The organism is Variovorax sp. Sphag1AA (assembly GCF_014192575.1).
Classification (GTDB): Bacteria; Pseudomonadota; Gammaproteobacteria; order Burkholderiales; family Burkholderiaceae_C; genus Variovorax.
Window position 1 is genome coordinate 165,872 of record NZ_JACHYC010000007.1, and the last position, 230,686, is coordinate 396,557.

At 61.5% G+C, this 230,686-nt stretch carries 190 protein-coding genes and 9 pseudogenes (2 of these 199 cut by a window edge); 106 read left to right on the plus strand and 93 right to left on the minus strand.

Annotated features, from left to right (window positions below; all coding sequences use genetic code 11):
* The 3 genes in view from FHW64_RS26770 to FHW64_RS26780 are tightly spaced (at most 59 nt apart) and all read right to left on the minus strand, a layout consistent with a single transcriptional unit that may run on beyond the window.
* A protein-coding gene (locus tag FHW64_RS26770; protein ID WP_184531273.1) for a PEP-utilizing enzyme crosses the window boundary here: on the minus strand, positions 1 to 78 show its 5' portion. 339 nt of this gene lie to the left of the window's left edge; only the first 78 of its 417 coding nucleotides appear in the window; it begins with the start codon at positions 76 to 78; the stop codon falls past the left edge of the window.
* A gap of 59 nt (positions 79 to 137) precedes the next feature.
* Positions 138 to 1,070, minus strand: a complete 933-nt coding sequence (locus FHW64_RS26775; RefSeq protein WP_184531274.1) for an HAD family hydrolase — start codon at positions 1,068 to 1,070, stop codon at positions 138 to 140.
* A 19-nt stretch (positions 1,071 to 1,089) separates the two neighbouring features.
* Positions 1,090 to 2,094: a hypothetical protein gene (locus FHW64_RS26780; RefSeq protein ID WP_184531275.1), complete on the minus strand. Its 1,005-nt coding sequence runs from the start codon at positions 2,092 to 2,094 to the stop codon at positions 1,090 to 1,092.
* A 247-nt stretch (positions 2,095 to 2,341) separates the two neighbouring features.
* Between FHW64_RS26780 and FHW64_RS26785 the strand changes: the two genes are divergently transcribed.
* From FHW64_RS26785 to FHW64_RS26820, 8 genes are all read left to right on the plus strand, one after another.
* Positions 2,342 to 2,656 (plus strand): EutN/CcmL family microcompartment protein, encoded by a 315-nt coding sequence (locus FHW64_RS26785; protein ID WP_184531276.1) that lies wholly within the window; start codon positions 2,342 to 2,344, stop codon positions 2,654 to 2,656.
* Positions 2,657 to 2,715: 59 nt separating this feature from the next.
* Entirely contained in the window at positions 2,716 to 3,033 is a 318-nt protein-coding gene (gene eutM / locus FHW64_RS26790) for an ethanolamine utilization microcompartment protein EutM (protein ID WP_184531277.1), read from the plus strand.
* Positions 3,034 to 3,232: 199 nt separating this feature from the next.
* A complete protein-coding gene (locus FHW64_RS26795; RefSeq protein WP_184531278.1) occupies positions 3,233 to 4,630 on the plus strand; it encodes an aldehyde dehydrogenase family protein in 1,398 nt (465 codons plus the stop codon).
* A gap of 95 nt (positions 4,631 to 4,725) precedes the next feature.
* A complete protein-coding gene (eutJ, locus tag FHW64_RS26800; RefSeq protein WP_311733368.1) occupies positions 4,726 to 5,511 on the plus strand; it encodes an ethanolamine utilization protein EutJ in 786 nt (261 codons plus the stop codon).
* Entirely contained in the window at positions 5,512 to 6,129 is a 618-nt protein-coding gene (locus FHW64_RS26805) for a BMC domain-containing protein (RefSeq protein WP_184531279.1), read from the plus strand.
* Positions 6,126 to 7,436, plus strand: coding sequence for a malate dehydrogenase (locus tag FHW64_RS26810; RefSeq protein WP_184531280.1), 1,311 nt, complete (start codon positions 6,126 to 6,128; stop codon positions 7,434 to 7,436). Before FHW64_RS26805 ends, FHW64_RS26810 begins: the two co-directional genes overlap by 4 nt.
* Positions 7,436 to 8,476: an alcohol dehydrogenase catalytic domain-containing protein gene (locus FHW64_RS26815; RefSeq protein ID WP_260306381.1), complete on the plus strand. Its 1,041-nt coding sequence runs from the start codon at positions 7,436 to 7,438 to the stop codon at positions 8,474 to 8,476. Before FHW64_RS26810 ends, FHW64_RS26815 begins: the two co-directional genes overlap by 1 nt.
* 120 nt (positions 8,477 to 8,596) lie before the next feature.
* On the plus strand, positions 8,597 to 10,726 hold the full coding sequence (locus FHW64_RS26820) for a helix-turn-helix domain-containing protein (protein ID WP_260306382.1): 2,130 nt from the start codon (positions 8,597 to 8,599) through the stop codon (positions 10,724 to 10,726).
* Here FHW64_RS26820 and FHW64_RS34895 read toward each other — a convergent pair.
* Entirely contained in the window at positions 10,642 to 10,998 is a 357-nt protein-coding gene (locus FHW64_RS34895) for a S26 family signal peptidase (protein ID WP_409350649.1), read from the minus strand. The genes FHW64_RS26820 and FHW64_RS34895 overlap by 85 nt on opposite strands.
* 461 nt (positions 10,999 to 11,459) lie before the next feature.
* On the opposite strand from FHW64_RS34895, the gene FHW64_RS26825 reads away from it, so the two are divergent.
* The 6 genes from FHW64_RS26825 (at position 11,460) to FHW64_RS26850 (ending at position 19,055) form a co-directional block, all read left to right on the plus strand.
* The gene (locus FHW64_RS26825; protein ID WP_184531281.1) at positions 11,460 to 12,251 is read left to right on the plus strand and encodes a hypothetical protein; all 792 of its coding nucleotides are present in this window, start codon (positions 11,460 to 11,462) and stop codon (positions 12,249 to 12,251) included.
* A 17-nt stretch (positions 12,252 to 12,268) separates the two neighbouring features.
* Positions 12,269 to 13,729 (plus strand): hypothetical protein, encoded by a 1,461-nt coding sequence (locus FHW64_RS26830; protein WP_184531282.1) that lies wholly within the window; start codon positions 12,269 to 12,271, stop codon positions 13,727 to 13,729.
* A 1,006-nt stretch (positions 13,730 to 14,735) separates the two neighbouring features.
* Positions 14,736 to 16,547 carry a lipopolysaccharide assembly protein LapB gene (locus FHW64_RS26835; RefSeq protein WP_184531283.1) on the plus strand — a complete coding sequence of 604 codons (1,812 nt, stop codon included), beginning with the start codon at positions 14,736 to 14,738 and terminating at the stop codon, positions 16,545 to 16,547.
* Positions 16,547 to 17,416, plus strand: a complete 870-nt coding sequence (locus FHW64_RS26840) for an alpha/beta fold hydrolase (protein WP_184531284.1) — start codon at positions 16,547 to 16,549, stop codon at positions 17,414 to 17,416. Before FHW64_RS26835 ends, FHW64_RS26840 begins: the two co-directional genes overlap by 1 nt.
* Positions 17,413 to 17,949 (plus strand): hypothetical protein, encoded by a 537-nt coding sequence (locus tag FHW64_RS26845; protein ID WP_184531285.1) that lies wholly within the window; start codon positions 17,413 to 17,415, stop codon positions 17,947 to 17,949. The genes FHW64_RS26840 and FHW64_RS26845 overlap by 4 nt, the downstream gene beginning before the upstream one ends.
* 125 nt (positions 17,950 to 18,074) lie before the next feature.
* A complete protein-coding gene (locus FHW64_RS26850) occupies positions 18,075 to 19,055 on the plus strand; it encodes a DUF4917 family protein (RefSeq protein WP_184531286.1) in 981 nt (326 codons plus the stop codon).
* A gap of 507 nt (positions 19,056 to 19,562) precedes the next feature.
* On the opposite strand, the gene FHW64_RS26855 is transcribed toward FHW64_RS26850, so the two are convergent.
* From FHW64_RS26855 to FHW64_RS26870, 4 genes are all read right to left on the minus strand, one after another.
* Complete coding sequence (locus FHW64_RS26855) at positions 19,563 to 20,417, minus strand: hypothetical protein (RefSeq protein WP_184531287.1); 855 nt, start codon at positions 20,415 to 20,417, stop codon at positions 19,563 to 19,565.
* A 62-nt stretch (positions 20,418 to 20,479) separates the two neighbouring features.
* Entirely contained in the window at positions 20,480 to 22,243 is a 1,764-nt protein-coding gene (locus FHW64_RS26860; protein WP_184531288.1) for a DUF2235 domain-containing protein, read from the minus strand.
* Between the two features lie 522 nt (positions 22,244 to 22,765).
* Positions 22,766 to 23,191 (minus strand): hypothetical protein, encoded by a 426-nt coding sequence (locus tag FHW64_RS26865; RefSeq protein ID WP_184531289.1) that lies wholly within the window; start codon positions 23,189 to 23,191, stop codon positions 22,766 to 22,768.
* A 141-nt stretch (positions 23,192 to 23,332) separates the two neighbouring features.
* On the minus strand, positions 23,333 to 23,539 hold the full coding sequence (locus tag FHW64_RS26870) for a hypothetical protein (protein ID WP_184531290.1): 207 nt from the start codon (positions 23,537 to 23,539) through the stop codon (positions 23,333 to 23,335).
* 703 nt (positions 23,540 to 24,242) lie between these two features.
* On the opposite strand from FHW64_RS26870, the gene FHW64_RS26875 reads away from it, so the two are divergent.
* From FHW64_RS26875 to FHW64_RS26900, 6 genes are all read left to right on the plus strand, one after another.
* On the plus strand, positions 24,243 to 24,590 hold the full coding sequence (locus tag FHW64_RS26875; RefSeq protein ID WP_184531291.1) for a winged helix-turn-helix domain-containing protein: 348 nt from the start codon (positions 24,243 to 24,245) through the stop codon (positions 24,588 to 24,590).
* 11 nt (positions 24,591 to 24,601) lie between these two features.
* The gene (locus FHW64_RS26880) at positions 24,602 to 25,138 is read left to right on the plus strand and encodes a hypothetical protein (protein WP_184531292.1); all 537 of its coding nucleotides are present in this window, start codon (positions 24,602 to 24,604) and stop codon (positions 25,136 to 25,138) included.
* A gap of 304 nt (positions 25,139 to 25,442) precedes the next feature.
* Positions 25,443 to 26,621 (plus strand): hypothetical protein, encoded by a 1,179-nt coding sequence (locus FHW64_RS26885; protein WP_260306383.1) that lies wholly within the window; start codon positions 25,443 to 25,445, stop codon positions 26,619 to 26,621.
* A complete protein-coding gene (locus FHW64_RS26890) occupies positions 26,618 to 27,748 on the plus strand; it encodes a hypothetical protein (protein WP_260306384.1) in 1,131 nt (376 codons plus the stop codon). Before FHW64_RS26885 ends, FHW64_RS26890 begins: the two co-directional genes overlap by 4 nt.
* A gap of 43 nt (positions 27,749 to 27,791) precedes the next feature.
* Entirely contained in the window at positions 27,792 to 28,454 is a 663-nt protein-coding gene (locus FHW64_RS26895; RefSeq protein ID WP_184531294.1) for a hypothetical protein, read from the plus strand.
* Positions 28,455 to 28,479: 25 nt separating this feature from the next.
* Positions 28,480 to 29,958: a CsgG/HfaB family protein gene (locus FHW64_RS26900; protein WP_260306385.1), complete on the plus strand. Its 1,479-nt coding sequence runs from the start codon at positions 28,480 to 28,482 to the stop codon at positions 29,956 to 29,958.
* Between the two features lie 540 nt (positions 29,959 to 30,498).
* Here the strand turns inward: FHW64_RS26900 and FHW64_RS26905 are convergent.
* Entirely contained in the window at positions 30,499 to 32,244 is a 1,746-nt protein-coding gene (locus tag FHW64_RS26905; protein WP_184531295.1) for a hypothetical protein, read from the minus strand.
* Positions 32,245 to 32,417: 173 nt separating this feature from the next.
* Positions 32,418 to 33,695, minus strand: coding sequence for a Shedu immune nuclease family protein (locus tag FHW64_RS26910; protein WP_184531296.1), 1,278 nt, complete (start codon positions 33,693 to 33,695; stop codon positions 32,418 to 32,420).
* A gap of 1,079 nt (positions 33,696 to 34,774) precedes the next feature.
* On the opposite strand from FHW64_RS26910, the gene FHW64_RS26915 reads away from it, so the two are divergent.
* The 3 genes from FHW64_RS26915 (at position 34,775) to FHW64_RS26925 (ending at position 42,052) form a co-directional block, all read left to right on the plus strand.
* On the plus strand, positions 34,775 to 39,214 hold the full coding sequence (locus tag FHW64_RS26915; RefSeq protein ID WP_184531297.1) for an AAA family ATPase: 4,440 nt from the start codon (positions 34,775 to 34,777) through the stop codon (positions 39,212 to 39,214).
* Positions 39,215 to 39,424: 210 nt separating this feature from the next.
* On the plus strand, positions 39,425 to 40,738 hold the full coding sequence (locus FHW64_RS26920; RefSeq protein ID WP_184531298.1) for a hypothetical protein: 1,314 nt from the start codon (positions 39,425 to 39,427) through the stop codon (positions 40,736 to 40,738).
* 87 nt (positions 40,739 to 40,825) lie between these two features.
* Positions 40,826 to 42,052 (plus strand): hypothetical protein, encoded by a 1,227-nt coding sequence (locus FHW64_RS26925; RefSeq protein WP_221220715.1) that lies wholly within the window; start codon positions 40,826 to 40,828, stop codon positions 42,050 to 42,052.
* Between the two features lie 96 nt (positions 42,053 to 42,148).
* Here FHW64_RS26925 and FHW64_RS26930 read toward each other — a convergent pair whose 3' ends face one another.
* On the minus strand, positions 42,149 to 42,445 hold the full coding sequence (locus FHW64_RS26930; RefSeq protein WP_184531300.1) for a hypothetical protein: 297 nt from the start codon (positions 42,443 to 42,445) through the stop codon (positions 42,149 to 42,151).
* A 351-nt stretch (positions 42,446 to 42,796) separates the two neighbouring features.
* Here FHW64_RS26930 and FHW64_RS26935 point away from each other — a divergent pair, with 351 nt between their 5' ends.
* The 3 genes from FHW64_RS26935 to FHW64_RS34780 all read left to right on the plus strand — a co-directional run bounded on the left by FHW64_RS26935 (position 42,797) and on the right by FHW64_RS34780 (position 47,614).
* Positions 42,797 to 44,791 carry a hypothetical protein gene (locus tag FHW64_RS26935; protein WP_184531301.1) on the plus strand — a complete coding sequence of 665 codons (1,995 nt, stop codon included), beginning with the start codon at positions 42,797 to 42,799 and terminating at the stop codon, positions 44,789 to 44,791.
* A 676-nt stretch (positions 44,792 to 45,467) separates the two neighbouring features.
* Positions 45,468 to 46,001 carry an H-NS family nucleoid-associated regulatory protein gene (locus FHW64_RS26940; RefSeq protein WP_184531302.1) on the plus strand — a complete coding sequence of 178 codons (534 nt, stop codon included), beginning with the start codon at positions 45,468 to 45,470 and terminating at the stop codon, positions 45,999 to 46,001.
* An 830-nt stretch (positions 46,002 to 46,831) separates the two neighbouring features.
* Positions 46,832 to 47,614: an H-NS family nucleoid-associated regulatory protein gene (locus FHW64_RS34780; RefSeq protein ID WP_184531303.1), complete on the plus strand. Its 783-nt coding sequence runs from the start codon at positions 46,832 to 46,834 to the stop codon at positions 47,612 to 47,614.
* A 297-nt stretch (positions 47,615 to 47,911) separates the two neighbouring features.
* Here FHW64_RS34780 and FHW64_RS26950 read toward each other — a convergent pair whose 3' ends face one another.
* The 22 genes and pseudogenes from FHW64_RS26950 to FHW64_RS27055 form a co-directional block, all read right to left on the minus strand.
* Positions 47,912 to 48,145, minus strand: a complete 234-nt coding sequence (locus FHW64_RS26950) for a hypothetical protein (RefSeq protein WP_184531304.1) — start codon at positions 48,143 to 48,145, stop codon at positions 47,912 to 47,914.
* Positions 48,146 to 48,155: 10 nt separating this feature from the next.
* Entirely contained in the window at positions 48,156 to 48,353 is a 198-nt protein-coding gene (locus FHW64_RS26955; protein ID WP_184531305.1) for a hypothetical protein, read from the minus strand.
* A 385-nt stretch (positions 48,354 to 48,738) separates the two neighbouring features.
* Positions 48,739 to 48,960 carry a hypothetical protein gene (locus FHW64_RS26960; protein ID WP_409350650.1) on the minus strand — a complete coding sequence of 74 codons (222 nt, stop codon included), beginning with the start codon at positions 48,958 to 48,960 and terminating at the stop codon, positions 48,739 to 48,741.
* Positions 48,957 to 49,148: a hypothetical protein gene (locus FHW64_RS26965; RefSeq protein WP_184531307.1), complete on the minus strand. Its 192-nt coding sequence runs from the start codon at positions 49,146 to 49,148 to the stop codon at positions 48,957 to 48,959. The genes FHW64_RS26960 and FHW64_RS26965 overlap by 4 nt, the downstream gene beginning before the upstream one ends.
* A gap of 233 nt (positions 49,149 to 49,381) precedes the next feature.
* Entirely contained in the window at positions 49,382 to 49,777 is a 396-nt protein-coding gene (locus FHW64_RS26970) for a hypothetical protein (RefSeq protein ID WP_184531308.1), read from the minus strand.
* A gap of 267 nt (positions 49,778 to 50,044) precedes the next feature.
* Entirely contained in the window at positions 50,045 to 51,862 is a 1,818-nt protein-coding gene (locus FHW64_RS26975; RefSeq protein ID WP_184531309.1) for a chorismate-binding protein, read from the minus strand.
* A gap of 19 nt (positions 51,863 to 51,881) precedes the next feature.
* A complete protein-coding gene (gene panC, locus FHW64_RS26980) occupies positions 51,882 to 52,775 on the minus strand; it encodes a pantoate--beta-alanine ligase (protein ID WP_184531310.1) in 894 nt (297 codons plus the stop codon).
* Positions 52,776 to 52,818: 43 nt separating this feature from the next.
* Positions 52,819 to 53,694 (minus strand): annotated as a pseudogene (gene panB, locus FHW64_RS26985) (3-methyl-2-oxobutanoate hydroxymethyltransferase).
* 6 nt (positions 53,695 to 53,700) lie between these two features.
* Positions 53,701 to 54,102 (minus strand): aspartate 1-decarboxylase, encoded by a 402-nt coding sequence (panD, locus tag FHW64_RS26990; protein WP_184531311.1) that lies wholly within the window; start codon positions 54,100 to 54,102, stop codon positions 53,701 to 53,703.
* A 6-nt stretch (positions 54,103 to 54,108) separates the two neighbouring features.
* On the minus strand, positions 54,109 to 55,704 hold the full coding sequence (gene nadB, locus FHW64_RS26995; protein WP_184531312.1) for an L-aspartate oxidase: 1,596 nt from the start codon (positions 55,702 to 55,704) through the stop codon (positions 54,109 to 54,111).
* Entirely contained in the window at positions 55,704 to 56,822 is a 1,119-nt protein-coding gene (gene nadA, locus FHW64_RS27000) for a quinolinate synthase NadA (RefSeq protein WP_184531313.1), read from the minus strand. The genes nadB and nadA overlap by 1 nt, the downstream gene beginning before the upstream one ends.
* Before the next feature lie 3 nt (positions 56,823 to 56,825).
* Positions 56,826 to 57,704, minus strand: a complete 879-nt coding sequence (nadC, locus tag FHW64_RS27005) for a carboxylating nicotinate-nucleotide diphosphorylase (protein ID WP_184531314.1) — start codon at positions 57,702 to 57,704, stop codon at positions 56,826 to 56,828.
* Between the two features lie 157 nt (positions 57,705 to 57,861).
* On the minus strand, positions 57,862 to 58,935 hold the full coding sequence (locus FHW64_RS27010; protein ID WP_184531315.1) for an amidohydrolase: 1,074 nt from the start codon (positions 58,933 to 58,935) through the stop codon (positions 57,862 to 57,864).
* Between the two features lie 31 nt (positions 58,936 to 58,966).
* Positions 58,967 to 60,019 carry an amidohydrolase gene (locus tag FHW64_RS27015; RefSeq protein WP_184531316.1) on the minus strand — a complete coding sequence of 351 codons (1,053 nt, stop codon included), beginning with the start codon at positions 60,017 to 60,019 and terminating at the stop codon, positions 58,967 to 58,969.
* A 121-nt stretch (positions 60,020 to 60,140) separates the two neighbouring features.
* Positions 60,141 to 60,467 (minus strand): NIPSNAP family protein, encoded by a 327-nt coding sequence (locus FHW64_RS27020; protein ID WP_184531317.1) that lies wholly within the window; start codon positions 60,465 to 60,467, stop codon positions 60,141 to 60,143.
* 94 nt (positions 60,468 to 60,561) lie between these two features.
* Positions 60,562 to 61,266, minus strand: coding sequence for an ABC transporter ATP-binding protein (locus tag FHW64_RS27025; protein WP_311733370.1), 705 nt, complete (start codon positions 61,264 to 61,266; stop codon positions 60,562 to 60,564).
* Between the two features lie 32 nt (positions 61,267 to 61,298).
* Positions 61,299 to 62,141, minus strand: a complete 843-nt coding sequence (locus FHW64_RS27030) for an ABC transporter ATP-binding protein (RefSeq protein WP_260306386.1) — start codon at positions 62,139 to 62,141, stop codon at positions 61,299 to 61,301.
* On the minus strand, positions 62,138 to 63,145 hold the full coding sequence (locus FHW64_RS27035; protein WP_184531319.1) for a branched-chain amino acid ABC transporter permease: 1,008 nt from the start codon (positions 63,143 to 63,145) through the stop codon (positions 62,138 to 62,140). The genes FHW64_RS27030 and FHW64_RS27035 overlap by 4 nt, the downstream gene beginning before the upstream one ends.
* Positions 63,142 to 64,002, minus strand: a complete 861-nt coding sequence (locus tag FHW64_RS27040; protein ID WP_184531320.1) for a branched-chain amino acid ABC transporter permease — start codon at positions 64,000 to 64,002, stop codon at positions 63,142 to 63,144. The genes FHW64_RS27035 and FHW64_RS27040 overlap by 4 nt, the downstream gene beginning before the upstream one ends.
* 55 nt (positions 64,003 to 64,057) lie before the next feature.
* Positions 64,058 to 65,251 (minus strand): ABC transporter substrate-binding protein, encoded by a 1,194-nt coding sequence (locus tag FHW64_RS27045; protein ID WP_184531321.1) that lies wholly within the window; start codon positions 65,249 to 65,251, stop codon positions 64,058 to 64,060.
* Positions 65,252 to 65,333: 82 nt separating this feature from the next.
* Positions 65,334 to 66,233, minus strand: coding sequence for an SMP-30/gluconolactonase/LRE family protein (locus FHW64_RS27050; RefSeq protein ID WP_311733371.1), 900 nt, complete (start codon positions 66,231 to 66,233; stop codon positions 65,334 to 65,336).
* Between the two features lie 237 nt (positions 66,234 to 66,470).
* Positions 66,471 to 67,433 carry a LysR substrate-binding domain-containing protein gene (locus FHW64_RS27055; RefSeq protein WP_184531322.1) on the minus strand — a complete coding sequence of 321 codons (963 nt, stop codon included), beginning with the start codon at positions 67,431 to 67,433 and terminating at the stop codon, positions 66,471 to 66,473.
* A 418-nt stretch (positions 67,434 to 67,851) separates the two neighbouring features.
* On the opposite strand from FHW64_RS27055, the gene FHW64_RS27060 reads away from it, so the two are divergent.
* The 4 genes from FHW64_RS27060 (at position 67,852) to FHW64_RS27075 (ending at position 72,529) form a co-directional block, all read left to right on the plus strand.
* Positions 67,852 to 68,754, plus strand: a complete 903-nt coding sequence (locus tag FHW64_RS27060) for an NAD(P)-dependent oxidoreductase (RefSeq protein WP_184531323.1) — start codon at positions 67,852 to 67,854, stop codon at positions 68,752 to 68,754.
* Positions 68,755 to 68,846: 92 nt separating this feature from the next.
* Positions 68,847 to 69,887, plus strand: a complete 1,041-nt coding sequence (locus tag FHW64_RS27065; RefSeq protein ID WP_184531324.1) for a tripartite tricarboxylate transporter substrate binding protein — start codon at positions 68,847 to 68,849, stop codon at positions 69,885 to 69,887.
* A gap of 83 nt (positions 69,888 to 69,970) precedes the next feature.
* Positions 69,971 to 70,780 (plus strand): alpha/beta fold hydrolase, encoded by an 810-nt coding sequence (locus tag FHW64_RS27070; protein WP_184531325.1) that lies wholly within the window; start codon positions 69,971 to 69,973, stop codon positions 70,778 to 70,780.
* A 138-nt stretch (positions 70,781 to 70,918) separates the two neighbouring features.
* Positions 70,919 to 72,529: a GMC family oxidoreductase gene (locus FHW64_RS27075; protein WP_184531326.1), complete on the plus strand. Its 1,611-nt coding sequence runs from the start codon at positions 70,919 to 70,921 to the stop codon at positions 72,527 to 72,529.
* Here FHW64_RS27075 and FHW64_RS27080 read toward each other — a convergent pair.
* From FHW64_RS27080 to FHW64_RS27090, 3 genes are read right to left on the minus strand one after another with little or no spacing between them, the layout of a single operon-like run.
* On the minus strand, positions 72,526 to 73,707 hold the full coding sequence (locus FHW64_RS27080; RefSeq protein ID WP_260306419.1) for an MFS transporter: 1,182 nt from the start codon (positions 73,705 to 73,707) through the stop codon (positions 72,526 to 72,528). The two genes, FHW64_RS27075 and FHW64_RS27080, sit on opposite strands and share 4 nt — an antisense overlap.
* A gap of 27 nt (positions 73,708 to 73,734) precedes the next feature.
* Complete coding sequence (locus FHW64_RS27085) at positions 73,735 to 74,340, minus strand: glutathione S-transferase N-terminal domain-containing protein (RefSeq protein WP_184531328.1); 606 nt, start codon at positions 74,338 to 74,340, stop codon at positions 73,735 to 73,737.
* A 32-nt stretch (positions 74,341 to 74,372) separates the two neighbouring features.
* Positions 74,373 to 75,851 carry an aldehyde dehydrogenase gene (locus tag FHW64_RS27090; RefSeq protein ID WP_184531329.1) on the minus strand — a complete coding sequence of 493 codons (1,479 nt, stop codon included), beginning with the start codon at positions 75,849 to 75,851 and terminating at the stop codon, positions 74,373 to 74,375.
* Positions 75,852 to 76,341: 490 nt separating this feature from the next.
* Here FHW64_RS27090 and FHW64_RS27095 point away from each other — a divergent pair, with 490 nt between their 5' ends.
* From FHW64_RS27095 to FHW64_RS27130, 8 genes are all read left to right on the plus strand, one after another.
* On the plus strand, positions 76,342 to 77,343 hold the full coding sequence (locus FHW64_RS27095; protein WP_184531330.1) for a tripartite tricarboxylate transporter substrate binding protein: 1,002 nt from the start codon (positions 76,342 to 76,344) through the stop codon (positions 77,341 to 77,343).
* An 81-nt stretch (positions 77,344 to 77,424) separates the two neighbouring features.
* A complete protein-coding gene (locus FHW64_RS27100) occupies positions 77,425 to 77,769 on the plus strand; it encodes a carboxymuconolactone decarboxylase family protein (RefSeq protein WP_184531331.1) in 345 nt (114 codons plus the stop codon).
* Positions 77,766 to 79,091: an NAD(P)-binding domain-containing protein gene (locus FHW64_RS27105; RefSeq protein WP_184531516.1), complete on the plus strand. Its 1,326-nt coding sequence runs from the start codon at positions 77,766 to 77,768 to the stop codon at positions 79,089 to 79,091. The genes FHW64_RS27100 and FHW64_RS27105 overlap by 4 nt, the downstream gene beginning before the upstream one ends.
* Before the next feature lie 3 nt (positions 79,092 to 79,094).
* Complete coding sequence (locus tag FHW64_RS27110) at positions 79,095 to 80,168, plus strand: amidohydrolase (RefSeq protein WP_184531332.1); 1,074 nt, start codon at positions 79,095 to 79,097, stop codon at positions 80,166 to 80,168.
* Positions 80,169 to 80,449: 281 nt separating this feature from the next.
* Positions 80,450 to 82,048: a GMC family oxidoreductase gene (locus FHW64_RS27115; RefSeq protein ID WP_184531333.1), complete on the plus strand. Its 1,599-nt coding sequence runs from the start codon at positions 80,450 to 80,452 to the stop codon at positions 82,046 to 82,048.
* Between the two features lie 38 nt (positions 82,049 to 82,086).
* A complete protein-coding gene (locus FHW64_RS27120; protein ID WP_184531334.1) occupies positions 82,087 to 83,529 on the plus strand; it encodes an NAD-dependent succinate-semialdehyde dehydrogenase in 1,443 nt (480 codons plus the stop codon).
* Between the two features lie 67 nt (positions 83,530 to 83,596).
* Positions 83,597 to 84,586 (plus strand): aldo/keto reductase, encoded by a 990-nt coding sequence (locus tag FHW64_RS27125; RefSeq protein WP_184531335.1) that lies wholly within the window; start codon positions 83,597 to 83,599, stop codon positions 84,584 to 84,586.
* A gap of 296 nt (positions 84,587 to 84,882) precedes the next feature.
* Entirely contained in the window at positions 84,883 to 86,124 is a 1,242-nt protein-coding gene (locus FHW64_RS27130; protein WP_311733372.1) for an amidohydrolase, read from the plus strand.
* A gap of 632 nt (positions 86,125 to 86,756) precedes the next feature.
* Here FHW64_RS27130 and FHW64_RS27135 read toward each other — a convergent pair.
* Entirely contained in the window at positions 86,757 to 88,616 is a 1,860-nt protein-coding gene (locus FHW64_RS27135; protein WP_409350652.1) for an NAD(P)-dependent oxidoreductase, read from the minus strand.
* 385 nt (positions 88,617 to 89,001) lie between these two features.
* Here FHW64_RS27135 and FHW64_RS27140 point away from each other — a divergent pair, with 385 nt between their 5' ends.
* On the plus strand, positions 89,002 to 90,012 hold the full coding sequence (locus FHW64_RS27140) for a tripartite tricarboxylate transporter substrate binding protein (protein WP_184531337.1): 1,011 nt from the start codon (positions 89,002 to 89,004) through the stop codon (positions 90,010 to 90,012).
* A 168-nt stretch (positions 90,013 to 90,180) separates the two neighbouring features.
* Here FHW64_RS27140 and FHW64_RS27145 read toward each other — a convergent pair whose 3' ends face one another.
* Positions 90,181 to 91,923 (minus strand): carboxylesterase/lipase family protein, encoded by a 1,743-nt coding sequence (locus FHW64_RS27145; RefSeq protein WP_260306388.1) that lies wholly within the window; start codon positions 91,921 to 91,923, stop codon positions 90,181 to 90,183.
* A gap of 163 nt (positions 91,924 to 92,086) precedes the next feature.
* On the opposite strand from FHW64_RS27145, the gene FHW64_RS27150 reads away from it, so the two are divergent.
* From FHW64_RS27150 to FHW64_RS27180, 7 genes are all read left to right on the plus strand, one after another.
* A complete protein-coding gene (locus tag FHW64_RS27150) occupies positions 92,087 to 92,968 on the plus strand; it encodes an SDR family NAD(P)-dependent oxidoreductase (RefSeq protein WP_221220716.1) in 882 nt (293 codons plus the stop codon).
* Positions 92,969 to 93,206: 238 nt separating this feature from the next.
* Complete coding sequence (locus FHW64_RS27155; RefSeq protein WP_184531339.1) at positions 93,207 to 94,418, plus strand: ABC transporter substrate-binding protein; 1,212 nt, start codon at positions 93,207 to 93,209, stop codon at positions 94,416 to 94,418.
* Positions 94,419 to 94,653: 235 nt separating this feature from the next.
* Positions 94,654 to 95,982 carry a TAXI family TRAP transporter solute-binding subunit gene (locus FHW64_RS27160; RefSeq protein WP_184531340.1) on the plus strand — a complete coding sequence of 443 codons (1,329 nt, stop codon included), beginning with the start codon at positions 94,654 to 94,656 and terminating at the stop codon, positions 95,980 to 95,982.
* A gap of 231 nt (positions 95,983 to 96,213) precedes the next feature.
* Positions 96,214 to 97,314, plus strand: a complete 1,101-nt coding sequence (locus tag FHW64_RS27165) for an alpha/beta hydrolase (protein WP_260306389.1) — start codon at positions 96,214 to 96,216, stop codon at positions 97,312 to 97,314.
* A gap of 6 nt (positions 97,315 to 97,320) precedes the next feature.
* Positions 97,321 to 98,439: a sorbosone dehydrogenase family protein gene (locus tag FHW64_RS27170; RefSeq protein ID WP_311733373.1), complete on the plus strand. Its 1,119-nt coding sequence runs from the start codon at positions 97,321 to 97,323 to the stop codon at positions 98,437 to 98,439.
* A 259-nt stretch (positions 98,440 to 98,698) separates the two neighbouring features.
* Positions 98,699 to 101,068, plus strand: coding sequence for a membrane-bound PQQ-dependent dehydrogenase, glucose/quinate/shikimate family (locus FHW64_RS27175; RefSeq protein WP_221210519.1), 2,370 nt, complete (start codon positions 98,699 to 98,701; stop codon positions 101,066 to 101,068).
* A gap of 136 nt (positions 101,069 to 101,204) precedes the next feature.
* Positions 101,205 to 101,969, plus strand: a complete 765-nt coding sequence (locus tag FHW64_RS27180; RefSeq protein ID WP_184531521.1) for an SDR family NAD(P)-dependent oxidoreductase — start codon at positions 101,205 to 101,207, stop codon at positions 101,967 to 101,969.
* Between the two features lie 133 nt (positions 101,970 to 102,102).
* Here the strand turns inward: FHW64_RS27180 and FHW64_RS27185 are convergent, their stop codons facing one another.
* The 6 genes from FHW64_RS27185 to FHW64_RS27210 form a co-directional block, all read right to left on the minus strand.
* A complete protein-coding gene (locus FHW64_RS27185; protein ID WP_184531342.1) occupies positions 102,103 to 103,710 on the minus strand; it encodes a GMC family oxidoreductase in 1,608 nt (535 codons plus the stop codon).
* Positions 103,711 to 103,925: 215 nt separating this feature from the next.
* Positions 103,926 to 105,047 (minus strand): amidohydrolase, encoded by a 1,122-nt coding sequence (locus tag FHW64_RS27190; protein WP_260306390.1) that lies wholly within the window; start codon positions 105,045 to 105,047, stop codon positions 103,926 to 103,928.
* A complete protein-coding gene (locus FHW64_RS27195) occupies positions 105,019 to 105,711 on the minus strand; it encodes an ABC transporter ATP-binding protein (protein ID WP_184531343.1) in 693 nt (230 codons plus the stop codon). The genes FHW64_RS27190 and FHW64_RS27195 overlap by 29 nt, the downstream gene beginning before the upstream one ends.
* Positions 105,712 to 105,713: 2 nt before the next feature.
* Positions 105,714 to 106,418, minus strand: coding sequence for an ABC transporter ATP-binding protein (locus tag FHW64_RS27200; RefSeq protein WP_311733374.1), 705 nt, complete (start codon positions 106,416 to 106,418; stop codon positions 105,714 to 105,716).
* A 56-nt stretch (positions 106,419 to 106,474) separates the two neighbouring features.
* A complete protein-coding gene (locus FHW64_RS27205; RefSeq protein WP_184531345.1) occupies positions 106,475 to 107,470 on the minus strand; it encodes a branched-chain amino acid ABC transporter permease in 996 nt (331 codons plus the stop codon).
* A gap of 1 nt (position 107,471) precedes the next feature.
* The gene (locus FHW64_RS27210) at positions 107,472 to 108,338 is read right to left on the minus strand and encodes a branched-chain amino acid ABC transporter permease (RefSeq protein ID WP_184531346.1); all 867 of its coding nucleotides are present in this window, start codon (positions 108,336 to 108,338) and stop codon (positions 107,472 to 107,474) included.
* A gap of 402 nt (positions 108,339 to 108,740) precedes the next feature.
* Between FHW64_RS27210 and FHW64_RS27215 the strand changes: the two genes are divergently transcribed.
* The 8 genes from FHW64_RS27215 (at position 108,741) to FHW64_RS27250 (ending at position 118,057) form a co-directional block, all read left to right on the plus strand.
* On the plus strand, positions 108,741 to 110,246 hold the full coding sequence (locus FHW64_RS27215) for an aldehyde dehydrogenase family protein (RefSeq protein ID WP_184531347.1): 1,506 nt from the start codon (positions 108,741 to 108,743) through the stop codon (positions 110,244 to 110,246).
* A 115-nt stretch (positions 110,247 to 110,361) separates the two neighbouring features.
* Complete coding sequence (locus FHW64_RS27220) at positions 110,362 to 111,558, plus strand: ABC transporter substrate-binding protein (protein ID WP_184531348.1); 1,197 nt, start codon at positions 110,362 to 110,364, stop codon at positions 111,556 to 111,558.
* 52 nt (positions 111,559 to 111,610) lie between these two features.
* On the plus strand, positions 111,611 to 112,489 hold the full coding sequence (locus FHW64_RS27225) for an SDR family NAD(P)-dependent oxidoreductase (protein WP_184531349.1): 879 nt from the start codon (positions 111,611 to 111,613) through the stop codon (positions 112,487 to 112,489).
* Positions 112,490 to 112,870: 381 nt separating this feature from the next.
* Positions 112,871 to 114,268 carry a 3-isopropylmalate dehydratase large subunit gene (leuC, locus tag FHW64_RS27230; RefSeq protein ID WP_184531523.1) on the plus strand — a complete coding sequence of 466 codons (1,398 nt, stop codon included), beginning with the start codon at positions 112,871 to 112,873 and terminating at the stop codon, positions 114,266 to 114,268.
* Between the two features lies 1 nt (position 114,269).
* The gene (gene leuD / locus FHW64_RS27235) at positions 114,270 to 114,890 is read left to right on the plus strand and encodes a 3-isopropylmalate dehydratase small subunit (RefSeq protein ID WP_184531350.1); all 621 of its coding nucleotides are present in this window, start codon (positions 114,270 to 114,272) and stop codon (positions 114,888 to 114,890) included.
* Positions 114,891 to 114,941: 51 nt separating this feature from the next.
* Positions 114,942 to 115,496, plus strand: coding sequence for a carboxymuconolactone decarboxylase family protein (locus FHW64_RS27240; RefSeq protein ID WP_184531351.1), 555 nt, complete (start codon positions 114,942 to 114,944; stop codon positions 115,494 to 115,496).
* A 213-nt stretch (positions 115,497 to 115,709) separates the two neighbouring features.
* The gene (locus tag FHW64_RS27245; protein ID WP_184531352.1) at positions 115,710 to 117,011 is read left to right on the plus strand and encodes a CaiB/BaiF CoA-transferase family protein; all 1,302 of its coding nucleotides are present in this window, start codon (positions 115,710 to 115,712) and stop codon (positions 117,009 to 117,011) included.
* A 74-nt stretch (positions 117,012 to 117,085) separates the two neighbouring features.
* Entirely contained in the window at positions 117,086 to 118,057 is a 972-nt protein-coding gene (locus tag FHW64_RS27250) for a tripartite tricarboxylate transporter substrate binding protein (RefSeq protein ID WP_184531353.1), read from the plus strand.
* A gap of 125 nt (positions 118,058 to 118,182) precedes the next feature.
* On the opposite strand, the gene FHW64_RS27255 is transcribed toward FHW64_RS27250, so the two are convergent.
* From FHW64_RS27255 to FHW64_RS27330, 17 genes and pseudogenes are all read right to left on the minus strand, one after another.
* Positions 118,183 to 118,980, minus strand: a complete 798-nt coding sequence (locus FHW64_RS27255; protein ID WP_184531354.1) for a shikimate dehydrogenase — start codon at positions 118,978 to 118,980, stop codon at positions 118,183 to 118,185.
* Between the two features lie 51 nt (positions 118,981 to 119,031).
* Positions 119,032 to 120,009: a tripartite tricarboxylate transporter substrate binding protein gene (locus FHW64_RS27260; RefSeq protein WP_184531355.1), complete on the minus strand. Its 978-nt coding sequence runs from the start codon at positions 120,007 to 120,009 to the stop codon at positions 119,032 to 119,034.
* Positions 120,010 to 120,538: 529 nt separating this feature from the next.
* The gene (locus FHW64_RS27265; protein WP_184531356.1) at positions 120,539 to 121,531 is read right to left on the minus strand and encodes a tripartite tricarboxylate transporter substrate binding protein; all 993 of its coding nucleotides are present in this window, start codon (positions 121,529 to 121,531) and stop codon (positions 120,539 to 120,541) included.
* 262 nt (positions 121,532 to 121,793) lie between these two features.
* Positions 121,794 to 122,162: a LysR family transcriptional regulator gene (locus tag FHW64_RS27270; protein WP_184531357.1), complete on the minus strand. Its 369-nt coding sequence runs from the start codon at positions 122,160 to 122,162 to the stop codon at positions 121,794 to 121,796.
* A 194-nt stretch (positions 122,163 to 122,356) separates the two neighbouring features.
* Positions 122,357 to 123,574: a porin gene (locus tag FHW64_RS27275; protein WP_184531358.1), complete on the minus strand. Its 1,218-nt coding sequence runs from the start codon at positions 123,572 to 123,574 to the stop codon at positions 122,357 to 122,359.
* 502 nt (positions 123,575 to 124,076) lie between these two features.
* Positions 124,077 to 125,105, minus strand: coding sequence for an AraC family transcriptional regulator (locus FHW64_RS27280; RefSeq protein WP_184531359.1), 1,029 nt, complete (start codon positions 125,103 to 125,105; stop codon positions 124,077 to 124,079).
* Positions 125,106 to 125,549: 444 nt separating this feature from the next.
* Positions 125,550 to 126,440 carry a LysR family transcriptional regulator gene (locus FHW64_RS27285; protein WP_184531360.1) on the minus strand — a complete coding sequence of 297 codons (891 nt, stop codon included), beginning with the start codon at positions 126,438 to 126,440 and terminating at the stop codon, positions 125,550 to 125,552.
* A 634-nt stretch (positions 126,441 to 127,074) separates the two neighbouring features.
* Positions 127,075 to 127,215: pseudogene (locus FHW64_RS34900) on the minus strand (SDR family oxidoreductase); the annotation flags it as partial.
* Positions 127,216 to 127,241: 26 nt separating this feature from the next.
* A pseudogene (locus tag FHW64_RS34905) lies at positions 127,242 to 127,472 on the minus strand (SDR family NAD(P)-dependent oxidoreductase); the annotation flags it as partial.
* A 140-nt stretch (positions 127,473 to 127,612) separates the two neighbouring features.
* Positions 127,613 to 128,626: an aldo/keto reductase gene (locus tag FHW64_RS27295; protein ID WP_184531362.1), complete on the minus strand. Its 1,014-nt coding sequence runs from the start codon at positions 128,624 to 128,626 to the stop codon at positions 127,613 to 127,615.
* Positions 128,627 to 128,714: 88 nt separating this feature from the next.
* The gene (locus FHW64_RS27300) at positions 128,715 to 129,398 is read right to left on the minus strand and encodes a 2,3-diphosphoglycerate-dependent phosphoglycerate mutase (protein ID WP_184535989.1); all 684 of its coding nucleotides are present in this window, start codon (positions 129,396 to 129,398) and stop codon (positions 128,715 to 128,717) included.
* Positions 129,399 to 129,407: 9 nt separating this feature from the next.
* The gene (locus FHW64_RS27305) at positions 129,408 to 130,898 is read right to left on the minus strand and encodes an NAD(P)(+) transhydrogenase (Re/Si-specific) subunit beta (protein ID WP_184531364.1); all 1,491 of its coding nucleotides are present in this window, start codon (positions 130,896 to 130,898) and stop codon (positions 129,408 to 129,410) included.
* Positions 130,895 to 131,221, minus strand: coding sequence for an NAD(P) transhydrogenase subunit alpha (locus FHW64_RS27310; protein ID WP_184531365.1), 327 nt, complete (start codon positions 131,219 to 131,221; stop codon positions 130,895 to 130,897). Before FHW64_RS27310 ends, FHW64_RS27305 begins: the two co-directional genes overlap by 4 nt.
* A 3-nt stretch (positions 131,222 to 131,224) precedes the next feature.
* Complete coding sequence (locus FHW64_RS27315) at positions 131,225 to 132,367, minus strand: NAD(P) transhydrogenase subunit alpha (protein ID WP_184531366.1); 1,143 nt, start codon at positions 132,365 to 132,367, stop codon at positions 131,225 to 131,227.
* A 34-nt stretch (positions 132,368 to 132,401) separates the two neighbouring features.
* A complete protein-coding gene (pcaF, locus tag FHW64_RS27320; RefSeq protein ID WP_184531367.1) occupies positions 132,402 to 133,607 on the minus strand; it encodes a 3-oxoadipyl-CoA thiolase in 1,206 nt (401 codons plus the stop codon).
* A 25-nt stretch (positions 133,608 to 133,632) separates the two neighbouring features.
* Positions 133,633 to 135,150: a 3-hydroxyacyl-CoA dehydrogenase gene (locus FHW64_RS27325; protein ID WP_311733375.1), complete on the minus strand. Its 1,518-nt coding sequence runs from the start codon at positions 135,148 to 135,150 to the stop codon at positions 133,633 to 133,635.
* A gap of 237 nt (positions 135,151 to 135,387) precedes the next feature.
* Positions 135,388 to 136,167, minus strand: coding sequence for an SDR family oxidoreductase (locus FHW64_RS27330; protein WP_184531368.1), 780 nt, complete (start codon positions 136,165 to 136,167; stop codon positions 135,388 to 135,390).
* Positions 136,168 to 136,476: 309 nt separating this feature from the next.
* Between FHW64_RS27330 and FHW64_RS27335 the strand changes: the two genes are divergently transcribed.
* The 6 genes and pseudogenes from FHW64_RS27335 (at position 136,477) to FHW64_RS34785 (ending at position 139,812) form a co-directional block, all read left to right on the plus strand.
* On the plus strand, positions 136,477 to 137,307 hold the full coding sequence (locus tag FHW64_RS27335) for an enoyl-CoA hydratase/isomerase family protein (protein WP_184531369.1): 831 nt from the start codon (positions 136,477 to 136,479) through the stop codon (positions 137,305 to 137,307).
* Positions 137,308 to 137,375: 68 nt separating this feature from the next.
* Entirely contained in the window at positions 137,376 to 137,963 is a 588-nt protein-coding gene (locus FHW64_RS27340) for an acyl-CoA dehydrogenase family protein (protein ID WP_260306392.1), read from the plus strand.
* Between the two features lie 227 nt (positions 137,964 to 138,190).
* A complete protein-coding gene (locus FHW64_RS27345; RefSeq protein WP_311733379.1) occupies positions 138,191 to 138,649 on the plus strand; it encodes an acyl-CoA dehydrogenase family protein in 459 nt (152 codons plus the stop codon).
* 35 nt (positions 138,650 to 138,684) lie between these two features.
* Positions 138,685 to 138,903: pseudogene (locus FHW64_RS34910) on the plus strand (enoyl-CoA hydratase-related protein); the annotation flags it as partial.
* A 46-nt stretch (positions 138,904 to 138,949) separates the two neighbouring features.
* Positions 138,950 to 139,249 (plus strand): enoyl-CoA hydratase/isomerase family protein, encoded by a 300-nt coding sequence (locus tag FHW64_RS27355; RefSeq protein WP_184531372.1) that lies wholly within the window; start codon positions 138,950 to 138,952, stop codon positions 139,247 to 139,249.
* A 5-nt stretch (positions 139,250 to 139,254) separates the two neighbouring features.
* A pseudogene (locus FHW64_RS34785) lies at positions 139,255 to 139,812 on the plus strand (Bug family tripartite tricarboxylate transporter substrate binding protein).
* Positions 139,813 to 139,939: 127 nt separating this feature from the next.
* Here FHW64_RS34785 and FHW64_RS27375 read toward each other — a convergent pair.
* A complete protein-coding gene (locus tag FHW64_RS27375; protein WP_311733376.1) occupies positions 139,940 to 140,929 on the minus strand; it encodes an NADPH:quinone oxidoreductase family protein in 990 nt (329 codons plus the stop codon).
* Between the two features lie 208 nt (positions 140,930 to 141,137).
* Between FHW64_RS27375 and FHW64_RS27380 the strand changes: the two genes are divergently transcribed.
* Entirely contained in the window at positions 141,138 to 142,277 is a 1,140-nt protein-coding gene (locus FHW64_RS27380) for a CaiB/BaiF CoA-transferase family protein (RefSeq protein WP_184531376.1), read from the plus strand.
* 15 nt (positions 142,278 to 142,292) lie between these two features.
* Here the strand turns inward: FHW64_RS27380 and FHW64_RS27385 are convergent, their stop codons facing one another.
* Positions 142,293 to 144,020, minus strand: a complete 1,728-nt coding sequence (locus FHW64_RS27385) for a sigma-54-dependent Fis family transcriptional regulator (RefSeq protein WP_184531377.1) — start codon at positions 144,018 to 144,020, stop codon at positions 142,293 to 142,295.
* Positions 144,021 to 144,181: 161 nt separating this feature from the next.
* Here FHW64_RS27385 and FHW64_RS27390 point away from each other — a divergent pair, with 161 nt between their 5' ends.
* The 15 genes from FHW64_RS27390 to FHW64_RS27460 all read left to right on the plus strand — a co-directional run bounded on the left by FHW64_RS27390 (position 144,182) and on the right by FHW64_RS27460 (position 157,976).
* Positions 144,182 to 145,426, plus strand: coding sequence for a CaiB/BaiF CoA-transferase family protein (locus FHW64_RS27390; RefSeq protein WP_184531378.1), 1,245 nt, complete (start codon positions 144,182 to 144,184; stop codon positions 145,424 to 145,426).
* A 12-nt stretch (positions 145,427 to 145,438) separates the two neighbouring features.
* Complete coding sequence (locus FHW64_RS27395; RefSeq protein WP_184531379.1) at positions 145,439 to 146,218, plus strand: enoyl-CoA hydratase-related protein; 780 nt, start codon at positions 145,439 to 145,441, stop codon at positions 146,216 to 146,218.
* A gap of 25 nt (positions 146,219 to 146,243) precedes the next feature.
* Complete coding sequence (locus FHW64_RS27400; RefSeq protein WP_184531380.1) at positions 146,244 to 147,923, plus strand: class I adenylate-forming enzyme family protein; 1,680 nt, start codon at positions 146,244 to 146,246, stop codon at positions 147,921 to 147,923.
* Positions 147,920 to 148,684, plus strand: coding sequence for an enoyl-CoA hydratase/isomerase family protein (locus FHW64_RS27405; protein WP_184531381.1), 765 nt, complete (start codon positions 147,920 to 147,922; stop codon positions 148,682 to 148,684). Before FHW64_RS27400 ends, FHW64_RS27405 begins: the two co-directional genes overlap by 4 nt.
* A complete protein-coding gene (locus FHW64_RS27410; RefSeq protein ID WP_260306393.1) occupies positions 148,650 to 149,426 on the plus strand; it encodes an SDR family NAD(P)-dependent oxidoreductase in 777 nt (258 codons plus the stop codon). The genes FHW64_RS27405 and FHW64_RS27410 overlap by 35 nt, the downstream gene beginning before the upstream one ends.
* On the plus strand, positions 149,329 to 150,597 hold the full coding sequence (locus FHW64_RS27415; protein ID WP_260306394.1) for an acyl-CoA dehydrogenase family protein: 1,269 nt from the start codon (positions 149,329 to 149,331) through the stop codon (positions 150,595 to 150,597). The genes FHW64_RS27410 and FHW64_RS27415 overlap by 98 nt, the downstream gene beginning before the upstream one ends.
* A 19-nt stretch (positions 150,598 to 150,616) precedes the next feature.
* Positions 150,617 to 151,492: a 3-hydroxyacyl-CoA dehydrogenase family protein gene (locus FHW64_RS27420; RefSeq protein ID WP_184531382.1), complete on the plus strand. Its 876-nt coding sequence runs from the start codon at positions 150,617 to 150,619 to the stop codon at positions 151,490 to 151,492.
* Entirely contained in the window at positions 151,464 to 152,144 is a 681-nt protein-coding gene (locus FHW64_RS27425; protein WP_260306396.1) for a 3-hydroxyacyl-CoA dehydrogenase family protein, read from the plus strand. Before FHW64_RS27420 ends, FHW64_RS27425 begins: the two co-directional genes overlap by 29 nt.
* A gap of 21 nt (positions 152,145 to 152,165) precedes the next feature.
* Complete coding sequence (locus tag FHW64_RS27430; protein ID WP_184531529.1) at positions 152,166 to 152,915, plus strand: electron transfer flavoprotein subunit beta/FixA family protein; 750 nt, start codon at positions 152,166 to 152,168, stop codon at positions 152,913 to 152,915.
* 11 nt (positions 152,916 to 152,926) lie between these two features.
* Positions 152,927 to 153,862: an electron transfer flavoprotein subunit alpha/FixB family protein gene (locus FHW64_RS27435; protein WP_184531383.1), complete on the plus strand. Its 936-nt coding sequence runs from the start codon at positions 152,927 to 152,929 to the stop codon at positions 153,860 to 153,862.
* A 229-nt stretch (positions 153,863 to 154,091) separates the two neighbouring features.
* Positions 154,092 to 154,532 carry a Zn-ribbon domain-containing OB-fold protein gene (locus FHW64_RS27440; RefSeq protein WP_260306397.1) on the plus strand — a complete coding sequence of 147 codons (441 nt, stop codon included), beginning with the start codon at positions 154,092 to 154,094 and terminating at the stop codon, positions 154,530 to 154,532.
* A gap of 16 nt (positions 154,533 to 154,548) precedes the next feature.
* Complete coding sequence (locus FHW64_RS27445) at positions 154,549 to 155,727, plus strand: thiolase C-terminal domain-containing protein (RefSeq protein ID WP_184531384.1); 1,179 nt, start codon at positions 154,549 to 154,551, stop codon at positions 155,725 to 155,727.
* 28 nt (positions 155,728 to 155,755) lie between these two features.
* Positions 155,756 to 156,226, plus strand: a complete 471-nt coding sequence (locus FHW64_RS27450; RefSeq protein ID WP_184531385.1) for a MaoC/PaaZ C-terminal domain-containing protein — start codon at positions 155,756 to 155,758, stop codon at positions 156,224 to 156,226.
* 136 nt (positions 156,227 to 156,362) lie between these two features.
* The gene (locus FHW64_RS27455; RefSeq protein ID WP_184531386.1) at positions 156,363 to 156,797 is read left to right on the plus strand and encodes a DUF2889 domain-containing protein; all 435 of its coding nucleotides are present in this window, start codon (positions 156,363 to 156,365) and stop codon (positions 156,795 to 156,797) included.
* Positions 156,798 to 157,109: 312 nt separating this feature from the next.
* On the plus strand, positions 157,110 to 157,976 hold the full coding sequence (locus tag FHW64_RS27460) for an NUDIX hydrolase (protein WP_184531387.1): 867 nt from the start codon (positions 157,110 to 157,112) through the stop codon (positions 157,974 to 157,976).
* Positions 157,977 to 158,041: 65 nt separating this feature from the next.
* Here the strand turns inward: FHW64_RS27460 and FHW64_RS27465 are convergent, their stop codons facing one another.
* The 6 genes and pseudogenes from FHW64_RS27465 to FHW64_RS27485 all read right to left on the minus strand — a co-directional run bounded on the left by FHW64_RS27465 (position 158,042) and on the right by FHW64_RS27485 (position 162,361).
* Complete coding sequence (locus tag FHW64_RS27465) at positions 158,042 to 158,779, minus strand: carboxymuconolactone decarboxylase family protein (protein WP_184531388.1); 738 nt, start codon at positions 158,777 to 158,779, stop codon at positions 158,042 to 158,044.
* A gap of 14 nt (positions 158,780 to 158,793) precedes the next feature.
* Complete coding sequence (locus FHW64_RS27470) at positions 158,794 to 159,192, minus strand: cupin domain-containing protein (RefSeq protein WP_184531531.1); 399 nt, start codon at positions 159,190 to 159,192, stop codon at positions 158,794 to 158,796.
* A 528-nt stretch (positions 159,193 to 159,720) separates the two neighbouring features.
* On the minus strand, positions 159,721 to 160,134 hold the full coding sequence (locus FHW64_RS27475) for a cupin domain-containing protein (protein WP_184531389.1): 414 nt from the start codon (positions 160,132 to 160,134) through the stop codon (positions 159,721 to 159,723).
* A gap of 150 nt (positions 160,135 to 160,284) precedes the next feature.
* Entirely contained in the window at positions 160,285 to 160,470 is a 186-nt protein-coding gene (locus FHW64_RS34535; protein WP_260306399.1) for a thiolase C-terminal domain-containing protein, read from the minus strand.
* 61 nt (positions 160,471 to 160,531) lie between these two features.
* Positions 160,532 to 160,711: pseudogene (locus tag FHW64_RS34915) on the minus strand (thiolase C-terminal domain-containing protein); the annotation flags it as partial.
* Positions 160,712 to 161,188: 477 nt separating this feature from the next.
* On the minus strand, positions 161,189 to 162,361 hold the full coding sequence (locus FHW64_RS27485) for a CaiB/BaiF CoA-transferase family protein (RefSeq protein WP_184531390.1): 1,173 nt from the start codon (positions 162,359 to 162,361) through the stop codon (positions 161,189 to 161,191).
* A 146-nt stretch (positions 162,362 to 162,507) separates the two neighbouring features.
* Here FHW64_RS27485 and FHW64_RS27490 point away from each other — a divergent pair, with 146 nt between their 5' ends.
* From FHW64_RS27490 to FHW64_RS27500, 3 genes are read left to right on the plus strand one after another with little or no spacing between them, the layout of a single operon-like run.
* Positions 162,508 to 163,785, plus strand: a complete 1,278-nt coding sequence (locus FHW64_RS27490; RefSeq protein WP_184531391.1) for a CaiB/BaiF CoA-transferase family protein — start codon at positions 162,508 to 162,510, stop codon at positions 163,783 to 163,785.
* Between the two features lie 47 nt (positions 163,786 to 163,832).
* Positions 163,833 to 165,059: an acyl-CoA dehydrogenase family protein gene (locus FHW64_RS27495; RefSeq protein WP_184531392.1), complete on the plus strand. Its 1,227-nt coding sequence runs from the start codon at positions 163,833 to 163,835 to the stop codon at positions 165,057 to 165,059.
* A 12-nt stretch (positions 165,060 to 165,071) separates the two neighbouring features.
* Positions 165,072 to 165,860 (plus strand): enoyl-CoA hydratase/isomerase family protein, encoded by a 789-nt coding sequence (locus tag FHW64_RS27500; RefSeq protein ID WP_184531393.1) that lies wholly within the window; start codon positions 165,072 to 165,074, stop codon positions 165,858 to 165,860.
* 27 nt (positions 165,861 to 165,887) lie between these two features.
* On the opposite strand, the gene FHW64_RS27505 is transcribed toward FHW64_RS27500, so the two are convergent.
* Positions 165,888 to 166,826, minus strand: coding sequence for a LysR substrate-binding domain-containing protein (locus tag FHW64_RS27505; RefSeq protein WP_184531394.1), 939 nt, complete (start codon positions 166,824 to 166,826; stop codon positions 165,888 to 165,890).
* 136 nt (positions 166,827 to 166,962) lie between these two features.
* Here FHW64_RS27505 and FHW64_RS27510 point away from each other — a divergent pair, with 136 nt between their 5' ends.
* Both FHW64_RS27510 and FHW64_RS27515 read left to right on the plus strand, forming a co-directional pair.
* Positions 166,963 to 168,129 carry an iron-containing alcohol dehydrogenase family protein gene (locus FHW64_RS27510; protein ID WP_184531395.1) on the plus strand — a complete coding sequence of 389 codons (1,167 nt, stop codon included), beginning with the start codon at positions 166,963 to 166,965 and terminating at the stop codon, positions 168,127 to 168,129.
* 33 nt (positions 168,130 to 168,162) lie between these two features.
* Entirely contained in the window at positions 168,163 to 169,143 is a 981-nt protein-coding gene (locus FHW64_RS27515) for a tripartite tricarboxylate transporter substrate binding protein (protein ID WP_184531396.1), read from the plus strand.
* Here FHW64_RS27515 and FHW64_RS27520 read toward each other — a convergent pair.
* The 4 genes from FHW64_RS27520 to FHW64_RS27535 all read right to left on the minus strand — a co-directional run bounded on the left by FHW64_RS27520 (position 169,130) and on the right by FHW64_RS27535 (position 172,308).
* On the minus strand, positions 169,130 to 169,594 hold the full coding sequence (locus FHW64_RS27520) for a DUF2889 domain-containing protein (RefSeq protein ID WP_184531397.1): 465 nt from the start codon (positions 169,592 to 169,594) through the stop codon (positions 169,130 to 169,132). The genes FHW64_RS27515 and FHW64_RS27520 overlap by 14 nt on opposite strands.
* A 249-nt stretch (positions 169,595 to 169,843) precedes the next feature.
* On the minus strand, positions 169,844 to 170,818 hold the full coding sequence (locus FHW64_RS27525) for a tripartite tricarboxylate transporter substrate binding protein (RefSeq protein WP_184531398.1): 975 nt from the start codon (positions 170,816 to 170,818) through the stop codon (positions 169,844 to 169,846).
* Positions 170,819 to 170,877: 59 nt separating this feature from the next.
* The gene (locus tag FHW64_RS27530; protein WP_184531399.1) at positions 170,878 to 171,288 is read right to left on the minus strand and encodes a PaaI family thioesterase; all 411 of its coding nucleotides are present in this window, start codon (positions 171,286 to 171,288) and stop codon (positions 170,878 to 170,880) included.
* 42 nt (positions 171,289 to 171,330) lie between these two features.
* Positions 171,331 to 172,308, minus strand: coding sequence for a tripartite tricarboxylate transporter substrate binding protein (locus FHW64_RS27535; RefSeq protein ID WP_184531400.1), 978 nt, complete (start codon positions 172,306 to 172,308; stop codon positions 171,331 to 171,333).
* Positions 172,309 to 172,746: 438 nt separating this feature from the next.
* Between FHW64_RS27535 and FHW64_RS27540 the strand changes: the two genes are divergently transcribed.
* Positions 172,747 to 173,289 carry an SDR family NAD(P)-dependent oxidoreductase gene (locus FHW64_RS27540; protein WP_260306403.1) on the plus strand — a complete coding sequence of 181 codons (543 nt, stop codon included), beginning with the start codon at positions 172,747 to 172,749 and terminating at the stop codon, positions 173,287 to 173,289.
* Between the two features lies 1 nt (position 173,290).
* Positions 173,291 to 173,974, plus strand: a complete 684-nt coding sequence (locus tag FHW64_RS27545; RefSeq protein WP_184531402.1) for a polysaccharide deacetylase family protein — start codon at positions 173,291 to 173,293, stop codon at positions 173,972 to 173,974.
* A 195-nt stretch (positions 173,975 to 174,169) separates the two neighbouring features.
* Here the strand turns inward: FHW64_RS27545 and FHW64_RS27550 are convergent, their stop codons facing one another.
* Entirely contained in the window at positions 174,170 to 175,399 is a 1,230-nt protein-coding gene (locus FHW64_RS27550; RefSeq protein ID WP_184531403.1) for a phospholipase D-like domain-containing protein, read from the minus strand.
* A 446-nt stretch (positions 175,400 to 175,845) separates the two neighbouring features.
* Between FHW64_RS27550 and FHW64_RS27555 the strand changes: the two genes are divergently transcribed.
* Positions 175,846 to 176,331, plus strand: coding sequence for a phospholipase D-like domain-containing protein (locus tag FHW64_RS27555; RefSeq protein WP_260306427.1), 486 nt, complete (start codon positions 175,846 to 175,848; stop codon positions 176,329 to 176,331).
* Positions 176,332 to 176,411: 80 nt separating this feature from the next.
* Here FHW64_RS27555 and FHW64_RS27560 read toward each other — a convergent pair whose 3' ends face one another.
* Positions 176,412 to 178,019 carry a carboxylesterase/lipase family protein gene (locus FHW64_RS27560; RefSeq protein ID WP_184531405.1) on the minus strand — a complete coding sequence of 536 codons (1,608 nt, stop codon included), beginning with the start codon at positions 178,017 to 178,019 and terminating at the stop codon, positions 176,412 to 176,414.
* On the opposite strand from FHW64_RS27560, the gene FHW64_RS27565 reads away from it, so the two are divergent.
* Positions 177,997 to 178,161, plus strand: coding sequence for a hypothetical protein (locus FHW64_RS27565; RefSeq protein WP_184531406.1), 165 nt, complete (start codon positions 177,997 to 177,999; stop codon positions 178,159 to 178,161). The two genes, FHW64_RS27560 and FHW64_RS27565, sit on opposite strands and share 23 nt — an antisense overlap.
* A 212-nt stretch (positions 178,162 to 178,373) precedes the next feature.
* Here FHW64_RS27565 and FHW64_RS27570 read toward each other — a convergent pair whose 3' ends face one another.
* On the minus strand, positions 178,374 to 179,825 hold the full coding sequence (locus FHW64_RS27570) for an MmgE/PrpD family protein (RefSeq protein ID WP_184531407.1): 1,452 nt from the start codon (positions 179,823 to 179,825) through the stop codon (positions 178,374 to 178,376).
* 195 nt (positions 179,826 to 180,020) lie between these two features.
* Positions 180,021 to 180,992 carry a tripartite tricarboxylate transporter substrate-binding protein gene (locus tag FHW64_RS27575; RefSeq protein ID WP_184531408.1) on the minus strand — a complete coding sequence of 324 codons (972 nt, stop codon included), beginning with the start codon at positions 180,990 to 180,992 and terminating at the stop codon, positions 180,021 to 180,023.
* 125 nt (positions 180,993 to 181,117) lie between these two features.
* Here FHW64_RS27575 and FHW64_RS27580 point away from each other — a divergent pair, with 125 nt between their 5' ends.
* From FHW64_RS27580 to FHW64_RS27590, 3 genes are all read left to right on the plus strand, one after another.
* Positions 181,118 to 182,041, plus strand: coding sequence for a LysR family transcriptional regulator (locus FHW64_RS27580; protein WP_184531409.1), 924 nt, complete (start codon positions 181,118 to 181,120; stop codon positions 182,039 to 182,041).
* A 276-nt stretch (positions 182,042 to 182,317) separates the two neighbouring features.
* Entirely contained in the window at positions 182,318 to 182,926 is a 609-nt protein-coding gene (locus FHW64_RS27585; protein WP_184531410.1) for a DUF2889 domain-containing protein, read from the plus strand.
* Positions 182,927 to 182,950: 24 nt separating this feature from the next.
* On the plus strand, positions 182,951 to 183,880 hold the full coding sequence (locus FHW64_RS27590) for a LysR substrate-binding domain-containing protein (protein ID WP_184531411.1): 930 nt from the start codon (positions 182,951 to 182,953) through the stop codon (positions 183,878 to 183,880).
* A 13-nt stretch (positions 183,881 to 183,893) separates the two neighbouring features.
* On the opposite strand, the gene FHW64_RS27595 is transcribed toward FHW64_RS27590, so the two are convergent.
* The gene (locus tag FHW64_RS27595; protein WP_184531412.1) at positions 183,894 to 184,715 is read right to left on the minus strand and encodes an enoyl-CoA hydratase; all 822 of its coding nucleotides are present in this window, start codon (positions 184,713 to 184,715) and stop codon (positions 183,894 to 183,896) included.
* 146 nt (positions 184,716 to 184,861) lie between these two features.
* Between FHW64_RS27595 and FHW64_RS27600 the strand changes: the two genes are divergently transcribed.
* From FHW64_RS27600 to FHW64_RS27615, 4 genes are all read left to right on the plus strand, one after another.
* A complete protein-coding gene (locus FHW64_RS27600; RefSeq protein WP_260306404.1) occupies positions 184,862 to 186,130 on the plus strand; it encodes a CaiB/BaiF CoA-transferase family protein in 1,269 nt (422 codons plus the stop codon).
* 589 nt (positions 186,131 to 186,719) lie between these two features.
* Positions 186,720 to 187,688: a tripartite tricarboxylate transporter substrate binding protein gene (locus FHW64_RS27605; protein ID WP_184531413.1), complete on the plus strand. Its 969-nt coding sequence runs from the start codon at positions 186,720 to 186,722 to the stop codon at positions 187,686 to 187,688.
* A 93-nt stretch (positions 187,689 to 187,781) separates the two neighbouring features.
* The gene (locus tag FHW64_RS27610) at positions 187,782 to 189,503 is read left to right on the plus strand and encodes a hypothetical protein (RefSeq protein ID WP_221220717.1); all 1,722 of its coding nucleotides are present in this window, start codon (positions 187,782 to 187,784) and stop codon (positions 189,501 to 189,503) included.
* Positions 189,504 to 190,117: 614 nt separating this feature from the next.
* Positions 190,118 to 190,939 (plus strand): tripartite tricarboxylate transporter substrate-binding protein, encoded by an 822-nt coding sequence (locus tag FHW64_RS27615; RefSeq protein ID WP_260306405.1) that lies wholly within the window; start codon positions 190,118 to 190,120, stop codon positions 190,937 to 190,939.
* Between the two features lie 226 nt (positions 190,940 to 191,165).
* On the opposite strand, the gene FHW64_RS27620 is transcribed toward FHW64_RS27615, so the two are convergent.
* Positions 191,166 to 192,068: an AraC family transcriptional regulator gene (locus tag FHW64_RS27620; RefSeq protein ID WP_184531416.1), complete on the minus strand. Its 903-nt coding sequence runs from the start codon at positions 192,066 to 192,068 to the stop codon at positions 191,166 to 191,168.
* A gap of 156 nt (positions 192,069 to 192,224) precedes the next feature.
* Here FHW64_RS27620 and FHW64_RS27625 point away from each other — a divergent pair, with 156 nt between their 5' ends.
* Together FHW64_RS27625 and FHW64_RS27630 are read left to right on the plus strand one after the other, a co-directional pair.
* The gene (locus tag FHW64_RS27625; protein WP_184531417.1) at positions 192,225 to 194,147 is read left to right on the plus strand and encodes a tannase/feruloyl esterase family alpha/beta hydrolase; all 1,923 of its coding nucleotides are present in this window, start codon (positions 192,225 to 192,227) and stop codon (positions 194,145 to 194,147) included.
* Positions 194,144 to 195,058 carry a helix-turn-helix transcriptional regulator gene (locus FHW64_RS27630; protein ID WP_184531418.1) on the plus strand — a complete coding sequence of 305 codons (915 nt, stop codon included), beginning with the start codon at positions 194,144 to 194,146 and terminating at the stop codon, positions 195,056 to 195,058. Before FHW64_RS27625 ends, FHW64_RS27630 begins: the two co-directional genes overlap by 4 nt.
* Before the next feature lie 1,723 nt (positions 195,059 to 196,781).
* Here the strand turns inward: FHW64_RS27630 and FHW64_RS27635 are convergent.
* On the minus strand, positions 196,782 to 202,823 hold the full coding sequence (locus tag FHW64_RS27635; protein ID WP_184531419.1) for a DUF3320 domain-containing protein: 6,042 nt from the start codon (positions 202,821 to 202,823) through the stop codon (positions 196,782 to 196,784).
* Positions 202,824 to 203,142: 319 nt separating this feature from the next.
* Between FHW64_RS27635 and FHW64_RS27640 the strand changes: the two genes are divergently transcribed.
* Positions 203,143 to 203,832: a hypothetical protein gene (locus tag FHW64_RS27640; RefSeq protein WP_184531420.1), complete on the plus strand. Its 690-nt coding sequence runs from the start codon at positions 203,143 to 203,145 to the stop codon at positions 203,830 to 203,832.
* Between the two features lie 46 nt (positions 203,833 to 203,878).
* Here FHW64_RS27640 and FHW64_RS27645 read toward each other — a convergent pair whose 3' ends face one another.
* The 4 genes and pseudogenes from FHW64_RS27645 to FHW64_RS34920 all read right to left on the minus strand — a co-directional run.
* Entirely contained in the window at positions 203,879 to 204,538 is a 660-nt protein-coding gene (locus tag FHW64_RS27645) for a DUF6988 family protein (RefSeq protein ID WP_184531421.1), read from the minus strand.
* Positions 204,539 to 204,666: 128 nt separating this feature from the next.
* Positions 204,667 to 204,861 carry a hypothetical protein gene (locus tag FHW64_RS27650; protein ID WP_184531422.1) on the minus strand — a complete coding sequence of 65 codons (195 nt, stop codon included), beginning with the start codon at positions 204,859 to 204,861 and terminating at the stop codon, positions 204,667 to 204,669.
* Between the two features lie 441 nt (positions 204,862 to 205,302).
* Positions 205,303 to 205,911 (minus strand): hypothetical protein, encoded by a 609-nt coding sequence (locus FHW64_RS27655; RefSeq protein ID WP_184531423.1) that lies wholly within the window; start codon positions 205,909 to 205,911, stop codon positions 205,303 to 205,305.
* Positions 205,835 to 206,197: pseudogene (locus FHW64_RS34920) on the minus strand (HAD domain-containing protein); the annotation flags it as partial. The pseudogene FHW64_RS34920 and the gene FHW64_RS27655, both read right to left, overlap by 77 nt.
* A 901-nt stretch (positions 206,198 to 207,098) precedes the next feature.
* Between FHW64_RS34920 and FHW64_RS27665 the strand changes: the two are divergent.
* Positions 207,099 to 207,764 carry a hypothetical protein gene (locus FHW64_RS27665; RefSeq protein WP_184531424.1) on the plus strand — a complete coding sequence of 222 codons (666 nt, stop codon included), beginning with the start codon at positions 207,099 to 207,101 and terminating at the stop codon, positions 207,762 to 207,764.
* Between the two features lie 62 nt (positions 207,765 to 207,826).
* Here FHW64_RS27665 and FHW64_RS27670 read toward each other — a convergent pair whose 3' ends face one another.
* Complete coding sequence (locus FHW64_RS27670) at positions 207,827 to 208,048, minus strand: hypothetical protein (protein WP_184531425.1); 222 nt, start codon at positions 208,046 to 208,048, stop codon at positions 207,827 to 207,829.
* A gap of 1,273 nt (positions 208,049 to 209,321) precedes the next feature.
* Between FHW64_RS27670 and FHW64_RS27675 the strand changes: the two genes are divergently transcribed.
* Positions 209,322 to 210,068, plus strand: a complete 747-nt coding sequence (locus FHW64_RS27675) for a hypothetical protein (RefSeq protein WP_184531426.1) — start codon at positions 209,322 to 209,324, stop codon at positions 210,066 to 210,068.
* A 665-nt stretch (positions 210,069 to 210,733) separates the two neighbouring features.
* Here the strand turns inward: FHW64_RS27675 and FHW64_RS27680 are convergent.
* Positions 210,734 to 211,378, minus strand: a complete 645-nt coding sequence (locus FHW64_RS27680; protein WP_184531427.1) for a hypothetical protein — start codon at positions 211,376 to 211,378, stop codon at positions 210,734 to 210,736.
* Positions 211,379 to 211,460: 82 nt separating this feature from the next.
* Positions 211,461 to 212,285, minus strand: coding sequence for a DNA adenine methylase (locus FHW64_RS27685; RefSeq protein ID WP_184531428.1), 825 nt, complete (start codon positions 212,283 to 212,285; stop codon positions 211,461 to 211,463).
* 510 nt (positions 212,286 to 212,795) lie between these two features.
* On the opposite strand from FHW64_RS27685, the gene FHW64_RS27690 reads away from it, so the two are divergent.
* The 3 genes from FHW64_RS27690 to FHW64_RS27700 are packed head-to-tail and all read left to right on the plus strand — an operon-like array spanning position 212,796 to position 217,329.
* Positions 212,796 to 214,709: a tetratricopeptide repeat protein gene (locus FHW64_RS27690; RefSeq protein WP_184531429.1), complete on the plus strand. Its 1,914-nt coding sequence runs from the start codon at positions 212,796 to 212,798 to the stop codon at positions 214,707 to 214,709.
* A complete protein-coding gene (locus FHW64_RS27695; RefSeq protein ID WP_184531430.1) occupies positions 214,706 to 215,545 on the plus strand; it encodes a carboxypeptidase-like regulatory domain-containing protein in 840 nt (279 codons plus the stop codon). Before FHW64_RS27690 ends, FHW64_RS27695 begins: the two co-directional genes overlap by 4 nt.
* 20 nt (positions 215,546 to 215,565) lie before the next feature.
* On the plus strand, positions 215,566 to 217,329 hold the full coding sequence (locus FHW64_RS27700) for a tetratricopeptide repeat protein (protein WP_184531431.1): 1,764 nt from the start codon (positions 215,566 to 215,568) through the stop codon (positions 217,327 to 217,329).
* A gap of 85 nt (positions 217,330 to 217,414) precedes the next feature.
* Here the strand turns inward: FHW64_RS27700 and FHW64_RS27705 are convergent.
* Together FHW64_RS27705 and FHW64_RS27710 are read right to left on the minus strand one after the other, a co-directional pair.
* Positions 217,415 to 217,624, minus strand: a pseudogene (locus FHW64_RS27705) (transposase domain-containing protein); the annotation flags it as partial.
* A 180-nt stretch (positions 217,625 to 217,804) separates the two neighbouring features.
* Positions 217,805 to 218,503 (minus strand): hypothetical protein, encoded by a 699-nt coding sequence (locus tag FHW64_RS27710; protein ID WP_184531432.1) that lies wholly within the window; start codon positions 218,501 to 218,503, stop codon positions 217,805 to 217,807.
* 548 nt (positions 218,504 to 219,051) lie between these two features.
* On the opposite strand from FHW64_RS27710, the gene FHW64_RS27715 reads away from it, so the two are divergent.
* The 5 genes from FHW64_RS27715 to FHW64_RS27730 all read left to right on the plus strand — a co-directional run bounded on the left by FHW64_RS27715 (position 219,052) and on the right by FHW64_RS27730 (position 227,079).
* Positions 219,052 to 219,624, plus strand: coding sequence for a helix-turn-helix transcriptional regulator (locus tag FHW64_RS27715; protein WP_184531433.1), 573 nt, complete (start codon positions 219,052 to 219,054; stop codon positions 219,622 to 219,624).
* Positions 219,625 to 220,454: 830 nt separating this feature from the next.
* Complete coding sequence (locus tag FHW64_RS34925; protein ID WP_409350651.1) at positions 220,455 to 221,834, plus strand: TniQ family protein; 1,380 nt, start codon at positions 220,455 to 220,457, stop codon at positions 221,832 to 221,834.
* Positions 221,835 to 222,863: 1,029 nt separating this feature from the next.
* The gene (locus FHW64_RS27720; RefSeq protein ID WP_221220718.1) at positions 222,864 to 223,583 is read left to right on the plus strand and encodes a hypothetical protein; all 720 of its coding nucleotides are present in this window, start codon (positions 222,864 to 222,866) and stop codon (positions 223,581 to 223,583) included.
* Complete coding sequence (locus FHW64_RS27725; RefSeq protein WP_184531435.1) at positions 223,580 to 225,670, plus strand: hypothetical protein; 2,091 nt, start codon at positions 223,580 to 223,582, stop codon at positions 225,668 to 225,670. The genes FHW64_RS27720 and FHW64_RS27725 overlap by 4 nt, the downstream gene beginning before the upstream one ends.
* A 134-nt stretch (positions 225,671 to 225,804) precedes the next feature.
* Positions 225,805 to 227,079, plus strand: a complete 1,275-nt coding sequence (locus FHW64_RS27730) for a hypothetical protein (RefSeq protein ID WP_184531436.1) — start codon at positions 225,805 to 225,807, stop codon at positions 227,077 to 227,079.
* A gap of 568 nt (positions 227,080 to 227,647) precedes the next feature.
* On the opposite strand, the pseudogene FHW64_RS34540 reads toward FHW64_RS27730, so the two are convergent.
* Positions 227,648 to 227,827, minus strand: a pseudogene (locus FHW64_RS34540) (aquaporin family protein); the annotation flags it as partial.
* Positions 227,828 to 227,993: 166 nt separating this feature from the next.
* Between FHW64_RS34540 and FHW64_RS27735 the strand changes: the two are divergent.
* Complete coding sequence (locus FHW64_RS27735; protein ID WP_184531437.1) at positions 227,994 to 229,070, plus strand: adenylate/guanylate cyclase domain-containing protein; 1,077 nt, start codon at positions 227,994 to 227,996, stop codon at positions 229,068 to 229,070.
* Positions 229,071 to 229,146: 76 nt separating this feature from the next.
* On the opposite strand, the gene FHW64_RS27740 is transcribed toward FHW64_RS27735, so the two are convergent.
* Together FHW64_RS27740 and FHW64_RS27745 are read right to left on the minus strand one after the other, a co-directional pair.
* Complete coding sequence (locus FHW64_RS27740; RefSeq protein WP_184531438.1) at positions 229,147 to 230,244, minus strand: alpha/beta fold hydrolase; 1,098 nt, start codon at positions 230,242 to 230,244, stop codon at positions 229,147 to 229,149.
* 181 nt (positions 230,245 to 230,425) lie between these two features.
* Positions 230,426 to 230,686, minus strand: the 3' portion of a protein-coding gene (locus FHW64_RS27745; protein WP_184531439.1) for a LysR family transcriptional regulator. Its footprint extends 651 nt past the window's final position; 261 of the gene's 912 nt are visible here — the last part of the coding sequence; its start codon lies off the right edge, out of view — the gene reads right to left on this strand; it ends in the stop codon at positions 230,426 to 230,428.

The following is a 230,686-nucleotide window of genomic DNA, read 5'->3' on the forward strand; positions in this document are numbered from 1 at the left end:
ATCAGGCAGGAATTTCACTGTGCCGATCGGCTTCTTGGAGGTCTCGAAGCTGTTGAATCCTTCCGCAATCACTGTCATGGCATCTGTCTCCGGTTAGTGGTTGAAAGTGAAACGAATAGCGGCTGACACACCGCCCTTCAGGGCGGCCTTCCCATGATTCGCGCCAGTGCCTGGCGCAGTTCTTCCTGTTGCTGCGTACGCCCCGCGTCGGCGGACGCATCGGTGCTGCCCGGCGCTTCGTGCGCCGCCTGTTGTCGACCCTGCAGTTGTCGGGCGCGGCGCAACGCACCGGTGCTCGCGGGGTCGTCGGCGGCCGGTGTGGAAGGGGGAAGATGGCAGCTGCAGATCGCCGATGACGGCGCCGGCGGCGAACCCAGATGGTCCTGATCGCTGCCCCGCAGCCATGCGAGCAGCTCCTGCGGCCACAACGCCACCCGCTGCGCACCGGCATCCAGGAGTTGCCGTTCGCTGTGCATGCCCCAGCTCACGCCAATGGCTCGCACGCCGGCCTCCACCGCCTCGACCACGTCGCCGACGGTGTCGGTGACCAGCACCACGTCGTCGGGATGCAGCGGAGGTCGGTCTGCACCTCCCTGATAGCTGGGCGAGCAAAGACGATTGCCCGAATAGCCCTCGCCACTGATGAAGCGCCGGATCGACACCGACTTGCGCGGCTCCACGTCGCCCGAGAACACATGCGAGAAGCAGGTCGCCAGGCCTTCGTTCACCAGGATGCGGCGGATGGCGCCGATGTCGTTGGTCGACACCACCGCCATGACGCAATGCGGCGCCAGCGCGCGCACCACGTCGGCCATGCCCGGGATGAACGGCGGGCTGTAGCGCTCGCGCAGCGCCTGCATGAAGTGCTGCTTGGCCGCCGCCAGTCGAGAGGCTTCCACCGGCAGGCGCGCCAGGGATTCGAAGAAGTTGCTCTCGAAAGCCTTGAAGAACGCCTCGCGCGTGTCGATGCCCAATCCGAAGGCCGCATTGGTTTCGGCGAACAGGTCCCACGAGGCCGTTCGTGTGTCCACGAGCGTCCCGTCGAGATCGAACAGGATGGCACGAGCCATGGCGGATGCGCTCGGGTGCTCAGCGATTCAGGGGAAGGGAGGGACGGCGCGTCGCCTCGTCGCTGTTGAGCGCATTGAGCTCAGGCAGCTCGATGAACTCCATCACCTCACCGTGGCCGGTGAGGCCGGACATCGTCCATTCGCACAACGGATTGAAGGTGATCATGTTGGGCCAGCAGAGCCACGGGAAGGTCGTGAGCGCGCGCGCCTCCGGCTTCCAGACCCGGTCCGTACGGTCCGTCAATTCGAGTGCGATGTGCTCGGCGTACCACTCCTGGCGGCGCTCGACACGGCCCGTCCCGGCCTTGAGCCCATAGACCTGGCCCTTCTCCATCACGTAGCCATGGGCCAGCCAGAGGTCCTTGCCACCAGTTCTCGGATCGAAGCCCATGATGGCGTGAACGGCCAGGTCATCCCCGAAATGCCCGTGCAGCCAGGTCATGGTGGGCTTGTTTCGCTCGGGGCGCGGGCCCCAGCTGTGGTCCATGGTGGAGACGCAATCGATCGGAATGCGCCGGCCGCGGATGGACACGCTGCCAATGACGCGGCCCGTCAGGTCGAAGTGGCCGTTGTAGGCGGTGCCCCAAGCGAACTTGCCGGCCTCGGTCTTGGCACCCACCATCGGGTCCATGTCGGGGTCATGGATGTCGAAGGCCGGCATCAATGCGCCGAATCGAACATCGATCTCGGTGCCCTTGCCGTCGTCGTACTGGATGTGCCAGACCCGGTTGGGTTCCAGGCAGCGGACATGCAAGCCGTTGAGCAGCTTGTAGTCCAGCAGGTTGTGCGGCTTGGGGATTGGCAGCGACGCCTGCATGTCGCAGAAGTCCGCTTCCCAGTGCGTGACCACGCGTCGCGAGTTCATGCAGATGGTCGACGACACGACGCCAAGGTTGGGCCGGAACAGCGCATAGACGCCGATGTTGAGCTTCTCCTCCGCGTTGTAGAAGCCGAAGTAGTTGGTCTCAGCCCATTGCGGGTTTCCATCCGTGTCGTGGAACTGGGCGTCACTGTCCTTGATCATTGGCTCTTGTCTCCGTTCTGGCCCGACACCCCACGGTATCCAGGCTGGCCCGTTTGTCGGGCGGTGCAAAAACTGTAGCCGCATGGCCGGGTGGGGCCTACGGCCACAGTGGCCAAATTTGGCCCGCCATATGCGCCGCACTGGCCAATGACTCCGTCGGGGATGGCAACTAAGGTTGCGTTGTGCGATCCGCTTTCCGGCCCTGGCCACGCGGATTCGGAGCAACAACGAGACCACGGAGACAAAGATGCAATTGGCGCGCGTACGCGGCAACGTCGTCGCGTCCATCAAGGATGCGGGGCTCGCAAGCCACAAGTTGCTTTTGCTGGAGGCGGTGCCTGCCTCGGACCCCGGCGGGTCCACTTCCGGTAGCGCCGATCCCTCGTCTGTCTATGTCGCGATCGACCTGATCGGCGCGGGTATCGACGAGATCGTGCTGGTGGCGACCGGAAGCGCGGCACGAGTGTCCGCGGACGGCAGCGCAGCTCCTACCGATGCCGCAGTCGTCGCCATCGTCGATTCGGTCCAGTTCGACGGCCACTCCACCTTCATCAAGCGCTAGCGACCTGCTGGCGAGGCTTTTCTCAACCCGCTTCCAACCTCATCAAAGGAGCAATCTGTATGGCAACCACTTCCACCCTCACGTCCACTGTGATCGACGGACCGCGCGGCGCGCTCGGCCTGATCGAAACCAAGGGACTGGTCGGCGCGATCGAGGCCGCAGACGCCATGGTCAAGGCGGCCAACGTGCGACTGGTCGGCCGGGAACAGATCGGCGGCGGCCTGGTCACCGTCATGGTGCGCGGCGACGTCGGCGCGGTGAAGGCTGCGACCGACGCAGGTGCGGCAGCGGCGGGAAAGATCGGCGAGATCGTGTCGGTCCACGTGATTCCGCGTCCTCACGAGGACGTCGAGCTCATCCTGCCCAAGAGCCGCTGAGGCCACCCGGCCGCGCTCCTGAAAGAGCCACCGCGCCGCAACCCCATTTACCGCCTACCAACATGACCAACGTACGAGACGCAATCTCACTGCTCTGGCGCCGGCGCAACAGCACCGATCCGCGGATGCGCGCGATTGCACGCACCCTGTTGCGGCAGGACGTGCGAACACTGCGGCGCCTTACAAGGAACACCACACCGTGAGCGAAGCAAGCTACATGGATCCGGAACTCAGCGCCATCGGCGAGGCCCGGACAAAAGCCAGGGACGCACGACGCGCCTTCGAGGCATTCCAGGGTGTGAGCCAGGAGCAGGCCGACCGCATCGTCGAAGCCATGGCCGAGGCCGCGCGCACGAGTGCGGCCGAACTGGCCCGACTGGCCGTGGACGAGACCGGCTACGGGATCTACGAGGACAAGATCCTCAAGAACCTGTTCAACGCTCTCTTCTGCGCCAACGCCATGAAGACAATGCGCACACTGGGCGTGCTCTGGGTGGACGAAGTCAACCGGGTCACCGCGATCGGCGCGCCGATGGGCGTCATCGCCGGCATCATCCCGGTGACCAACCCGACCTCGACCACCATCTACAAGTGCCTCGCGGCCGTCAAGTCGGGCAATGCCATCGTCTGTACGCCCCATCCGCGCGCGGCAAAGTGCTGCGCGCGCACCGTGGAGATCATGGCCGCCGCCGCCGAGCGCGCTGGTGCACCCCGCAACCTGGTGAGCTGTCTTTCAGGAGGCCAACTGGCGGCCACGCGTGAACTGATGTCGCACCGCGACGTGGCGCTCGTGATGGCCACTGGCGGACCGGGCATGGTCCGCGCGGCCTACTCCTCCGGAAAGCCGACGCTGGCGGTGGGCGCAGGCAACGTTCCGGTCTACATCCACCGATCGGTGGCGGACGTGGAAGAGGCCGCACTGATGGTGGTCACCTCCAAATCATTCGACAACGGCACAGCCTGCGTCGCCGAGCAGAGTGTCGTGCTGGACGAGCCCATCGCGGCGCAGGCGCTGCAGGCCTTTCAGCGGCATGGCACGTTCTTCCTGCCGCCCGATGCACAGGACCGGCTGGCCCGCCTGCTCTTCGGTGAACGCGGTGCGTTGAACCCCGATGCGGTCGGTCAGACGGCTCTCGAACTCGCACGGCGCATCGGTCTCAGCGTGCCGGCGAACACCCGCGTGCTGGCCGCCGAACTGACGGAAGTGGGACCTCAGGTGCCCCTATCTGCGGAGATCCTGGGGCCCGTGCTGACCTTCTATCGCACCAGCGATCTCGAGGCTGCCTACCGCCAATGCCAGGCCATCCTGGCGTTCGGCGGCGAGGGGCACACGCTGGGCATTCACGGCCAGGATCAGGACATGATCGCGCGGCTGTCAGCCCTTGCGGCTTCGCGCATCATCGTCAACACGCCGAGCCTGCTGGGCGGAATGGGCTTCAGCGCCGGCACCGACCCGTCCTTCATGCTGGGGACAGGCACGTGGAGCGGCTCCATCGTCTCGGACAACGTGACGCCGATGCACCTGATCAACATCAAGCGCATCGCACACGAGAACAGGCCGTGGCGCGACATCTACAAGCCGACGATGGGGCTGTGATGCTGATGACTGTCAATCGAACTCCGCGGCCGGCGACTCGCCGCGCTCCGCGTACGACGAACAAGGTCAGGGCGTCGAACCCGGCGGAAGGCCGCGTGGAAGGCTTCCTGGCCGACGCATCGCGTCACCTCCGCGTCTGCGCCGAAGGGCGCACGCCGGTGCGGTTCGGGGTTGACCTGGGCACCGCAACCATCGTGCTGACCGCGCTCGACGACGAAGGACGCCCCGCCTACTGGGACTTCGTGCGGGCCACGGTCGTGCGCGATGGCGTGGTGGTGGACTTTCAAGGCGCGGTTGACGCGGTGCGCACGCTCAAATCGCGCGCAGAAGCCACGTTGGGCATCACGATCGATGAAGCCGCCACAGCCCATCCACCGGCCGTGCCGGCCAGCGACTGCCGCGCCTGCCACTTCGTGCTGCAACAGGCCGGCATCGAATGCCGCGCCCTGGTTGACGAAGTGACGGCCGCCAACGCGCTTCTGCAGGTTCGCGACGGCGCCGTGATCGACGTCGGCGGCGGCTCCACGGGCGTAGGCGTGTTCCGCAGCGGCGAACTGGTGTCGCTTAGTGACCAGGCGGGCGGCGGTCACCAACTCGACCTGATCCTGGCGGGCGCGCTGAAACTGAGTATCGAAGACGCGGAAGTCCGCAAGCGCGAGCACGGCGCCGACGTGGCCTCGCTGCTGCGCCCAGGCATCGAGCGCATCGCCGAGTCGATCCGCCGTCAATGCGGCGGCACGCCACCGGGCACCGTGCACCTGGCCGGTGGCGCACTTCGCCTCCCACAGGCCGACACCGTGATCGCCCGCTACCTGGGCTGGCCGGTGCGCGCCTACGACCACGCCGAACTGATCACACCTTTTGGAATTGCGGTGAGCTGAATGTCCTTCCAACTTCGAACCTATGCCTTCGTCGACCGTATGCAGCCCCAGGCGGCCGCGCACGTCGCTTCCACCTGCCAGGGCGACGTGCCTGTGGCGGGCATGTCCGAGCTCTACATCGAGGTCGCACCCGGCAACGAGATCTTTCGCTGCGCCGACATCGCACTCAAGGCGGCGGATGTGCGGCCTGCGCTGCAGGTGGTGGAGCGCGAGTTCGGCCTGCTGGAGATCCATTCCCGCACGCAGGCCGAAGTGCTGGCGGCGGGCCAGGCGGTGCTCGAGTACCTGCAGCTGTCGGAGCAGGACCGCATCCGGCCCAAGATCGCGTCCTCGGCCTTCGTGACCAACGTCAATCCCTATCAAGCGCAGCTCATCAACAAATGGCGCAAGGGCAACCTGCTGATTCCGGGGCAGAGCCTCTACGTGCTGGAGGTCTCGCCGGCCGCCTATGTTTCGCTGGCCGCCAACGAAGCGGAAAAGGCGGCCGACATCAGCATCATCGAGGTGCGCGCGCTCGGCCGCTTCGGCCGCCTGTTCATCTCGGGCACCGAAAGCAACGTCCAGGCGGCGGCGGCTGCCGCTCGCGAGGTCATCGAAACCATGGAAGGCAAGGAATGAGCATCGTCACCGCCGCCGATGTCGAAGCCGCGGGCGCCCGGCTGCAGCTTCGTCCGGGCCAGCGCTTGACGCCGCTGGCGCGCGATCGGGCCAAGGAGCTCGGCGTGGAAATTGTCGAGGCCGGTGCGGCAGCTCCGGCTGTACCGACTGCCCCGTCGACCTCACCAGCTGCCACGCCCATGCAACCCGCAAAGGACGCATCGGCAAGCGCCCGACCTGCCACATCCCTCGCCGCTTCGGCAGGTGGATCCACACGCCCCTTTGCGCCGCTGGTCTCCGGTGCGATGTATCGCCGAAACGGCCTGGGCCCCCAGGGGGCGAATGGCGGCGGCAGGCGGCCGCGTGCCGGCGTGGTCGGCGCGGGCCACGTAGGTGCCATGGCCGCGCTGCGGCTGGCCGAGAGCGACCTCTTCGACCATGTGGCGATCGTCGACGTGGTGCCGGGTCTGGCCGCTGGCCTCGCGCTCGACATGTGGCATGGCGCCGGTCTGTACGGCTTCTCGACGCCCCTGTCCGGCAGCGACGATCTGTCGTCTCTTCGGGGCTGCGACTACATCATCATCACCGCCGGCAAGCCGCGCCAGCCCGGCATGACGCGCACCGACCTGACCGCCGGCAACGCGGCCATCATGAAGTCGGTATGCGAGGGCATCCGCCAGCATGCGCCCGACGCCACGCTGGTGGTGGTGAGCAACCCGCTGGAAGAGATGACGCACCTGGCGGCGCAGTACACGGGCTTCGCGCAAAGCCGCGTGCTCGGCATGGCCGGTGTGCTCGACTCGGCCCGGTTCTGTGCGCTGGTTGGCCTGACAGGCAAGGCGCGACCGCAGGACGTGCGCGCGCTGGCTTTGGGCAGCCACGGCCCGGAGATGGTGATACCCCTCAGCCAGGCTTTCGTGGGCAACGCGCCCATCGAATCGGTGCTCGACGCGTCCACCCTGAGCGCCATCGTGGAGCGCACGCGCGAATCGGGCGGAGAGGTGGTGAAGCTGCTGAAAACGGGCAGCGCCTATTTCTCGCCCGCCGAGTCGGCCGCCGCGATGGTGCGCATCATGGCCAGCGGCAGCAACGAGGTGATCGCCGCCTGCGTTCGACCGCAAGGCGCCTATGGCCTGACCGATGCCCGTGTCGGCCTGCCGGTGAGGCTGGATCGACGGGGCTTGAAAGAAGTCGTGCAGCTGCCATTGCGCCCCGGTGAGTTGCAGGCCCTGCGCGAGGCGGCCGCGCGGATCGCCCAGCGCATCGAAGAACTCGCGCAGCTCCCGAGCGCGCCGAGTGCGCCCGCTCCGGCTGCGGCCACGGCCTGATGATGCGCGCCGTCGTCTATCGCGAACCGGGCCGCGTCGAAGTGGCCGACGTGCCCCGTCCCGTGCTGGTGGCAGACACGGACGCGATCGTGCGAGTGCACCTGGCCGGCATCTGCGGCACCGATCTGCATGTGGTGCGCGGGGACTTCCAGGGCATGCATCCGGGCATGGTGGTCGGCCACGAGTTCGTCGGCGAGGTGGTCGAAGCCGGCGCGGCGGTCAAGCGCTTTCGCATCGGCGATCGGGTGATGTCCTCCGACTTCACTGCGTGCGGCCGTTGCCACTGGTGCGACGAAGGCGACCACTGGCACTGCGGCGAGCGAGCCTTCTTCGGCACCGGCACCGCGTTCGGCCCGTCCCTGTCAGGTGCCCAGGCCGAGTATGTGCGGGTGCCGCATGCGGATACCACGCTGGGCGAGCTGCCGGCCGGCTGCTCGCCGGAAGCTGGTCTCTTGATGGCCGACAACCTGGCGACCGGCTGGATCGCTGCCGAGCGCGCCGGTGTGGGCGCGGGCGATACCGTCGTGGTGATGGGCGGCGGCGCTGTGGGCCAGTTGACCGCGCTCTCTGCGCAAGCGCTGGCAGCCGGCATCGTGATTGTCATCGAGCCGAGCGAAGGTCGACGGGACTTCGCTCGCGCGCAAGGCAACCTGGCGGTGCATCCGGACGAGGCATCCGCGCTCGTGGGTCGGCTGACCGATGGCCGCGGTGCCGACGCAGTCCTGGAGGCAGTCGGGAGCGCCGGGCCGCTGGATGCGGCACTCGCGCTGCTCCGGCCTCGAGGACGCGTGGTTTCGGTCGGCGCGCACGCGGCCGAGAGCTGGTCCTTTCCCTTGGCGCGCGCCTTCGCTGCCGAGCTGAGCGTCAGCTTTGCCATCGGCAACGCGATCCGCCTGCGCCGCAAGCTCCTGCGCCTCGTGGCCAGCGGCGCCTTTGACCCGACGGTCGTGATCGACGCACGCGGGGCGCTGGCCGATGCGCCGGCGCTCTACGCCGAACTGGGCGCGCAGCGCCGCCTCAAGGCGGTAGTCTCCCCCTAGTGCACCGGGGCACGGCATCGCACACTGGTGGCAATGACCAACCATTTTTCGATGATGAGTGCCCTCCCGCGCGTACCACTCACTCTGGCAAGACTCCTGTCTCCCATTGGCGAGGCCGCCATGCTCGGGCGGTCGGAATTGCTGGTGGCGCAGATCGAGCACGCACTGTCCCAGCTCTTTCCTGGCGCGCAGAGTCAGATGCTGCTGCATTCCGCAGGCATCTGGCGACGGTGGGCGAGTCCCGACGAAGTGGACGATGTTGCGCGCCTCGTGGTCCCCGCAGAGATGCAGCACTGGACCACGCCGCGTGCGTTCGCACCTGGCAGGCTCTATGTGCCGCTCACGCCCGGCGCGGTCGGCGCGTTGGTGGAGCATGTCTCCGGGGCACTGGAGCCTTCCGACGAACTCGAGGTCTTGCGGCAGTACGCCACGCTGGCCATGCAGACCTGCGAGCGCCAACGCCTGGCGCGCCAGGGCCTTGAAGAAGTGCAGGCCGTTCAGCGCGTGGCCGAACGCATCCTCAAGAGCCATGACCTGAACGAGATCCTGCTTCACATCACGATGGAGGCCAAGCGCCTCCTGTCCTCCGACATCTGCGGTGTGCTGCTGCGCGAAGGGGACGAGATCGTCATGCGGCGCTGTGTGGGCAACATGTCGCCGGAGACCGCCGTATTGCGCATGGGGCCCGGCCAGGGACTTGCGGGACTCGTGCTCGCCCGTCGCGCACCCTCCTCCGTCGACGACTACGTGAGCAGCGGCACCATCAGTCGCGACTTCTTCCATCTGGCCGAAGCGGAGGCGGTGCGATCGGCGCTGGCCGCGCCCCTGCTGGGGCGCGAGCAGACCATCGGCGTGCTCGAGGTCTGGCGCAGGCGCGCATCGACCTTTACCGATGCGGACAACAGCCGCCTTGTTGCGCTGGCCAATCTGGCGTCCATCGCCATCGAGAACGCCGAACTGTATGCCTCGCAGAAGCAGTCCGTCGAACAACTGGCTCAGGCCAATCTGGCACTCAACCAGCGCTACGACACGGTCGAAGGACTGTCCAAGCTCACGCAGGACCTGATGCAACTGCTGCTCGACGGCGGTGGCCTGAACGCAATCGTGGCCGGGGCCAGCAGCTACTTGGGTGCCGCCGTCGTCCTCGTGGATCTTGACGGAACCCTGCTGGCCCATGCGGGGCAAGGAAGGCCCGAGGGAGAGATGCTGGACGAACTGCAGGCGTGGCTGGCGCGAAACACCCGCACGAGGGAACCCCAGCCTCTGGCACTGCAGTCCATGAACTGGCGTGCGCACCCGATGTCCGTCGGCAACGAAACGGTGGCCTGGGTGCTCGGCGAAGTGGGGCCCCTTCAAAACGACCTTACGGCGCTCGCACTGGCGCAGGTGGCGATCGTCGGCGCCCTGCATCGACTGGAACAGCGTGCGGCCAGTCGCGCGCGCTCCGAGACCATCGATGCCATCGTCTGGGACCTGTTGCAAGCGGAGGAGCCTACGCGCACTGCAGCGATGGACCGCGCGGCCGATGCACGGCTGGATTTGTCAGGGCCGCTGCGGCTGTTCATCGCGGAGCTCGGGCCTACGACCAGTGGCAGCGCGGAGCCCCTGCAGTCCGCAATGCGTCGCCAGGTCCTGGATGTGATCGGCGAAGTGCGGCCGCAAGGCGTGCGAGCCGTTGCCTTGCGCGGACTGTCTCTTGCGATCCTCTGCACGGACGGCGCGCTGGACGACATCGAGCGCCTCGCCGTGCAGCTCGCTCGTCGGTTGCAGGATCGCTTGACCGGGCGCATGGTGCTCATCGGCGGCAGCAGTGCCTGTCCCAGCGCGCACAAGCTCCACGTCGCGTTCCGCGAATCCCAGATAGCCCTGGACGTAGCGCGCCAGTTGCAGCGCAGCGGCGCCGTTGTCTACGACCGCGCCGGCGTGCTCGGCCTCCTGCTGGGCCTGCGCCACGAGGCAGGCATGCAGCGATTCCTCGCGCTCAACCTGGGCCGCCTGCTGCACGAAGACGAGAAATCCCGCGAGCAGCTTCTGCAAACCCTTCGGATTTTTTTCGACGTCAACTGTTCTCACGAAGCGGCGGCACAGCGACTCGGTGTACATCGCAAGACGATTGCCAATCGCATCGCCAAGGTTTCAGAGCTTACAGGCCTCGACTTTTCGACTCACGATGATCGCTTGGTGGCCGACATTTCTCTGTATGTCCATCGACTGCTCAGCGGCGGCTCGACGGACGAGCGTTCACCCTGAGCCCCGGCTTGCCAATCAGCCACCTGGCCACGCGCGGCTTGTGTCAGCCGCTTCGAAGCGAAAGCGGCCGAGCGAATGGGGTCATCGGGGTTGGCCGAAGGGGCTAACGCCCGATGAAATCCAAGGAGAAGCGGGAGCATCCAGTGGTCTGGGCGCAGCAGATCAGATACCAACGCGTCACGACCGCGACCGCCTTGCCTGATCCGATGCTCATCGATGAAGCCGATGCAGCGCGAATCGTAGCTATTGTCCCGGTTGTCGCCCATCACCATTCCCTTACCACGTTTCGAGCAGATTACCTTCCGAGTGACGGGCGATAGCAATGGCGTTCCCAATCTGCAGTTGATGCGCGAACTAGTTGCGATTCAAAGTCCGATGAGTGAACATCGTGCCAGGGCGTGAGGAATACTGTGCTCCCCATCTTTTGGGATGCTGCGAGCTCCTCCGCGCACTATTCTTGCTTGCAGGCCTCGTCTGGCTTATCGATTCGGCTCAGGTGGCGCGGTAGCGCTGGAGGGAAATCAATGAAGAGCATCCCGTGGATCGCCTGTGGATTCTTCCTGTTCGGCATGGCGGCCTACCTTTTCCTCTCTTGGTTCCTAAACAGTTCGTCCTTCGAGCACTACTCAAATCTTGTCTACGCAGCAGGCGTCATAGGTGGACTCGCAGGTATGTTTCTCTCGAGACGAGTCTCGAACGCGGCTAAGCCCGGCCCACGCTCGGGAGATGGAACGTGAACTGCTTCAATAGGATTTCGGCGCGCTTCCTATCGGTCACGCTGTTAGTAGCCAGCCTGATCGGCTGCGCCGCCCCTCCCAATGCTGACGGCATAACAATGCACACGTGGCGAAAGATCACATGGAATCCTACCAACCCATGGCAAGGACCAACCTCGGCGATGTACACGTATGTCCTCGTGGGCGACGGCGCAGAGCAAGGCAGCACAGTGGACGCCGACCGAGCTCGAGGTGCATTGAAGAGCCTTTTGCAACTCATTGAACAGACACAGGCAGTAGCTAAGTCGGACTCACCGTTCCCTCAGCCCATTGCTGCTCGAATGAATCAGTTCGGCGTACCAACCAAGAAAGGGATCGATCCGCGTGCTTCGGTTGGATTGGAGGAATACGATTTCAATCTGGCGCAAGAGTATCGCCGGTGGTTCCAGGTCATTACGGCCAAGGATCCACGTTTGAACGGCGCACTGGCCGGCTCTGGACCTTACCTCGTTGCCACGCGAGCACCGATTGCGATGCTCGTCGGCGAGGCGCAGGGGCAGCGCGCCGTTGTCGCAGAGTCACCCGTGCTTGTGATGGACATGTCCGGCCGGACGGCGGCTTCGGTTCCCTACTATGTGGGGGCTTTCAAGGTCGCAGTTACGGAAGCCCAGCCAGACTCGGCGATGCTGCAGCCCATGAAGCCGGTAATTGTTCAGTACCTAGTTGATGCAAACCACGCAATTCCGATCCTGGAGGAGTTCTGGAGCAAGTCGCGCGAGATGTTTGTTCAACCTCGGAAGAAAGCGTAACGGGGATGCGAGCCTTCTTGGCCTTCATCGCCGTGCTTCTGTCAGCGTGCAACACACCACCGCATGTCCGACAACTTTCGCTTCCCGTGCCGGTGGCCGAGCCGTCCGCGCTGAACGGAGGGTTCAGGGGAATGGACCGCATCGGTCGAGGCCCCGACGGAAAGCAAAATCTCAATGTTTTGCTTGTCCACGGGATCGGCTGGACCCAGGACGCGAAAGCGCAGCCTTTTGGGCACGACCTCCATGCTGCCCTTGGTAAGTTCATCGGGTATACCGCCGATCCCTTCATGCAGAGCACGCGCCTCTGTCCGCAATCGGCGCGAAGTGGTCAGATAGCGACCAAGGCGACGGCTGGCGGTTTGAAACTGCACCTCAAAGGGAGTCAGCGCTTTCGGTCCGATGACCCTCAGGCGCCTTTCAATATCTGGATCGTTGGATGCCTTGATCGCACAAGAATCGAGACGCCGGACGGCGGCACCATCACGATTTATCGGCTCTTGTGGGACGATGCCTTCTACAACGCCTTTGACTATCCGCTCGTGGGCTATGACGATGGGATTCAGACCGGTCACGAAGAGCCCCAGGCGAACTACGGAGGTTATGAGGACCTCGCGGCGCTTCGCCGATCTGGTACACGCAAGATTCGCGATAGCGTGCTGACATATGGCATGACCGACGCCGCGCTCTACATGGGACCGGTCGGCCAACTTATGCGAGAAGCCGTTCTGGGTGCGATCTGCACCACCATCAACGATGCAACCGGCCAGACCATGGATTTCGAGAAGCTTGACGAACCGGGACAGCACTCTCGCTATATAGATGTCGACACGGCGTCGGCCTGCACGTCGGCGGCTGACGCCAAATCTGCGCCTGTCGCGATCGTCGCGGAGAGCCTTGGCAGCAGAATGGTTTTTGACGTCCTTAGCAAGGATCGGGACGAAGCTCTCGCTCGCAAACTTGAACAGGTTTCCGGTGGTGAGCTTGAGGTTTATTTGATGGCAAATCAGATTCCCCTCGTTGCCGCGTCGAGGCTGTCAAGGGTGGGTGACGAGACCCGTAGCTCGACCCCGGCGCGTACCCGCACCAAAGTAAAGTACGTAGCCTTCACTGAGGTTGACGACCTCTTGAGCTATGAGCTCGTTCCTTACTTCGAGCACCTCGCCTACCTACGCTGTCGGTTAGACGAGAAAGGAGTGCCACAGAACCCGCAATGCGGAGCGGCAAATCCCACCAGTATGGTCCGCCAGCTGAAGGGAGATTCTCAACGTAGAACGGCATTGGTCGACGAGCTTGGATTTGACGTTGTCGACGTTCGTGTCAAGTTCAGTCCCCCTATCTTTCCGCTGGCTCTGAATTACGCGGATTACCAGGAGGCGCACACCGGCTACTTGCGCAATGAGCAGGTCCGGCAAGCGTTGATTTGCGGTGCCGAAGATGGAAAGGTGGCTCTCTCGCAAATGGGAGGCTGCAAAAAGTAGGTACGCGCAGGACACCAGTGGCCTCAAGCGCGCGCTTAGCCGGATAGCTCGTGCGAGCCGGAAGGGGCCGATGAACGAGGTCGCCGAAGTTCGGCGCACGCGCGGGGTCCCGAAGCCCGGGATCGCGCTTCGCAAACCAGGCGCAACAGTAGCGCATGGCCGACGCGTAGGAGGCGAGCGCATTCGCCGACTCGCCCTGGCGCAGGAGGGCGCGGGCGGCCCCGTACCCTCGGCCGAGGACCGTTCGGTTGGCCTGCCGATTCCGCGTTTGTTGCGTGTGCAATTGCTGAGCGTCTGCGCTGGCGCCCAGTCCACGCCTGCCGTGCGCGCCAAGCGTGAGTACGGGGCTGCCGTGGCCGTCTGGATGCCCGATGCCCAGCCGAGTCCGCCGTGAGGTTGAGGTCTGCTTCCAAGTGCAGGCGCAGAGCCCGTGGTATCGTCGTATCTGCCGCATCGTGGCATAGGGATAGTCGCGCGTCTGACGCGGAGCACCGGCACGGGCAAGCCCGCCGTAGTCAGCGCCACCGCCTAGGCCTGCCGATAACCGCCTGTGGTCTCTAGCACGACCAAGACGATGACTGAGCTCATGGGTCGACGGCTTGTTGGCTTGGCTTACTTGACGACATTCGCCAATCGGCCGCTTGGGCCGCCATCACGGTTGCACCTCCGCGATGGAATTCGTCCAGGGCCAACTCGGGTATGGGTGTTCCGCTCTCGTGCCCTGTGGTGCTCTTAACGCGTCGCCGTCTGCCGGCCGCTGCCAATAGAGGTGACTCCATCGGGGCGGTGGCACTCTCGGCTCTTGAGACGTTACGGAACCAGCCCTTATGGCTTGTCTGGAGACGCCGCCATTGGCGATAGCCAGCGCTGGATCTTGCCCCGTCTTCTCATTGAGGGGCGCTCTAACTGATAAGAAAAAAGTACTGCTCTTACATCCATTTTGCTAGCATGCGGCCTTTGGTGCATTCAACGAGCAGCGCGTCCCGCAGGCTCGGGTGAGGATTCAATGAAAGAAGAAGCAGAATTCGCTGAATTACCGCATCAGGTCTTGGCGGAGTATGGGTATGCCATGCACAACCTGCAGCGCGCGGAACGGACGCTGGTCAATTTTCTTCTGCTCGTGGAGGCTTTGCGATCCCGGCTCCGCGACGACGATGTCTCCCCAGAAGTTATGGAACTACTGATTCGCGATCCGTGGCGATACGGATCCGAAATTTCAGGGTCGGTCGACGACGATCTCTCACGCTTTGCGACATTCGCGCTTTCACGACCCGAACTGCGGACAAACGAGTTTCAGCGATTCGCTTCGATGAAGGATTGGCTGCTGAACGACTGTCTCCTCGTTATCGCGCAAGATCTTAGCGATGCCAGCTCATCCGTGACCATGGACAGCGTGACCACCATGCTTGCGGAGGTCGGCAGGATGTTCTTTGATGCGAACGACCGTCTACATCACGCGGATTCCTTCCTTCAATCCCGGCTTGTGGCGGATTCTTCAGCCCGCGAGTTGCTGGTAGAACGCACGAGGAGGGAGTTTCGATCGTTCAAGCACTGGCGGGAGTCGAATAGCGGCGACGATTTTTCCCGATTGCTGAAGGGCGCCGAGTGGGACGTCTCTTCCATGCTCGCCTTCGGCGAGCTGGTGCAGAGCCGCGGCGACACCGCTCGTGCCCTGCACTTTTACCATCGGGCTTTGGCTGAAGCGGCCGAACGAAGCGACTGGAGCTCGACCGCGCGAGCCCACTTGCTGATCGGAACTGCCGCGACGCAGTCCGGCGAAGCGGCAAGAGCGCAGGAAAGTTTCATGCGCGCCATTGCAGCGTTTGAGGAGAGTGGCGACATCTGGAGAGGTGCCGAAGCTCGCTACCAGCTTGGGACGGTGCTGCTCGACCTTAGTGAGGTTGAACAGGCGTACGGCATGTTGCAGTCTGCTGCCGAAGCTGGCCCGAAGGGCGATCGAAGTTTTGCGGCCCGAACGTCGGTTGCATTGGGACGCGCTGCCGCTTCGATGGGGCGAGTGGACGAGGCTATGACTCATATGAGTAACGGCCTTCATATATATGAGGAAGTGGGAGACAAAAGAGGCCAGGCTGACGTGCGCCTCGGATTGGGTCGTTTGAGGCGGGTATTGACCGATTTGGATGGAGCCCTCACCTTGCTGGAAAGCGCCGGGGAGGCCTTCCAAGCCCTTAAAGATCCAGAGGGGGTGGCGCGAACGCGGCTCGAATTGGGCCTTGTCTTGGAGGAGGCGAATCAGACATTCATGCCGGACGCGTGGTACTTGCGTGCCCTGCGTGTCTTCGAACAGCTTGGAGATCAGGAAGGTGCGTATCGAATCCGCGAACGACTTCAAGGGGCGGGGCTCGCGCTTGAGTCGGAGGAGGAGGGAGCAATCCATTCCGACCGCCGAGTTCATGTCCTGACGCCAGACGAAGAATCGTCTGTGGTGGATCGACTTCCCAACTGGATCGCCAATTCGCGAGTCACCGACATTGCAAGGTGCTTCTGGACCGTGCACGGCGACGTCGGCGAAGACGACATGGCGACCTATTTCTTAGAAGAGCGGCCCCAACCGATACGGGTTAAGTTTCTTGGAGATGCATCGGATGCTTCATCTGAATCTTCGAGGTTCGCTGCCATGGCTCTCTATCCGAATGGGGAGGTCCGCACAGCGGGTGATGTCGCCGTACTGGCTTCCGGTCACGCAGACCTCACACCGTTTGACTACTGGAGCCTATTGGATCCTGACGGCGACGGTAGTCCAGGACAAACGGCCATTCACATGGATGTCTATCTATTCGCAGTAGGGGTGGAGTGATGAGCGGAATGATGTCTGCCGCGCAAAAAAAGAGGGCCCAATCAGGCGACGCTATTTTGCGATTTTCCGATGGGGTCAAGGCGACCGAAGCTGACTTCGCGACTCAGAAACCAGTGGTGCTATTCATCCACGGTTTCACTGCAGACGCCAGTTACATGCGCGAACTGATGCATCAGTTCGACGGCTCTGGCTTTGCGTCCTTCGCGTTTGAGTATGCGTCCTATTGCGGGATCGACCATGCGGCTCGAAGCCTCGTCAGCTTGCTGACTTTGTTCGACCGCAAAGGAACCATTTCGTCCAGTAAGATTGTTCTTGTTGGCCATAGCATGGGCGGTCTGGTCGCACGCGCAGCGGTTGGGCTCTTTGGGGGCGAAACATTTGTTCGAAAGGTCGTTACCCTGGGAACGCCCAACGATGGAACGCTTCAGGGGCACCGGATTCCGAGATACATGGCGTATTGGGGAGAGGCTGTGGGCAACGCAAATCCGCGAGGCTTCGATGTAAAGGGAGAATCTGCGCGCCAACTGATCAAAGCGGACCCCTCTCCGACCTTCCTTGACCGGCTACAGGCGGTACCAGCGCCATCTGGAGTGCACTATTACAGCATCTCCGGGGGTAAAACACAGCTTGATTTCGGCAAGGGGTATTTGAAGAATCGATATATCAACCGCTACTTGCAGAAGCGGTTGGAATTTCTTAACGACGGACTGGTAAGCGAGTCAAGCAGTGACCTGTCGCGTCCTTGTTTTTCAGTATGCGCGCCGGGTTGCACGCACAAGAATTCCTACGTCGCATTTCCAGATTCCAACCATACCTTCCTAACTGAGAATCATGAAGTTGCGCAAACTGCAATAGATTGCATACGGTGAGCCAACCGCAGGCGCTTAAACCTTCCCGCGCCCGGATTTTTTACGCTCTTGAAAATCGCGTTGAACACTGCGATCTCAGATCTCGCGGCCAGATTGAAATTGATCGTATTCGCGACGTTCAAAACGACACTCTCGGTACCGCGTTGCACACGCCGACCGGCTCCGCCGTCGTCGTCCTGACTGTTCGTGCCGTTGTTCGACTCGTCACCAATTTGCCGATCCCTTGGTTCCTTCTCAACCAATCGGACGACCGCAGCCTTCGGCGTATGGACGCCATACATCTTCAGCGCCTAGATGCAACTCACGACTATGGATGCGATGGACGACTCGCCGCCCGCTCCGGTCTCCTCTATGACAAGATCCTTGAACTGCTCGTCGGTGAGCGGGTGCATGTACTCGTTGCGCGTGTAAAGGGCGGCGTAGCCGACTCTCTAAGCCGCCGCAACGCCCGGGACGTCAGCGTTGGAGTTTCGGATCCGCGTGTAGATCGAGGTGGGAGTACCGTTGGGTCCCGCGATTCCAAACTTGCGTAGATAGGCCGTGATCTGATTCCCTGAAGTTCGGCTGATGCTTGTCTTGCTTTCGGAAGGTGCAATCGCGCACGGAACTGGGCGTGCGATCATCCCAGCTTTCTCCGCCTCAACTCGACGTACTAAACATGCTCACCTTTGATGAAGCTTGGGAGACTCTGCCTGACGGTGTTCGTCCGGCCATCCTGCTCGGCAACGGGTTCTCTCGAGCTTGGGACAACGACATCTTCGATTACTCGAGCCTCTTCCAGGCGGCCAACTTCGAGGGACGCGACGCTGAAATCAGGGCGCTGTTCGATCGGCTCGGTACTTGGGATTTTGAGGCCGTAATGCGATCGCTGGTCTCAAGTCAAATAGTCGGAGAGGTTTATGGCTTTGACCCGTCTTTGATAACGGCCATCAAGGGTGACCAAGAGATTCTCAAGCGGGCCCTCCTGGCTGCGGTATCGAAGAGCCATCCTGATCTGCCGGACAAGGTGAACGCGACACAGTTTCGCGCTGTGAAGACTTTCTTGAGCAGCTTTGGTCAGATCTTCACTGTCAACTACGACTTGCTGATGTATTGGGCAAGGAACCAAACCGTTGACCCGATCTGGCAGACCGACGATGGTTTCCGTCAAGGGCGACTCTGGAAAGGGTTTGGAACCCAGCAGGAAGTCCATTTTCTTCATGGAGGGCTCCACATCTACGAGCATCCCGAAGGAGTGAAGAAACACGCCTACACCGGCGAAATAGGAGGTGGAATCGTTGGGCAAGTAAGGTCGAATCTCGAGGAAACTCCTCCTCGCTTTCCTTTGTTCGTGGCAGAGCCCAATCACGAGAGAAAGAAGCAAAGGATTGATCGCAGCCCTTATCTGTCGTTCTGTTTGCGGGCACTCGGGAATGTCGACGAGCCGATCTTCATTTTGGGGCATTCCATGGATGAGAACGACTTTCACATCTTTGACGCAATCAAGAGATCTCAATCGCAGCAGATATTCGTAAGCGTCCACGGCGACGAGAACAGCCTATCGAACAGCAGACTTAAGGCCAATGCGATGGCTTACCTCAGCTCTACGCTTACGAAAGTGGATTTCTTCGACGCAAGCACAGCCAAGCCCTGGGGATGACCAGCCTTCCCCTTGCGGGCGCATATCGCAGAGCAAATCATGATCGGAGCGGCTTACGCGAATCTCCGACCAGCGATTGATGTCTGGCCGGGTCTGTCGGCGCTACGACGGATCGGTCTTGCGCCCTGTCCATCAGGCGTGCCACCGGTGACGTGAGCAATGCCTCGGCGAGGATGTAGCCCAGCACCGTGTTGACGCTTAACGGTGCAGCGGGTAAGGCTGCGAGGGACGAATCGAGTCCGCTTGGTGGGCGAATGGTCTGCCCGAACACCAAGACTAGGGATCGGGCCGCCGACCGGGGCCGTCGTAACGAGTACCGCAAGGCAGCGCAGCAGTCGTTGCACAGTTGCACAGCTAGGTTTCTGACGATCGCTCAGCGTTGTCTTGCTAACCTACCAAATGCCGTCGCTGCGCGCGCGAATACTTGCCGCCGCCTGTCGGCATCGACGGGGCCTCAAGCTCTGGACGAACGGTAAAAGTCAGGCTCGTGCACTGCCGATTCGAGCTTTAGGGAAATAGAAGCTGAAGCTCAGCGCTGAATTTCTTGGCTAGTAGTTGGTACCCGGCTGGTGACGGGTGAATCTCGTTCTCCCAATGCCCTTGCTTGCCCGTCGATCCTTCTGGGGCCGGTGCCAGGGTGCCCTGCGTCTTAACGACATGCATTCCTGAAACCTTCGTGGATATGTCACAGATCAGATCGGACAGGCGCCCGAGCAGCTCGTTCGCAAGGGGGCACCAATCCGACGTTGGGACGCCGTAGACAGTCAACGCCTTGTAGAGCCAGGGGCCACTCGGACCCGCGGGCGCGTTGCGAGGTGTTGCCAAATCGTAGGTGTGGGTAATGATCGGTGTGGCCTTGTTGAGCTTTGAAGCTTGACGCATCCGATCGAGGTCCTTGTAAAGGTCCGTGGCGTATTTCTCGAACGCCGTCCATCCGCTCTCACTGATGTATCGAGACGGTGAGGTACTGTCACCCCACTCAGCGGCAGTTGCAAGCAATCGCTTTTCCTGGGGCTCTGAGGCCTTTGCGGAGAGTGCGTGAATGACGTCATTTCCCAGGCCAGAAATTAGTATGCCGTCCCACTGGTACTCCATGGCTCCACACAGCAACTGCTGAAACACCGGATCAGACATTCGGTCAAGCATTTTCTCGAGGGTGAATCCGGGGTCCGCGCAATTAACCACCCCGGCGCGCTTGTTCAGACCTGAGGGAAACAGAAGATTTGTGGTCGAAGAGAACGGTAGTGCTCCAATGGAGAACCAGGAGTCCCCCTGAGCCAGGAATTGTTTGTAGAACGGTGCTCCTGGTATCGAGCCTTGGTTGAGGCTGCTGGGCGGAATTAAGGCGAATGGTGTAGTCACAAGGGTCCTTTCTGGATAGAGGTTGAGACATGGCGGGACGAGACCTGCATCTGCCTGTAGGCCTACGGCACAGAATGCGGGACTGCTCGCTTGCTCTTGCTGGGAAACACCGCCTTGAAAAGGCCAAGGGCAATCACCAGAAGGCAGCCAAGCACACCTATCCACTTGACCGTGGAGCTCGCGCCAAGCGCGCCCTGAACGAGCCACTGCCAACCGGAAACTTCGCCCGTCCAGTCCGCGCAGACCATCGTTAGGGCGTTCTCCAGAACATCGCCTGCGAGCATCAGGAGTGGGCTGACGCCAAGCCAATGCCAAACGGGCCTCGCGTTGCTGGCCTCGCGCAGACCGCTTGCAAGTCGATAAGCCCAGCCAACCGGGCGCGCGAGTACATAGGCGAAGGCCGGCAGAAAGATGAAGGTATCGAAGATCATCGCCCAGACGATGCTGCCCTCGAAGGGGCCGTCGCCAAGGTGTGACTTGAGACCAACCCCAGGTGACTGCGCGAGCGAACTCTGCTCATCTGCCAACTTCGCTGGCAGCGACCAATCGATGCTCGCGAGTGAGAACGAGCTGAGTGCGCCAGCCTGCAAGTAGTAGCCGATAGCAAGGACCGCGAAAGCCATGAACGTCGAGAGGAACGCACGGAAGTTCCACCTTCTCCAGACCGACCGGGGGGGCGGTAGGCCGCCAACGGACGGATGCTCCTCGATCGTTGCCTTCTTGGCCTTCCAACGTGCAGTTCTGATCGTCAACCCGCCAAGTGCCCACCAGGCTACGGAGTAGACGGTGTCATGAAGAAGGCGGTCACTTTGGACCGAATCGGGAGGTTCGGTGCGTTGTGGATCGCCAAACAGGTGCAGGGCGTGCCCCTGCGCGACCATCCAGTCCAACGCGCTATCGGACAGTCCGGCTTCGGCATTCTTGTAGCCGCCACCCACATCGCTGTGAACGCCGCGAAACCAAAATTGATAGAGGGTCTGTTCGGTCTCTGCGATGGTCCCGTTGGCCTGATTGTAGATTCGGGGCCGAAACGTCAAGCGAAGTTCGTCCAATGACAGCGCGTGACGTACATGGCGAATGCGCTTGCCAACGATGTCCGACGAATTGGAGATGGTGACACCAAGTAGCGGTATTCCAACGGATTCGACGGTGTCCCACACTCCGACAAAGTGCACCCAGGCGTTGCTTCGGTCTCCGGAGCAAAACGCCTGCCGAATCTGGTCTTGAACCTCCCCTGGAGTTCGCTTGGAGGCGACCTTTTCGCCGATGCTGGGTGCGGGTGCCCAACCCCCCCTCGTGCGAGTCGATGGCTTCTTTCTCTTGGCGAAGTACACTCGAAGGACAGTGGGCAGCATAGACTCGTGCTGCGCGTCGAGGATGCCAAACAGGTTCACGATGCCGGAGACGGAGCGTGCAGTAAAGGCACCTCGGGAGAAGCCGAAGATCCAGATCTGATCGCCTGGCTGCCAGTTGCGCATGAGGAACTGGTAGGCATCGCGGATGTTCTCGTAGATGCCGCGCCCATAGGCGAGTCCATATATGCGTTGTAGCCATCGACCCAGCCAATCCAGCGGGCTCGTGCTGGGGAGGAAATCAGGCGAGCCAACGCCCGGATCGTAATAGAGCAATTGCTGCGGATCGCCGCGGGCGGCTAGCATTTCGTAAAGCTTCAGGACGTTGGTATCGTTGCGCCGTCCGGTGACGGTGTTGTTCGTTCCGTCGAGAAACAAAACCAACTGTCGCGGCTTCTGAACCGCCTCCAGCAAGACACCAGCCGCCTTGGCATCGGTGACGTGCGTCTCTCCTTTGACGTTCTGATCATTCATTGAGCAACCTGTTCTTCCTACCGCTCGCGGTCACGACAAGGCCACCCAAGGCCGTTCTCACGGAATCTGAAGGCCAAGCTGCCGAACTGTCAATCCCCCAATGGAAGGAGCCTTGCGCAGGAGAACGGGCGCGGCGCCGACGCTATGGGCATGCGAATGAATCGCTGGACGTGCTCTGGGATTTGAGATTGGTGTAGCAGTTGCCGGTCACAGCTTCGACTTGGCATGCGGACGAGATCCATCGGGCCAGCCTCGAGATTGAGGTGGATGTGCACGCTTCTAGCTTCCTTGCTTTCGCAGGCGACGGTGTGGCGAGGTCTATGCGTTTGACGAAGCGGGTGCGGTCTTCTCATTGCCGATGATCGGTGTGGTGGTCTCCTGGCATCGGCCGTTAGCGCCTGCTTCAGCGTCCCCTCGAACGCGCAAAGCTTGCTTGGGCGCGGCGCGAGCGAGCTAGGCCTAGAGCGCGGTCGGCGATACTGACGCCGGCCGTCGTAGGGAAGAGGGCCGAGGATGCTTCGGTCACTTTCCGGGAGACTTGTCGCGCGTCGCAACCTTCCAGCGCTCGGTCATTTCCTGAAGTGGACGCACCACGTACAGGTCGAGAATCCCCTTGCCGGACAATTCGGGAATCGCCGCGTACTCTTGCCTCGACAGCAGGGCCGCGGATTCCAGGGCCGCTTCCAGATCGCGCAGGTGCCGACGCTGGATCTCACGAAAGTCTCGGCTCGACTTGCGCACGAAGGCTTCCTTCAGCAGTTCCTCGGCGGCCGCGCGTGCCGTCTTCATCACACGTTTGGCGGAAGGCTTGGAGCGACGGGCATCGAGTCCCTCTGCGTTCTTGAAGGCCTCGTTCATCTCGCTGACCGCGGTCTTGATGTGCAGCAGTCGGGCGATGTCGTCCATGGCTGCAAGGGTCTCACTGTCAAAACGGCTGCGATCCAGCATTCGTCTTCCTAAATTTTTGACTTCGCAAGCGCAGGGGCAGTCGCAGCCTGGCGGCTGAGTCTTGGCCGCTATTGCAAGAACGACATGCGGGCTACACAGCGACTGCAGCCGGAGGCGGTCACAGCGCGGGGGCTTCGCACCTTACCTGCCGAGACCAACCTCCAGGAAGCTCATCGCGCGGAGCACGTCGCCCGCACGTCCCTCTGCTACAAGCCTTTCAGCAGTCTTGAACTCGAGCGCAACGATTGGCTCGGTCCGATACCAGCGCATCGCCCTCGCGATGTCGCCTCCACTGGCATCGCGTGCGGCATTCAGGATCTGGTGGCTGGGCGGAAGGTAGCTCGACATGGTCATGGTCTCTTTCGCCAAGTGTGCCGCGAACGCGCGCCGTTCGGACAACCGATGCCTCATCAATTCGGAGGAGGGCCGCCCTGACAGGCGGCGCGCTTTGATCGAGCAGAAAGTTTTCGGCTCACCGTCGATCGGTGCGCTGGTTTCGATCGTTGAGTGCGCTGCTTGCTCGGCGATAGGTCCAGACCATGGACGCCAACCCTCCAAAGGACCCAATCGAGGCCAGGAGGGCGACGATGAAAAGTGCCATCGGCACACCGTCGTCCGTGGCAAAGATCGTCAGAACGACTGAGCAGAACCAAAGCGCACCCCACCGGAGGATGTACATGTCCATGTACGTCCTGAGCCAGACATCGTTGCGAAGCCTTAGCGCTTCGGCCTCATCCGCCGGCGTCCCTTCCCGAACTACTTCAAGCAGGCTCGCGGGTGACCAAAAGCGCCTCCAGATCGAAGGGGTGGGGCGGAGGTTCGAATCGGGGCTCATCGCATGGGAGCTTACCCTTCGCGAGGGCCCGACGTGGCCGCCAGCAGGGTCTCTGCGTTGACGACGCTCGCGCATCGCGAACTGAGGGCCACTTCCGCTGCTGCGAAGAAGTGCCATGAGGGAGCATGATTCAGGAATGGCTGCCGCGATACGGGATACCCAGAGGTGCGACAGAGGCATACTTGCGACCTTGCCTCCATCTCTCAACTCCGACCGATGAAGAATTCCCGGCAGCTCTCCCAGACCTACCTGAAGTTCGTCAATCTCGTGAGTGCCATTCGCGGGCTCCCGGCCCTTGATGCAGTGGAGGAACGGGTCCTCACCGGACTTGCAGTCGCCTGGTCGAAGGGCGAGCGCGTGCCAGTCCTTCAGGCCATGGAACTGGCGCCGGATTCGTCGCCCACCACTGTGCACCGACGCCTGAAGTCGCTGCGTGAGAAGGGCCTCATCGAGCTACGCGAGGATGAACGCGACAGCCGGATCAAGTACGTTCTCCCGACCTCTGCCGCCGAGGACTACTTTGCCCGACTCGGCAAGTGCCTGAGCACGGCGGCGCGCGGTTGAATTCGAGCGTGATGCCGACTGTCTTGCAGGTCCTGGGCACGGTCGCCGTTTGGGTTGGCCTGTTCAAGTTCAACGACTGGCTCTTCGGGTACATGGGCCTCTCACTCGTCATCAGTTGGGTGTTCGTCCCTGCTGCGGTCCGGCTCCTGAGCGTGATGCTTTTCGGGATGCGTGGGGCACTCGGCCTGTGGATCGGCGCACTGCTGACCAACCATGCGTTCGCGACCCCATGGCAATCCATCGCCGTGGCTTGCCTGTCATCGGGCGGTCCGGTCGCAGCGATGTACATCGGTCGCCGGTGGTTGCAGTTGCCCGCGTCGCTCCAAGGACTCACGCCGGGCAAGCTCTTCCAGCTGTCGGTCCTCGCGGCCGCATGCAATGCCGTGCCACACAACATCTTCTTCTGGATCGTCGACCTGATGCCGGATCCGCTGATGGGGATCGGGCCGATGTTCATCGGCGATCTGTTCGGGATCCTGCTCGTCCTGTACACGCTTCGAGCCCTCATCTCCGTAGGCGATCAAATCGCCGCACGCCGTCAGGCATAGCCCAGCAGCCTTGTTCGCTGCGGACCTGTGACTTCCTCGGTAGTCATCGAGTTCATATGAGCTCGATGAGCATCAGCGGCACCTCCCGTTCAAACTGCAAACGAATGTGAAAAATGCCCCGCGGTCGTCCGTCGACCTGCGCCAGCAGCAATTACACTTTTGGAAACAATTGTCAAATTGGCAAGCAATGCAACGACTGCGTTGATTTGCGAAGGCGACTTCACGTAGTCATCGAGGGAACCCTTCAGCATTCGGACCAAGCTGCCGATGAAGAAGGGTTGTGCTGCCAAGCAGGAGGCTGGATTTGTCGGGATTCTTCCGTGCCGTTGTGACGGGGGCGCTGGCCCTTGCCACGTTCGTTCCATTCGCATGCGTGGCGCAGCCCACCCATGTGACGCTGGCGGGTCTGGCGTTCGCCGGCGATGCTGCTTCGCTCGATCAGCGCTTTCCTTATTCGCGACGCTATGAAAGCGCGCTCGCGAAGTCCGGGCAGAACGCCTACGCCATGGTCAAGGCGGCAGTGGCCCAGGCACCGTCGGAAGGCCTGCAGGTCACGACCGAGCAGATCGACGAACTCAAGGGGCGCGACCAGGCACTTGTCACCTCGCTGGTTGTGAGCTCGGAGACGGTCTCCGTCGAATCCTTCGGCAACCTGCGCAAGCTCTTCGTGCTGATCCGGGGTCAGGCGCTGTTCTTCGACTTCAAGTCGATGACCGTCGTTCGGTCATATCCGCTGAGCTTCGCCTACATCGATGTCTTCGATCGCGATCCGACCGATGAAGAGGTGCTGGCCCGGGTCCGGAACGTCTACGAAGGTGCGGTCGGCAAGCCGGGCATCTTCGCCCGCTATGCCGCAGTGCTCGCCAAGGCGTCGGTGCCCGCCCAGGTGCCGCGCTTCGTCAAGGTGACCAAGGTGAGCCTGACCCCCGAGATGCTTGCTGCGCTCCCTGCGTACCTCAAGGGCACGCCAGGCGTCGCCGAGACTTGGGCTGCCGACATGGTGGGCGAAGCCATCTCGACGCGAGTCGGGGTCCCGATCGTTCCCTACACCCAGGGCTACGCCATCGGCGGCGTGATGCCGCTACGCGTCTCCGACGGCACAGTGTTCTCCCTCACGCTGCCTAAGCCGGACTATGAGATCTCCGTCGACTTCCCAGCCTTCAAGAAGGTCAAGTTCGGCGAGGCCGCCGCGGGCACGAGCTATGTCTACGGCTCCTTCGCGAACGTGAAGATCGAGGAGCCACTCTCCGGGACGGTCTACATGAACGCGCCGGTCAAGAACGGCGAGGTCAAGGTCGTTCCAGTGACCCAGACCTACGTCGACGACTTCCCCGCGTACTACGACTCCCTCAACGGCATGTTCCACAAGCTGTCGGACGCAGTGGCCGGCAAGGGCAACACGTGGGTGAAGTCGGCCTCCGCCGCACCCGACATCGAAGCGCAAATCCTCAAAACCAGACAACTCCTCGACCAATGCAAATGATTCGTTCCATCCTCCTGGTGGCGATTGCCGCCTTCGCCCTGGTGGCAAATGCCCAGGTTCAACAATCCCGCGGCAAGGCCTCGGTGAACTATCAGGGCTGGTCCGTCAGCGCCGACGACAAGGCGCGCGCCACGCAGGCTGCGCAGCTCAAGGCGGTGGAGTTCTACTACGCTGAAGCGGGTGAGTCGGAGTCCGAGAACTTCGACGCAGTGCGCGACAAGATCCTCGCGAACCCCGATCGCTACATCCTCGAATCGACTGTTCTGGCGGAAGAGGACAACAAGGACAAGAAGCAGTACACCGCGACCGTGCGCGTCTCGCTGAACGTCGCGAACCTGCGCAACCTCGTCAAGTCAAACTCGGCAGTCGCCAAGGCCGGGGCAGGGGAGAAGTCTCCGCTCGCCTTTGTCTTCGTGTCGCGGCAGGTTGCCTCGGTGAAGTCCTTCGACGACCGCGTGTTCAAGCGGGTGGATGAATCCGTGAAGGGCAGCGTCAGCGAATCGACCTCGCAGAACGGCGTTGAGGGCGAGTCGCTGAGCGGCGGCCAGATCAAGACCAACGCATCTACGGCCTCCCGGACGGACTTGGCCGCAAACCGCACCCGGACCATCGAAACGGGCGGAAGCACCGTGAAGCGGTCCAGCGAAGCGACCTACCGCCTGATCCCCAGTGCCAATCTCAATCAGGTGTTTAGCTCCACCTTCACGCGCGCCGGCTTCAGCGTCAAGGACGCAGCGTTCATCGAGCCCCTGACCGGCGGCCAGTTCAAGGTGGCCAATGTGGAGGCCGACTACCAGTCGGGCAACGACCTCAAGTCCACGACGCTGCAATCGATCGCTTCGGGCATGCGCGCCGCCCATGTTCCGTACGTCGCACTGGGAACGCTCGATGTCGGCGCGGCCGACAAGGATCCAGCGACGGGCCTCGTGCGCGTGTCGGTGACCGTGAACGCCAAGATCTACGACATGACCCAAACCATCCCGGATACCAAGGCATCCGTGGGTCCGGTCCAGTACGCCGGTGTAGGTCCGTCGGAAGACGAGGCCCGCGGCAACGCCCTCAAGCTGGCCGCCAACAACGCGGCACGCGAACTCACAAGCCAAGTCACTGCACAGCGCGTGCAGTGATTCCCGACAACGCATTCACTTCAAAAAGAACGGACCTAACAACATGAACAAGCTCGCATCCTCCCTCGTCGCTGCAGGTTTCCTCGCGCTCGCGCTGACGGGGACGGCCAGTGCCCAGTTTTCGCTCAAGTCGATTCCCGGCGTCGCCAACGTTGTTGGCGGTGGCAGCTCGGCACCGTCCGCCGATCTCGGCGTGCAGCAGGATGCGCTGGTGCGCAACTACGTCGCTGCGAACAAGGACGTCCTCAACGCGAACGCCAAGATGGCCGAAGCGCTTGGTCTCAAGGATGCGGCCGCCACCTCGAAGGCAACCTCCGATGCGTTGACCGAAGGCGCCACCAAGGACAGCCTGGAGGCCTCCAACAAGGCGGTGTCCGCTTCGACCGATGCGGTGGCTGCGGAGTTGGCCAAGCAGCCAGTGCTGGATGCCAAATCCAAGGCCATCTTTACGGATGGGCTGGCCAACCTGGCCGTTGGGGTGACCAAGTACGTGGGCGTGGGCAAGAACGTCAAGGACATGGGCTCGAGCCTGTCGAGTGCCTCTCCCATGATGCTGCCCAAGCTCCAGTCGGCGGTCTATGTGGTGTCGAACTTCCCTGGCTCGATGGGCAATGTGTCCACGGCATTGAAGAACGCGATCTCGTATGCGCAGAGCCATGACATCCCGGTGCCTACGGACGCGACGCAAGCATTGGCTGCCCTCTGATTCGATCTGGACCAAGGCACTTCAGATGCGATATTTGTTCTGTGCGACGGCGGTCGCGACCGCCATGGTTCTGACCGCCTGTAGCAAGCAGGAGGCGCCCGCCGAGAAGCCAGCGCCACCCGCAGCGACCAACGTGGCGCCTCCGGTACCCGACGTCGGCAAAGTCGCCAACGAGAAGACGACGGCCGAAGGCTTCGGTGCAACGGCTGGCGAGGCAGTCGCGGAGGCAATGAAGATGGCCATCCTGCAGGTCAACGGTGCGGCTATCCAGTCGTCGACCGTCTCGGCCAAGTACGGTCTGGATGTGAGCCTCGGGCAGGACGCGGTGTCCCTGCGTGCCAATGCATTTGCGGACGTCGTCAAGCAGCGCTCGGGTGGGGTGATCCAGAACTTCAGGATGATCGAGTTGCAGGAGCCATCCGTGATTGGTGGCAAGCGCTACAAGGCGACCATCGAGGCGCAGATCGCCAAGTTCACGCCCTCTGCGGACATGCAGAAGCTCAAAGTGGTGGTGGGGCCGATCCGCTTCGACGGCGCGAGCCTGCCGATGGGCAACCGATCCGTGTCGGCCGCGGAGGTTGGGGCGACGCTTCGGCAACGCATCAGCGATGCGCTGGTGCAGACCGGACGCTTCGCCGTGCTCGATCGGGAGTTCAGCCCGGAGATCGAGCGCGAACTCGACATGATTTCATCGGGCCAGGCGCCCAGCGCCGAGCTTGCGAAACTGTCTCAAGCCGCGAGTGCCGATCTCGTGTGGAGCGCACGAGTGAGCAACCTAGCCTACAACCGGCACGCGCGGCAGTTGAAGACGAGCGACCGCGAGCTCGTGAGCTACTCGGGTGGGTGGGCCATCTCGGAGAAGCTGGTCAATGTGGCGACACGCCAGGTCGTCGCGTCTGATTCGTTGCGCGGCATGGTGCCGTCCACTGCAGCGACGACGCTGAGCCAGGGGATTGATTCCGGCAAGGTGCTGGAAGACATGAGCACGGATCTCGTGAACCAGGTGGTCGCATCGGTGCTGCGTCGAACCTTCCCTGTGACCGTGGTCGCGCTGGATGGCACGAACGTCGTTCTGAGCCAGGGTGGGCAGGCGCTGAAGGAAGGCGCACGCTACGCCATGGTGACGATGGGCACCGAGATGAAGGACCCGCAGACAGGGCAGAGCCTCGGGCGCGTCGAATCGCCGTGCTGCGAGCTGGTGGTGGAGCGCGTGACGCCCAATCTGTCATATGGACGTCTTGAGAACGTCCGTTCGAACCTTGAGCAGTTGCCAGCAGGTGGACTGCAGTTGCGCGAACAGCTTGCAGGGGCTGGCGCAGTGGCCAAGGCTGCGGCTGCCGCGGCTGCTGAAGGATCGGTCGCCTCCGCAGGGACGGCCGATGCCGTTGCAACGGTCTCCGCACCCCCGACTACATCTTCGGTAGCGAAACCGTCCGCACAACGCAAGTCCCCGGCACAGCAACAGCAGCCGGGAGGCGCGAGCAAAGATGACGACAAATGGTAGTTGCGGGTTTTCGTTGTGGCGCTTCGCATCCTGATGTCAACGTGACCGGTATCCGTGGCGCGTGAAGTTCGGCGTAGCAAAGCGGTCGCTCACCTATGCGGTGCTTCGTAGGGAGCAGAGTCGAAGCTAGGGGTAGTTCAGACTGGTTGCGGTCCTTCGGACCGTCGCGCGATTAGGACTGCTTTGCCCCGCGTTGCGGGCGAAGTCATGCCAGGTCGACCACAAAGCCCGTTTAGGACGGCGAGCTGCCGGTCGCGCATCCAGTGGTCAAGGACTGCTTCGGCCAAGAGCGCACACGCATGTTGCTTGCTGGCATTTCGTCAGTCCTGACACAGCGTGCGGCCGAAACGTGCCCTGAAGAGGCATTGGCTGTACTAATCTTGACGCCTCAAAGCTGCCCGAAGCTGCACCCTCGGCACTCCAGTAGGTAGCTGCAGGAGCTGCAGGTTCATCGCTAGTCAGATGGACTGATTCACGACGATCGACGCCAGAAATTCCCCATGGACTTCATTCTGGACTCTCGCAGAGCCCGCGTCGGCATCAGCGTGCCAGCAAACTTGCGATGGAGCCGTTGACCGCTTCAAACGCGCCGATGACGCCATCGAAAACAAAGTCAAGCGCTCTTCCATAGCCTTGATTCACCGTTGCGGTGTCGAAGCCCAGTGCCTGTAGGGTCGCCAGCGCTTGACCGAACGACTCATGAGCGTCGGCAATCCGCAGATCGTTCGTCAGGAACAGCGGCGCCATGCGGTCGTTCTTCTCCGCCCAGGTTTCGGGCTCGACGTCGCGGACGAACGCGTCGACAGACTCCTGCTGAGTATCCAACTGCTCCACGATGTTGAGTAGCCCCTGAAGCAGCTTGAGGCTGCCCAGCCCCTTCACCTTCTCGGCCGGGCACCCTGCCTTGCGCAACAACTGGCGCATGAAGCCATCCGGCACGCGTTGCCATACCTCATGCAGGCTCTTGCATCGCGCAAGGAACGCCTGCTGCGTCATGCTCAATGGCGCCACCTGCGCCAGGCGGCACAGTTGTGGATAGGTGGTCCACCAGTTGGCTTCGATCTCCGCGCGGGAGAACCCGACCAGTTCGGCTGCCCCTTTGGGAATTCCAACAGCCTCGCCGAGCTTGGAGAGGCGGTCGCCAAGATCGAGGATCTGGTCCAACAGGCGCTTCGTCTTGGCAACGACGTGCTCCTCGGCGAGGTCTGCCCCGGCAACGCGCCCCCCATCGACGACGCAGTGATGGGCATGGACGATCTCTCGGTCTGGCTTGGGCTTGTACAGCGCCCGAATCGGAACACGGATCAGGTTGCGACCGACGCGTACGCAGTCTGAGAACGCCCACTGGCCTAGGTAGGACGGATTGGTGTCGCCGTAGCGGTTGGGCATGCTTTCGTAGAAGGAGCTCTGTTCATACCGCTCAAGGAACCGGTCATCGAGGTAGATGCTGCCACCGTGGAGTTGCGCGTTCGCACGTGCGTGCGTCATCGGGCCGTCGAGGCCTGGCCACACGAGGCCTTCGGCTGTCTGTTCCAGGCACAGCTCGCAAGATACCGCCGCGACGGTGGCCCAGACCTGCAGGAGGAGGCCGCGTTCGTCCTTGCGGATGTCACCATCGCACCACTTGCCTTCGGCCTTCAGGTCAAAGTATTCCTTGCCCGCCATCAACTCCACAAGTTCAGGGGTTTCCGGCAGTACCGCTGAGTAGTAGAACGAACGGACACCGACTGCGCCCCGCATCCACAGGTACTTGCGAAGGTACTCGTTGGACATCCGCCAGATCACGTTGCGCGATACCTCCCAGTAGTAGTTGGCCGAAACCTCGCCATCTGCCACACCGAACTCTGGGAGACCAAGGTCGTCATAAACCAGGCGCTGCTCGTTGTTTCCGATGCATGAGACGCTGAGTCCGAGGGCCATCCAGACCTTCTCGGCCAAGCTGTAGGTATAGAAGGAGCCGCCACCCCAAGAGGCGACGATGTAGTCATGGCCGGACACAGAAGGCGCGAACCCAGCACAGCTGCCCTTCCCGCGCAGCGTGGGCACCGAGAACGAGACGACGCCATTGCTGCCGGCCTCGAGCACCTCAAGAGTGTCGACAGCCGCCTCTGGCACAGCGGCCATGACAAGGTGCACCACCTCTTCGCTCACGTCTTTGCCCTCCGACAGGGCGCTGACCTCGACACGCTCCTGTGGGTCCAAGCCGATCGGGGAGAGCAAGCGGCGCAACCTCTCCGGCAGGAGTTGTTGAGGCACAGGGAATGTGGCTAGGTAATCGATCGGCATGACCGAGTGTATGCAGGCGTCTGTGGCCGGGTGAGTGGCACAGCGCGCCGGACGTTCAACCCGCGCAGGGCGCCGTGCTGCAGCCCCGCCGCGCTCGGTCAGGCCGATTTCGCGCGCAAAGGTCCAGGCCACGGTCTCGCCGGACCGGGAGGGATCGTCGTGACCAACCTCACCTATTCGGTCGGCGAAACCGCTGGTGCCGCGCTGACGGCAGGGCCCCCACGCAGCTGATCCAGGACCGCCTGGAGCCGCGCCAACAGGTCATCGTAGGTCAAGATGTCGACAACGCCCTTGGAGTCGCGACGTAGCACTTCGAACTCGCGCCGCTGTGCGTCGGACAGTGTGTTGCCGCGCCCCATGATCACGATGCCCGAGGGGTTGACGATTCGGATCCTGAAGCCCGCAGGCAGCTGGGATCCGAGGAGCCGGGTCAGATAGTTCTCGCCAGTCGGCCCCCATCGGTTCAGGTGCCTCAGATAGTGCGTAACCTGACCCATGGCACCGATCAGATCGCGCATCGGCAGGTGGTGGTCGCGGTAGAGAGCCGGCAGCATGATGGGTTTGCCCATCGGCCTCTTGATCTCGATGACGTCGACATTGCCAGACGCATCGACCAGCAGGATGTCGATTCGCCGCCAGGTCGATGCGTCGGCATCCAGGAGCCTGACCTCGGTGAAGGCTTTGATGTACCTGGGATTCAGCAGCAGGATGATCTCCACGATCTCCACGATCTCCAGTTGCCACTGCGCCTCCGAAGTCCCCATCTCATTGGCCAGCATCGCTTGAAGCCGGTGCAGGGCAAGGGCGTACTTGGCGACATCGAATTGGCGAAAGGGCGCCTCGAGGTTGGGCTCGATTGCCGTTGTCCGCCTGTCGACATAGGCGTTCAGCAGCGCTTCGGCGTCGATCGCCGGCTCGGTGTACTGGCGAACCACAGTTCCGACGCGAGCCTGCACATAGCGTCGCAGTTCGTGCGGCGTCGGGAACTGTTTGAGCAACCGTTCGTACTCCGGGATCGGGATGGCTTCCGGATTCGGGCCGCCGATGACGATGCTCTCGAGACCGAGGCTCTCGATGACGCCCAGGATGGAGACCTTGCGTTCGGCACTGAACCACTTCCAATCGGGCTGCGCATCTCGGTGCAGCAGGACCGGCGTCTCGAATCCAAGGACTTCCGGCTTGAAACGGAAGTACTCACCGTCTGCGATGGCGACGGCAAATACCAATCGATCATCGTCGACCCACTGGATCTCGTCATCGCTGGCCACGCTGGCCGCCTCTTCTGCAGCGTCTTCGACGAGGTCCTGCGGCGTGAGGTGGAACGTGCCCTTTAATAGGAGTCCGTCGCCGCGCTCGAACCTCTCCCGAACCCAGCTGGTGCCATCGCGTGGTCGGTAGACGAGACGGAGCTCGTTGTCTGAAATCTCGAGCTCAACAGCAGGTTGGGGCATAGTCCATTCTCGGCCGCGGGTCTCCCTCGTAGCCAGCCGCGTCGATGTCTCCGGGGTCATCGGGAAGGGTGTTTGATCGGCTGCGGATCCCCTGGATGGCCTGTTGTCGGCCTGATCGGTGACTCGCGAGTCGTCGCGAACCTAAGGGCTGACCTCACGCGGATGAAGTTGCGATCAGTTGATTGGTAGGTTAAACACTTGCCTCGGCAACTATGACTCTTGGCCGCTTCAACCCCTACGCCAGCGGCGGCGCCATGTCCGATGCTTCTGGCAACTGCAGACAGTTTGCAGACACTAGCCTCTCCCGAAGCTAGGTTTTCCTGATAACAAGTTGCAGACGAACTTCCGAGAGGGCTGCTTCAGACCTGACCGCTTGCGGAACCTGAGCCACCAGGGCCTCACGTCAAATTCAGCGCGAGTAGCGGAAGAGGCACGCCAGGTCGCCCGCAAGGCTTTGCTCAACACTGGCTGCGGGCCTCAAGTCCCCAGACTGCCTTAGCTCAAGAGGCTGAAGAATCCTGCGAGGTGGGGCCCACAGCGCCCGCCAAAGCTAGCGCACAAAAATGCAACATACGTGAATCCTTCACAAACGCATCTCTTGATCTCCGGCTAGGCTTCGCGCACAAATCTTGTGGAGCGAGAGGATCGATGAAGATGTCGCAGAGGTGCTTGAAATGTGAGCATGTCGCAGAGCCCAATTACTCCGAAGCTGCTGTGTGCCCGAACCGCGGCGCGTTCTACGCCAAGGTTATGCAATCGGCAACTTCGATGTCGCCTGCCCCCCAGCCTGCGCCGCACTCAAGGACCTCGCGCATTGAGCCATCGCTGCTAGCTAGCACTGCGACTACCGCAGCGTATCGAGCGCCCCAGAGGATGGATGAGGGTAAGGGCTTTTCTAACAAAGGGAGTGTGATTCGTAGCGACACGCCCAATGCCGATCTCGGCTGGGTAAGACGTACTTGCACCCTCAACCAGTCAACCAACGGACGGGTGCGCATGGCAAGGATACGTCTTCTTTGCCTCCGCGCGGGAGTCACCAAGACTGAGGTAATCCTGCGTCGATATTTGAGGATGGTGACATGCTGAAAAGCATCGAAAGAATCAAGGGGCTCGGCGTCTATCAGAGTTACAGCAAGCCAGCGGGCACACAAGAGTTCGGAATCAAGAATCTCATCTACGGCTGGAATTACTCCGGGAAGACCACACTCTCCCGACTGTTCGCCCAGCTTGAGACCAAGGCGGCTAATCCCGATCTGAGCGGATGCGAGTTCACGTTTGATACTGCAGGTGATTCGATCACGGAGAAGAACTTCAATCGATGCAGTCTGTCGGTCCGCGTCTTTAATTCGGATTTCGTCCGATCAAATCTGCACTTCGATGGCGGGAGCTTCAACCCCATCCTATTGCTCGGGAAGGAATCCGAGGAAGCACAACGAAAGATCGACGAGTTGAGCAAGCGGATCAAGCGATCCGACGAGGTCCAGCGGAGTCTGAACGGCAAGGTCGAAGATCTGAAGTTGCGGATAGCGCAGACCAAAACGGACACCGCGAAGTTCATCCGCCAACACCTGAAGGTCGACCCCTATACAGCCACACATCTCGCCCAGGACGTCGTTGCAGTCGACGTCCTAGAACTCCCGGTCCTCGCGGAGAAGGAACTCGCGGATGCCACTGAACTTGCTCTGACGCCCAGTTCCAAGAGGCCGAACACGGTCGAGGAACTGCGTGCTGAACCGTCGATCGATGTTCTACACAAGGAGGCCGTCGCGGTTCTGGCGGCGATACCAAGCCTCTTCAATACCGTCAAGTACCTTGAGGAAAATCCTGCTGTTGAACGTTGGGTCAAAGAAGGCCTGGCCCTGCATCCCGGGTCGGGACCGTGCGAGTTCTGCGGCAACGACTTGTCTCAGGATCGCCTCGCAGCGTTTCGCGCGCACTTTTCAAAGGATCTGTCGGATCACAATGAGCGGGTTAACGGTCTCCTTGCGCGTGTGAAGGTGGCCGCCTTCAGCCTAAATTGGCCCAAGCCAGCTGAACTCAACGCCCAGTTTCGCGAAGCCTACGCCGCAGCCACCGAAGCACTGCCCAGTGCCATAGATGCATTCAACCGGGCGGTGAGGAATCTCGCTGATGAAGTGCAACGCAAGGCAGACGATTCCCGCAAGTCCATGATGCCCGCACCGTTGGCCGCTGGCCTGGAAAAGGACATAAGGGACGCGGCTTCGGCGGTCAACCTCCTCATCAAGCAGAACAATGAATTGGCCGCGAACTTCGAGAAGGCCAAAGCTGATTCGTTGAAATTGGTTCGATACCACTACGTCCAGCAGTATGTGGACGATCAGGTTGCCACAGGCCTGGAGCAACAGAAGACGAGGCTCGCCAAGCGCTCTGATCGTCTGAAGGCCTATGCCGCAAGACTCCGACCTGAGATAGACCACCTGCAGGCACAGATCAGTAAAGCACAACAAGGTCGAGAAAAGATCAACGAGCGCCTAGCGTCCATGCTGGGTAGTGAGGCAATCCAGATCCAGGTCGTCAAGGATGGGGCAGGTCAGGATCGATTTCAGTTGGTTCGGAAGACGGGAGCCATTGCCAAGAATTTAAGCGACGGCGAGCGAACGGCTGTTGCATTCTCGTACTTCCTGACAAAGTTGCAGGAGATTAAGCCAGCGGAATTCAAGGAGACAATCGTCTACATCGACGATCCCATCTCAAGCCTCGACGCCAATCACATTTTTCAGGTGACCGCGGCAATCCGAGCACTCTTCTTCGAGCAGCAGGACAAGAACTCTCCTTGGCAGACGCGATGCCAACAACTGTTCATCTCCACGCACAACTTCGAGTTTTTCAACCTGCTCAGGGAGATCAAGCCAGCTACAAGCAAGGCAGGCGCGCGGCTATTTCTAATCAGAAGGATTGCCGAGAAGTCTTCAACCCTGGAAGACATGCCTGCGTCTCTCGCACGCTACCAGTCCGAGTACCACTTCCTGTTTGAAGTCATTCACCGCTTCCACAAGGCGCCCGATAAGACTGTCCACGAAGTGCTGATGTTGCTGCCGAACGCCATGAGGCGTTTCATCGAGCTCTACACCTACTCCAGACTTCCTGGGCCAAAGGACTCGGAACAAGTCGATGAGCGCGCCGAAATTCTGTTCGGCGTGGAGCGTGCGAAGCGAATCCTAAAGATCGTCCACTACTTCAGTCACGGCAATACGCTTGACCGACTCGCATTGCAGCCACCCAGGCTTGACGATATGTACGACTTTCGAACTTTGTCACCGATCGACTTTGAACTGCTCGCGCGTGATCTTCTGCAAGCGGAATTGGGTATCACGATGGAGAGCTTCGGCCCGGGAAAGGATGGCGGGATCGATTTCCGCTTCTCCATGGCGGACCAGGATGTGGTGGTACAGGCCAAGCATCATGTGGAGGGTGGGGCGAGAAGCCTTCTCCGGGCCGCGACTAAAGAGGACTCAAAAGTTCTGAAGCTGGCTCCGAGCCGGTACATCCTCGTGACGTCTCTCTCTCTAACCCCAGAACTGAAACGCAAAGTTCTGCAAGCGATGCCGTCCACGCCGGTCCGTGAAGAAGATGTGATAGGTCGCGAGGACCTGAACAACTTCCTGGGCCTCCATCCAGATGTGCTTCGTCAGCATTTCAAACTTTGGTTGACCAGTACTGAGGTCCTTGAGCGAATTTTGCACAGTGCGGTCTACAACCGAACCGACGCTGAATTGGCCCGCATCAGGCAACTTGTTCCCAAGTTTGTGCACAACGCCAGTGTGGCCGAGGCAGAGACGATCCTGGAAGATCGTGGCGCGCTGATCATTGCGGGCGAGCCAGGCGTCGGAAAGACCACCCTCGGTCGAATGTTGCTCTGGCTCCACATGGAGCAGAACTGGAAGGTCTTTGTCGTGGACGATCTGCAGGAGGCCATGGCAGTCAGCACGGCCGGCGAGAAGCGACTGATCTTTCTCGACGATTTCCTGGGTCAGATCAGCCTGACCAACGAACTGCTGGGAAAGGTCGATCAACGTCTGCCGGTTTTCTTGGATCGACTTCGAAACAACAAGGATCTTCGTTTTATCCTGACCACGCGGCTGTATCTTCTCAACCAGGCGCAGATCCAATCGGACAAGCTCTCATCGCCAAGAGTGGCGGCGAGCGAGATGGTGCTGAACGTCGGGGTATATACGCGGATCATCAAAGCCAAGGTCGTCTTCAACCACATTTATTTCTCAGATCTGGTCGAAGAAGAGAAGGCCAAACTCCTTGAGGGCGACTTCTTCCTCAACATGATCGACCACCGGAACTTCAGCCCCCGTTTGATCGAGTTGCTGACTTCCGCGGACTACTATGCAGTGGGCGACGATTCCGTCCAATCAACGGTTTTGCGCGTTCTCAACAACCCCGCGGAGTTGTGGGAGCGGCCATATCGATCGCACTTGAGCGCGGATGCACGATGCCTGTTGTGGGCCATCTTCTTCACCGGCTACTACATCGGAGTAGACCTCTGCTTCCAGTTGTTCAAGCGCTTAGCCCTAAACGCAGGCTACCAAGTTGCCCCGTCAGACGCGCTTGCCCGTTTCCGTACAGGTCTGAAGGAGTTGAGCGGGTCCTTTGTGCTGATCGGAGACCAAGAGATTTCCTTCGCCAATCCTGGCATTCGAGACTTCTTGAGCAAGGTCTTCATCGACGACCATTTGCTTCCAGTTGTCGTCCTATCTGTGTCGACGATGGCCGAGTTTCGAAGCGCCTGGATCTTCTTCAGAACAAACATCGCCGTGTGCCGCAATCAATTTGATGGCCATGATCGGTGGATTGCAGCGATGAGCCGCATTCAAGGGCACAGGAGAACGACTGCGATCGAATCGCTGCGGTACATCTTGGAGATGATTGAACATCTGCCCGGTCTGCACATCCAGAACCTCCTTGACGGGGTAGTCAGTGATTTGGCCTTGCAAGGAATCGAACCCAGAGATCACTACGATTGTCTGTTTTCTTTACGGCAGCTGAAGCGGCTCATACCTCGGACGGATGAGGTTCTTGATCTGACCCGCGAGGCCTTGACTACCGCAGCGTCGAACATGCTATCGAGGGCTGGCGATGACTTGGCCATCGAGAACATTTCCAGCATTGCTAGTGCACTTGAACTCCTTGCTGATCAAGACATAGTTCGGAGCGCGGCGGCCGACGCTCTGCGAAGCTTCATTGCTGGCATGGAGGAGAAGCTCGCGGACGTCTCGTCCAGCCAGGAACTCGACTCACTTAGCGAGGAACTTTCTTTTGCGACAAAGACGTATGGCGTTCCCGTCGATGCTGCGCTGACGCTCGGCATTCAGAAGCGCCGAGAATCTCTTGTAGAGCGGGAAAGCGAAGAAGACAGCGATCCTTACCAGCAGGCTGGCCCGCAGGATGCGGCTAGTGACATTTCGGATGTCGAAATCAAATCGATGTTCGCTCTAATGGCCGACGACCAGTCACCGAGTAGGGGTAGATCGGAGGATGCCGTTGGCTGAAAGTCTCAGCGCGCACGATGTGCTTAGTTCTGCCTCGCCAGATCAAGCACTTCTGGACAGAATCGTATTGAAGGAGAAGCAGGTCTTCGACGGGCTATCGCGCTTTGACCAACCTCGTCCACGCTTGCGTGGCTGGACAATCTGCGCACGATTGAAGAATGCATAAATCTGCAGACGGTAGATTGGCCCGACGACGACTTCAGCGCGCGCTTGTTTGAGATGCCCGTTGCAGGCCTTGTCTATGATCTCGCGCCGTTGATGGATTGGCACGCTCGCCTCACGGAGCGATTTTCCGCACCCTTCGCCAACCGGTTCCGGCAACTGATGCTGCAGGCCAGCTCAATGGCGACTTCGTTTCGTTCTCAAGGCATTGGTGAGGTGGCCGATGCAATGCACAACCTCGCCTCCTTGATTGACTATCTGCAGTTGCGTCGCCGCCACTTTGTCGCGCTCCTGCATGTACTGCCCAAGGCCTGCCGCGGCACCGTCTGCATGGGCCCCCTGGATGCCTTGACCGTGATGTTGCCAATCGTGGAGTTCATGGGAATCCCGATGATGAGTGCGCATGGCGGACTGATGGCGAGGCTGGCGCGTGAAAGTCTCGGTCTGCCCGTCAAAGGCGGCGTGGAGATACCGATGCTGGACCCTGGCTTCTTGGAGCCAGAGCGATCCCGAATTGACGAGATTCGCTGGCAGGAGGAAGGCTACAAGCACTTCTATGCTATGCGGGGGACCCTGCGGTCGGACCGGCTGTTCTCGGCCGCGGAGTTGCGCAATGACATTGCGACGATTGAGGCCGCCTATGCGGAGTTCGACCTCGCCGGCAGTGACTTCGCAATCGCCGCAGCGCTCGTGCGCAGGCTGTCGCGGCAGTGCGTCGTACACGACTTCTGGGTGGAGATTGCACCAGGCATGCTCGAGGCGATGCTCGATGCGGCGAAGGCCCCTTCCGTGTTGCGCGCGGCGCTCCTGCGCCCGGCTTCGAGCTACATGGAGGGGTTGTCGAGCTATGCGCCGTTCGTGCAATTGGACGGCATGCTGCGCTCGACGGTCACCCTGTTGAGTCGCTTCATCTACAACTGGCGTGCTCGCACACTGGACAGCCGCAAGAGGTACCAGATCCGCACCGGCTTCATCTTCGAAACCGTGGTGAAGGACAGACTGACCGAGCAAGGGTTCGCGGTCCAGGAAGTTAAGCGCATCAACCGACGCGAGTTCGACGTGGTCACTGTATTGGAAGGCGTCGTCTGGAACGTTCAGTGCAAGAACAACTTTGTAGATCTGGCTACCGTCGATTCCGACGCCCGGCGATTTGCCCGCTACAACCGCGCGCTCATCAAGGCCTACGAGAAGGCCCTCGACAAGGAGCGCCGACGAGAGCATCTACTCCAAGCCAGACTCTCGATCGCCCACGTCCAACACATGGTCGTTACGCGCTTCCCGGTCGTGTGCGACAACCCTCGCATCGTCCCCTTTAGCCGGATCGACGAGTTTGTGTCGCGAGCACGAGCGTTGCTGGCTTAGACCGCTAGTCCTTGACGCACCTGGCGGTGTGTAGCTCCGTTCTGGGTGAATTCCTGCGAGCGGCGTGAGCATCAAGCCTTAAAAGGCATGGACCGCCGGTTCGGCGTTCTTGCCCATCGGTCTGCGGTGCGAGTGGGTGGTGCCGCGCGAGTCGTTCTGCGCCTGCAGGGTGAGGCACAGTACGGGTTTGGAGGTGTCACGCTCATGGATCGTGGTTCAAATAGCTCGCCGTGGCATCAAGTCACGCGAATTGCCTGGCTTAGTGGCGGACTCGTTGCGGTCAGTCAGCCCGGCCCGCTCGTGAAGATTTTTGCAGGCGTGGGCAATCACGTCCTGCTTGCTCAGTTCAACTTGCGCGCATATCCGGAACTTGTCGGTGCCTTACGTCATTTCGGGTACACGGTGCTCGGAATGACGTTCATCACGTCCACCGACGAGGCTTCGGGATTGGCGTCCCCGCAGTTCTTCGCTCAATCGTTTGAAGGCGTATGGCGCGCCAAGGATGCGCAACAGAACTGGCGGCGAATTGCGTTCCACGCTGGCCACAAGGACATGATGCTGCTATCCGATGTCGCTGCGCGGATTGCTTCGGGTCTGAGTTCCGGTCAGACGAGACTGCAACACTTGTGCCAGGCCTACGCGGTCCAGCTTCGCAGTCAGGTTCGATCGCTACCATTCAAGGCCCATACCCGGTTCAAGGATACGAACTCTCCGACTGTGTACCTTGCGATTCATGCCATGTTCTGGGAACTGGCGGTCTTGCGGGACACTTTGGCAGAGTTTGCCGCTCGATTCGCTTTTGAACTCACTGGCATTGCCACTATGCGTGGCCTGGTTGGAAGCCTCAAGAAGCGCGACGCGGCTAACGAACTTCGAGACGAGTTGCTTGAGGCGTCGAGCGAACACAATCTTGGCTGGTTGTCTTCGTTCTCAGCGTATCGAAATCTGTTCACCCACGGAGCGCCCTTGCAAGACGCAGCGGGTGTGTCATTCGCTGTCCTGGACAACGAGGTGTTGAAGGATGGCGCTGCGGTCCCAATTATCTACTACCCTCTCCCCGCTGACGCGGCAAACCTCTCGCGAAAAAGATCGGCTGGACCGCTGTACGAGAGCTTTGCAGAGCTTATTGGTTCGATCTCAGATAAGCGGCCCACCAAGAACATCGAGCCGGATGCGCTCGACTATCTTGCTGTAACGTTCGATCGCTTGGCAGGGCTCGCCCAGAAGCTGCTACGTTCATCACCTGTGGCTCCTGACGACATCGTGTTGACAGAGGCGGACATTGTCGGAGAGATCAGGGTCGATGGAAGCTAACTCGCTCCTCTATGGTCAACACTCTCGCTGACGCTTCCTGAAGGTCGTGCACCGTGACCAGACCTGGCAGCCGCTTTCGCTGTTGCGAGGCATCAGCTATTCAATTCTGGCCCGCCGCCGGTCTTCCGCGACAAGGTAAACGAGACGCTTTGCGATCACCTCGGCTCGATCCTCCTGGAATAGATCTTCAATGGGGTAGTCGCCGCTGCTGAAGCCGCCGTACTCGACATCTATGTACCAAGCGTCCCCGTTGCGCAGCGAACCCGCCACAGAGCAGATCGCGCTGGCGATGGACTTGTAGATCACGCTTGTGCCGATCTCCTCGTCGCCGCAGCGCACCTGACCGACGTAAACGAAGTCTTCCAGCTTCCCGATACTCAATGTGAGTTGCATGAAATTGCCTCCAAGCGCGAATGTAGCAAGCCCCCAGCGCCTACCGCGCCCCTGGGTCGCTTAGTCCATGTCCGCACACAGGGGCGACTTGCAGCATCTCGCGTCTATGGCCCCCCCAATCCGCTTTCGCTGCGGTGCGCCCGCCGGTTCAAGCGACTACGTCCGCGAGATGGTGAGACTACGGAAGGTTCGTCGTCGACTATCCAACACACTGGCTTACGCCGGATCCCTGCGCTGACGGAGTTTCGAGAGCGAAGCCTCTCGATTTCGTATCGGAGCGGATTGCAGCAGCGCAAGCCAATCTCGCCAGCACCTATTGCGAGATACGAGTGCGGCATAGATGATCCCAATATGGATCATCCCGCAAGCCCCTATGTCGTGCGTCACGTCGAAGTGGCGCCCCGGACATCGCTATCGGATTTGGTCCTCGCTTGGGCAAATGACGCCGAGACCAATGAGCCACGCTGGATCATGGAGCTTGGAAGGGATCGCCGTGGAGCACAGTGCCGATGCCGCTGCCCGAGTTGCGGCGCTTCCCTGACCGCTGTCAATGCGGCCAAGGATAAGTATTTCACGCGTCCACATTTCCGGCATCCGAGCGGTCTGCCGCGCCATGAATGCCTGATCCTGGCCGCTAGGTCGGCGGCGCTGCGACAACTTCTTGAAGAAGGGTTGATCGATCTGCCGCAGCGCAAGGTATCGGGTAAGTTCGTCGGACTGAGCGGTGAGCGGTACGAGGTGTGGCGAACCGCGCCGCCGGCGCGCGTGCGGGTCTCGCACGTTACCTACCAGGATCAGACGCTTGCCGTGCTCACCCTGGACGACGGGCGCACCCTTCGCGTTCGGCTCACCGGCGTGTCCGCGACCATGGATTCGGTCAGCGGAGCAGACGGGCAGGGCTTGCCGACCATCTTCCTGGACATTTCTGATCCGGCCATTGCTGGCATGTCCCCGGACGATTTGCGTCAACGGCTAACGCTCGTCAACAGCTCAATCAGGTGGTGCGCCCACTGGGACGATGCGGTATTGCAGGAAGACGCCGATCGATCGGCTCAGGACGAGGCGGAAGGCTTCCTGGATAGTCAGCCCGAAGGGATCGACCTCCCCGACGACCTGCCGCCAGCACTCAGGCGAGAGACCTTGCTGCATCTCGAGGTCAAGCGGATCCTGGCGGAATCGACGCGCTTCATGGTCCCCGAGTTCGACGTCTCTGTGCAGGTTGAGCACCTCGAGAGGAATTGGCGCTTTCCGGCGCAGTGGGCCGACATCACCGACGTCACGCTGGAGCGGCGATACGGGCGCATCATTCCCGACCTGACCTGCGCCATCAGAACGCCGATCGAACTGGAATCGCAACCCCTTCTCGTCGAGGTCACCGTCACCAATGCCATCGGCGACGAGCGAATGGAGCGAATCCGCTCGATGGGCGCGCCGGCCGTGGAGATAGATCTGAGCAAGTTCGGGGGGCGCGTCTCGCGCGAAAGCCTCCGTGAACTCGTAGTCGAGCGGCTAGATGCGAAGCGGTGGCTCTACCTGCCCATGGCCGACGAAAGGCGGGCCGCGTTGCTGGCGGATTTGCATACGCTCTACCAGGAAGAAGTTCTGCGCGAGCGGAAAAAGCGCGAACGCGTAGAGCGCGTCCTTGCCCGATCGATCGAGCAAGTGGCGTCAGCATACCTGGATGCGGTCACCGCTCACCTCGATGCGCGGATTGCTGCTGGGAGAGACTGGAATTCCGCGGACGCTCAGTCAACGCTCAGCATGACAGCCGAACGGCTCGCTGATGCCGTGGATTGCATGGGTATTCACGGCTACCCCGAGGCTGGGGACTCGGACCTTGTGGGCGAGAAGGAAATCGTCTCGCGCATCCTGTCTATCCAGTTCGACAGGGGCGTCGGCTACGACCTCGCCACCGGATTTCAGGTGGTGAATTCAATTCAGCAAATGAAAGGCCCGCGTGGGCGCGCGCAAGCAATCGTTGCGCTAATTGCGATCCGTGCGTACAAGCCGCGCCAAACGGAAGCGCAGCAAAAGAAGATCAAGGAGTGGGCGCAGGAAGTACGCGACAGCGTGGACGCAGGCGAGGAGAAATATCTGCGAGACGGTCGCTACGACCGCATCCTGTCACTCCTCTTTCCGGAGATGGCCCAGAGTTTGGCCGACCCAATCAAGTCTGGAAAGCGCTTGCCAACCTCGGATGTCGCGCGATCGACCGCCGCGGTCGCCGAAGTAATCGTTTCGCGCGAACCCAATGAGCGAAACTTTTGGCTGCGCGGCCCCGCGCTGGAGGCCTGGAAGGCCGCCAATCCAGAAGCGGCGAGGGCATTCTTTAAGCGTACTCACTGAGTCTTTGGCCTTGCCTCACGTCTGTTGGGGCAACTCGAACTCGACTGTCGACATCAACGAGAGATCCGGTGACCGTCACGCTAGCGGATTCGCGGAGTCGCCCGACCTGTTCAGTTCTGCGCCGTGCTCTCCTCTGCGAGGCCCGCAGCAAGGGACCCCGTTCAGTTCACTCCGGGCGCGGTGCCGCTGGTCGAGAGACGTAGGTCAGTAGGTCAGCATTTCCAGCCCAGAGGGTCTGCAGTCCGGTCGTGAGCAGCCACTGCGTAATGCACCTTCGGTTGTCCGCTAACGCTGCGGTCTTGCCGCGCGGCGGCTGATCCAGGCGGTCCGAAGGGGGCGGGGAGCACCCGTATGGCGTGCCGTTCGAAATTAGCTGGCGAGGGCCCGCCAAGCGCCGTGCGAAGTTTGATGATCGAGAGGCACGAGCGATGGCTAGTACTATCGACCTCAAGTTGAGACGGCGCTTGCTGCAGTTCCGGATGAACGCGTCAGGCGACAGAAGTCGGCGCTGCGCGGCCCTTGGGATGTTCGATTCGCGAAGCTACAGCTGTCTGCCCCACTCTAGGGATGGCGCCAGTTCCTAGCCAACACGCGCAACTGACATCGGTCAGGTGGCGCACAGGGTAACTTGCAGAAGTCGTTAAGCTATGCGGACTTATCGATTTGGAAAGTCACTATGGCTCAGACTTACGCACAGCTTCAGAAACAGATCGCAGCGTTGCAACAGAAGGCCGACGCAATTCGCGCGAGAGAAGTCGATGGGGTTATTGATCGCATCAAAGTTGCGATCTCCCACTATAAGTTGACTCCCGAGCAGTTGTTCGGCGGCAAGGCACCCGCGAGGAAGATGGTCGCTACGAGTAGCCAAAAGGCTTCCCGTAAGACTGCGAAAAGGAGCGAGACGAAGAAAGTCGGTCGAATCTCGTATAGCGACGGCAAAGGCAACACCTGGGGTGGCTGGGGCAAGCGACCGAACTGGCTGCGGGAAGCATTGGCAGCAGGCGCGCCTCTGGAGAGCTTTCAAGTTGGTGCATCGACGGTGAGCTCCGCCAAAACGGCGGCAAAGAAGACTGCGCAGAAGCGCCGTCCTTCGTCGGTGCTTTACAGCGATGGGTCGGGGAAGTCGTGGACGGGCCGCGGGCCTCAGCCGCGTTGGCTCAAGGAAGCTATCGCTGGGGGCAAGTCGCTGGCGGATTTTCTGACTCCCTGACTCCCTGAATCAATGCCTGCACCGCCGAGCCGGCTGGCCGAGTTCACCCTCGACACGGCGACGGCTATGTTGACGGCCCCAGAGCATCCATAGGCGACAGGCCGCCCTAAAGGCTAGATTGATGGCGGGTTTTTGAATCGCGCCGATTCTCCGGGACTGGTCTCGAGAGACAGTCCGCTGGCAAGGCGCCGTCCAATTCGCGAATGAACGGTGTGGCGGCCCGGACAGAGCTGTGACTACGATGTCCCCATCGTGGCGGAGCGGGGCGCCGCGACCTTCGGTGCCGGCGTCCGAGGTCTCGTTCGGACTTGCTCAACAAGATCCCGCAATACCTCGTGGGAGGCGCGCACGCTGCGACGGTGCGGCAGCCGGTAGGGCGCGAACACCCGGATTGGCAACTTCTGAAGCTTGCTTCGTAGATTCGACAGGTGCACAGGCGACCACTTGATAGAAGCCCCATCTGCGTCGTCATCGTGCGCTGGGGCGCGTTCATCTCCGACAGCAGGGCGGTCTCTGTCCGCTTCGTGACGCTGACGATGGCCGTCCCATCCTCGTGCCAGTAGTTCTGCAGCACGTAGATCCAACCAGCTTTCGCGCTCAGCCGTGGCGCGACCACGCAACCGGGCAATACCGGTGTAGATTCGCTGGACCGGCCATACGCCACAGGCCTGCAAGATCGATCAGCGTTTGCAAGCGCACTGGCTAGAATTCCCGCCGCCGCGCGTCTAAGAAAGCTCGTCTTTCGGTCGCGGTTCCTCGACATTCACGCGCCGCTCTCGCCTGCGTTCGCAACGCCAAGCGATGACTCCATCAATCAACCGTTCCACTCAATGACAAAGACCTACGCGCAACTCAAAGCCACCATTGCCAAACTCGAAAAGGAAGCGTCCACGCTACGAGCGGCCGAGACGACCAAGGTGGTTGCGCAAATCAGGCAATCGATTGCCTCATTTGGCCTGACCGTAGAGCAGCTCTTTGGCCGCGGGGCCGAGGCGTTGAAGGCAGCCGCCGGCAAGGCGCTTGGTGGTGGAAGGTCAACCAAGGCACCAGGCAAGGCAGCGCGCAAGGGCGCAGGTATCCCCAAGTACCGTGACCCTAAGACCGGCAAGACCTGGACGGGCTTCGGTAAGGCGCCGAACTGGATTGCTACGGCTCGCAGTCGTGACAAGTTCCTCATCGACCAATCGGGTGTCGATGCAACTTCGGCGGTTGAGGAGGCTGTGGCACCTGTCGTCGCCGTAGCGAAGAAGGCCCCTCGCAAGACCCGCACTGTTGCTGCTCCGGTGAAGAAGTCGACTCGTGCCAAGAAGGCTGTTCCCGCTACTGCCTCGGCTCCCGAGGTCAAGGCTGAGAAGCCAGTTGCGAAGAAGGTTGCCGCCAAGAAGAGCGCTTCTTCGAAGAAGGCCGCGCCGACAAAGAAGAAAGTGGTCGCACCGAAGGCTGCAAAGGCCCCCAAGGTTGCTGCGAAGGCCACCAAGAAAGCTGCCGGCAAGGCTGTCAGGTCACAGCCTGCTGCCAAGACACGAAGCCCGCGCGCAACCACGAAGGGTGCGGCACCCGTTGTGACATCCGCCGCGCCGGAGACGACTGAGACCGGCGCGGCTGCGAGCTGAGTCCTCCGTCAGCCTGTCTAGGTTGAAGAGGCAATTTGATCGGGCCGCTTTGCGGCCCGATTCTTTTGGCGACAGATCGGCAATGACTGGACCGCGCCAGACGGTCACAGAGTTGTGAGTCACTAGCTTCATCGAAGGATTTGCTTGATAGTCGCACCGCATTTTTGGTCCAGCCTTGCCAAGTGGAAATGGGCGACTCCGACGGGGCCTCATTTCAGAATCGCCTTCAGCGCCGCGACCGTGGAGGCGCCACCGAAGCGTTCGTTCTGGAACTTCTGGTAGCCAGAAGAGACGTCTCTAGCGGCCCTGATTCAGCCGCTGCAGCCCCAAGATCGTCAAGTAGGCGAAGCCTCTGTGATCGAGCGCCACGAGGCCGTTCGATGTCAGGCGGCCTGAGCTCAAATTTACGCTTCTGCTTTCGATTTCTTTTGGCGTGGTGGCCAGTCTTTCGAGGGTGCGCCATTGGTCGGCGTTGAGCCGAAGCTTTCCTGCCTGTGCAGGCCTTTCAGGCTGCGCTATCAAGTCCAACATGGTGAGCTTCTCAGACGCATTGGGCAGCGATGCGAAGAATGGATATCCCGAAGGCGACCATGATGGTGGCGACCGCCACTACCTTCATCCATACGCGTTCCTCCGATTCACGCTTGAGGCCGCCTAGCGGAGCAAAGAACGTGCTTCTGTCATGACGCTCTGGCTTGTCGGTCCACCAACCCATACTGGTGTCGTGATCGTTTTGCATGGCGCCGATTGTGTAGTACTTTGGTTTGTCGTCTGCTGTGATGCAGACCGAAAGCCATCGAGGCGCAAACTAGTTCACGCTGCCGTCACTCGACTCGCAGTGAGGGGTAGGCCAGAAGTGACCGTAGCTTGATCGGCGGAGGGCTCGGTCGCATCTGAAGACGGATCAAAGGCTGATCCAAAGACAAGTGTCCGGCGGCTGGAAACGCCGCCGGACCGGGACCGCCGTCATGCTGCGTTTGCCTTCGAGAGGCTGCGATTGCCTACGTGAGAGGCGCACCGGAAGACCCGCCTCAACATTACGCCGCTTTGGCCCGTTCGACCAGCACCCTTCATCGCATCGCCGGTTTTAGTCAGGCGGGACAGGGAGGAGGGGGTGACGCAGCCTACGCCGTGACGTGGATGATCTGTACCGGTCCGATTCCCGAATAAACCGTCTTGCCGGTCTTCAACTCGACAACCGTCCAGCGATCACCCGGGGTGATCTTGTAGTCGCCCGGTTCGAGCGCTAGTTCGATCTCCTCGTGGACATCCGGCCCGAGCCAGGAAGGGGTGCGAAGAACGGACTGGGAGCGGTCGCAGGCGAAAAGATCGAGTGTCTTGCTCACTGACATTTCGGCGCACACACGAGGTGATTCTTGCCGAGGAAGCGCTTCGAGGTCATGGACGTTCTGAGGGCGAACTTGCCGCACTTGAAGCACGACATCATCGATTCGGCGCGCGGGGTGGTGATGATGGATCCCTGCGACTTCTTGACGTAGCGCAGGCCATCTTGGGAGAGCTGGGAGTCGGCCATGGGCGCAAGATTTTACCCGGGTTCAATGGACGGCGAAACCTGAAGGACATCCGAGTGTCTGGCACGGGTGTGGCAATAAGAGAAATGCGACCCTCGCGCTCAGGCGCGGCTGAGGAATAGACCGTCTGCCCGCTCCTCGGCGCGACGAGCGTGTCCGCGCGTTTTTGGGGTCGCCACGCTGAATGCGAGGCGCGGCTATGCCCAGCAAGCAGGGCAGAGGCCGCCACCCCACTTCATTGTGCGGTTGTCTTGGCCTTTCGCGCTTCGACCTTCGCTTGTGCAGCCGCCGCAGCCTTGCCGCCGGCCGCTTCAGGATTCACTTCGCTATTGTTTGCTTCGTCTCCTTTCGGCCACTTCATCATGCCCTGCGGCTTGGACGTGGCCCTATTCTGAGCTGCAACGGCCGCCTTGCCGCCACTGCCTTCAGGATTGAATTCTGAGCTATTGGCCCCATCGCTCACAGGTGTCTTCACCTTGCCTTGAGGGCGGGCATCCACCTCGCCCTGGGCGCGGACTTGTCCCTTGCTATTCGTAATGGGTTGCTGCTCCGAGGACGCGCTTGTCGGATTCTGAGCATAGGCGGCCGCCACGAACAGGGTGGTGGTCATTGCCAGGAAGAGTTTGTTCATTGCATCTCCTTGCGAGCTGGAATCGACGCGACTGGTCGTTCGTCAGCATCTCAACCATATCTCCAATGTGTGGTCATCTGGGTCGAATGGTTTCTCAAGCGGTGATCGAGCTGAGGTTGAGAGCGAACCGGGGAAAAATCGTCTCTGAGCACTGCTCGCTGGTGAGCGTGATGTGATGACCTCCTCGGCCTTCGAGGGAATCAGCACATTCATGGCGCGCGCCGCGCCATGCTCGTTGACAGGGGTCGAAGAGTAGAAGTGCAAGGCTCAAGGGGTGCGCAAAGAATATGTACAGGTGTCGGACTTCTGATCGGCCCCGGTGTCCCGTACAGGTCGAGGGATCTCGCATGCCTCCAAGCGCACATCGATCCAACCACGTAGGCTGTTGATGAACGCTATTCCCTCCGCACACCTCAAATCCTCAAGTCGAACGATAGCTTCCGAGATTCTTCCGGCTGCGAGTGTGTGTGCACGACCGATTCCAGGCAGCAGTCCACTGGACAGCGGCGGCGTGACCCAGCGTCCTGCGATCTTCACGGCCACATTGCCGCGCGTGAATTCCGTGACCTCCCCGGCTTCGTTCCAGAGAAGAGTGTCGAACACGTCTTCGGCAGGAGCGAAGCCGTCGTAGTGCGCACGTCGGGTGGTCTTGTGGCGCACGAATTCGTCCTGGGCCACGCGCAGAGGCGTGCGCGCGAGGCGCACACGTGCGATCCCCTTATGGTCGGTCATCGGTGCAGCCTGCGCTTCGAATCGACCATCGGCATGAAGCAGCAGACGCGCGCGGCGCACACCCTGGATCGGTTCCGAGAAGAGTCGATCCAGGGCGCCAAGGGCAGCTCTGCGATCCCACGGATAGCCGAAGTGTGCGGCGCTGACTGACATTCGCGTCAGATGGGCTTGTGCGTTTCGGGCAACGCCATTCTCGACGCGCAGAGTCTCCAGCAATTGAAACGGTGCACTTGCCCGCCGAACGAATGCTGCCTTGTGGCCCCACTCGGCCCACTCTCCCTCGAAGCCGGCATCGATGGTGATGCCACTCCCGATGCCGCAACGCACGTTGGAAGCCCGGTTGATCTCGAGCGTTCGTATCGCCACGTTGAAAGTCGCTGACCCGCCCGGCCGAATGACGCCGACCGCACCGCAATAGACGCCGCGCGCGTCGGGCTCTAGGGTTCTAATGGTGCGCATGGCCTGTACCTTGGGCGCGCCAGTCACAGAACCGCAAGGGAAGAGCGCGGCGAATATGTCGGTCAGCGTGGCGCCAGGCCGAGTTTTCGCCGTGACATCGCTGGTCATGGACCAGACCGTCGGCAAGGCCTCGGTATGGAATAGGCGGGGCACCGCAACGGTATGCAGTTCGGCAATGCGTGAGAGGTCGTTGCGGATCAGGTCCACGATCATGACGTTTTCAGCACGCTCCTTCACGCTGGCGCGCAAAGCGGCGACGTTCTCGTCATCCTGCTTCTGATTGGTGCCGCGCGGTGCTGTGCCCTTCATCGGGCGGGCCATGATGCTCCCGTCGGTTCGCCAATCGAAGAACAGTTCGGGAGAGACGGAAAGCACCTGCTGTGCGCCGGTATCGACATACGCTGCGTAGGTCTCCGGCTGAAAGCGCTGCAGCGCTGCGAAGAGATCGAGTGGCGTACCGTCTTGAAGGGTACCTCGCATCCGGGCCGTGTGATTGACCTGGTAGACCTCGCCCGCAGCGATGCGTCTGTGGATGTCAGCGATTGCCGCCCGTGTGCCCGCTTCCTCCAGTGAAGTCTGCCAGTCAACCCGTGCGGGATCGGGAGCATTCGTCGGCCAAGGAAGCAGCTTCTCGAATACGCCAAACCACGCAAGGGGGCCGGGGTGCAGCGGGTGTACTTGCAATGCCGGGTCGAACGCCGGCGCGGCCTCGTAGCGCACGAAGCCCACGCACCAGCGACCTTCTTTTGCACGCTCGTGCACTGCGTCGAGCAAGTCGCGAACTTGCTCCAACGAATCTGCGGCGAGAACTTCAACAGGTGCAGAAAACGCGCCTCGCAGGGGCGGCGTGCTGGGGCAGGGAGAGATGAAGTCGATCAGGACCTGCACGGACATGTGTGCTGTCGGGATGCGATCACTGTGCTGACAACGCCGCCTCGGTGTGTCCGGTCATTGCGCTTGAAGGAAAGTGCGACGTCACAGTTTCGATCTCCAGGTTGTCGATGAGCCGCGTGTTGCCCAGCCGTGCTGCCGCCAGAACGACCAGCGGATCACCGCCGTCAGGCATCTGCAGATCCGACCTGCGCCGGATCGCCACATAGTCGGGCTGCCAGCCGCGCCCCCGCAGCAGCGCCATCGCCCTGGTCTCGATCACATCGAGGTTGGTGATTCCATCCCTAACTGCCTTCGCGACGAGAACGAGGGTCTGCGACAACTGCCGCGCTTCGCCGCGCTCGTCCTTGCTGAGATAGCCGTTGCGCGAGGACAGTGCGAGGCCGTCGTCCGCCCGATGCGTGTCGACACCGACCACGTCGATCGGCAGTGCGAACTGGCGCACCATGTGCCGGATCACCATGAGTTGCTGGTAGTCCTTTTTGCCGAAGATCGCGAACTGCGGCTGCACGCACGAGAAGAGTTTCATCACCACCGTGCAGACACCGGTGAAGAATCCGGGGCGGAAATGGCCTTCAAGGATGTCTGCCAGCGCCGGGTCCGGATGCACCTTGCAGGTCTGCAGCTCGGGATAGAGCGCTTTCTCGTCGGGCGCGAAAAGCACATCGCATCCGGCGGCGCGCAGCTTCTCGCAGTCGCTCTCCCAGGTGCTGGGGTAGGTGTCGAAGTCCTCGTGCGGAAGGAACTGCAGCCGATTCACGAAGATGCTCGCTACAGTCACGTCGCCCAGCTTCCGGGCCTTTCTAACCAGCGAGATGTGGCCGTCGTGCAGGTTGCCCATGGTCGGCACGAACGCAGTGCGGCGATGACCGCCAAGGAGTTCGTGAAGTTTGGGAATTGTCCTTGCGATGTGCATGCGGATTGGAAAGACTCTGAAAAGGGGAAGGAAGGGAAGGGCGCTACCACGCATGGAGGCTGTCATCGGGAAAGGTGCCGTCCTTGACCGATTGCACATAGGCCCGCAGGGCCTGTTCGATGCCATCCGAGCCGGCCATGAAGTTGCGCACGAACTTCGGCGGCTTGCCGAGGTTGATGCCGAGCATGTCGTGCATCACGAGCACTTGGCCCGCAGTGCTCCGGCCAGCGCCGATGCCGATCGTGGCGCAGCCTGCGAGTTCACCGGTGATCCTTGCGGAGAGCGCCGCAGGGACCATCTCGAGCACGAGCATCACCGCGCCTGCGTCCTGCAAGGCACGTGCATCGGCCTGCAGGCGTGCCGCGGAGGAATCGTCCCGGCCCTGCACCTTGTATCCGCCCAGCGCGTGCACCGTCTGCGGCGTGAGGCCGAGGTGCGCGCACACCGGCACGCCACGCTCGACGATGAAGCGCACGGTATCGATGGTCCAGCCGCCGCCTTCGAGCTTCCCCATCTGCGCGCCGGCCTGCATCAGCGTGATCGCGCTGCGCAGCGCTTGTTCGCGTGATGCCTGGTAGCTGCCGAAGGGCAGGTCCGCGATCAGCTATGCGGTGCCCTGCGCGCGACGCAGGCCCCGTGCAACGCTTTCTGTGTGATGGTGCATCGCTTCCATCGACACGGCGACGGTGCTGTCCAGGCCCTGGCAGACCATGCCAAGCGAATCGCCGACCAGCAGGCAATCGACACCTGCCAAATCAGCCACCGCCCCAAAGGTGGCGTCGTACGCGGTGAGCATCGCGATCTTCTCGCCGCGGGCGTGCATGTCCGCGATGCGCGACAGCGTCACGGCCTTGCGCGGCGCGGTGACGGCCCCGCCGCTCGCCGCGCCGTAGGGCGCGGTGGTTTCAGAGGACGACATGGGCGGTCAGGCCGGCAGCGCTTCGGTCTCGGCGGTCTGCACCGGGACTTGCGAGTGCACTTCCTTGATGCGATTCGCGGCGTCGACGAACACGAGCTTCGGCTTGTGCGAAGCGACACGCTCCTCGCCGACCAGCCCGAAGGCCGCGATGATCAGCAGGTCGCCTACGCAAGCGCGGCGAGCGGCCGAGCCGTTGACCGAGATGATCCCGGAGCCGCGCTGCGCGCGGATCGCGTAGGTCACGAAGCGCTCGCCGTTGTTCACGTTCCAGATGTGGATCTGTTCGTTGTCGGCGAGGCCAGCGGCATCGAGAAGGTCTTCATCGATGGCGCAGGAGCCTTCGTAGTGGAGCTCGCAATCGGTCACGGTGGCGCGATGGATCTTGGACTTGAGCAGGGTTCTGAACATGGCGGGTCAGTTCTTGTCGTCGAGGTGGGCAGGCGCGAGTAGCGTGGGCGAGGCCACGCGCGCGAGCATTGGATGATCGATACGGTAGTGGAGGCCTCTGCTCTCACGACGCGACTGCGCTGAATGCACGATAAGCCGCGCAAGCTGCAGAAGGTTGCGCAATTCAACAAGGTCAACCGTGAGCTTTGAACTCTCGTAGGTCGCATTCACTCGGGATTGCAGTTTGCTGAGGCGGTTGGAAGCACGTTGTAGCTGCGGTGCTGATCGCACGATTCCCACAAGCTCCCACATCAAGCTGCGCAGATCCCGGAGGCTCTCATTCAATAGACGCGGGTCTGCAGCTTCTGAAGAAGCGGGCCGCCATGGCAGCGCCTTTTCCATCTTGCGGTTCGGATGCCTTGCTATTGCTCCAGCGGCCGCGCGCGCGAACACCATGCATTCAACCAGCGAGTTGCTCGCCAGCCGGTTCGCGCCATGCAGCCCGGTGCATGCCGTCTCGCCGATGGCGTAGAGCCCCGCGATGTCAGTGCGGCCCTGAAGGTCCGTCAGGACACCGCCGCAGGTGTAGTGGGCTGCCGGCACCACCGGGATGGGCTCTCGCGTGATGTCGATGCCCAGCTGCGCACAGCGCGCGAGGATGTTCGGGAAGTGATGGTGGAGAAACTCAGGGCTCTGGTGCGTAATGTCGAGATGCACGCAGTCCAGGCCGTGCTTCTTCATTTCGGCATCAATGGCCCGTGCCACCACGTCGCGCGGCGCGAGTTCCGCGCGCTCGTCGTGCGCCGGCATGAAGCGGTGGCCGCCCGCGGACGGAGGAAGCTTGAGCACGCCGCCCTCGCCACGCACCGCTTCGCTGATGAGAAAGGAGTTCGCCTCGGGATGAAAGAGCGAGGTCGGATGGAACTGGATGAACTCCATGTTCGACACCCGGCAGCCCGCCCGCCATGCGGCCGCGATGCCGTCGCCGGTCGCGGTCTCGGGGTTCGTCGTGTGCAGGTAGACGCGGCCCGCGCCACCGGTCGCGAGCACGACTTCGGGCGCGCTGAACGCCACCACCTCGCCGCTTGCTTCGTCGAGCGCATAGAGCCCCGCGCAGGCCGGTGCGCCATGACCGAGGCTGCGCGCAGGAATGAGGTCGACCAGCGTGTGGTGCTCGAAGAAGGTGATGTTGGGCTCGCGCCGTGCGACCTCGATCAGCGTGCGCTGGACCGCTGCACCCGTCGCGTCCGCCGCGTGCACAATGCGCCGATGACTGTGGCCGCCTTCGCGCGTCAGATGCAGGTCGCCGTCTTGAAACGTGAACGCCACGCCAAGGGCGCGAAGCCAAGCGATGCAGCCCGGTGACTCTTCGACCACGAGGCGTGTTGCTGATAGGTCGCAGAGGCCAGCACCGGCCACCAGCGTGTCGTCGATGTGCCTGTCGATACTGTCTTCGGCATCGAGCACCGCAGCGATGCCGCCTTGCGCCCGTTGGCTTGCGCCGTCGGAAAGGGTTCGCTTGGTCAGCACCGCGACCCGATGCGTGGGCGCGAGGTGCAGCGCGGCGGTCAGCCCAGCGAGGCCGCTGCCGACAACGAGGACGTCGAAGTCGCGCGCCTCCATCAGACCGCTCCCATGCCCGACGCGATGGCGGCCGTGGGCCCCGCCGCCTTGAGCGCCGCGGTGAAGTCCAGCATCCGCTCGATCGGCACCCGCGCGCGCAGGCCGAGAGCGGCATCCACCTGCACTTCGTTCGCGCCGGTTTCGAGTACCCTCACCACGCCCATCAGGTCGTTCATCGCCATCCAGGGACAGTGCGCGCAGCTCTTGCAGGTCGCGCCGTTGCCCGCCGTGGGTGCCTCGATGAAGGTCTTGCCCGGATTGAGCGCACGCAGCTTGTGCAGCAGCCCAGTGTCGGTCGCGACGATGAATTCGCGCGCATCCATGCGCTTCGCCGCTGTGAGGATGGCCGCGGTGGAGCCCACCGCATCGGCCAGCGCGATCACGTCGGCCGACGATTCCGGATGCACCAGCACCTTGGCGCGGGGATGCCGTTCCTTGAGCAGTTCGAGTTCGAGCGCCTTGAACTCGTCGTGCACGATGCAGGCGCCGTTCCAGCTCAGGAGATCGGCGCCGGTCTCGCGGCGGATGTAGTCGCCCAAGTGCCGGTCCGGCGCCCAGAGGATCTTGCGGCCCTGCGCGGTGAGGGCGCGCACGACATCGAGCGCGCAGCCGGACGTGACCATCCAGTCGGCGCGTGCCTTCACGGCCGCGCTGGTGTTGGCGTAAACCACGACGGTGCGATCAGGATGCTGGTCGCAGAACGCGCTGAAGGCATCGGCGGGGCATCCCAGGTCGAGCGAGCAGGTGGCGTCGAGATCAGGCATCAGCACGCGCTTGTCGGGCGAGAGGATCTTGGCCGTCTCTCCCATGAAGCGCACGCCTGCGACGACCAGCGTGCTTGCCGCGTGGCCGCGCCCGAAGCGGGCCATCTCGAGCGAATCGGCCACCAGGCCGCCCGTCTCCTCGGCGAGGTCCTGCAGGTCGGGATGCACGTAGTAGTGCGCGACCAGCACCGCCTGTCGCTCGCGTAGCAACTGGCGGATCTTTTCCTTCTGCATGCCGCGCTCGGCGAGCGGCAGCTCCGGCGGCACGCGGGCCCAAGCATGGCGGGTGTCGCACACCGTGCCCGATGCTTCCGCCACGGGCTGTTCATAGTCGATGCTGACGAGTTCGCTCATGGTTTAGGCTCCCTCGAAGCGCATCGAAAAATCGATCGCCTTCACGTCCTTGGTGAGCGCGCCGATCGAGATGCGGTCCACGCCTGTTTCGGCCAGCGCGCGAACCGACTCCCGTGTGACGCCGCCCGAGATCTCCAGCACCGCACGCGCTTCGCCGGCCGCATCGTTGATGCGAACCGCTTCGCGCAGCGTCGCAAGGTCCATGTTGTCGAGCAGCACCATGCGTGCGCCGTGCGCGAGTGCTGCTTCGAGTTGCGCGAGCGTCTCGACCTCAATTTCGACGAAGCGCGCGCCGCTGGCTGCACGAGCTGCGGCAGCAAGCGCCTGCGCGATGCCGCCGGCAGCCAAGATGTGGTTCTCCTTGATAAGGATTGCATCGAATAGCCCGATGCGGTGATTGGTGCCGCCGCCGATTCGGACCGCGTACTTCTGCGCCAGACGAAGGCCGGGCAAAGTCTTGCGGGTATCGACGATCTGCGCGCGGGTGCCCCTTACGGCGTCGACAAAGGCGGTCGTGCACGTCGCGACGGCACTCAGAAGCTGCAGGAAGTTGAGGGCGGTTCGTTCGCCTGTCAGCAGCGCACGTGCACTCCCTTCGAGTTCCAGCACGATCTCGCCTGCATGGCAACGCTGGCCTTCTGCGCAATGCCAGCGGATCGCGGCCTGAGGATCGACGTGGCGGATGACGGCCTCGACCCACGGCGCGCCACACACCGTTGCTTCTTCGCGCAAGACGACCCGGGCGCGAGCCCGCGCATCGGCGGCTATCAGGGCCGCGGTGAGATCACCGTCGGCTGTGTCTTCGTTCAGGGCGCGTAGAGCATCTGCGCGGGCGAGTTTAGGAATATCGGTCGAAGCGTGATCCGGGATGCGGCAGGACATCGAGTAAAGAGGCGGGAAGGCGGCGATTGGCCTGTGAGGCCTACGCGAAAAAAATTGGGCGCACTGTAGTCGTTATCACTCATCGACAAAACGGCGATTCCGTCACTTATCACGTGGTGCTCGACTCTCGAACCCCCGTCGGGGAAGTACGTCGGGGCTAGGTCTGGGCGGCCTGGCCGAGCCCTGGGGGCAGACGGTAGGCTCGGATGGCCGTGCCAGCGAAGAGCGCCGCTTTCTCGTCCTCGGAGTAGTTCCTGGCGATGCGCTTGAACGCATTCCACAACACGCGTGCCGAGCACCCGGCCTTGTCGGGTGGAAAGTTGCTCTCGAACATGCATCGGCCGGGGCCGAACAGTTCGATGCAGGTCTCGACCAGTGGCCTCCAGGCAGCGGCCAACTCGCCGGATGTCGGCGGCAAGTCACGATCGATGTACTCGAAGCCGCTCAATCTCATGTTGAGGCCACCCAGCTTGCAGAACACATTCGGCCGCCGAGCGAGTTCGCTCATGGAGGCCTTCCAGTTCTGGAATGTTTCGTCCTTGCGCGACGCGTACGGACCCGTGCCGGCGCACCCTCCAACGTGGTCGACGATGACGCAGGTGTTGGGGTTTTCGTCCACGAGGCCGATCAGCTGCGATAGTTGAGGGTGATAGCACCACGCGTCGAAGGAAAGGCCGAGCTTGCCGAGCTGAGCAAAGCCCAGCCTGAAGGCAGGGTCCAGCATCAGATCCTTCGCGGGCGGCTTGCGCAGAAGATTGACTTCCGGACTCGCGTCCCAGGCCAGCATGTGACGGATCCCGCGGAAGCGGTCGGGTGCACGCCCCAGCGCAGCCTCGAGAACCGGCTGGGCCATGGCGCCCAGAGTCAGGTCCACCTTGCCCACAATGCCGGCGCAGGCCCTCACATCGCCGTAACGACCGCTTGCGAAGGACGCGGCGACTCCATTGGCATATTCGACCTCGCCGATGCTCGCGAAGCGCGGGTCGCCATCTGCGCGGTACATGAACGAACACTCGACGTAAACCGTTCCCCGGATGTTGTGGCCGCTCTGCAGGTCCTGCAGCAAGTCGGGGACCAGGTAAGTGTGGTGTTGGTGACCTTCCCAGATGTGATGGTGGGCGTCGACGATAGGGAGATCCGGCTCCAGGACTTCCTCCGTTCGCAGTGCAAGCCATTCATCGTCCACAAAATGCAAGGGACTTACGCCCCGTCTTGGCTTTTCAGTATTCACAGTCTGTCCTTTGAGTAATGTGCTTTGCTTGTCAATCCGCCAAGTTCAGGCGATAGACTTGACGTGCTGTTTCGCCGTAGATGCGGCGCTTCTCGTCTGCGGAACACCCTTCGGTGATCCTCTTGAACATGTTCCAGACAGTCCCGTAGGGCACCCCGGCCTTGTCCACCGGGAAGTTCGCCGTAGCCATGCAGCGATCGGCACCGAACAGTTCAATGCAAGGCTCGATATAGGGTCGCCACATGGTGGCGAGTTCAAGTGAACTGGGGGGCTTGGCGCGCTTGGTGAAGTCGAATCGGGCCAGGAAGATCAGAAGGCCGCCTAGCTTGATGTGCACATTTGGGCAGGCAGCAAGGTCCTTCATGCCAGCAAGCCAGTTCGCGTAGACCTCGTCGTCTTTCCCCGCATAGTGGCCAAACCCGACCGGGGTTCCAGAGTGAATGACAACGATGCGCGCATCGGGATGCGTTCGAGCCATCGTCGTGACTTCGGGCAGTTGCGGGTGAAATATGCTTGCATCGAAGGCAAGACCAAGCGAGGTCAGGATATTCAGGCCTCTTCCGAAATCCGAGTCCAGATAGAGACCTGGGCGGCCCGGTAGGCCATTGCCGCGCACGACTGGGTCCGGGTCCCATTTGCCGTTCTGACGAATGCCTTTGACTCGACCGTTGCCAGCGGTGATATGCGCTTCAAGCGTTTCGCGGGTGCGGTCGCCCAGAGTGAGGTCGGCAAAGGCGACGATACCCGCAGCTACGCGCGCTCGGGTGTACTTGCCACTGGCTCCCATAGCTGCTTGGCCAACGAAGAACTCGGTCTCTCCAACGCATCTCAGGTGCTCCGGACCATCGGCACGGTACATCCCCCCTGCTTCTTCTGCGACAGTAGCAATCACGTTGTGGCCGGATCTTTCAAGATCGCGCGCGTAGTCCTCGATCAGGTAGCGGTGATCCCCTCGGTGCCAAGCATGAAGGTGAGCATCGATGATTGGCAGATCGGGATCAATCGGCGCTTCCGGCGTAGCCCTGGCGAGCCACGCTTCGTCAGGCGTCGTGCTACGTCGGAATATCGGTGTTTGACTGGTCATGTCATTCCGTGTTGGGCCTGCCCCCAGGCGTGGATGTCGCATCGCAACGCTTGTTCCATGGGAGCTGTCCTTTTTGGGTCGAGCATGGTGGATGAGGCCTGTTGAGCCGAGGACCCAACCACTACTGCATCTTCGAGAAACGGGTCGGGGCCATGATCGTGTTGGTGACAGAGGAGACGAGTACGCCGTTCCTTTCGGTCAAAGCCATCTCCGCCTTGAAGTCGGCATCGCTCATGATTGCGCTCCACTTCTCTTCGCGATCCGCAAGCGATTCCCATACCAGGATCTGGTGGAGGTCAAGGTGGCACTCGCCGATCACCGTGGTCCAGAAGCCCGCGGGGCGAATGTCGTACTTCTCCCAGTACCGGAAGACGATTTTCTCGAACCGGTCGAGGACTTCCTGCATGCGGCCAGGCGTGACGCGGTATACGCGTAGTTCATAAATCATTGCGCTTGCTCCAAGAAAAAATTGCGAGGCGCGACCCCGCGGGATAGAGAGTTGGGCAGGTTGGGGAAAGCTGGGCGGGTCTGGAACAACCCACTCAGCCGCCCAGGTAGATGCGTTTGATGAGTTCGCCTGAGCGCACTTCCTGGGCCGTACCTTCGCCGCCGATGCGTCCGGTTTCCACCAGATAGCAGTAGTCGGAAAACTTGAGCGCCTCGCGTACGAGTTGCTCTACGAGCAAGATGGCGATGCCCGAGTCGCACAGCTCCTTGGCGACCTTGAGGATGCGATCGACGACGATGGGTGCGAGTCCGCCTGAGGGCTCGTCGAGAATCAGGAGATGCGGGTTCGCGATGATGCCCTGGCCCACCGCAAGGATCTGTTGCTGGCCGCCACTCAAGCGGGATGCCAGCTGATGGCGGCGCTCGCCGATTTCCGGGAAGAGGGCGTAGATGCGATCGAGCTTTGATCCGTCACCGCTGCTTTTCTTGGCGTAGGTGCCCAACAGCAGGTTGTCCTCCACGGTAAGTCCCGTAAACACTCGATGCCCCTCGAGCACGTTGACGATTCCCTCCCGTACGATCTCCCGCGGCTCCAGACGACTGATGTCACGGTCTTTGAAGCGCACCACGCCCGCCTTCTTGGGAATGAGACCGCTCAGCGCGTGCAGCGTTGTGCTCTTGCCCGCCCCATTGCGCCCCAGCAACGCGACAAACTCTCCCTTTCGCACCTGGAAATCAACGCCGTGAATTACCTGCGCTTTACCGTAGGCGACCTCAAGGCCTTTCACGTCCAGCAGCACGGGCGCATTCTTTCGTTCCGCATCTTGCACGCTCATGCTCCCAGGTAGACCCGGATCACTTCCGGGTCGTTGCGAACTTCGTCGGGTGTCCCCTCTTTGAGCATCTGACCCAGGTTCAGGGCGGTCACCCGGTGGCTGATTCGAAAAACGAAGTCTGTGTGATGCTCGACGATGAGCACGCCGACCTGGCAGTCGCGTATCGTCGTGACGATCTGCGCCAGTTGCTCGATCTCATGTTCCGTCAGGCCGCCGGCTGGCTCGTCCATCAGGATGTAACGCGGCTGCATGGTGAGACCGCGAGCAATCTCAAGAAAGCGCTGCTCTGCATGGTCCAGCAAGTTCGCCTTGCGATGCATGAGGTGGCCGAGTCCGATTCCGTGCAACAGCTCTGCGGCGCGCTCACGCAGCATCCGCTCCTCTCGCCCCGCGCGGCCCAGTGCAAAAGCCGTCGACAGGAAGCCCGCTCTCGTGTCCTTCCACCCACCCAGCATGACGTTGTCGAGCACGCTCAGCGTACCGAGCAGGCGTGGCTTTTGGAAGGTTCGCGCGATGCCGACGTGCGGTCGTCGCTGGACAGGGGCGTGGGTGAGCTTCTGTCCAGCGAGCGAAATGCTGCCTTCATCGGCTGGGTAGTAGCCAGAGAGCAGGTTGAGCATCGTGGTCTTGCCGCTGCCGTTTGTTCCAATAAGTCCGTGAACCTGGCCGGGTTGCAGCGTCAGCGAAACGTTATTGACGGCGGTCACACCGCCGAAGCGCTTGGTGACGCCTTCCGCCCTTAGTTCATTCAGCGAGGATCGCGCGGGCGATGCTACGGTCGACGCGATGGGCGCGTGATGCATGGCGGATTGCGCCCGTTCGGTTGCAATCATCGTCATGCTGCCTCCCTTTGTCGGACAGCTGCCGCGAGGCGGCCAAGATTCGGCGAGATCAGCTGCTTGAGGGGGGGGCGTGGCCGGATCCGCTCCCGCAGAACGGTGAATGCGTTGCCGATGCCCTCGGGGAGCAAGAGCACGACAACGAGCAGCAAGGCACCGTAGAAGAACTGCCCGAACTTGGCGAGGGGCGCCACCATCTCCGGCAGGGCCGTCAAGACGATCGTGCCCAGTAGCGGGCCCAGGATAGCGCCGCGGCCGCCGATCACGATGCAGATGAAGAAGAACAACCCGAGCTCGAAATGAAACGTGTCGGGCGTGATGTAGCTCTGCAGCGAGCCGAAGAGCGCGCCCGCCGTACCTGCCATCACCCCGCTGAATGCGAACACCTTCAGCTTGAGGTTGTAGATCGGCACGCCCACGGACGCCGCCGCCACTTCGCTGTCGCGCACGGCGATCAGGGCCCGCCCCCACATCAGGCGGGCAACATTCCATGTGAGCCAGGTCACAAGTCCCGCGAAGCTGATCAGCATCCAGTAAAACCCGTTGGGCGTGTCAAAGGGCTTCGGAAAGGTCGGGACGGACAGGCCGGTGCCGCCGCCCGTCAACCCTTGCTGCGCTAGCGTGAACTCCGAGACCATCATCGAGAAGGCCATCGTTGCCATCGCGAAGTAGAAGCCGGGCAGTCGAAGCGATGGCAGGCCCAGGACAAAACCGATGCCGCCGCCGAGCATGCCAGCCACCGCGATGGCGAAGAAGGGGTTTATGTCGTATCGCCCGCTCAGGATCGCGAAGGTGTAGGCGCCGATCGCGAGCAGCCCCACATGGCCGACGGACAGCAAGCCTGTGTACCCGATGACGAGGTTCAGTCCAGCCACGAGGATCCAATAGCTCGCGATCAGCGCGGCCAAATGAACCTGGTAGGAGTCGCGCGCCCAGAAGGGCAGCGTGCCCAGCGCGAACAGGGTCAGCAGCAGCAGGGCAGGAGATTGGAACCGCGGATTCATACGTGACGCACCATCTTGTTCCCGAAGAGGCCTTCGGGCTTGAGCAGCAGGAACACCATGAGCAGGCCAATCGCGACGGTCTGCTGGTATTCGCCACCGAAGAAATACGTGGCCATCGCATTCAGCAGGCCGAGAGTGACGCCGCCGACAATGGCGCCCAGATTGCTGCCAAGGCCGCCGACGGCCAAGGCGATAAAACCATTGAGCGTGAGAGAAAGCCCCAGCGCGAAGAACGCGAACGTCAGCTGACCTGCCGCGAAGCCGGCCACACCACCGAGCAGACCCGCAATGGCGTAGGACATGGCGCGGATACGATCGGTAGAGATGCCGCGCGCCCGAGCCGCGAACGGGTCTTCAGAGACAGCCAGGAAGATCTTCCCGAACAGGGTGCGGCGGTAGAACAGCTCCATGCAGATCGCCATCAGACCGACCGCGGCGATGGGAAGCCAGTATTTCTGGTCCAGGAGCCCGGACGTGAAATCCTGATCGAAAAGGCGTGGGAACGGCTTCGGTTCCGTTCCCCACCACAGGCCCATTGACTGTTGGACGATGGTCGCCAGCGCAAGCGTGCTGAGCAGCCAGAGGTGCTCGTCAGAACGAGCGAGCACGCGTCTTATCGCCACGATCTCGGTCAGCATGCCGAAGGCGATACCGGCGGCCACCGCGCCCAGGAAGCCGACAATCATGGGGAGCCTGAGTTCGCCAATGAGAAAGGCACCGCAGATGCAGCTCACCATGAAGATGTGGCCGGTGGTGACGCTCAGGACCTTTGACGTCGAATACATGACGTTATAGGCGAGAGCAGCTGCAACGTAGAGCGCGCCAGTAGCGAGTCCCGTGACTAGAACGGTCAGCATGCGACAGCTCCCGAGGTATCGGGTCGATGATGAAACGACATGGAGCGCGCCCGCGTCATTGGCCGGGAGCCAGCTTGTAGCTGCCGTCCTTGAAGCTGTTGGCCACGTTCATGACCATGTCGCTGTCCTGGAAGCCGTTGCGTTCCTTGGGGCCCCAGCTGTAGGTGGCGAAGTAGCCCTTGAAGTCGCGTGTGTTCTCCAGAGCCTTCTGGATCGCCGCGGGGTCGGTCGAGCCCGCTGTCTTCACCACGTGCTCGATCAGCCCGACCAGGTCGTTACCAACCGCAGCCCACCAAAATGAAAAGTCGATCGGGCCGCCGCCGAGACGAGTACGCATGGCCTCCATCAGCTTTTGAGTGTTCTCCGGCAGCTTCCCGTCGGCCCCGTAGGTCATGTTCTTGAAACCGGCAGCGTAGGTCTGTTCCCAGTACTCCGGTTTGTTCAACAGGCCCCGTATCGCCGGGGTCATGATGGCCGAGTGACCGATGACAGGCACGTTCCACTGCATGTCGCCGCGCGCATTGAGAATTCGCGCCAACAGGCCGGTAGAGGCGGTCCATGGCATGACCACGTCGGCGCCGGCCTCCTTCGCCTTGGTCATCTCGTCGTTCAAACTTGTACGGTTCGGATCGACCAGTACGGTGTAGACGGGCTTGATCCCCAACGCTGTCAGCATCTCGGTGGACCTCTTCACGGTGGCGGTGCCGTAACCCGTCGTGTCTCCGATGATCGCAATCTTCTTGCGGTTCAGGACATTGATGGAGTAGTTCTGGCTCGCCCGAATCCACTGTTCGTTGGTGAAGATGACGCGAAACGCGCGCGGATACTTCACCGGATCCGTCAGGTCCTCTAGGGCGGTGACAAGGAGATTGGGTAGGCCTGCGCGCGCCACGATTGGCACTGCGGGCAGCGCCTCACCGGAATTGACCGGGCCGAGAATGAACTGGACTTTGTCCTGATGGGCGAGCTGGTTCGCGAAGTTGACAGCCTTGGTGGGGTCTCCCGCTGTATCTCGGGTGAGAAGCTCGAGCTTGCGGCCGTTGATGCCGCCCCGCTTGTTCAGTTCATCCACGGCGAATTGCACCCCGTGGTTCTCGGCGATGGCAGACGTCGAAAGGGGACCGCTCAGCGAGGAGAGCCAGCCGATGCGGATCGGCTCCTGCGCGCGAGCAGGGCGGCTGATCATGGCGCCGAGCGCCAGTCCGCCCAGCAATGCGGCAGCCACCTGAATGGGAAAGCGTCTTTTCATATTGTCTCCGTTTTGATTGCTGCGAGCGCGTTCCGTCGTGAGCTAAACGCTCACGACTTCAAAGCGCGGATTGATGGGCCGGCTAGCCGCCGAAGCGGGGTTCCGGCAGCCCCTTGACACCGGCGTGAATCGCGATCACGGCGCCCGCAAGCGGCTCGGCTGCCAGCGCATCGGGGGACAAGGTGTAGCTGCCTGATGTAATGAAGAGCGTTTGGAGATCAGGCCCGCCGAAGCAAAGGCTGGTGGGGTGACTCATTGGAAGATCGATGGTGCGGTCGATACGACCGTTGGGCGCATAGCGAACGATCTGGCCGCCCGCGTACTCGGCGTTCCAGATGAAACCTTCGCTGTCGACCGCAGATCCGTCGGGCCGACCCGGTTTGCCCTTGGTGTCCGAGAACGCCGTGCGATTGGAGATCATTCCGGTAGCAGCGTCGAAATCGAAGGACCACATCGAGAAGCGACGCGTATCGGCAAAGTAGAGCGTCCGGCTGTCGGGGCTGAACGCAATGCCGTTCGGAACGATGATGTCGCCAAAGATCGCTGTGATCGTGCCGTCCGTATCGACCCTGAAGAGGGTGCCTTGCGGAAGAAACTCTTCATGCATCGAGCCCACCCAGAATCGGCCTTGGCGATCAACGCGGCCATCATTGAAGCGCTGCGCCGGACCGAGGCGTCCGTAGCCGGCGAAAGGTTGCTGGGTTCCCGTTCCCGGATCGAAGAAGTCGATACCTTCGGAGTTCGCCACAAGCAAGCCGCCTTGTTCGCGCAGTGCAATACTGCCGATGCGGCCCCCCTGGGTCGTTGCCGTTGTGATCTGGCCGGTTGCCGTGTCCAGATGATGCAGTGCGGATCTGAGGACGTCGATCCACCAAAGACTGGCTGTGCGTTCGCACCAGATCGGCACCTCGCCAAGCAGATCTCGATGCGCACTGACGACCGTGTAGTCAATCATGGGGGGCGCCTTCGTCGTCGGCGCCACCCGCAAAGTTCGTGAATCGCACGGATCGAACTGAGCACCACGCGTCTCGAACGCGATAGATCATCTGCCGTCTCCTGGTTGTTCGCTTGGTTCGAACCTGGCGGGTTCGCTTTCACTCCAGCTCGTCCGGCTGGTTGCTTGCGAAACAGTTTAGGAATGGAGACGTCGAAGCCAGAAATACTATTTTGCGAGCTTATCCATCGCGCCAGCTTATGGTTGCCGCTGAGCGATAGTCATTCAACCCTCGCTCTTGGGTACTTCCATCTCTCCCAATAGACGTGTGTGCTGCCACGTGCCGTCTTCAACAAGTGCATGAACAAGGCGCTTGAGTTCGGTCCGAACAATGGAGACGCTGGCCGATAGCTTCTGCACGGGCAGAGCGTAGAGATAGTTTGTGCGGCTGATGGGAGCGTCGACGATGGGCAGGCAACGCCACCCCTGAGGGAGGGTCTGCGCTTGTGTCGCAGCGACGACCTGGATCGTTGCACCGCCGCCCTCAGCAACGTAGCGCATAACAAGCGACAGTGAGTCGATTTCGGCAACGACGTTGGCTTCGAGATTGGCTCGCTCCAATTCGAGCATGAACTTCCGCCGGTGGTTGTTGCTCGGTGCAGAGAGGACCATCGGCAGCGCGGCAGCTTCAGCAAGAGTCAAGGAGGTCTTTCGGGCCGATACGAGCTTGCTGGTCTTCGGCAAGATCACGAACACGTCCTCCTCCAGCAACGGCTCGATGTTCATGTCGCTGCCCGACAACTTGCTGAACAGAATCGCGACGTCCAGTTCGCCGCGCTTGGCTTTCTCTTCGAGTAGCCCTGGACGTGCGGTCAAGACGTTTAGCAAGATGCCGGGATATTTCTCCTTCAGCTCTCTCAAGAGCGGCAAGCCCACCATCGAGGCGGTAGACGAGGCCATACCGACAGTGACGCGTCCCCGGACATCGGAATACTCGCGCCGAGCAATCAACACCGCTTCGTCAAGCTGCAGAAGAACGAACTTTGCATGGTGATAGAGCGCTTCGCCGTTCTGTGTGGGAACCACGCCGCGGACGGAGCGCACTAGGAGCGACTTGCCCACTTCCTCCTCGAGTTGAGCCATCCGCTGACTCAGCGCCGGTTGCGCGATGAACAACTGGCGCGACGCCTTGGACAAACTGCCGCTTTCGACAATCTGAACGAAGTATCGCAACTGCCGCATATCCATACTCGACTCCGAACCAAGTGACCAGTTCAACGACTTGCATCGCAACATGTTGAATGTAGCAGCGCCACAGGAGGCGACAACTTCGGCACGAGCAAGCTGTAGCCGATAACGACACCACCGTCGCTCCGGCGGACACACCCGTCGGTGGGGAGCTCTGATGTCAGGCTCCCGCGCCCGATACGGGACGCTTCCGGCATAGCGGCGCGAGGCCACATCCGTTGCCAACGTCCTTGCGGCATGCGGATTGCACCGACGAGTGCCATCTGCAGGCCCAGAACGGTTCTCGTGTGCGCCGCTTCATTCGTAGAGAGCTCCTATCGATGTCCATAGATCATGTGCAACATTGTCCTGATGCAGGCTCCGCCGCTTCCACCAGCGCTCCATCGGGCGCGAAACCCCTTGCATCAGGAGCCCAACCTTGAGTCGCGCCAAGATCCGCGTGGGCATGATTGGCCTCGGGTCAATGGGTCGCCCCTTGGCTGGTCGTCTGCTGCAATCCGGTTTCGAGGTGGTTGCGTTTGATGTCGATGCCCCAGCCGTTGCCGAACTGGTTCAACGGGGAGCGCTGCCGGGTAGTTCGCCCATGGACGTGGCCAGTCGCACAGAGATCGTGCTGGCATGCCTTCCTTCACCCGAAGTCAGCGAGCGGGTTGCACTTGGCGCCGACGGTATCGTCCAAGGAACCTGCGTTCGCCAGTACGTCGAAATGTCCACCATCGGGGTGGATTCGATGCAACGAATCGAGTCCGCTCTCGCGAAGAGATCGATTGCATTGCTCGACGCACCCGTAAGTGGTGGTCGAATCGGTGCGGCGAACGGTCGGCTCACCTGTTTCGTGGCGGGTCCGCGTGCACATTTCGACACTGCTTCGCCAGCGTTACGGGGACTCTGCGATCGGCTTTTCCATATCGGCGAGCGGCCTGGGCAGGCACAGGTCCTCAAGCTGGCGAACAACATGCTCAATGCGGCGAACCTTTGCCTGGCCGTCGAGATGATTCTTATGGCCCGCAAGGCTGGCATTGACGAGGCCACCGCTGTCGAGGTGATCAACGTTTCGACGGGGCGAAGCCGCGCAACTGAAGAGACGTTCAAAACGCAAATCCTCACGGGTGCCTTCGACACCGGCGGAAAGCTCGCTATTGCCCACAAGGATGTGGTGCTGGCGGTGGAGCAGGCGCGAAAGCTTGGCGTCGAACATAGTGTTGCGCATGCGGCTTGCGGGCTATGGCAGGCGGCGGCGGAGGCGGGCCATGGGGGTGAGGATCTATCCCGCATCTACCAGTTCGTTGCAGCGCTGAATGACCGCGACAGCGGCCCATAAGGCCGCGCAATGGATTCCATCGCAAAACAATAGTTTGCAAGGCATGCCGTAGAGGCGACAGTGCACCTTGAGCGATCGCATGCAGGATCGCGATGAGACCCGACCAGAAGAATCCGGAGACAGCCTTGCCAAAATTCCTAGTACGTCACTGCGGTAACGGGGATGCCCACATTCCCTTTGCGCGGCGAGACGTGCTCGCGCTCGGCACCCTTGGATTCCTGCCAACGCTGGGAAGCGCCGAGATCGGACGGTCCGTCAAGCTGGTAGTGGGATTCGCGCCGGGCGGGTCTGCCGACTTGGTTGCGCGCCTGATCGCGCCGCGTCTGGGAGAGGCGCTGGGCAGCAACGTCATTGTCGAGAATCGAGCTGGCGCCAGCGGTACCCTCGCCGCCGCCTTCGTCGCGAAGTCAACACCCGACGGCACCACGTTGTTGGTGGGTTCTCAAAGCCCTGTCGTCATCACGCCGCAGACGCTGAAGTCGTCGTCGTTCGACCCGCTGGCAGATCTGATCGGTATCAACACCGTCGGGCTGACGACACAGGTAGTCGCCGTCAATCCTACCCTTGGAATCAAGACGCTCGCTGATCTCCTCGACGCTGCCCGTGCGAAAGGGCTATCGCTGGCGTCTGCCGGTGCAGGTGGCATGTCGCACGTTGCGATCGAAATGCTAAATCGAGCGTCTGGCGGGCGCATCGTGCACGTGCCTTACAAAGGCTCGAGTCCCGGCGTGAACGACACGCTGGCCGGCCACGTTCAGGGCGTCGTTGCGGATCTCGCACCCGTTCTTCCTTTCCTCAGGGAACGTCGTCTGCTCGCCGTGGCCGTCACAAATGAGACGCGCTTTGAGTTTCTTCCCGACGTGCCGAGCGCCAACGAAACCATTGCAGATCTCGGCGCTGCGAGCTTGGCAGGCGTGCTTGCGCCAAGTGGCACCCCAGCGCCGATCATCACCAACATCAATGCCGCCCTTCTGAGCGTCATGGCACATGCAGACGTTCAAGCGCGGCTGGGCGGGGCAGGATTCATCCCGTCCACCCTCGCTTCTCCGCAGCACTTCCAGAGGTTCCTGGCCAGAGATTTCAGGCGCTGGGGCCGTGTCATCAAGGAACTCAACATCGTAAGCGACGAGTGAGCTTCACCACGGGTCAATGGCGCCGCGAAGGATAGCGCTGATTTCCGTGACGTTCGAAAAAACCAACTAGCACAGGTATACACATGCACAAATTCAAGACCAGCGATGGCATCGAACTCGCCTACTACGTCGACGACAACACCAAGCCGTGGACAAAGCCCGAGACGATTCTGCTACTGCATCCCGCCATGGGAAGCGCGAAGCGCTACTTCGAGTGGGTCCCCCGATTGTCGCCACACTATCGCGTCCTGCGCATGGACATGCGCGGCCATGGTGCTTCGCAAGTTCCCGGCGCAGAAAGTCCATTGAACATGGAGCGTTTGGTCAAAGACGTGACGGAGCTGCTCGATCAGGTCGACTGCGAGAGTGCACACATGGCGGGCACCTCGGCTGGAGGCTACATCGCCCAGAACACGGCTCTGAGCCATCCAGATCGAGTCAAGAGCTTGTTGCTGTTCAGCTCTACACCTGGTCTCAAGCAAAGCATGTGGCCGGTCTGGATCAAGGAGGTCGAGAAGATCGGTCTGCGAAACTGGCTCGCTCAGAACATCGCCAGCCGTCTGCCCGTGGATCAGCTGAATCCGAAGCACGTTGAGTGGTTCCTCGACGAAGCCGACAGGCTCGACATGAACTTTGGGGGACGCATGGTCCTGCTGATGAGCAGCCTGGACTGGTCCGACCGCCTTGGCGAGATCCGCTGCCCCACGCTGATCGCGCGCCCTGGCGCCGCGAACATCGGTAACGAGAGTGCCTACGAGATGATGGCCGAACGCATCCCGGACGCGCAGTTGGTCGACTACGCCGGTCTGCCCCACCATTTGACCGATGCTGTTCCTGAGCGTTGCGTAGCCGACATCATGGCTTTTCTGCGTTGGCGCTTTGGCGCACCTTGAAGCCACTGCTACGACGCAAGTGGGCTGCACGTGGCTGCCTTACGCGCATCGCGCTAAGCCACAACCAGTGAGCCAATTCGATCGCGTTGGCGACCCGATTGCTCTCGCGCCCAAGATTCTGAGACACATCACAACCAAATGCATTCTGACTCGTACGATTTCATTGTCATCGGCTCGGGAGCTTCCGGCGGCGTGCTAGCCAACCGGCTCAGCGAGTGCGGCAAGTACTCGGTGCTGTGCCTGGAAGCCGGCCAGAAGGGGGCCCACTACATCTGGACGCGGCCGCCGGTGGGGGTCGTCTACATGATCGACAACCCGGCTGTGAACTGGCGCTATCAGTCAGAGCCGCATGAGAGCCACGGCAATCGCCCCATCTACGTTCCGCGCGGTAAGTTGCTGGGGGGCAGCACGGCGATCAATGCGATCGTCTACAACCGCGGCCAGAGGATTGACTACGACACGTGGGCGCGTCTCGGAGGGACCGGTTGGAGCTACAGGGACGTGCTGCCGTACTTCAAGAAGATCGAGAGGACCAGGATCGGTTCGGACGACTATCGCGGACGAACAGGACCGATCAACGTCACCGAGGCATCGAAGGTCGCGCCGTTCTACGACATGTTCATCGAGGCCGCGGGGGCGGTGAACATTCCCTACAACGCGGACTACAGCGGTGCGTCACAGGAAGGCGTCGCCATGGCGCAGCAGACCTCGTACCGCGGCCTGCGCCACAGCACCGCGACACAGTACCTGCACCCCGCGCGCGGTAGGTCCAACCTGACGATCCTCAAGGGATCCGAGGCAACCTCCCTGGTTCTTGAAGGCAAGCGATGCGTGGGCGTGCGCTTCAGCCGAAACGGGCAGATTCAGGAGGTTCGCGCAAGGCGCGAAGTGATCGTCTCCTGCGGTGCCGCGAACTCGCCGAAGCTTCTTGAGCTCTCCGGCATTGGAAATCCCGAGGTTCTTCGAAGGCACGGCATTCCGGTCGTTCATGAACTGAGAGGCGTCGGGGAGAATCTTCGTGACCACTATGCCGCGCTCATGAGCTGGCGCTTCAATCGACCCGACATCTCGCTCGCGAAGAAAGGTCACGGCTGGCGCTTGCTGGTCGAGATGCTGCGCTATGCAATCTTTCGAAAGGGCTTCATTGGTCAAGGTCATGGGACCATGCGCGTGTTCGCGCGGTCTAGTCCGGAAGCGGAGAACCCGGACATCATGATGGTGGTCAGCCCCTACATTCTCGAACTGCGCGGCGGAAAGACCCGTCGGATCTCGGCGACCGAAGGCTTCTCGATGTACGCTCATCTCCAGCGCACCGAAAGCACGGGCAGTATCCACATCCGGTCGGCTGATCCGGCGGCACCGCCCGTCATCAACTATCGTTTCCTCGGCACCGAGAACGAGCGCAAGCTGGCCGTCCTGGCGGTCCGTCGGGCGCGCGAAGTTGCGAACGCGCCGCCCATCCGGGGCTTGGTCGCCGAGGAGGTGGAGCCGGGGCCTCTGGTGCAGAGCGATGAGCAGATCCTCGAGTACATCCGTAACACGGGCACGATCACACAGCACATCGTCGGAACGTGCAAGATGGGCGAGGACTCGATGTCAGTGGTCGATGCACGGTTGCGGGTTCACGGGATCACCGGCCTTCGCATCGCGGACGCGTCGATCATGCCGACGATCATCTCGGGCAACACGAGTATCCCCTGCATGATGATCGGCGAAAAGTGCGCCGATATGGTCCTCGCGGACGCCTAGTGATCGGGACCCTCGGGGTCCTCCCCGAGGCCACGCAGACCTAGTCCGAGCCGACTGCCGCAAGTCAAGATAACGCCCATCGTCAGGAACACACCGGTCACGCCGGTGAGGAGCCCGGCCATTCCGAAGAGCAGGGGCATACCGACACTTGATGCATTGATCATGATGAGCCGTACTGCCAGCACCTCGCCATGGCGTTCACGCGGTGTGATCTGGTGGAGCATGCTCATGACCATAGGCTGCACCACGCTAAGCACAAAACCCAGAGCGGCGGAACAGGCGCCCATACCCAGGGCGGTGGAGGTGAGCGGATAGAGCAGGAAGAGCACGCCCGCCGAGGCCGTGGCGGATGTGATCAGCACCCACTCCTGAAGGCGCCCAGCGAAGAGAGGCATCACGACGCGGACGCAAGCGGCAGCCAGCGCAAAGCCGCCAAGGATGCTGCCGATCACCGAGGCCTGCAGCCCGCGCTCGTGCCCCAGTACAGGAACCATGAATCCATGCAGGTCCCATGAGGCAGTCATGAACCAGTTCATCAACAGAAGCCGGCGCATGCCCGGACTGCGCAGCAGGTCCCAGGCAGCACCCTTCCCGGGAGCAACAGGCTCCTGCGGCAACTCGCGCGCCCCGCGCAACAGGATCCACCCCACTAGAGGCATGCATGCCAGCATGAGAAACGCCGCCTGGAAGCCCGCGAAATCGATCACCAGGCCGCTCGCGAACGGGCCGATGAAGTTCGACGCTGCGGGCGCGATCGCGAGCCACGAAAAGGCTTGCTGTCGCTCAGCGACCGAGTTCGCCATCCGTCCAACATGCCGCTGCACAGCTATGGTCGCTGCGCCTATGGACCCGCCGCACAGCAGCGCTGTGAGACATAGCACTGGATAAATCGGCCAGATTGCTGCGAGTCCAACGCCCACGGATGCGGCAATGACCGCCAGCCCGACAGGTCGCTTCAGTCCGTGCCGATCGGCATAGCGACCTGCGGGCAGGGACAGAAAGATCTGGGTCAGTGCGAAGAGGGCCACCAGGAGGCCGACCCCACCCTTCCCGTGACCCTGATTCAGCGCCAGCAGAGGTGCCGCCATGCGCGAACCGGTCATGGACGCGTGAAGGCATACGTGTCCGATGATGATCCGCGCAAGTTGCGTACGACGCGCTTGTGCGCTGTGGTCCAAAGACACGTTGGCGTCCGAGTGCACTGCCTACTTCTGGCCACGATGGCGAGTCGATGCGAAGCTGACGCGCCCGCTGAACTCGCCAAACCATTCGGCAAGCTGCGGGGCCGCCTCGCGCCACGCGAGCTCTGCGAACCGATAGTCGAGCCAGCCTAGGGCGCATGCTACGGCGATCGAGCCGATGTCCACTCCCGCCGGGGGCTTCGATTCAAGAGATGCGATTGCGCGAAGAACCTTGGCTGTCTGTGCTTGCACCCAGTTGCCGTACCGGAAGGCCACTGGCCTAACCTGCTCAAGCCGCACGAGTTGTGCTGCCTCCAATAGGCCGTTGGCCAGTGCGTTGTACCGTAGTGCGTGCCAGCGCGCACTACGCTCGGCTGGAAACCAGACGGTATCGCCGGCCAACACGCTGAGATATTCGCAAATCACGTCGGAATCGAAAAGTGCCATGCCTTCGTCCGTGACGAAGGCGGGAATCTTTCCGAGCGGATTGATCGCCAATACGCCCTGATCGGGCTCGTAGGGGGAGTGATTGACCAACTCCTTCTCGATGCGACCCTCGAGCCCGAGCTCGATCGCGAGGACCATTACCTTGCGAACGTAGGGCGAATTGGGGCCGAACTTGAGCTTCATGAGGGGGAGCGCTGCCAGATTGTTCCCGCCGGTCAAAGCTTCATCGCGAACGGATCGCGTTCCTCGTCAGAGAAGTTGATCATCACGTTCTTTGTCGTTGTGAAGGCGTTCAAGGCCTCCTCTCCGCGCTCGCGGCCGGAGCCGCTGTCCTTGACGCCGCCGAAGGGTGCCTGGGCGGCTGCTGCACGGTACGTGTTGACCCAGACCATGCCCGCGTGAATCTCGCGCGAGACCCGCAAGGCGCGAGAGACGTTGGTGGTCCAGATGCCCGCCGCAAGCCCGTATTTCGTGTCATTTCCGATAGCGATGGCCTCTTCCTCCGTGTCGAAGGGGATGATCGAGAGCACAGGGCCGAAGATCTCCTCCTGCGCGACAGCCATCGAATTGCGCACCTCCCCGAAAATTGTGGGCTCGATGAAGAAACCCCGGCCGAGGTCTGGTCCGGAAGCTTCCTTGCCGCCCGTGAGCAGTCGTGCTCCTTCCTTGATCGCACCCTCGATCGACTGCATGATGCGCTCGAACTGGGGTTGATTTGCTGCCGTTCCCATTTCGGTCTTCGGATCGATAGGATTGCCCATCTTGATCATCTTGGCACGCGCGACGAGCGTCTCGGAGACCTCCTCATAGACTTTGCGCTGCACGAGCAGGCGAGAGCCTGCGATGCAAGACTGCCCCGTCCCCCCATAGATGCCCGCGAGAGCGCCGATGGTCGCCTTCTTGATGTCTGCGTCCTCGAAGATGATGTTGGGCGATTTGCCGCCAAGCTCCATCGTGACGGGAACGAGCAAGCGACCGGCGGTAGCAGAGATTTCCCGCCCGACGCCTGGGCTGCCCGTAAAGGTCACATGGTCGACTCGGCCGCTAGTGAGCAGTGCCTTGCCCACGCGATAGTCACCTGTCACAACGTTGACAACGCCAGGAGGGAACCCCGCCTGCTCGATCAGCTTGGCGAATTCGAGCGTCGTGCAGGAGGCCTGTTCCGAGGGCTTGATGACGATGCAATTGCCGGCAGCGATCGCTGGCGCCAGCTTGTTCGACAGCAGGTGCATGGGGGAATTCCACGCCGTGATCGCCACCACCACCCCCACCGGCTCACGACGCGTGTAGTTGAGGACGTCCCGCTCATCGAGCGGCATGCTCTGGCCCCACAGCTTGTCCGCGTAGCCCGCGTAGAAGCGGTACGCGCGCGCCGCAAAAAGCTGCTGCGAACGAGTTTCACGGATCACCTTGCCGTTGTCAGTGCTCTCGAGCACGCTCATGCGATCTGCGTCGGCCTGAAGGAGGTCAGCCAGGCGGTTCAAAAGCTTGGCGCGCTCCAAGCCCGAAGTCTTGCTCCAGTGGGTGTCGAACGCGCGTCGCGCCGCCGCTATCGCCTCGGCCACCTGAGCATCGGTCGCCTGCGGCACCATCGCCCAAGGCTCTCGAGTGTAAGGATTGATCGAGGGAAAGAGCTCCTGGTCGGCTTCGGCTAACCATTTTCCATCGATGAAGAGCTTGTACGCGTTTGTCATGGCTGTGCTGGAAGAGTGTGTTGAGTTGCTGGTGGCAGAGGCCGAGTTGATGGCCTCGAGGAGGGGCTGCAGGCCAACTGCGCTCGGGCGCAGTCGGCCTGCAGCCTCATCTTCTCTGTGCGCGGGATGGAATCACAACTTGAGTGATTGCAATGCGCATGCCAATCGCGTCCGTCCTACATCGTCGTCGCGCAAGCTGGTGGCTTGCCTCCCAGGCCGCCCTCAGCGATGAGCGACGAGTCCTTGCTCGCGGAAGACAAGTGTGTGCGACGGGGACGGTCGTGTCGTTGCAGCAGACATCGCGCGTGAGTTTCAAGATTCGCGGCCCCCCTATTCGCGCAACACATTCGAGGGAATGTCGGCCCTTGTCCTTTGGAGCTCGAGTGGCATGCAGTTTGCACCGCTTGCGAGTACGAGCGCGAGAAGCGCACCTGGCGGCCACGCGCCGAGGCGGAATTTTCAGTTTTTGCATACCTAGAGAAGGAGACAGATGATTGATCCGAAACAGCGACCGACTGCAATGACGCGCCGGACCGCGCTAGGCCTTGGCGTGGGGCTCGTTGCGGGCCTTTCCGGCGGTGCGGCGATTGCGCAGTCATATCCCTCGAAGCCGATCCGCATCATCGTGGGCTTCGTCCCGGGCGGTTCTACGGATTTCGGCGGGCGCATGATTGCGGCGGGCCTTGCAGATGCGCTGGGTGTCTCCGTCGTGGTGGAGAACAGGGCCGGCGCCACGGGCGTCATTGCAACCGAGTACGTCGCCAATTCGCCTCCGGATGGCTACACACTGTTGGTCGGCACGGCTACGCCGGTCATCATTGCGCCGCAGGCGATGGGTCGCCAATCATTCAATGCCTTGACAGACTTGACGCCCGTCAACATGGTCGGAGAGTCGCCGATGGCGCTTGCGGTGAACCCGAAGCTTGGCGTGAAGCGGCTCAAGGACCTCGTGGCGCTTTCCCGCACGCGTCCAGTCACCGTCGGCACATCCGGTGTGGGCGGTGCGCTTCACCTGCTGGTCGAGAGCCTGATCCAATCGACAGGCGGCAATTTCGTGGTCGTGCCCTACAAGGGAACCGGCCCCACCGTCACCGATGCCATTGCCGGCCACATCGACGCCACTGTCTCGGATATTGGCTCGTTCCTGCCTTTCCACAATGACGGAAAGCTGCTCGTGTTGGGGATCGCTTCTGAGAAGCGTATGGACGCACTTCCTGACATTCCGACGTTGCAGGAAGACGTGCCAGGGACCGTGATGGTCAGCTGGACTGGGCTCTTCGCTCCCGGGAAGACGCCCAAGCCCATCATTGACACCTTGAATGCAGGCCTCATGAAGATGATTGCGCGAGACGATGTGCGCAAGCAGTTCGTGAAGGCGGGTGCCACGGTGTACGCGCAGGCGAATCCAGCAGCGTTCCAAAAGCTGGTGGCGAATGACTACCAACGCTTTGGGAAGCTCATCAAGGAGCGCGGCATCGTTATCAAGGAATGATGCACACGGCACTTGAGGCCTTTTCCTGACAGATAGACCGGGTCCGATGGACCCGCCCGAACCAACCATCTGGAGTAACTTGTGACACTGCCTACCGCATCTTCTGAATCTGCCCGCATCTATGAACAGGTGCCGGAGCTTGCACGCCTTCGCAAGGATGTGCTGCTCGGCGACGTTTGGGAGCAGCCCGAGCTTTCGCGGCGCGACCGCATTCTCGTGACGCTTGGCGTACTCGCCGCCGGCGGCAAGATCGACGAGATGAAAGCCTGGATGTCCCGTGGTCTGGAAGCCGGGATCACGCTCGATGAGCTGCGTGGCCTGATCGTTCAAGTCACCTTCTACGCAGGATGGCCCGCAGGCCTCGCTGCCGGCCGGGCCGCGCTTGCACTGTTCGAAGCCGAAGGCAAGCAAGGGACAGTGAAATGAGGGTGGGGTATATCGGCCTCGGTTCGATGGGCGGCGTCCTCGCACGTCGCCTTGTAGGCGCGTACCCCCTCACGGTCTGGGACCTCAATGAAGGGGCGGCCGAAACGTTCAAGGAACTGGGAGCCACAGTCGCCCCTACGGCGGCTGACCTCGCGCGCGAGTGCGACATCATCCTGCTATGCCTGCCACGGACGTCGGATGTGCGCAAGCTGATGTTCGGCGCTGGCGGTCTGGCCGAAGGTTTGTCCGCTGGCAAGCTCGTGGTGGACCAAACGAGCGGCGTGCCAGGCGAGACCGTGGTGATCGCCAACGAGCTGGCCGAGCGCGGAATCGCCATGATGGACGCGCCGGTCTCCGGTGGCGTGGTCGGTGCAGCCTCTGGCACGATCACGATCATGGCGTCGGGGACGCAGGCGGACCACGACCGAGCTCTCCCGGTGCTGAAAGCGATCAGCTCCAACGTGTTTCGTTGTGGCGCACGCGTGGGTGACGGGCAAGCGATGAAGCTCGTCAACAACCTGCTGAGCGCCGGGTGTCGGCTTGCGGCGCTCGAGGTCGTGGCGCTCGGAAGAAAGCTTGGACTGTCGCTCGCGGCAATCACAGACGCAATCAACAGCGGCCCGGCTTGCAATCGCACGACGAAGGTCACGCTGCAAGGCATCGTTGATGGAAAGGCGGCGGTCTCCAACTTCGCCATGGCGCTGATGCTCAAGGACATCAGCCAATCCATTCAGCTGGGGAAGGTCTGCGGCGTGCCGACGACGTTGGCGAACATCGTGCGGGGACTGCTGCAGATCGGGGTGAGTACGCTGGGCAAGGACGTGCAGTTCGACCGTGTCATGGGATTGATCGAGTCAATGGCGGGAACGCGCATCGTCGATCCAGCCGATGCTGAGGAAGGTCCCTATCCGAACGCACAGGTGGCAGGAGAGAAGGAACTCCATCTCATTCAGAACGCGGTGGCAGCTTGCAACCTCCTGCTGACCTACGAGGCTGCTTCGATCGCCGTCGCCTACGGGCTCAAGCTCTCTGACGTCGACATGCTGATCAACAAGAGCACTGGCTGGAGCGCCGCTTCGGAGCGAATTCTGCCTTCGCTCTCGTCTGCCAAGACGACCTCTACCGTGAAGCTGCACGCAATGGTGGACGATCTGATGCTGGTCAGCCAACTGGCCATTGAGCAAGGCGCTCCGATGCTGATTGCCAGCACAGTCGGTAGTCTGTACGAGATCGGCGCGCACAAGCTTGGACCTCAGGCCAGCATTGATTCGATGGCCAAGCTCTACGAGTCCATGGCTGGCATTGCATTTGAGGGGGCCTGAGACATGGCCAACGAATCGCGCTCTTCCGCTACCCCGCAAGCTACGTCTCTATTCACGGCCACGCGCGCGCCGGACCATGCCTGGTTGGACCGTGTGCCCGCAGAGGCCCCGATCGAGCCGGAGCTGGCGATTGTCGATCCACACATGCACCTCTGGGATCACAAGACCGGGTACAGGTACTTCGTACCTGAGTTTGCACGCGACGTCGCGGCTTCGGGTCACACCATCGATGCAACGGTGTTCATCGAATGCCATGCGATGTATCGTGCAACTGGGCCCGAGCATCTGCGCTGGGTAGGAGAGACGGAATTCGCAGTCGGAATGGCGGCGATGGCAGCAAGCGGCAAGTACACCAACTGTCAGGCTGCGGCCGCCATTGTTGGCTACGCGGATTTGACCCTCGGGGATCGGACGCGCGCAACCCTTGAAGCTCACGTCGAAGCTGCCAACGGTCGCTTTCGGGGCGTGCGGCAGCGCGGCAAGTGGGACCCGGATCCGGCCGTGAATGGTCCGGTCGGCGCGGATCGCACGGGCGTATACCTGGAGAAGGAATTCGGAGAGGGCATTGACTTGCTGACCTCGATGGGATTGTCATTCGATGCCAGCGTCTTTCACACTCAACTCTCGCAGGTTACCGCGCTCGCGCGGGCCCATCCGGACGCGACGATCGTGCTGGTGCACACAGGTAGTCCGCTTGGGCATTCGTCATATGTGGGCAGGGAAGCGGAGGTTCACGCCAACTGGTTGGCCGGCATGAAGGAACTCGCCACTTGCCCCAATGTGTCGGTCAAGTTGGGTGGGCTCCTGATGTGCCTTGGAAATTTTGACTTCAGCACTGCGGAGATCCCGCCCACCTCGGAGCAACTGGAGCGATTGTGGCGACCCTATCTTGAGCCGTGTCTCGAGCTTTTCGGGGCGGAGCGCTGCATGGCCTCGTCCAACTTTCCCGTGGAGAAGGCCGGCATGCCGTACGGGACAGTCTGGAATATGTTCAAGCGCTTGATCGCTGGCTGTTCTCTCGAGGAGAAGAAGCTGATCCTCGGCGGCACCGCGCGCCGCATCTACCGCCTGCCATGACTCGCACTGCATCGATAGTCGCGCAGAGTTTGAAGGTATGTCCTGGAAGGCAATCGAGGTCAGGACCTTCGTGCTGCCGGCCAGCATGTCGGCACTTCTGCTCGAGCTTGCAGCCGTAGCAACGACGAGAAGGTGATCGCAAGCGGTGAGATTTACCCCCGGGAGGTATCGCCACCAAGGCATACGGCACCTGAAGAGTCTGCCGTCGGCCATGAACGGGCTCCATCGCTTCACCCGCGACCACTTCCAGTGGGGCTCGCATGGCCCCCAAGGAGATGAATTTGAGTGAGTTTGACTATGTGGTCGTTGGGGGTGGCGCTGCCGGAGCAGTCGTAGCGCGACGTTTGGTAGACAGCGGGGCGAGCGTTCTGCTGCTGGAAGCAGGCAAGTCTGATCGACATCCCTACGTGCGTGTTCCAGCGGGATTCTTTCGTGTCCTTAAATCCGGCCATTCCAGCTGGGGCTACAAGATCGAGCCGCAAGCGGGGCTCGGGGGACGCAGCTTCGACTATCCGCGTGGCAAGGTTCTCGGCGGCAGTGGCGCAATCAACGGTCTCGTCCAGTCCTGGGGCCTGCCATACGACTATGACCGTTGGGCCCGGGATGGTTGCGAGGGATGGTCGTTTGAAGACGTGCGGCCCTTCTTCATGCGTTCGGAGAGCTATGCATCCGGCGATCCCACCAAGCGAGGACGGGACGGTCCCATAGTTGTGTCCGACTACGCCGATTTGCATCCGGTTGCGCGAGATTTCCTGCGAGCCGCCGCCGAAACCGGGTTACCCGTGCTGGCGGACTACAACAGCGACTATCGCGCGGGGGTGAGCCAGGCCCAGCAGACTCGAAACGGCCGGTTCCGTGAGACGACCGCTACGGCCTATCTGCGGCCTGTCATGGGGCGCTCCAACCTGGCAATCAAGACCTCCGCGTTGGTCTGCTCCATCGATCTGGATGCGAGCCGGTGCGCCCGTGGCGTCACTTATCGGGTCGATGGCGTGGAGCAGACGGCCACGGCGCGTAGAGAAGTGATCGTATGTGGTGGAACAGTGAACACCCCACACTTGCTGAACCTGTCCGGCATCGGCCATGGTGAGCAGCTTCAATCCGCCGGTATAGCGGTCAGGCACCACTTGCCAGGCGTCGGACACGGGATGCAGGATCACTACACATCCAAGCTTGTACGGCGACTGCGCGGCATGACCACGTTGAACGAGCAGGGCAGGGGTCTGCGCCTCATGGCCGAGGTTTGCAACTACATGGTGCGTGGCAAGGGAATCCTTACGGCCTCCCCATCGTTTGTCACAGGCTATCTGAAGAGTTCGCCCGAACTCGACATCCCGGATCTCCAGATCTCGTTCATTCCGGCGAGCTTCGAGCTCGGTGGCAAGTTTGTCCTTGAATCGAAGCCAGGAATGTCGATGGGAGTCTGGCAGATGCGTCCGGAGAGTCGCGGGCATATCCGGACGATATCGCCGCGACCGGAAGTGGCTCCGATCATCTCACCCGGCTACCTGCAGTCGGCAGTCGACCAAAAGTGCGTGGTGGCCGGATTGCGCTGGGCTCGGCGCCTCCTCTTCGCGAAAGCCTTCGCTGCCTACGGCGCCGAGGAGGTGATGCCAGGGGCTGAAATGACGACGGACGAGCAACTGCTGGACTACGCGCGGCGCGCGGGCGGCACAACCTATCACCCGGTCGGTTCCTGTCGAATGGGAACCGATGACCTGGCGGTGGTGGATAGGGAACTTCGCGTGCGCGGCGTTCGTGGGCTGCGCATTGCGGACGCCTCGGTCATGCCGTACGTCACTTCCGGCAACACCCACGCGCCGACGGTGATGATCGCGGAGAAAGCCGCGGACCTCATTCTTCGCAAGCTACCGGCTTAGGCGGCGCTGCGGCACAACCACCCATCTGGAATACACGAATGCGAGACAGTCAGATCTATCAAGTCCCCCTACTCGTCAACGGCAAGGAACTCACCGGCGAAGGCCGTGAGCGCCGCGCCATCGTCAATCCCGCGACTGGCGAAAGCATTGGCGAACTCACGCTGGCAAGTCTGGCAGACATCGACCTTGCGGCCGAAACGGCACGGGCCGGCTTCGAAGCCTGGCGTGGTCACACGCCGCTGGCGCGCGCCAACATCCTCGCCGCAACGGCCAGCACCATGCGCGCGGACGTCGAGCGCCTGGCCTCGCTTCTGACATCGGAACAGGGGAAGACGCTGAAGGAAGCACGCGCCGAAGTTCTGGGGTCGGCCGACTTGGTCCAATGGCTCGGCGAGGAAGGCAAGCGTCTCTACGGGCGTGTGGTGCCTTCCCGGTTCCCACATATGGAGCAACTGGTTCTGCTGGATCCTGTGGGCCCCGTGGCCGCATTCTCTGCGTGGAACTATCCAATATCCCTGGCGGCGCGCAAGATTGGTCATGCGCTCGCGGCGGGATGCTCGGTGGTGATCAAGCCCGCCGAGGAATGCCCGAGCGCAGTGCTTGCGCTCGCCCGGATGTTTCACGCGGCCGGTGTTCCGCCCGCTGCGTTGCAGGTGCTCTTCGGCCATCCGGCACAGGTGTCGGAACGACTGATCTCATCCCCGTACATCCGCAAGATCACCTTCACCGGGTCGACGAGTGTCGGTCGTCACTTGGCAACGCTGGCCGGCGCTGCGCTCAAGAAAGTGACCTTCGAGCTGGGGGGGCATGCGCCCGTGATCGTGATGGACGATGCTGACATCGACGCTTTTGTCGCAGCAGCCGTCGCGAGCAAGTATCGCAATGCGGGGCAGATCTGCACCGCGCCGAGTCGATTCTTCGTGCACGAGCGCGTGTACGAGCGCACTGTCGATGCGTTTGTTCAACGCGCGAAGTCGCTGACCGTCGGCGACGGTGCCAATGGCGAGACGGACATGGGGCCGCTTGCCCAGGGCCGGAGGGTCTCGGCGATGGAAGAGCTGACGCATGACGCGCTCACCCATGGAGGTCGGATCCTCACCGGTGGGCCAGGTCGCAGTGGTGGGGGGTACTTCTGGCATCCCACTGTATTGACGGATGTGCCCGATACGGCGCGACTGATGCGGGAAGAGCCCTTCGGGCCTGTCGCATCATTCCAGCCTGTCAACGGCCTGGAGCACGCGCTTCGCGCGGCGAACTCGACCGAATATGGACTGGCGGGCTACGCGTTCACATCGACCATCGCGAGCGCACGCCGCATCCAGGAAGGCCTGCGCGTAGGCATCGTTGGGTTGAACACCTTCACACCCAGCGTGCCCGAAATGCCGTTTGCCGGCGTTCGCGACAGCGGCATGGGGGCCGCCATGGGCTACGAAGGTCTGATGGAGCATATGAACGTGAAAGCAGTGTTCCGCGCCGGATGATCGTGCGATATCCGAAGTGGAGTCGCTGCTCTCATGGACTTGCGGTCTGAACAGAAAGGAATTGCAGATGGAAAAGCGAAAACTTGGCCAAAATGGTCTCGAGGTCTCAGCCCTCGGTTTTGGCTGCATGGGGCTGAACTACGGCCGTGGATCTGACCTAAGCCAGGAAGAAGCTGTGCAACTGATCGGAGCGGCCTTCGATCGCGGGGTGACCTTCTTCGATACGGCGGAGGTGTATGGTCCCTTCACCAATGAGGAATTTCTCGGGGAGGCCATAGCGCCATTTCGGGGTCGCGTGGTCATCGCGACGAAGTTCGGCTACCAGTTCGACGAGCAAGGTCGCGAGGCAGGGCTTAACAGCAGGCCGGAGCAGATCCGGGCGGCGGCCGAAGGGTCTCTGCGCCGACTCAAGACCGACGTGATCGATCTCTACTATCAGCATCGCGTGGACCCGAACGTGCCCATCGAGGACGTTGCCGGCACAGTCAAGGACCTGATCCGCGAGGGCAAGGTGCTGCACTTCGGTCTGTCCGAGGCAGGGGTCCCTACTATCCGTCGCGCGCATGCCGTCCAGCCCGTTGCCGCCCTTCAGAGCGAATACTCGCTCTGGTGGCGCGAACCGGAAGCCGAACTCTTGCCCGTACTGGAGGAGCTCGGCATCGGCTTTGTCCCCTTCAGTCCGCTCGGTAAAGGCTTCCTCACCGGCGCCATCAACGCGCAGACGCAGTTCGATCCTAGCGACCGCCGCAATGGCATTCCTCGCTTCTCGTCCGAAGCGCGCGCCGCCAATCAGTCGCTAGTAACGCTTATCGGCCAAATTGCGCAGGAGAAGAATGCAACGCCCGCACAGATTGCACTCGCTTGGTTGCTGGCCCAGCATCCATGGATCGTACCCATCCCGGGCACGACCAAGCTGCATCGCCTCGACGAGAACCTCGGTGCAACGGACGTTGAGCTCTCGAGCGCCGACCTGAAAAGCATTCAGATCGCGCTCTCCGAAGTCGTGATTCAGGGCGACCGGTATCCGGCGCACCTGCAGCGGCAGGTGAATCGCTGACCGCCGCGGGTGTTGCTTCGCACCAGGCAAATTCGGAAGCCAGCTTCGTTACTGCGAAATTGACATTGCTTCCGATCCATACAAGCCAGTGCCTGGAGGCTATTCGCTGCCCCGAATAGCCTTGTGGGTTCTCGAACCTCCCCTTCAACCCTTCTTCACGGACCTCACCGATGTCACGCCGCGAATTCCTGCGACCCAGCACCTTCCTTCCCGTCGTCCTGACTGTCTGCGCAATGGGTGTCTAGGCACAGTCGCCGTCTTCCGCTACCGCGGCCGCTCCGGCGCCCGCCCTGGCGGTGCCGCTGTACCCGCAGATGGCCGAGTGGACCAAGGCGGTGGAGCAGAAGGTCATAGCCTGGCGGCACGACATTCACCAGCACCCGGAACTGGGCAACCAGGAAAAGCGCACCGCCGCACTGGTGGCCGCGCACCTCAAGTCGCTGGGCTACGAAGTGCGCGAAGGCGTCGCCGTGACCGGCGTGGTGGCCACGCTCAAGGGCGGCAAGCCCGGCCCCGTAGTGGCGCTGCGCGCTGACATGGACGCTCTGCCGGTGAAGGAGCAGGTGGACCTGCCGTTTGCCTCTAAGGCCCGCACCACCTGGGACGGCAAGGAGGTGGACGTGATGCACGCCTGCGGCCATAACGGCCACGTCGCCATCCTGATGGGCGTGGCCGAGGTGCTGGCGGGCATGAAGGAGCAGTTGCCCGGCACCATCAAGCTGATGTTCCAGCCGGCCGAAGAGAAGCTGCCCAGTGCCGAGATCGGCGTCGCGCGTCGCATGCTGGCCGAAGGTGCCTTCAATTCACCCAAGCCCGACGTGGTGTTCGGCCTGCACCTGGTCTCGTTCCTGAACACCGGCGAGATCGGCTACAAGCCCGGTCCCATTACCGCCAGCTCCGACACCTTCAAGGTCAGCGTCAAGGGCCGTCAAACGCATGGCTCGCAGCCCTGGTTGGGCGTGGACCCGATCGTGATCGGCTCGCAGATCGTGCTGGGCTTCCAGACCATTGCCAGCCGTCAGGTCAACGTGACCAAGGAGCCCTCGGTGCTCAGCGTGGGCACGTTCCAGGCTGGCACCCGCTACAACATCATTCCCGACAACGCCGAAATGAGCGGCACCCTGCGCACCTACGACGACGAGATGCGCAAGTTCTACATCAAGCGCATGGGCGAGACGGCCGAGCACATTGCGCAGAGCGGCGGCGGCGAGGCGCATGTGCACTTCGAGGCCGATGGCTACGCGCCCACCATCAACGACGCCAAACTCACCGCTCAGATGACACCCAGCCTGGAGCGAGTTCCCGGCGGCAAGGCTATGGTCATTCCCAAGGGCACCGGCGGCGAGGACTTCTCCTTCTTCGCACAGCAGGCGCCGGGACTGTTCGTGATGATTGGCGCCACGCCGGTCGGCAAGGACGCCAGCAAGGCCGAGCCCAATCACTCGCCGCGATTCTTCGTCGACGAGTCCAGCTTGCTGTTGGGCGTGCGCACGCTCTCGCAGCTGAGCGTGGACTACATGGCGATGGCGCAGAAGTAAGCAGCGCGCTTCGCAAGGAAAGCCACCTCTGCGTGGGAAGCCGCACAGCGGAGCTGCAACTTGGGACCCTCTGGGAAGGACTGCTCAGGCGCTTCTCTGCGATCGAAGTTCAAGGCGAACCGGTGCGCGTACATTCGTCCTCCATGCGCGGATTCACGAAAATGATGGTGCGCGTCACACCCTGACGGAAGCAACTGGGCGTGAAGGCCGCCGTGCTCGCAAGCTTCGGGCTGGCGCTGCGCCTGCAGGACATGCCCCAGCCGGTACCGGTCCCTGCCGTGGTTGTACGCACGTCAGTAGCACAGCCGACATTGCTTGTCGGAGCGCGTCTCTCGCAGTGAGCCGCGCACTATGCTCGCGAGCGCCGAGGCTGCGATATGAGACGAGAGTTCTAGAGTGGCGTGCGTGTGTCGCGCCTCTCGTTGCGGAACCCTTTTGGGGCCTCCCCGACTCGCCCGATATTCGGGGTGCAGTCACACCATGCCGCTCGACGTGAAATCACCCCCGGTAGGGTGACGCCTCGGTGGACCGAATCTGTACTCGGTCCGGCCTTTTCGCGGCTCGACCTGACGCTGGAATAGCGACCTTCATTCCAGAAGACCGCTGTACCGTCGAGGTGCCGAGCCGACCACTCAAGATGCGTCGAACTTGAAGCTTGCCATTTCCTCGAAGAGATGCGCCATGTCGTCCAGGTTCGCAGAGCGCCCGAGGTGATTCATGCCGATCTCGAACAAGTTGCGAATCACGCCGGCAATGATCATCGGTGCGCCGCCGTCGATCGCCATGCGCGCGCCGAGACGCAGATCCTTGACCATCAGTTCCAGTTGGAAGTTTGCGGACGTGCCGTGCGTCGCCAAGACCGGCAGGATGCGCTCGGAGCCTGCGTTCCTTCCGGAACTCTGATTGATGACCTCTGCCATCTTCGGCACGGAAAGCCCGTACTTGGCCCCCAACGCAGCGCACTCGTAGGTGATCAGACGATTGGTCGCGGCGATCGATGCATTGACGAGCTTGGCGACATGTCCGTTGCCCGTGTCGCCGCAGTACACAACGTTGGGACTGATCGATTCGAGCACCGCTCGCACTGGCCCGAAGATGTCGATAGGTCCGCCATAGTAGATGGCGATGGTGCCAGCGTCCGCGCCGCGCGGTCCTCCAGCCACCGGTGCGTCCACAAGTGACACGTCGAGCCTCCGCAAGTCATTGGCGATCGCTCGGGCCTCGGTGGGATCACCTGTGGTCTGGTCGACGATGATCTTGCCTGCGGCAAGCCCCTCAGCCAGTCCATTCGGTCCAAAAATGAGCTTGCGAACCACTGCTGAAGTTGGCACGCAAACCATGATCACGTCGCAGGCACGCGCAAGTGACGGCAGATCGGGCTGAACAATCGCCCCTTGAGCCTCCAACTCGCGCGCCAGTTCTGTGCGCACGTCGAAAACGTGCAGCTTCCGTGACAGCAGCATCCTGCGCGCCAGAGCGCCACCCATCACGCCGAGGCCCACATAGCCCACGACAGGTTCTCGCGCGGCGACTTCGGGGAAGTTTTGTGGGGGAGCCTGAACTTGCGGGGCCGGTGCTAGACGTGTGGCCGCCATCGATCCAATCAAGCCAACCACATCCTCCAGGCGTGCCTTTGGACCGAGCGTGTTGACGCCGATCTGCAGCAGGCCTCGGACGACGTTCGAGATGTGCATTGGCACGTCGCATTCCACGCCCAGCGAGGCTGCAAGGTTCAAATCCTTGAGCATCAGCGGCAAAGCCATGTTTGTTGACGTCTTGCCTTGCACTAGCGCTGTCAGCATGTGCTCCGAGGTGTAGTTGCGTCCAGACCCCTTGTTCAGGATATCGGTCATGGACTCGAGCGTAAGACCCATCTTTGTGCCCATGGCCACGACTTCGAGGGTGGATAGCCGACTGCCCGCGTTCATCGCGTTGTTCACCAGTTTCATGGCCTGCGCATCTCCGACCCGCGTGCCACAGCGAATGACCGTGGGGCTGATGGCTTGAAGCAAAGGGAGCGCTTGATGGTAGGCGTCGTCTGGGCCTGATGCCATCACCGTCGCCTTGCCTTGGGCTACAACTTCCGGCGATCCAGAGATCGGTGCGTCGATCATGGCTATGCCTCGCTCGCTCAAGGAACTTGCCAGCGCCCGTGTGTCCCCTGGCATGCCGCTGGTCTGATCGACGAGCAGGTTGCCGGCCGACAACCCCTCGAGGAGCCCGCCCGGAGCAAAGATGGCCTGCTGAACGTCAGGTGTACTCGGCAGGCAGAGGAAGACGACATCACACTGCCGAGCCAGTTCCGCAGCGCTGCTGGCGGCGATCATTTTGCTGGGGAGGGACTCAAGGGTTTTGGGGTTGTTGTCCCAGACGACGATAGAGTGCGTGCTTTTCAGTTGAAGTGCCAGGGCACGGCCCATGGCTCCCAATCCGACATATCCGACCTTCATTCCAGTTCTCCAGTGCATTGATTCGTGTGGGAGGTGATCCATCGTGCAAAACGGGTTTGCCGATTTGAGCGGGGGCAACGCAAGTCCGGTGCCCACTCGAAGCACCGTCACCTTCTGTCGATCGTGACGCGGTGGGTCGAGACATAGGGTCGGCTTATCACGCTGCGTTGGCTGTTCGCCGCTGTCGTCTCTGACGACATGACCGTCTTCGCGACGGACATCGCCTACCCCCTTGGATGCGCTGGCGTTGATTGCATGAGAACGCTACGCAACCTGCGCCGCGATCGGAGCTCGGGCCTCTCTCTTGTGAGCCCCGGTGTTGGCATGACGGTTGCACAGGGCCCCCATGGTGACCGCAAAGCAGATGCGAGGGCGGCAACGCTTCGTATTGCGCACCGACTTCCACAACGACCAATGAGACACTTAAATGAAGCCTAGTCCCTCTTTCGAACCTCATACCGCAGGAGCTTTGCGCCGGCGTGCGGTATGTGCCGCGATCGCCTCGTCGGCTCTTCTTTGGGCAACGCCGGGTCTCGCAGAAGACTATCCCTCGAAGCCCATCAAGCTGATCGTCGCCTACTCGCCTGGAGGCGGGGTTGACTACACCGCGCGCGCGATCGCTCCTCGACTCGGCGAAGCACTCAACACAACGGTCGTCGTCGAGAATAGGGCGGGCGCGAGCGGCACAATCGGGAGCGATTTCGTTGCGCGATCAACGCCAGACGGCTACACGTTGCTCTTCGCACCTGCCAGTTCAATGACTGCCTCACCGCAGGCGATGCCGAAGGCGCCCTACAACGTGTTGACGGACTTCGCGCCGATCAACCTCGTCGGCGACACGCCACTGATACTCGCCGTGCGTCCCGGGCTCGGCGTGAACACGGTGAAGGATCTCCTGCAGCTTTCCCAGAAACAGAAGATCACGCTTGCGTCGGCCGGCGCCGGTGGCTTGACGCATCTGGTGATCGAGTCGCTCAACCTCGCTTCCAAGAACAACATCATCCACGTGCCCTACAAGGGAGGCGGACCGGCGCTGGCCGATGCGGTTGCAGGCCATGTCGACGGCTTGGTTGCGGACTTTCCTCCGTTGGTTCCAATGTTCAAGGAAAAGCGACTCGTTGCAGTCGCAGTCACGAGTCCTAAGCGGACTGAGTTCCTACCGGAGGTCGCCACGGTAGGGGAAGACATTCCGGGCTTTGTCGCCATGAGCTGGTATGGCTTGATGGCTCCTGCCAAGACGCCTCGCAATGTGATTGACAAAGTGAACGCCGCCATCGCCAAGGTCATGGCGCGTGACGACGTTCGCGCTCAGCTGAAAACAGCGTCGGTGTCGCCACGCACGCTCGCCTCGCCGGAAGCGTTTCAAAAATTCGTCGCGGCGGACTACGCCCGCTGGGGCAAGCTTATCCGGGAAACGCACATCGTCACCACAGAGTGATGCGCTCGAGAGTCGCCCCCATAGGGGCGATACCGAGGGATGGCTAGACCCGAGCTAAATCTTGTGGGCCAAGTGCCAGAGGATGCCAGAGGGGTATTCCTAGAGGCTCCCCTCGGCTTGTCGATAAAGCGCCGGCAGACGCCGGCGTTTCTTCTCTCAGAATCAGGCTCAGTACTGCAGTTGCGCGTCGAAGAAGTCGCACTTGTGGTCCGCTCGGAAAGCAGCAACTGACTTGCTCGACATCGGGATGTCCTGAACCAGGTATCGCCCATCGTTGCCCTCGTTGAGTCGCGGCCAAGGAGCATCCCCACTTCCGTTGGGATTGCCGGTATCCGCGAAATGGGTCCAAGCGGCGATCATCTGATGTGAGAGCTTTTCCTCATCAGAGTTCAGACCTCGTGGCATGCCCGACATCTGGTCGAGATTGACGCCCAGCTCGCCGCCATGGAACCCCGTGAATAGAAACTGGATGTCGATTGTGTGCGAGGCGCCCGGCTTGTAGCCAGGCATCTTCGGCAAATAGAACGGCGCATTGCGATAGGCGAAGTCGTACGCGTAGGTCGGAACCTGTGGTGCCAGCCTCTGCAAAACGTGAAGTTCGGCGCACCTCGCCGCGTCGGTGCTGATGCGCTGGTAGGCGATCATTGGATCGCCGTTGTGGTCCGACAAGGGGTATTGCTCGGCGATGCCTTCGGGCATTTTCCGATTGGCATTGCAGTAGATGCAGAAGGCCCCCGGTGCCGTCATAGAGGGGTACTGCGATGCGGAGATGGGTGCTTGGGGTGGCCCCGAGAAATACTCGTTGATGCCCGTGAAGAAGGTCACCTCATCTCGGACGGAACCGCCCATCACCGGCATGCGATTGAACTTTCCCGAAACCCACGCCTCTTCGGGCTGCATGGGAACGATCGTTCCATCGACGAAGGGGCGACCAATTACATAGGATCCACCCGCGGTTGGGGTGCCCTGCAATTGAAGGATGCGAGCCACCGACAGACCCCGAAGGCACTTGGCCGTTGCAGAGTCGGAACCAGGGCAGCCGGCAGCTACGGCGAATCCGGTGCCGGCGGTGAGAGCGGTTGCCGCCGAGGGTGTCCAAGCGAAGAAGGCCGGTGAACTCTGCAGGATCGCCCGATTGAAGAGGCCCTTGGCGGAGGGCGATATCAGGTTGGCGCCAACGTCGTAGGCTCCCGCGGATTGTCCGCCCAATGCCACCTTCGATGGATCGCCGGCAAATCGAGCGATGTTCTGCTGGACCCAAAGCAAGGCAGCCTGCTGGTCGAGCGTCTGGTAGTTGCCCCAAGGATGCCCCTCGGTATTGAGCGCAGGATGCGACAGCGTTCCCAGTAGACCGAGGCGGTAGTTGAAGGTGACCACCACTGCGTCGATGCCATCCGTCCCGCCGGTAGCCAGCTTCGTCGCGTCGTAGTCCTTGGCCGCGCCCGTGAAGTTTCCGCCTCCATGGATCCAGACGATGACGGGCTTTGCGGCTTTCCCGCCTGTCTTGCCCGTGGTGTAGACGTTGAGATAGAGGCAGTCCTCTTGGATGCTTGCCGGGCCCGCGAAAGGACCGAGGGTCGTAACCTGGGCACAGCTGGCCGTCGGCTTCGAGGCTTCGCGAATCCCCTGCCAAGGCTTCGGAGGCTGAGGAGGCTGCCAGCGCAGTTCGCCGACAGGGGGGGCGGCGTATGGAATGCCGCGATAGACGTTCACCCCGTTTTCCCTCACACCGCGAACGGCGCCCCCAGTGGTAGTGACGATGGGCGAGGTGTACTCACTTCTCGGTTGTGGGGCTGCGATGGAGGACACCGCGCCAAGCGCGGCGAGCGCAAGCGAGGCGCCCATCATCACTTTGCGGGTGTACCGCGGATAGAGCCGTTCGTGAGGAACGAAGAAGCTGCTTGAGATCATACTTGTCGCCGTTCTGGTTGGTTGCCTCGGCTCTCCGGCGCGAGGTGCGCGGATAAGGCAGCTTTCATGCCATCTCCGATGGCGCGCCAAAGGCCCGCTGTGTGCGCCGGCAACACATGTCCGTAGAAAAGACGTCAAGAGCTCGTTGAGTCCGGAAGGCAGCGTGCGCAAGTCTTTGTGTTCGCGTATCCGTCGCGGCAACCTCATGGCATCGCAATTGCTCATGTCTGATCAAGTTAAACGCAGACACGGAACAGGAACGCGGATGGACGAGAAGATATTTCGATTGGACAACCGGATCGCAGTGGTCACGGGCGGCAGCGGAGGCATCGGCGCAGCCATCTGCAAGCTCTTCGCGAAGGTCGGCGCGAGCGTCGCGTGTATCGATCTGGACACCGAACGAGTCAACGCAACCGCTGCAGCCATCGAGGCCGAGGGCGGGCGGGCGATCGCCATCACGTGCGACGTGAGTTCAGAGGCACAAACCTTGGACGCCGTGCAGCGCTTGGTGGCGGAACTGGGTAAGCCCACGGTCCTGGTTAACAGCATCGCGGCGCTGGATCGAAGCGGAAGCATCTTGGAGATCGACCTGGCCGAATGGGAGAAGGTCCATCGGGTGAATCTGACCGGCTCGTTCCTGATGTCTCGCGCCGTACTGCCGTGGATGGTCGAAGCTGGTGGCGGGTCCGTGATCCATGTTTCCTCGATGAACGCCCACGTAGCCGCGCCCGGCCGGGTTTCATACGCTTCGACCAAATCGGCGCTGTTGCAACTCGGTCGTGTGATGGCAGTCGACCATGCCGCCCAAGGCGTGCGTGTCAACATCCTCTCGCCCGGTCCGGTGGACACCGTTCGGATCAGTTTTCGCCAGCAAGGTCATTCGGAGGCGGAGAAGAAGGCCTCCCTCGATCGCTACCTGCTCAAGCGTCTTGGGAGACCGGAGGAAGTCGCGGCTGCGGCACTGTTCCTGGCGAGCGATGCATCATCCTTCGTGACCGGCTCGGAACTGGCGGTAGATGGAGGATGCACCATCTACAAGGGATGACCGCGGCGGGGGCCAAAGGCAATCGTCACCCGACCGCCATCTCGCTGGTCTCTGTCGCTGTGCCTCGGCCTTGCCGGTCAAGAGGGTCGACCGTGGCGGTCCCACGGGTGACGAATCGTTCAACGCCCGCGTGAGTCTTCGATTCGAAGATTCAGCGCCGGCTTTCCGCGCGGCACGCTTCTTGCCGATCTGTCGTCGAGACAAACCCTCCGGCCACCAGAAGATCAAGGACACCACGATGAAGCACGGATCTCGAGTCGCAGCCCTCACACTTGCCATTGCGTCAACCTCCGGCCCCGTCGCGGCCCAGATATCCGATGACGTCGTAAGGATCGGCGTGATCGTCGATATGACCGGCGTGTATTCCGCCAATGGAGGGCGGGGCGTCGTGCGAGCCGTCGAGCTTGCAGTCAAGGATTTCGGTGGCAAGGTGCAAGGCAAGCCGATCGAAGTCGTCACCGCCGACTACCAGAACAAGGTAGATGTTGCCGCGTCGAAGGTTCGCGAATGGTTCGATGTCGACAAGATCGACCTCGTCATCGAGTCGACGGACTCGGCGGCGGCCATCTCGATGCAAAAGGTTGCAGCCGACAAGAAGAAGCCCATCATCTTCGCTGGCTCCGCGTCCACGGCGCTCACCAACAAGGAATGTTCTGCCTACGGGATTCACTGGGTGTACGACACCTTCGCCCTCGCCACCGGAACTGCCCGCGCGGTGATGGAGGAAGGGGGTACGTCCTGGTATTTCATCACGGCCGACTACGCGTTCGGTCAGTCCCTGGAGCGAGACACGACCAACGTAGTCCAAGCCATGGGTGGAAAGATCCTCGGCACATCCAGGCACCCGCTCAACGCGCCGGACCTCGCTTCCTTCCTGCTTCAGGCGCAAGCGTCCAAGGCCAAGGTCGTTGGGCTTGCGAATGCGGGCAAGGACACTCAGAACTCCATTCGCCAGGCCGCCGAGTTCGCCATCACGAAAAACCAGACACTTGCGACCTTGCTGATGTTCGACACCGATGTCAAAGGGCTCGGCCTGAACGCTGCTCAGGGAATGCTCTTCACCACGGGCTTTTACTGGGACAGGAACCAGGAGTCCCGAGACTTCTCACGGCGATTCTTCGAGATCCACAAGGCGATGCCGACGATGATCCAGGCTGGCGCCTACTCGGCGACCATGCACTATCTGAAGGCGGTCGAGAGCCAGAAGACCGATTCTGCGGACGTTGTCGTCAAACAGATGCGTGAGACACCCGTCAATGATTTCTTCGCCGCCAACGGAAAGATTCGGGCGGACGGCCGCATGGTGCATGACATGTACCTGGCACAGGTCAAGACCCCGGCCGAGTCGAAGAATGAGTGGGACATCATCAAGATCCGGCGAACTATCTCAGGGGATGAGGCCTTCCAGCCGTTGTCGGCGAGTACCTGTCCCCTGGTGTCCAAGAGCTAGCTAGCGCAGGCTCCCGTTTCGGGGGCATCGGGCTGCCGCGAGCGCGCGACCGCCCGTCGTGGTCGTGTGCCAGGGTCACGTCGAGGAGCTTCGCTGATGGCGTTTCCGGGTAGAGACGCCGGGCGAGCTTCCATGTGTGGATAGACTTCCTGATCGCGCGCGATCCTCGCAGCGACGAGAGGCGTAGGGCGCCCATGGTGTCGACTTCGTACGCCAACCCCGAAGGTGCAGTCAGATGCGGCTATTGGCTTGGAAACCCTCGACCTTTTTCATCCTGTGGGCGATCGTGGTCGTCAGCGTTCTGTGCGCTCTCTATCGTTGGGTGGATCCATTGCCGCCGCGCCAGTTCGCCATTGCGGCGGGCATTCCCGGTACGACCTACGACGTCTATGCCAGAAGGTATGCGGCAATCCTCGCACGCGACGGCGTCGAGTTGAAGGTCCGGAACTATCCAAGCGCAATCCAGCACTTCGATGCTTTGCGTGACAAGAACTCCGGCGTCCAGGCGGCGCTGACGAACTTCGGCTTCACGCAGGCGAACGACGCAGCCGTCCTCCATTCACTCGGCGGAATCTCGGACACGCCGGTCTTCATCTTCTTCAAGGGGATGGAGCCACCGGAACGACTTTCCCAACTGCGAGGCAAGCGGATTTCCATCGGCCTTCCGGGGTCTGCCTTGCGCGCGTTGGTGCTCGACGTTCTGCGGACCACCGGGGCATGGGACGATTCCATCGGGCTTTCGAACCTTGACTATGCCGACGCCCTGCAGGCCTTGGAGGATGGGATGCTCGACTTGGTGATGATCCCGGCCCAGTATGACGATGCATTGATCCTCCACGCACTGGACATGGCCGATATGCATCTCATGAACGTCGCGCAAGCCGAGGCGATTTCCAAGACGGTTCCCGGTTTGAAGCATGTCGTACTCTCGCGCGGGCTGATCAGCCTCAGTCGCGATGTTCCAAGCGCGGACGTGAGCATGCTTGCGCTGCAGAATCGATTGCTGGTACGCAACGACCTTCATCCTGCGCTGCAGTACCTGCTGCTTCGGGCGATGCGCGAGGTGCATGGTGGACCGGGACCCTTGAATCGCCTCGGCGAGTTCCCAGCCGAGCAGGCCGGCGACTTGCCGCTCTCGCCGACGGCGCAGGCCTTCTACCGCTCCGGGCCGGGCTTGTGGCAGCAGTACACGTCGTTCTGGCTCTCCTCCCTGCTCAATCGAATCGGATTTTTCGTCATTCCAGTTGTCGCGACCTTGATTCCACTGCTTGGGCTCGCGCCGAGAATCTACAGGTGGCTTCACCTTCGCCTGCTCGGTCGATGGCATCGAGTCCTGACGGATCTCGAAAGCGAAATGGCACCGCGCGGCGAGGATGCTGATTGGGATGCTGTGAGAAGGCGCATCGTTGAGATCGACCTTGAGATCAGGAAGCTTCGACTCCCGCGCGCTTACGAGTCCGAACTGCACTTGCTTCGTCTCCATCTGCGCGTGGTGGGGGAATTGCTGGACAACCGTGCCGCCTCGGCGGAAGGAACTCGGACGAAACCAGCAACCGAAGCATGACGCTCGGTCGAACGGACCGGATCGCAACCGGCCATTGGCTTCTCGCCGCCGCTCGTGATTCGCGGTGCGGGATCGATGCGATCTGAAGTCACCTTCTTAGTCCACCGGCGATCAGTGGTCTGCCAACTGCATTCATGCGTACCAGTCATAGCGGCATGCGGATTCAGCCATCTAGTCTCAGGAGTCGCACAGACTTAAATTTCACTGAATGCTCCCTGCCGGTGCGACGGCATGATCTTCGCGGTCGACCAGAGGCTTCAAGCCGGCAGGATGGCTTCTTCTTCAATCAGCTTCGGAAGAAACTTGAAAATGTCGCCACTGAAACGATCTGCCGTCTCCGCGGCCATCCTGCTCTCCCTCTCCGCAGTCACGTGCGGAGCCAGTGCGACCAGTGTGGCGGAGGGCGAGAACGCCGCGGGCGCGATGAAGGTCTCGTTCAACAATCGAGCGATCGTGATGGCGGGTAACCTCTACACACCCCCAAACTACGATCGCAGCAAGAGGTATCCGGCGATCGTCGTGACGCACCCTTGGGGCGGGGTGAAGGAGCAAACGGCCGGTCTGTACGCGCAGAAGCTTGCCGAAAAGGGTTTCGTGACCTTGGCGTTCGATGCCTCCCACTACGGCGAAAGCGGGGGAGAGCCGCGCGACCTCGAGAATCCTTCGGATCGTGTCCAGGATATACGCAGTGCGATCGGGTATCTGAGCAATCTGCCTCAGGTCGATGCGAACCGCATCGGGGCGTTGGGTATCTGTGCGGGTGGCGGCTACACGCTCGACGAAGCTCAGACCGACCTTCGTGTGAAGGCGGTGGCCGGCGTGGTGAGCTACGACATCGGAGCCGCGACGAGAGAGGGTATTGAGGGGATGCCTGTTTCGCGTCAGGATCGCCTCAACATCCTTGCGAACGTCGATCGGCAACTCAACAAGGAGGCCGCGGGCGAAACCGTTCTCGTGGAGCAACTCATTCCGGGGCGCGAGAAGTGGACGGACCAGACGCCGGGGTTCTTTCGCGAGGCCTACGACTATTACCTTACGCCGCGAGGCGCTCATCCGGGCGCCAGGAACCAATATGTGGTGACGAGCCCTGGCTTGCACATGGCGTACTTTCCGTTCTCGCAGATGGAAGCGATTTCGCCTCGCCCGTTGCTGCTGATCGCAGGGGGCAAGGCCGAGACGCTCAAGTTCAGCCAGGACGCGTTCGAGAAGGCGAAGCAGCCGAAAGAACTGATGGTGATCCCCGGGGCTTCGCATTTCGATCTCTACGACAAGCCCCAGTACGTGACGCCGGCGGTGGCCAAACTGGCCGATTTCTTTGGGAAGAATCTGTAGGCTCGCGTGCCGCCGCGCGACGATGCAACGCGTGAACGGAAGGATGCAGGAATGAAGTGGCGGCGCCCCATCGCCCAGTGGATCTTTGCAGCAAGCTGTTGCCCGCTTGCTGGCGCGTTGGCGCAAGAGCCGGGAAAAGGCTTGCCTCTGCAGCAAATGGCCACAAAGAACTGGGTGGTGGACGTCGTCGCGCGCGACCTGGACTATCCGTGGGACATCGAGCAAGCGGGCGAACAGCTTCTCGTCACAGAAGCTGCCGGCAATATCGTCACCATCGAACGCGGCCGACTCATGCGTCGCATGTTGAAGACCTCGGATCCAATCGCCCGGGAGGGCGGCGCAGGCCTGTTGGGCATGGCGCTCGCCAAGGACTTCCGACAGAGCGGTGTCGCTTACCTGTACCACTCGTACCGGTCCGAAGCAGGCCTTAGCAACAAGGTGATCGAGGCGCACTTCGATGGCAACGCGTGGCGAGAGACGCGGGTGCTGCTTTCCGGCATCCCGGGGCACCGCCTCTACAACGGAGGCCGTATTGCCATTGGGCCCGACGGCTTGCTCTATGTCACGACCGGGTGGACAGAGAGCCGTCAGCGCCCGCAGGACCTGCACAGCCTCGCCGGCAAGGTCCTTCGCATGATGCTCAACGGCCAGGTGCCGAAGGACAACCCGTTTCCGGCTTCGTATGTCTACTCCTATGGCCACCGCAATCCTCAAGGCCTGGCTTGGGACTCGCGGGGCGTGCTCCACGTGGTCGAGCACGGCCAGTCGGGTCACGATGAAATCAATATCGTCAAGGCTGGCCTGAACTACGGGTGGCCGTTGGTCGAGGGAAGTGCAAGCCGCGCCGGAATGGAACCCGCTTGGCTCGAATCGGGCAACGACACCTGGGCGCCATCGGGTGCTGCCTTTGCGGGCGATGACTTGCTCGTCGCGGCGCTCGGGGCGCGTGGACTCTACGTCGCGGATGAATCGCGCAAGTCCCTGAGGCCGCTGTTCAGATCGGACGATCGCATTCGAGATGTCTTGCCGGTAGGACGAGACATCTACGTGATCACGACTAACCGTTCGCCTCGGGCCGAAGGGCCTTCCAGCGACCGATTGCTTCGCCTGTCGCCGCGTCGTTGACGGTCGCCGCATCGCCGCTGTCATTCATGAGCCCAGGTCATGGGGGCGTGCGGCCTTAGCGGCTTTATCTCGTGCGATGTGCGGCTTCCAATGGAACCTCGCTTTTTGCCGAGTGCACTTGACGTGTGACCTCGGCTCAGGCGCAGGCCTTCCTCTGACGATGCACCGGTCTGGCTGGAAGTGCCCTACCCGCGCCGACTTCCGATCTCAACACCCGATGGCAATGAAAAACCCTTTGAACGTCCACGAATCCTCTCCAATGCGCTGGCTCTGGCGGGGCTACGCGATTTTGCTGGTGATCGTCGGTGCAGTTCTCGCAGTTGGTGGCGCCGTGCTTGTCAGTGAAGGCGGATCGCTCTACTACGTCCTGACTGGGTTGGCGATCGGGGCGAGCGGTATCCTGCTCTGGCGCGGCAATGGGCTCGCGCACTGGGCGTACTGCGCCATGCTGGCCGGAACGCTGGCATGGGCGGTCTATGAAGTGCGTTTCGATCCGTGGGGGCTGGTAGCTCGGCTCGCGACGCCGTTGGTGCTCGGACTTCCGATGTTGCTCGGATGGTGGCGTGCTTCCAGACGCAGCGCAAGCCATCCTCGCCGGAGGGGCCTCTGGCCTGTGGTCGTGAGCGCGATGGTCCTTGCGCCCTTGGTAGGCATTGGCCTTCGAAGCATGGGCCCGAGCCTGCCCGTTGATCCCTTGTGGGAACGCGGCGCCGCAGCCGCGGTGCCTCAGCCGCTCGCACAACCACTTGCGAGCACGCCGGGCAGCGATTGGCAACACTACGGCAACGATCAAGGGGGCACGCGGTTCAGCCCGCTGGCTCAGATCACGCCGCAGAACGTGGACAAACTCGAGGTCGCGTGGGAGGCGGACGTGGGGCCTTTTGAAGGCGTGCGCGGCAGCCTGCAGACCACGCCCATCAATGTGGGCGACTCCCTCTATGTCTGCAACGGGCACAACGTGGTTGTGGCGCTGGACGCCGAGACCGGGCGCGAACGGTGGCGCTACGCGATGAGTGATGCGGGACTGCCATCGGGCAAGCCTTGCCGCGGCGTGTCGTACTACCGGGTGCCGCAGGCACGGGGAGCCTGCACCGAGCGAATCCTGGCAACCAGCCAGACGCCGGAACTATTCGCGCTCGATGCCGCCACGGGGCTGCCCTGCTCTGGCTTCGGTGAGCGGGGGCGCGTCAAGCTTCTTGAGGGGCTCGGAGACGTGCCAGCCGGGTACCACTACGTCAGCTCGGCGCCGCAAGTCGTTCGCGGCAACGTTGTGCTCGGCGGAGCCATCATGGACGGGCAGTATTGGGGCGAGCCTTCCGGCGTCATTCGTGCCTTTGATGCCGTGACCGGCCAGCTTCGCTGGGCCTTCGATGCCGGCCGGCCTGACCGTCGTGGTGCGCCTCCACCGGGCGAGAGCTACACCGCTGCTACGCCGAACAGTTGGGCGCCGATCAGCGCCGACGAGTCGCTGGGCCTGGTGTACCTGCCCATGGGAAATGCCACGCCGGATTTCTATGGGGCGCAACGGCGGCCGTTTGACGACGATGTCGCAAGTTCGGTGATTGCCCTTGACGCCGAGACCGGCCAGCGCCGCTGGCGCTTCCAGACTCTGCATCACGACATCTGGGACTACGACGTACCCTCGCAGCCCACGCTGATCGATTTCCCCACCTCGAATGGCGTGCGTCATGCGTTGGTCCAACCGACAAAGCGCGGCGAGATCTTCGTGCTCGACCGTGAGACCGGTGAGCCGATCAAGGCTGTCGAGGAACGTCCAGTCCCGCAGCACGGCGCCCTGCCTGGCGAACGTGTGTCTCCCACGCAGCCGTTTTCGACCGACATGCCCTCGTTCCGCGGCGCCAAGCTGCGAGAGGCCGACATGTGGGGACTGACGCCATTCGACCAACTGGCCTGCCGCATTCTCTTCCGGCGTGCCAACTACGAAGGCACCTTGACACCGGTCTCATTGAATCGGACGACGCTCTTCGATCCTGGCTATTCGGGTGGCATCAACTGGGGCAGCGTGTCGATCGATGTTGACCGTGGGATCATGATGGTCAACTGGATGCGGCTGCCCAGCGTCGTCGAGGTCTTCTCGCGCGAAGAGGCAAGGAGGCGTGGGCTAGAGCGCTTCGATGGTACCAAGGGCCAGGGCGCAGCCGCGGCGCCACAGGAGAACACGCCCTACGCTGCAAAGAATGGACAGTTCTTGTCCCCGCTCGGCGTGCCTTGCAGCGCACCGCCATGGGGTCTTCTCACAGCCGTGGATCTTCAGGGTGGCCAGGTCATCTGGAGCAAGCCGCTTGGGAACGGCCGCGACAGCGGACCGCTGGGCATGCGAACGCATTCGCCCTTCACGATGGGAGTACCAAACAGCGGGGGCACCGTGACCACGCGCGGTGGTTTGACCTTCATCGGTGCCACCGTGGACAGCATGTTTCGTGCTTTCGACACGGCTACGGGTGAACAACTCTGGCAGTCCGACCTGCCCGGGGCCGGCATGGCGACGCCAATGAGTTACCAGTCTCCGACTAGCGGCAGACAGTTCGTCGTCATCGCTGCAGGCGGCCGCGCGTCGCTCAAGACTCGACTCAGCACCAAGATCGTCGCCTACGCGCTGCCCAAGTGAACTCGTCCCGCGCTGACTTGATCTTCAAGGGAGCATTGATGAATCTGCCTCGTGAGTCCGTGCGCCAAGGCGCCTTTATCCGCGAATGGGCAAGGTCTACAGTCTCTCTTCCGCCGCAGTTGGCGTGGGATCAATCATGAATATTTCGTTTGAAAACAAGGTGGCACTTGTCACTGGGGCTGGATCTGGTTTGGGCCTTGCGGCCGCGCGTGCGTTTGCGCAATCCGGAGCGGCCGTGGTACTCGCAGATTGGGACGAAGCGTCGGTGCTGTCCGCGGCCGATCAGTTGGCGAAAGAGGGCCACAGCGCTCTCGGCATTCGATGTGACGTGTCGGACGAGGCCGCGGTGAAAGAGATGGTCGAGCGAACCGTGGAGCGCTTTGGCCGGCTCGACGCCGCCTACAACAATGCCGGCGTCCAGAACGTGCTGGCCGAGACGGCTGACGCAACGCGAGAAGACTTTGATCGCGTGATGTCCATCAACTTGCGCGGAGTCTGGAACTGCATGAAGTTTGAGCTTCAACAGATGCGAAAGCAGGGCAGTGGATCCATTGTGAATTGTTCCTCTCTCGGAGGACTCGTCGGTGGCGCGGAGCGTGGCACCTATCATGCCGCCAAGCACGGCGTGCTGGGGCTGACCAAGAGCGCGGCGCTCGAGTACGCAGCACGGGGCATTCGCATCAACGCCATCTGTCCGGGATTGATCTGGACTCCGATGGCCGACCAGATGGTCGCATCCGGCCAGGCCGATGCGTTGAATGCGTTGCTCAACGCTGTGCCCATGGGGCGCTATGGGCGGCCCGAGGAGATCGCGGACATGGTGCTTTTCCTCTGCAGCGAAGCTTCGAGCTACGTGAGTGGGCAATCGATCTCGGTGGACGGCGGCTTCATCATGCGCTGAGGGGCTGCAGCACGCCTGATCGCATCTCCCGCCGAATCGGTGCGGTCAGGCGAAGAGCATCCGATTCGACCCCGGCCATGCCGCCGTTCAACTGAACGTTCTTCGGCCGGCCGGATCGCGGAACTCCCATCACTCAAATCTTCTTCGCATCAGCGCGAATCAGGTCTGCGGCCTTCTCCCCGATCATGATGGACGGCGCATTCGTATTGCCGGCGGTGACGGTCGGCATGATCGACGCGTCCGCCACGCGCAGTCGCTTCACACCGCGCACGCGCAAGCGTTCGTCCACGACAGCCATCGGGTCGTTGCCCATCTTGCAGGACCCGGCCGGATGGAAGGCGCAGTTTCCTTCGCGCCGGAGATAGTCCAGAAGTTGGTCATCCGTGTCCGCGGCAGGGCCTGGTGTCAACTCCTCGAGGACGCGGGCAGCAAGCGGCTGGGAGGCAAGGATTGCGCGGATCTTGCGCAGTCCTGAGATCATCGCCCGCACGTCGGCCGGCTCAGCGAGGAAGTTGGGTACGAACGCGGGCGCTTCCAGGGGGTCGCGCGAACGAAGCCTCACCTCGCCACGGGAAGCAGGACGGGTGTTGTAGACCGACGCGCTGACGGCATCGATGTCGTCAATATCGACCTTGCCGTTGGGGTGGTGGGTGAAAGTCATCGGTCGGAAGCTGATCTCGAGATCGGCGTACTCGGCCTCAGGAGAACTCCTGACGAAGGCGGCGGCCATCGAAGAGGCCAGGGCAAGGTAGCCGCTCTTCGTCGCTACATAGCGAGCTCCTTCAGCGTACTTTCGCCAGCCGGCCAGGGCTCGGTTGTAAGAGCTCTCCGGTGTTGATCTCGCCTGCACACGGGCAACGAAATGATCCTGCAGATTCTTGCCGACGCCCGGCAGGTCGACGAGGGTTTCAATGGCGTGCGCATGCAGCGCTTCCCCATCACCGATGCCGGAGAGCATCAGGACCTGGGGCGAGTTGAGCGCGCCGGCCGAAATCACGACTTCCCGGCCCGCGCCAATAGTGCGGACCTGGCCCCCCTGCAAGACTTCCACGCCAGTGGCTTGGCCGTTCTCCAGGATCACTCGCCGAACGTGCACGTCCGATTCGACAACGAGATTGGGGCGGCTGCGCACGGGCGCGATATAGGAATCGTAGGCGGACTGCCGAATACCGTCGCGGATGCTCGCGGGCAGGAAGCCCACGGATTCCGGCTCTGTGCCGTTCGGCATTTCCACGTGGGGCACTCCGATACGTCGGGCAGCTTCGATGAAGTCGACTGCGGTCGGATGCTTGACGACCGGCTCGGACACCGTAAGCGGGCCATTGTTGCCGAGCAATGGGCTTGCGAGCGCGCCGTAATTTTCGAGGCGTTTGAAGTAGGGAAGAACATCGTCCCAACCCCAGCCCTGATTCCCCAGATCGCGCCACTGGTCAAAGTCGCGGGAATTGCCGCGCACGTACACCATCCCGTTGATCGCGCCGCTTCCACCCAGCGCCTTGCCCCGTGGGAAGTACACGCGGCGGTCGTGCAACGTCGGAACTGGCTCGGTGAAGTACCCCCAGTTGTAGCGCTTGTTCTTGAAGAGCTTTGCCATGCCGGCCGGCGTGCGAATCCAGAATTCATTCGCCGGCGGGCCCGCCTCCAGAAGCAGCACTCTCACCGCAGGGTCATCGGAAAGGCGTCGAGCGACGGCGCAGCCAGCGGAGCCGGCTCCGATGATGATGTAGTCATATTTTTGCAAGTTTCCCTCGCTTGTACATACGGGCCGCAATCAGGAAGCATGCGCTTGCCTGTGCATGCCGGCCTGATCATTCAGCGTTTCAATTCCTACCTCAGGTGCAATAAGCGCGCCTGTGCAGATTCCTTCAGCAAGCCCCCGCAAGGGCTCGATTGCCAAGGTAACGCCCGATCGGAAGACATTCTTGTCCGCTCGAACGACACGTCAGCGGCAGTTGTTCATGCGGCATGCGCAGGCAACTGGATGCGGTACACCTTCGCGGCTGTGCCATGGAAGAGGGCTGCCTTGTCCTCCGCCGAGGCACCGCGCACGATGTGCTTCAAGGCGTTCCACGCCGGAACGAAGCCAGCAGAACGTCCATCTGGCGGGTAGTTGCTCTCCATCATGCAGCGTTCGGCTCCAAAGGCCTCGATCGCGGTCTCAACGAACGGACGCCAAATGGTTGCGAGCTCTTGATAGCCAATCTGGTCCTTGCGTTCCTCAAGCCTAAAACCCCAGAACGGCATGCCCAGGCCACCGACCTTGCAGTAGACCCCTGGCCGGCGTGCCAGCTCGAACATCAAGACCCGGTGCCGGCGGAAGACTTCCGCGGTTTCCTCTTCACCCAGTTCCATCGCCATTGCATGGCCGCAATGATTGACCACGATCGTCGCTTCGGGAAAGGCATCCGCCAGGTCGATCACATCCTGCAGTTGATGATGGAACACGGCTGCATCGAAGCTCAGGCCGCGACTGACCAGGTGCCTGAAGGCAGGTCGGAAGCCGGGACTTTGCATCACGCCGCTCGGTGGGCGAACCGGGATGAAGCGGTAGGGAGCGTCGGTTGGATCTTCGAGCGTGACCTGGCGAAAACCACGCAGGCGCTCGGGCGCTGTCTGCAGCGCGCGGTCGAGCAACTCCGCGACCGCGTCGCCCTGCCGCAGGTCGGCGTGACCAACAATTGCGGCGCAGACGCGAATTTCGCCATACCGGCCGCTCGCGCACATCGCGCCAACGCCATTCGCGAATTCGATCTCGCCCAGCGGTCGAAGTACTTCAGGCCCCTCGGTTCGTGCAAAGGCCAAGGTCTCCAGATATACGCTGGCGACGATCCGATGCCCAGCCGAGGCATCCTCGAGATAGTCGTCAAGCAGGTACCGCTGCGTCGGCCGGTCGAAGAGATGATGGTGCGAATCGATGATCGGGAGGTCCGGGTCAAGGATTGGCTCGTCCCGGCCCGCGAACAACTGTGGATGGGTGGCAGGAGCGATCTTCATGGATTCAGGTCGGGCACGGCAATGACGGATTCTGCACGCCCCACGGCGATCGTTCTCAGAGGTACTCCTCGGCGAGCGCGACATCCCGGATCTCGTCCACGGTACCGCTGCGGCGAACTTCGCCACCGCGAATCACATAGGCGCGGTCGACCAGCTTCAGCGCAGGCCTCGCCATCTGCTCGGTCATGAGGATTGTGGTGCCTCGGCGTTGCAGTTCACGAATGGCCGCGCTGATGTGCCCGATCCACACGGGCGCCAATCCGAGGAACGGCTCGTCCAGAAGGAGCAGCTTGGGCATGGTGCTTACTGCACGAGCAATGGCCACGATCTGCTGCTGGCCGCCGCTCAATTGGTTGGCCGGCTGGTCGCCGCGCTCTCGCAGCAGGGGAAACGTGTTCTGGATCCAGTCGAGGTTGGCCTTGGCTTCTGCCATCGGCGTGCCGAGTGTTCCCGAGAGCACGTTCTCGGTCACGGTCAGCGAACGGAAGACACGGCGTCCTTCGGGCGAGTAGCCAATTCCCAGGCGCGCACGCGCTGGGCATGAGGTGCCGGCCAGATCCTTGCCATCGAACACGATTCGTCCTGAGGCCGTCGGCACGAGACCAACCACTGCATTGATCAGACTGGACTTGCCGGCCCCGTTCGATCCGACGAGCAGGACGGATTCGCCTTGCCGCACTTCGATGGAGACCTTGTTCAGCGCCTCAATCCCGCCGTAGCGGACACAGAGATTCTCAATGGTGAGCATGTTCATTCCTCGCTGGCGCCCAGATAGGCGTCGATTACTTCGCGGCGGGACAGGACTTCGGTGGGCGGCCCATCAGCCAGCAGCCGGCCAGCCTCAAGCACCAGGATACGGGGGCACAGGCGCTTTACCAGATCCATGTCGTGTTCAACGATCAGCACGCCGCAACCGAGCTTCGTGCGAGCATGCTCGATGAAGCGATCGACCTGCGTACGCTCCCGCCGCTCCAGCCCCGCGGCAGGCTCATCGAGGAGAAGAAAGCGCGGGCGTGCGGACAGTGCCATGACCAGGCCCAGCATTTTTTGCAGTCCGTATGGCAGCTTGTCGCTCGGCTCGTGCAGATGGGAGGAAAGACCAAATTCGTCGAGGAGGGCATCGATGCCGAGGTCATCCCCTCCGTGAACCGCCCCGAAGCGCTCTGCGCGAAAGAGGTTCTCCTCAACGCAGACGCTGCGAAAGGTGTTCGTCTGCTGGAAGCTGCGAGCGACACCCAGGCGCGCTACCGAATGAAACGGCATGCCGGTGATGTTGCGATCTCCCAGGAAGATGCGACCTGCGGTTGGCGGCAGCATGCCGCAGATCACGTTGATCAGCGTGGTCTTGCCGGCACCGTTGGGACCGATCACCCCCAGCACGCCTCCTTGTTCCACCTCGAAGGAGATGTTGTCGAAGACCTTCAGGCCGCCAAACTGCTTCGTCACAGCGTCCACACGCAACTTCTGCGACTCACTGCGCGCGGGTGCGGGGGAGGGAGCAAGTACCGAGCTCATGCGTGGCCCTCCTTGACAATGGGGTTGATCGTGGGTTGGATGGGGGCCTTGCGACGCTCGCTGAACTTCAGGAACAGGCCGACCAGGCCGTTGGGAGCGCCCATCATGACCACCAGCAGCAGCACGCCGTAGAGGCCTGCCGAGAGGTTCGCGTAGCTGCTGAAGATATTGGTCATGAAGATGAGCAGAAAGCTCCCTACGACCATGCCGAGCATGGTGCCCCGCCCGCCGACGAACGCATAGGCGATATAGCTGTTGACGGACCATGAGGCGAACGAGCTTGGATGGGCGGTCGACAGCATGTTCACGAGCGCGAAGCCGGCCAGTCCGGAGATGCCTGCTGATGCAACGAAGCCAATGGTGCGGTACTTCCAGATGGCGACGCCGAGACTCTCCGCGAGCGTTTCGTTTTCTTCGATGGAGGTGAACTCAGCCCGGAAGCGCTGGGTCACGAGCAGCGTGCAGATGGAGGCCACGATGCAGATCGAGACGGTCACGATGACAAGCATCGACGGCGACGAGAGGCTCGTTCCAAACAGGCTCGCCGCCGGAACCGCGGAGATGCCATCGGAGCCCCCTGTGAGGGTGGGGGTCTCGAAGAGAACGAGTTGCAGAATCTCGTTGAACAGGAACGTCACGAAAATGAAGTAGATGCCCTTGAGACGAAGCACCAATGCGCCGAGTGGAATGGCGAACAGCGCGGGTACGACGAACGCGACTCCCATCAGCAGAAGCAGTTCATTCATCCCCGCCTTCGCGAACATTGCGGCCGAGTAGCCGCCGATGGCCATGAATGCGGGCACAGTGAACGACAGCAAACCCATTCGCAGCATCACATAGACGGCCATGGCGGCGCTTACGCCGATGGCAGCCTGGTATGCAAGGGAGTTGTAGAAGGGCTCGTGAGTGACCAGCGGTACAACGAGGAGCGGAAGCAACAGAGCGATACCGCAGAGATCAAGCTTGAAATCACGATGACGATTCGAGGTCATGTCAGGCCTTTCGCGCGACCGTGCCCAGCAGGCCCTGTGGGCGAACGAGCAGGATCAACATCACGAGAATGAAGAGTGCGAGCGCGCCGAGCGAGCCGCCGAAGTAAACACTGGTATAGGCTTCAACCAAGCCCACGATGAATGCTGCAAGCACGGCCCCGGTCACGCTGCCGAGCCCGCCCAGAATGACGATGACGAACGCCTTGCCCAGGACACCTTCGCCACTGGTGGGTTCGAGAGAGAGCATTGGCGTCACCAGCGCACCGGTGAGGCCGGCGAGGGCTGTAGCGATCGCGAATGCCATGGGGAACATTCGGGCTGGCGTGATGCCTTGTGCCTTCGCCACGGGACCGTCGTCTGCCATGGCGCGAAGGGCGATGCCATAGCGTGTCTTGAACACCAGGTAGTACACCGCCCCAATGGCTGCGGCGCAAACCGCGAAGACGATCAGGTTTGCATACGGAACGTAGTATCCGCCTCCGCGCAGCGATCCCGAGATGGGGAACTTGAAGTCGACAGGTTCAGCGCCATAGACCATCGTCACGCCGGTGGTCATGATCTGGTAGATGCCGAGGGTGATCAGCATCGTGGCCAGGTGATCCACCACGTACTTCTCGACAAAAATGGTCTCGATCACGTAGCCGAGCACACCGGTTGCGAGCGTCGCGAGCAGGACGGCGGGGACATAGGGAAGGCCGAGCGAGTGCGACAAGGTGAATGCGAAGTAGCCGCCCAGGATGTAGAAGCCACCATGTGCGAAATTGACGACGCCCATGATGCCGAAGATGAGCGTGAAGCCGATGCTGATCAGGGCGTACTGCGTACCGAGGGTGACGCCGATCACGCCCGTAGAGACGATGCTTTCCATGGGGATTCGCCTAGAGGGTTCGGAAGGTGAAATCAGTCGACGCCGACGCGGGTCGCATTGAACTGGACTTTCTGCCGTCAGCGCGCGAACTGCGCCGTCCTGCAGAAAGGAGGTGTGGTGTCATGGTTGTCTCCGTCATGTCTCATTGATACGGTCTTGATCGCTCGCCTCGATGCGTGGCGGCAATCCCCGATGGTTGAGCAACAGCCGTGCCATCGGCCCCACATGCGTCTCTGCGGTGGTGTGTCCTTGCTGAGGACAAAAGTGTCTGGCCCCGTGCCCGGCTGGCGTCGGCGAAGTCATGGGGAACGTGCGCCGCCGTTGTTTTCGCTTGGCTTTTGCGGGCGCCACGACTGGCACTGCAATTGCTGTGTATGTGGACTCGAATCCGAAGGAAGCCTCATGACCTCGACCAAGACCCCGACAACCTCTTCCACCTCCACTTCTGGCCACCAGCGGGCGCTGGAGTGGCTGGGTACTGGCCCGAAGGGGTTGCTGATTGATGGCAAGTGGGTGCCCGCGGTCTCGGGCAAGACCTTCGAGACGATCAATCCCGCGACCGAGGAGCGTCTTGCGCTGGTTGCAGAAGCTGACACCGCGGACGTGGATGCGGCGGTGGGGGCGGCTCGGCGGGCATTCGAGGCGCGGTCGTGGAGCGCCATGTCGCCGGCAGCGCGCTCACGTCTGCTGATGAAGATCGCCGATGCGGTGGATGCGCACGCCGAGGAACTGGCGGTGCTTGAGACCCTCGACAACGGCGCTCCGCTGTCTGCGACGCGTGCTCGCGCGACACAGGTGGCCGAGATCTTCCGCTACTACGCCGGTTGGCCCACAAAGATCCACGGGACGACAAATCCGACGGACGATTCGCGCTTCTTGTACATGCTTCGCGAGCCGATGGGCGTATGTGCGCTGATCAATGCCTGGAACGTCCCGCTCGTCATGGCAGGGATGAAGATTGCGCCGGCGCTTGCTTGCGGTAACACGGCAATCCTGAAGCCGGCCGAGCAGACCCCGCTGTCGACGCTGAGGCTGGCGGAACTGATCGAGGAGGTGGGCCTGCCGCCGGGCGTGCTGAACGTGTTGCCAGGGTACGGGGCGACCGCGGGCGGTGCAATGTCGGCTCATCCGGGTATCGACAAGATCGCGTTCACGGGCTCGACGATGGTGGGGCGACACATCCTGCAGGCTTCGGCGGGAAACATGAAGAAGGTGACGCTCGAACTGGGTGGCAAGTCGCCCAACATCATCTTCCCGGACGCGAACCTGGAGGTGGCGTTCAAGGCGGCGGCGATGACCTTCTGCCGAAACTCTGGCCAGATCTGCTCCGCGGGAACGCGTTTGTTCGTGCATGAGAGCCTGCACGAGCAGGCCACCGAGCAGATCACACGCATCGCGGCGACGTACAAGGTGGGCTCGCCATTCGATGCGGATACGGAACTCGGACCTCTGATCTCGCAACGCCAGATGGAGCGAGTCCTTTCCTACGTCGACGCTGGCAAGGAAGACGGCGCACACCTGTCGATGGGCGGGTCGCGGGTTGGCAAGGTGGGTTACTTCGTCGAGCCGACGGTGTTCAGCGCCGTGGGCAACGGGATGCGGATCGCACAGGAGGAAATTTTTGGCCCGGTGCTGTCCATCATTCCGTTCAAGGATGAGGCCGACGCCGTGTTGAAAGGCAACGATACGGAATACGGGCTGGCCGCCGCGGTGTGGACGCGCGACGTGAGCCGTGCGCACCGAGTGGCGCGTGCCTTGAAGTCGGGTCGCGTGTGGATTAACACCTACGCCGAGGGCGACGTCGCGATGTCGCAGGGTGGCTACAAGCAATCAGGCTGGGGTCGCGAGATGGGGGCCGAGTCCATCGAAGCCTACACCCAGACCAAGTCCGTCCTCATGCGGCTGTAAGCGCCGTCATGCCGCTCTGGCGGTCGGCCCGGTCGCACCCGAGTCCGGCCTATGCCTGAAGTCGTAGCGGAAAAGATTTTGAAGTTCTATTAACCAACGATATGGAGGCATCCAAATGACAGTGAATTTCATGAACAGGAAGAAGGCGCGAGCCGCCGCGACAGCCACTCTGCTGTTGGGCTTGTGCCTTGGCAGCGTGCCCGTGCTGGCTCAGGACTGCGAAGTCAAGCTTGGCACAGTGGGCCCGATGACAGGCGGGGGCGCCAGCTGGGGCCTGTCGGAGAAGGCCGGTGTCGAATTCGAAGCGGCGTGGGTCAACGCCAACGGCGGCGTGCAGGTCGGAAACCGCAAGTGCAAGGTGAAGGTCGTTGCCGTTGACGGCCTGTCGACCGTGGCCGGCGGTGCCGCGGCATCGAACTATTTCGCGAGCGAAAAGGTTTTCGCGATCAACGGTCCTGTGCTTTCTACCGAAATCACCGGCTTCAAGCCGGTGAGTAAGCGCAACAACCAGGTCAATTTCGCCACTGGCTTCGCCAAGGACGTGATCGGGCCTGACTTCCCGTTGGCCTTCCACAAGATCCAGTCGCCTCCAGCGTGGGGTCCCTTGGTTGTGAAGACGGCCAAGGACCGCTTCAAGCTGAAGTCCGCCGTCGTGCTTGGACCCAATGATCAGGGAGGCACCGACGCGGGCAGTCAATTGGCGAAGATATACAACGACACTGGCGTGAAGACCGGAACGGAGTGGTATCAGCGCGGCACGACCAATTTTGGCCCCATTGCCACCCGGATCATGAGCATGAACGTCGATGCGGTCGACGTGACCACCATGCCGCCGGGCGAGGCAGGCATCCTAATCAAGCAGTTGCTTGAAGCTGGTTTCCCAGGCGTGTTCGCACGACTTGGCGCGGGCGGTGACGTTGTCATCAAGAATTCGGGTGGTATTGAGAAGGTCAAGAACTTTTACTGGTTCGACCATGTTCCCACCGAGGATCCGGCAATCAAGAAGCTCACGGCCGACTATGAGCGCCTCATGAAGGGGCCCGTTCCCGACAACGCCCTTGTTTTCAATGCGCAGATGGCCGCCGAGACCATGCTCAAGGCGATCTCGCTCGCAGGAACCGATCAGGATGGGGAAAAGATTGCCGCGGAGTTGCGCAAGATGACCCCCGAATCGCGTTACCTGGGCAAGGCCGGATGGCGGGGCAAGGCCCAGTACGGGATCAATCAGGAATTTTCCTTCCCTGTGGGCTTCAACTACATCCAGGACGGCAAGGTCGGACACCAGGTCAAGCTCGACGTCTCGGCCGAGTAGGAGAGACCCTCGGCCTTCGCCGCGCAAGCTTGCATCAACAAGGAGTGAACACATGACAGAGACGACCCAGCCCACTGCACCGATCGACACGCGACCGTCAGACTGGATGAGAAGGTCGACGATCGAAGGCTTCGCCGCTCTCATCGTCGGAGGCGGCAGTGGTATGGGCGCCGCATGCGCACGGACTTTCGCGGCCAATGGCGGCCTGGTGGTCGTTGCCGACTTGCGCGGCGAGAATGCCGAGCGGGTGGCCTCCGAAGTTGTAGCGAACGGCGGCAAGGCCATCGCGATTGCCATGGATGTGTCGAACCCTCAGGACATCGATCGCGCGGTGAAGGCGACGGTAGAAGCCTATGGGCGGCTCGATGTCCTGATCAATGCCGCGACCTGGAGCCAGAACGCACTACTGGAGGAAGTCGACATGGCCGACTGGGCCAATGCCTTCCAGACCAATGTGCATGGCCCGCTATTGCTGGCGCGCGCGTGTCTGCCCTATCTGCGCAAGAGCCCCGCGCCTGCGATCGTTCACGTGGCTTCTCTCGCGGGGGTGGTGGGCTACGCCCGCAAATCGGCCTATGGTCCGACGAAGGCCGCGCTCATCACGATGAGCCGGCAGATGGCTCTCGAATGGGCGGTCGACAACATCCGGGTCAATGTCGTGATTCCCGGCACCATCGACTCACCGCTTGCTCGCAAGATGATCAAGCCCGAGGTGCTGGCTGATCGTCATCGCCAGATTCCGCTCGGGCGACTCGGATTGCCCAGCGAGATGGCGGATCTGGCGGTGTTCCTTGCCTCGCCGGCGGCGTCGTTCATCACGGGCCAGGCAATCAATTGTTGCGGCGGCTTCTCGATCAATTCGTTTGTGGTACCGGCGGGTATGACCGAGACACTCCGAGAAGTTCGCCAGCGAGAGGCCAGCGAATCCTAGGGCGCACACGAGGCCCGTTGCCCGCCTGCCCGGCGTGCACGGCCTCTTTTTGAATGAGATGCCCATGACGACGTCGGAGCGGTCCCTATGTTGATGGCGTCTGCCGGAATACACCCGCGTTCGACGGATCGGGTTCGTGGCTTGCGCCAATGCTGCACTTGTTGTGGGTAGCCCAAGTTTCGAAGGAAGATTCATGAACGCCCAATCCATACCGGCGTCATCCGGGCTTGCGCCCGGCTACGCAGTCGTACCTGGCACAGCGCTTGACGGCATGAGGAATTTGCCTTCTGGATCGGCGACTGCAGGCGCGCGCATCGCGGCCTACACTGCAGTGTCCGTCCTCACGCGACACTGAGCGGCAGGTTGATCGTTTCCACCACCATGCCCAAGACCCTCTATCAGAAAATCTGGGACGCCCACGTCATCCTCGAAGGGGAGGGCGGGCAGTCACTGCTGCATGTTGCCCGGCATCTCGCGCACGACGGTTCCAACCACGCATTCGCCTTCCTGCAGGAGCGTGGCTTGCAGGTACGTCGTCCGGATCAGGTCTTCGCATCGCCGGATCACGGAGTCTCATCCAGGAGTCACGATCTGGCGGCTATTTCCGATCCTGAGCAACGCCGCGTGGTCGAACTCCTGAGACAGAACACCAGCAGATTTGGCATCGTGCACTTTGCTCTTGACGATCCGCGACAAGGCATCGCGCACGTCGTCGGTCCTGAGCAAGGCATCACTCAGCCCGGGATGGTGCTGGTTTGCGGGGACTCTCACACCTCTACCCATGGCGCGCTTGGCGCGCTGGCGTTCGGCATGGGGGCCAGCGATATCCTGCATGTGCTCGCTACCCAAGCGACATGGCAGCGCCGAGCGAAGACGATGAGAGTCACCATCGAGCACGCAATGCCCGTGGGGGTCACGGCCAAGGACCTGACGCTCGCCATCACAGCCTTGTTGGGGGCCAACGGGGCGACTGGCCATGTGATCGAATACGCCGGTTCCACTGTGCGGGCGATGTCGATCGAGGAGCGCCTGACGCTGTGCAATATGGCGATTGAAGCCGGTGCGCGTGCCGGCATGGTTGCGCCGGACGAAACCACCTATTCCTATCTGAAGGGCCGACCGTTCGCACCTCAGGGTGCAGCATGGGAGAAGGCACTGGCGTACTGGCGCACGTTGCCATCGGATATCGACGCTGTTTTCGACCGTGAGGTCGCAATAGACGCCCGCACGCTTGCTCCCATGGTGACTTGGGGCAACAGCCCAAGCGACGGCTTGCCGATTCATGCGCACGTGCCTGATCCACAACTCGAAGAGGACAAGGAGCGACGCGCTTCCATGAAGCGCACGCTCGAGTACATGGGCCTCACCCCCGGCATGGCGCTAACCGACATCCAGGTCGATCAAGTCTTCATCGGATCCTGTGCCAACGGGCGTATCGAAGACTTACGGGCGGCAGCGAGCATCGTCAAGGGTCGGCGCGTCGTCGTGCCGGCGCTCGTGGTCCCAGGTTCGACTCAGGTCAAGCTCGCAGCAGAGGCCGAAGGGCTGGATCAAATCTTTCTGGACGCCGGTTTCAGGTGGGGCGAAGCGGGCTGCTCCATGTGTGTGGCGATGAACGGCGACACAGTGGCGCCTGGCAAGCGCTGCATTTCTACTTCCAACCGCAATTTCGTCGGTCGCCAAGGCGCCGGTAGCCGCACTCACCTGGCCAGCCCGGCCATGGCAGCAGCGGCCGCGCTGACTGGCCATATCACGGACGTGCGGGAGCTCGCAATCTGACATGGAACCCTTTGTCGTTCTTGAAGACGTGGCGGTGCCATTCGACAAGCCTGATGTCGACACCGATCAGATCCTCCCCGCGCGCTTTATGCGGCGACCGCGCACGGAGGGGTACGACCAATTCCTCTTTCGCGACCTGCGCTTTCGCCAGGATGGCAGTGAAGACCCGGAGTTCGTGCTCAACCAGCCACCCTACCGCCAGGCTCGAATTCTGGTCGGCGACCGCAACTTCGGTGGTGGTTCGAGCCGCGAGCAAGCGCCTTGGGCGCTGCTTGACTACGGCATCCGTTGCGTGATCGCCGCCGATTTCGGCGACATCTTCAACGTCAATGCCCTCAAGAGCGGCCTGTTGCCGGTGCAAGTTGATATCGCCGTGTGCGCGAGACTGCGCCAGCAATTGCATGAGCGCCCAGGGGCTGTGCTACGCGTCGACTTGCCCTCCCAGATCGTGACCGGCCCGGACGGTGCCACATACGCTTTTCGTATTGACGCTTTTCGCAAACGCTGTTTGCTCGAGGGTCTGGACGACGTAGGTCTCACGCTGCGTCACGAGGCTGAGCTGGACGCGTTCGAGCGGGACTACCGCGAGAAGTTCTCTTGGCTATTTCCCGAGCGCAGCTGAGCACGGCCCTGCAGATCTACTCCTACCAACTACGCCCTGAAGGTAACTTTGATGCCATTCTTCAAATCCCTTGCCGAGAACGCCGGTCCTCCTGCCGTGTTCACCAAGTATCCCGAGCTCTATGGTCCGTGGTCGACCATGAGCCAAGCCATGATGAATGGCCCTTCGCCGCTGAGTCAGGGAGAGCGTGAACTGATCCTCGGCTATGCGGCTGCCGTGGCGGGCTGCAAATTCGTCCATGTTGCGCATTCGGAGGTGGCCTACGCATGGGGTATCGAGAACGGGCTGATCGAACGCCTTCTCGAAGATCCCGACGCTGAGATGGCCGACGTGCGCTTGAAACCGCTCCTGGCTTTCGTGCGGAAACTGACGCTGACGCCTTCAGAGATGACGCAAGCCGACGCGGATGCGGCGTTCGCCGCGGGTTGGGACGAACACGCGTTGCACGATGCCATTGCGGTGACGGCGCGCGCGGCCTTCATGCAGCGCCTTGTCGAGGGTCACGGATTCACGCCGATGACTCGCGAAGCGGCTGTCAAACGTGCCAAGGAACGTATCGAGCATGGCTACGTCAACCTCTACGCCGCGTTTCGGCAGAAGACTTGACGCAGCAATCCTAGTGTGCGCTGCGACGACAGACGCAGACAACTGTCCCTATCGAACACATCGCAGCATCGGCCGACCCGCAGATTGGAGCCACTTGGAGGACAGTTGCGGGTCCGCAGATGGCTTGCTCGCTCGGAAATGAGCGTGCTTCCTATTGGCATACGACTTGCGCTTCCAGGTTGACCTGCGTTCCCACACCTTCGACGACACACCATGACCAGTCCACTTGAAACTGATTTCCCTGAGTATCGCCCCCGTCCCGCCGGCGCCGAACTGGCCCTGCAAGGTATCCGTGTAGTCGACTTCACGCACTTCATAGCCGGACCACTCGCCACGATGATCCTGGCCGATATGGGCGCGGAGGTTGTCAAGGTCGAATCGCCCGGCAAAGGGGATGACTTTCGGCAGTACCCGCCGATGATTGCGGAGTTCGGCGGCGGCGCTCCGTTCATCTGGACCAATCGCAACAAGCGCAGCATCGCGCTGGACCTCAAGTCGCCCGAGGGCGTTGCACTCGCGCGCGAGCTCATAGCCAAGGCAGACGTGGTGGTCGAGAATTTCTCCACGGGCGTGATTGAGCGCCTTGGTCTCGGCTACAACACCCTGCGCGAAAGCAACCCCAAGCTGATTTTCTGTTCGGTCTCGGCGTATGGACGCACCGGTGCCTTCGCGGACCGATCCGGCTTCGATCCCATTGCCCAGGCCGAAAGTGGCTTCGTCTCGATGAACGGGTACACCGATCGTGAAGGCGTGCGCGCGTTGGCACCGGTCATGGACATCAGCACGGCCATGATGGCCTGCAACGCGATTCTTGGCGCCTTGGTTGCTCGTGGGCGGACCGGAAAAGGCCAAGCCATCGAGGTCGCACTTTTCGACAACGCCTTCCTGATGACTGGGTACGCGCCGTTGCAGCAGATCTTCACGGGTAACGAGCCGCGTCGTCCTGGCAATACCAGCCCGGATACCTGCCCCTCGGGCGTGTTCCGGGCGAAGGACCGATCCTTCTTCATCAATAGTGGCAACACGCAGATCTTCCAGCGACTCATGACCCAGGTGCTCGAGTTGCCCGATGTGGCCGCTGATCCAGCCTATGCAACCAACAAGGATCGGGTTGAAAGGCGAGAGAAGATCTTCGCGCTGCTTCAAGACGCTTTCGAGAAGCAGCCATGGTCCCACTGGCAGGCTCGCATGCGTTCAGCCGGAGTGCCCTGCGGCGAACTGCGCACGGTTGGCGAGGCAATCCGCTCGCCTGAAGCGCGCGATCGCGAGATCGTAACCCGCGTACCTCATCCCGAACTCGGCTGGGTGCCGAATGTGGCCCTGCCAATCCGCTACTCCGACACGCCGCTGGCCGATCCGGTGCTCGCGCCGCGCGTCGGTGAACACACCGATCAAGTGCTCGCCGAATGGCTCGAGCATGACAGCGCGCGCATTCGGGAACTGGCGCAGGCGGGCGCGTTCGGCGCGGCCTGCCAAGCAGGGAGCTTAAAGGCTCCGATCCCCTGGGCCTCGTGACCAAGGGATCGGTTTCATTCCACGTGCGCGGAAAGAGACCCGCGCCTCTATCAAGACAGGAGCGAGAGGAGACCGTGAAAAACCGCAGACAACTGCTTTCGATATCGATGCTCGCGCTGAGCGGTGCCGTACCAGCTCACGCACAGTCGCAGTCCTATCCGACCCGTCCGATCACGATCGTGGCGCCATTTCCCGCGGGTGGAACGGCCGACGTCGTCGCTCGGGTCCTCTCCGATCGGTTGCGCGATACGCTGGGTCAGCCGATCATCATCGACAACCGTGTGGGTGCCGCGGGATCGATCGGCACCTCCCTCGTGGCGAGGGCGCCGGCGGATGGCTACACGCTCCTCATCGCGAGCCAGTCGCACACAGCGAACCCGAGCCTCTATGCGAAGCTGCCTTGGGATCCACTCAAGAGTTTCTCGCCCATCGTGCTGGTAGGTGTGATTCCGAACGTGGTGACCGTTCCGGCCTCGTCGCCGAACAAGACACTTGCCGAGTTCGTGACGTACGCGAAGGCGCATCCTGGGGTCAACTATGGGTCGGCCGGCATCGGCACCTCAATCCACCTGACGGCCGAGATGCTCAAGCAGGCGGCGCAGATCAACCTCACGCATATCCCCTACAAGAGCGATTCGGAATCCTATGCGGGGATGCGAGCTGGTGACGTCGCGATGGCTCCGCTTGGGCTGGCCTTTGCGAAGCCGCACATCGATTCCGGCGAATTGCGCGCCTTGGCGGTCACAACTCCCAAGCGCTCGCGCATGCTTCCTAACGTGCCCACCGCGGCAGAGAGCGGGTTCCCCGCGTTCGATGTGCGGCCGTGGTACGCGTTCCTGGCGCCGGCAGGTACGCCACCGGCCATCGTTGCCAAGCTCAACGCAGCCATTACGGATGCGATGAAGACGCCGGCCGTCGAAGCCAAGCTCCTCGACTTGGGTCTCGAACTTGACCCCGGAACGCCCGAGGCGCTGGAAAAATTCTTGCGCGCCGATGTTGCGCGTTGGGACAAGGTGATCAAGCAGGCGGGGATTCGACTCGAGTGATTGCGCGGTAAAGCGAGCTGCGTGCGACGGCAGATGCGCGCAGCTCGCCCAAGCGCTGCAATGTGAACGTCGCAAACAAGAAGCGCGCCAAAGGGCGCGCTTCTTGTTTGCAACGTGTCCCGGTATCAGTTCTTGTGAAGCATGAAGTCCAGCATGATGTCCTGCACCGCTTCGACCATCTGGTCACCATCGGCCGTCTTGCAGCCTGCTGCCTGCGCTGCAGCCAGGAACGGAGTCACGCCGTGTCCGGCGATCACATCGCCCACAAACATTGAACTGGAGAGCAGATGCGAGGCGACAGGCAGTGGATCGCCGTCGGCCATCCCCATGGGCGTTGCATTGCAGACCATATCGCAGCCAGTTGGGTCAGCGGGGCCGGCCAAAACACGCCCGCGGCCAAGTTTTGACACCAGCTCCACCAGCTTGTTCGTGCGTTCCTCGGATGTGTCGTGAATGATCAGCTCGCGCACGCCGGCATCGATCAGTGCGATGGCGATGGCGCTACCGGCGCCGCCGGCGCCGAGCAACAGGACTCGTGCCCCCTCCGGCTTGGCGCCAGCATCTTTCTGAGCCTTGACGAAGGCGTAGCCGTCCAGCATGTCGCCATGCCACGTGCCGTCCGGATTGCGGCGAATCACGCTCACCACTCCAAGCATCTTCGCGGTTTCCGAACTGGTTGCGCAGTAAGCGAAGGCCGTGAACTTGTGAGGCATCGTGACCAGCAAGCCATCGACGTTGGACGTGTGCGCGAAAGCGCGCATCGCGACTTCCAGATCCGCTTCGGCCACCTGCATGGGAATGCAGATGCCGTTGTGTCCGCGGGCGGCGAAGCCCGTCGTCAGCCGCTTGGGCGATTGGACGTATCGGATCGGGTCGCCGAAGATGGGGAATAGACGGCTCTCGCCGCTCAAATGATCCAGCATGTTGTGATCTCGTTAGGAGTTGGTGATCGACCTGATTGGCCTGGAAGGGAGCTATTCCTTGGGGAGCTTGAGGTCGGACACAAGCTTGGACATGCCTGTCGCCTCATCCTTGAGGAAGTGCGTGAACTCGTCAGGCGACATCAGCATCGCCTCTGCGCCATCGTCTCGGAACCTGTTCTTGACTTCGGGCATGTTGACGGCGCTTCGCAACGCGTCGGAGAGCTTCTGGACCACTTCCTTCGGCGTTCCCGCAGGAGCCATGAGGCCGACCCAGAAGTAGAAGCTGTATCCGGGCACGCCCTGCTCTGCGATGGTCGGCAATGCGGGCAACACCTCGAGGCGCTTGGTCGACGTTACGCCCAGCGCCTTCATGCGGCCTTCGCGGATCATCGGCGCGGCGGTTCCCCACGGCTCGAAGATCATGCTGACGCGTCCGGAGATCACGTCAGGCCAGGCGGCGGAATTTCCCTTGTACGGAACGTGGGTGAGGTCCAGACCGGCCTTTTGTGCGAAGTACGCGGCCACGAGGTGGGTGGTGCTGCCGTTGCCGGCTGATGCGTAGTCCAGCTTCGCGGGATTGGCCTTGGCGCGGGTGATCATTGCACCCAGGTCCTTGTCGGGTTGGCTAGGGGCGGTCAGCAGCAAGAACGGCGTGCGCGTCAGCGGACCGACGCCCGTGAAATCTTTCGCCAGGTCGTAGCCGGGTTCGCGGTTCACGGCTTGCTGAATTGCGACAGTGTTGCCCGCGGCCAGTAGGGTGTACCCGTCGGCTGGCGAAGCCTTCACGGAGCGGAAGGCGAGCAGCCCTCCAGCGCCCGGGCGGTTCTCGACGACGACCTGCTGGCCAAGCTTGTCGCTCATGTATCGCGCGACCAGACGAACATTGACGTCCAGGAAGCCGCCGGCTGCCGAACTGACGATCAATCGGACCGGCTTGGTCGGGAATGCATCGGCAGCCAAGGCGGGTGCCGTAGCGCCAAGAAGGGCCATGGCAGCGATGGCAAGGCTATGTTTAACAAGCGCTTTCATATAAGTCTCCAAATTCAATGCTAGGCCCCGCTCAAGCATGTGTGGGCCTGGTGCGGTGGCTTCATGCCACGCGCCCCCCGGCGTCCCGCCGGGATGTGATGGTTTCAACCTGTCTGATGCGGCACGCGCCGTTGGCAAGATCTTCAGGCCGATCAGTTTCGTCTTCTACTGCGAGGTCATTTCATGTTCTTGCCTTCTTGCATCTAGCGAGCGGAATGGTGATGTTTGCTCCGCCGCAATCTGCATGCCAAACGCTGGAGCGCCACTTTGATAGCGGTTTTCGTCGGTTGGCCGGCTTGAGTGTTCTCCATGGAAACATTCGTGTGGACCAGGAAACACAGAGTGCGTCGGAAAGACATCACTCCTTCAGGCGCCCGTCATAGCCACGCCATTGCCAGCCTAAGCGCCGCGTGGAAGATTTCGTGCGCCGGCGAGAGCCTAGGCCGTGAGAGCGAGAGGCACTAGCCTGGCCAGCCGCGTCCCGCTAGATGCGCTGTTGCGGTCGCTCATCGCCGCGGAGGGCGAAGGATCATTCCTTGGCGACGATATTTTTGTCCCTGACGAGCTTGCCCCAGCGATCGTATTCACTTGTCACGAACTGCTGGAAGGCTTCCGGGCTTGCCATGGGAGCGGGAACAATCGCATTTTTCAGGAGCATTGAGCTGACGTCCTCGCGAGCCAACACCTTGACGAACGCTGCGTTGATCGCGTCGATCACGGGCTTGGGTGTTTTGGCAGGGGCAAACAACCCTTGCCAGTTCATCACAGCAAAGCCAGGCAGAAACTCGCTTACGGTCGGCACCTTCGGCAGGAACTGGTCTTGCTTCTCACTGGTAACCGCCAGCGAAATCAGCTTGTCCTGCTGGATGTATGGGTACAAGGCCGAAACGTCCATGACGATGCCGTCCACGTGCCCGGCCAGCGCGTCGTTGATTGCAGGTCCGGCGCCCTTGTAAGGGACGTGCACGATGTTGGCCTTGGAGGCCTGTGTAAGGAGCTCGATGGTCAGGTGTGGAAAGCCGCCATTGCCATTGGATGCCAAAGTCACTGGCCCCTTGCGAGCGCGCTCCACCAGGTCCTTGAGCGACTTCATACCGTGCGTTGGATTGACGGCAATCGTCTGAGCTGTGAGGCCGACCCGGTTGATGGCGACAAGATCGGTGACCGGATTGAACTTCGCCTGATTCGTCAATGGCGCGACTACAACCGGTGTTCCCGCTCCGATCATCAGCGTGAATCCGTCGGGAGGCGACTTGGCGACGTAATCGTCGTTGATCAGTCCGCTCGCGCCCACCTTGTTCTCAACCACCACGGGCGTCTTGAGAATCTCGGAGAGCCCCGGGCTCACAAGGCGAGCAACAAGGTCGAGCGCGCCGCCGGGCGGGGCGCCGACCATGATGCGGATAGGCTTTGAGGAGAAGTCCTGGGCGAGTGCAGCGGTGGGTAGCAGCACCGCCCACACGAACGCAAGCCAGAGCTTGCAAATGGTCGAATGCGATGACTTCGCGATGGTCGGGTGCATGGTGTCTCCTGATTCTGATTGAACTATCTTCGACGTCGCCCCTGCTTGCGGCAGGACGTGCTCGAGGCGATTCAGGCAATTCGTGTGCCGGTTGGGAGGTGAGGGTCTCGTCGTCCGTTCGTCGTCGTGTGCGCGCTGCGAGCAGAGAGGTTGGGTAGTTGTCCTCGGGGCGAACAGGCGCGGCGCATCGTCGGGTTTGGATCTCGTGCTCACCGGCGCCGCACTCAAACCGCCGACCGCGACTGGAATCGCGCAGAAGGGCCTACTGAATTCGGTGTGTCGAGATGGCGCTCTGGTCGACTCGGATGCGGGATCGAGAAGGCATCTCAGTCGCTAAAGGGGCGACGTGAGCAATGGTCTCGTCGACGCGGGCCAGAATGTCGATGCAATGCCCCTTCAATGCGATGCCCCTTCCGGTCAACTGAACCTTGCGGGTGGTTCGATCAAGCAGAGTTGCATTGAGCGCGACTTCGAGGCGAACGATGCTGCGGCTAACGCTCGACTTGTGAATACTCAGGGCTTTGGCGGCCGTTGAGAGGCTGTCCAGCGTAGCGACATAGGCAAAGATGCGGAGATCGTTGAGATCGAGCATCTTTCCACACGGTTGACTGAATGGGCTGTACTGCTGCATGTGTCATCCTGTCCTGCAATTTCAAGTTCAGTTCGCAAACACCGTGCCTCATCTTGCAATTGCAGGATGAGTAAAAACCCGGGGCGAACGAACCTCTGACGCCGTTGTCTCTCTCTTGGTAGAGCGGAAAAAAGACCACCCGACTTTCGCCGGGTGGTCGGGAGACTCTTTCAACGAAACCGGCCTAAGCCGGATCAGAAGAAGGTGCGAATACCCACGTCAATGCCGCGGGACGTCTTGGCCTGGAAGGTGCCGCCCAGCACATAGGCAGGACTGTTTCCAAGACCCAGGTCGTAGCCGTTCTTGTTGTTGATCTGGGCAATGGTCGTGTACAGGGCCGTACGCTTGGAGAGATTGTGGACATAGCCCAATGCCCACTTGTCTGCGCGCGGGTTGTCAGTGAATTGCAGCACGCGATTCGGATCAATGGTCACGCGAGACCAGGAACCGCGGATGAGGCCCGGTCCCACGGGAATGGTGAAGCCGAGCAGATAGCCGGTGCCGGTGGGCTGCCCGTTGAAGTTACCGTTCGGGACGGGGCCACTGCTCGTGGTCTTCAGTTCGGCGCGGGAATACTCGCCCATGATCTTGACGACGTCAAAGTCGTACGATCCGCCGAGGTTGAAGGTGTCCAACTTTGTCGTCAGACCGGCGAAGTAGTTGTCGGCCAAAGTGGCGCTGGAATAGGACGCAGCGACGTCGAACTTCTCGCGAGTGAAGCCGAAGCGGCCACCGACATAGGTGCCGGCACGAGAATTGTTGGGAACGTTTGGCGTGAGGTTGCCCGGGTCGTAACTCGTCTGTTCATTGAACGCGTACATGACTTGGCCGTACAGACCCCCCAGGCCCGGTGGCAAGAAGTAGCCGACCGAATTGCTGGTGCGAACGTACATGTTGTTGGCTTGGAAGCCATTCACGGCCGCGCCGTTGCTGCTGTAGCCGTTAGCGGTCGAGATAAGGTTGGTACCTACGCCGCTGGTAGAGAAAGGATCGAAGACGTTGTCGTTCCAGAACTGGGGCGTGTAGTCGCGACCGAGCCGGAACTCGCCGAACGCGGTCAGCAGACTCACGGTCGAGCGTCGATTGAAGAGGCCGCTGACAGCTGAACCTGAGTTCGCGACATTGCCGCCCACGGTGCCGTCGTCGGGGAAGATGGCCGCATCCAGGTAGAAGGCCGCCCCCAATCCACCGCCAAGATCTTCCTGACCTCTGAAGATCAGTCGACTTGCACCCCAGGCGCCTTGCGTGAGTGCAGTCTTGCTCGTCTTGGCGGTCACTCCAAGCGGCGTCTCAGACTTGTTTTCATAGCTGCTGACGCCAACGTCGACCACGCCCGCCAGCGTGACGGACGACTGGGCCGAGGCGGCGCCGGCCATAGCCATCGCGGCCAAGGCAACTAGCGATTTTTTCATTGCAGGATCTCCATGATTTAAGGGTAGGTTTTGATGCGAAGGGATCGCTGCAATGGCGCTGTGCGCTTCATTGATCCCCGTGCCAACTTCCTTTGAGAAGTTGAAGTGATTGCATCAGTGCTGCTCTTTCTCGTCTGGGCGATTCATGCAAAGTCGGCCAGTACCGCAGCAGAACAGACCGAACTGTTTTGCGGACTCGTTGTCGAATCGCGACATTGCGTTCGCGGCATCGAACAACGCTGCTTCATCTGCAGCGCGAGATGCTTGACCTGAGCGAGTTGACGCCCCAACGCGAGGATTAGATGGTCGAGATGACAAGGTTCGAGCACGCGACGTCCAACGCATTCTTGGAACAGAGAGGGCGGAATGCGCACTCAACGCACGCGCCGATCGGGGCATCCCGGCAAGGTTGCTCGCTGGCTACGGATTGGAAGCGAGGCTATGGCCGCTATCTACTGCGACCGCCTCATTCGGGACCAACTTGTTCTTCAGCCCAAGAGACTCAATGCGAGCTAGTGCGGAGGCTTTGGCGCATCTTGCTTGGAGCGATGCGGTACCAGCACTTGAATTTGCGGCTGAAGATGGCGGTGTTGGTATAGCCCAACTGAGAGGCGATCGCCTCGATCGAGAGCTCGGTATGCTGAAGGTACCAAGCGGCGTGAGACCTTCGAAGTTCATCCTTCAGATCGGAATAGGTCACGCCAGCCTCCGAGAGTCGACGTGCAAGCGTGCGCGTCGGAACGCCGAGATCCGTAGCGACTTTTGCGAGCTCCGGATTGGTGTTCAACCCTTCGAGCAACGCTCGCCGCACGCGTTCTACGAAACCGCCTTGCTTTAACTCCTGCTCCATCTTTTGGCAGGATTGGGTTGCCCGAACGAACGCATCGTGATTGGCCGAGATCGACGGAGCGTCAAGCAAAGCTGCGGGCAATCTGAAGGACAAGTACTGTTGGTCGAACTCCACCGACAGGATGTAACGAAGGCAGGCTTCTTCGTTGCCAGGGGGGCGCGAGTAGGGAAGGCCGACACTGAGTTCATCGGCGTGCCTGCCAAGAATGGCCTCAAGCAGACGGTTGAAGATTCCAACAATGGATTGAGTGACGAAGACTCGTGTGTCGCAGAGGGGACGCAAAGGTTTCACGCGGACGATGCCCCACTGAGGAGTGCTGTCCAACTCGAACTCCAGGCTTCTGAATATCAAGGGCGCATATCGTGTGGTGAATTGAAGGCACTCTTTCAATGTGGCTGCGGTCACGGCACCGATGCCAACTGGTGTGTGATAGGGCAGGAGCATCAACCCTGCTGTGAGCCCCAAGGCAGGCTCACCGCTGGCCTTCACGGCATGCTCGACGAACTGGCGGAACACTTGGAAGTCCACCATGTGATGCCCGTCACACAGGTCTTGCCAACTCAATCCAGCGTTCGCAAGAACGGCCGAAGGTCGAATCCCTAGGCTATGGAGACAGTCCACCACACGTCGAATGTAGACTGGGTGCGCGAACGGCATGTGCGCGTCGAGCTTGATCGTCATGGCTGGCTTGAGGACTAGACGAGGCTGCGTGACGATTCGTCCCGCGGACGAAGGATCTGATAAGCAAGTTCGGGAACGCAGTGAGTCGGGCGCACGACGGGGATCGTGGCACTAGCCGTAATCGATATGAGCATCGTCTTGTCTCTGTCGTGTCAAAGCTTCGATGGCTTTGCAATTTCTTGACTGCCTTTCCCCCGTCATGAGGGGCCTCTGACCGGCTAAACGCAACGGTCGTGCCAGCTATCTGCGAAGAGGTTTGTAGATCGCTGCCGCATGGCTATGGCCCCAACAGCGACACGAGGCATGTATCGAAAGATGACAGAGGTGTCCGTGACGGCAACGCTTTTGCCTTGCAAAAAAGCACACGACGGACGTCGGAGGCGCGGGCCGATCGCCCACGCCGAGCCACCCTTGGCGCAGCAAGACCTCCGCGGTTGGCGGGATTCAGGGTCGATAGCGAAGCGCTTCGACAACGACCGAGAGGGCTCTTGAAGATTCCTTGCGGCTTGGATAGAAGATATGCAGGCCGGGAAACGTCGGAGTCCAATCTTTGAGAACCCATCGGAGCCGACCCGAGTCGAGGTACGGCTGCGCGAGATCCTCTGGTATGAAGGCTAGACCTGCACCGTCCAAGGCAGCGTTGATCATCTGATAGACGCCGTTGACAGTCAGCTGTCCATCCACGCGGACCTGAAGCTCCCGTTTGCCCTTCTTGAGCTCCCAGGCATAGAGACCTCCATTCATGAGGCGCAATGTGATGCAGTTGTGGCGCAGCAGATCCTGGGGCGTTTTCGGCTCTTCATGTCTTTGCAAGTAAGCCGGAGCGCCGACGACCATCGATCGGACGTCCGGCGCGACGCGCACGGCGAACATGTCCTTGGCGACCTGGTTCCCCCAACGCACCCCGATATCAAAGCGGTCGGCCACGATGTCGGCAAGCCCATAGTCCACGATCATCTCTATCTTGATGTCCGGGTAGTCGGAGAGTACTTTCGACAAGCGCGGCCAGAGAATTGTGTCGGCGGCGAAGTCCGTGGTGGTGATTCGAATCGTGCCGGCCGGCTTCTCGCGCAACTCGATGAGGGCAAGGAGCTCGTTCTCGATCTCCTCGAAACGAGGGGCGACGGCTGCAAGCAGGCGATCGCCAGCGTCAGTGGGGGCAACGCTGCGCGTCGTTCGTGTCAGAAGCTTGAGGCCCATTCTGGTCTCGAGGCCACGGATCGTGTGACTGATCGCCGATTGAGAAACGCCGAGTTTGACGGCTGCGCGGGTAAAGCTGCGCTCGCGCGCCACGGCGATGAAGGCGAGAAGGTCGTTAATATTTTCGCGTGGCATGGCGGACTGAATCCTTGGTGGGCAGGCGCAGATTGGGAAGGAAGGGGGCAAGCGGGCTTTTGTCTTCCGCATGGTACGGTCTTCCCCAAGCCTGCCCTTCATCGCCCGCCATGGGGCACGGGCTTTGCATATTGCGTCAATGCTTCAAGACTCTTGGCAGATGCGTACGGCGTGTCTTTCGATTTCGTGCGTGTGTCTCGCACTCATGGACTGTTTCGACCGAGGCGCGGGGGCTGGCGCATTGCTTTTGCCTCTGTCTCGCTAGTCGGAATCGCCGTTGCGTGGGTGATCCACTGCGAGGCGGCCGAGGTCGTCACGGCGGAAGACGAGCCAATTGGAATGAACCCGTTCTAGGACCCTTCACGACCGCCAGAAGTGGCATGGCGGCCGGGATCACCAGCATCATGATGCTCATCGATTGATATCCCGCGCCCTTGCCACGCCGGTTTTGTGGATAGGCCTTGTGGGGCCGAGGTGGAATGCCGGCGCTGGGAAGATGGTTGCCGTCGCCCGCCGCGTGAATGGCGCGCGGATTTGCACGATGGCTTTCGGGCCACCAATTGACTCGCTCAAATGGCCGTACGCAGTCGAGCCTGATAAGGCCCTCTGCGTCTTTACCACCCGGGCGTGACTTTCAACAACCTTTTCCGGCGGTGAAACCACCGTCGACGGGGATGGCCGCCCCACTGACGAAGCTGGCCGTGTCGGACGCGAGGAAGGAGATGACTTCAGCGATCTCTGGCGGCAGGCCGACGCGGCCGAGGCGAGTGGAGGTTTGAAAGCGTTCCGCTCCGGGTCCTCGAAGTACTGCTCGGCCATCGGCGTCCTGACCATCCCGGGTGCGACCGCATTGACGCGTACACCGAACGGTGCCAAGTCAATTGCAAGCTCGCGCGTCAGGCCAACGACCGCATGCTTAGAGGCAAAGTAGAGGGGTCGTTTGGGGACGCCGAGTAGCCCGGCGGTGGAGGAAACGTTTACGATCGCGCCGGGCCACTTGGCGGTCTTACAGTCCGAGCAAAGGCTTGGCACAAGTTAAAGACACCGTCGGACTGAGGACGACGACAGCCAAGACGTCGAAACAGACGAGCGACATGGAATGAGTCGCCTCATGCTCGGCATCGGATCGAGAAGGAGTGCAGAGAGCGCAATGGCCCGAGTTGGTTTCTGCCTTATGAAAGCGCCAGACGACCTTTGACGGGATAGTTCGGATCGGTGAAGCCCGGGGTCGAGGGGTGACCTGGTGGCACCAAGCGATCAACCAGTGCCTCGTCATCGGCCGTCAACGGTCGCCCTTCGAGTGCTTTGGCATAGTCTTCCCATTGCGATAACGTGCGGGGCCCGCAGATCACGGACGTGACGGCTGCGCTATTCAGCACCCACTTCAGTGCAAAGTGGGAGGCCGTGCTGCCTTGAGCTTCGGCATGCGCCTTTATTTCCTTCGCCAGTGACAGCGATTCGCTCCGGAACTCGGTCTGAAGAATGCGTTTGTCCTTGCGCGCGGCACGACTTCCTTCTGGAAGCTGATCGACACTGGTGTACTTGCCAGTCAGTACCCCGCGCGCGAGTGGGCTGTAGGGTACGACGCCAACGCCATAGTACTGACATGCGGGTAGCAGCTCCGCTTCTGGCATGCGATTCATGGCGTTGTACTGGGGCTGGCAACTGACCGGTCGATCGATTCCAGCTTCGTCACACAGTCGAACGACTTCGGCCAGGCGCCACGCCGTGAAGTTCGATACACCGAAGTATCGAATGCGTCCCTGCCGCAAGAGGTCGGCCAGTGTATGAATGGTCTCCTCGAGCGCCGTCGACCAGTCATCCCGATGAAGGTAGTAGAGGTCAATGTAGTCCGTATCCAACCGTTGAAGGCTCTGGTCAACTGAGCGAAACACGTTCTTGCGTGACAAGTCGGCACCGGTTGGAACCAGCGTATCCGCAAAGTATCCGACCTTTGTAGCGATGACCCATCGGTCTCGCATTGCCTTCACGGCTTTTCCGACGATCCGCTCCGAGTCACCTGCTGCATAGGCGTCGGCTGTATCGATGAAGTTTACGCCGGCATCACACGCGTGGGAGATGATGCTGTTGGATTCGCCTTCATCCGTTTGATCGCCAAACATCATGGCCCCCAGGCATAGGGGCGAAACTTTCAAGCCGGAGCGGCCGAGTCTCCTGTATTCCATCGTTGCACCTCAAATAAGAGAGTTCCTGAAGCCGCAAGACCTGTGCCGAAGATCCTCTTCACGACCGATCAGTCAAAAGGAGGCGTAGTCATTCATGCAGTCCGTAGGGCAGCATCGCGCGTCCAGTCGGGCCGAATTCGATCAGGAATGGGATTCCGTTCGGGAACTCAAGTTTCAACATGTCAGATCCGCTGATGCCACACAGAAGTTTGACCACGGCACGCAGGGACGTCCCATGGGCAACGATCAGGGTACGGGTTCCGCTGGCAAGGGCAGGGCGGAGTACTTTCTTCAGGAACGGCTCGACGCGCACGACGGTATCCGCTTGAGATTCCGAGGTAGGCACGGACGCTTCGGCGTAACGAGGATCCCGACGGAACGCGTCTGTTTCCAGATCCGAAGCCGCGGGAGGTCGCGTCGCATAGCTCCGGCGCCACAGGCGAAGCTGCACCTCGCCGAACTCGCGGGCAACTGCTTCTTTTCCGAGACCATGCAGCGCGCCATAGTGCCGCTCGTTGAGGCGCCAGTGGTGCTCGATCGGAATGTCGCCGCTGGCCATTGATTCGAGACAGAAGCGGGCAGTTTGAGCGGCACGCTTCAGCACGCTCGTATAGCAGCGATCGAATTTCATCCCGTGCTGACGCATGAAGGCGCCGGTGCGCTGCGCCTGCTCGACCCCTGTGGCGGTAAGACCCACATCCATCCATCCGGCGAATCGGTTGTCCAAGTTCCACTCGGACTGACCATGACGCAGCAGGACGAGAGGCGCCATTGCTGAGATCTACTCGATCGCCTTGGCCATGTCTTCCACGACCTTCTTGGCGTCGCCGAAGACCATCATGGTCTTGTCCATGTAGAAGAGTTCGTTGTCCAGCCCCGCATAGCCCGCGGCCATGCTCCGCTTGTTCACGATCACGGTCTTGGCCTTGTAGGCCTCCAGGATCGGCATGCCGTAGATCGGCGTGCCCTTCTGCAGCGCAGCCGGGTTCACCACGTCGTTGGCCCCCAGGATGATCGCCACGTCCGCCTGGCCGAACTCGCTGTTGATGTCTTCCATCTCGAAGACCTGGTCGTAGGGCACCTCGGCTTCGGCGAGCAGCACGTTCATGTGGCCCGGCATCCGGCCCGCCACCGGGTGGATCGCGTACTTCACGGTCACGCCGTGCTCGGTGAGCTTCTGCGCGAGCTCCTTCACCGCATGCTGCGCGCGTGCCACTGCGAGGCCGTAGCCCGGCACGATGATCACGGTCTCTGCATTGCTGAGCACGAAGGCCGCGTCGTCCGCACTGCCGCTCTTGACCGGCCGCTGCTCCTTGGCCCCCCCGGCCCCACCCGCAGCCGCCTCGCCGCCGAAGCCACCCAGGATCACGTTGAAGAACGAGCGGTTCATCGCCTTGCACATGATGTAGGAGAGGATCGCGCCCGAGCTGCCCACGAGGCTGCCCGCCACGATCAGCATCGCATTGTTCAGGCTGAAGCCGATGCCCGCGGCCGCCCAGCCCGAGTAGCTGTTGAGCATCGACACCACCACCGGCATGTCCGCCCCACCGATCGGGATGATGATGAGCACCCCCATCACGAAGGCCAGGAGCACCATCAAGAGGAACGCCGCCCAGCTCTCGGTGGCCATGTAGACCAGACCCAGGCCGATGGTCACCAGCCCCAGGATCAGGTTCAGCATGTGCTGGCCCTTGAACTGCACCGGCGCGCCCTGGAAGAGGCGGAACTTGTACTTGCCCGAGAGCTTGCCGAAGGCGATGACCGAGCCGCTGAAGGTGATCGCGCCGATGGCGGCGCCCAGGAACAGCTCCAGCCGGTTGCCCGTCGGGATCGCGTAGCGCAGGAACCCGTCCACGATCGCGGCGCCTTCAGGCGTGTTGACGCCCACGGCGGCCGGCACCGGGGGCGGGGTGACGCCGAAGGCCCACGGCTCGACCACCGCCGCGACGGCGATGAAGACGGCCGCCAGACCGATCATGCTGTGGAAGAAGGCCACCAGCTCAGGCATCTGCGTCATCTCGACGGTCTTGGCGCGGTAGGCGCCGCAGCCGCCACCGACCACGAGGCCCAGCAGCACCCAGGCCATGCCGATGGCCTTGCCGCCGGAGAGCTGAACGATCAGCGCCGCAGTGGTCAGGATGGCAATGGCCATGCCGACCATGCCGAAGATGTTGCCGCGGATGGAGGTGGTCGGGTGGGACAGGCCTTTCAGGGCCTGGATGAAGCAGACACTGGCAACGAGGTACAGCAGCGTGACGACGTTCATGCTCATGCTGCATCTCCCTTCTCACCACCGGCGGCCGCCTTCTTGTCCTTCTTCTTGAACATCTCCAGCATGCGCCGGGTGACCAGGAAGCCGCCGAAGACGTTCACCGCCGCCAGCGCCACGGCCAGCACGCCCATGGTCTTGCCAAGCGTGGATTCGGTGAGCGCCGCCGCCAGCATCGCGCCCACGATGACGATCGCGGAAATGGCGTTGGTCACAGCCATCAGCGGCGTATGCAGCGCCGGGGTGACGGTCCACACCACGTGGTAGCCCACGTAGATGGCCAGCACGAAGATGATGAGGTTGATGACGGTATGACTGACTTCCATGTTCTACTTTCTCTTCACTTCGCCGCCGAACGTCATCAGGCAGGCGGCGACGATGTCGTCCTCGAGGTCGATCTTCAGGCCCCCCTCCTTGGGCAGCACGAGCTTGAGGAAGTCCAGCACATTGCGCGCGTAGAGCGAGGAGGCATCGGCCGCCACGAGCGCCGGCAGGTTGGTCTCGCCGATGATCGTCACGCCATGCTTGATGACCGTCTTGTCGGCTTCGGAGAGCGGGCAGTTGCCGCCGATGCCACCATCGGGATTGACAGGGCCCTTGCCGGCGGCGATGTCGACGATGACGGAACCGGGCTTCATCGCCTTGACCATGTCCTCGGTGATGAGGGTGGGGGCAGCGCGGCCGGGGATCAGGGCGGTGCTGATGACCACATCGGCCAGCGCCACGCGCTTGGCGACTTCCACCTTCTGGCGATCGAGCCAGCTCTGGGGCATGGGGCGCGCGTAGCCGCCGACGCCTTCGGCGGCTTCCTTCTCTTCGGCCGTCTCGTAGGGCACGTCGATGAACTTGCCGCCGAGGGACTCGACCTGTTCCTTGACCGAGGGACGCACGTCCGAGGCTTCGATCACGGCGCCCAGGCGCTTGGCGGTGGCAATCGCCTGCAAGCCGGCCACGCCGACGCCCAGGATCACGACACGGGCCGCCTTCACGGTGCCGGCCGCCGTCATCAGCATGGGGAAGAAGCGCTGGTACTTGTCGGCGGCCATCATGACGGCCTTGTAGCCGGCGATGTTGGCCTGCGAGGAGAGCACGTCCATGCTCTGCGCGCGCGTGGTGCGGGGGGCGGCTTCGAGCGCGAAGGAGGTGAGCCCGGCGGCGGCCAGTCGTTGCAGGCCTGCGACGTCGAAAGGGTTGAGCATGCCGACAACGGTCGTGCCCGGCTTCAGCAACGCGATCTCGCTCTCGAGCGGTGATCTAACTTTAAGCACCAACTCACAGTCAAAAGCCCCGTTTTGATCTGTGAGCTCAGCGCCCGCTGCCTCGTAGGCAGAGTCGGGCGTGCTTGCGGCAGTCCCGGCGCCCCGCGCGACCCGCAAGAGGTGACCTTGCGCTGTTAACTTCTTGACCGTCTCAGATGTGACAGCCACCCGGTTTTCGCCCGCCGCAATCTCGGCTGGCACTCCTATCAGCATTGTTCCTTCTCCGCTTTCTGTTGTTATGGCTCGCCTAGACGCGCTCCAGGATGACCGCGATGCCTTGGCCGACGCCGATGCACATCGTGCACAGCGCATAGCGGCCGCCGCCCTTGTGCAGTTGGTTGATCGCGGTGGTCGCAAGACGCGCACCGCTGGCGCCCAACGGGTGGCCGAGCGCAATCGCGCCACCGTTGATGTTGACGCGCGCATCGTCGTCCTTGAGACCCAGAAGACGCAGCACCGCCAGACCTTGTGCGGCGAAAGCTTCGTTGAGTTCGATCACGTCGATCTGGTCGAGCTTGAGGCCCGTTTGCGCGAGCACTTTCTGCGTCGCGGGCGCCGGGCCGATGCCCATGATGCGCGGCGCGACGCCGGCAGTCGCCATGCCGATCACGCGGGCGCGCGGCGTGAGGCCGTTCTTCGCGGCGGTCGCTTCATCAGCCAGCAGCAGCGCGCAGGCACCGTCGTTCACGCCGCTGGCGTTGCCAGCCGTCACCGTGCCGTCGGGGCGGACCACGCCCTTGAGCTTGGCGAGTGCTTCGAGGCTGGTGTCGCGCGGATGCTCGTCCTTGGAGACGACGATCGGATCGCCCTTCTTCTGCGCCACGCTCACGGGCACGATCTCGGCGTCGAAGAAGCCCGACTTCTGCGCGGCAACCGCGCGCTGCTGCGAAGCGAGTGCCATGCGGTCTTGCGCCTCGCGCTCGATCTTGTAGTCGGTTGCCACGTTCTCGGCCGTCTCGGGCATGGAATCGACACCGTACTGCGCCTTCATCAGCTTGTTGACGAAGCGCCAGCCGATGGTGGTGTCGTACACCGCATTGGAGCGGCTGAAGGCGCTCTCGGCCTTCGGCATGACGAAGGGCGCGCGGCTCATGCTTTCGACGCCGCCCGCGATCATCAGGCCGGCTTCGCCCGCCTTGATAGCGCGCGCTGCGCTGCCGACGGCATCGAGGCCCGAGCCGCAAAGGCGGTTGATGGTGCCGCCGCCGACTTCGATCGGCAGGCCCGCGAGCAGACCGGCCATGCGCGCCACGTTGCGGTTGTCTTCGCCAGCCTGGTTCGCGCAGCCGTAGAGCACGTCGGCGACGGCTTGCCAGTCGACGTTCTTGTTGCGCTCCATGAGTGCCTTGATCGGCACCGCGGCGAGGTCGTCGGCGCGGACGCTCGACAGAGAACCGCCGTAGCGGCCGAAAGGCGTGCGGATGGCGTCGCAGATGAAAGCTTCGTTGGTCATGAGGGTGCGATTCCGCTAGAAGAGGTTAGGCGGCTCGATCTGGTGCCGACAATGGCAAGGACAGATTGGCTCGGCGAACCAACCAGGGCGACGGTCGGTAGCGCTGGTCACCGAAAGTGTCATGAAGCCCCTGAAGAATCGTGAGGACGCGTTTCGGGCAGATGCGATCGCCCCATTCAAATGGGCCCGACGGGTAGCCCAAGCCGAGCCGGACAGCGGCATCGACGTCCGTGGGCGATGCAACTCCCTGCTGAGCCATCTCGCAAGCAAGGTTGACGATGCAGGAAACAACGCGTGGCGCAACATAGCCGGGGGAGTCGGCGACTACGAACGACGGAATACCCTGCGCGGCGAACATTCGCTGCGCCGATTGGACTGTCCTCGACGCGGTGGCCGGCGAGGCCATCAGCGTGACGCCGGCCTTGCTGCTGAAGACGGGATCGATCGCCAGCGCCTTGCTCGCATCGATCGCCATCTCCGAAACCGTTGTCGATAGGTCGGCTCCTAGTGGAGCGAGCAGGATCAGATCGGCGTCATCCGGATCGGAGCTTCGCCGTACCGACGGAAGCAGCGCGGTGATCTCCGCCGGCAGCGTTTCGGCTCCTTCAGTTGGCCACCAGACGCTGGGTTGAAGGCCGTCAGGATCGACGGCGAGTTGCGGCCTCGATTCGGGAGCAGCGCCGTCTTCGTAGCGATAGAAGCCTTCCTTGCTCTTGCGGCCCAGCAGGCCCGCGGTCATGCGCGTGCGAGCCAGTGCCACGGGTCGATAGCGGTCATCGCCGTAGTACTGCGAATGGATCGACTCCATCACCGGCACTGAGACATCGAGGCCGGTCAGATCCAGCAGTTCGAAGGGGCCCATGCGAAAACCGGCGCATGTTCTCAAGATCGCATCCAGCACAGTGTGATCGGCCGCCCGCTCCGCCAAAAGCTTCAAGCCCTCTGTGACGAATGCCCGCCCGGCGTGATTCACGACGAAGCCTGGCGAATCCGATGTGACCACCGCCCTGTGGCCGACTCGCTTGGTCAGCTCGACCAAAGAGTTGACGACCCCGGTGGACGTGCGCGGTGCCTGTACGATCTCCGCGAGCCTCATTCTCGGCACCGGATTGAAGAAGTGCCAACCTGCCACGCGTTGGGGACCGGAGCACGCCGCCGCTATGGCAGTCACGCTGAGGGACGAGGTGTTGGTCGCGAGGATGCAGTTTTGTGAAACGATTGCCTCGAGACTGCGAAGCAGACTCTGTTTGGCTTCTAGTTGTTCCACGATTGCTTCGACCACGAGATCGCAGTCGCCGAGCTGGACCAGATCCGTCGCCAGTTGCACCCGCGCCAAGGTGCCGTCAGCGTCTTCCTGCGTCGCGCGGCCTTTTCGAACGCCTTGAGCGAGGTCATCCCTCACAGCATCGCGCGCCCGAACGACGGCCTCAGGGTTCATGTCGAACAGCCGCACGTGGCAGCCTGCAGCTGCGCATACTTGCGCGATGCCACGTCCCATGGCGCCGGCGCCGACCACGCCGACCTTTTGAATTTCCAGGCTCACTGGATTGCTCCGTTTTAGTGTTCGCTTCTACGCTCTACGAGTAGGCGTGCAGACCTCGATAGGCTTGCCACTTCGTGACCAGAAGACAGGCTTACACCTGCCTTGGCCATCGAAGAGACCCGATTCGGGATACCACGATGTGTCGTCCACGGCGACCCGCAGACACAGCGTGTCCGCGACAACGACAGATCGCCGCGCCGCTGTATCCCGTTGGGAAGATGCTTGGATTCGGTCCTATCAGGCCGCGACGTACTTCAGCCAGCGTCCGCCATCGACGATCAGGTTTTCTCCTGTGACGTAGCCGGCGAGATCCGAAGCGAGGTAGACCGCGGCATTCGCAATATCGACCTTTGCACCGAATCGGCCCAGGGCGGTCTTCTTGGCCTCGAGGTCACCCTTGCCTGCATCGATGTACATCCGCTGCACACCCTCGGTGTCGCCAATCGGCCCTGGAGAGATGGTGTTCACGCGAATGCCATCGCCGCCCCATTCAACCGCTAGTGTTCGCGACAGGGAAAGGATCCCGCCCTTGGCCGATGCTGCGTGAGCGGCTCCCGGCCAGCCGGTCACGCCCAACATGGTGATGATGCTGATGATGGAGCCTCCATGCTTGGAGGCTTTCAGATGAGGGTATGCAGCATGACAACCGTAGAAGGTGCCATTGAGATCGATGTCGATGACGGTTCGGAAGCCGTTCGGTGACAGTTCCGAGGTCGGACAGACAAAGTTGCCTGCGGCATTGTTGATCAGGATGTCGAGCGATCCGAATTGCTTCACGGTCCCCTCGACTGCAGCCTTCACTTCGTCGTAGTTCCGAACATCGCATTTGGCCGCCGCGGCCTTGACTCCGTCGCGATTCAACGTCTCGGCGGCAGCCTGTACACGCTCTTCGTTGCGACCTACGAGCATGACCGACGCGCCCAGGCGCGCATAGGCGGTCGCGATTTCCAAGCCGAGGCCGGTACCGCCGCCGGTGATGAGGGCGGTGCGACCTTTCAGAGTGTCGTTGTTGAACATGCAGCTTTCTCCGTGTGTCAGTTCCAGTGCCACTTCAACCGCAATCCGTATGCCAGCTTGCCGCGGAACCAAGCCGACCCACCCCAATGCGCTCGTTCGTTCCCCTGAAAGGAATGCTATTGAGGGTGCGATGGCGCTAGGGCACCCATGAAGGCGAAGTGTCTTTTGCGAACACTGCGTGTGTTCGAGAAGAACAGCCGAGGCGGCTCAGATGCCTATCTGAGCGAGATTCGCGGTGAAAACCCCATGGCACGTGGATTGCAGTTACGGACTATCGCCGCGACGGAAGGCGGTGCGAAGGAGTGCTTGATGAGCGATGAAGTTGTGAAGGTGTCCCAGCAGGGTTCGGTCTTGGTGATCCGGCTGGCGTGTGCTGAGAATCGCAACTCGCTGACGGCGGAACTGCGTCGTCAATTGGGGGAAGCCGTGGAGACCGCGGAAGGCGAGACTTCTGTGAGGGCTGTGTACCTGACGGGCGAAGGGCCGACCTTCTGCTCCGGGGGGGATTTCCAGATGTTGCAAGCCGGATGCGACCCTTGGCCGGTGCATCGTCGGTTCCGAAGTCTCGGCCGCTGGCTGACGCCACTGATCACGCTGGACAAGCCGGTCGTGGTCGGTGTTCGCGGACACGCAGTCGGTGGAGGAATGGGCCTTGCGCTCACCGGTGACGTCGTGATCGCGGGTGAGAGTGCGAAGTTCATGTCCGGCTTCTTCAGGCTAGGAACCGTGCCAGACATCGGGATGATGTACCACTTGCCACGCTTGATCGGCATGGCGCGCGCGAAGAACTTTCTCTTCAGCGGTGCAACCCTGTCTCCGCAGGAAGCGCTCGAATTGGGACTGGTCGCAAAGGTCGTCGCCGACGAGGAAGTGGACGATGCCGGCCTTGCTGAGGCACGGCGTCTCGCAGAAGGCCCTGCTGAGGTCATGGGCCTGGCAAAGACTTTGATGGCGCGAAGCTTCGAAACATCTCTGCATGAGATGTTCGCCTTTGAGGGATTCGGTCAGGTGCTCGCCATGTCCAATCCCGAGTTCCGCGAAGGTCTGGCGGCCCTCATCGAGAAGCGGCGCCCCGATTTCGTAGGTGCTGCTGCTGCTGCTCCTCACAACGGAGGTACGTCGGGCCAATCACCAAAGTAGGCGGGGGCGTATTCCGGTATTCGAGATACCAGGAGAGACTTGATGGACATATCGGCAGTGTTTCCGAGTTGTCACCCGAGATCGAAGCGGTCCGTGACATGGTCAACCGCTTCATGGAGACGGAGGTGAAGCCGGCAATGGACGGATACGAGAAGCGGCGAGAGTTTCCACGCGATCTCGTGAGGAAGGCCGGAGTTGCCGGCCTGTACGGCGCAGTGTTTCCTGAGTCGGTGGGGGGTAGCGACATGGGCTATCTGGCAGCTGCCGTTATTCAGGAAGAGACAGTGCGCAACGATGTGCGCTTCGCCTCGTGCAATAACCAGCAGGGATCGACATCCCCTAGCGCCATCTATTTCGGCGGAACGCCGGAGCAGATTCGAAAATATGTGCCGAACCTGGTTGCAGGCAAGACGATTGGCATGATGTCGCTGACCGAGTCCGGCGGCAGCTCCGACGCTGAAGGCAACATGAAAACCTTCCAAGCGCGATGGCGATGTTTATCGGATCTCCGGTCAGAAGATGTGGGCCTCCATGGCCAACGAAACCGATGTGTGCGTGTTGCTGGCCCGAACGAATCGAAGCGCCGGTGCCAAAGGCGTAATTGCCTTCATTGTTCACCCCAAGAAATACCTCGGCTGGAATGCCACACCGATTGACTGTCTAGGGATTTCCAAGTCAATGCGGACGAATATCGTGTCCTCGGCGACTTCGTCGTGCCCGTGGAGGACCGGCTCGGCGAGGAAGGCGAAGGGTCCAAGATCATCATGCGCACACTGCAACCCGGTCGCGTGGGCGTAGCAGCTAAGGCGGTGGGGCGTGGCGCGCAGGTGCTTCGAGGAGGCCGTTCGCTACGTGAACGAGCGCGAATTTCGCGATCAGCCCCATCGGGCACTTCCAGATGATCCAGTCGGACATTGCCGAGATGGCGGTAGCGATTGAGGCAAGTCGAGCGCTCGTCTACAAAGCGGCCATGCTGATGGACAACAGCATGCCCCACAACCGCTTTGCCGCAATAGCCAAGTTCCACGCGTCGCAGACGGCCAAGATGTGCGCCGACAAGGCGGTGCTGATCTTCGGAGGCCACAGCTTGGCAGAAGAGTACCCCGTCTCCTACAACCGTGTCTATGCTGACCTTTTCTTCACCGGAGAGGGCTCTGCCAATGTGCAGAAGATCATGATTGCAGAGGACGCGCTGGGTTACAAGCTGGCCGACCGCCACCAGGGAAAGACACGCCTGCGCGACATCCGCAAGGATGATTCCGTCACACAGCGTTCAGGACCGGAGCCATGTCCGAGTTGGTCAAGTACGAGATCCTTGATGGCATCGCAACCATCACCCTGAATCGGCCTGACAAGCTCAATGCATTTACCGGTCCGATGCTCGAAGATTGGTTGCTGTCCTCAGAGGATGCCCGGACCAATCCCGATGTCCGGGTCATTGTGATGACAGGCAGCGGTCGCGCGTTCACTACGGGCGGTGATGTAGATGGTTTCGGTGCCAGTGCGAAGAAAAGCGCGGCCGAGATTCGCAACCTCCTTGTTGAAGGTGTGCAGCGACTCCCGCGCAAGCTTGCGGAAATCGACAAGCCGGTGATTGCGGCTTTGAATGGCTTTACGACGGGAGGCAGCCTGGCCAATCGCCTTGGCCTGCGACATTCGATTCGCGGCCGAAAGCGCGCGCTTTGCCGAAACCTACGCCAAGATGGGCCTTATTCTAGGCGGCGAGGGTGCCTATCTGCTGCCGCGCATCGTCGGCGCGGCCAAGGCTCCGGAGATGTTCTGGAGTTGCGTATGGGTTGAGGCGCGTGAGGCCAAGCGCATCGGTCTGGTCAACAAGGTGTTCTCGGACGCAGAACTGATGGGTGCCACGTATGCCCTTGCCCGCAAGGTCGCGACAGGGGCGCCTCTGGCGGTACAAACGATCAGCCTGACAAATCCATAGCGGATTTGATCGCGCGGGCCAAGGATACGCCGGACAAGCTCACCTGTGGATCGGCCGGGGTGGGCACCATCACTCACCTCGCGGCCGCCCAGTTCCTGCAGCGGGCAGGCGTCAGGATGATGCACGTACCCTACAAGGGCAACGGCGCCGCAATGCCGGCCGTGATTGCTGGCCGTGTAACCATGATCTTCGAGGCTTGTGGCAGCAGCGCAGCGCCGGCAAGGTCAAAGCAGGTCAACTAAAAGTGCTCGGCGTCAGTTCTTCCAAGCAACTTCCCGGGCTGTCCGACGCGCCTACCATCGCCGAGCAGGGTGGCCCCGGCTACAACTCAACTACTACGTTTGGTTGGGCCGTTGGCTCCTAGGGGGACGCCCGAAGAGATACTCACCAGACTATCGGACGCTCTTCATTTCGCGCTGAGGAGCCCGGAAATGAAAGAACGCATGCGTGAAGGCGGCGCGGAGTCGATGATCATGTCGCCAGATGAATACGATGAGTTCCTCAAGCGCGACGTCGACCAGATGAACACGCTGATCAGAGGTCTGGGCATTCAGAAGCAATAGGGGTTTGCACGCCGGTGTTGGTGAGGTGGCAGGCGAGTTTGGGATGGCATTGCCACCGCCGAGAAGGCGCGGGCCCATGCCACTAGGGCGAGGCTAGTTGGACGCGGAGGCTCGCCGCTTCTTGCATTCAGTCCATGGTGAGGACGATGCGGCCCGATGCTTGGCGTTTGTCAATGAGATGAAATGCCTCGGCGCACTGCGTCAAGGGAAGTGTCTTCATGATTCGGGGCTTCAACGCGCCACGCTCCCATAGAGCGGCAAGAGCGGCGTGGGCGCGAGCCACGCGCTGGGGCTGACGGTCCCGGTAGTCGGTCCACTGCAAGCCCAATGCCGCGATGTTCTTGACCAGCAGGTGGCCGGCCTTTATCTCCGGAATGCGGCCGGATGCAAAGCCTACGGTAACGATTCGGCCACACCAGGCCATGGCTCGAAGGGAAGCGTCGAAAATGTCCCCACCCAAGGTTTCGATCACGACGTCTGCGCCGTGCCCCTCGGTAGCGGCGTGAACCTGCTCGCGCAAGCTCTCGCGCAGGTTGGGTGCCGCCAAGTCGACGAAGTGATATGAGCCATCGTCCAGTAAACCGCGCGCGCGATCGACGTTGGTGGCTGCGGCGAGGACCCTGCCACCTAACGCGTTGGCGATCTGCGCGGCCGCCTGACCTACCGCACCGCTTGCGCCGGTCACCAGAACCCGATGGCCTGGCTCAAAGCCGCCACGCTCAAGCAGCGCGAACCAGGCAGTCTGGGCTGCAAGGCCGAGTGCCACGGCATCGGTAAATGCCATGCCTTTAGGCAGCGGAAGGCATTGATCTTCCCGGGCGAGGGCAAGAGTCGCGAATGTTCCGTACTCCACATGCACAAGCACGCGGTCGCCGGGTTTCACCCGGTTCACGCCTTCACCGACGGATCTCACCACGCCCGCAGCATCCTTGCCGGGGGAAAAGGGCAACGGTGGAATCGTCTGATATCGCCCTGAGATCACAAGCAGGTCTGGGTAGTTAACCGCAGCGGCCTTGACTTCGACAAGAACCTGGCCCGGACCGACCTGCAGATCAGGTACTTCCTCGACGGAATGATTTTCGATGGGGCCGGGCTTTTGGACCTGGACTGCAAGCACGATGGGAACCTCGCGAATGTGAACAGGACCAGAGCGGTGCAAGGCTCGTGCCGTCCTCCACGTCGTTACGCGCACGAGAGGCGGTGACCCTGGACGCAGCATTCTGTACGCGCGCGATACGCGGAATGTCGTCTTCGTGCACATGACTGCCAATGTTGGGGGAAGCCGAAGACGATTTGGGTGGCATATCGCTTGCACCTTCGCCTTGATGAATACGAAGATCTCTTCGGCGCAGGGTGCGCCTTTGGCTGGGGTCCGTGTGGTGGATTTCAGTACTCTGCTGCCCGGACCCATGTGCAGCCTTCTCCTGGCAAATGCGGGCGCCGAAGTGCTGAAGATCGAGCGGCCCGGCCGGGGAGATGAGATGCGCTCATATGTTCCGAAGTTCGGCAGCGGGAGCGTCAACTTCGCGTTGTTGAATCAGGGAAAGCGATCTGTAGCGCTGGATCTGAAGGAGCCGACTGCGGTGCAGCAGGCCGTCGCCCTCGTGCGTCAGGCCGACGTGCTAATCGAGCAATTCCGCCCCGGTGTCATGGACCGGCTGGGGCTCGGCTATGAGGCGATGCGGGCCATCAATCCAAGCCTTGTGTACTGCGCGATCACGGGGTGGGGCCAATATGGACAGCTTGCCGGCATGGCGGCGCATGACCTCAACTATCAAGCAGAAACAGGCCTCATGGGTCTGACCGTCGGGTCGGACGGAGCACCGGGCCTTCCGAACGTATTGGTGGCGGACCTTGTCGGTGGCGCCTATCCGGCCATGATGAATATCCTGCTCGCCCTTCGAGCGCGAGAGGGCAGTGGACAGGGGTGTTTCATCGATATCGCGATGGCGGACAACCTGTTCCCACTGGTGTATTGGGGACTTGGCAACGGGTTCGCGGCGGGGAAATGGCCCATCCCGGGCGGCGATCTCGTCACTGGCGGGACGCCGCGGTACCAGGTCTACCGAACCAACGACGGCCGCTACCTGGCCGCAGCTCCGCTGGAGCAGAAGTTCTGGGAAAACTTCCTTCGCGTGCTCGAGGCACCGCATCTCCTCGATGACGCCGCGGATCCAGGTGGGATACGGGAGGCCGTTGCCGCAATCATTGCCACACGCTCCGCGAACGAATGGCTGGAACGCTTTGATGGCGTCGACGCGTGTGTCTCTGTCGTGAAGTCCCTGGAGGAAGCGGTGGAGTCGCCGCACTTTCAGCAACGCGGGCTGTTTCGGGAACGCATCGCGAGCGACGACGGTTCCCAGATGCCTTCGCTACCGCTGCCCATCACCCGTTGCCTCCGACACCACGCCGGAGACCGCGCGCCAGACCTGGGAGAAGCCAATCCTGACGCGCTGCAATCCTAGAGGTCGATGGCGGTCTCAAGCCTCGGACTCTGTGCCGAGACCGATCTGCGCAAGGCGCTTGTACAGGTAAGAGCGCGAAATTCCCAACTCAGTAGCCACGCGCTTCTTGTTGCCGTTGAACTTGGCCATCGCTTGCCGGATGAGTTGCTCCTCCACCTGTTCGACCGCACTGCTCACACGCATCGGCTGACGCGGCGCGCCGGGCGCCGCAGAAGGGGAGGCGCTTTGCGCAGGCGCAGCCACTAGCTGAGAGGATTCTTCCGGCCCCGTGTCAATCATGCCGAAGTCACTGGGCTCGATGACCTCTGAGTCGCTGAAGATCGCCGCGCGCTCTACGGTGTGCATCAGTTGGCGTACATTGCCGGGCCAGCGCTGGGATTGCAGGAACGCAATGGCGGTGTCGGAGACCCTTTTTGCACGCTGGCCGTGCCGTTCAGCGAATTGATTCAGCGCCAGTTCCACGAGCATCGGAATGTCCTCGAGGCGCTCCCGAAGAGATGGGAGGCGAATGGTGACGCCGCCAATCCGATAGAAGAGGTCAAGGCGGAATGTGCCATCCGCAATCATCGCCTCGAAGTTGCGGTTGCTCGCACTGATGAGGCGGAAGTTCGAGCGTCGCACTTCGTTGCCCCCTACGCGCTGGAAAGTGCCGTCCTGCAAAACTCGAAGCAACTTGACCTGGACGTCTGCCGGCATATCGCCTGCTTCGTCGAAGAAAAGGCTGCCACCATCGGCCTGCTCAATCTTTCCCTTACGCCCCTTGCGCTCGGCACCGGTGAAGGAGCCCGCCTCGTAGCCAAAGAGCTCGCTTTCGACCAGTGTGGCCGGCAAGGCCGCGGCGTTCACCATCACCATCGTGCCGTCGCGTCTGGGGCTGAGTTTGTGAATCGCGTGAGCGGCCAGTTCCTTGCCGGTACCACTCTCGCCCGTGAGGAGGACCGGTACGTCGAGCGGCGCCACCTTCACGATCTGTTGCTTCAGCCGCTGCATGGCCTGACTGTCACCGACCATCTGGTCCAAACCGTAGCTTCGGTTGCGAAGGTCGTTGAGTTCCCGGCGGTAGTAGGCGACCTCGGATTTCAGTTTGGAAACCTCGTTGGACAGCGCTTGGAGTTGCTCCGGGCCCTTGAACATGATCTGCCCGATGGCGCCGACCAATTCGCCCCGTGTGTTGCGAATCGGATGACGGGCTACGACGCGTGTGATTCCGCGCATTTCGTGCAGGAGGCCGATCTCAGCTTTTCCGGTCTCGACCACGTGCTGGAGACGGGAGTTTTCTATGACCTCGGTGGTGTGGCGTCCTATGCCACCGCCGGGTCGCAGCCCGAAGAACCGCTCATGGACGGGGCTCATGTAGCGCACGATGGCATTCTGGTCGACCACCGCCAGCGCTTCGAAGGGATTGGTGAGAAAGTGCGCAAAGATGTCGCCCGCAAAGTCGACCGAGCCCACGAATTCGAATAGCGGATCTCGGCCATCGCGCTCCATGGCGACCAGCACGGTCCCATCAGAGCCGGGAAGGACCACGACAACGATGTGTTGGTCATCTGGTCCGTCGACTGCGAAGAGGCGGCGTTGTCGGCGGCGGGCATCTTGCCACGCTGCCATGATCCGACCCGCCGCCTCCGATTGCTGAGCAATGCCGCTTGCGGCCAGCTGATTGCCGTCTGGCCCGATGACCAGCACGCCGCGCAGATCTTTGAGGGACGCGGCCTTGGCGCTGCTTGTGTCTTGTGTCTCCATTGAGGGCATGATACTTCTGTTGAATTGAGGCCTGTCTTCGGGAAAGACACGAAACCGGTCGCTGACGAGGAATATCCTGCACGGAAGGCCTGGGAAGGCCCTGTTTTCGCCGTTTCGCGCTGCGAAGGCGACGTGGCACACCGCTTGCACAAAGCAATGCAATGTCCACGCCCGAATCCACACTTCCATTTACCGGCCTTCCGCTGCGGTCCGCCCCGGCGCTCGACCTGCTCGCGGGCGTGAAGGTCCTCGATCTCACCTCATCAGTTGCAGGACCCTATGCCGGCCAACTCCTGGCCGACATGGGGGCCACGGTGGTGAAGGTGGAAAAACCCAAGGGCGGCGATGACGCGCGCGCCTGGGGCCCTCCTTTTTTGCATGGGGAGTCGCTCTGGTTCATGAGCGTCAATCGCGGCAAGCAGAGTTTGACTCTCGACATCGCCGTACCTCAAGGCCAGGAAATCTTGAAGCAGCTGGTGGCGCAGTGCGACGTGGTCCTGCTGAACCTGGTGGCGCGCGCGCAGCGCAAGCTGGGTCTGGATGCCGCGTCGCTTCGGCCCCTCAATCCACGGCTCATTCACGTCTCCGTGAGCGGCTTCGGTCTGCAAGGCAGCCGTGCGGATCTGCCGTGCTATGACCTGATCGCAGAGGGCTACTCCAGCGTGATGGACCTCACCGGGGAGCCGGAAAACGGCCCTCAGAAAGTCGGCACGCCGGCTGCTGATCTCCTGGCCGGAAGCGATGCGGCGATGGCCGTGCTGGCGGCGTTGCTCAGGCGCGAGCGCGAAGGAAAGGGCTGCGACATCGACATTTCCATGGTCGAGAGCATGTCGCGCTTCATGACGCCCAAGCTCATGCCCTACCTGGGGTCCGGGGACCTGGCTCGCCGCGCCGGCGGTCGCGATAGCGTGATCGCGATCTATCAAGTTTTCGAAACCGCCGATGGTCCGATGACATTGGGGTTGGGCAATGACGCGATCTGGAAGCGCTTCTGGGAGGCGGTAGGCCGCCCGGAGGTAGCAGCTGAGCCGGAATTCGCGAGCAACGCGCAGCGCCGCGCCAAGCGCGACGACATCGTGAAGGTCATTGCCGAACTTCTGCAGACGCAGCCGCGCGCTCATTGGCTGGCGCTGCTCGCGAAGGCCCGCGTGCCGGCCGGCCCGATCCAGCGAGTCGACGAGGTCGCGCAAGACCCAGCGCTGCACGAGTCCGGATTCATCTACCGCGCCCAAGGCCCGCGCGGGGACATCCCGCAGGTTGGCCTGGGCATCCGCTTCGACGGCCGCACCGAAGGGACCAACGCTCCGCCGCCGAAGCTCGGCGCCCATACCGAACAGATTCTCAGCGCGTGGCTTCAGTGCGATGCCACGCGCATCGAGCAACTCCGAGCCCAACAGATCATTTGAGAGGACGACGCCATGCAGTTCGAAGAAATCACCTACCGTGAAGAAGGCCCCATCGGCATCCTCACGCTCAACCGTCCGCAGGACGGGAACATGTTTACCGAGCGGATGTGCCATGAGATCCGCGATTGCATCAATGAGATCCGACGCGAGACTCGCACGCGTGTGATCGTGCTGACCGGCGCTGGCGACAAGGTCTTCTGCACCGGCGGCAAGAAGGATGGCATGGAGGCCACCACGCTGTACGCAGGCACGCTTCCGACATTGGAGATGTACGAATCGATCGACCGTCTGCAAAAGCCTGTCATCGCGATGGTCAATGGATTCGCGGTGGGCGGCGGCAATGTGCTGCACGTCGTGTGCGACATCACCATCGCCAAGGAGAGCGCCATCTTCCGCCAAGTGGGCCCGATGGTCGGCAGCTTCGACGGTGGCTACGGCACCTGGTATCTGGAAGACCTCATCGGCAAGAAGCGGGCGAAGGAGATGTGGTATCGCAATCCCAAGCTCACCGCGCGCGAGGCGCTCGACTGGGGTCTGGTGAATCACGTCGTGCCGGACGAGCAACTCTGGGAGTTCACCAAGAAGATCGCCCTGGAGATCGCGGACCGCGGGGCCTTTGCCTTGGCCTCGATCAAGGCGTCCTTCAACGCCCGCCATGGCGGTGTATCCGGGCTTTCGCGCATGGCGCACGACCTGCTGCTGCGTGGCTACCTGGAAACCAAGGAGTCGAAGGAACTTGCCGCCTCGTTCGCTGAGCGCCGCAAGCCCGACGCGGACAAGTTCGGCCACTGAAGCGATTGCGAAGGAGGGGACCGCCATGTCACACCTGTTAACTTTGCATGATCCGGCCAGGGCGCGTGAGAACTACATTTCGGGCGTCTGGCAGACCGACACGCTTTACTCGCTCGCTCACCGTCATGCGACCGAGCGCGGCCATGCCTTTTCGGTGCGTGATGGCGCACGCCGGCTGACTTGGAGCGCCTTGGTCGCATGGGTGGACGCGGTGGCCGCGGACCTCCACAGCGCTGGGTTGCAGCGCGGGGATCGGGTGTCGATCTGGCTGCCCAACAGGATCGAGAACGTTGTCATCCTGCTTGCCTGCTCGCGCAACGGCTACGTCTGCAACCCATCCTTGCACCAGAACTACACGGTGGCAGAGGTTGTGACCCTGTTGCAGCGCATCGAATGCCGCGCACTATTCGCGCAGCCCGGCTACGGAGCAGACTCCGCGACCGCGGACATTTTTTCGAAGGCGCTGGAGCTGGGGCATGTGAAACGCGTCTACGCGCTTCCCGCATTGCGCACGCCCGATGCGGAGATGCCCACGGCGGCGTATGCCATGCCGATGCCGGGGGCAATCCAGCATTCAGCCCACGGTCATAGCACCCATCCGGATCAGATCGTCTATCTCGCCTTCACGAGCGGCACGACCGGCGCCCCCAAGGGTGTGATGCACAGCGACAACACGCTACTCGCCAACGGGCGTGCAATGGTGGCGGATTGGGCGCTCAACGAGAAGACGGTCCTTCTCACCCTCAGTCCCATGAGCCACCACATCGGGACGGTGGCTCTGGAGCAGGCTCTCGTCGCGGGCTGCGAACTCGTCATGCACGATCCATCGGCTGGCGTGAAGCCTTACGACTGGATCGAGGAGACGGGTGCCTCCTATGTCATGGGCGTGCCCACCCATGCCATGGACGTGCTTGCCGAGGCGAAGAATCGGGGAGCGACCCGGCTGGGCGCGGTCAAGACCTTCTACATGGCCGGCGCCCCCATTCCCACGGAAACTGCTCGACAGCTATTGTCGCTGGGCGCCAAGCCGCAGAACGTCTACGGCATGACGGAATGTGGCTCGCATCAATATACGAAGCCCGCCGACCCGGTAGAGGTGATCACGGGCACCTGCGGAAAGTCCTGTGTCGGCTACGAAATCCGCCTCTGGAATCCAGAGAACCCGGATACCGAGGTGGCTGTCGGAGAGGTTGGCGAGATAGCGGGCCGCGGAGGCCTCCTGATGCTCGGCTACTTCAACAACCAGTCCGCGACGGAGGGGTCTTTCAATAGCAGTGGCTGGTTCCTCAGTGGCGACCTCGGCCGCCTGGATGAGGCTGGGAATCTCGAGATCGTCGGTCGCAAGAAGGATCTCATCATTCGCGGTGGACACAACATCCATCCGGCGCATATCGAGGAATACGCCCACCGACACCCCGGTGTGAAAAAGGCTGCGGCGTTCGGTGTCGAGGATGAGCGTCTCGGGGAGAAGGTGTGCCTGGCCGTCATCGCGCAAGACGCGGCACCCGGCGCCGACGAGATCCTCGAGCACTTGGCACGTGAAGGGCTCTCCAAGTTCGACATGCCCGAATACTTCGTCGTCGTGCGGGAGTTCCCCCTGACCGCCAGCGGCAAGATTCTCAAGCGGGAACTCATTCAATGGGTCTCCAGTGGACGCCTGCAACCTCAACCGGTGCGCTATCGAGCACCGGCCACAGCGAAATGATCGATCTCTCATATGACGAGGAGTTCGCCGTCCTCACTATCCGGCGGCCACAGGCTCTCAACGCCCTGAGTTTCAATCTGATCGGCCAGATCGGGGATTGCGTCAAGCAGGCAGGCCGTTCCAAGGCGCGCGCCTTGATCATCACCGGCGAGGGCGAGAAAGCTTTCTGTGCGGGTGCTGATATCAGGGAACTGCAGCAGCGCGACCTTGCTGCGCAGCGCGAGGGCGCCGAGCTCGGCCAAGCTGTGTTCGCGCTCCTCGATCGATTGTCGATACCTTCAATCGCCTTGGTGAACGGCTTCGCGTTTGGTGGTGGTTGCGAATTGGCCTTGGCGTGCACTCTGCGCATCGCACTGCCCAATGCGAAATTCGGCCTTCCGGAAGTCAAGCTTGGACTGATTCCCGGCTATGGAGGAACCCAGCGTCTGCCACGACTGGTCGGCCAGGGCCGCGCGCTCGAGATGGTGATGACAGGCCGCATCGTCAATGCCGAAGAGGCCTTCGCCATCGGACTTGTGAATCGCATCGTCCAACCACCCGGCTTGGCGGCGGCCAAGGCATATGCGCGCGAGTTCAGCGGCCACGGCTTGCGTGCGCTGCAGTTCGCCCGTGAGGCTGTGCTGCGTGCGGTGGATCTTCCGCTGCACGAAGGATTGCGGGTCGAAGCCGATCTCTCGACCCTGGCCTATCGCACGCGCGACGCGGAGGAAGGCATGCAGGCCTTCGTTGAAAAACGCAAAGCGGAGTTCCGAGATGAGTAAACGTGAATGCATCGTGGTCACGGGCGCAAGCCGTGGCATTGGCGCCGCGATCGCCGCGGCACTTGCGCAGCAAGGCCGGTATGTGGCTTGTCTTTCGCGCTCCGGGGCGCTTCCCTCGGCGGCGGGCATGTCGGCCAATGTGATCGAACACTGGATTCCAGTGCGCGCTGATGTAACCAACCCTGCGGCACTGGCCTCTGCGTTTCACAAGCTCGGGGACGAAGGATGGAGCATCAAGGGGCTGGTCAATAACGCGGGTGTGCACATCGACGCCGCCTCCGCCGATATGACGCTTCCTCAGTGGCAGCAAGTCATGGATACGAACGCGACTTCAGTGGTCACGGCCTGTCAAGCCGCCTATCCGCATCTGGTCGCAGCTGGGGGAGGAATGATCGTCAACATCGGCTCCTTCTTCGACAAGCTCGGGGTCAAGCGCAATCTTGCCTACTGCGCAAGCAAGGCTGCGGTCGGTGCGATCACGCGCGTGCTCGCCGTTGAGTGGGCAACGAAGGGAATCCGGGTGATGGATGTGGCCCCAGGTTACATCGTGACTGACCTCAATGCCGATGCAATGGCGGCTGGCGGACCGCTTCGCGCCTACCTGGACAAACGCATCCCCGGCCGTGAACCGGGCACGGCCGCCGATGTCGGCGCGCTGGTTGCCTCTCTCTTTACTCCCGCAGGTGGCTTCCTCACCGGCGAGACCATCTACATCGACGGCGGCCAAGGCATCGCCCATTGAAGCCATGAACATTCTTGAAAAGCTGGACTTTCGCCTCGCGCTCTCAGACGAGGAAGCGATGCTGTTGGAGAGCGTGCAATCGCTCTGCCGAGAGCAGATCGCACCCCGCGCCGAGCACTACGATCGCAGTGCGGAATTCCCATGGGAGCACGTCAGAGCCATCAACGAACTGGGGCTCAACGCGATGTTCATCCCCGAGGCCTACGGTGGCGCGCAACTTTCGTACACCGCGTATCTCGCATGCGTGCGCGAGATCAGCAAGGCTTGCGCGGCCACCGGGATCATATGGGCGACCAACTACCACGGGATGAAGCCTCTGATCGATTGGGGCACCGAGGAGCAGAAGCAACGACTGCTGCCCCGGATTGCTCAGGGTGGGTTGGGGGCACTGGCTATCACCGAGCCCGGCGCGGGATCGGACGCCACAGGGATGCGAACGACTTTCCGCGAGGAGGGCAACGAGATCGTCATCAATGGAGGGAAGACCTTCATCACCAATGGCGACGTTGCCGACCTGTATCTGCTGTTCGGCAAGTGGGAAGGCATCCCCGGCGCCAAGGAGAGCATCTCGGTGCTGATCCTGGAGAAGGGCACGCCGGGGCTTTCGGTGGTCCGCCTCGAGGACAAGATGGGAACGCGCGCTTCTAGCACCGCGACTCTCGCCTTTGACAACTGTCGCGTGCCGCGGGCGAACCTGATCGGCAATCCCGGCGACGGTCTCAAGATCCTCTTCGCGTCGCTCAACAAATCGCGTCCGAGCGTCGCAGCGCACGCTCTCGGTATCGCCCGCGGAGCCTTCGAAGACTCCCTTTCGTACATCAATGAGCGCAAGCAGTCCGGCAAGAAGATCATCGAGTTCCAGGGCATCCAGTTCATGTTGGCCGATCTGGCGTCTGAGTTGGTCCTTGTTGAGAACTGGTTGTGGCAGGTCGGCGGTTGGGTCGACGCAGGCGCCAAGGACTTTGGCATCGAGGCGTCGGTCCTGAAGATGAGGGCGACCGACCTCGCAATGCGCATAACCACAGACGCGGTGCAGTTTCACGGGGGATACGGCTACTGCAAGGACTTCCGGGTGGAGCGTCTGATGCGTGACGCCAAGATCACCCAGATCTGGGAGGGGACCAATCAGGTCCACCGCCAGTTGATCGGCCGCAGCTTCCTGCAACGCTGAAGGCATTCAAGGAGAAATGATGAGTGAAATCAAGACCATCGGCATCGCCGGCGCGGGCACCATGGGTGCCGGCATCGCGATCGTCTGTGCACGCGCGGGATTTCGCACCCGCGTATTCGATCTGAGGCAGGATGCGCTGGACCGCGCACGCAACCAGACGGAAGGGTTCCTTCGCAAGAGCGTGGAACGCGGCAAGCTCGCTGCGGAGAAGCTGCCCGAGATCATGGCCCAGTGGAGTGGCACGACCAGGCTGGAAGACTTCGCCGACTGTGATCTGGTCATCGAGGCGGTGTTCGAAAGCCTGCCGGTCAAGCACGACCTGTTCGGCAAGCTGAACACGATCTGCAAGCCGGAAGCCATCTTCGCAAGCAACACGTCCACGATCAGCATCACGGAAATCGCCGGCGGTTGTGGGCGGCCAGATCGCTTCGTTGGTATGCATTTCTGTCTGCCGGCGCAACTAATGAAGCTGGTAGAGATGTCTCCGGGCCTTTCGACGAGTGAGGAGACCTTTGCCCGCGCGTGGGCTGCGTGCGAGGCGATGGGTCAGAAGCCCGTGAAGACGCAGGACACGCCGGGCTTCGTGCTGAACTACTTCCTCATCCCGTTCAACAACGACGCCATCCGGCTCGTGGAGCAAGGCGTTGCCGAGGCTGCGGATATTGATCTCGCGATCAAAACCGGCATGGGATACGCGATGGGTCCCATGGAATTGCTCGACCTCATCGGGATGGATACCCAGAAGCTGCTCTGTGAAGCGATGCACGGCATCACCAACGAGCCACGCGCCGCGTGCCCGCCTCTGGTGAAACGCATGATCGCTGCAGGCTGGCTCGGAAAGAAGAGCGGCCGCGGCTTTCACAAGTATGCAGACAGCAAGATGTACGGAGCTTGAGGCGATGACCACTTACCGAATCATTCAAGCGGGCGAGAGCCGCTCCTTCCCCGCAGCGCACGCATTCGTCGAGCGCGCCGACGCACAAGGTGCCGCTCGCGTCTTCGTCGGGCAGGGCGCGGGGGCTGCCTTTTCGTCCGCGGGCGAGCTCGGCGCATGCCCGTTCGTGGCCATCGAACTGGGCACGGAGTGCTTGGGGGTACACACTGGCGAAAGCGGTGGGCAGGAAGGGTCCAATGTCGTCGGCTTCGCACGTTTTCGGCTCGGCCATGCGGATCCTTCTTCGCTGGTGGAACTCGTTCGTCAACCGCAGACACGCGATACAGCGATCGCTGCAGCCAAGGCTGCCTTCGAAGCCGCTGGCCTCAAGGTCGCCGTTTGTGGCGACTTTCCCGGGCGCATCGTGGATCGCCTGATTCGTCCCTACCTCAATGCGGCTCTGCGTCGCCTCGACGAGAAGCTCGCGAGCGCCGAGGACATGGACAAAACGTTGTGCCTTGGTCTGGGCTATCCGGAGGGTCCCATTTCGCTGCTTGAGCGCACAGGCTTGTCTGAACACCATGACGTGACACAGGCGCTGTACCAAGCCCTAGGACAGGAACCCTATGCGCCGGCCCGCCGTGCACAGGTCGCCAGAGCGCGCGACCGATAGGCCTGGACGAGCTGAATGACGCTGAAGATACTCGTTCCGGTCAAGCGGGTCGTCGACTACAACGTGAAGGTGCGCGTGAAGAGCGACGGCACCGGTGTGGACATTGCCAACGTCAAGATGAGCATGAACCCCTTCGACGAGATTGCTGTCGAAGAGGCGGTGCGGTTGAAGGAGAAGGGCGTTGCCACCGAGGTGATCGCTGTTTCCTGCGGCGATGCCAAGTGCCAGGAGACGCTGCGCACGGCGATGGCCATTGGCGCCGATCGCGGCATCCTCGTTGAATCGTCCGAAGAGCTTCAGCCGCTGGCCGTCGCCAAGCTGCTCAAGGCGCTGGTGGACAAGGAACAGCCCTCGCTCGTCATCCTCGGCAAGCAGGCCATCGACGACGACAACAACCAGACCGGCCAGATGCTGGCTGCGCTGGCGGATCTGCCGCAGGCCACCTTCGCCAGCAAGGTCGAAGTCGCAGGCGACAAGGTCAGCGTCACCCGCGAAGTGGACGGCGGCCTGGAAACCCTCTCCCTCTCGCTTCCCGCAGTCATCACCAGCGACCTGCGCCTGAACGAGCCGCGCTACGTCACCTTGCCCAACATCATGAAGGCCAAGAAGAAGCAGCTCGATACGGTGACCCCGGCCGACCTGGGCGTGGACGCCGCTCCGCGCCTGAAGACCCTCAAGGTCGCAGAACCGCCCAAGCGCGGCGCCGGCATCAAGGTGCCCGATGTCGCCGCGCTGGTGGACAAGCTGAAGAACGAAGCCAAGGTGATCTGAGGAAGACTGTCATGACCGTACTTGTTATTGCCGAACACGACCACGCCACCCTCAAGCCGGCGACCCTGAACACCGTCACTGCCGCAGCGGCTTGCCAAAGTGGGGATGTTCATATCCTGGTTGCAGGTGCCAATGCAGCAGAAGCCGGCAAGGCGGCTTCCCAGGTGGCAGGCGTTGCCAAGGTGATCGTGGCCGACAGCCCGAGCCTGGCGGAAAACCTTGCCGAGAACGTTGCAGCGCAGGTTCTCGCCATTGCGAAGAACTACAGCCACATCCTGTTCCCGGCCACGGCCAACGGCAAGAACGTGGCTCCGCGCGTGGCTGCCAAGCTGGATGTGGCCCAGATCAGCGACATCACCAAGGTGGACAGTGCCGACACCTTCGAGCGGCCGATCTATGCGGGTAACGCCATTGCCACCGTGCAGAGTGCAGATCCGATCAAGGTGATCACCGTGCGTACGACGGGCTTCGACGCCGCAGCAGCCACCGGCGGCAGCGCCCAGGTGGAAAACGCTGAAGGTGTTGCCGACAGCGGCAAGAGCAGCTTCGTGGGCCGGGAAGTGACCAAGAGCGACCGCCCTGAGCTGACGGCCGCCAAGATCATCGTCTCCGGTGGCCGAGCCCTCGGCAGCGCAGAGAAGTTCAACGAAGTGATGACGCCTCTGGCGGACAAGCTCGGAGCGGCCCTCGGCGCCAGCCGCGCAGCCGTGGACGCGGGCTACGCCCCCAACGACTGGCAGGTGGGTCAGACGGGCAAGATCGTGGCGCCTCAGCTCTACATCGCAGCCGGCATCTCCGGCGCGATCCAGCATCTGGCGGGCATGAAGGACTCCAAGGTCATCGTCGCGATCAACAAGGACGAAGAGGCCCCGATCTTCTCGGTGGCCGACTACGGCCTCGTGGCCGACCTGTTCACGGCCGTGCCGGAACTCGTCAAGGTGCTATGACCATGGCACTTCTGCGCCAATGTCTGCAATCTGTGCGTGCAATGCGTGGCGATGTACTGCCCCCTCCGCTTTCCCAATGCGAAAGCGCTCGACGAACGAGCGCCGCCGCCAGCGCTGCCCTCACCATGGAATTCAGAACAAATGGGGGTCATGGAGAGCCGTTTGACCGCGCGGAGGCAGATTTCCTGCGCCGCAACTTGCTGGCCCAGATCCTGGACGGCCGAGCGAATTGAACCTTCAGATCCGAGACAACAGAATGGAACAAGCCAAACTTCCTTCGCCGATCGCCAACGCCGACTCAAAGCCCTACTGGGAAGCTGCGCGCGAACGTCGGCTCGCAATTCGCAAGTGCAATGCCTGTGGCCAATTGCATTTCATGCCCAGGCACCTGTGTCCCCACTGCTGGTCCGACCAGCTGGAATGGATTGATGCCTCAGGTGCAGGTAGCGTGCACAGCTTCACGATCATCCGCCGCGCCTCGGACCCGGCCTTTGCGCCCTTGGTTCCCTACGCGGTCGCGCTTATCGACCTTGAGGAAGGTCCCCGAATGATGGCCAATGTAGTGGGTGCGGATGCGCTCGAAGTGAAGATCGGCGACCGGGTTCGAGTGACCTTCGAGGAACGGTCCGGAGGCGCCATGGTGCCGCAGTTCACGCGCGTGACGGAGTGACAGAGGAAGAACGAAAATGAAGACACCCGCATCCCTGAAGAACAAGGTGGCAATCGTTGGAGTCGGTGAGTCCGACATCGGCAAAGTTCCCAACATGACGGGCCTCGGTCTCAATGCACAGGCGGCCAAGCGCGCGTTGGACGAATCGGGTCTTGAAGTCTCGGACATCGACGGCGTGCTCACCGCCTATTCATTCACCGAACCCTACTTCATGCTCGGTTCAGTGCTATGCGAATACCTCGGCGTCAAGCCGCGTTTTAACGCATCGGTCGTCTCCGGCGGTGCCAGTCCTGCGGTCATGCTTAAGCACGCGGCGGAAGCGATCGTCTCCGGACAGGCCGAGACGATCTTGGTGTGCGCAGGGGAGAACCGCGCCACGGGGCTCACGCGCGACGCTGCACTTTCCGCACTGCTCGCGGTAGGCCATCCGTATTTCGAACAGCCCTATGGCGGATCCATTCCTGGCTACTACGCGATGATTGCGCAGCGCCATATGCACGTCTACGGCACAAAGCGGGAGCAACTTGCGCATGTGGCAGTTAACACGCGGGCTCACGCGCTGCTTCATCCAAATGCCCAGATGAAGAAGCCGCTGGCGCTTCAGGAGGTGCTGGATGCAAAGGCCATCGCCGACCCTTTGGGCATGCTGGATTGCTGCCTGATTTCCGACGCCGGTGGGGCCTTCATCGTCACCTCGGCAGAGAGGGCGCGCGACCTGAAGGCGAAGCCCGTGTACCTGCAGGGCATCGGTGAGTACCACACGCACGAACATCTGATGTGCGCGCCGAGCCTGACCGAGTTCGGCGCGACGGAGTCGGGTCGCACCGCCTATCAGATGGCGGGGCTGGGTCCCCAGGACATCGACGTGGCGGAGCTCTACGACTGCTTCACGATCGTCCCCATCATTGAGCTTGAGGAACTGGGCTTCTGCAAGCCGGGCGAGGGCGGCGCTTTTTTCGCCGAGGGCAACGCTCGGATCGGCGGCAAACTGCCCGTCAACACCCATGGTGGCATGCTGTCGCATGCCCATGCAGGTGCCGCCGGCGGCCTGTTCGGCATTGTCGAGGCCGTGCGCCAGCTTCGTGGCGGCCTAGGCGAGCGACAAGTGCAGGGCGCCGAAGTGGCGCTTGTGCACAACGAGGGGGGGATTCTCTCGTCGCATTGCACGCTCATTCTGGCGAACGACAAGGGCTGAGCGCCAAAGCTAAGAAAAGGACCACATCATGACTTTCAACGCCGAGCCGCGAGGCCGCTACTTCGATGACTTTGAGATCGGGCAGGAGATCGTCACTCCTGCGCGCACCGTCACTTCCACCGATATCGTCAACTTTGCGTGCTTGACCGGGGATTTCAACGAAGTCCACACCAATTTCGAGTACTGCAAGACGACGCCCTTCGGTGAGCCGATCGCGCATGGTCCGTTGATCTACGGAATCATGGGTGGCTTGGCGTACGCAAGTGGGGTCAACGACGGCACTCTGATCGGCCTCCTGGGCATCGATCAGTGGCGGATGCTTGGGCCCGTAAAGCATGGCGACACCATCCGTATGGTGCAGAAGGTGGTGGAGAAAAAGGAAACCAGCAAGCCTGACCGCGGGGTGATCACCTTTCTTCGACAGTGCGTGAAGCAGGACGGGTCGGTGGTCCAGGAGATGAAGGCCACCCTCATGTATAAGCGTCGTCCGCAGCTGTAAACGGTGGCGTGCCGAGTGCTTTGCTGAGCGAAAAAAAGTCGGCCTCATTGAGGATAGATCTGGGGCTCGATCAGGCCGAAGTGCACACTTTAGATGGCTCCAGCGATCAATATGAATTGGGGGCGAGGAGTTGCAAATGCCGTTATCTGATCCTGTCTCCCGACGCGGGGTTCATCACCGCATCATCGATATGCAAGCCTTTGCACGGGAGGACGGTCTCTTCGATGTTGAGGCGCACCTCGTGGATACCAAGCCATTCGAGTTCCTCAGACTCAGCTCACCGGACCCCGTACCGGCCGGTCACGCGTTGCACGACCTGTGGATTCGCATGACCGTCACGGGCGACTATACGGTGCGCGCCATCGAGGCGGCCTCCGACGTGACACCGTACGCCATCTGCAAGGAAGCGGAGAACACCTTGTCGGTGCTGGTCGGGGAAAGACTGGTGCGCGGTTGGTCTTCCAAGGTGAAGGAGCGGCTTCGGGGAGCGGCCAGCTGTACCCATCTGATGGAGATGCTGATTCCGCTGGCCACCACAGCGCTGCAAGGCATCCCGGGGGGCGGATCCTGAACGTCTCGACAAGGCGGACGGCCGCGACGCGGAAGCGAAGCTTGACAGCTGCTATGCCTATGGACGCAGCCGGGAGGTTGTCCGAGTGCGCTGGCCGCAGCACTACCAGCCGCCCGTGCAGAAGGCGTCCTGAGTGCCAACCCAAAGCTGCCAACTTGAAGTGCTTGCGTGCAGAGGTGAACACCGTGTTTCATGTTTCCTGCTCCGGCCTACGGACGCGCGCAAACGCGAGTTGTACGATGCCCAAAATGGCATCGAAGCTTGGATTGCGGAAGCAGTAGACATGGATCCGGGACTTGGAAATCTGTCAACATGAACCCAGGCAACGGCACTGCTGAGTCTCCCTTTCCCTCGGCCTCCGTGCTGATTTTGCGCGACGCGCCCGGTGGCCTTGAGGTGTTCCTCCTAAAGCGTCATGGCCTATCGGAAGTGCTGGGAGGAGCCTATGTCTTTCCGGGCGGAAAGGTGGACCTGGATGACGCGCTATTGGCCGACAGACTCGATCAGGCGTCATCGGCGTTGCGTGAAGCGCTGGGGGAGTACGAACTGGACGAGAGCTGTGCCGCCGGGCTGTACGTGGCGGCCATTCGAGAAGCCTACGAAGAAGCGGGTGTTCTGTTTGCAGCCGTCGGGCAGGACCGCGTGAACGAGACGCAGGTTCTGCATCGGGCCGCAGCCGGTTCTTTCCGTGCGGCAACGGAAGGCCTGGGTACCCCATTGGCGGCGACGAGCCTGCTTCCATGGTCGCGTTGGGTGACACCGCGGAACAGCGTCCGAGCTCGCAAGCACTTCGATGCGCGCTTCTTCGTGGCCGCAGCGCCCCTTGGCCAGAAACCGGTGCATGACCGTCATGAGACTACCGAAAGTGTCTGGCTCGCGCCTTCCGCGGCCTTGCGTGAATTCTGGGAAGGTCGCATCGAACTTGCGCCTCCGCAGATCATGACTCTCGCCCAAATTGCGAGATTTTCGACCGTTGAGGATGTGCTCGCTCATGCGCGCAGTCACAAGCCGCCACGCATCCAGCCGGAGGCATTTCAGGAAGCCGGTGTGAACATGGTGTGCTACCCGGGCGACCCTCGTCACTCCGTGCCGGATCGTCTTCTACCGGGACCCACTCGCCTTTGCTGGCGCAACGATCGCTATGAGCCTGAGGGAGGCCTGGAATCTTTGCTTGCCTGAGGATCGCTCGTTGGCCGCGCAGCTGCGGATGGCGGCTCGCCGCGGCGCGCTGATCCTGATCCGTACTAAGGCTTCTTCTGCAGCGCCTCCTGCACGCGGGCGCTGGCGTCGTGTCCGACCTTTTCTGCCAGGATGCCGCCTACCTGCCGCAACTGGGCCTCGGTGAGGCCGACGTTCAGACTGATTCGGATGTGCGCAAGGAGCTGTGGCTCCACACCTGTCATGGCGGCAAGAGCACCGACGGTGGCAAGCTCGCGACTTTGCCAGTCCAGATTGTCCCTTGCGAAGATGTCGCCGAACAGGTGTGTCTTCAGGTACTCATCGATGGCGGGAGCAAATTTGAACAGTGGTCCGCGCACCGGTGCACCGGCAAGCTTAGTCTGGTTCGCCGTTCCGAGTTCCAGGATGTTGCTGCCTGGGGGCAGGGCGGTAGGCGCACGGCCGGCCGGATCCTTGATGCCACGCTGCTCCCGGTCTCTGAGTACCTTCATCAGTTCAGACAGGGCGTTGAGGCTGCGGGGAAAACCGGAATAGGCGTACAGCTGTACGAGGACTTCCCTGCATTCGCTCACGGTCAGTCCTGCATCAAGGCCCTGGTTGAGCGCTGAATTCAGCTTCCCGAGATCGCCGACGGCCGCAAAGGCGGCGATTGGAATGATCGCTTGCCGTGAGGCAGGCAGGAGGGAATGTTGCGTCACGGAAGATCTCTCCTGGACGGAGGTAGAAGTTTGCGCCAGGCCATGGGCTATTGGCACTAGTGTGCATGCAGCGGCGAGCAGAAAGGTAGGGATGATGTTCTTCATGGTCCTGCCCTGGTTCAGTTCCCGTTGTATTGCGCGTCCGTGACTGGTTCGAGCCACGTTACGACGGAGCCGTCGAGTGCTTCCTGGATCGCGTAGTGCGTCATGCCAGTAGTCGCGGTTGCTCCATGCCAGTGCTTCACACCGGGCGGCGTCCAGATCACGTCACCCGGCTTGATTTCTTGTCTGGCCGCTCCCTCCTGCTGTACCCATCCGGATCCCGAAGTGACGACGAGTGTCTGGCCGAGCGGATGCGTGTGCCATGCCGAACGAGCGCCGGGGTCGAATGTGACCTGGCCAGCAGAGACGCGAGATGGCGCCCGAGCCGGGAACACCGGATCGACGCGTGCACGTCCGGTGAAGTACTGCGGCGAGCCTTGCGAAGAGGCTTGGGAACCGGCGCGGGTGATGATCATGGTCTGAGAACCGGTCCCGGCCGCAGGCTGGGTCAGCGTCTGGGCGTGACTCGGGTCGCTGGTGACCAGCAAGCCCAGAACAACAGGGGCGAAACGGGCGAACAAGCTGTGTGTCATTGGGTTCCTTGAATTTCAGATGAAGAGTGCGGATCTCGACCTGGCCAACGCAGGAGCCAGGAGACTGCGGAGTAGCGCTCGAGGTCGCCCAAAGTGCGCGTGTCCGGCCAGGTCGAACGGGAAGCGGACAGCAGTACACCAGTTGGCGACCCCAACGGCATTCGTTTCTCAGCGCATCTGCGCAGCTACGGGGAACCGACCGTCAAACCATCTTCTTTGTGTGTGCTTGGGCGTTACCGGCCGATGGTTCAAATCTACCTAGTCGCGCGCGGTGGCACTAGACGGCAACATTTGCAAAGCCTGTTGAACCTGTTTCATGAATGCGACGTCATAAAGCGTCCACGACTACCCGCAAGTAGCGCGATCACTCGAACGGGGCGCAAAGCGCGCAGTGATTCCTCGAAAACCTCGTCAGGTTGCTGCAGGAGGCCCCGCGAGATACACAGCGTCGCTTACTTTTTCCATCCACTCGACGTTCTTGCCGTCAAGCGCTTCTTGAATGGCGATGTGGGTCATCGCGGTCGTTGGTGTAGCGCCGTGCCAGTGACGGTGTCTCGGAGGACACCATATGACGTCACCTGGGCGAATCTCAACGATGGGTTCGCCTTCGCACTGCGTCCAGCCGCATCCGGCTGTCACGATCAAGGTCTGTCCAAGCGGATGGGTGTGCCACGCAGTGCGCGCCCCCGGCTCGAACGTGACGCTCGCACACGAAACGCTGGCCGGTTCGGGCGGCGCGTTCAAAGGATCGATTCGGACCTGGCCGGTGAAATAACTGGGGGCATCTTGCATCGAAGGCTGCGAGCCTGCGCGTTTGAGCAACATGGCGGATCTCGTGAAGTCGTCGAGGTGATCGTGCGAGCAGGCGTGACGAACTCGCTGCCCACCTCGAAATCCTCGTAGTAGCGGCCGCGCGGCGGGGGCTCAATGGTCATGACGTTTCCTTTGCGTCTCTTCGTTCAGGGGGTGGGGGCTTCAGCCTCTGGCGTTGGCCAGGATCACGGTGCAGTGCGACGACAGGATGCCGCCCTCGTTGTGCACGATGGCGACCTCTGCGTCCTTGACCTGGCGCTCGCCGAGCCCGCCACGCAGTTGGCGCACCGCTTCCACGATGCCGAACAGGCCGCCTGCCGCACCCGCATGCGCGTGCGCGTGGGACACGCATGCCGCCGTGGGTGTTGACCGGCAACCTGCCGCCGATACGTGCATGGCCCTCTGCGAAGAATGCTCCGCCTTCGCCGGGCTTGCAGAAGCCGAGTTCCTCCAATTCAATGATCGGCACGATCGTGAAACAGTCGTACAACTCGGCGACATCGATATCTTGTGGACCGAGTCCGGCCATCTGGTCGGCGATGCGACCCGATTCGATGGCGCCGAACTCGGTCAGGCTCGGCGCGCACATCAGATGCTCGTGCGTGTGGAACTCGCCGATGCCCTGCAGGTAAACAGGCTTTGAGGTCCGCGGCGCGTTCAGTGCTGGTCACGATGAAGGCGCCGCCGGCATCCGAGATCAGACAGCAGTCGAGCATTCCCACGGGATCGGCGATCGGCTTCGCCTCGAGCACCTCCTGCAGCCACAGCGGCTTCTTCATGTGCGCATTGGGATGCAACAGCGCGTGGGCGCGCGTGTTGACCGCGACCTGGGCCATCTGCTCGCGGGTCGTACCATGCACGTGCACGTGCATGTGACGATTGACGATCATCGCGTAGAAGCTCGGTATCGATGCGCCGTACGGCTGTTCATAGTAGGGATGCCCCACCGCCATGAGGGCGGCCACGGCGGCGTCCCGGCTCTGCCTGGTCGCCCGGTTCTCGCCTGCACACACCAGGATCTTTTCAGCCTGACCGGTGGCGATGGCTTCTGCAGCATGCTTGAGCATCACCGCGGGACTGGCACCGCCGCAGATGGAAGGCCCGCGCTCGCCTCCCCGAGCGCGGGAAAGCCGCGCGCCGGTTCCGCCTGCCGAACGCTCCGTGCGAGTGGCAGCGGCAATGCCGGAATCTCGGTGCCGTCCGCAGCCGCCAGCCGACCGGCGAACACGCCGCGGTCTCGAAACTGCGGCGCCTCCACCGCCTCCTGCAGCGACTTCACGACCGAGACGCACGCATCGACCCCCTGGAAGCGCCTCGTCCACTCCTCGGCCGTCCGAGTGGCGACGATGGCTGCAACCGCCGAGCGCACTCCGGCCGGATCCGAGCCGTCGGCGTGCAGGTGAGGCGCTTCGAGTACGCGAATGAAGTTGTTCCAGAACTTCTGCTCGAGCGGCGCGCAGGCCAGAAAGCGACCATCCAGGGTCTTGTAGACCTGGTATCGCGGCGTGCCTCCGGTCACGAGATCGCCACCGGGTGTGGGCCATTCCCCGGCTGCGAAGCCATTGCCCAGACCCCAGTACATGAGAGTGAACAGGTTGTCCGCCATCGCGACATCGATGAACCGACCTTGACCGTCGGCGTCGCGCGCCCTCAGGGCCAGCAGGATGTTCATCATTGCCGGATAGGCGCCGCCGGCGAGATCCGCGACCAGCGCGTTGGGAATCCCCGGCGAACCGTCCGCGCCTGCTGCCAAGCCCAGCAGGCCCGTCTCGGCCTGGTAGTTCAGATCGTGCGCCGCCATGTTCGCGAGCGGCCCTTCCTGTCCCCATCCAGTGATGGCGCAATAAATCAGTCGAGGATTCAACGCCCGCATGTCGGCATATCCGAGGCCCAGGCGCTCCATCACGCCGGGCCTGAACTGCTCGACGACGACGTCCGCAGTACGCACCAGTTCCACTGCCTGCTCGCGTGCAACCGGGTCCTTGAGATCGAGCGCCAACGATCGCTTGCCCTGATTGAGCAGCGCGAAATTCACCGCGTCGTCGCCCAGCTTCGGCGCATAGGAACGCATCTCGTCACCGCTGCCTGGTCGCTCGATCTTGATGACTTCCGCACCGGCTTGCGCCAATAACAGAGTGCACATCGGTCCAGGGAGCAAGGTACTGAAATCGACGACGCGGATGCCCGCCAGGGGAGCCCGGTCCGCACTCGGACCGATCGGTGTGTGTTGCGTGCTCATGCCGACGAAGCCGCAATCTCCATGCCACTGCCGGCATCGCACGACGGTCAGCAGAACTAACCGTGACCGCTAGAAAAGCCAACTCGACTCGCAGCTGCCGCATCCCGAGAATTCGACACCAACCCCGCTCTCTACTCCGAGTAAAAATGCCCACTGCCAGAGCTGCATCACGGCCCCTCGAGGGCATCCAGGTGATCGAACTCGCCCACCTCATCGCCGGGCCCTACTGCGGCCAGATGCTGGCCGACGAGGGTGCCAACGTGATCAAGATCGAGCCGCCGGGCGGCGAACTCACGCGACATCGACCGCCTGCACGTCAGGCCCAGGAAGGCGAGGTGACGGCCTACTACGCCTCGCTCAACCGTGGCAAGAGCAGCGTCGTGCTCGACCTGAAGAATGCCGAAGCGGCCGACATCCTTGACCGTCTTCTCCAGGGCGCTGACGTGTTCGTGACGAACATGCGCAGCTCCGCGCTGGAACGACTCGGCATCCATCCGGACGTACTGCACGCCCGCTATCCGCGTCTCGTGATCGCGTGTATCTCCGGCTTCGGCCTCCAGAATTCCGGCGAGTACGCCGACCGCGCAGGCCTCGCCATGGTGGCCGAAGCCATGGCAGGCGCGACCGGCCTCACGCGCGATCACAAGGGCAACGCCGTATGGTGCGGATTCGCCCTCGGCGACATCATGGCCGCTGTGTCCGCGCATGCGGGCATCCTGCTCGCGCTGCGCAACCAGGAGCGGTACGGCGTCGGCAAGGTCATCGACGTCGGGCTGGTCGAATGCATGCTGCCGATGGTGTCTGTCGCGCTGAGTCGCGCGCAGATCGAAGAGAAGTCCGTGTCGGACTTCGCGGGCTCCAACAATTTCCACGGCGTGCCTTACGGTGCCTTCCCGGCTGCCGACGGCGCGGTCAACATCGGCTGCAACCGCGACGACTTCTGGCGACGGCTCTGTGCGGCGATAGGTCGGCCGGAACTGGCATCCGATCCGCGCTATGCGACCTACAACGATCGCATGCGTCACCAGCACGAGGTGCACGCCATCACGGAGTCCTTCACCCGCGTCCACACCCGCGCCGAGATCACCGCCAGGCTGGTCGAGTTCGACGTGCCGGTGGCCGGCATCCTGAGCATGGAGGAAGTGGTCGACGACCCATATCTTCGGCGGCGTGGCGCGCTGTGCAAAGTCGAGGACGGATTCGGAGGTACCTTCACGCTGCCTGCGAATCCCGCCTGGCTCGACGATGACGACCGCGTGTTGCGCGTGCCCCGGCTGGGCGAGCAGCGCGACGCCGTGCTGGGTCACGCGCTAAGCCTGGACGCCGAGGAGATCGCGAGACTCGAACAGGCCGGCGCGTTCGGCGCTGGCCGGCAGGCCGGCGCGGGCGAATCCAGACAGAAGGACGCTGTGCATTCCGCCTGATACCCGTGCGCAACACTTACACCCGAACATCGAAACAGGAGCACCTGATGGACCCATCCACCGAGGAGGAAATTGAGGCCGTGCGCGATATGGTCAACCGCTTCATGCAGGCGGAAGTGAACCCGGTCATGGACGGCTATGAACAACGTGGCGAGTTCCCGCGTGAAGTGATCAGTAGGGCCGGCGCCGCCGGTCTGTACGGCGCGGTGTTTCCGGAATCGGTCGGCGGCAGCAATATGGGCTACCTCGCCGCGGCCGTGATCCAAGAGGAGATGGCGCGCAATGACGTACGCTTTTCCTCCTGCAACAACCAGCAGGGATCAACCTGCCCCAGCACCATCTACTTCGGGGGCACCGCCGAGCAGGTGCAGAAGTACGTCCCTAACCTGCTCGCGGGCAAGACGATTGGGATGATGTCCCTCACTGAGTCGGGCGGCGGCTCCGACGCCGAAGGCAACCTGAAAACCTTCGCCCGGCGCGACGGCGAAGTCTATCGCATCACCGGGCAGAAGATGTGGGCGTCGATGGCCAATGAGACCGACGTCGGCATCCTGCTCGCACGCACCGATCGCAACGCCGGCGCCAAGGGCGTCTCGGCCTTCATTGTCCAGCCGAAGAAATATCCAGGTTGGAAGGCCGAGCCCATTTCCATGCTCGGCCTTTCGAACGCACTGCGCACCAATGTGCTTTTCCTCGATGATTTCGTCGTGCCAGTGGAAGACCGGCTCGGCGAGGAAGGCGACGGCTTCAAGATCATCATGCGCACGCTGCAGGCGGGACGCGTGACGGTGGCCGGCAAGGCACTCGGTGTTGCGCGCGCCTGCTTCGAAGATGCGGTGCGCTACGCCAACGAGCGAACGCTGCGCGGTCAGGCGATCGGGCGCCTGCAGATGATCCAGTCCGACATCGCCGAGATGGCCGTGGCGATCGAGGCGAGCCGCGCCCTGGTCTACAAAGCCGCGCAAATGATGGATGCCAGCCAGCCATCGAACCGCATCGCCGCGATGGCCAAGTACCACGCATCGCAGACCGCCAAGATGTGCGCCGACAAGGCGCAACAGATCTTCGGCGGCTATGGCCTGGCACGGGAATACCGGGTGTCGTGGCTCAAGTCATATGCCGACCTCTTCTTCACGGGCGAAGGCTCCGCCAACGTCCAGAAAATCATGATTGCCGAGGACGCGCTGGGCTACAAGGTCGCAGACCGTCATCATGGCAAGACGGGGCTGCGCGACATCCGCAAGGACGACGTGGCCGCCGAGGCCACGCGCTAGGGCGGCGGCGCCATGTCGGAACTGCTCGGCCTCGCGATCGATCGTGGTGTCGCCACGATCACGTTGAACCGTCCTGAAAAGCTCAACGCCTTCACCGACGACATGCTGGACCGCTGGGTCGATGCGCTTGAGGCCTGCCGCATCGATCCGGCGGTGCGCGTCATCGTGATCACGGGTACCGGCCGCGCCTTCACCACGGGTGGCGACGTGGAGAGCTTCGGCGCCAGTGCGGCCCTGTCTCCCGCGCGCATCAAGGAGCGGCTTATACAGGGCATCCAACGGCTGCCGCGCAAGATGGCCGAGATCGACAAGCCGATCATCGCCGCGCTCAATGGCTTCGCGACGGGCGGCGGCCTGGATATCGCGTTGGCCTGCGACATCCGCTTCGCTGCCCACAGCGCCCGATTGGCCGAGACTTACGCGCGCATGGGACTGATCCCGGGCGGCGGCGGCGCCTTCTTGCTACCGCGCATCGTTGGCATGGCTAAGGCGCTCGAAATGTTGTGGAGCTGCGACTGGGTGGACGCTGCGGAGGCCGAGCGCATCGGCCTCGTCAACCGTGTCTTCGCGGACGACGAACTCATGGAGCGCACCTACGCATTCGCGCGCCAGGTGGCGGACGCCGCGCCGATATCGGTCCAGCTGATCAAACGCGTGGCACGCCTGAGTCAAGGCCAGGACCTGGACACGGCGCTGGACATCGCAGCCTCCAACCTGCCGATCGCACGCACCAGCGAAGACCACCTGGAGGCGGTGCGCGCGTTCAAGGAAAAGCGCAAGCCGCAATTCCAGTGCCGCTGACCACCACTCGAACGCACGCACATGCCATCAAAGGGACCCAGCCAGTTCCTCGACGATCGCGATTATGCGATCGAGTACAGGATCGCGCCTGCCCTTGACCCAGCCGAACACGAAATGCGTCACGTAGTCGACATCCTGGAGTGGAATGACCGCCAGGCTCGACGGATAGCTGAAGCCCTTGCCCATGACCGCAAGGCCGATGCCCATTCCCACCGAGATCAGATTGAGCTGCGAGGCGACCGAACTGACCTCCTGCACGATCCGCGGTTCGAACCCTGCGTCCTTGCACAGCGAGAACATTGGTCCGTAGCCAGGGCTGCTGCTCGAGCGTGGCACCACGACGAAGGGCTCTTGCGCAAGCTCGGCCAGCGCGACGCGTTCGCGCTTCGCCAGCGGATGGTCGTTCGGCACGGCGACCCCGAGTCCCCCGGACTGGATCGTGATCCAGTCGAGGACCGCCTCGTCCTGCGCCCGCACGCCCCCATCGCCCTTGCCGTGCAGCGGCGCGGAGCCCGGTCCGAAGTGCATGAAGCCCGCATGGATCCTGCCCTCCGCAAGCGCCTTTGGCTGAATCATTGTCGCGAGCTCGATCAGCGACAGCGCGACGTCCGGACAGGCTTCGTGGAATCTCTTGACGGCGGCGCGGAAGAGCCCGTGCAGCAGCGTCAGCCCGCCATAGCCGATGTTGAGCGCGCCAGTGCGGCCTTCGCCCACGCGCTTCGCCATGGAGAGCGACTCGTTCAGATCGTCCATGACCGTCTGAAGCCTGGGCAGCAAGGCGCGGCCGGCAGCCGTCAGCTTGACCTGGTGCGGCAAGCGCTCGAAAAGCGCAGTCCCGAGTTCGCTCTCAAGGTCGGCGATGATCTGCGAGACCGCAGGTCGGGTCACGTGCAGCCGATCGGCCGCGCGGCCGAAATGCTCTTCTTCCGCCGCGGCCATGAAATAGCGCAAGTGTCGAAGTTCCATGCTGGCGAGAGTGTCCGTTCGGGTAGGGGAGCAGAAGCGAACAGAGCATACCGCCCGCGGCCTGCACCGCGCATCGCCGGCAACTCGCTGCGGGCCGTCGCGGCGCACCTTTGCCCCTGAGCTCTAAATTCACGCCATGCCCTTCCAGCACCTTGCTGCCGAACTCCGCGTCTACAGCGGCGCGGACAGCCTCGCGTCTCTCGCGCGCGAACTTCAGCGCGTCAAGTGCTGCCGCGCCGTCATCGTCAGCGGCAAGTCCGTGGCCCGCAGCGAAGGCATGCAGCTTCTGCGGGAAGCTCTCGGATCCGCATGGGCAGGCGCATTCGACGGCGTACGCTCGCACAGCCCACTGCCAGCGATCGAAGAAGCCGCAAGGGCGCTCGCGAACACCGACGCCGACGCGGTGATCGCGGTCGGCGGCGGCTCGGCCGCGGTGACAGCGCGCGCCGCCGCCATCCTTCTTGCCGAACGGCAGCCTGCCCGCGCCCTTTGCACGCGGCGCTTGGCGGACGGCACCTTCGAAAGCCCTCGACTTCCCGCCATCAAGTTGCCGCAATTTGGTGTGCTCACCACGCCCAGCACCGCCTTCGTAAAGGCGGGGAGCGCCGTGCTCGATCCGGACAACGGCGAGCGCGTTGCCCTCTTCGATCCCAAGACCCGTGCCAGGGCCCTCTTCCTGCACCCCGCGTTCCTGAGCTCAGCCCCCTCCGAGCTGGTGAAGAGCGCCGGCCTCAATACGCTCTCGACCGCCGTCGAAGCGCTCGAATCGCCGCGCTGCGATCCGATATCGGAAGCGTTGCTACGCCACGCGCTGCGCCTCACCGCCGACAATCTCGGCCGTCCGTCAACGGACGATCCGGTCGCCCGCGAACAGTTGGCGACTGCCGCCTTGCTCTGCGGACGCGGCACGGAACAGGCTGGCGGCGGATTGGCGTCGGTCCTGGCCCACGCGATCGGCCACCGCACCCACGTCGCCAACGGCCTGGTAAACGCCATCGTCCTTCCGCACACGATTCGCTTCAACGCGCCGGCTACAGCCGGTGCTGCGTCGCGCATCACCGAAAGTCTTCTGCACGGGTCGGCCAGCGGCAGCATGCAGGCTTCCCCCGCATTCGTGGCGCAGTGCATCGAGTCGCTCTTCGCGCGACTCGGCCTGCCACGCCGGCTGCGCGACATCGGCGTCGAACAGGACGAACTGACTCCGATCGCGCACGCTGCGATGGCCGACTGGTTCATCGGCCGCGGGCCGCGGCGCGTGCAGTCGCACGCCGAACTGCTGACGCTTCTCGAAGGCGCCTGGTAGTCGCAACTCAAAACCATTCAAGAGACTCGATTCATGATCAAGAGAAGACGTTTCATCCACGCAGGTCTGTCGGTCCTGGCCATTGGGCTGTCACACACGGCGTCCGCCGAGGACAAGTTCCCGTCGAAGCCCCTGCGCATCATCGTCACCTTCGGTGCCGGCGGTTCGGGCGACCTGCTCGCGCGCGCGCTCGGGCAGGAGCTGGGAGACGTGCTGGGGCAACCCGTGATCGTCGAGAACCGCGCGGGCGGCAACGCGATTCCGGGCACCGAGTACGCGGCCAAGGCGCCCGCCGACGGCTACACGATCCTGGAGTACTCGAGCACCTTGGCCGTCAATATGGCGTTGCAGCCAGGCCTCCCCTACGACCTGTTCCGCGACTTCACGCCGATCGCCTACACCTTCGAAGCTCCCTTGGTGCTCTTGACGCCTGCCACGGGTTCGAACAAGACGGTGAAGGACCTGATTGCATTCGCCAAGGCCAACCCTAAGGGTGTCTCGTTCGGCCACGGCGGCGTCGGCTCGATGAGCCACTTGTCCGGTGAACTATTCAAGCGCTCGATGGGCATCGATGCCGTCAGCGTGGCCTACAAGGGCAATTCGCCGGCCATGGCCGACCTGATCGGCGGCCGGCTCGACTATTACTTCGCCACGATGAGCGATGTGCTTCCCAACATCAAGTCCGGCCGCTTGAACGCCGTCGCGGTGACCTCGAATCAGCGCGATCCGCTGCTTCCGAACGTACCGACGATGGTCGAACTCGGCTACAAGGATTTCACGCCTACCACCTCCTGGGGCTTCATGGTTCCGAAGAGCACCCCGCCTGCGCTCGTGAATCACCTGCGGGATGCAATCGCCAAGGCCCTGGGAAGGCCCGTCATGCAGGAGCGGCTCACGGCGGTCGGCGCCAATTCTAAGGATGCAGGCGGCCCGGAAGTGCTCACCGCCAAGATGAAGGCGGAGATCGCGCGCTGGGAACCAGTGATCAAGGCGGCCCAGATCAAGCCCGAATGACGGCTTTCGCCGGGCACGGTGCGCAGCTCAAGGTTGCTGCACCGTCGAGCTTGAGCGGCGGCTTGTCACTCGGCAGCTCGGACTCGGCCTTGCCTTGAACGAGCGCCTGCACGGCAAGCGTAGGCAGCAACGCGACCAGTTCCGCCAGATGGGTACAACGCACACGCGGCGTCAGGCGTTCAGCAACTGCGCGCCGAAAACCCTTGAGAAGGTTGCAACCCCCCAGTGACTGCATCGCCTTCGTAGCTTCAGGACAGACCGCCTGAAACGGCGTCCGGGGCATCGACGCCTCCACGTTGACCACTTCGAACGTACGATCCACAGTCAGCCGCAGCGCCATCAGGTGCATTGGCAAGCCGGCGGCGAAGGTCTGGGTCGGGGTGGAAAAGGGTTGCTGCTTGACGTCCTCGATGGTTCTCCTTTCAATCGCGGGCAGGGCTGATACTTCCATCGCATCCTGACGCGGCAACGACCGGCTGGAGCTTTCGGGAATGCTGAAGGCAGGGAGGTTCTGGAGCCTGCTGACGCTGCACGCAACCAGCTTCTTTAGAGGTGACCGCCGGTACTCGCTCGCCTGATTGGCTTCGTCAAGACGATTGCGAGGGAGTACGAGGTCTTGGCTTCAATCGCTCCCCCAACGGAGAGACGCGCGGTTCTCCGAACGGCCTACACCGGCTGCTTGCTGATTGAGTCGACTCAATCAGTCGGCTCTAGCGCCGGTCTCCTTGATGACCTGGGCCATGCGCGGAATCTCGGCCCGTATGTACTTTCCGAGTTGCTCCGCGTTCATGGGTGCGGGCACGCCGCCCAAAGTGGCGAGGCGGTCGCTCATTTGGCGCGATTCGGCCACCTGTAAGCTGGCGGCGCTGAGCCGGCTGACGATCTCGGGCGGCATCCGAGCCGGTCCGACCAAGGCATACCAAGCGGAAAAGTCAAAGCCCGTCAATCTTGCCGCTTCGGCCACCGTCGGAACGTCGGGGAGCGAGGGCATGCGCTGAGCCGAGGTCACAGCCAGTGCGCGCAGCTTGCCACTATGTACGTATGGTGCAGTGGCAGTCACGCTGGCGATGATGATCGGGATTTGCCCACCGAGGGCATCGCTGAGCCCCGGGCCGTCGCCTTTGTAGGGAACATGGGTCATTCGGGTGCCGGTCTTGACCTTCAGATACTCGCCAGCCAAGTGCGATGTGGTGCCATTGCCTCCCGAGGCAAAGCTATAGCGGTCTGGCTCGGCCTTCAGTAGCGCGATCAGATCCGCCAGCGTCTTTGCCGGAACAGCAGGGTGGATGGCAATCACGTTGGGGACGAAGGCCAAGCGTGCGATCGGCGCGAGATCGCGGGCAGGGTCGTATGGCATGCTCTTGAACAAAGCCAAGTTGCCGGCGAGTGGCCCATTGGTGCCCAAGCCAATCGTGTACCCGTCGGGTGCGGCCTTGGCCACCATGTCGATGCCGATGTTGCCGCCGGCACCGCCTTTGTTGTCGACGATGACTTGTTGCTTGAGTACTTCCGAGAGTAGGAGTGCGAAACCGCGACCCAATGCGTCTGTGGGTCCGCCGGCGGCGAACGGAACGATCAGCCGGATCGGTTTGGCAGGGAAATCCTGAGCGAATGCAAGGCGGGGCACTGCGACGGGGGCCGCGGAGAGTGCGGCGAGAAATTGGCGACGCTTCATCTAGATTCTGTGGGTGTCGAGTTTGGAAACTGTGGTTGAGGTTCGATGCAATGGCACGGTCAGTTCCGTTCTGAAGCTGGAACGACGTACACGCCCTGTGCGGTGGCAACGAGCTCGTCGCCAACTGCGACGGAGACGTTGACGAAGTACATCGTTCTTCCCTTGCGAGTGACCTCGCCCCGGGCCTTCAAAGTGCGTGCATCGGCGAGGCGCGCTGCCTTCAGGAAACTGCAGCTGATTGACGCGGTGGGGCAAACCGGTGCTTTCCCACCATCGGTGCATGCCCACATCCCGGCGGTATCCAGCAGCGTCATGATCACGCCACCATGGACGGTGCCGAGGCGATTGCAGTGGTATTGCGCGAGCGGGAGCTCGAGTTCGGCCACACCTGATTCAGGCAAGTGGATCTTCAGGCCGAGCAGGGCTCCGAAGTCTGGGAAGTCATTGCGAACGTCTTGCGGTTCGGGCATGTTTTCTCCTGTCGTGCCGTGCCATAGCGCTTGCTGTAGTGCTCAATCGACGGTGATGTTTGCCTTCCTGACGATGGCGCCCCAGCGTGCCGTCTCGTCGCGGATCGTTTTGGCCGCCTCGTCGGGGGTGCTGCCAACGGCTTCGATGCCGCGTGCGATCATGGACTTTTGGAACTGGGCATCCTTGCCAATAGCCATGAGTGCCTTGCTCAGGCGCGTGACGACTTCTGGGGGGACCTTTGCCGGTGCGAGCACGGCGTACCACCCGAACACCTCGAAATCCTTGACGCCGGTCTCGCGCAATGTGGGTACGTCCGGGAGTTGGGAATTTCGGGTCTTGTCGGCCACAGCGATCGCTCGCAGCTTGCCGCCCTGGATCAACGGAAGCGCACCACCAACGGTCGCGAAAATGCTGTCGATGCGGCCGCCGACCAGCTCTGTGAGAGCGGGGGCCTCGCCCTTGAAAGGCACGTGCAGCATCTTTGTGCCCGTAGCATCGTTCAGCATGACCATTGTCAGATGCGCTGTGGATGCGTTGCCCGCAGAACCGTATGTCAGTGCGAGGGGATTCTTGCGCGCCTGATCGATCAGTTGGTTCGCCGATTCGGAGGTGCGCGCTGGGTTGCCGACCAAGACCATTGAGAACTTGGCGATCAGCGAGATGGGTGTGAAGTCGCGTTGCGTGTCGTACGGAAGATTGGGGTACAGCGAGGCGTTGACGCTCGCCAGACCTTGACTGAGGAGGGCCAGGGTGTACCCGTCCGGGGGCGCCTTTGCGACGAAGTCCGTGCCGATGATGCCGCCTGCGCCGGCCCGGTTCTCGACGATGACGGGTTGACCGACGCGATTGGATAGTTCCTGTGCAAGAGAGCGCGCCAGGATGTCAGTGAGGCCGCCGGCCGCGTAGGGCGCAACCAGTCGAATCGGTTTGTCGGGATAGGTGGCGTGCGCCTTCCCCATGGCCACTAGGCCGAAGGAAACCGCCAGGATGACGGCGCACAGGCGACTTAACACATTCATGTTTGATCTTTTGGACATCGTTCGACCACAAGGGTCATATCACTCAGCCTCGTCCACTGGCGGCTGAAGGCGAGCCGCGAATCAGATGACAGGAAAGGACTCTCTGTCGGGCAAGTGATATGCCAGGTGCGCAGTCTCAAAGTTTGTCAGCCGCAATTAGGGTTGGGCGACAGTCTTTCAATTCGCCTCACGCGACAGCCGGCCCCCTGTCTTTCGCACGCACACAGCTATTCGCGCAATGTGCTTATGGCGGACACGGCGTTGATGGTTCGCCGCGGATCAAGCGAGCCGACCCACCACCTGAACGGATGCGACGTACGTGGATGTCCTAAAAAATCTTTTAACTGTCTGTGAATTGCGCCCGAAGCAGTGCGTGGGCAATGATCTCTCGCGAAGCGCACTTGATGGGAAGTACGCACGTTCGATCAAAAGGAATGTATGGGACCTAATGAAGCGGGAGGCACGGACCAAGCCTTGGCAGGAGTAGCACTGGTCACCGGGGCAGCCAGAGGCTTAGGCTTGGCGATTGCAAAGGCCATGGCGAACACCGGTCAGAAGGTCGTGCTGAATGACATTGATGCCGACGCGCTTGAAGTCGCAGCTCGGGGCCTTCGAGAAGATGGGCATGCAGTTCTGACGGTTCCGGGGAATGTCGCGGTCGTCGAAGACTGCCGAAGAATCCTTGAAGGTACTTTGGCCAAATTTGGACGGCTCGACACGCTGGTCAACAACGCTGGCGGCAGTGCTCATACTGCCTTGAAGATCGAGGATGTCACGGAGGATGAGTACGACCGAGTGATGGACTGGAATGTCCGCGGCACCTTCTTCTTGACCAAAGCCGCCCTGCCCGCCCTCAAGTCGGCGAAGGGGTCGATTGTCAATATGTCCTCCATCACCGGGCGAACGGGGAACGCATATTGGAGTCCTCAATACAGCGCGGCAAAGGCGGCGGTTACGGGTGGGTGTTTGGAACCTTCTTGACGTGCTCGATGAGTTCTCCATGCCTGCGGCGCACAACACCAGTTCGATGTTGTATGAGTGCTGCCCCGAAATCATGCGCCGCATCCGAGAGCGTGGCGATGAGGTTGTTGCGCACGGAAGAACCCAGTCCGAGCGACAAGCTGGCAAGTGGGAAGTGGATGAGGCAAATCTCATTCGCCAAGTCACTTGCACGATCGCGGAACATGAGGGCAGTCCCCCAACGGGTTGGATGGGCCCGGGCCTGTCGCAAACTCCCGTAACAATCGACTTGCTCAAGGAGGCGGGATACCAATACGTCATGGACTGGTACTGCGATGACCAGCCATTCTGGCTCGACACCCGAAGTGGGCCAATTTTGTCAATGCCCTATCCACTCGAGGTCAACGACGGAATCGTGGTTTTGCTTCGACATCAGTCTGCTCAGGATTACGCAGACATGGTGGTTGACCAGTTTGAGGAAATGTTGTGTCAGTGCGAGGCGCAACCGCTGGTCTTCGCGATTTCGGTGCACGCTCACGTAATGGGACATCCCTTCCGAATCAAACTGCTTCGAGAGGCGCTCCGACATATCGCAAATCATCCCGAGCTTGAGAAAGTCTGGTATGCACATCCTAGATCGATAGCAAAGCACGTCATGACGCTTCCTCGTGGAACGCTTCCCCCTTTATCGACGAGGGTTCGCTAATACACGTCTACGCGGATTGGATCTCCCCCGCAAGGACGCTCTACCTTGTGATGCCGAAGACGCGTGTCGGCTCTGCCAAGGTCAAGGTCTTTGCCAACTTTCTGCTCGATGTTATCGGTGGAAAGAGGGCGGCAGACACAAAGTCTGTGATTAGCGTAAAGCCGCTTGGAAAACGTTAGCCATATGGCTTACCTTTCACTGCTGCGCGGCTTGAGGCGGACACAATGAAGACCTGCCTTTGATACCGAGGGGGCAGGAGGGGGACGCCATACGTCCGGGGCTGCTGCACGTTACGAGGAGGTATCCCGCGTGGACCGCCGGTTCGTCACTGGAAGCGAGTGAATTGGTCAAAACTCGCAACCGCACCCCGTTAGCCCGGTTCTCTCGCATCGATTCAATGCCGATCTTTCCGGGCACGTAGTATGGGGAAACAGTAAATACCTCGAAGGTGGATGCCAGGCCAGCGACGCCAATGAACGCACGCACAGTGCCACGACGGTCGCCGACGCGCGTGCCCGAGAGCTTGTCCACGGGATCAGCGACAACCTCTGCGTCCGCACCAGTGAGATTCAGGGAGCCAGTGCGCAACTCATCCGGCGCGGTCGCGTACACCTGCAAATGCTCGAGGACTCCGTGATCAGGAGGCAGTGAACCAATTTTTTCCACCGCGCGATCAAATGCACTTCGCCGGGCAGAGGCCTCACCGCTTGGCGCAACGATGCCATCGATAGGCCACGCGTACTCGCTGTTCCAATATTCGTCAAAGGACGCAGACATCTGTTGAACTGCAACGCCGGCAGCGAGCGCATCAAGGTCGATGAAATTCTCACCGTCTTCTGCGCGCATAAAGTAAGAGTCTCCGATGTTCCGACCCCCGATCACGGCGAGGACGTTATCGGCCACCAGCAATTTGTTGTGCATGCGGTGGTTCACGCGGTCCAATGCAAACATCGATGAGAGAAGTTTCGACTCCCGTGAGCCGCGCAGCCCGGTGAACGGATTGATCAAACGGACCTCCACGCCCCTGAAGGCGGCCAAGTTCGAAAGCAGCAGTTCAGCCGAGTCCGTGTGTAGATCGTCGATCAGGATTCGAACACGCACTCCACGTCCAGCCGCATCCCGCAGCGCCTTCAACAGCAATGTGCCTGAGGCATCACCCTGCAGTACGAAGGTCTGCAAGTCGACGGAAGCCTCAGCCTGCGATACAAGCTCGATCAACGTCTGATACGCCCCTGATGCGACCGGCAGCAACTTGAACGCGGAGGCATACTGTATCTTCGCCAACGCCTTTTTCGCCGTCCAGGCGAGGCGCGTGTCGCTTGGAACCGCCGTCGAGAAGGATGCGGGTCGGTGAACCGAAGCAGCGTTGGGAAGACTGGCACACCCCGTTAACCCGATAGATGCGGCCCAGACGAAAAGAAGCACGGCAACCTTCCGAAATACTCTTCCAGTCTCGCCTCGATTTGCGATCTCACAGTCACCCATTCCCGCGATGATCTCGGGCGGTCTCGATACCGTCAAGCGCGCGACTCCTCGAGGCTGTTCATGCTTCCTCCCCAACTCGCGGATTCCCCGACGGGAAGACATCTGAAGGTGGGCAACCCGCTATCCAGCCGCGTCGCGCGACTATCCACGATGCTCCAACCACCACCGAAGCGAGCGACCCAAGAAGGTTTGCGAACACAAGGTGCGACAAAGCTTGGATTGGGAACATCCGCGACCTTGCGCGGCGGGATCCTTTAGAACGGTGTGACGGTCAGGGAACGACAGGAGGATCTAATGCTGTAAAGCGACTCGGGAGGTTGGCATGCCGTCGGACCGCGCGAACGGCGAGTATCGACCTTCGCGAGATTGACCGGGAAAGTTTCGTGATGCTCGGGTCGCCGGTCAATCACGACGGCGTCATAGCGATGTCCAGCCGATCGGGATATCTCGAGTACCGGCGGGACATGGTCGAGATGGGGGTGGATCTGTACGAACTGAGCCCGACGCTTGCCCGGAGTGAACGGCGGCTAGGACAGTTTGGCACGACCTACGCAGCCCTTCACATGAAGACAATTGTCTTTGATCGCAAGTCGGTTTTCCTCGGGTCCATGAACCTCGATGGTCGGTCCGAACAGTACAACACTGAAGTGGGTGTGATGATCCGAAGCGAAGCGCTGGCTCGCGAGATCATTTCATTGATGGATTTTGAATCAAGTTCTTACAGGGTAGTTGTTGGTCCCGAGGGGCAGTTGAAGTGGGTGAATCGAAGAGCGGGGCACAACTCAATCTACCTCAGCGAGCCTGAGGCCGAGATCAACCGAAAGATTGGTGCAGCGCTGTTGGGACTGCTGATCCCCCACGACTGGCTGTGAGTCTTGTGCGCTGCTCGCTCTGCGGCGCTGAAAGCACCGAAGAGGCCGCTCTTGGCGGTGATGCGCCGGCGTTCTGTCCCTCAGCCTTCGCCGATCGCCGGTACATAGCGAGGGTAGGCCTCAAAGGCAGACCGTTCTTCGGGCAACGGATCGGTATCGAGAAAGGTTTTGCTGTCGAAGACCATGGTGGAACGCTCTGGAAGAGAGTAGGGGCGCCAATACGGAAGGGATGAGTGGTTGGGATTGCCGCGGTGCGCGAAGGCAACCCAGGCTTCCGACATTTCTTCCTGCAACACGTATCGGTCTGGTTCGCTGCCTGTGATGCCGCCAGGGATGTCGATATTCGCAAAGGCAAACGGTATGCAGAGCGTGTGCGGGCTGCGCAAGAGCCCGTCGCGAACTGGCGTCTTCCACTTGAGCAGATAGACATGGACGGAGCTCCCGCCATGCTGGATCTGACGTTCTGCGAGGCCCAAGACGGTCCGCCGGTACCGGAGGTCGCCGAGAACCTGACAGTACGTGTCTCCTGGTGTGTCCGCGGGTCTGCTCCGGTGATAAACGTTCATCAGACCTTGGGCCTCTGGAGTCGAAACACGAAGCACTCGCGCGGTGTCCGAAAGCGCTTCGCTCGCGCTTTCCTGGAAGATGGCCGGGGTGCCCGAGAAAAGCAATCTCTGCTCGTTCTCGCACCAGCCCGTCATCAGAGGCACCTTGCTTGAGAGCCGCACCGCAGGCTCTTCGAACGGTTGGCATGGCAGCGCGCGGCCGTCAACGACAGGGCGATAGTTGTCTATGCGACCGGCGGATCGTCTGGCTGAGAGCATGGCCGACACCAGCACCGCTGCGGGGATTTCGTGCAGCATCGCCAAACGCCGTCGATCCAGGCCTAGCTCCGCCAGGAAGTAGTACGTGTTCCGTTCAGCTTCATCAATGGTCGCTTGCCTCAGTGCTGAAGAGGAACTTTGAATGATTGCCTTGTGAAAAAGTCCATGTGCCGATGGCATGGCCATCAACACGGCTACCTTGGATCCTCCACCGGATTGACCAAAAATCGTCACGTTGCCCGGGTCTCCGCCGAACTGCGATATGTTGTCTCGCACCCATCTCAGCGCCGTGACGATATCGAGCATTCCGACGTTGCCGGCATCGATGTACTTTCCTCCGTCAGCATTGCCCAAATAAAGGTGGCCGAATAGGTTGAGCCGATGATTCAAGGAAACGATGACGACGCCCTTTCGCGCGAGGTTCGCGCCGTTCACAAAGGGCGCCCCGGCAGAGCCCCCCCTGAAAGCGCCACCGTGCAAATACACCATCACGGGAAGGCGATGGCCCGCGCTCGCAATGGAAGGCGTGAAGATGTTGAGTGCCAGGCAGTCCTCAGACATCGGGCTAGGGTCTATGAACGACGCAAAGCTCGAACCGCTTTCGCGGCTGTCTTGCGGCGAGCGATGCCCAAAGTCAAGCGCGTCACGGATACCCGGCCACGCTATGGGCTTCGCCGGCTGGAACCGATTGGCCCCTCCCGTGTCAGCACCGTACGGCACGCCTTTGAAGGTATAGATCTCTTCCTGAAGAACACCGCGAACGGTGCCACACGTCGTATCGACAATGGGTTCGGACGAGCCGAAGCGAGTTGTAGTGCGACCCGTTTTCGGAGTCCCGCGGATGGCTGAAGCACTGGTCTTCATCTGTGGATTAGCCTCGCGCAACGCGAATCCTCAGGCTGGGAACGGCTTTGCTTTGGGCCGGGCGCTGCAATGTGCACTTGAAAACGGATCGCATGTCATCCTCGTGGTCATCTCTGAAATGGAGAACATCGTGTCTCGCTGAGCCTGCCTTGTCGAGCGCGACTTCGTTGGAGTGCTCATACCGGACGGAATGTCTACCGTCGTGCTGGCATTCGCAAGAAGTCCGACGTCTACCTCTGCGATAGGAAGCGCTGTCAGCATTGCTCGAATTCCTCGAGTTGCAGCATTGACTCCGCAATTCTGTGTATGTCCGGCACCTTGCCGTCATAGCGGTCGAAGTACGGAAGCGCGCAGCTACGCGACCCTATTCGCGACGTCGGCTTGCCGAGCGCCGGTCATGCGCAGGATCGCTCCCACGTCATTCACATCCTCGAGTCCCATGACCGCATCGACGATTGCGTCGATGTTCGCCGCTGCAAGCACGCCCTCGGCGTTCAGACGGAATTTCGCCGCCAGTTCGTCGTTGGTCATGTATGTACTGGGATCCGGTGAAGGGCTGCCCTTCGGATAGCGCTTCTCCATCACGAAGGTCTGTCCGCGTGCGCGCAACTCGACCAGTGCTGGCCGGCTTGCGCCGTGGGAGGTCAGGAGCCTCACGTAGTCCGGATGGACCTGGGTCGTGATCTTGTCCATGAGCCCCATCACCGAGGTGCCGAATACCAGCTCGGGATCCATCCATGCCCGGCCGTGGCCAGGTTGATGCGCGGCCATCGCGATGCCGTGCGCCATGCTGAATTGGGCGTCATTCACATGACCGATCTGCCGGTTTAGCCAGATGGGTTGCTCGGCGAATCCTTCCACATTGACCTTGATGGCATCGATCTCGTGCGGTTTGATGTCGTTGTCGCGAACGATCTGGATCACGCAATCGATCGATGCGTGCATGATGCGGCAGTGAGCGTATGGCTTGAAGGAGGTGAGGGTGGGAAACAGCCACTCGCTGCCAAGACCTGTCGTGATGTGCTCGGGCTCCCACTTCGTTGTGCCGATGAAGCGGGGGTATCCCCATTCGCGGTCGTCGAGGATGTGAAGGTCGCCCTGATGACCGAACTCGCTCAGATGCGCCGCAGTCATCGCCTGCTGCGCCATGACGCCGCCGACGAGATATTTGATGGTGGAGAAGGGCGGATGCTGATACCAGGACATCTGGAAGTTCACCGGCGAGATGCAACCCGCGATCCCCAGTGCGTGAGCGAGACGCTCGCCATCGTGGCCCTTGAGCTTGCCGATCGCAGCAGTGGCGCCGAAGATGGAACTCGCATATCCAAACACCTTCGGCGGCGTGCTCTCCCCATCCTTGGTGTCGCGCAGGTTGTCCATGGCCTTGCCGAACCGGTGGCTCATCTCATGTGAGACGGCCACTGCCTCGATCAGAGCCTTGCCGCTCGACGCGAGTGCTTCGCCCATGGCGAGTGCGCCAGGCAGTACATAGGGTGAGACATGGCCGGGCGGCACCACGCAGTCCATGTCGAGAGCGTTGATGAGCTCGCCATTGGCGAACGCTGCGCCCACGACGGACACGCGATCACCTGTGCCCATGATCGTGGCATTGCCTTTGACGGAGCCGCCCAGCAGGCGGCCATAGTCGATGCCAATGCGGCCTTTGGTCTGCTCGGTCGCCGCCACCGCGCAGCCAATGGAATCCAGAACGATGCGCTTGGATTCTTCAACTACGATATCCGGAAGCTGATCGAAACGACTCCCTGCCGTGAAGTCTGCAAGCTGCTCAATGATTGTCTTCGACATGCTCCGATATCTCTTTGGGTAAACACGAAATCACTCGAAGGTCGCAGTGCTGCAGTCCGCAAGGCTCATCGATCAGCCTTGAGTCCTCAAGGGGGAAGATTCGGACGCGCTCATTCCGTCCGTTGGCAAGGCAACGGTAGGACAACGCAAAGCGCTGCAACCGACCTGGACTCGCACGCCCAGGCGTAGTGGGATTCAGTTGGTGTCGGTTTTGACGACCGAGGATCGCCAGCGGTCAATTTCTGACCGAATGAGCGAGCGAGTTGCCGCGGCAGTGGTACGGGGCTCAGGGTCGATGCCCAGCGCGAGCAGTCGCTTCTTGAACGTCTCGTCGGCAAGCATCTCATTGAGCGTTGTGTTCAGGCGCTGAATCACGGCAGGTGGCGTTCCCTTGGGCGCCGCAATGAAGGCCCACCAATTCATCTCTGCCTCGGGAAAGCCGGCCTCGATGACCGTGGGTACGGTCGGCGCCTGGGCGAAGCGCCTCGAAGTGGTCACCGCCAATGGAACCATCGCCTTGTCATTCATGCGCGGACCGCACACGGTGAACGTGCACAGGAACAGATTCACCTGGCCGCCCAGGAGGTCGGTGAGAGCTTGGGTCTCGCCCTTGTAGGGGATGTGGAGCGCATTGATCCTCGCCTTTTGAATGAATGCATCCGTCCAGAGTTGTCCTTGGGCATTCAGACCGGAAGAGGCGTACTTCAGACGGTCCGGCTCGCGGCGGGCGAGGGCGACGAGACCTTGTAGATCCGTTACCTGCAGGTCGGGGCTCGCCATCAGAACGAAGCCGATCTGGCCGATCTTGCCGATGAACTCGAAGTCGTTCACCGCGTCGAAAGGCAGATTCTGGCTCGCAGCCGCGTTGATCGAATGCGTTGGCGTGCTCAGCAGCAGCGTGTAGCCGTCGGGCTTCGATTTGGCTACATATGCAGCTGCCAACCCAGTGCTTGCTCCAGGCCTGTTCTCGGCGATAACAGGTTGTCCGAGGCGCGTTGCAAACTCGTCCCCGACAAGGCGTGCAAGCACGTCGGTTGCCCCGCCAGGGCTGAAGGGGATCTGCAGTTTGATCGGCTTGCTCGGGTACTCCTGCGCTGCGGCCGGCGCCGCGATTGAAGCAATTGCCAACCCGAGCGTGATGGCGAGGCGTTTGAACGCCAAGTTCATGACTTGTCTCCGTATCTGCTTTCGATTTGCAGGTGAGTCTAGGGAGCGCTACGATCGCCGTCCAATACTCATTGGCGATTGGTTGATCGCTTTTTATGGATCATTGAATTCGCTTCAACTTGGCCATGAAGTTGCTGTTCTTGAGGTACTTCTGCATCCTCGCCGAGGAGTTGCACTTCCACAGAGCTGCGAGCCGACTCGCCATCTCGCAGCCGCCCCTGAGTGCTGCCATTAAGTCGCTGGAGGAGGAACTCGGCGCACAACTCTTCCTGCGCAACAGCAAGATGGTTCAACTTACGCCTGCTGGAGTCGTATTCCTGAACGAGGCTAGGGAAATCCTCGAGCGGTTGTCGCGCGTCGGTGGCATGGTTCGGGCCGTCGAGGAAGGTGTTCAAGGGCGCCTGGAGATAGGTATCGTTGGCTCGTTGATGTACCGTGAGGTGCCGGGCATCCTTTCGAGGTTCAAGCGCGAAATGCCGGGCATCGACGTGGTACTGCACGAGCTGTCTTCTGCCGAGCATCTCGAACGCCTCATTCGCAAGCAACTGCACGCCGCATTCGTCCATGGATCCACGGCTCCCCCGCAGTTGAAATCCTTGGCGCTGAAGAACGACACCTTTGTGCTTTGCCTGCCAGAGGGGCACCCACTGGGGGCCAAGGCGAGCGTTGATCTCCATGAGGTGGCCGAGGAGAGTTTCGTCATGTTCGCGCGCGAGGGCGCGCCGGCCAATCACGACAACGTCATTGCGATCTTCAGCCGTGCGGCGATCCATCCCCGCACGGTGCACCAGGCGCGCACGTGGCTCACGATCGTCACGCTGGTGGCCCAGGGCAATGGGGTCGCGATCGTGCCAAGGTCGGTGTCGAAAGCCGGCCTCCGCGGAGTTTGCTTCGTGCCGCTCAAAGGTGCCGCAGCGACTGCCCCCGCGATGATGGCCTGGAACCCGAACTTCGTCGCCCCGGCGCTCGCGAACTTCATTGAGAGTGCGACGTTGACGATTGGTGCATCGGGCAAGGCGCGTAGGTCGCAAGGCACAGAAGATTCCTGAGCGCGTGGCAGCCGTCGAACGGGCGCGAGGATCGGGATCATCCTCTGGGGGCGCCGCGAATCCTCCCATCATCCACCGATGCAGTGAGCCGATCGTGGGAATCTTCTCCAGTAGCGAAGAGGAGCCTGTCGACATCCGTGCTTGTCATGAACGCGGGAAGTGTCCGCGGTGGGGACGATGTTGCCTTCGGCGCAGCCATGACCTGTGCGCCGCAAAGGTTGTACGCAGCTGACAGCGACCGTGTCGCATTGGCATGGCGGTTGCTCCAGAAATGCCATGGCGCTGTGCTCTGCCGCGCGGTTTCACACCCTCCTGAAAGCGATTGACATGCCCCTAGCCGAACCAGATGTCCGCCGTGAGATCCATAGCCGAGTGATTGATATGCGGGCGTTTGCCCGCCGCGACGGCCTCTATGACGTAGAGGCTCACTTGGTGGACCGAAAGCCTTTCGATTTCAAACGACTCAGCTCGCCGGTTCCCCTCCCAGCCGGCGAACCCGTCCACGACCTCTGGGTCCGAATGACAGTGGACGAGAACTATGTCGTGAGGGCGCTTGTTGCATCGTCGGATGCCACGCCTTGGGGTGCGCTGTGCCGAGAAGCGGAGTCGACCCTTTCGGTGCTCGTCGGTGAGACGATTGCCCGTGGTTGGTCCAAGAAAGTGAAGGAACTTCTGCGCGGTTCGGCGAGCTGCACTCATTTGATGGAGGTGCTGCTTCCGATGGCAACCACCGCCTTCCAAGGCATTCTCGCTATGCATCCAGAACGGCTGCGAGATGCAGACAGTGCAGCTGTTGCCGGTCTCGTGGACAGCTGCTATGCCTATGGCAGGGAACGACCGGTCGTCCAGCGGCTCTGGCCCCAGCACTATCGTAAGCCGGATTAGTCTCGAGCCAACTCGTAGCTCACCATGAAATTGCGCCAGCTGCAGTGCCTGTGTGCCGTGATCGACGCAGGTTTCAACATATCGCGAGCGGCGATTGCGCTGCATGCGACCCAGCCGGCCATCAGCAAGCAACTGCGGCAGTTCGAAGAAGAACTCGGGGTCGACCTCCTTCTGCGGCAGGGTGGCAGACCGGTCGCCATGACCGAGGCAGGTGAACGGGTGTTGGGGTGGGCACGGCGAGCACTGCAGTGCGCCGACAACGTTCGCCTGGTGGCGCGCGCCGAAGAGGGCGAGGCTGGAGGAACCATTGCATTGGCAACCAGCCACACCCATGCGAACTACTTGCTGCTGCCCGTCATCGTCGCGTTTCGGCAGCGTTTCCCCCTAGTGCGGATCAACGTCCAGTTGGGATCGCCCAATCAGGTAGCGGAGCTTGTCCGCGACGGCAAGGCAGCAATTGGCGTGACTCACCTTCCGGAGGAGTTGCCCAAGGAAGTGCTGGCGGTCCCGTTCCTTACTTCACCGCGTGTACTCGTGGTTGCTCCCGGCCATCCCCTGCTCAAGGAGAAGAAGCCGCTGACGCTGGAAGCTTTGGCACCTCATCCGATCATCCTGCTGAGTTCGTCGCGTCGGCTTGGGGCGCGTATCTTGCGCAAGTTCCAGCAGGCCGAGCTGGACCTCAACGTCGTGGTACAGGCACTCGACGTCGACGTCATCAAGAACTATGTGGCGGCGGGTCTAGGGATGGGCATCATCCCGGCCTTTGCCTTCTCGTCGGCGAAGGACCGCGCCCTGCGGGCGCGCGACGTCGCCCACCTGTTCGATCCATCAGAATCGGCAGTCCTGATGCGCCGCCGCAGTCAGTTGCCGAAGTATGTCTATCAGTTCCTGGAGCAGCTCGATTCAGCGTTGGAGTATCGGTGCATGGAGGCACATGTCCTGGAGGGCGCCTGATGGCGGGTCCGAATCAAGCACCCAGGAAGGCGGGCTTTCTCTTCTCCATGAATGCGCTCCGCCCTTCGCGATAGTCGGAGCTGTCCATGCAACGGCTCATGTGCTCCAACATCCGTGCCTCGTCCCGCTCCTTTGGCTGCTTCTGCACTTGATCGATGAAGAACTTCGCTGCAGCGACTGAGAGGGGTGCGTTGTCCGCGATCGTTATCGCCAGTTCCAGAGTTTCACTCGCGGCGTCCTTCCCGGCGATGACGTCCACCAGGCCCATTGCGAACGCCTCTGAGGCATTGATTCTCCGGGCGGTATAGATCATCAGCCGGGCCCTGGCCGGACCGATCAGAGTCACGAGTCGCTCCATGGCTTCTGCGCTATAGCAGAGACCCAGTCGTGCAGCCGGGACACCGAACATCGAATCCGGAGCGGCCACGCGCAAGTCGGCCAGTAGCGCGATGCTCAGGCCGCCGCCGAGACAGAACCCATCTATGCAAGCAATGCTGGGTTTGGCAAGAGCACCCATCTTCTCGCGCCCCTTTGCTGCAATGCGGTTGTACTCCGAATTCGCTTCTGCGCTGTTGCGACGCTCGGCATACTGGCTGATGTCTCCACCAGAGGTGAAAGCCTTGCCTCCCGAGCCAGCGTAAACCACGACGCGAATGTCCTCGGCAGCACCAAACAGGTCGAGCGCTGCACATACGCCTTCCCACATCTCAAGACTCACAGCGTTTCGCTTTTCCGGTTGATTGAAAAGCACGATGCCCACGTTGCCGATACGTCCGGCCAGTAGCTTGCCCTCTGCGTAGCTTCCGGCGAGTTCCATTTGGTCTTCGATTCTCATCGGTCCGATTCTGCGAGAGGCCCCTTTGAATGTACAGGGCCGAGTGGTTGGGGCACCCAAACCTATTGGATGGACTCAGGGGCATTCCATGCGGTAAGAGCGGGCCAAGGAATTTGAATTGGACGCGACGCGCCGACGACGACACCATGAAGCCAAGTTTCGAACAGGAGAGTGCATTGACGAACTCGAGTGAAGAATTGAGGGCTGGCGATATGGGTGATGATGAACCTCTGCTGCCCCTTGCGGGCCTCAAGGTGATCGATCTGACCTTGGCGCGGGCCGGCCCCACGGCCGTGCGGCATCTTGCTGATTGGGGCGCTGACGTGATCAGGGTGGAACAGCCGTTGGGGCCGCCCGGTTCCCCTGCACTCGAGGACGTGGTGGGCAAGGAGCGCGGCTCGGACTATCAGAACCTTCATCGCAACAAGCGTTCGGTACGCATCAACTTGAAGGACCCAGCGGGCAAGGCTGTATTGCTCGACTTGGTCAAAGATGCGGACGTTCTTGTCGAGAACATGCGGCCAGCCGTCAAGGACCGCTTGGGCATCGGCTACAAGGATCTGAAGTTGATCAATCCGCGCCTTGTCTACGGCAGCATTAGCGGCTTTGGGCAGGAGGGACCGTACAGAGAACGTCCCGGCCTTGACCAGATCGCGCAAGGAATGAGCGGCCTTATGTCGGTGACTGGATTTCCGGATGGCATGCCAACGCGCACTGGCATCGCTGTTGGCGATCTGACGGCGGGCAACATGCTGGCGCTGAGCGTCATGATGGCGTTGTTTGAGAGAAGCCGCACCGGCGTCGGCCGATGGGTGCACACCAGCCTGATGGAAGGGCTGTTGTTCATGATGGACTTCCAGACAACTCGCTGGCTCGTCGACAAGGAGATTCCACAGCGCGTGGGCAATGCTCACCCCACCGCGATCCCGACGGACGTTTTCCCGACCCTTGATAGTCACATCACTGTCTGCGCTGGCAGCTCACGAATGTGGGCGAAGCTCTGTGAAGGTCTGGGTCATCCGGAATGGGCCGAGAGACCAGAATGGCTGACCCGCGACGGGCGCAGAGCTCACAAAGCCGAGATCCACAAGCGTATTGAGGAAGTGACGCGCACCAAGTCCACTCAGCACTGGATCGAGACGCTCAACGATCGCGGGGTTACCTGTGGCCCGATCTACAGCATGGATGAGGTCTTCGCGGACGAGCAGGTGCAGAGCCTGGCGATGGTGCAGCCGGTGCAGCATCCCACGCTGGGACGAATGAACCTGCTTGCGTCACCGCTGAACTTCGATGGTATTCCGCGACGTATCCGCAAGGCGACGCCAGAAGGCGGCGCCGACCGGGACGAAATTCTTCGTGAGCTGGGCTATTCACCAGACAAGATCGAATCGCTCAAAGCGGCCGGGGCCTGCTGACTCGCGTCACAAGAGCCGGCGATTGGTCTCCGACCGCTCCTTCCAGAGCGCGTGACGAACTTGACCAATCTTCCCGGGCAGTGGCCGACCTTGCGCGATCCTCGCCCGAGCAATTTCAACTTTCCCAACATCCAGGTCATGGAGGGCCCCGGCCCCGTTTCATTCCGACGTGCCAAGTACTGACGACTGCGCTTGGCGGGCGTTGCGCCTTCGACGAGTATCAAGGCCGCCATGATGGCGGTTAAAGGAACGGTCCAGGGCTCGCAGCAAGACCACGGCTGCCTTCCCCGCGCAAACGCCACCGCCTGCGTACCAATGCGAATGCTTTCGCCGACCGGTGGACTTCCGTTGCTCGCCGTGAATGGCCTTCAGCATTGGTTCGCTGTTGTACGCGCCCGCTGATCTGAAGATCAACTCATAGACGAGGGGAGGCAGAACGATTGAGCCTTCGCAGCGCTCGGGGACGCGTGCTATTCCCTTTGATATGAGTACTCCAAGAAATCAGAAGTGGACCGCGCGCGATCAGGAAGCGACCATGGAACTGGATGCAGCGAATCGCACCGGAGAGATCAACTAAGGAGACATCACGATGACCAGATTTGCAGGAGCCGTCACGGGCTTCGTTCTTGCCTCATGTGTGGCCGCACTTGCCCACGCCTCTGACGCATTTCCATCCAAACCTGTGCATATTGTTGTCAATTCGGCTCCAGGCGGGTTGACGGATATTGCGGCCCGTCTTGTGGCTCAAAAGATGACGGAGAGCCTGAAGCAACCGGTGCTTGTTGAGAATCGCGCCGGCGCTGACACCATGCTGGGAACGCGCTACGTCAAAGGTGCCCCCGCGGATGGCTACACCCTTCTGGCAACTTCCGACACTATCGCGAGTCAGCCCGTGGTGAAACTCGACGCGGGGTATGACTTGCAAGACTTTGTCGGGATTGGAGTGATTGCCAGATCCCCTTGGTTGGTGATGATTGGCACGAGCCAGCCGGACAACAACATTCCAGAATTCATTGCACGCGCGAAGGCCCAGCCCGACAAGTTGACCTTCGCGTCCGGAGGCGTCGGCACCACCCCGCACCTCGCGGCGCAGATGTTCCTGCAGCGCGCCGGAGTCAAGCTGCTGCATGTTCCCTACAAAGGCTTGGCGGCCGGAATGCCCGATGTAATGGGCGGCAGAGTCACCATGATATTTGAGGCGGTCGGTGCCAGTGCGGGCAAGGTTCGCGCCGGGCAAATCCGCGCTTTGGGCGTGACATCGACAACTCGACTTGGGGTCCTGCCTGACATTCCGACTGTCCAGGAGCAGGGGGTCCCTGGCTACAGTTCCTACGTCAACATCGGCTTGCTTGCCCCGGCAGGAACGCCAAGAGCGATCGTTGACAGGCTCGCAGCCGCTCTCAAAGGTGCCACGGCGAGCAAGGAGATCCGTGAACGCCTTGAGCGTGACGGAGCGGAGCAACTGGTCATGTCGCCGGAGGAATACACGGAGTCATTGAACAACGCCCGCGCGGAGTTCAGCAAACTCGTCGCTGATCTGGGTTTGGAAAAGCAATGATGCGCGGCGCCAGCGTCACCACCGCGCCGCAGCCCCCGACCATAGGCGTCGATGTGCTTCCATCGTTTCGTTTTCTTCGTACAAGGAATTCATGTGAAACTGGAGTTCTATAACCCGTCGGGGAAAACTGAAACGACGGCTCGGCACGCTGACCGGTTGCCCTCTCTTTCAGGAAAGCGAATCGGATTCTTGTCTAACGGCGACTGGCAGGCGTTCCGGTCCTTGCCGCTTCTCATACGCCACCTCAGGGAGGACTTCCATGACGTCGACATTCTTCCGCTCGACACGTTTCCGGAGGGAACGGATTTCATTGCCGAAGATGCAACGATTGAGGCGGTGAAGAGAAGCGGCGTGGACGCTGTAGTCATCGGCAATGCGGCATGCGGAGCCTGTTCGACTGCTTGTGCGCTCGCTGCAGGGCGCCTGGAAGCAATCGGCATTCCGACTGTCACGATCACGCGTGAGGAGTTTGTGCCCGTGGTGTGCAACGCGGTGTCTGGCCTTGGGCTGCCCCCGGACCTCGCCATCGTCACTTTCCCATTGGGACTTTTCACGCCCGACTCGGATCTCTCCCCCCTTTCCGAACGTCGGCGAGAAATCTACTACGGCCTCACCTCTTGGGTGCCCCGGGATCTTGACGGTGCCGAAGACGCCATCATCGCCATCGAATGTCGGGACTACGAAGAAGGGCTGAGGACGGTCAACCATCTGTTTCAGATCAACCGATGGGGTGACGGGCTGCCGATGTGGCCGGCTACGCGGGAACGCGTTGAGTGGATTCTGCGAGGGACTGATCTGCCGCGTGATCATCTCCTTGGCAAGTTTCCGCCGCGCGGCGGCCTTGCCACGGTGGAGGCGTGCGCCATCAGCTTGGCGATGGCAGGTGGAAGACCGGAGTACCTATGCATCCTCATTGCTGCGGTCGAGGCGATCTTGGATCCGAAGGCAAACGCCGAGCACGAGCAGGCGACTTCTGCAGGCACGTTTCCGGTGGTTATTGTCAACGGTCCGATCGGGAAGCAGGTTCGAATGAATTCGGGCTTCGGATGCCTCGGTCCCGACGCGCAACACCCGGCAGGAGCTTCCATCGGAAGGGCTTTGCGCCAACTGCAACAGAACCTCGGAGGGGCCTTGCCAGGATCAGGAACGATGGCTCCATGGGGCGCGATGCGCTACACCAACGCCGTGTTCGCGGAGGATGAGGAGAATCTTCCGGAGGGATGGCTCCCGCATGGAACCGAGCGGCACGGCTTCGCGCCTGGCACCAATTCCATTTCCTTCTTTTGGGCGACCGGCGCCACGAACATCGTGCGCCGGAGTGCCACTGATGCGACGCTGCAAGAGGACGTGTTGCAAGGTCTGCACCGCATGGCAGGATTTCTTGCTGCTCCTAGCGTCCATTACATCAACGGCTACACCGAAGGAACACCCGGAGCGATCCTGCTGACGAAGGTGGTCGCGAAATACCTTGCGATGACCGGTTGGACCAAGGAGAAGACGCGCCGCTTCCTCTGGGAGAACTCCAAGATTTCACGGGATGTCTTGCAGCGCAACGGCTGCATTCCCTGGTTCGAGCGCGGTGGTGACCGACTGGGTCGAGAAAGCGTCAAACTCGACCCTTGGCCAATCGCCTCCAAGCCAGAGAACCTCATCCTCGTGGTCGCGGGGGGAGGTCATCCCACGCATGCTTTCTGGCTCCAGGCCATTGCGAGGAATGTGGTCGGACGAAAGGTCGCGGCTCCGCACGCGCTCGACGACCTTCTAGGCGAGGCCGGGAGGGATCTTGGATGCGGTTCTGATGCCTGCATGATCTAGCTCATCTGGTCGAAAGTGGCCCCATTCGTCGCTGGAGTCATTGGGGCCACGCTGAGCATCTGAAACCGGAAGTTGGGCCCCTCAACAGGGTGGCATTGCGCCCAACATCGTCTCGCGCGCTCTCCTGGCCCACGGCAGCGCGTTCGAGTTTGCAGGCTCCGCCGCACAAACGCTGCAATTGCACGGCCGCCAAAACATTGGTGGATGTCGGAGCCACATCGTCTTCGACCATGATCATTGCTGTGGTCAATGTGCCCATCGAAGCTTTCCCAGCGACTGAGTAGTTCCGTGGGGGCGGAGAAGAACGCGCCGCTTCCTCGGCCACTGGCACGCGAATCAGCTTCCATGGGAAGTTGTCACGCATTCCCTTTGGTAAGGGCACTCCAAGAAATCTGAATTGGACTACTGCACGCTGTCTGACCACCATGCTCTTACGTTCCGATTGAGAGCGAGGAGACATAAAGATGAAAAGTTGGTCGACAAGAGTCCTCTCAGGTTTCTGCCTGTGCATGTCTGTGGCGGCACAGGCTCAGGCAACTGAGGTTTTTCCGGTTCGTCCGATTCGCATAGTTGTGCCATCGGCGCCTGGAGGTCTGGCGGACCTCGCGACCCGCATGGTGGCGCAAAAGATGAGCGAGAGTCTCGGACAGCCCGTGGTGGTGGAGAACCGCGCAGGTGCCGACACGATGCTCGGCGTCCGCTTCGTCAAGTCCTCGCCCGCTGATGGCTATACGTTGCTGGCCACCTCGGAGAGTGTCGTTGCACTGCCGTTCGTGAAGCAGGACCCCGGATACGAGTTGAAGGACTTCGCGGGCATCGGAGTCATCGCTCGATCGCCATGGTTGATGTTGGTGGGACCGGGCCAGCCGGATCGAAGCGTTGCGGACTTTGTGGCGCGCGCCAAGGCCCGACCCGCAGACATGTCGTTCGCCTCTGGTGGCGTCGGTACCACGCCATATCTGGCGGAGCAAATGCTCCTGCAGCGCGCTGGCGTGCAACTCCTGCACGTGCCGTACAAGGGTATTGCCGCAGCGATACCGGACGTCATTAGCGGGCGTGTGACGATGGTGTTCGATGCAACCGGTAGTAGTTCCAGCAAGGTGCGCAGCGGGCAGTTGCGAGCGCTGGCCGTAACGTCCACTGTGCGAAATCCTGCGTTGCCGGACGTGCCGACAGTCGCCGAACAGGGCATGCCCGGTTTTAGTTCCTATGCCACCATCGGCCTCTTCGCACCGGTTGCGACGCCGCGCGAAGTGGTGGTCAGGATTTCGGGTGCCTTGCAGGCCGCAATCGCTAGCAGGGAAATCCGCGAACGTTACCTCGCAGAAGGTTCGGAAACGGTCGCGGGCACGCCCGAGGAATTCGACGAGTACTTGAGGCGCCAGTCTGTCGAATTTGGCAAGCTCACCTCCGACCTCGCGTTGCAGAAACAGTAGCGGGACGCAAAATGATGTGCTTGCGCCGGTGCTGAGCGAAGTCGAGCGTGCTTCTGAACAACGTGAACAAGGCCAAGTAGACGCAGCTCCTTCTCCGATGCGAGGCGACCCACAATGTGACCGTGCAGTCGTTTCGGTCGAGGAAGGAGCTGCAAGCGGAGCGACTCGACGAGGGCGGAGCAAAACTGCAAAGTTCCGCCTATCCGATCGTGAGCCCACTAGATCGCTAAACTTGCCCTCGAATTTGCCGCGGCGTGACCCCGAGATGCTGTCGGATTAGGTTGGTCATATGGGCCTGACTGGAGAAACCGCAGGCGATTGCAATATCGGCAATCGAGCGTGCCCCGTCTTCCCGCAGCGCCGTCACTGCGTACTGAAGGCGGTTGGATTGGACGTAGCTGTGAGGCGTCACGCCGAACGTGGCCTTGAAGGCCCGGGCGAAATGGGATGGACTCAAGCCTACTTCGCTGGCCATCCTCACGATGGACAAATCGGTCCCCAGTTCGCCAAGCACCAGGTCCATCAACCGGCGTTGATCGCGGGCGCTCAACTGTCCCGCCTCGGGCTTCGACGCTCGCGTGCCTGAGGCGTATCCGCTTTCGAGGAGGCCCAGGATCGCGATCGAGAGGCCCTGCGCATAGAGCGCTCCGCTCGGCAAGCCGGTCAGGGCTTCGTTCGACAGCTCCAGCGCGAGCTGGCTGAGCCGATGGTCGAACACCTCGTGTTGCGTCGAGAGCTTCAGGCTCTTGATTTCTCCATGCGTGAGGGCCTGCACATGCTCGTCCGTGAATTCGACCACGGCACACAAGCCCGCTTCGCCCTCCCAGCAGCACCGGTCGAATGCAAGGCCCGCTCCGTAGATTTCGATCATGCGAGGCCTCGTCTGCATCGTGAGGGTCCGGGATCCCTGCTTGTACCAACGCCGGCCGCTGCCCGAATGGGCGACGAGCATTTTTGGCGTTGGATGCCAGTCATCGACGAGTTCGGCCGAGCCCGGAATGGAACAGACCGTGACCGGCAGGCATGTGGCAGACGCCGGCGCATGGGCCAGCACGGTGGCCGGTTCGTCGCAGGGCGATATGTCCAGCAGCGGTGAACGCGTCATGGCGCGATCATGGCGATCGAACATGCACATTACTTCATCGTTTTCCCGGGGTGAGCAGAATTCTGCAAGGACTGGCCGTTCCGTGAAAGAGTCGATGACGCGTTGCTCCTATCGTTCGATCGCGCAAATGCACCATTGTTCATCTTGCGCGCGGCCATTCACCAAAGGAGACAAACAGCCATGAGCGCATCGTCATCTCGGAGGGCGTCCCCGGCAGGCGCGATCCCCATCGCCCCCGCACCCCAAGCTCCCCGTCACCTTCTCTGGAAAGCGGCACTCGGTGTCGCGGGGATCATCGTTGCAGGATGTGGGGGAGGCAGCGGCGGTTCGACGCCTTTCCTCCCCACGTCGGCTGCGCCGGCTCCTGCACCCGCGCCCGCTCCCGCCCCGGCACCTGCTCCGGCCGCATCGCTGCTGAAGTGCGACGACAGCATGGTCGCCGCGTTCAAGCCCGACGCCAACACGAATGTGGTCCTCGTCAAGGCTTTCAAGCAGGGCGACTCGCTCGCCTTGTCGGGCACTACCGGCACACCACCGAAGGCCACCGCGGACCTGTGCCTCGTGAAGATCGTCGTCGGCCCCGGCTTTGCCGATGCTCCAGCGACTGCGCCCTCGAATTCGCCGGGTATCGGACTGGAGATCTGGCTGCCCGCTCCCTCGGCCTGGAACAGCCGTATTCAGAACCAGGGCGGCGGCGGTTGGGCCGGCGGCAACCAGGCATCCACTACGCTGATCGGTTCGACCGGCGCCGCGTCAACCGCTGCGACGGGCTACGTGGTCGGCACGACCGATACCGGTCACTCCATCGGCCAGGGCTCGTTCGCCATGCGCCAGGACGGCGGAATCAACTCGACGTTGTGGACCGACTTCGCGGAACGCAGCCTTCACGAGCTGGCCTTGAAGACCAAGGCACTCACCCAGGCCTACTACGGCGAACCGCAGAAGTTTGCCTATTGGTCCGGCTGCTCGACCGGTGGCCGCCAGGGCTACAAGATCGCCCAGGAGCATCCGGACGACTACGACGGCTATCTCGTCGGAGCGCCCGCCTTCAACTGGACCAAGTTCATCACCAACGAGCTCTACCCACAGGTCGTCATGCAGCAGGACCTGGGCGCGCCCATCGCTGCGGCGAAGATTGCCGCGGTGAGCGGCGCGGCCGTGAGCGCGTGCGACACGGTCGGTGGCCAGCATCTCGGGTTCATTCCGGATCCGGGCCAGTGCCGCTACGACCCGACCAAGGATGCAGCGATGCTGTGTTCGGGCGTGCAGGGCACCGGCGGCGTCGTGGGCACGAACACGAGTGCCTCGTGCGTGACGCTCACGGAGGCGAGTGCCATCAACAAGATCTGGTACGGCCAAACGGCGGATGGCACCAGCCCGGACCCGGCGGTGGACAACGCCAGTTCACCGACGCTCGCTTCGAGCAATCACCTCTGGTGGGGCCTCACACGCGGCAGCACGCTGACGGGCCTGGCCGGCACGACGCCATTCACGATCTCGTCGGACATGGTCGCCCTCGAACTGCAGGACCCGACGTACGCGACACCGAGTTTCGTGAACGCGACCGGCAACGGCGCCAACAAGTGGAAGCAGCTGACCTACGTCGATCTCGCGAACGCCTTCTACCAGGGCATCGCGCTGCAGCCTTACTTCGGCAACATCAACACCGACAACCCCGATCTCACGAAGGCCCGCGACGGCAAGAAGAAGATCATCAGCTACCACGGCCTTGCCGACGTGCTGATCACCCCATCGGGCTCGGCCAACTACTACACCCGTGTTTCGCAGGTGATGGGCGGGAACGTCGAAGTCAACAAGTTCAATCGCCTGTTCATGGTTCCCGGGATGGGGCATTGCAGCGGGGTGGGTACGGCGCAAGGCACGGCGGGACCTGCGGCCACCAACAACTCCGTGCCATTGCCGGGGTCGACCCAGTTCTTCGATGCGCTTGTCCAGTGGGTGGAGAGCGATACCGCTCCGGAGAAACTCACCATCAGTTCTGGCGACGGCAGTGTGTCGATGCCGATCTGTCCATATCCGAAGAAGGCGACTTACAACGGCAGCGGCTCTCCGACTGCGGCGTCCAGCTACGCCTGTCAATGAGCTTTCCGGATCCCGGGCAGGCGAGCCTCGATGGCGGCAAGTGTCCGGTACTCGAAGAACTGGGAGAGCGTCTGCGGACGCTCCGTGCCAGGAGAGGCATGACGCGGAAGAGCGCCGCCCTCGCTACCGGGATCTCGGAGCGCTACCTCGCCAGTCTGGAATGCGGCGAAGCCAATCCTTCGCTTCTGGTACTGGGCCAGCTTGCGATCGGCCTTGATTGTTCGGTAGCCGCGGTCGTCGGCGACATGAGCACCGCCTCCGCGGAATGGGTGTTGATTCGCGATCTGCTGGAGGGCCGATCCGATGCGGAGCTGCGAAAGGCCCGGTACGCCTTGAGCAGGGCGCTCGGTCATTCCGAGGCGCCAGGAACTCAGAGCCAGCGCATTGCGCTCGTAGGGCTTCGCGGTGCGGGCAAGTCGACGCTCGGGAAGCTGCTTGCGCAGAGCCTGGGGTTTTCTTTCATCGAGCTCAGTCTGCACATCGAACGCATGGCGGGCTTCAGCATTCGCGAGATTCACGATCTCTACGGGCCGAATGCCTACCGCCGCTACGAACGCCGCGCGCTTGAAGAGGTCCTGCAGATTCACTCGGATTGCGTGATCGCCGTACCCGGTGGCGTTGTCGCGGAACCGGCGACGTTCAGCCTGTTGCTCGGGCACTGCTGGAGCATCTGGCTTCAAGCCAGTCCAGAGGACCACATGGCGCGGGTGGCGAGGCAAGGAGACCTGCGGCCCATGGCGGGGAACGCGGAGGCGATGCAGGATCTGCGGCGGATCCTGGAGGGCCGCTCCGCTTTCTATGCGCAGGCGGACTTGATCATCGACACGAGCCAACAGGATCTGGAGGAAACGTTGGACCTGCTCCATACGGGGGTCATTCGTCACCTCCAGGCGTCCATGTCGACGCGCTAGGTGGGGCCTACCTTGCTGAGCCCTCCTCGCTGCGAGTATCGATAGGCTAGGACGCAAAGGACACACGACGCGCATTAAGCGGCTGCTATTGCGATAACTCTTCTTATCACAATAGCAACATTCTTCGCCTGAACTGGAGACGATGAACGTCGCTGGATCTGACCCGCAGTTGAAGGGGCGGGGCGTTGCAGGGGGGTGAAATCCCGAGTGCGTCGCAGCTTGCTGCGCTGCGAGCGTGGTACGCCGGCCTTTCGGCGCGAGCGGCCGTCGCTCGTATCTCGGCCAGATCAAGGCCGGCGGCCAGTTCGCTCGTGCGATGCTTGGCGCCATCCGAGGTGGCCAGGGCCAGCTATGCACGGGCCAAGTACCGGGACGGCCTCGGGCCGCACGGGCCATCACGTCCTGCGGCATCAGAGCCTGGCTAACCTGACCGTACGCTTGCCCCATCGGCGCCGCTGGTTGGCAGGCGTGCCAGGTCTCGGTGGCTGAAGTGCGAAACGAATCGGGGCGTTCTTTCAGTGCATCCCCGCCTCACCAAGCAGGGGGCACGAGTGAGGCTGCGTCATTTTGAAACGCTTCGCCTTGCGCGCTTCGTCTACCGACTGACGTCGATGGCTTCCGAGGGATAGCAGCGCGCCGTGGGTGAGCGGCCCGTTCTGCCAGTGCGACAGTTTCAATCCGTCATCCCGGTCCCATCGTGCCAATTGTTCGCGATCACGTTCTTGGGTCCGTCAGGCCGCCTGTTGGCGAACGCTCATGTGTCTCGCCCTCCGAACACTGAACGCTGCTTCGCGGAAACCGTCTTTCACTCAAATTGGAACCGGTCTCGGCGATCTACTCCTTCTGTGAATCCCGGTGTTGCTGCCAAACCGCTTGAGTGACGTCGTCCCAAGACTCGATCGAGTTGGCCGCGGCCCATTGTTGCCAGACGTATTCCGCGTCCAGGTTGCTCCCAGGGCGTCCTTTGAGGACATAGGCTCGACCCGTTCCTGTCTTGACGCGCAGTGTCTTGGCATCAACTTCGCGCACGACTGAGCTCACCCGCCCTTCGTTTCAATGCAATAGCCGACTAGGTGACGGTCTCCATCAGGGAGCTGGACTACCTGCCAATTTCTAAGCGTAAGGAGGCCTTGCTCGGTGACCGGTCGTGTGCACCAAACGGGCATGTGAAGTACCTCGAGAGGTGGATGCGAGGCAATCAGCCTAGTGCGGTTCAAAGATATGACTCTGGGTGATTGCGCGCTGCCTAGTGCGCGAAGAGCGAGACCTTGGTGCACCGTACGAGACTCGAATCCATGCGCCAGGCGTCGCTTCGTGCGCATCGCTGCGTCTCATGTGACACAGGACGTATGACGCATTTCCCGATTTCTTCTAGGCAGTTTTAAGCCCATCATCGGCGGACGACGACGACCGGCGATGATGCGTTCCAGAGCATTGATCTCGGGAGAATTTCACCAACAAAGCGCCTTCTGTTCGAATGCAGCAACTGCGAGGCGTCTGCTGGGGGCGAGGCCGACCGGTGCCTGCATTGCTCCGTACCCGGACAAATCCAGTCGAGTTGCGGTGCGGAGAGAGAGTGCACGAACTCACGCGTCAGCAACTCGCCGCCTTTCGTCAATTTTCCTGAGCTCCGCCGGCACGCGTGGATGTGCAACCGGCCCGACGCGCACCGGATTGTCTTTGACATCCTCCACTCATTTCGCTCGTTAGACCAAAGGAGATTTCACAGGTGCAGCCGAGCGACCGTGCCATCCACTGCTTCGGAAAGGGCGCCAGCGGCGAGCAGGGCGTCGACACAGACCATGATCCGTTTCTCCGCTTCCGCAGTGGTGCGGGCCATGCCCAGGAGGCGACTGACCCCACGTGCAACGTCGCCGCGCGGGATGCCGCCCCGCGTCTCCTGCAGTACGTGAATAACCATCGCGGACAGCTCTTCTTTGCATACGTCTGCGGTCCGTCGGCGCGAGGCCTCCGATTCACCGGCGATGCGGAACGCGAAGGGCGAGGCCGGCTCTACATGGCCTGGCCACAAGAACACGTCTTCAGGTTCTACGGTTTGCACGACGGCGCCCGGCATGAGCTCTCGAAGGCGGTCAACAATTCGAGCACCTGTTCGCTCAAGGCCCCAAGCCCGCGCAACGCGCTGGAAGGCGATTCGCTCGGGGATCGGCCCCTCCGAGTCGATGACCTGTTGCAAATGGATCTTCAGGCGCTCCGAAGACCGAGCATCGTAGAAGGCCGCTGGGTCGCCGGCTTCCAGTGAAGTGGGGGCGTAAACGGGACGGGGGGCAGGGGAATGACCACGCGAGCTCGGCTGTGGCACCGGTGCGGCTCGCGCATATCGCGGTTCAGCCACTTCAACTTGGTCTCCAGCCTCAGAAGCGGTTCCTTCGCTGGGTTCCACGGGGTCGACCTCTGCGTGTTGCCCTTCGGCAGATGCGGAGCCTTCGGAGGTAGCCTCGTCGCTGGCTGCCTGCTCGACCAGACCATTGAGGAGGGAAACCACCTTCTCGACCTCGCGCTCTGGATTCATCCACCAATCCGTCGACCAGATGCGGTGAATCTTCCAACCCAGATTTTCCAGTACGTACTGCCGCAAACGGTCTCTGTCTCGCGCCGTTGCTCCCGAGTGATAGGCCCGCCCGTCGCATTCGATACCCACCAGATAGCGACCGGGTGCAGCTGGATCTACGACCGCCATGTCGATGCGATAGCCGGAGCAGCCAACCTGCGGATGAACAGTCCATCCCTTGTCACGGAGAACATTGATAACTGCTGTCTCGAAGGGGCTGTCCGCGCCAAGTCCGGTCGGCGCACTCTGTTCTGCGATGGCTCGAACGCCGCGGATGGCGAACTCCATGTAGTGCTTGAGGTCCCGAACACCTGCAGCGCGCACTCTCGACAGGTCAATTTGCTCCGGCATGAGCGTGCTGTAGATAACAACGCCCTCTCTTGCTCGAGAGATTGCGACGTTCAATCGACGATGGCCGCCTTCCCCGTTCAGTGGGCCGAAGTTCATGGACATCTTGCCCGCTGCATCAACACCGTACGTGATAGAGAAAAAGATGATGTCGCGCTCGTCACCCTGAACGCTCTCGAGGTTCTTGATGAACAGAGGCTCATGGGACCTCGAAGCGATGGCACGGTCGAGTGTGGCGCTGTTGCGGCGCCGCTCATCCAGCAATGTTTCGATGAGGACTTGCTGAGTCTGGTTGAAGGTGACCACTCCCAGCGTCAGGTGTTGCTTCGCTGGGTTGAGGTAGTGCTCTTCAATGCCCTTCACGATGGCTTGCGCTTCTGCCCGATTGGTGCGACTTCCCCCGCGGTCATACACGCCTGCAACGCGCTCAAATCGAACAGCCAGGTCGTCTGTCACCGGCGACGGGAACGTGATGAGGTCGCCTCCGTAGTAGCGTGTGTTGCTGAACGCGATGAGACTTTCATGGCGGCTGCGATAGTGCCACTGCAGGCTCAGACGGTTCATCCCTGCGCCAAGGCACTCGTCCAGGATGCTCTCTAGGTCTTCGACTTGGTCTTCGTCTCCGCCTTCTTCACCGTCGGAGCTCTTGTTGAAGAAGTTGGTCGGCGGCAACTGCTTAGGGTCACCAACCACTACCACCTGCTTCCCGCGGGCAATCACGCCCACCGCGTCCCAGACCGGGATCTGCGAGGCCTCATCGAATACGACAAGGTCGAACTGCGCATAGCCTGCATCCAGATACTGCGAGACCGAAAGTGGAGACATCAGCAGACACGGCTTCAGGGTAGGGAGCAGCGTTGGCATCGAACGAACCAACTGCCGCACGGGCATCTGACGTCGCTTCTTGCCAAGTTCGCGCAAAAGCGTGGCCAACTCGGGGCTGCGTCCAGCGTCTTGTCCGCGCGGGAGGGTTCCCGCAAGCTTGGCCGCGATGTACCGCTCGGTCAGCTTCTGGAAGTTCGTGTCTGCCTCTCGAAACTCCCTGATCTTTCGCTCATGGTCTGCGCTCGAGAAGCTGCGAAGGAGCGGTTCGACATCGATGGCCTTTTTCACCCACCAGTTTCGATAGCTGAGTTCGAAGTGCCGCTCGACATCTTCCAATCGAACCGAGCCGCCTTCGAGGTCGGATATCAAACCCTGCATACCTTGACTGACAGCAAGGTCTCGCACTTGGCGCCACAGGCACCAAGCCTGCAGCATCCGTTTGGAGCTCGCCCAACCGGTGAGCACACCTTGGGCCCGAGTCAGGGCGCCAGCCGCGGTGGGCTCACCGCCGATTGGTGCGACTGGCTTCGCCAGACGGTCGACTGCCTCCAGGCGCTGGCGGAACTCTCGCAAGGCGTCCCTAAATTGGAGCAGGGCGCGGCCCACCTTGGCATCAGGGGCAAGCAGCGCGCGGTGTTCACCGACCAGCGGTTCTAGTGCGGAGCGCAAGGTTGAGGCCTTCGCGATGTCGCCGTCCGACATCTTCAAGATCGCCTTCGAGAACTCGTGCGCCCAAGTCTCATGCTTATAGAGAGCGCTCCAGTCCGTCTTGACTCCAGCGTATGCCTCGCCCAATAGGCCTCGCGCCTCCTCATGCATCGCCCGCAAGGTCAGGTCCTCTTCATTCACCGCCGGCAATGCTGCAACCATCGCGTCGATCTGCTCGGGCGTAGGCCGCTTCTTGTCGACACGGAGGTCCGCAAGCCTTGCGCTCACCGAGCGCTTGGAAAAGTAGTTCTTTGGCCACCACGTCGACTTGGCGGCAGCCCACTCGCCACGCAGCTGGACTCCGTTGAGCCTTGCCAACTGCTCGTCCCAACCCGTTCCAGCCTGCTCCCAGCTTTTCCGACGGGCTTCTCCGTGACGGGCAAGGGTCTGTACCTTCTCACGCACGGTCGAGTCGTGCGCCTGGCGCGCAAGTCCCACGGGGACCTTCGGTGCTGCCAGCAGGAGGTCCGCAACGTTGTCCAGAATGTTCAGTTCGCCCATGCTGGCGCCGGCCGGATCAGTGGTGACGACGCTCGAAAGTTCGACTGCCTTGCTTCGCAGTGCGTCCGCACTTTGGGACAGGCTCTGAGCGGCCGCCAAAAGGTCATCCTGCCAAGTCGGCGTCCAATCCCTGGTGCCGATGAGAGTAAGAGGGTGCCCGTGCACCGCTGGAATTTCGCGACCGTGGGCTTGAATCCTGCGGGCCGTTTCGCGCAGCTTGTCGAGCTCCGATCGGCTGTGCGTCAATGCATCGGCCCAAGGCATCGGTGAGGGATCTATTCCCGCCAGGGAGATGCAGGTCCCGATTGCATTGAAGACTGTCAGACCATTCGGGTACTCGCGATGCAAGGCATGCACCACCCCATTGAGGTCCTGCCGCAAGGTGCCGAGGCGTTCCGCCTCCCTCGTCCAATCCTCTGCCGTCCTGTCGTTGGCGAGGTGTAAGACTTTGCCCAATTGCTCGAGAACATCAGTCTTGTTCGACTTCGACGAGTGCAGCTCAAGACAGTAGGGGGCAAGCCCGATGTCGGTCAGGCGCCTGTGAACAACGGACAGGGCCGCCATCTTCTCGGAGACGAAAAGAACGCGTTTTCCGTTGCCCAGGGCATGAGCGATGATGTTTGTGATGGTCTGGGACTTGCCGGTGCCTGGCGGCCCTTCAAGGACGAGGTCGCGGCCTGCATGGATGGCACATATGGCCTTGAGCTGCGACGAATCGAGCATCAGTGGGGCCAGGATGTCTTCGGGCCTGTGCGTGTCGTCGAGACGGTCGAACTCGCCAGCGGTGCCTTCCCGTTCGAACGCCTGACCTGGGTTTTCGATGAGATGCCGGACGACGCGGTTCGCCTTCAACTGCTCCGTTCGGTCCTGCAGGTCCTTCCACATCAAGTACTTGGTGAAGGAGAAGTTGCCGAGATGAACCTCTGGAAGCACCTCCCATTGGGGGATTTCTGCCACGGCAAGTCGAAACGATTGCAGGACCCGTTCGACGTCGACCCCGTTCTCGTCTCCGGGGACCTGGTCGAGACCCTGGACGTTCACCCTCATCTGGAAGTTGGTGCTGAGCAACTGCAGAAGGGTGGGGTTCACGATGACCTCGTCATCGTGGCGCTTCAGTCGGAACCCGTCCCGAACCGAGCGACGTTGCAGCGAGACTGGGACAAGAAGGATGGGCGCACGATGTCGCTTCTCCGCCTTTTCCGCCTCCGTCCACTGCAAAAATCCGATTGCGAGGTATAGCGTGTTTGCGCCGCCTTCTTCGAGGCCACTTCGGGCAACGGTATTGATGGCCAGGAGCTTGTCATCAAGGTCTTCCGCAGGAGCCCGAGTGATGAACTCCTTGGTCGCAAGGGCTTGAAGCGCCATGTCGTCCAGCGGCGCCCGACCATTTCGGCCGACGTGGACCTGCGCAACACGCGGATCCGCTCCGCCGTCCATGACATTCGGAAGCGGCCGCACCTTGAATTCATCTCCGGAAGCCAAGGCGTCTTCGAGCTTGGCTACATCGGGTGCAACGAACTGCAGCGTTGCCTTCGTAGGCTTGAAGTTCAGCAGCTTGTTGCGCAGTGTGAGGTCCAGGAGCTTGGACTTCCACTTGGCTAGACGCCCCTGTGGGGTGTCCTCAGCGGGGAGGTCAATGGCGGCGAGCGTGTCGGCATCCAGGTCCGGCAGGACCGGCATCGGTTCGACCGAACCACCTCCTTCGTCCACGCCCGGGTTGGCGACCAGCTTGGTCAGGCCGACTCTCGAAGGGAGCGATTTGATTTGGACTTGCCTCGCACGGTAGACGTCCACGGCGTAGCGAAAGGACTCTTCCTCCTGCAGATGCGCGTTCCCTTGCTCCATGGCGATGCGCAGAGACGGGCGATAGGTCTCGTGGCGGGCGATTCCAGTCGTTTCGAAGACAAGGAATTCGCCGCTGTCGACGCGCTTGCGCACGGCTTGGACGTCATCGGTCAGTGGGTTTGGGAAATTTACCGGATGCAGCCACACCCCAACCCAGGCATGTCCTTCTTTGAACAGGACCCCGGAGCGGAGACCAGCCTGCTCGAAGCAGGACGCGAATAGCATCGCGAGGTCCAGGCAGGTGGCTACGTGACTGTCCAGGATCCGGTCGGGCGTGCGAATCTTTTGACCAGAGGTGCCGAACGACGCTGGGGGCTCTGCGTAGTGCAGTCCTTCGGCGGAGAGGGCGCTGTAGATGGCGGACACCTGCTTCCAAACCACCTCGCGGCTTTTGGATTGGTAGCCGTCCATGGCAAGGTGTGGGTCGGCCTTGTGGAGAATGGCCGAAGCCTTGGACTGCAACCTGTCCACAGCCGGGTTGTTGGGCATGCTGAACGCTGCGAGCAACTCGGGGAGCGCCCGCGTGCCAGCCCACTGGTCGTACGCCAGGACCTCGACTTTGTTCGTGCTGGTTCCAAGTACGATGCCCTGCGCTTGCGCGGTCACGGAGATGGAAGCGGTGACCGCCTCCGTCAAGTTGGACAGATAGGTATGTTCTGCTTGCAGGTCTAGGGGAGAGATTGTCCGAGTCTCTCCGGGCCCCAGCTTGTCAAAGCGCAATTTGACGCTGGCCGCGAACCGCGGATTGCAATCAACGAGGAGCTCGACATGCTCGAGCACCTGTTCCCCCGTGTTGGTAACTCTGAGCGAGCGAATGACCGGCACCGCGTTCTGAATGGAGGCAAATCCGAGGGTTGGATCCGACTCGATATCGATTCGAAGTACGTCTTGGGCGCGCGACGCGGCCGCCTCTCCATCCGGAGAAGCAGTGGTGGGCGAAATAGTTGTGGGCTCTTGGGCTTGCATGGAGGCAATGCTCGTCTTGGACGGAGGTAGCCGAGGATTGTCCCAGCGCGGCGCTCCCGCGGTTCTCGATGGACTGGACCTCAGGCCTGTCATTGGTCAAGTTCAGCACGAATTTGGCGCCGCAAACGGCATAGGGGACGCAGAGCGCTTGTGCTCAACCTAGACTCGCGCCGGATTGCAAGGAGCACTCCGTCTTGTGCGATGCTCCTTGCATTGACCCCATGAGCACATGTGACCGCCACTTCGAATCCGCAACACAGGCAGTTCTTCGACTTTCCGGCCGATGAAGATCAAGCCTTGACCGAGTCGTAACGCATTCTTGGACGCGATGATTCCCACTGATACACCAACCTCCTTGGCTATCGCAGCGGCGCTGACCGTTGCATCAGTCTTCCTGGCCGTCGTGCTTGGGCTAAGGCTGGCGCGACGTCATCCCTCGGACGTTCGAATTGTTTGCTACTTTTTTTCGCTAACAGTAGTTCTCACCGTCGTGGTCGCAATGTGGGCGAGCGCCGGCGGTGCCGTCGATCGAGATGGCGTCTTTCATGGTCGACTGGGGTCAGGGCTGAATAGCCTTCTGCGCGCCCTTCTGGATGTGAATTCGTCGCTCAACCTTCTCGGTGCGATAGCCTGCGTTGTAGTGCTACCGCAGTTGGCAAGCTACGTCCTCGGTGGACTGTTCGGATGTGGAACGGCCCCCATCCTGGTTGGCCGCACGCTGCAATTCTTTGCATGGGGCCTTGCCAAATCGCTCATCGTTGCCTCTGGCATGCTGGGTGCAATGGCGGGCATTGGCTCCGCATACTCTTGGAAGGGATGGAGCGCGATGGGCGCTGCAAGCATGTCCGCCACGGCTTTGGTTCTCGCCGCCATGGCGTTCGGCGTTCTATACCTCTACAGGTTTCAGCTCAGCGACGCGCAATTGGCCACAGGTGCAGGGAACAGTCCCGTGCGAACACACCTGCGTTCCATTCACGCATGGATGACACGTAACGTGCGAGCGTCCTAGAGAAGACAAATAGACGCGGTCTGGGCGCAACGCTGACCGTAGTAGCTCAATAGCCCGGCAGGATGGGCGTCAGACAGTCCTCGAAGCCTTCGTGCACCCTGTTCATCCTTCTCATCAACAGGGTGTCTCCAGTGAGGATGGCCAGCATCATCGCGCTGATTGTTGTCAGCCCGTTGGAGCATTCAATGAGTTGGCGAACCAACTCAACCGGGTAGCCATCCTCGTGGCGACGCAACGCGTGTATGCCGCCGTGTACGAATGAGTTCAGGGCATTGCGTTGCATCTTGTCGAACTGTCCGAGCATGGCTGCTGGCGCCGCCGCCGCGGGAACCGCGGCTGAGGCCTGCCGCAAGGCCTTGATCATGCCGGTGGCCATCGGCAGTGAGCGCGCTGCCTCTTGGCTCTCGGCGGAGAGCGGAGCTCCGGCGGCAGCGACCTCGGCCTCCGCCGCAGCAAAGAGCAGCCACGCGGATCGCGTGGTCGCCTCGAACTGCATTCGCATTAGGGGGACCGCTGAAGAGACGAAGCCACTGGCGACCAACAGGCGCAGCGCTCGAGCATGGTCGAAGGATAGGGATGCAGCTGTGACGCTGAGCCCCATGCGCTTCCGGTCTTCAGCATAGACAGGATATGAGTCCAAATCGAGCATCCGAACGATCGCATCGTCGAGCTCTTCGGACCGGCGGAGAATCTGTTCGATGGGCATGAGGCGCTTTCAACAGGCGCTCACTCAAGTAGTCGCGCTTCGTTGGAAAACTTGGTTGCGGCCGCGGAGCGTGGACCCGCCGACTGCCTCAGTCGGAGGCGGGCCTTCCGATCAGCCGATGCGTTGACTCAAGAGCACTTGGGCGCGCAGACGAGCTGGTTTTTGCCGAGGAAACGGCGCGACGACATCGTTGACCGAAGAGAAAATTTGCCGCATTTGAAGCACGACATCATGGACTCGGCGCGAGGGGTCGTGATGATTGTGCCGGACGCCTTCTTGATGTAGCGCAGGCCGTCTTGTGAGAGCTGAGTTGTGGTGGACATGGAGGTGAATTTTACCCGGCTGAAAAGGTCGCCGTGAGGCATTGGCCGGAACGGGGGGCTGGAGGGCTATGCCTGATTTCCCCAAAAGAATGTCGGTGATATCCAGCGCGTCTCATGTCCGCAGGTCGCGATCCTTTCAGGAGATCAGCGCACGCATGCGTCCATGTCGGGCCGGTGGGCCGTCGAACTTGCAAAGCCTGCCCGAATGCGTCTGAACTGCAAGCAGGTCTGGGGCCACCGCGTCAATCGGCGAGCTTACGCGGATTGTGAGCATGCCTTCGGATGTGGAGGCAACGATGCCTACTAGCACCGCGGTGCCGACTTGAAGCAGCACGATGGTCGACGACGGACCTTGTCCACTTGTCCTTCATTTCGGGAGCGGCCGTCCGCGGCTGGCCGGGCGGCAGAGACGCAACGTGACCTGAGCTATGGGTCAAGGTGCTACTCCAGTGGGAGGGACAAGTATTCGGGTCTGAGAGTTCCTGGATTCGGTGGATAGAACTCGAGGCCAAGCCTGCTCGCTTCTTCCTTCGCCGCCAAGAGTTCAGACTCCGAATTGAATTCATCCGGGAAGTAGTATTCAATGCACCCTCGAAGGTGGTCCATGTGGTATTCCCACTGTTCCTTGTCAATTGGCACGAGATGTTGAATCCAAACGCTGCCGTCGCACGTTGCTAGCACGGAGAATCCACAATCGTCGTCGAATGCAGATTCCATATGGGAAGAGTTCAGTTCGATTGACCGACCTTGCGTCACGAAGGAATAGCGAACGGACATCGATTGCAGGTCTATAGAAGTGACGTTGTCGGCGTTGAGATTTCCAATCAGGCGCGGCATGTTCTCCACTTCGCTTGACGGCAAGCTCAGCCAAAGGAGAGGGCGTTCGCCCGTAAAGGTCGGCAGACGGTCCGCTGGGACGAAGGTGTAGGCGGACGAGTTCGGCCCTGCTTTCAGTCGGGCGGCTTCGATACGGTCATAGATAGGCATGAATGCGCGTTCGCGTTGGGCGGCTTCGGCGAGGGTAAGACGGACGGGCTCGAGTTCGAGCATTGAGCGTGTTCCTTGAAGTTGATGGATGACACGCTGTGTATTCACTGTGTTTAGTCATGGCCCAGGCGGTATTGCCGTCTCGGTCTGAGGTACTGGGGCGGTACGGCACCCGCATCAGCGCAAGCTTCGCATTGAGTTCAACCAGCACGGTCGGCTCGCTGATTCCAAGCTCAGGGTGAGTCTTGACCAAATGGGCAAGCCACTGCTCTGGCCACAACTCATCGTCGTCGTCGAGAGCGAGCCATGTGCGTGGCTGCCATCGCTGGACCTTGGCCAGGATCTGTTGACCGCGAGTTTTTGCGGCAAACGTGCCTTCCTACATCTCCGAGTGGAGGATGGCGCCAATGACGCGGCTTTGGGGCTCTGGTGGCAGGCGCTTGGCGGTATTGGAGAGGTCGTATCGCCTGACCCAAGATGTCGACGAGGTTTGCAGAGCCGGAAACACCCGGTCGCGGGACTACCTAACCCGGGCATACTGATGCTGCTGCCAAACCTCCCCAGTAACGTCCTCCCAAGATTCAATCGAGTTCGCCGCAGCCCATTGTCGCCAAACATACTCGGCGTCCAGATTCCCTCCCGGACGCCCTTTGAGGACATAGGTCCGACCAGTTCCAGTCTTGACGCGAAGTGTCTTGGCATCAACTTCGCGCACCACTGAACTCACCCGACCTTCGTTGTTTTCAATGCAGTATCCGACGAGGTGACGGTCTCCATCGGGGAGCTGGAGCACCTGCCAGCTTCTCAGCGTGAGAAGACGCTGCTCCTTTACCGGTCGTGTGCGCCAAACGGGCATGTCGGATCCTTTCTCGCGGGCCGCCGCCAGGGGGATCAGCCTAGCTCGACCCCGGAGCATCGATTGCGAGTGAATTCACCGTGCCTTGTGCGCACCAGGCTGCGAACCGGTGCGTGAGAGGAGAGCGCTGCGTCCATTGATCCAGGGCCGGGCTTTCGCAGCTGTGTGGCGTCGAACTTGGCGCCCCCGGGTCGGTAGGCGCGCATGGGCACCGCTCCGAGGTTGATGGCATACGCTTGGTCAAAGCCATGACCTGACGTGCCGCGCTCAGAGAGGCGGACGGTCGACCCCATTTTTTGGGCGATCCCTCGAGGAATTCCCGGGGGCAGAGCCCGTTCATCGCCCTTGACAGCGCGTTCAGCGGCGTTGCGGGCTCTGCGTTGACAATCGGCCTATGGAGAGTTTCGCAATCGATCGAACCAGGGTACGGGACATCTCGCATCTGCTACTGGACGACCTCGGGCGCCTCCGTGTCACGCCGTCTCGCATCCTCAGCGAGACGACGCGAACGGAGAGACTGCTGTTCGGCATTCTTCATGGCTTCTACAGCTTCCCGACAACTGAGCTGTGCGAGTTCTTGCGAGGCCGCATCGGGGGCAGGAGCGCGATCGAGATTGGCGCTGGGCATGGCATCCTCGCCAGGGAACTGGGTATCCCTGCGACCGACAATCGCCAGCAGGAGGAAGCTGCCATCAAGGCCCACTACGAACGGCTGGGGCAGCCCACGGTTCCCTATGGTGACAATGTAGAGCGGCTCGACGCGGCCGCCGCGGTCGCGCAGTACAAGCCCGAGGTTGTGATTGCATGTTGGGTCACCCACCGGTACGACCCAAGTCGCCCGCAAGCCGGAGGCAGCGAGACCGATGTCGACGAGGCTGCAATCATCGGCTCTTGCGATGAGTACATTTTCGTCGGCAACGAGCATGTCCATGCCAACAAGCCGATCTGGCAGCTGCCGCACGAACGGCTGACGCCACCCTGGCTCTATTCGCGTGCTGCAAACGGATCGGGCGAATTCATCGCCATCTGGAATCGAGAGCAGCTCAGGGCGGAAGGCTGATCCCTTTCCCGGTCGTCGACTCGCGAATAGGCTCGTTATTCGAAGGAACTGGTTGATCCGCGTTAGTCGCATGACGGCCCGGGACCGTCCTGCTTTGCCAGGTGCTCGGCGAACTCAGGTGCCGGAATGCCCAGCGCCGCATCAAGATCCGTTTGGCCGACGATCAGGGCGGCTCCGAGTTCTCGCAACCCGGCAAGCGCCTCCTCGGCGAGTTCGACCAGGTATCTTTCGTCCTCGGCACCGCCGTCCAAATGGGCGGGGTCTTCGGCGTCAGGCGGCTTCATAGGCTCCCAAGGGTTCTCGATCCGGGCGCCTGGCCCTTGCTGCTGAACCGGCTTCGGACTTCACCGGCACATTCGGGGGCGCGGGGGACATGAGATTCCATGCTTTAGGAAGCATCATCGCCGGTCGTCGTCGTCCGCCGATGATGGCGGTCCAACCTCGTTTGGTGAATCGGGGCCTGCAGCATCACTGCTGCCCCACACGAGAGTCCTGGGTGCATCGGAAGCAGGGGCGCGGAGTAGGAGAGGCCCTGGAGATCTTGGCGCCCGCGGCCTTTTGGGGAAAGATGACGAAAGTCTCTGCCGTAACTCTGTCAAAAATCGCCGCTTCGGGCGCACCGGTGCGTCTCATGTGGCGCAGGAGGGATGACGCATTTCCCGATTTCCTGGACACAGTTTGGCGTCCATCATCGGCGGACGACGACCGGCGATGATGCGTTCCTGAGCTTCGCAGGGCCACCGACCGCGACATATTGCTTCGCGGCCGAACGAATCTGCTCCAGGATGTGCCCGCCGTCTCTGCGGGATTGCACAGGTCAGTGCTTCGGCCGAACACCGCGAAGGTTGTCGAGTTCCGCGGGAACACGCGCATGAGCAAGCCGCGCGAGCCAGTCCGCAACGGCTCGCGTGGGGGACAACTCCCACAGGCTCGGGGCACCTCAAAGGCGACCCGCCAGATCTTCGAGGCCGGGCGGATCTCCGGTGCACACTGCAGATGCAGTTGATGCGCGCACGCTGAGATCCAGACCTCTGCTGCCGTCATTTCTCCCGTGCCTACACAAGGACTTGTTTGGCTAAGTTTGGGGGGAATCAGGACATCTGGGCCGATCACCACCCATGTGGCTGGCAATGCTCGCCTCCCAAGGGCTCGAATGACGAAGGAGAAAACTCTTCACAATCCCAAATCCATTGCCGCCACCAGACGGCTACGACAGTTGGCTCGACTACGCAGTCGAGCAATTTGATACCCGCCAACCCTGGCTCGAGAGTCATTTCAGTAGCTTGGTCGATGAATCTGTGACCGAGCTGAATCGAGAGGAAATCCGCGAATCCGCGCGGATGGAGCTACGTGCGTTGCAAAAAGGGTTGATGCGCGACAGTTCAGGTCGACTACCAGTTGTCGTCCTCTACCGCCGAACCCCCTCGTCTTCGTCGATCCGTTCTAGCTAAAACGTATAGGGCAGGGCGCTTTGTTCTTGGTCGCTTTACTCAGAGTGAGCCGCCTGTTGGCGGGCCAACGAAATCCGGCTCGCGACAACTTTGAGGACAGACTGAAATGAAGACCAAGCAGACCAAAAGCAAGCAACAGCACGTGAAGACCACGAAGCACATGAACCGCTGGCGGCGCGATTTCGCGACCGACCTGCCAGTCATTCCGCAGGGCGCTTTTGTCCCTGCTTCGGAATGCCTGAGTGACGCGGACGCCTGCACGCCTGATACGAGCGTCGTACTGCGAGGCGACTTTGACGCCAGCCGCTTCGACATCGAGACGCCCAATCTCCCCGGCAAAATCGAGGTTGGCTGGGACGCTGTCGGCAACAAGTTGCCGTCGCTGGTGTTCCGCGTGCAGTGTGGAGCAGACATGCTTTGCTGGTACGCGAATCCCGCGGACCCCTACATCTGGCGAGCGTTGGACGTTTGGAACCAAGAACGTCGCCTGACGCTCAGCTACCGGCCAAATGGCGAGCCGGACATCCTCTTCGGCAGCCGCTACCAGCTGCATCAGAAGCTGGAGGAGCTGCAGTTCCTCTCGACGCTCCCTAAGGAGGCGAGGGCCGGGCTCACAGCTGGCTACCTCGAGGCGGTTTGCGCCGGGATTGTCAGTGGGGAGGTTGAACGCAAGACGAAGAGCATCTTGCCGGCGTATCCCCGGCTGAAGAACCTGCAAGCATGCATCGTCCGGACCTCGGAGACGCAGAGCGTGGTGGTCAATGTGGTCGACGAAAAGCCGGGAGAAAGCTTCTTGAAGGCAGTGCTTCGACGAGGCGTGGAGCTTGCTGCTCCCCCCGGTACGCGCCACTGAGGTTCCGATGAACTAGACTGATTTGTCGCGGCCTGCAGGCCGCGACTTTCTTTGCGCGCGCAAGTCCTTGAAGCCGTTCAGGCACAGGTGTTGCCTGTCGGGGGTAGCCCGCCGAGAACCGGGGGCGAGTACACCCCCCCTACGACGCCTGTCGCCAGAATCTCCAGATAGACCGCCTTTTCCTCGGCAGAGGCTCCAGCGAGGCCGCGATGGTGGTCGTGCCGCTCCCGAATCGGCGGCGTACCTCGCGCTCGTGCTCGTGAGCCGGCCCACGTGCATCCGTATGACCTCGTAGTGCTAGTAGTCGCAGCTGGTGGGCTCGATCCAGGAGGTCTTCATCAGAGAGTTCTGCAGGCTCGGTCATCATGGCCCTTGGATTTTGCCTTGGATGCAAATCATGAGACCGAGGTGCCGGGTGCCGAGCACCCAGCGCCGTGCTGGGCATCGGATGTTCGCGAATGTATACCGGCCAATCGCCGTCCTCCGGGCTGTCGGCTCACTCTTCATGCGCGATATGTCAATCCAGGGTCATGTGATTGGCGCTCAAACGTCTCAGTCGAGTTGCTGAGTGGTCATCAGCGAAGATGGCCGCGCGGGCGCGACCGTCCTCCAGTGTCAAAAATCCCGAACGCGCCAATGGCCGCCGAAGCGGCTTGGTCGCTCATTCACGCGGAGTCCGGGCGTTGAGACCTTCTGTTCAGAAGCACGACCTCCCGCACGAGCCAGTACGGCGCCCCCGAGTCCTCGCGCTCCTTCTGTGCCGCTTCATCGACTTCTTCTCGGAAGTACATACGGTACGGCCGATAGTTGTCGGCAGAAAAGCAAGTTCCCTGGAGCTCATCATCGCTCATTGGCGGCTGGTTGGAGATTCGGCGAAGGCGCAGCTTGTCATTGCAGACAACTGCCAGAATGAATTCGTCCTCACCCAGCTTCGAAAGCGCACTCATCTCGAAGGCTACGCCGCTCACGTCGTCAATAAGGGCGTATACAGCCATGCACTTCATGAGACCCTCATAGGTGGTGGTCATGGGAAAGAACTGCTCTTCAAGCAGCGCGTCGATGTAGTCGTCGGCTGCCTCGGGGAGAATGACCAGAGCGCCCGGTCGGCGCAGCTGCTCCGCATTTAGGAGGCCGGTCAAGGCCGAGGCATCGTCGGCACTTTCGGACAGCCGGCAGACCACTGGCGTGAATCGACCTGGCTCGACTTGAGTGCACCTCGTCAAAGATTGAACGTTTGAGAGTAGCAGCGGCGCACGCTCGCAGGCCAGGGACAGAGGAATAGTGACTGTGGTGTCGGGAGAAAGGTTCATGGTTTCGGAATGTGGTGTCGATTGCGGGCTGTTGCCGCGCAGGAGTTCGTCGCCGAATCTCTATGAGGTCTAGGCTCAGGTTTTAGCCTCTGAGAACGGCCAGAAGCTCAGCGCAGGCACCGCGATTGGCTCCAGCCGACGCGATGCTGCGGTTGACCTGTAGCGAGTGAAGGTCGAATCCCCGATAGAGGTAACGCGCTTCGGCTGTATCGTGGTTCGAGATGAGCACAGTGGCGCCTCGGGAAGCCGCGCGCTTGGCTGCAGCGACAAGACGTTGGTGGTCCTCCAGACCAAACCCATTGGCTGTGAAGGCCGTGAATGAGGCGCCCGACGCAGAGTCGAGGTAAGGGGGGTCGCAGTACACGACGTCTCCAGACCGAGCCATGTCGATGGCCGCAGCGAAATCGCCGCCGAGCACGATGGCGCGCTTCAGGTGTTCTGCGGCAGCCGCAGCGGCGTTGAATGGAAACAGTGGGAGCGATACCGGCTTTCCGTAAGGCACGTTGAAGCCGCCGGCTTGATTGACGCGGTAGAGCCCGTTGAATCCAAACCTGTTGAGATATGGCAGGAGCACGGCGCGTTCATATGCGTCTGCGGAAGCGTTGAATTCAGCGCGCAGTTCCAGGTAACGCGCCTGGCTGCGGTTCGCCTCGCAGAAGAAGCCGCTCGCATCGCGGACGTACTGTCGCGGACGCTCCCTCAGCGCCACCCACGTCGCCACGAGGTCCGGATTCGCGTCGTTGAGGACATAGGCGGGGTAGTCTGTTGCGAGGAATACAGAGCCAGCGCCGACAAATGGCTCGATGAGCCGGGCGCCAGTCGGAAAGTAGGGGAGAAGGGATGGAAGGAGGCGGGTCTTGCCGCCGGCCCATTTCAAGAACGGGCGTGTGGGGTTGGGATAACGCATTCCCGGTAAAGGGAATGCTGTTTATCCGTGGCCGATCCTCGTCGAAGTTTGCTCAGCTTTCGGGTGCGGCTTTGCCGCGATGGCGGCTCTGTTTTCCCCAGGGTCGTCCACAGCCGCGGGGGACGACCTGCTCTGGTGAATCACTGGACCCTGCTTCCTTGCCTACGAAGAGGCCGCGAGAGGTTCAATGCGCGCCTCCAGCGTTGGCCGGCCGCGCTGTTGTGCTTCGCATCGCCCAAGTTCTCGACCCATTCGGGCTTCCATCGTTCTCCCCTCTTCGTTCGGCTGACGCTTCCACGCCCACGGGCGCTGCGCCCTTCGGCCGTCGCGTCGATCCGGGGTGCCAACCAACTGCGAACCTCTCCCCAATTCGGATGACGGAAGACGTCGCTGAAGTGCGTATCTCCATCGGGGGAATGGACGAAATGAGAATGCGGTGGTACATCCACGTGATCGGAGGAACGTCACACGAGGTCGATCAGGTCGTAACCGAGCTGAGGAGGTGGCAACGTGCGCATTCTGCTGTTCGACGGAGGTGTTAAGGGTCGCTGGCTCTTTGCTGTGCTATTGCTCTGCGGCATCGCTTGGTCGGCAGCGCCGTCAGCGACGCTGAGGGGTCTAGTGGTTCTGAATCAGGAGGGTGGCGAGCCCGTGCCTGGCGTGTCGATCAGCGCGGACGACGCGAACCAGACCACGACGCTGAGCAATGGCAGTTTTGTCCTGGAGTTCACGAAACGGGTGCCCGGCGACAAGACGCGCATCGTGGTTGCCCGGCCCGGCTGGGTGGTGGTCAACGCCATTCAACTGGAGCCCAACTTGCCTGGCTCCAACGCGTCGCCGCTGCAGATCATTTTGTGCAAGACGGCCGAGCGGGAACAGTGGGCATTGCAGTTCTATCGGCTCAAGGGTCTGCAGGCGACCGACAAGGAGTTCGAACGGCGGTTGGCACTGCAAAACCGCCAGGGGGTCACTCCGGCGGAGCGAGAACTCCTGCTGCGCGAGCGTGACCAGGCTCGGTCGCAGGCCGAGGAGTTGGCACGGCGGCTGGCGGCCAAACCACCGGCCGAAGGCGGTGGAAGCTACAACGAGGCGCTGCGGCTGTTCCTCGATGGGAAGCTCGACGCGGCGCTGGATGCGCTGCAGGAAGACCGCCTGGACAGCGAAGCCGCAGCGGCGCAGAAGAAGCTCGACGAGGCGGCGCAAGGATTTCTTCTTCGGGGGGACATCCTCGCCCTGAGGTTCGATTTCGACGGCGCGGGCCGTGCCTACGGCAGGGCTGTCAAGGTGGCCCCTGGTTCTGCCGACGCCTGGCTTCAATACGCCTACTTTCATCAGCAGCAAAACAAGTTTGCGCAGGCGCGCGAAGGCTACGGGCGAGCCTTGGGTCTCTATCGCCAACAAGGCAAATCGGCAGATGTCGCCACGACTCTCAACAACCTGGGCAACCTTCTCAGTGATGAGAGCCGCATGGCGGAGGCGCGCAAGGCCTACGAGGAGTCGCTGTCCATCCGTCGCACCCTCGCCCACAAGAATCCGGACGTCTATCTCCGTGATGTCGCCGCGACCCTTAACAACTTGGGCGTCCTGAACCGCGACGAGAACCGCATGGCGGATGCGCGCACGGCCTTTGAAGAGTCGCTATCTACATACCGGACGCTGACCCAGAAGAATCCGGACGCCTACCTGCCTGATGTCGCCTCGACCCTCAACAACCTGGGCGTCCTGAACCGCGAAGAGAACCGCATGGCGGAGGCGCGCAAGGCGTTGGAAGAGGCGCTGTCCATCCGTCGCACCCTTGCCCAGAAGGATCCGGACGTCTATCTGCCTTACGTCGCCAGGACCCTCAACAACCTGGGTAACCTGCATCGCGAAGAGAACCGCATGGAGGAGGCGCGCAAGGCCTATGAAGAGGCGCTCTCTACATACCGCACGCTGGCTCAGAAGAATTCGGACGTCTATCTGCCTGACGTCGCCAAGACGCTCAATAACCTGGGCGCCCTGCATCGCAGCGAGAGCCGCCTGGCGGAGGCGCGCAAGGCATATGAGGAGTCGCTGTCCATCCGTCGCGCCCTCGCCCAGACGAATCCGGACGCGTACCTGCCTGACCTCGCCACGACCCTCAACAACCTGGGCAACCTTCTTAGTGACGAGAACCGCCTGGCGGAGGCGCGCAAGGCCTACGAGGAGTCGCTGTCCATCCGTCGCACCCTCGCCCAGAAGAATCCGGACGTGTATCTTCCTTACGTCGCCTCGACTCTTAACAGCCTGGGCGCCCTGAACCGCGACGAGAACCGCATGGCGGAGGCGCGCAAGAACCTCACGGAGGCGCAAGACATCTACCGTCGCTTCAGCGCCACGGCGCCAGCGAAATACGAAACCGCATTGCGCTTGACCGAAAGTAATCTGGCCAGCCTATCCAAATGAAGCCTTCTTCAACAGCAAGCTCTCGTGCAAGAACGCCGCTGTTCGTCGCTGCGATATCTCTTGCGGCCGGGCTGGCAATCCTGGCCTTGATGGTCTGGAGAGCTGACATCCTCGTCCGACTCGGCCTAGTCGGTCATCTCTGGTACGTGCTTCTGCTTCTGGTTGGGCTGGCGGCGGCCGTGTGTCTGTTCGCATTGTTCAGGTCCTACGCTTCATACACTGGGAAGGTGCTTAATGGCACCCTGGAACTTGGAGGACCTGCTGTACTTGTGCTGTTAGTCGTGCTCCTCGGGTTCCGGCTGGTGCCCAAGCCGGAGGTGCGTTTTGATCAAACCATCTTTGTGAGCAGCGAATCAGGACAGCTTGTCTTGCGAAACCGAGGCAAACTGAGGCTCGATTTCGGCGCCGATCGAAGGTATGAAGAGATCGGGACAAAGGGCGAAGCCCGCTTCATCGGAATTCCTGCTGACCAACGTGGCCGCCAAGTATCCGTGGCGTTGGAGGGCGCAGACGACTATGAGCTTGTGGAGGATTCCGCTCGCGTCACGCTTGGCGACGAGGCAACTTATCTTCGCGTGAAGCCAAGGATGGTTCCTTTTCAGGGCCAGGTGCTCGACTCCAAGGGACAGCCGCTGGCTGGCGCGAAGCTGAGTCTTCCGCGCCGCTCGGAGGTCATGACGGACTCAAACGGGCGCTTTTATCTCCCCTTGCCCGCAGATCTGCCCGAGTCCGATCGTACGGCGACGATCACAGCAGCAGGCCATAGTCCTTGGAGAGGGCAAGTGGTACTCGGCGGTAGCAATCCGCTCTCCGTTCGCCTTGAGTCGGAGCGGTAGAGCAAACTGGGAATGCTGCCATGTGCTTCCGCTCGATCTTGAGAATCATGGCCCTTGGGACATTGCTCGTCTGTTGCACCACCTCGTCGGCAGCGCCGTCGGCGACGCTCAAGGGTCTGGTGGTTTTGAATCAGGAGGGTGGCGAGCCCGTGCCTGGCGTGTCGATCAGCGCGGACGACGCGAACCAGACCACGACGCTGAGCAATGGCAGTTTTGTCCTGGAGTTCGCGAAACGGGTGCCCGGCGACAAGACGCGCATCGTGGTTGCCCGGCCCGGCTGGGTGGTGGTCAACGCCATTCAACTGGAGCCCAACTTGCCTGGCTCCAACGCGTCGCCGCTGCAGATCATTTTGTGCAAGACGGCCGAGCGGGAACAGTGGGCATTGCAGTTCTATCGGCTCAAGGGTCTGCAGGCGACCGACAAGGAGTTCGAACGGCGGTTGGCACTGCAAGACCGCCAGGGGGTCACTCCGGCGGAGCGAGAACTCCTGCTGCGCGAGCGTGACCAGGCTCGGTCGCAGGCCGAGGAGTTGGCACGGCGGCTGGCGGCCAAACCACCGGCCGAAGGCGGTGGAAGCTACAACGAGGCGCTGCGGCTGTTCCTCGATGGGAAGCTCGACGCGGCGCTGGATGCGCTGCAGGAAGACCGCCTGGACAGCGAAGCCGCAGCGGCGCAGAAGAAGCTCGACGAGGCGGCGCAAGGATTTCTTCTTCGGGGGGACATCCTCGCCCTGAGGTTCGATTTCGACGGCGCGGGCCGTGCCTACGGCAGGGCTGTCAAGGTGGCCCCTGGTTCTGCCGACGCTTGGTTTCAATACGCCTACTTTCATCAGCAGCAAAACAAATTTGCGCAGGCGCGCGAAGGCTACGAACGAGCCTTGGGTCTCTATCGCCAACAAGGCAAATCGGCAGATGTCGCCAGGACTCTCAATAACCTGGGCAACCTGCATACTGACGAGAACCGCCTGGCGGAGGCGCGCAAAGCCTATGAAGAGTCGCTGTCCATCCGTCGCACCCTGGCCCAGAAGAATCCGGACGTCTATCTCCCTAGCGTCGCCTCGACCCTTAACAACCTAGCCCGCCTGAATCGCCACGAGAACCGCCTGGCGGAGGCGCGCAAAGCCTATGAAGAGGCGCTATCTACATACCGCACCCTGGCCCGGAAGAGCCCGGAGGCCGACCTCCCCTACGTCGCCATCACCCTCAACAACCTGGGCGTCCTGAACCGCGAAGAGAACCGCATGGCGGAGGCGCGCAAGGCGTTGGAAGAGGCGCTGTCCATCCGTCGCACCCTCGCCCAGAAGAATCCGGACGCCTATCTGCCTGACGTCGCCTCGACTCTTAACAACCTGGGCGTCCTGCATAGGGACGAGAACCGCCTGGCGGAGGCGCGCAAGGCCTATGACGAGGCGCTATCTACATACCGCACCCTGGCCCAGAAGAGCCCGGAAGCCTACCTCCCTTACGTCGCCACAACCCTCAATAACCTGGGCAACCTTCTTAGTGACGAGAACCGCCTGGCGGAGGCGCGCAAGGCCTACGAGGAGTCGCTGTCCATCCGTCGCACCCTCGCCCAGAAGAATCCGGATGTCTATCTCCCTGATTTTGCCTTGACTCTTAACAACCTGGGTCTCCTGAACCGAGACGAGAACCGCATGGCGGAGGCGCGCAAGAACTTCACGGAGGCGCAAGACATCTACCGTCGCTTCAACGCCACGGCGCCAGCGAAATACGAAACCGCCTTGCGCATGACCGAAACCAATCTTGCGAGCCTTTCCAAATGAAGCCCTCTGCAACAACAACCTCTCGTGCAAAACCGCCGTTACTCGGTAAGCGCGCGGTGATCCCGTCTTGACGACGGTGCTTCGATCAGTGCACTGCTGTTGGTTGCCAGCGATGCGGCAGCAACTCGGCGATGCGACTGGCTGGATGAGTGGGCAGCCGCTCGAGGATGTCGCTGAGGTACGCGTGCGGCGCGCTCCCATTGAGCCTCGCTGACTGGATCAGGCTCATGACGGCCGCAGCGCGCTGACCTGCTCGTAGGGAGCCTGCGAAGAGCCAGTTGGATCTTCCGATTGCCAGTTCCGGTTCATTCTGCCCATGTCGGGCAAGAAGTTGAGATCTTCTACCGTTGGCACGCGCTGTATGGCCCAGGTTTCGGACGGGCGAGCGGAAGAATGGTGCCTCGCGAAAAACAAAGAGCGGCCACAGGGGCCGCTCTATAACTGCCGCGGGCAGTTGAATGAGACTAGGAAAAACCTATTCCACCGACGACATGAACACCGGAGGGCTGCCCTCTGCTATCAGGAATCTCGCCGGGTCCCACGTGCCTCTGATATCCGCCGCCGGACCGCGCGGGGTGAACGGAGTCGCCACCATGCAGCCCTGAACATGGTTCAGAGTCGGATAGGCCGGGATGTCAGTTGTCGCCATGTGACGAATGTTGCCAGTGCCGATGATGTCAAAGGCTGCCTCTCGAAAACGTGGGGTCATGGTCGAAGCTCGCGAGACATCTGACTTCAACGCCTGAGTCCGTGGTGCCAGCTCGAAAGACCGACTCAGGAGCAAGGTCTCGCCGTTTGAAAACTCTGCCATCAGCACCAGCGCGCCTGCTGCAGCCCATAGGTCCAGAGCTTCCCAAACGCATGGGTCTGCGGGGTTGGCCAACCAGTACAGCATGTTGGGGCCGCGCTGAAGGCGGAAGGTCAAGATGTTGGTGTCAATCGTGCCCGACTGCCCGAACCCAACGTACGCTGGCAGATTGGGATTGAGGTCAAACAGTTCATGGTTGAACGTGCCGTGGAGCACCGGGAGGTTGCGTAGGCGCGCTGGGAGCTTGGAGTGTGCCGCCTCTCGGGGAAACTTGATGAACTGTCCGGAAGGAAGAATGGCTTGTTCTGCTTGAGCAGTCGGCGTCGAATCGGAAATGGCTTGAGGTGAGATGAAAGATGCGTTCACGGTGATAGGGGTCTGGGTTGCCCACGCGTTCGAGAATCGTAGCGTGTACGGGTCGTATAGCGATTTCTCCAGATTCTCTATACACAAGGATGGCATCTAAAACGTCCTGCTCGCACGCAAGCGACAGAGCCGATCTCAAGATCGGACGTGGAACAGTCAAATCCCTGAAAAACGACAAAACGGAACCGAAAAAGAGAACTCAAAGGACCTGAAGGCAACTCTTCGCGCAAGGTTGCATCTAATCGTCACGGACTTAGAAAGCCCCGGGGCCATCTATAAGGGATACGCCTAAGCGGGGCCGCCAGCGTTTTAGTGCGGGGCGAAGTGTGTGTTACGTTATAGGTTCAGCTCACTAATCGCCTGCCAGGAGCCCCCACTGCTTCACGTGCAGCAGTGGGCTCGTCTGCGGCGCAGTCGCTCCCATGCTTTCCCGCTGACTGCTCGGCCGTCTCTGCGGCATGCTGCCTACATGGTCAAGAGCGGAGCAGAGTCAATTGCCAGTGGCAGAGCGATCGCCATGCGCGGCGTTCACACGCAAGACGCGCCACATGTCAACGCGATGCTGGCCAGTCTTTTGCACGTTCGCTACACGGGAAGCAGAGGACATCTCTGCACCAGAAGGAAACTATGAAGGGAATACAGACAAAGTGGACGAGCGCAATGGAAGTCCAAAGAAGCGACCAGACGACTCACATGGCGCCAAACTCCTACTCGCTGCCTTGGCTTCGAAAGCGCAGACACGAGGACACAGTCCCAACGAATTGGCGGCGGCGATTGGAATTCATCCAGCGCATTGGTATCGACTGCGCGCGCATCCGGCAGCGCTCGCGAGGTGCGACCGTGAGACACTTCAAAGCATTGCGAACTACTTGGAGTGGCCACTTGGTCGCGTGCTTCTAGCATCGGCGGCCATCGACATCGAAGACTTCGAGATTGTTCTTGGCGGGACAGAGGTGATTCACGCAGCCATCGCGCAGATTGAAGAAGGTGCGTATGGTTCTGGCTTGGTCAATCCACTTAGCTCAGCATCGCGGGACCATCAGCTCTTGATTGCGGAGCTCTACTTTGAGCTGCAAGCAAGGACGGCCAATGTGTCTAAAACCTCGGGTTGGCGGGACTAGATTATTTTGGTTTATAGGGTCGACCATTCCGGTCGACCCTTTCTTAAAGTGATGGTCCTGTAAGCACCCGAACTTGTCAGTCTATAACGTTCGGAGTCCACAATTTCATCGTTGCAGATCTTCACTGGTGGCCCCCGAGGCCGTGCGAAAGTGCACGCCACGGAGTGAACCAGGAGTTGCAACGTGAACTTTGTCTTTGTAATGGTGAGACGTATCGACAGAACATGGCCTGATCGGCAGGGTTTGCGACAGACCGCAGGGGCGCCGGATGTTCCCCTCTATGCCGCTTCACGGCTTGGCGACGAAGCGAACCTGCTTGTCAGTTGTCATCGCTGGCGGCGAATACTCCCTATCGAGATGCGCAAGTCGGCTCATGTTCGTGCGCTGGGGGCCGATTGGCCACGGTCCCGAACGCTGAGAACGGCTCCTGACAACCCGCTCAGTGGAGCATTGGCTGAGGTTTCGCCCAACGCGCTTATAACTCGATGGCTACCGGCGAGAGAAGACACGCTTTGCCTGCCATACGCGCTCGAACTGCGCTCATTCGGATCTCCTTCGGAGCGAATCGTTTGGCAACAGCACTCAGTTGAGATGCGGCCCATCGAGAAGCGAGTTCGCTGGCAGACTGCCGCGCTGGCCGACCCAAGTCTTGTCGCGGAGAAGAACGCGCTTCTTGCCGGTGCGTGGCCACACGCGCGTCAACCGCCGTCGCGGCGGTCTCCACCGCCTTCGGGTGCGTGGGGCCGCCGAGTGATTCCGGGAGCGTCGACACCTGGCTCTTGCCCGCCAATGTCAGGAGCCATGGCTTGCGACTATCGGGGTAACGACCGATGAGCTCGCAGACAACGCAAGACCTCGTCAGCGGATTGGAGAGCAAACCGACGGCAAACGGGCTGTCGCTGGGTGTCTATCCGGATGAACTGGCGATTTCAGTAGAGGGTCGACACATGCAACTCGAGCGCTGCCAATCCCGCCGCGACCAGTTGACGAAGATGCGGGAACAGCTGGTCGAATATGGGCAACGCGCCACAAGCGTGCCGAGGCTATACCTAGTGGCAAAACTTGCGGGATGTGATGTTCTCCACTTCGCACAGTATCACTCAATGCTGGGGGCTCATCGTGTTGCCGTTAGCGCTGGCCAACTGTACCCCTTTGGATCCCCGAGCGCAGCGAACTCGGCAAGAAAGCACGGGATGCTGCCACATCGCACGGGCTGCTTCTTCTGTCCCTGCTGCGTGGCTGAGCAATTGCGGGACGTGGGTGCCTCCTGGTACATGCGCAAGCATCACATTGAAGGGGTGGACTGGTGTCCGAGTCACAAGGTGCGATTGGTCCAGAACCACGCGAAGGACCCGTTCGCAACCAGGCCTGAGGACTGGGTGGCACGTCAAGCTACTTCGCTCGAACATCTTGTTGAACCGGTAGTGGTGGACGAGTTCCAAGCCCGATACGCAGAGATCTTCATGCAGCTCTTGGTGCGGCCGAGCCCAATGGAGGCTAGGGTCTTGAACAAGCTGATCGGCGATCGCTTCGGGTATGCCAGGGCGACTGGGATGACGTCCCACAAGCTACTGAGTGATCTAGTGCTTTCGATGTGCGATAGTGCTTGGGCAACCGAGCACTTCGATACGTTCGATTGCAAGCGCGAGGGACTTCCATTTGGTCCGTTGGACAACGTCGTCGCATGCAGGTCTACATATGTGACCGGGACCGCGTATGCCCTCATTCTGACTAGCCTATTCGCAAATCGCAAAGACGTAGATGCGGCTTTCGAGGTCGCCACCCTGAGTGGAAAGATCGACAGTGCAGTCATCCGCGGTGAGAGGACATCTGATCGCTGTGAGTCTACTGATTCCGAACTATGGTTGGCATACATTGGCGCAGGAGGGAACCATAGTGAGGTTTCACGACAAATGAAGTGCAGTGTTGCTAGTGCCAGGTATCGTCTGGTGCGACAGGGGCTTCCCGCTCTGAACGGCATCGCGAGATCTCCAGCTCGTTGGCGTGCCCTTTCTAGATTTTGGGTCGGAGAGCACTTGGCCTCGGCATGTCTTGCGGAGGCGGTCGATCAGGCTTGCCTCGAGCGAATCCTGCGGGTCTGTTGCACCCGGGTCGAAAGGGCTGTTCGTCTCATTCTCTTTGGCCGCCGATCAACTAGGAAGGCGAAAGGAACAACCCGGGGCCAGAAAGCGGCAGTTCAGAACAGGTGAGCGGGCCTTCGGCAAAGTTGGCTGACTCTGGCGAATGCGGAGACCAGTTCCGTTGCGCCTTGAGCCAAGTAATGCCTTGCCTGAACGACGACTGGAGGACCTCGTCGCGAGATCGGATTGCCCGCATGAACGAGCCTGTAAACGAATGCTTGCGATGCACTACCCACTCGCATGTGCCGCATCAAGTTCAATGAAATCACGGGGCGATGTGCGGTGCTCTGGCGATACGCTGCCTCGACACTGGAAATGAAGGAGTAGTCATGACGCACCGAGCCAACAGTGATAAGGGGCGAGGTATGAAGGCCTCTGTGAGCGAGAACAGAAGTATTCGAATGATGCATAAGCAAGGGCTCACCAGTTTCGGGCGGGACTATCTGCCCTGGATCGTTTCACCGCGCGAGGAAGCACCGTCCGGGACGAGCTGGTCCAACGCACGTTCCGAAGCTCTGGGCAGGGGCGTCCGTAGGCTGTCCAAGCAGGAACGGAGGCTTGCACTTCTTGCTGACCCGCATTGCGGCCCCCAATGCTGGCTGTTCGACCCGCAGGAGCAGCGGGAGCTATCTCGACACGCGACGATTGCTGCGCGGGGTCGCGAGGACTAGCGGAAGAACGCGGACGCACTTGTAGTCGCGGTGCACGATGCAGTCGCACGCGGCGCGCTAGCTCGCGCGCGTTCTCGAAGTGGTCGGCGATGCCTAGTTCATGCCGTGTCTTGATGATGGAGGAACGTTGATGGCGCAACGGGCGAAGGGTGCTACCACAAAGGGTCGGAAGAAGAAGCGCTCGGTGAGCGAAGAGCGTCACATTCGAATCATGAGGCGGCAGGATCCCCCCAAGTTCGGACGATCATACGAACCCTCGATCAAGGCAACTCGCGCTGAAGCTCCGCCCAAGGCGAGTCCAGCGACCGTCTGGTCTGAGCTTCTAGGAAGAGACGTCCATACGTTGTCCGAGCCGGAAAGAATGGTTTTGCTCATAGACCTGTACCTCGGGCCGCAGTTTGGGCTGTTCGAACTGCAGGAGCAGCGCATGCTGCCGTTCAACCCGGCCCAGCATCCGCTCTTCGGCCATCCGATGGCGCGAGGGATGGTGCTTCCCGAGTTTCGTGGGACCCTGGCCGTTGCCGAGGAGCTTGATTGCGCTCGGTTTCATCCAAGGTTTGTAAGCGAGGAGTTTGACGAAGAGCCCACCTGTTGGGTCGGGGACATACTTCTCTTCCTGCGCGACGGGCACGGACCATACATCGTCGACCAAGACATCAAGGACACCAGTTCATCCTTCGAGCTCCCAACCATCGGGGTGACCTTGAGGACCGATCTTTCTCGCCTGATGACCAAAGAGCGTGCTAGGCACAAGGTGCAGGAGGTCTTGTATCGAGATGTCGGTATACCAACGCGCAGGATTGCCGGCGATGAAGTGAATCCGATTCTTATTGGGAACCTTTATCAACTCCACGCGTGGTCCAGGCGGAAAGCAAGCCTGAACGCTTCACAGCAGGAGCACTTACTCGACTCGCTGCGAGAAGGAATGGACAAAGGGGCGTCGGCATGGGAGGTGTTGAAGCTTCTGGAGTTGTCCCATGGGTATCCAACATACCATTCAAAGATCGTCATGTACCAGGCAATCTGGATCCAGCGCCTGCGGCTCGAATTGCTATCTGCGCGCTTGTGGATCGATGAGCCAATGGTCCCGGAGGTGCGGCGCGTCGTCGACGAGTATGGCCACTGGTTCTCTAGGGGAGAGAAATGAATCAGGGCATCGCTCGGGGACGTCTTCTGTACGCGCCCAACGGATATAAGAATCTGGAGAAAGGTTCCGAGTACTACTTCGTACATAGTAGCGTAGACAGTGAAAGAACGCTCTTTGTAGAGTTCAGACAAAGACTCAGCGCTACAACAAGACCGATGCCGGACGACGCAGGACCCGCAGCAGGGGTCCCACTCGTCATGTCGGTTTCTCTTCCCCGAACTGACTTCGAACAAGGCGTCAGGTCCGAGAAAATTGTCGTAGCTGAGCGGCAAAGACGCCTCCCTCCCTGGATCGCCTCGGAGAACTCGATAAGGTTCAGGTCACCTAACTCGCGGCGGGAACTGGTGCGGAGCCACGATGCGCGGATAGATGGTCGTCTTGCAATTATCAAGCCGCTAATTGATCGCGCACACGAGATATTCGAACTAGAGGATCCAGACCGCGAGATCAATCGGTATGCACGGTCGCTCAAGCCGAAGCAGAATGAATCGAGGGTCAGGCTTTGGTTCTATAGCTATCTCCTCTTCGGACGAGATCGAATGGCTCTTCACTATGCAACCGAGCGCATCGGAGGTTGGAAACGACTCACTCATGCAGGAACGAGTAAGAGGGGGCGGCCAAGCCATCAAGGGAAGGACTATGGATACAACACCAGCCCAGATATGCTGGACAAGATGATCAAAGGCTACAGGAAGTACAGCGGACTAGGATTGCAGTACCCCGAAATCTACGGCGAGGTTATGGTCAATGAGTTTGGTTGCCTTACCAGGATTCGCATGCGGAAAGGGAAGAAGATTACAGAGTTCTATCATCCCAAGGGTCTACCATTTCCGACCAAAAAGACATTCATCAATTACGTCGAAGAGAGCATTGGAAAGCGGAAGGTTCAGGAGACGGTAGTAGGCTCTCGGAACGCTCGGTCGAACTTGCATCCAACGAAAGGTAGCTTTACCGAGAAGTGCGGGAATCTGATGCAGCGCGTTTCGTCGGATTCGCAGGCGATCCTGGCGTTGCCGAAGGGTTATGTCGAGGGAAGTACTCTACCCGCGCTTTATGCAACCACCAGGAGAGACTACGCATCAGGAGTAATAACAGGTATTGGCTTCTCTCAAGGGGGAGAGTCGGCTAGTTCATATCGCGCCGCGCTCTTCTGCGAGGCGGTGGACAAGGTGTGGTTCTGTAGTCTGTTCGGGATGACCATATCGCCAGCAGATTGGACCAGCATCGGGTGCGAACCGCATCAGACAACCGATCATGGGCCCGGCGCCACCGAGGGAGCCCTCAGCCGAGATCCAGAGCTTCGTGCGGTCATCCGACAGATGACTCCGACTCACTCGCCTCAGAGCAACGCCGTGGCGGAGTCGGGGCATTCCAAATCCAGAAAGAACCGAGAAGAGCCCTCGTTCTTTCAGTCCGAAATGAGGAGCATAGAACTGGCGCGAAGTGCCATCATGGACGTCATCAGATTCAACAGATCAGCTGATGTTAGCAGTCGAATCGCACCGGACCTCGATCAGTTCCTGACGGAGGTGTCTCCGAACGGGGTTTGGAACATGCTGAATAGCTTGGGTCGGAATGATGCGGAAGAGATTGACAGGGACAGGGCCATTCGCGCCTTCCTGGAGGTTCGCACGGCCGTCCTTAGCAGACGTGGTGTGGAGTTTGTGGGACGAAACTATCATTCAAAGGACCTCGAGCGGACGGCGTGCATATCGCTCGTGAAGGCTCAGACTTTGGAGGTGAAGATCTACGTACTCGAGATCTGCCCGAGGGTGATATGGATTGATTGGAAGGGTGTTCTCTTGCAGTTGGACGTGCGCTATCCGATTCCGGTCCACGACCGAGTGATCTACATGTCGCTCGCTGAAGTGGTGCAGTACGCCAAGCACGAGGCAGAGCGAAACCTGGATGCTGACGACCAGCGGGATGCGGTGGCTGCCGAAGTGCACGCGATGTTCAAAGAGCAGGTAGGTCTCAAGTGGAACGCCGGTCGGCGCACAAGAGGTCGGCCCAAGCGGGGATCTGCGGTCGCACGGAGAGAGGCGGGAGAAGCGCGAGGGGTCACTGGGAGGGGAAGGAAATCGTGAGCGCGCGTGCGGGGGGCAATGTGTACGCCGCGCGATACGAGAGAGTGCTATCGTTAGACGAGATAAAACGACTATCTCGTGTTCGAGGCAGACGACTCGAAGGTCTTGAGAAGCTGCCGAAGGAGGTGGCGTGGATGCGCATCAAGGCAGGATTGCGGGAGGTTTTCTATCCAAACCTTCCAAGCTGTCGAATCATGCAGATATTGATCGAGCGCGCCTTTGGTTACTCACAAACCGCGTACGCCGATCCCCGCTCGGCTTTACGGGCAGGCTATGAGGGAATCGGGCAAGGAGATCCGGTTTATCCAGCAATCATCACTGGTTTGGCCGGATGTGGTAAGTCAAAGTTGTGCGAAGCTTTGGAGCGCATACTCAGTGGTCGCACGCACGTGTTCATCGATGAAGGTCATCCTTCGGTCCCATTGAATGACTTCGAGCTACTAAAGGTAGGGAGCCGAAGGAGCATCTCTCAGATTCTTCGAACTCTGGGGCCGCCGGGGATGCTTGCCGGCGGAACAAATCGAATCAAGGAGGCGGACGTCCCTTTGGAGTGTGGATCATGGTCCGGCTTTTGCGGCCTCTGTCTGTATGGACTTGAGGAATTGCAGTTCATGACACAGTCTGAAGGGGCGACGGCTCTGATATCGAAATTGCTCCTCTCCTGTAGTGAAGTGCGCATTCCATGGTTCGTAGTCGCAAACTACAGCTTCATATGGAAGCTGATGAACGAGAAGCATGGCAAGAGCGAGATTAAGCAGAGATTTCTGGACGATCAACTGTTGCTTCTTCCCGACCCTGAATCTTCCGATGACTGGAAGGAACTCTTGCGGGAGTACCAGGTTGTCCTAGGAGCGGTGCTAGCCTTTGAACTTGAAGCCGCCTCTCTTGAGCTATGGAACTGGTCTGCGGGCCTCAAGCGGGAACTCGTGAAGCTGCTTGCGGAGGCGTATCGGGTCGCGCGGGAGCGTGGCGCGTTCGTTGTGGAGTTGCAAGATGTGCAGGAAGCTTATGGCTCGGCGAGGTTCACGGCTGCGCGCGGAGACATCGAGCTTCTTTGCGCTCACGCTGGTCAAGGCGGCGACCTTCGTCTGGATCTCCAGTGCCCGCTCAAGTCGCTCAGCATCGACTCTGTAGTAGATGAAGAATACCAGGACGAGTTGCGGCGAGTGAGAGAGAAAGCTGTCGCGCTGGCAGTCATCAAGGCGGCAGCAACAGCGAACGAGAAGCGTGCAATCTCCTCGCTCGAAAGTCCTCGGACCAGCGCGGCGATGAGCCCGAATGCTGCTGGCAAGCGCCGGCGCAAGACCACTGCCGAACTGCAAGAGACGGGGAGACGAGCAAAGGCGGCGCGGGCCCGGGGGAAGCAGAAGCCTAAAGAGCCGAAACCTGGCGTGGACGAGTCGATCTGAAGCTTTCGCGAAAATGCGGACCTCCTTTTCGTTCGCGATCGGCCATTGGGCGTACTCATCGGTGCTCTGTCCAGGGGTCGTTGGAAACTTAGAAATTCGGAGGAGGGTGAATCGGCATGAGAGACCAGAAGGATTTCCGGCCGTCGACGCCGGTCGCGGCTCGACTAGCGCATATTCTCTGCCAAGCCTCGTGACCCTGGCGACCCGCCAAAAGTCCGACCAACTTTACCGAGCTTGAGAATTCCAGAAGAATCAACAACTTAGGTAGGTCTCGGTCGACCGACTATATTTGTCAGTCTCAGGGGGAGAAGGGCCAGGAGCCGTCCTTCAGTTACCGGCCTTTGAATGGCCGGTCATCGGCACCAAGCCGCCGATGACCAAGCGCGGCTGATGGGCGGCTGGGTGCCCTTTGCAGCCCTCCCGTCGTACTGGGGCACCGTTCCGTCGAGGTCGGAATCCGTCGATCGTCGACGAGTCGAGTTCGCTTGAGAGGCGAAGTTTGAGAGGTGCGGGCGCAACAGTTTCTTCTCAGGCTCGAGACTTGGCGCGACAGCACAAATGGCTGCATTCAGCGCAGGATTCTGTAGACGATAGCCCCGAGCGCCGCACTCGAAAGTTCAACGCCCGCAAAGGCGATGGCGCTCACTGGCGCAGTGTCGGCGAAGCTATCGCTGAACACACGGCCGAAGACTGCCGCAGGCTTGGCGAAAGACGTGCTGGCCGAGAACCAGTACGCCGCACCGATGTATTGCGGCCACGAGCGCTGACGCCGGGATTGAATGCGCTCCGCTCAGGGTCGCGAAGACCACTGCGCGAAAATGCTGGATGGCTCCCCGGTATCGGAACTGCGAAGGCCGCAACTGAAAGGGCTCGATGCAGACATCCGCCGTGATGCTCTTAGACTGCGAAGGCAGATGATCGCCACACTTTCCGCCGTTGCACGCGAACGACTGCGGCGCTTCACGCGCATCCTGCGGATGGCTGCGGGGATCGGTGCGTGCTCCGGAGTGGTCTATGCCGTTGCGATTGCCGGACCGGGCGCTCGCTCGCTCGTCGTTTCCATGTTGATCTCCATTCCGATTGGCGTGATCGACGCCTTGCTCATGGCTTCATGGATCGCCGGTATCGAGATATTTTTTCTTCCTCGCGCTTCGATGCGATGGCTCGACGCGCTGCCGTTCGTTGCGGTGCTTATCCTGAAGACGCTTACCTACGGTGCGATCGCAGGGGTGATCCTCGCTGGGCAACCGGGCGAGCGTTTATTAGGCGTCGTGACCGTCTATAGCGCGCGCACTGGACTCGTTGCGGTTTTCCTGTCGCTCGTGCCCGTTGCCGTCGTGGTAATGGTTTTTCAGGCTGCGGGCCTCGTCGGCTATCGCACGTTCATTGCTCTCTTGTTCGGAAAGTATCGCCGGCCCTACGCAGAACGACGGTTCTTCCTGTTCGCCGACGTGGTCGGCTCGACTGCGATCGCGGAGCGACTCGGGGCGCTACAAGCACATCGCTTCCTTGCCGCGGTGTTTTCGTCGGTCGCCGAACCTATCGAGCTGTGCCGCGGCGAAATCTATCAATATGTCGGTGACGAGATCGTCGTCACGTGGGTAGAGACTGAAGGCGTTGCCGATGCGCGAGCGTTGCGCTGCTTCTTCGCCATGCGCGCAGCGCTTGCCGCGGACGCGAATCGGTTTGTCCAACGCTTTGGCGTGGAACCCGAACTGCGTGCGGCTCTGCATCTGGGCGAGGTCATCACCGGCGAGGTTGGCCTGGTGCGTCGTGCGATCGTCTTCCATGGCGATGTCATGAACACCACGGGACGCCTCGAGCAGGCGACCCGCGAAGCAGGATGCTTCTTCATTGCATCGGCGGAGGCGCTGGCCTCGCTTAGTCCGCCGCCTGAAGTTCTTGTCCGTGACCTTGGTTCGCTTGCTCTGCGTGGACGAGTCGAGCCTATTCATGCGTTCTGCGTCGAACGTCCGAACAGGAGCACTTGAAGGGCACCTGAATCTCTTGTGACGAGAATGTTTGCTTCTCTCTCGGGTCCGGCTTCCGATCGAAGAAGGTTGAACGTCAGCCCGGTGCCGAAGCGGTCACACCCTCGTTCGCGTGGGGCTTGCTTAGGGGGCGCGCGTTCCGATCGTCTCCAGACGAGTTCAAGATCGCATCGAAGTATGCTGGGATGTCATTGCCCAGCTGTTTCAAAAACGCTGCCCGATCAAAGCCCGTTGGATCGGCCCCGACGTCGCCATCGGGCGTCGAAATGGGCATGCTTGGGGTGTCCATGAATGCCCAGTGCGATGCATTGGGAACGCGTCGAAGTTCGGTGTTGGGCGCGTTCTTCACGATCCATTCGGCATGAAAGCGAGGGATGAGATAGCGGTCCAGATCGGCCTCGTAGACCAAGGTCGGCGTCTTGATGGAGGTCAGCGATCGCGCTGAAAGAACGGCGCCCAGCGGCGCGAGCGCGACCACTGCGCGTACTCGGCTATCGGTCAGCGTCTGCTCGGCCTGATCCGTCGCCCCAGCCTTGGTCATCGCTGGCTTTCCCGTCAAGCTACACAGAATCGGATCGTCCGCCCGGTTGTTCGCGCAATGCGTTGTGAGCCGTTGCAGTTCCGGCTCTCCCCCTGCCAGGGCCAACACCGTATAGCCGCCCGCTGAATGCCCGACAGCGCCTACGCGTGGCCCCTTGGCGTCACGCGCGATACGGTCCTTCCAACTGGGGTCCTGCAGCAGCGCGTCGATCACACGTGAGGCCTGTTGCGGGCGCGCGGTGAAATAGCGAGCCGGGCCGTTTCCGAGCAACGAACTGTCCTGCCAGTTGTCGCCGGGATGTCGCAGCGCGGCAACCAGATAGCCGTGTCGCGCCAGCGCTTCAGCCAAGCTGGCGTGTGCCAGTTCAGATCCGCCGTGTCCATGACTCAGGACGATCAGGCCCTTCACTTGCGCGTCGGGCGTGCCGCCGATGGCGGCATGGACGGTGAACGGACCCATGGCGATGGATCTTTCGGGCGCCTGCGTAGGGTAGAACAAGGCGACGGGGATTGGCTCGGGTTCCGCGGGTAGACCGGGAACGCTGACGGTTCGAAATCCTGCCTGGCTTGCCAGGACGTTGATCGAAAGGGACAGGCCCAAGGCCAGGAGTAAGCCACGTTGACTGATGCGCATGAGCGGGATCCTCGGAGGAAGTTGCACGAGTTGTCGGAATCGGCATCGTCATGCCTCGACCTCGGCTGCGCCAATGCAATGAGACGGAGCGCCATGAAACGGGCGCCAGATGCAGGAGGGGAGCGTGAACGCACATGTGGCGTTCGCGATTCGTGCCCCCGCTCACAGGCCTCAGGGCTCCTCAAGACCCGGCGGAAACTCTGCGTTCGGCGCAGGCGTCCCGAACGCAACTGCGCAGCCAGCGGTGAGCAAGGTCCCCATCCATTCGCGGGTGCCAGAGCAAGGAAACTGTGATCTCCAGCGCTGGAATCGGTAGCGGAAAGCTGTGCAGCCCGAGGCGCAGGCCTTCGGTGTGGTGTTCGGGAACGCTGGCAATCAGGTCCGAAGCGCGAGCCAAAGCCAACGCGGTCGAGAATCCGCCGACGACAGTGCCGATTTCACG

Bases quoted from the DNA above. Each gene is read 5' to 3' on its own strand.
- FHW64_RS26955 (WP_184531305.1), bottom strand. From the start codon at position 48,353: ATGCAAAACGATCACGACACCAGTATGGGTTGGTGGACCGACAAGCCA.
- FHW64_RS27265 (WP_184531356.1), bottom strand. From the start codon at position 121,531: ATGCACCCGACCATCGCGAAGTCATCGCATTCGACCATTTGCAAGCTC.
- FHW64_RS27165 (WP_260306389.1), top strand. From the start codon at position 96,214: ATGATCTTCGCGGTCGACCAGAGGCTTCAAGCCGGCAGGATGGCTTCT.
- FHW64_RS26850 (WP_184531286.1), top strand. From the start codon at position 18,075: ATGCTCACCTTTGATGAAGCTTGGGAGACTCTGCCTGACGGTGTTCGT.
- FHW64_RS27300 (WP_184535989.1), bottom strand. From the start codon at position 129,398: ATGGCGCCTCTCGTCCTGCTGCGTCATGGTCAGTCCGAGTGGAACTTG.
- FHW64_RS27435 (WP_184531383.1), top strand. From the start codon at position 152,927: ATGACCGTACTTGTTATTGCCGAACACGACCACGCCACCCTCAAGCCG.
- FHW64_RS27280 (WP_184531359.1), bottom strand. From the start codon at position 125,105: ATGACGATCAAGCTCGACGCGCACATGCCGTTCGCGCACCCAGTCTAC.
- leuC (WP_184531523.1), top strand. From the start codon at position 112,871: ATGCCCAAGACCCTCTATCAGAAAATCTGGGACGCCCACGTCATCCTC.
- FHW64_RS27315 (WP_184531366.1), bottom strand. From the start codon at position 132,367: ATGCTGATAGGAGTGCCAGCCGAGATTGCGGCGGGCGAAAACCGGGTG.
- FHW64_RS26870 (WP_184531290.1), bottom strand. From the start codon at position 23,539: ATGTCGAGCTACCTTCCGCCCAGCCACCAGATCCTGAATGCCGCACGC.
- FHW64_RS26865 (WP_184531289.1), bottom strand. From the start codon at position 23,191: ATGCTGGATCGCAGCCGTTTTGACAGTGAGACCCTTGCAGCCATGGAC.
- FHW64_RS27515 (WP_184531396.1), top strand. From the start codon at position 168,163: ATGATCAAGAGAAGACGTTTCATCCACGCAGGTCTGTCGGTCCTGGCC.
- FHW64_RS27500 (WP_184531393.1), top strand. From the start codon at position 165,072: ATGTCGGAACTGCTCGGCCTCGCGATCGATCGTGGTGTCGCCACGATC.
- FHW64_RS27485 (WP_184531390.1), bottom strand. From the start codon at position 162,361: ATGAGCACGCAACACACACCGATCGGTCCGAGTGCGGACCGGGCTCCC.
- FHW64_RS27520 (WP_184531397.1), bottom strand. From the start codon at position 169,594: ATGGAAGTATCAGCCCTGCCCGCGATTGAAAGGAGAACCATCGAGGAC.
- FHW64_RS26940 (WP_184531302.1), top strand. From the start codon at position 45,468: ATGGCTCAGACTTACGCACAGCTTCAGAAACAGATCGCAGCGTTGCAA.
- FHW64_RS26895 (WP_184531294.1), top strand. From the start codon at position 27,792: ATGAACAAGCTCGCATCCTCCCTCGTCGCTGCAGGTTTCCTCGCGCTC.
- FHW64_RS27715 (WP_184531433.1), top strand. From the start codon at position 219,052: ATGTCAACGCGATGCTGGCCAGTCTTTTGCACGTTCGCTACACGGGAA.
- FHW64_RS26965 (WP_184531307.1), bottom strand. From the start codon at position 49,148: ATGGCCGACTCCCAGCTCTCCCAAGATGGCCTGCGCTACGTCAAGAAG.
- FHW64_RS27585 (WP_184531410.1), top strand. From the start codon at position 182,318: ATGGCGCTGTGCTCTGCCGCGCGGTTTCACACCCTCCTGAAAGCGATT.
- FHW64_RS27040 (WP_184531320.1), bottom strand. From the start codon at position 64,002: ATGCTGACCGTTCTAGTCACGGGACTCGCTACTGGCGCGCTCTACGTT.
- FHW64_RS27560 (WP_184531405.1), bottom strand. From the start codon at position 178,019: ATGAAGACCAGTGCTTCAGCCATCCGCGGGACTCCGAAAACGGGTCGC.
- FHW64_RS27565 (WP_184531406.1), top strand. From the start codon at position 177,997: ATGGCTGAAGCACTGGTCTTCATCTGTGGATTAGCCTCGCGCAACGCG.
- panD (WP_184531311.1), bottom strand. From the start codon at position 54,102: ATGTTCAGAACCCTGCTCAAGTCCAAGATCCATCGCGCCACCGTGACC.
- nadB (WP_184531312.1), bottom strand. From the start codon at position 55,704: ATGGAGGCGCGCGACTTCGACGTCCTCGTTGTCGGCAGCGGCCTCGCT.
- FHW64_RS27175 (WP_221210519.1), top strand. From the start codon at position 98,699: ATGCGCTGGCTCTGGCGGGGCTACGCGATTTTGCTGGTGATCGTCGGT.
- FHW64_RS27225 (WP_184531349.1), top strand. From the start codon at position 111,611: ATGACAGAGACGACCCAGCCCACTGCACCGATCGACACGCGACCGTCA.
- FHW64_RS27055 (WP_184531322.1), bottom strand. From the start codon at position 67,433: ATGGATATGCGGCAGTTGCGATACTTCGTTCAGATTGTCGAAAGCGGC.
- FHW64_RS27385 (WP_184531377.1), bottom strand. From the start codon at position 144,020: ATGGAGACACAAGACACAAGCAGCGCCAAGGCCGCGTCCCTCAAAGAT.
- FHW64_RS27570 (WP_184531407.1), bottom strand. From the start codon at position 179,825: ATGTCGAAGACAATCATTGAGCAGCTTGCAGACTTCACGGCAGGGAGT.
- FHW64_RS26925 (WP_221220715.1), top strand. From the start codon at position 40,826: ATGGACCGCCGGTTCGGCGTTCTTGCCCATCGGTCTGCGGTGCGAGTG.
- FHW64_RS27495 (WP_184531392.1), top strand. From the start codon at position 163,833: ATGGACCCATCCACCGAGGAGGAAATTGAGGCCGTGCGCGATATGGTC.
- FHW64_RS34780 (WP_184531303.1), top strand. From the start codon at position 46,832: ATGACAAAGACCTACGCGCAACTCAAAGCCACCATTGCCAAACTCGAA.
- FHW64_RS27455 (WP_184531386.1), top strand. From the start codon at position 156,363: ATGCCGTTATCTGATCCTGTCTCCCGACGCGGGGTTCATCACCGCATC.
- FHW64_RS27020 (WP_184531317.1), bottom strand. From the start codon at position 60,467: ATGATTTATGAACTACGCGTATACCGCGTCACGCCTGGCCGCATGCAG.
- FHW64_RS27395 (WP_184531379.1), top strand. From the start codon at position 145,439: ATGCAGTTCGAAGAAATCACCTACCGTGAAGAAGGCCCCATCGGCATC.
- FHW64_RS27400 (WP_184531380.1), top strand. From the start codon at position 146,244: ATGTCACACCTGTTAACTTTGCATGATCCGGCCAGGGCGCGTGAGAAC.
- FHW64_RS27575 (WP_184531408.1), bottom strand. From the start codon at position 180,992: ATGAACTTGGCGTTCAAACGCCTCGCCATCACGCTCGGGTTGGCAATT.
- FHW64_RS27740 (WP_184531438.1), bottom strand. From the start codon at position 230,244: ATGCGCATCAGTCAACGTGGCTTACTCCTGGCCTTGGGCCTGTCCCTT.
- FHW64_RS27270 (WP_184531357.1), bottom strand. From the start codon at position 122,162: ATGCAGCAGTACAGCCCATTCAGTCAACCGTGTGGAAAGATGCTCGAT.
- FHW64_RS26875 (WP_184531291.1), top strand. From the start codon at position 24,243: ATGAAGAATTCCCGGCAGCTCTCCCAGACCTACCTGAAGTTCGTCAAT.
- FHW64_RS26890 (WP_260306384.1), top strand. From the start codon at position 26,618: ATGATTCGTTCCATCCTCCTGGTGGCGATTGCCGCCTTCGCCCTGGTG.
- FHW64_RS27470 (WP_184531531.1), bottom strand. From the start codon at position 159,192: ATGATCATCACCCGCGCCGGTTCCCAAGCCTCTTCGCAAGGCTCGCCG.
- FHW64_RS27145 (WP_260306388.1), bottom strand. From the start codon at position 91,923: ATGATCTCAAGCAGCTTCTTCGTTCCTCACGAACGGCTCTATCCGCGG.
- FHW64_RS27510 (WP_184531395.1), top strand. From the start codon at position 166,963: ATGCCCTTCCAGCACCTTGCTGCCGAACTCCGCGTCTACAGCGGCGCG.
- FHW64_RS27075 (WP_184531326.1), top strand. From the start codon at position 70,919: ATGCATTCTGACTCGTACGATTTCATTGTCATCGGCTCGGGAGCTTCC.
- FHW64_RS26975 (WP_184531309.1), bottom strand. From the start codon at position 51,862: ATGTCCGTGCAGGTCCTGATCGACTTCATCTCTCCCTGCCCCAGCACG.
- FHW64_RS26860 (WP_184531288.1), bottom strand. From the start codon at position 22,243: ATGAATGATCAGAACGTCAAAGGAGAGACGCACGTCACCGATGCCAAG.
- FHW64_RS27105 (WP_184531516.1), top strand. From the start codon at position 77,766: ATGAGGGTGGGGTATATCGGCCTCGGTTCGATGGGCGGCGTCCTCGCA.
- FHW64_RS27415 (WP_260306394.1), top strand. From the start codon at position 149,329: ATGTCGGCGCGCTGGTTGCCTCTCTCTTTACTCCCGCAGGTGGCTTCC.
- FHW64_RS27210 (WP_184531346.1), bottom strand. From the start codon at position 108,338: ATGGAAAGCATCGTCTCTACGGGCGTGATCGGCGTCACCCTCGGTACG.
- FHW64_RS27650 (WP_184531422.1), bottom strand. From the start codon at position 204,861: ATGTCCACCACAACTCAGCTCTCACAAGACGGCCTGCGCTACATCAAG.
- nadC (WP_184531314.1), bottom strand. From the start codon at position 57,704: ATGTCCTGCCGCATCCCGGATCACGCTTCGACCGATATTCCTAAACTC.
- FHW64_RS27625 (WP_184531417.1), top strand. From the start codon at position 192,225: ATGAGCGCATCGTCATCTCGGAGGGCGTCCCCGGCAGGCGCGATCCCC.
- FHW64_RS27685 (WP_184531428.1), bottom strand. From the start codon at position 212,285: ATGCGTTATCCCAACCCCACACGCCCGTTCTTGAAATGGGCCGGCGGC.
- FHW64_RS27125 (WP_184531335.1), top strand. From the start codon at position 83,597: ATGGAAAAGCGAAAACTTGGCCAAAATGGTCTCGAGGTCTCAGCCCTC.
- FHW64_RS27330 (WP_184531368.1), bottom strand. From the start codon at position 136,167: ATGTTCAACAACGACACTCTGAAAGGTCGCACCGCCCTCATCACCGGC.
- panC (WP_184531310.1), bottom strand. From the start codon at position 52,775: ATGCACATCGCAAGGACAATTCCCAAACTTCACGAACTCCTTGGCGGT.
- FHW64_RS27215 (WP_184531347.1), top strand. From the start codon at position 108,741: ATGACCTCGACCAAGACCCCGACAACCTCTTCCACCTCCACTTCTGGC.
- FHW64_RS27525 (WP_184531398.1), bottom strand. From the start codon at position 170,818: ATGAAGCGTCGCCAATTTCTCGCCGCACTCTCCGCGGCCCCCGTCGCA.
- FHW64_RS27275 (WP_184531358.1), bottom strand. From the start codon at position 123,574: ATGAAAAAATCGCTAGTTGCCTTGGCCGCGATGGCTATGGCCGGCGCC.
- FHW64_RS27405 (WP_184531381.1), top strand. From the start codon at position 147,920: ATGATCGATCTCTCATATGACGAGGAGTTCGCCGTCCTCACTATCCGG.
- FHW64_RS27555 (WP_260306427.1), top strand. From the start codon at position 175,846: ATGCTCGGGTCGCCGGTCAATCACGACGGCGTCATAGCGATGTCCAGC.
- FHW64_RS27420 (WP_184531382.1), top strand. From the start codon at position 150,617: ATGAGTGAAATCAAGACCATCGGCATCGCCGGCGCGGGCACCATGGGT.
- FHW64_RS27140 (WP_184531337.1), top strand. From the start codon at position 89,002: ATGAAGCCTAGTCCCTCTTTCGAACCTCATACCGCAGGAGCTTTGCGC.
- FHW64_RS26780 (WP_184531275.1), bottom strand. From the start codon at position 2,094: ATGATCAAGGACAGTGACGCCCAGTTCCACGACACGGATGGAAACCCG.
- FHW64_RS27195 (WP_184531343.1), bottom strand. From the start codon at position 105,711: ATGCTCACCATTGAGAATCTCTGTGTCCGCTACGGCGGGATTGAGGCG.
- FHW64_RS27120 (WP_184531334.1), top strand. From the start codon at position 82,087: ATGCGAGACAGTCAGATCTATCAAGTCCCCCTACTCGTCAACGGCAAG.
- FHW64_RS26910 (WP_184531296.1), bottom strand. From the start codon at position 33,695: ATGCCCCAACCTGCTGTTGAGCTCGAGATTTCAGACAACGAGCTCCGT.
- FHW64_RS27045 (WP_184531321.1), bottom strand. From the start codon at position 65,251: ATGAAAAGACGCTTTCCCATTCAGGTGGCTGCCGCATTGCTGGGCGGA.
- FHW64_RS27635 (WP_184531419.1), bottom strand. From the start codon at position 202,823: ATGCAAGCCCAAGAGCCCACAACTATTTCGCCCACCACTGCTTCTCCG.
- leuD (WP_184531350.1), top strand. From the start codon at position 114,270: ATGGAACCCTTTGTCGTTCTTGAAGACGTGGCGGTGCCATTCGACAAG.
- FHW64_RS27205 (WP_184531345.1), bottom strand. From the start codon at position 107,470: ATGACCTCGAATCGTCATCGTGATTTCAAGCTTGATCTCTGCGGTATC.
- FHW64_RS27535 (WP_184531400.1), bottom strand. From the start codon at position 172,308: ATGAATGTGTTAAGTCGCCTGTGCGCCGTCATCCTGGCGGTTTCCTTC.
- FHW64_RS27600 (WP_260306404.1), top strand. From the start codon at position 184,862: ATGAAGCCAAGTTTCGAACAGGAGAGTGCATTGACGAACTCGAGTGAA.
- FHW64_RS27065 (WP_184531324.1), top strand. From the start codon at position 68,847: ATGAGACCCGACCAGAAGAATCCGGAGACAGCCTTGCCAAAATTCCTA.
- FHW64_RS27295 (WP_184531362.1), bottom strand. From the start codon at position 128,626: ATGGAATACAGGAGACTCGGCCGCTCCGGCTTGAAAGTTTCGCCCCTA.
- FHW64_RS27255 (WP_184531354.1), bottom strand. From the start codon at position 118,980: ATGCTGGATCATTTGAGCGGCGAGAGCCGTCTATTCCCCATCTTCGGC.
- FHW64_RS27155 (WP_184531339.1), top strand. From the start codon at position 93,207: ATGAAGCACGGATCTCGAGTCGCAGCCCTCACACTTGCCATTGCGTCA.
- FHW64_RS27725 (WP_184531435.1), top strand. From the start codon at position 223,580: ATGAATCAGGGCATCGCTCGGGGACGTCTTCTGTACGCGCCCAACGGA.
- FHW64_RS27605 (WP_184531413.1), top strand. From the start codon at position 186,720: ATGACCAGATTTGCAGGAGCCGTCACGGGCTTCGTTCTTGCCTCATGT.
- FHW64_RS27135 (WP_409350652.1), bottom strand. From the start codon at position 88,616: ATGGATCACCTCCCACACGAATCAATGCACTGGAGAACTGGAATGAAG.
- FHW64_RS27335 (WP_184531369.1), top strand. From the start codon at position 136,477: ATGAGCGATGAAGTTGTGAAGGTGTCCCAGCAGGGTTCGGTCTTGGTG.
- FHW64_RS27030 (WP_260306386.1), bottom strand. From the start codon at position 62,141: ATGACGATGATTGCAACCGAACGGGCGCAATCCGCCATGCATCACGCG.
- FHW64_RS27630 (WP_184531418.1), top strand. From the start codon at position 194,144: ATGAGCTTTCCGGATCCCGGGCAGGCGAGCCTCGATGGCGGCAAGTGT.
- FHW64_RS27285 (WP_184531360.1), bottom strand. From the start codon at position 126,440: ATGCCACGCGAAAATATTAACGACCTTCTCGCCTTCATCGCCGTGGCG.
- FHW64_RS27110 (WP_184531332.1), top strand. From the start codon at position 79,095: ATGGCCAACGAATCGCGCTCTTCCGCTACCCCGCAAGCTACGTCTCTA.
- FHW64_RS34895 (WP_409350649.1), bottom strand. From the start codon at position 10,998: ATGGTGATGGGCGACAACCGGGACAATAGCTACGATTCGCGCTGCATC.
- FHW64_RS27450 (WP_184531385.1), top strand. From the start codon at position 155,756: ATGACTTTCAACGCCGAGCCGCGAGGCCGCTACTTCGATGACTTTGAG.
- FHW64_RS27530 (WP_184531399.1), bottom strand. From the start codon at position 171,288: ATGCCCGAACCGCAAGACGTTCGCAATGACTTCCCAGACTTCGGAGCC.
- FHW64_RS26905 (WP_184531295.1), bottom strand. From the start codon at position 32,244: ATGCCGATCGATTACCTAGCCACATTCCCTGTGCCTCAACAACTCCTG.
- FHW64_RS27645 (WP_184531421.1), bottom strand. From the start codon at position 204,538: ATGCCCATCGAACAGATTCTCCGCCGGTCCGAAGAGCTCGACGATGCG.
- FHW64_RS27615 (WP_260306405.1), top strand. From the start codon at position 190,118: ATGGTGGCGCAAAAGATGAGCGAGAGTCTCGGACAGCCCGTGGTGGTG.
- eutM (WP_184531277.1), top strand. From the start codon at position 2,716: ATGGCAACCACTTCCACCCTCACGTCCACTGTGATCGACGGACCGCGC.
- FHW64_RS34925 (WP_409350651.1), top strand. From the start codon at position 220,455: ATGAGCTCGCAGACAACGCAAGACCTCGTCAGCGGATTGGAGAGCAAA.
- FHW64_RS27085 (WP_184531328.1), bottom strand. From the start codon at position 74,340: ATGAAGCTCAAGTTCGGCCCCAATTCGCCCTACGTTCGCAAGGTAATG.
- FHW64_RS26820 (WP_260306382.1), top strand. From the start codon at position 8,597: ATGCTCGGGCGGTCGGAATTGCTGGTGGCGCAGATCGAGCACGCACTG.
- FHW64_RS27445 (WP_184531384.1), top strand. From the start codon at position 154,549: ATGAAGACACCCGCATCCCTGAAGAACAAGGTGGCAATCGTTGGAGTC.
- FHW64_RS27720 (WP_221220718.1), top strand. From the start codon at position 222,864: ATGCTGCCGTTCAACCCGGCCCAGCATCCGCTCTTCGGCCATCCGATG.
- pcaF (WP_184531367.1), bottom strand. From the start codon at position 133,607: ATGACCAACGAAGCTTTCATCTGCGACGCCATCCGCACGCCTTTCGGC.
- FHW64_RS27695 (WP_184531430.1), top strand. From the start codon at position 214,706: ATGAAGCCTTCTTCAACAGCAAGCTCTCGTGCAAGAACGCCGCTGTTC.
- FHW64_RS27595 (WP_184531412.1), bottom strand. From the start codon at position 184,715: ATGAGAATCGAAGACCAAATGGAACTCGCCGGAAGCTACGCAGAGGGC.
- FHW64_RS27680 (WP_184531427.1), bottom strand. From the start codon at position 211,378: ATGAACCTTTCTCCCGACACCACAGTCACTATTCCTCTGTCCCTGGCC.
- FHW64_RS27220 (WP_184531348.1), top strand. From the start codon at position 110,362: ATGACAGTGAATTTCATGAACAGGAAGAAGGCGCGAGCCGCCGCGACA.
- FHW64_RS27655 (WP_184531423.1), bottom strand. From the start codon at position 205,911: ATGCTCGAACTCGAGCCCGTCCGTCTTACCCTCGCCGAAGCCGCCCAA.
- FHW64_RS26930 (WP_184531300.1), bottom strand. From the start codon at position 42,445: ATGCAACTCACATTGAGTATCGGGAAGCTGGAAGACTTCGTTTACGTC.
- FHW64_RS27465 (WP_184531388.1), bottom strand. From the start codon at position 158,779: ATGAAGAACATCATCCCTACCTTTCTGCTCGCCGCTGCATGCACACTA.
- FHW64_RS27245 (WP_184531352.1), top strand. From the start codon at position 115,710: ATGACCAGTCCACTTGAAACTGATTTCCCTGAGTATCGCCCCCGTCCC.
- FHW64_RS27305 (WP_184531364.1), bottom strand. From the start codon at position 130,898: ATGAGCATGAACGTCGTCACGCTGCTGTACCTCGTTGCCAGTGTCTGC.
- FHW64_RS27730 (WP_184531436.1), top strand. From the start codon at position 225,805: ATGCGCATCAAGGCAGGATTGCGGGAGGTTTTCTATCCAAACCTTCCA.
- FHW64_RS27675 (WP_184531426.1), top strand. From the start codon at position 209,322: ATGAAGACCAAGCAGACCAAAAGCAAGCAACAGCACGTGAAGACCACG.
- nadA (WP_184531313.1), bottom strand. From the start codon at position 56,822: ATGAGCGAACTCGTCAGCATCGACTATGAACAGCCCGTGGCGGAAGCA.
- FHW64_RS26835 (WP_184531283.1), top strand. From the start codon at position 14,736: ATGAAAGAAGAAGCAGAATTCGCTGAATTACCGCATCAGGTCTTGGCG.
- FHW64_RS26805 (WP_184531279.1), top strand. From the start codon at position 5,512: ATGTCCTTCCAACTTCGAACCTATGCCTTCGTCGACCGTATGCAGCCC.
- FHW64_RS27590 (WP_184531411.1), top strand. From the start codon at position 182,951: ATGAAATTGCGCCAGCTGCAGTGCCTGTGTGCCGTGATCGACGCAGGT.
- FHW64_RS27035 (WP_184531319.1), bottom strand. From the start codon at position 63,145: ATGAATCCGCGGTTCCAATCTCCTGCCCTGCTGCTGCTGACCCTGTTC.
- FHW64_RS27700 (WP_184531431.1), top strand. From the start codon at position 215,566: ATGTGCTTCCGCTCGATCTTGAGAATCATGGCCCTTGGGACATTGCTC.
- FHW64_RS27665 (WP_184531424.1), top strand. From the start codon at position 207,099: ATGGAGAGTTTCGCAATCGATCGAACCAGGGTACGGGACATCTCGCAT.
- FHW64_RS27095 (WP_184531330.1), top strand. From the start codon at position 76,342: ATGATTGATCCGAAACAGCGACCGACTGCAATGACGCGCCGGACCGCG.
- FHW64_RS27180 (WP_184531521.1), top strand. From the start codon at position 101,205: ATGAATATTTCGTTTGAAAACAAGGTGGCACTTGTCACTGGGGCTGGA.
- FHW64_RS27160 (WP_184531340.1), top strand. From the start codon at position 94,654: ATGCGGCTATTGGCTTGGAAACCCTCGACCTTTTTCATCCTGTGGGCG.
- FHW64_RS27460 (WP_184531387.1), top strand. From the start codon at position 157,110: ATGAACCCAGGCAACGGCACTGCTGAGTCTCCCTTTCCCTCGGCCTCC.
- FHW64_RS27475 (WP_184531389.1), bottom strand. From the start codon at position 160,134: ATGTTGCTCAAACGCGCAGGCTCGCAGCCTTCGATGCAAGATGCCCCC.
- FHW64_RS27620 (WP_184531416.1), bottom strand. From the start codon at position 192,068: ATGTTCGATCGCCATGATCGCGCCATGACGCGTTCACCGCTGCTGGAC.
- FHW64_RS26915 (WP_184531297.1), top strand. From the start codon at position 34,775: ATGCTGAAAAGCATCGAAAGAATCAAGGGGCTCGGCGTCTATCAGAGT.
- FHW64_RS27015 (WP_184531316.1), bottom strand. From the start codon at position 60,019: ATGACCAGTCAAACACCGATATTCCGACGTAGCACGACGCCTGACGAA.
- FHW64_RS27540 (WP_260306403.1), top strand. From the start codon at position 172,747: ATGGGACCTAATGAAGCGGGAGGCACGGACCAAGCCTTGGCAGGAGTA.
- FHW64_RS26810 (WP_184531280.1), top strand. From the start codon at position 6,126: ATGAGCATCGTCACCGCCGCCGATGTCGAAGCCGCGGGCGCCCGGCTG.
- FHW64_RS27670 (WP_184531425.1), bottom strand. From the start codon at position 208,048: ATGAAGCCGCCTGACGCCGAAGACCCCGCCCATTTGGACGGCGGTGCC.
- FHW64_RS26950 (WP_184531304.1), bottom strand. From the start codon at position 48,145: ATGTTGGACTTGATAGCGCAGCCTGAAAGGCCTGCACAGGCAGGAAAG.
- FHW64_RS27260 (WP_184531355.1), bottom strand. From the start codon at position 120,009: ATGAAAGCGCTTGTTAAACATAGCCTTGCCATCGCTGCCATGGCCCTT.
- FHW64_RS26970 (WP_184531308.1), bottom strand. From the start codon at position 49,777: ATGAACAAACTCTTCCTGGCAATGACCACCACCCTGTTCGTGGCGGCC.
- FHW64_RS27090 (WP_184531329.1), bottom strand. From the start codon at position 75,851: ATGACAAACGCGTACAAGCTCTTCATCGATGGAAAATGGTTAGCCGAA.
- FHW64_RS27390 (WP_184531378.1), top strand. From the start codon at position 144,182: ATGTCCACGCCCGAATCCACACTTCCATTTACCGGCCTTCCGCTGCGG.
- FHW64_RS26935 (WP_184531301.1), top strand. From the start codon at position 42,797: ATGGATCATCCCGCAAGCCCCTATGTCGTGCGTCACGTCGAAGTGGCG.
- FHW64_RS27070 (WP_184531325.1), top strand. From the start codon at position 69,971: ATGCACAAATTCAAGACCAGCGATGGCATCGAACTCGCCTACTACGTC.
- FHW64_RS27490 (WP_184531391.1), top strand. From the start codon at position 162,508: ATGCCCACTGCCAGAGCTGCATCACGGCCCCTCGAGGGCATCCAGGTG.
- FHW64_RS27240 (WP_184531351.1), top strand. From the start codon at position 114,942: ATGCCATTCTTCAAATCCCTTGCCGAGAACGCCGGTCCTCCTGCCGTG.
- FHW64_RS26840 (WP_184531284.1), top strand. From the start codon at position 16,547: ATGAGCGGAATGATGTCTGCCGCGCAAAAAAAGAGGGCCCAATCAGGC.
- FHW64_RS27310 (WP_184531365.1), bottom strand. From the start codon at position 131,221: ATGGAAGTCAGTCATACCGTCATCAACCTCATCATCTTCGTGCTGGCC.
- FHW64_RS27505 (WP_184531394.1), bottom strand. From the start codon at position 166,826: ATGGAACTTCGACACTTGCGCTATTTCATGGCCGCGGCGGAAGAAGAG.
- FHW64_RS26775 (WP_184531274.1), bottom strand. From the start codon at position 1,070: ATGGCTCGTGCCATCCTGTTCGATCTCGACGGGACGCTCGTGGACACA.
- FHW64_RS27380 (WP_184531376.1), top strand. From the start codon at position 141,138: ATGAATACGAAGATCTCTTCGGCGCAGGGTGCGCCTTTGGCTGGGGTC.
- FHW64_RS26880 (WP_184531292.1), top strand. From the start codon at position 24,602: ATGCCGACTGTCTTGCAGGTCCTGGGCACGGTCGCCGTTTGGGTTGGC.
- FHW64_RS27580 (WP_184531409.1), top strand. From the start codon at position 181,118: ATGAAGTTGCTGTTCTTGAGGTACTTCTGCATCCTCGCCGAGGAGTTG.
- FHW64_RS26785 (WP_184531276.1), top strand. From the start codon at position 2,342: ATGCAATTGGCGCGCGTACGCGGCAACGTCGTCGCGTCCATCAAGGAT.
- FHW64_RS27735 (WP_184531437.1), top strand. From the start codon at position 227,994: ATGATCGCCACACTTTCCGCCGTTGCACGCGAACGACTGCGGCGCTTC.
- FHW64_RS27425 (WP_260306396.1), top strand. From the start codon at position 151,464: ATGCAGACAGCAAGATGTACGGAGCTTGAGGCGATGACCACTTACCGA.
- FHW64_RS26900 (WP_260306385.1), top strand. From the start codon at position 28,480: ATGCGATATTTGTTCTGTGCGACGGCGGTCGCGACCGCCATGGTTCTG.
- FHW64_RS26815 (WP_260306381.1), top strand. From the start codon at position 7,436: ATGATGCGCGCCGTCGTCTATCGCGAACCGGGCCGCGTCGAAGTGGCC.
- FHW64_RS27190 (WP_260306390.1), bottom strand. From the start codon at position 105,047: ATGTCGCGCTCGCCGAGGAGTACCTCTGAGAACGATCGCCGTGGGGCG.